Genomic DNA, 226379 nt, shown 5'->3' on the forward strand with positions numbered 1-226379 from the left:
CGATCCTGTCCCAGCGTCCGGCGCCGACATTCTGTGCCGCCATGGACGAGACCGCGGCGCCGATGGCGAGCGCCGGCATCTGGATGTAGGTCCACAACTGCGCGGCGATGCCGTAGGCGGCGGCGACCTGGGAACCGTATGAGTTGACGATGCCCATCACCGTCAGTGCCGCCGCCGAGATGACGATCATCTGCAGCCCCATCGGCACGCCCTTGACGACGACGATGCGCAGCAGCGCCGGGTCGGGGCGTAGCAGCGCGAGGTTGGCGCCGGCCAGCCGCAACGGATGCTTGCGCGCATAAAGCACGATGAGGATGGCGATGACGCTCACCGTCTGGCCGATCAGCGTCGAGGTGGCGGAGCCGGCGATACCGAGTTCCGGGAAGGGGCCGATGCCGCGGATGAGCAGCGGGTTGAGGACGATATCGAGGACGACCGCCAGCGCCATGAAGATGAAGGGCGTGCGTGAATCGCCGGCACCGCGCAGCACGGTCATGACGAAGGACAGAAGGTTCATCATTGGCACAGCGACGAAGATGATGCGCAGGTAGGAACGCGCCAGTGGCAAGGCGTCCGTCGGCGTACCCAAAGTGTTGAGGATGGCGTCGACCCAGATCCAGCCGCAGACGGCAAACACCACCGAGACGAGGAAGAAGAAGGTGGCGCTGGTGCCGACGATACGACGCGCTTCGGGCAGGTCGCGGGCGCCGACCGACTGCGCCACCAGGACAGTCGCCGCCATGCCAATGCCGAACACCGTGCCCAGGATCAGGAACAATACGAGGTTGGCGTTGGAAGTGGCGGTCAACGCCGATTCACCAAGGAAACGGCCGACCCAGACGGCATTGATCGATCCGTTGAGCGATTGCAGCACGTTGGAGCCCAGCACAGGCAAGGCGAACAGCAGCAGCGTGCGCGGGATCGGGCCGCTGGTCAGGTCGGCGGTGCGCCGGCGCGCGGGCTTTTTCTCGTCCATGGCTGGCTACTCGGCGAAGCGTATCTAGGGGTCCGTCCGCGATGATCGCCGATTCAAGCGGAGAGGTCCATGCCGCGCCGGAAAGCCTGGCCGAAGGCATCTACCTGTTGCCGCGCCGCGTCCCTTCCGGCATCCTCGATCCAGACATGTTCTCAAAGCCTCAGGAATGAGATATTGATCCTCAGCGCGCGGGGCCGCGTTTCTATTAGAGAGCCGGGGGGTTCATGTCCGATATTTCGCAGTTTTCCGTGCGCCTGAGCCGGCGCGCGTTTCTTGGCGTTTCCGCTTTGGGTGCCGCATCCCTGGCTCTTTCTGCCTGCACCACGACCGAAGTGGCACCGCCGACAGTGGCGCCGGCGCCACCGTCGGGCCCGAGCGAGCCCGCTCTCGGCGATGCCGCCAGCATGTACACCGCGCGCACCGATGAGGGCTTTCAGCTGCCGGCCATCCCGGTCGCCAAGCTCGATCCGAAGTTCGTGCGCCAGATCGTGGCCGATCCGACCGGAGAGAAACCCGGCACGATCGTCGTCGATGTCTCCGAGCACTTCCTCTATCTGGTGCGCGACGGCGGCAAGGCCATCCGTTATGGCGTCAGCCTCGGCAAGGCCGGGTTCGGATGGACCGGCAGCGCCGTGGTCCAGGCGCGCAAGAAGTGGCCGGTGTGGACACCTCCGCCGGAAATGATCCAGCGCCGGCCGGAACTGGCGAAATACAAGGACGGCATGCCGCCCGGCCCGCAGAGCCCGCTCGGTGCCCGCGCGCTCTATCTGTTCCGCGACGGCAAGGACACGATGTACCGGCTGCACGGCACGCCGGAGTGGGATTCCATCGGCAAGAACGCATCGTCGGGCTGCGTGCGCTTCATGAACCAGGACATCATCGACCTCTACAGCCGGGTCAACGGCCCCGCCCAGGTCTACGTGCGTCCCAACCTGTCGGCTGCCGGCAAGATCATGGCCGTGTCGAGCAGGACCGCCGAGCCGATCGATGCGGGCGTGCCGAAGGATGCGGAATTCTTCAAGTAGCCTTTACGGCCTCTCCAGGCGGACGCGTCAAGCGCGTCCGCCTGGAGTGGCGACTACTTCTTGGCGAGGCCGGGCAGTGTGACCTGATAGACCAGGAACATGGTGTCGACATTGGCGCCGTCATCGGCCTTGTAGGGGGCGCCGACCTGGAAACCGTCCTGGGCGAGGAAGTCGTTGTCGTTAGCGACGAACAGGAAGTAGTCGTCGGGCAGCTTCGGGTCCAGGACACTGGCCAGCGACATCGCCTCCCACTTCTCGGAGAGATTGTTGTGGTCGTTCGGCGCGCCATTGTGCAGGCCGAAGCGATTGAGTTGCGCATTGTCGTTGATGTCGATGAACGGCGTCAGCCTGGCCGGCGTCACCGACGGATCGAGCACGCCCTTGGGGGCGACCGGCTTGTCGGCGGCATCGAAGGCGCCGCCGGCGATGTCGGTCGCGGTTGAAACGTCGACGACGAAGATCTGGCGCAGCAGCGATGTGTCGCCCTTCAGGCCCTGGCCGTTGCCGCTGTCGCGCGCCAGCATCAGGAAGGACGTGTCCGACAGCGCCACGATCTCGCTTTGCGCGGCGATCTTGGTCTTGCCCTTGGCATCCTTGAACACCGGCAGCGGCACGACATATTCATGCGCCAGCTTGAGATGGGCGAGGTCGGAGGCGTCATAGACCAGGACCCTGGTGTTCTGCCGCGTCGCAGGGGAATCGCCGCCATCCTGCCTCGTCGCCGACTGCAGCACGGCGATCAGGAACTTGCCGTCCGGCGTCATCGCCATGCCTTCCAGGCCCTGGTTGTTCTGGCGGCCGGTATCGGGATCCTTCGGATCGGGCTCTGAGGCACCCGGACCAGGATTGTCCGAGGAGAAGTTCGGCGCGCCCTTGCGCATCGGCACCAGGGCCGCCGGCGGCTGGGTCGCCGACAGCAGTCGGCCTTGCGCCGAGAACCGGTATATGTTGGGGCCGTATTCGTCTGAAATGAACATCGAGCCGTCGGGCAGCCGCACGATCGCCTCGTCGTCGAGGGCGAACTTGCCGTTGTTGGCGACGGGCAGCATCGGCATGCCACCGGCGGCGGCGCGCACATCCGACAGGGGATCGAGGCCGGTGGTGTCGGCGCCCTTGTCGTCGGTGAGCAGCATGGTGTCGGCAAGCGTCGCCTTGACTTCGGTCTGCTCCTGGCCGACCGCGCCTGGTGCCGCCGGGGTGAATTCGATGCCTATGGTGTTGACGCGCGCCCGATAATCGGTGGTGCCGGCGACATTGTAGCCGCGATCCGGCAGCAGCCAGAGCGAACCCTTGTAGGTGCCGGCATCATGCGTCCAACTGGTGGTATCGATCGCCATGCCGGAGCCTGAACCGAACGTCTCGCCGAACTTGTCGCGCTGGGCGGCCGGGATGCGGCCGACGCCGACCAGGCCTCTGTTGACGAGGCCGCCGACGGTCGCGGTGCCGTCGGCCAGCGCCGGTGTCAAGGCTGTGAACACGGCCAGCGCGACGCCGAGCGACGCGGTTCGGTACAGGTGTTTCATGGATAATCCTCTTTGTGACGGATGTGCCGGAGCGGCCGCAAGACGAAAAAGCTGAAAGGAGGCGGCACATCGATGATGCCGCGCGCCCCCCAAATCGGTCTACGGCGCGAACATGATGCTTGCGTGACAAATGCGGGACGGATGGCTGCCGGCCTGTTTCGCGCGCCGATAAGAACATGCGCTCGGGCGAAGGAATTGATGTTCTGTCACGTCCCAGGTCGACAAGGCATCGTGCATTCGCAGAGTACTAGACACGTATGTACAGTGTGTATAAGGTGCCGCTTCAGGCAGACCGGGAGGGAACCTTGAAGCCGCATTATCGCGCAGTGATCATCGGGGGTGGGGTGGTCGGCGCCTCGGTGCTCTACCATCTGACGCGGTTCGGCTGGTCCGATGTGGCGCTGATCGAGCGCGCCGAATTGACCGCCGGTTCGACCTGGCATGCGGCGGCCGGCTTCCATGCACTCAACGCCGATCCCAACGTTGCGGCGCTGCAGGACTACACCATCAACCTCTACCGCGAGATCGAGGCCGAATCCGGCCAGAATATCGGCCTGCACATGACCGGCGGCGTCAACATCGCCAGCGATCCCCAGCGCTGGGAGTGGCTGAAATCGGCCTGGGCGGTGTTCCAGTCGGTCGGCATCGAGACGGCGCGCCTGGTGACCCCGGAAGAGATCAAGGCGATCTGCCCGATCGTCGATGTCACCGGCGTGCTCGGCGGCCTGCATGATGCCAACGAAGGCCATCTCGATCCCTACGGCACCACGCACGCCTATGCCGGCGCCGCGAAGAAGCGCGGTGCCGACATCATCCTGCGCAATCGTGTGGTCGAGCTGAAGTCCCGCGCCGACGGCCACTGGGACGTCGTCACCGAGCAAGGCACCATAACTGCCGAGCATGTCGTCAACGCCGGCGGGTTGTGGGCGAAGCAGCTGGGCCGCATGGCCGGCATCGATCTGCCGGTAATGCCGATGGAGCACCATTATTTCATCACCGAGGACATTCCGGAGATCGCCGCACTCGACCGGGAGATCGGCATCGCCGTCGATCTCGACGGCTTTTCCTACCTGCGCCAGGAGCGCAAGGGCGTGCTGCTCGGCGTCTACGAGCAGAACCCGAAGCACTGGAATATGGATGGTGCGCCATGGGACTACGGTATCGAGCTTATCCCGGAAGATATCGACCGCATCAGTCCCGAACTCGCCAAGGCGCATGAGCGCTTTCCCTGCCTGGCGAGCGCCGGCATCCGCAAATGGGTCAACGGCGCCTTCACCTTTACCCCTGACGGCAACCCGATCGTGGGGCCGGTGCGTGGCGTGAAGAACTACTGGGTCGCCTGCGGCGTCATGGCCGGCTTTAGCCAGGGCGGCGGCGTAGGCAAATCACTGGCCGAATGGATGATATACGGCGAGCCGCAGGCCGACATTTTCGGCATGGACATCGCCCGCTATGGCGCCTTCGCCGCCACCCGCGAGTATTTGAGGCAGACGACGCGGCAGTTCTATTCGCGCCGTTTCGTCATGACATTTCCCAATGAGCGGCTGCCGGCGGGCAGGCCCTTGAAACGCCCCGGCGCCTATGACGGCATGAGTGCCGCGGGTTGCGAATGGATGGCGTCGTGGGGGCTGGAAATCCCTGCCTATTTCGCGCCGATGGGTTTTCGCGAGAACACCACGCTCAAGCGTTCCAATGCCTTCGACATCGTCGGCGACGAGGCGCTGCAGGTCCGGCGGGCCGCCGGCCTCGTCGATATCTCGGCCTATTCACGCTATGCGGTGTCCGGGCCCGGCGCCGAGGCATGGCTCAACCGGCTGCTTGCCTGCAAGCTGCCGAAGGCAGGGCAGGCGCGGCTGGCGCCGATGCTGGGGCCTGACGGGCGGCTGAAGGGCGACCTCACCGCGATCAACTGGGGCGGTGGCGACCATTGGCTGATGGGCTCCTACTATCTCAGGGAATTCCACATGCGCTGGTTCGAAAGCCACGCGGCGGAAGGCGTCACGGTCGCCGACATTTCCGACACGACGGGCGGCTTCCTGCTGACCGGGCCGAACGCGCGCAGGATCCTGGAGCGCACGACGCATCAGGATCTATCCGCCGCGGCACTGTCATTCATGGCCTGCGGCGCGTTCGACATCGGCATGGTGCCAGCGCGAGTTGCCCGGCTCTCCATCGCCGGCGAGCTCGGCTTCGAGATCAACTGCCCGGCAACCATGCATGCCACACTGCGCGACACACTGCTTGCCGCCGGCGAGGATCTCGGCCTGGCCGAGATCGGCTATTACGCGCTCAATGCGCTCAGGCTGGAGAAGAGCTTTGGCATCTGGTCGCGCGAATTCACCCAGGGTTATACGCCGGGTCAGACCGGCCTCGACCGTTTCATCGCATTCGACAAGGGCGATTTCGTCGGCCGCGAAGCAGCGTTCAGGGAACGCCAGGCAGGCGTCTCGCAACGGATCGTGACGCTCGAGATCGACGCCATCGATGCCGACGCGAGCGGCTTCGAGCCGGTTTGGCACGAGGGCAGGCGCGTCGGCTTCGTCACCTCGGGCGGCTTCGGCTACACGATCGGCAAGAGCGTCGCGCTGGCGTTGGTGGACGACGATTTTGCCGAGGAGGGGACGGCGCTTTCGGTGCACATTGTCGGCGTCGAACGGCCGGCGCGGGTCATCGCGGCCTCGCCCTACGATCCCCGGGGCGAGGCGATGCGGCAATGAGGAGGATTTTCGATGGTCGATGACGCGGCACGAGACTCAAGGCGCGAACGCCGGCGTGGGCGCACGGGCGAGGCCGGCAGCGAAAGCAGCCGCCGGCCGAATTACCGCTCGCTGAAGAACCCGTTCCTGCCGCAGCCGGTCTTTTCGGACGACCAGGTCGCGGCGATCCACGACACGGCGCTGCGCGTGCTGGAGGAACTCGGCATCAAGGTGCTGCTGCCGCAGGCGCGGGAGATCTTCGCCCGAGCCGGCGCGCTGGTCGACGAGGACAGCCAGATGGTGCGCATCGGCCGCGACATCGTCATCGCGGCGCTGGCCTCGGCGCCAAAATCAATTCCAGCGCTGGCGGGCGACCGCAGCCGAGATCTGACGCTTGAACTCGGCTCGATGACTTTCCTCGCCGGCGCCGGGGCGCCCAACGTCACCGATCTCGAACGCGGCCCGCGGCCGGGAACGCTCGCCGCCTTCGAGGAGCTGACCAAGCTCATCCAGCATTTCGACGTGCTGCACATGCTTTGCCCCGCCATCGAGCCACAGGATGTCGATAACCGGTTGCGCCACTATGCCGTCAACCGCGCGCAACTGACGCTGTCCGACAAGTTTCCGTTCGTGTTCGCGCGCGGCACGCCGCAGGTCGAGGATGGGTTCGAGATGATCCGGCTGGCACGCGGGCTGTCGGAGGACGAATTCCGCGCCGGCGCCCATTGCTACACCATCATCAACACCAATTCGCCGCGCCAGCTCGACATACCGATGGCGCAAGGCATCATCGACTTCGCCCGCGCGGGACAGATCCTGGTCATCACGCCGTTCTGCCTGGCCGGGGCCATGGCGCCGATCACTGTCGCCGGCGCGCTGACGCTGCAGCATGCCGAGGCGCTGGCCGGTCTGGCGCTGGCGCAGATCGTGCGCCCGGGCACACCGGTGCTCTACGGCTCCTTCTCCTCCAACGTCGATATGAAGTCGGGAGCGCCGGCCTTCGGCACGCCCGAGCATGTCAAGGCAACGCTGGGGGCCGGCCAGCTGGCGCGCTTCATCGGCCTTCCCTGGCGTTCGGGCGCCGGCAGTGCCGCCAACATTTCCGACGTGCAGGCAGCCCATGAGTCGCAGTTCGCGCTTTGGGGTTCGGTGTTGGCCGGCGCGACGATGTGCATCCACGCCGCCGGCTGGCTGGAAGGTGGCTTGAGCGTCTCCTATGAAAAGCTGATCACCGATATCGAGGCGGTGCAGACGCTTGCGGAACTGTGCGCCGCGACGCCGGGTGACGAGGATTCGATCGGCTTCGAGGCGATCGCGGAAGTGCAGCCTGGCGGGCATTTCTTTTCCGCCGGCCACACCATGGCGCGCTACCGCACCGCCTTCTACGAGCCGCTGGTCGCCGACTGGTCGAATTTCGGCAACTGGACGCAAAGCGGATCGAAGACCGCGACCGAACGCGCCACGGGTATCTGGAAGCGGGTCCTGGCCGATTTCGAGCCACCGGCAGCGGCTGCCGCGACATCAAGCGTGCTCGACGAATTCATCGCGCGGCGCACCGAAGAGGGTGGCGCCGCGCCTGTATCGTGACACACGAAGGCGCGGCGGAAACGCCTGACTCTGTCGTAAATTTCGGCGTGTTATTATCGCCCTGCCATTGGCAATCGGCGCATGGCGTGCAGAAATGAGCTGCATGCGTGAAGCCTTGATCGCAATGGTGATCTTCCTGTGCCTGGCGTCATCGGCGTTCGCCAGCATGACGATCTGGCCGAGATTGCCTGCCAAACATCGTGACGACGACACGAACACCGTGGTCCGGCTCACCGCCAATCTGTTCGCGGTCATGACCTCGCTGATACTCGGCCTGATGATCAACTCGGCCAAGAATACCTTCGAATCGATCGATCATAACGTGCACGCCTATGCGACGGAGCTGATCCTGCTCGACAGGACCTTGCGCCAGTATGGCCCGGAAACCGACGCGGTGCGCCAACCTCTGATCGCCTATGTGGAGAGGGTGGTGGCTACCTCGTCACAAAACAGCGAAACGACCATCGTCGCCAACCAGCTGTCCGAACGTCTGCTGACGGAAATCGGCTTGCGGCTGAACGGTCTCACACCCCCCGACGCCGTCCGTGCTTTTCTGCTGCAGGATGGACGCCAGCGCCTGCAGAAGGTGCTGGAGCTGCGATGGATTTTGGTCGAGCAGTCGGAGGGCGCGATCCCTTGGCCGCTGATCGCCATGCTGGTGGCGTGGCTGACGCTGATCTTTGCCAGTTTCGGATTCAGGGCCCCCGGGAATGCCATCACCGCCGCAACCTTGATGGTCTCGGCCGCGCTGATCGCCGGGGCGATCTATCTGATCCTCGACATGGATGTGGCATTCTCCGGGCCGATCCAGATTTCGTCGGCGCCGCTTGAGCGGGCGCTGGCGGAATTGCAGCGATGATGCGGAACCGGCGGCATTCCCAGGCATTCATGGGAATCAACCACGGAGGACGACATGGGTTTCGACCAGTATCACGAACCGCCTGAGGAACTGTCGCAGAAGGTGCGGACCTTTGCCCGCATGATCACCTCGCTGATCGAGGAGGCGGAAGCGATCGGCTGGTACGAACAGCGCATCTCGATGGAAAAGGATCCTCAGGCCCGCGCGATCATGAAGAATGCGCAGAGCGAGGAGTTCAAGCATTTCGGCATGGATCTGGAATTCCTGCTGCGCCAGAAGAAGGACTGGCGGGCGGAACTGAAGGAGATCCTGTTCACGACGGGCGACATCGTCAAGGCCGGCGAGCGGGGCGAGAAGAAGGTGGATTGATCGGCTTACGCCGGCCCCATCAATCGCTGTCGCGCGCGACCAACTCAAGTGGCCAGACTTCGCGGATTATGCGTGTGCCTTCGGGGCCGGCGAAGGCGGGCAGCGAGGCCAGCAGCATTTCGGCCAGCCGCCGGCCCATTGGCTCCAGCGCCGGGCGAAAGGCAGTCAGCGCCGGGGAAAAATAACGGCAGAGCGGTGTGTCGACGATGACAATCACGGCCATGTCATGGCCAGGCTTGATGCCCATCTCGGCCAGCGCCTTGCAGCCGCCAAGCGCCATCGCGTCATTGTTGAAGATGATGGCCGTCGGCGGGTCCTGCGAGCGCATGACCCGCGGCGTCACCTCGTAGCCGCCGGCCTCGTTGATGAAGCCGTCGGCGATCAGCGCGGGATCGACCTCGATGCCGTGCCGCCGCAAGGCCTTGCGATAGCCGTCTAGGAACAGGTAGCCGAAGTTGAGATCGTTCGAAGGGCGGATGGCGGCAATGCGGCGATGTCCGCGCGCGACCAGGCGGTCGACGGCTTCATCACCCGCCCTCTCGAAATCGATATCGAGCGAAGGATAGGTGTCGTCGCCGGACTGACTTCGGCCAAGCGTGGCGAAGGGAAAGCCGGCCTTGCTGAGATAATCAATCCGATCGTCTGCTCGTCGCGTATTGGCCAACACGACCGCATCGACCAAGCGTGTCTCAACCACGCGGCGCAACCGCTCCTGCTGATATTGGCCGGGCTCGCCCATGACGACCATCAGATCGAGGCCGTGCTCGGCAAGCTTCGCCTGCAACCCGATCAGGAAGGGGATGAAGAACGGTTCGCCATATTGCTGGTCGCCGGGGTGCGGCTGCAGCATGAAGGCAATGGAGTGGGTGGCGCCTTGCCTGAGACTGCGGCCGGACTGGTTGGGTGAATAGTTCAGCTTCTTGGCGGCGTCGAGCACGCGCTGGCGGGTGTCGGCATTGACGTCGGCGCGGCCATTCAGCGCCCGCGATACGGTGCCGATCGAGATGTTCAGGTGACGCGCAAGGTCATGGATGGTGGACGCCAAGGACAGTTCTCCCCCGACCTCTGGCTAGCACCGGCTGCCACTCAGGCCAAGGCTTACAGACGATTTTTCACGGCAGCCGATTGACATTCTACGCTATCGGGTGTGTTCTCGTAAACGTTTACGGAAAAACGTTTACGGCGATGCCGTGACATTCGGCCGGGAGGGGCCGGACGGGAGGAACGCCGGATGATGAAAGTCGTCCTCGTCGGCTGTGGCGCGATGAGCAAACAGTGGCTCGATGCCGCGAGGCAGATCGATGGTCTCGCCATCGTCGGCCTCGTTGACCTCGACGCCGAACGGGCGAAGGCGAGGGCGCTCGAATACAATCTCACCGACGCCGTCGTCGGCACCAGCCTCGACGCGGTGCTCGACCAGACCAGGCCTGACATGGTGTTCGATGTCGTGGTTCCTGCCGCCCGCCGTGAGGTCGCGCTTTCGGCCTTTGCCCATAATTGCCATCTCTTGACCGAGAAGCCGCTGGCCGACAGTCCGGAGAATGCACGCGCCATCGTGGAGGCTGCGCGAAGCGCAGGTCGCCTGCATGCCGTCGTCCAGAACCGGCGCTATGTCGCCAATGTACGGCGCATCCGCCGCTTTCTCGACTCCGGCGCCATTGGCAGGGCGACCAGCATCCACGCCGACTTCTTCGTGGCGCCGCATTTCGGCGGCTTCCGCGAGGAGATGGCGCATGTGCTGTTGCTCGACATGGCGATCCACACATTCGATGCCGCCCGCTACATGGCCGATGGAGAGCCGGCCGGTGTCTTTTGCCAGGAATGGGAACCGGCCGGTTCCTGGTACCGGCAGGGATCGTCGGCAAGTGCCGTCTTCGATCTCGGAGGCGGCAAGGTCTTCACCTATGCCGGCTCCTGGTGCGCCGACGGCTTCCGCACCAGTTGGGAAGGCAGCTGGCGCATCGTCGCCGAGCGCGGCAGCCTCCTCTGGGATGGCCATGACGCGTTGAAGGCGGAGGTCGTGGTGCCTGGCCGCGACGGGATTTTCGACAAAACCCAACCGATCGAGGTGCCGCCGCTCGATCCTACCGATCGCATCGGTGGCCATCTCGGCATCATCAGGGATTTAATCCACGCCATCGATACCGGCACCGAGCCGGAGACGCGCGGCGCCGACAACATCAAAAGCCTGGCCATGGTTTTCGGCGCCATCGAAAGCGCTGAGACCGGCAGGCGCGTGGCGATTGCAAGGGAAGAGCCATGATGCCAAACCCGCTTCTCGACATCCGTATCGGCACCATGGTGCGGGCCAATCTCGACGATCCGGCCGCCTACATCGAACAGATATTGCCGCTCGGTTTCGAGAGCATCCAGCCCTTCTTCTGGCAGACGCTGGGCGGCAAGGATCTGCCGCGACTGGCTGGCCAGATCCGCGAGGCGATCGGCGATGCGGATGTCATCGTGTCCTCGCTCGGTGTGTTCGGCAACCCGCTGGAGAGCGGCGATGTCGATCGCGGCGTGCTCGCGGCCTGGGAAACGGTGATCGACAATGCGCATCTGTTCGGCGCCTCCACGGTCAGCGGCTTCACCGGGCGCCTGCGCGGCAAGAAGCTGACCGACAGCCTGCCGCGCTTCCGCGAGGTGTGGGGGCCGCTGGCCAAGCGCGCCGCTGACAAGGGCGTGCGCATCGCCTTCGAGAATTGCGCCATGGACGGCAACTGGGCCGCCGGCGATTGGAACATTGCCCACAATCCGGATGCCTGGGAGCTGATGTTCAACGAATTGCCCGACGACAATCTCGGGCTGGAATGGGAGCCCTGCCATCAGCTGGTCTATCTGATCGACCCGATGCCGCAGATCCGCAAATGGGCGCCGCGAATCTTCCACGTCCACGGCAAGGACGCGACGGTGCGCTGGGATGTCATCCGCGAGCACGGCGTGTTCGGCCGGCTGCCGTTCGTGCAGATGCGCACGCCGGGCTTCGGCGACAGCGACTGGACGCGGGTGATCAGCGAATTGCGGCTGGCCGGTTACAAGGGCGCCATCGATATCGAGGGCTGGCACGACCCGGTCTATCGCGGCGATCTCGAAATTACGGGCCAGGTGCGGGGGCTGGAGTATCTCAAGCAATGCCGGGGAGGTGCAAGCTACCTGCCAAACCCGAATTGAGGCCAGATTCGACGTGAGAAGCGGCCGGCGGGAGGAGCCGGCCGTCACATGCCAATGCCAGCAATCGTCAACAGCCCCTCGGCTGACGAGGGAAACAATGGGAGGACAAGTGCATGAGCATCGCGATCAGAACGACATTTCTGCGCACGACCGTCATGGCGGCTACCACGGCGCTTTGCGCCGCCGTCTCGACCTTGCCGGCACGGGCGCTCGACGCCCAATGGTGCAAGGATGTCCATATTAGGTTCTTCGTGGGCGGCGCCGAGGGCGACGCTTTCGGCACCATCGTCTATAATGGCGCCAAGCAGGCGGCGGCCGATCTCGGGCCGAAGGTCGACTACATCTTCTCGGGCTGGGACGTCGAAAAGATGGTCCAGCAATTGCGTGAGGCGGTCGCCGTCAAGCCCAACGGCATTGCCATGATGGGCCATCCCGGCGACGCCGCGATCATGCCGCTGGCCGAACAGGCGCATAAGGACGGCATCAAGATGATGTATCAGAACGTGCCGGTGCCGACGGTGACGGCGGCGTTTGGCGGCGGCTATGTCGGCGCCCAGCAGGAACAGCAAGGCCGCGCGCTCGGCGCCGAGGCGTTCAAGCTGGCCGGGCTGAAATCCGGCGACAAGGCGATCATGATCGGCCCGTTCGAGAACGAAAGCCGAGGCGCACGCGAGCGTGGGACCGTCGCGGCATTGAAAGAGGCCGGCATCGATGTCGTCCAAATCAATTCCCAAACCGAGTGGGCTGCCGATCCGAATTTGGCGATCCCATTGATCACCGCCGCACTGCTCAACAATCCCGGCGTCAAGGCGGTCGGCTATCCCGGCGGGCAGATGCTCGGCAATGTGCCGACCTATATGCAGGCCGCGGGGCGCAAGCCCGGCGATATCTTCAACTTCGGCTTCGATACCAGCCCGCAGATCGTCGAGGCCTTCAAGGGCGGGTGGGTGCAACTGACCGCGGACCAGCAGCCGTTCATGCAAGGCTATCTGCCGATCCTCAGCCTTTGCCAGCAAGTGGTTCTGGGCTTGTCGCCGATGAATGTCGACACGGGCGCCGGCTTCGTCACGCCGCAGAATTATGAGATCGTCTCAGAGCTCGCCAAGCAGGCGTTGCGCTGACCTCCCAAGGCTGCCGGTCGGGCCAGGCCCGGCCGGCAGGACCGCCGGCGAACATGCCGGCAAGCGACAATGAAAAGCGAGGATCCGATGGCCGAACGCATCATCGAACTGCGCGACATCAAGAAGTCCTACGGTCAAGTCTATGCTCTGGGCGGCGTCGATCTCTCGGTTGACCGCGGCGAGGTGGTGGGCCTGATCGGCGACAATGGCGCCGGCAAGTCGACGCTGATCAAGATCCTGTCCGGCGTCGTCAGGCCGACCAGCGGCGACATCCTCGTGCGCGGCAGACCGGTGAGCGGTTGGAGCGCGGCGCGCTCGCGCGATGCCGGCATCGAAACGGTGTTCCAGGACCGGGCGCTTGCCGTGCAGCAGACTATCGTGCGCAACATCTTCATGGGCCGCGAACTGACCGGCTTCATGGGCTGGCTGAAGGTCAACAAGGAGATCGAGGAGGCGAGCCGGCTGATGCGCGAGATCGGCTTCACCTCGAAAGTGTTCACGCCGCACTCGATCGTCGGCCAGCTCTCCGGCGGCGAACGCCAGGGCGTGGCCATCGCGCGCGCCATCTACAAGCAGGCCGAGCTGATCATCCTCGACGAGCCGACGACGGCGCTGTCGCTGACCGAGACCGCCAAGGTCTTCCATTTCGTGCGCCAGGTGCGGGCGAGCGGCCGCTCGATCCTGTTCATCGGGCACAACATCCATCATGTCTTCGACATCGCCGACCGTTTCGTCGTGCTCGACCGCGGCAAGGTGGCGTTGACCACCGACCGCAGCGCGGTCAAGTCGGCGGAAGACCTGATTCACTTCATGGAGGACATCGCGCATCCCGGCGGCTTGCCCGGCCTGCGCGAAGCGAGCGCAGCGGAGCAGGGAGCACGATGAGCAAGGCCATGGAACCCGATCTGCAAAATCCCTTCGGAGACGGGCGCGCGGCAGTGGAGGGCAAGGAATGGAGACATCCCGCCAGTCACGGGCTGCGCGGCTTCGTCCTCGACAACCGCGCCTCGCTCGGCACGCTCGGCGTGTTCATCGTCATGATGGCGGTGTTCATGATCGCCAACCCGACCGTGTTCACCACCTGGTATCTCTACAGCTCCGTGCTGACGACGCTTCCCGTTGCGCTGTTCGTGGTGGTGCCGCTGGTCTTCGTCGTCACCTGCGGCGAGATCGATCTGTCGTTTCCGGCGACGATGGGTTTTGCGTCCTGGGTGTTCGCGCTCGTGGTGCAGGCAGGCTACGATCCGTTCCTCGGCATCGCGGCGGCTGTTCTCACCGGCATTCTGCTCGGCTTCCTCGTGGGATCGCTGGTCGTCTATGGCGGGCTGTCGTCGCTGATCGCCACGCTCGGCATGAATTTCCTGCTGCGCGGCCTGATCCAGATCATCAACGAGGGCAAGTCGATGGCCCTGACCGGCCTTGCCAACAGCCCGGCCTACAAGATCTTCTCCAGCCAGGTTTACGGCATTCCGGTGCAGATCTTCTGGGCCATCGCCTTCGTCGTGCTGTCGGCGATGCTCTACAACAGGCACCGTTTCGGTGCGCAGGTGAAGGTGGTCGGCGACAATCCCGACAGCGCCAGTCAGATGGGCATCGACGTCAAACGGGTGCGGGTGAAAGTGTTCGTCTTCGTCGGCATCGGTGCGGCGATCGCCGGCTGCTTCTCGGTGATGATCAACTTCACCTGGTGGCCGACGGCGGGCGACGGCTATCTCTTGCCGGTGCTGGCTTCGGTGTTCGTCGGCGGCACCCCGACCTGGGGCGGCATCGGCACCGTGGCCGGCGGAGCCATCGGCGCGGTCACCGTGTCATTCATCCAGACCGGCGTGGTAGCGGCGGGCCTCAGCGGTTTCTACGTGCAGTTCTTCAACGGCCTGATCATCATCCTGTCGCTGCTGGGGCACAAATGGAACCAGGCGCGGTACAGGTGAGGGGCAGCCACTAAAGGCTGACTCACACTGCCGCGACAAACCCGTCCAGCACGCGCTTCTGGCCGGCTTTGTCGAAGTCGATGGTCAGCTTGTTGCCTTCGATGGCCGAAATGTTGCCGTTGCCGAATTTCTGGTGGAAGACGCGGTCGCCGACAGTGAAGGCCGAAGGCGTGTCGGAGACGGATTTGGCGACCAGTTCGCCGTCGATGGTGCGGCCTTTCACGCTCGTGCGGCCGGCGCCGTATCCGGAGTCGGTCTCGCCATAGCCGATGCGCTCGACCTGGTGGCCGGAGCGCGTGCCCCAGTTTCGATCGGTCGCTTCGGTGCGGTTGGCCTGCGCGCGCTGCCAGCCCGGCGTCGAATAGGTGTTGGAGAAGGCGCCGGATTTTTCGCTTTCAGCACCGACATTGTCGAAGCGCGAGGCGCCATACGGGTTCTGCCGCCCGCCACGACCGGAGGCGAAGGAGCCGCCGCCATAGGAATTGCCGTAACCGCCGTAGCTGTTGCCGCTTTCGGCGATCTCGACATGCGATTCCGGCAGCTCATCGAGGAAGCGCGACGGGATGGTCGATTGCCAGAGGCCGTGGATGAGGCGGTTGGAGACGAACCACAGATGCAGGTTCTTCTTGGCGCGGGTCAGGCCGACATAGGCCAGCCGGCGCTCTTCCTCCAGACCCGAGCGGCCGCCTTCATCGAGCGCGCGCTGATGCGGGAACAGGCCTTCCTCCCAGCCGGGCAGGAAAACGGTTTCGAATTCGAGGCCTTTCGCCGAATGCAGCGTCATGATCGAGACGGCGTCCTGTCCGGCATTCTGCTCGGCGTCCATGACCAGCGCCACATGTTCGAGGAAGGAGCGCAGCGATTCGTACTCCTCCATCGAGCGGATCAGTTCCTTGAGGTTCTCCAGCCGTCCCGGCGCTTCGGCCGAACGGTCGTTCTTCCACATGTCGGTGTAGCCGCTCTCCTCGAGAATGGTCTCGGCCAGCTCGGTGTGCGGCTTGGTTTCCAGCGCCTTCTGCCAGCGCTCGAAGTTGGCGGCCACTTCGCGCAGCGCGGCGCGCGGCTTCGGCTTCAGTTCATCGCTTTCGGCGAGGTTGGCGGCAGCCTCCAGCATCGGGATACGCAAGGCGCGCGCGGTGTCGTGGATCTGGCGGATCGTGGCTTCGCCCAGGCCGCGCTTCGGCACATTGACGATGCGCTCGAAGGCGAGGTCGTCGGTGCCGTTGGCGACGACGCGGAAGAAGGCCAGCGCGTCGCGGATTTCCATGCGCTCGTAGAAGCGCGGGCCGCCGATGACGCGGTAGTTGAGGCCGAGCGTGATGAAGCGATCCTCGAAGGCGCGCATCTGGAAAGACGCGCGCACCAGGATCGCCATGTCGTTGAGATTATGCTTCTGGCGCTGATACGCCTCGATGGTCTCGCCGATGGCGCGGGCTTCCTCCTCGGAATCCCAGGCGGCGTGGACATTGACCTTGCCATCCTCGGGGTCGTTGCGGTCGGTGAACAGCGTCTTGCCGAAACGGCCCTCATTGTGGGCGATGAGATGGGAGGCGGCGCCAAGGATGTGCGCGGTGGAGCGGTAGTTACGCTCCAGCCTTATGATGGTGGCGCCGGGAAAATCCTTGTCGAAGCGCAGGATGTTATCGACCTCGGCACCGCGCCAGCCATAGATCGACTGGTCGTCGTCGCCGACGCAGCAAATATTCACGCTCACGGGCTGTTCCGCGCCTGCCGGCGCGGGCCCTCCGCGCGGGCCTCGCAAAGGCTCGGACGCCCGGTCGGGCTTGCGGCCTTCGGCCGTACGCAGATCGGTGGACGTTGATGAAGAGCGCCCTGAATCGGGCCGCTGCGCCAGAAGCCGCAGCCACATGTACTGGGCGGTGTTGGTGTCCTGGTATTCGTCGACGAGGATGTATTTGAACCGCCGGTGGTAGTCCTTCAGCACGTCCGGATTGGCGCGGAAGATGCGGATGGGGTGGCACAGCAGGTCGCCGAAATCGCAGGCGTTCAGCGTCCGCAGCCGCTCCTGATAGGCCTTGTAGAGCTCGCGGCCCTTGCCGTTGGCGAAACTGCGGGCGTCGCCCTCGGCGATGTCGGCTGGTCCCTGGCCCTTGTTCTTCCAGCCGTCGATCATCTGCGCGAACTGCTTGGCCGGCCAGCGCTTGTCGTCCAGGCCTTCGGCCTGGATCAGCTGCTTGATCAGCCGCACGACGTCGTCGGTGTCGAGGATGGTGAAGTCGGATCTCAAACCGGCAAGCTCGGCATGACGGCGCAGCAGCTTGACACCGATCGAGTGGAAGGTGCCCAGCCAGGGCATGCCTTCGACATTGCCTTCGCCGATCAGGAAGCCGATGCGCTGCTTCATCTCGCGCGCGGCCTTGTTGGTGAAGGTCACGGCCAGGATTTCCGAAGGCCAAGCCCTTTTGGTATCGAGGATGTAGGCGATGCGGGTGGTGAGCACACGGGTCTTGCCGGTGCCCGCGCCGGCCAGCACCAGAACGGGGCCTTCGGTTGTCTCCACCGCCAGCCGCTGCTCGGGGTTGAGCCCCTTCAGATAGTCCGGCGCATTGTTGTTGCCGCCGCGGGCAGCCATGGCGCGCGCGGCGATGCCCGACGGGGCCGTGGGCCGCGCATTGGGTTCGTCGAAAAAGGGCATGTCTTCGGAAAAGCCGGACATCTTCCCCCCGAATGTAGTGATTCGGGAGGGAAAGACCAGAAGTGTCTACGTTTTGTTCCCGGCAAAGTGGGCTTATCCGGCCACCTTGGCACGCATGATGATCAGGCCGCCGCGCATTTGCGGCGGACCGGCAGCTGCATCCTTGGCTCGTGGCCCAAGCTTGACAGGCGAGGCAGGCGGGAGAAAGCTGTGCGCCGGGCGGCAACGGTGCATCGGCCGCCTATGGCCGCGTGAGCGCGCAACAGTCGAAGGAGTATCATCTTGGCTGTCACCATCACCTCCCTGATCCTTTGCCTCATCGGCCTGGCGCTCGGCGCCGGCGGTGTCTGGTTGGCTTCGCTGGGTGGCAGCTGGTACTACATGATCGTCGGCCTGGCGTTCCTGATAGCCGCCTGGCTGCTCTATCGCCGCCGTTCCACGGCACTGTGGCTCTACGCGGCGATCGTGATCGGCACGCTGGCCTGGGCGGTGTGGGAAACCGGCTTCGACTGGTGGGAGCTCGGTCCGCGCGGCGGCATCATCGTGCTGGTGGCGCTGTGGCTGCTGACGCCGTGGGCTAGGCGAGGCCTTGCTGGTCCCGACGGGCGCGCGCCGCTGATCCTGGCTGTGCTGGCATCGGTGGCGGTGGCCGGCTATTCGATGACCACGGACCCGAAGGACATCGCCGGCGCGCTCGACACCGACAAGGTGATCCCCAACGCCAATCTCGGCAACGACGTACCGGCGGGCGAATGGCACTTCTATGGCCGCACACAGTTCGGCCAACGCTATTCGCCGCTCGACCAGATCACGCCGGACAATGTCGCCAACCTGCAGCCTGCCTGGACCTACCGCACCGGCGACGTGAAAGGACCGGACGACGTCGGCGAGACCACCTACCAGGTGACGCCACTCAAGATCGGCGACACGCTCTATATCTGCACGCCGCACAATTTCGCCATTGCCGTGGATGCCGCCACCGGCAAGGAAAAATGGCGTTACGATCCCAAGATCAAGCTCGACAAGGATCGCCAGCACCAGACCTGCCGCGGCGTATCCTACTATGCCGATGCCGCCGGTGCCGCCGGGCAGCCCTGCGCGACCCGCGTCTATCTGCCGACCTCGGATGCGCGGCTGATCGCGCTCGATGCCGCCAGCGGGCAGGTCTGTCCGGCCTTCGCCGAGGCCGGCACGTTGAACCTGTTGACAGGCATGCCCTATCCCAAGTCGGGCTATTATTACTCGACCTCGGCGCCGCTGATCGCCGGCGGAAAAATCATCGTCGGCGGCGCGGTCAACGACAATTATTCGACGCAGGAGCCGTCCGGCGTCATCCGTGCCTATGATGCGAGCAGCGGCAAACTGCTTTGGAACTGGGATTCCGGCAATCCGGACCAGACGACGCCGCTGCCGGCCGGCCAGACCTACACCGCCAACTCGCCCAACATGTGGTCGACGCCGAGCGCCGACGAGAAGCTCGGCCTGCTTTACGTGCCGCTCGGCAACCAGACCCCGGACCAGCTTGGCATGGGCCGCAGCGCCAATGTCGAGAAATTCTCCTCTTCGATCACCGCGCTCGACCTCAATACCGGACAGTTGAAATGGGTGCGGCAGACCGTGCATCACGACCTTTGGGACATGGACTTGCCGGCGCAGCCGAGCCTGATCGACATCACCAGGGCCGACGGCTCCGTCGTGCCGGCGCTGGTCGGGCCGACCAAGCAGGGCGATCTCTATGTGCTCGATCGGCGCACCGGCGAGCCGCTGATCGCGGTCAAGGAAGTGCCGGCGCCCGGCGGCGCCATCGAAGGCGACCACACATCGCCGACCCAGCCGGCGTCGGACCTCTCCTTCAATCCGAAGCCACTGACAGGTGCCGACATGTGGGGCATCACCATGTTCGACCAGCTGGCGTGCCGGATCGAATTCCAAGGCCTGCGTTATGAGGGTCGCTATACGCCGCCTTCCGTACAGGGCTCGCTGATCTATCCCGGCAATTTCGGGACGTTCAACTGGGGTGGCGTGGCGGTTGATCCGGTCCGGCAGGTGATGTTCGGCATGCCGACCTATCTGGCGTTCAAGTCGCAACTCATTCCGCGTGATCAGGTGCCGCCGCCGGACGAGGGGCGCGGCAGCGAGCAGGGCCTCAACCGCAACGAAGGCGCTCCCTATGCGGTGGTGATGGGACCGTTCCTGTCGCCGCTCGGCATCCCTTGCCAGGCACCGCCCTGGGGTTATGTCGCCGGTGTCGATCTCAGGACCGGCGAAATCGCCTACAAGCACCGCAACGGCACCGTCTACGACATGACACCTCTACCGCTGCCGTTGAAGGTCGGTGTGCCCGGCATTGGCGGGCCGATGATCACCGCCGGTGGCGTCGCTTTCCTGGCAGCTGCGGTCGACGACTATCTGCGCGCCTATGACCTGACGACGGGCAAGCAGCTCTGGCGGGCGCGGCTTCCGGCCGGCGGGCAATCGACGCCGATGACCTATACGGTCGCCGACGGGCGCCAGTTCGTGGTCATCGTCGCTGGCGGCCACGGCTCGGTCGGCACCAAGCCGGGAGATTACGTGATGGCTTACGCGCTGCCCAAATAGAGGGTGGCGTTGCCTGGAGGCAAATTGTCGATCAGCCGAGTCCCAGATGGCTCTTCAGGCTCGGCACGGAGCCGAGCACCTGGTTGGTCAGATCGGGGCCGGCGGCGGCTTCGGCCTGCTGGACCAGTGTGGCGCCGGCTTTCTGGATTTGCGCCATATCGAGGCCGGATGCCTTGAGGGCGGCGAGACCGTTGACCAGGGCGCCCGCCTTTTCGCCGAGAACGCCGCCAAGCGCGCCTTGCAGCGAAGACAGGAAGCCGCCGCCACCGCCGGCAGCGGCGGCGGCCATGACGTCATATTTCTGCGCCAGCGCATCGGCGCCCGGAATCTTGGCGAAGAAGGATGAGGCGCTGGTGCCGTCCGCCTCGTGCTCGAGCACCGAGAAAATGGTGCCGACGACTTTTTCCGTCGTTGCCTGGTCGAGGCCGGCCTTCTGCGAAACCGTGTTCACGATATCCTGTACGTCCATGACTTCACCTCAACCTTGGGTTTTCGTGTTTGCCGGATGGCGCTGGCGGCTGCGGACTTTGACCATGGACTTCCGGCTCACGGCGTGAACACTCGCGCGCATCGCCAGAATAGCGGCCGCGGCGACCATGAAGGCGGTTGCCAGGATCGGCGACGTCATCGTCATCGGCACTATTCCTTTCATATCAAGCTTTTCAAGGCCGTGGCCGCGCCATGGAGCAGGCCGGCAATCAGTTTCCGCTACTATTGTGGCAGCGCCATCAAGATTTGTCGCCGATGACTTAAATGTGATGATGACGGCCGCCCCTGGATGAACGCCAGGAAAGCGAGCGTCACCGAGCCGTGACTGGACGATGCGAGGCTCGCGCCTATCTTGCGAGCGGCAAGGATCAAGACACCAGATCGAGGAGTGCGCCCGTGACCGAATCCGCCGCCACCGAAAACCCGGTCATCACCCAGGCGATGATCGACGCCTATGACGAGTACACGCATCTGACGCTCGATCGTCGCCGCTTCATGGAACAGCTGACCAGGCTTGCCGGATCGGGTGCGGCGGCGGCGGCGATCGCGCCGATGCTGGCGGCGAATTCCGCCCAGGCGGCGATCGTCGCGGAAAACGATGCCCGGGTGAAAGGCGAGGACATCAGCTATCCCGGCAGCGGCGGCGAGATGAAGGGCTATCTGGTCAAACCGGCGAACCAGACCGGCAAGCTCGGCACCGTCATCGTCATCCATGAAAACAGAGGGCTCAACCCGCACATACGCGATGTCGCCCGGCGCGTGGCGCTGGAGGGGTTCGTGGCGCTTGCACCGGATTTCCTGTCGCCGCTCGGCGGCACGCCTGATGAGGAGGACAAGGCGCGCGACATGTTCACGAAACTCGATCCGGCGCAGACCGTCGCCAACGCCGTGGCGACAGTCGCCTTCCTCAAGGCCGACAAGGACGGCAACGGCAAGGTTGGCGCCATCGGCTTCTGCTGGGGCGGCGGCACGGCCAACATGCTGGCCGTCAACGCACCAGACCTCGTCGCCAGCGTCGCCTATTACGGCATGCAGCCAAAGGCCGCCGACGCGTCGAAGATCAAGGCCGCCTTGCTGTTGCACTATGCCGGCCTCGACGATCGCACCAATGCCGGCATCGACGCCTTCAAGAAGGAACTCGATGCCGCGCATGTCGAATACACCGTCTATGTCTATGAAGGCGCCAACCATGCCTTCAACAACGACACGTCGGCGGCGCGCTACGACAAGAAGGCGGCCGACCTCGCCTGGGGCCGGACGATAACGTTCCTCAAGGAAAAACTGGCTTGAGGATCACCGTCAGGTGGCTGGCGCCCAGACCGTCTCGAAGGCCGGCGACAAGGTGAAGCCCGCCGGGCGTTCCGACGTAGGCGGCGGTCGCCGCACCCCTTCCTGCAAATAGCGCAAGGCGGAGGTAAACCCGTTCATTGTGTAGGGTTTGGCAATGACGCCGATCGCTCCGGCGAAATGGTCGGGAATGCGCTTCGGATTGGCGGTCATGAAGACGACCATCGAGTTCTTCCTGTCGCCGATATATTCGGCGACGTCGACGCCGGTCGGGCCGTCGGTGAGATGGATGTCGACGAAAGCGATGTCGGCCCGCGTGGAATCGACCATGTCCTTTGCCTCGGCAAGCGATGTCGCCCAGCCGACGACACTGTGCCCGGCGTCCTCGACAAGGCTTTCCAACTCCATGGCCAGCAGCGCCTCGTCCTCGACGATCAAGACCTTGAGTGGTCCAATCATGACTGGTTGCCTTTTTGCTGAGGGCCGTTGGGCATCGAGATGACCACACGGGTGCCGGGACCGGCATCGCGCCATTCGATGTCGGCGCGCAGTTGACGGGCAAGCGACTTGATCAGCCGCATGCCAAAGGAGGCGTCACCATTGGCATCGGCCATGCCGACGCCGTCATCGGAAACCTCGATGTTCAAGTGGCCGTCAGGCTGGCTCATCTTGATGCCAATCCTGCCTGACCTCGTTCCATCCGGCTTTTCCTTGAAGGCATGCTTCAGCGCGTTGGTAACGAGTTCGTTGACCATCAGCGCTACAGGCGTCGCCTTCTCGGCCGGGATGACGATCGGCTCAAGATCGAGTGTCGGGCTGATTTCCGAGCGCCCTGAAGCCGTGAGCAGGTCGGAGATGAGATCCCTGGCGAAGTCCGAGACGTCGAACTTGCTAACATCCTTGGACTGGTAGAGCCGACGGTGCACGGTGCTGAGTGCCTCGATGCGTTCAAGCATCGTGCTCAACGAGCGTTTCAGGTTATCGTCGCTTGCGGTGCGGCTTTGCATCAGGATGAGGGAAGAGATCATCTGCAAGTTGTTCTTCACGCGATGATCGACCTCGTGCAGAAGCGTGGTCTGCGCCTCGAGTGCTGCTTCGAGTTCCGCCGTGCGTTCTTTCACCGCCTTTTCGAAACGGTCCTTGTCCGCGGTAATGCGATGCTCCGAGCGCTTGCGGTCCGAGACATCGAGCTGTGAGGCGAAAAAGAACTGCAGTTCGCCTTTGTCGTTGGAGACCGGGCTGATGTAGAGCGCGTTCCAGAATGTCGATCCGTCCTTGCGATAGTTCAGGATGTCGACGCTGAGATCGGCTTCGCCCGAGATCGCATCGCGTATCTGCGCGATGGCGGACTTGTCGGTTTTCGGCCCCTGCAGAAAGCGGCAGCTCTTCCCGATGACCTCGTGGCGCTCATAGCCCGTCAGCCGCAGGAAGGCGTCATTGGCGAAGACGATCGGGTTATCGGGTCGGCGCGGATCGGTGATGATCATCGACATGCGCGTTGCGCGGATGGCCGCCGCGAAGGGGTCGCCCTTGCCTTGCTCGGCATGAAGGTCGTCGGTCATGTGCCATGCGCCGGCCGGTTCCCTGGTCCTTTTCCAATCCATCGCGTCGCTCCAAGCCTTTTTTCGTGGGGGGAAAACGGCTCGGAGGCGGATTTGGTTCAATCTCGAATGCCCTGTCACAGTTCGTCGCAGGCGGGGAACCAACGGGCGACTTTTGCAAGAGATTGAGGGGAAAGGAACTTCCTGGCTGCAGCCGGCAGCCGCCGGCTTGTGGGGGGCAACGCCCGCGACGACCAGTGCGATGCCGGGTCAATCGGTCAGGCCTGCAATTGGCGCCGCACGACGCGAAGATCTGTGGCGCGGTGGCTATGCGCAGCCTCCTCATGGGTGCGCCGAGATGCGGGAACAGCATCACGGGCACAGGCCGGCCGAGATGGAAGATGGCGCCGAGCCCGAACCAGACATGCAGCGGCCATCTTGCCGCCAGGCTGTCGGATGCGTGCGCAGCGTAGAGATCAGATGCTTGCGTCTGATCGTTCGTCGGACCACTATCGCAGGCAATTTTCCCGCTTCATATGGAAGATGGCCAGACGCTGTGGCAATTCCGCTATCAGAAGCAAGGAGTTTTCATTGAAACGCCTTCGAACCGAAAAAGCCGATCTCGACGCGGCTGATATGAAGATCCTGCGCCTGCTGGAAAAGGATGCGCGCGCCAGCACGGCGGAGCTGGCGCGTTCGGTCGGCCTGTCGGCGCCGAGCGTCGCCGAGCGCATCAAGCGGTTGCAGGAGAACGGCGTGATCGAAGCCTACTCGGTCAGGATCAACCCTGCCGCCCTTGGCCTGAAGCTGTCGGCGTGGCTGCGCATCCGGCCGGTGCCGGGGCAATTGTCCGTGGTCGCCAATATCATCCGTGAGCTGCCTGAGATCGTGCAATGCGACCGGGTGACCGGCGAGGACTGTTTCATCGCGCTGGCGCATGTCGGCTCGGTGACCGAGCTCGAACGGGTGATCGACCGCATCATCCCCTATGCGATGACCAACACGGCCATCATCCAGTCGTCACCAGTGATGGTGCGTTCGCCGCTGTCGGCGGTGAAGCGATCGATGTAAACGGCGCGATTTGATTGGTTGCCCGACGATCAGGCGTGGCCGCGCTTCAGGCGGGCGCGCTTCAAGATGCTGCGCCAGCGGATCATGTCGAACGGGATCGGCTCGTTGTTGTTGGCGATGTGAAAGATCTCGTTGTCGACGTTCTTGAGCGAACGCCAGAAATCATAGTCCGATATGCGCGGATCAGCGGCCAGCCTGTCCACCTCGACCTTGATGTCGGTTTTCATGCACGTCCCTCGAACCGGCTTCGCCCTGCCGCCCGTAAAACAACCCAGTGCGGACGTTTTCGACCGCTCCGCTGAGTCGTTCAACGGCTCAATTGGCTTGTTCCCGTTAAAACCTCGGTAAGGTTAATGCGGGGGCGAGGCGGCTTCAAGCACCGGTGCCGGCGGATTTCAGCGTTTGGCGATTTTGAATTGCTGGTGTGGCTTTGAGGTCCGGTCGTCGCTGTCGACGGGGGAGAGACGAGCGTCGGCTTATTTGCGTTTGATGCCGATCGAGCGGCCGGCCCGCTCCGGCATCGGCAGCACCGAATGTGCAGCGCGCATCGCTTCGACCTTGGCCAGCACATCGGCGGGGAAGGGAGCGACCTTCGGCCCCGACATGTCGACATGCAGCGACAGGGTTTCCGAAGTGGCGGCGAGCCAGCCATCGACATGGCGGATTTCCTGATAGGCCCTGAGCCGCTTCTCGTCATGGTCGATGAGCTGGAAGGAGACAACGACCTTGTGGTCCAGATGCAGTTCCTGGACGTAGCAGACATGGACTTCGGCGGTGTAGATGGTGAGGCGGCGGTTCTTCACGTAATCCAGTCCCATGCCCATCGCTTCGAAGGCTTCGTCCGAGCAGCGGTCGAATAGCACGTTGTAGTAGGCCATGTTGAGATGGCCGTTGTAATCGATCCAGTCCTTCTCGATGTCCATGGGCTTGGAGACGAAGGGGGCGGGGATGGGCATCGAAACTTCCTTCTGGCGCTGGACAGGGCGTGGCTGCTGAGGTTCTTTGTTGTGGCGCAATTCCGGAGGGAAAACCGCTTCACACTTTTCCTGGAATTGCTTTAGGCATCATCCATAGCTGCATGACAAGCGTGGACGCTGGTCCATTCGCGGAGGAATTCATGGCCCTGAGCGACCTCAATCCGGTCGAACGCAACGAGGAAGGCATCGCGGCGGTGCTCGGCATCCTCAAGCAACGACTGGGCGAGCGTTTTCAAACCGGCCAGGCCATTCGCTCGCAGCATGCCCACACCACCACCTATATCCCGACGCAGGCGCCCGATGGCGTCGCTTTCCCCGAGACGACCGCCGAGGTGCAGGACATCGTGCGCGCCTGCGCGGCGCATCGCGTGCCGGTCATCGCTTTTGGCGTGGGCTCCTCGCTGGAAGGCCACACCAACGCGCCGGGCGGCGGCATCTCGGTCGACACCTCGCGCATGAACCGCATCCTTGCGGTCAATCCGCAGGATCTCGACTGCACGGTCGAGCCAGGCGTGACGCGCGAGGATCTGAACCGGCATCTGCGCGACACCGGCCTGTTCTTCCCGATCGATCCCGGCGCCAATGCCTCGCTCGGCGGCATGGCGGCGACGCGGGCGTCCGGCACCAATGCGGTGCGCTATGGCACGATGCGCGAGAACGTGCTGTCGCTGACGGCCGTCATGGCCGATGGCGAGACGGTAACGACCGGCAAGCGGGCGAAGAAGAGCTCGGCCGGCTACGATCTGACCCGGCTGCTGGTCGGCTCGGAGGGTACGCTCGGCATCATCACCTCGCTGACACTGAAGCTGCAAGGCATTCCGCAGGCGATCTCGGGTGGCGTCTGTCCGTTCCCAAGTGTCGAGGCGGCCTGCAACGCCGTCATCGCGACGATCCAGATGGGCATTCCGGTGGCGCGCATCGAACTGGTCAACGCGTTGCAGATGCGGGCGATGAAGACCTATTCAAAGCTCGACTACCCGGAGAGCCCGTGCCTGTTCGTCGAATTCCATGGCAGCGATGCCGGCGTTGCCGAGCAGGCCGAAACCTTTGGCGTGATCGCCGAGGACAATGGTGGCGGGCCGTTCCTCTGGACCAGTGTCGCCGAGGAACGGACGAAGCTGTGGAAGGCGAGGCACGACGCCTATTGGTCGTCGCTGACGCTGCGGCCGGGCGCCAAGGGACTGTCGACCGATGTCTGCGTGCCGATCTCGCGCTTTGCCGAATGCGTCACCGAAACCGAAGCCGATATCGCCGAGATGGGCCTGATCGCGCCGATCGTCGGCCATGCCGGCGACGGCAATTTCCATGTGCTGGTGCTGATGGACGTCAACGATCCCAAGGAGATCGCGCTGTCGGAGAAATTCGTCGCGCGGCTCAACATGCGGGCGATCGCCATGGACGGCACCTGCACCGGCGAGCACGGCATCGGCCAGGGCAAGATCGGTTTCCTGCGTAGCGAACTAGGCCACGGCGTCGACATCATGCGCACCATCAAGCAGGCGCTAGACCCGCTTGATATCATGAACCCGGGGAAGATTTTGCCGGGCATGGGCCATTAGATGTCGGCCGGCGAGACCCTGCAGCCGATCGACATCCCGCCGTCGTCAGCGGGCGCGCCACTTCCTCATGTGTTTGCGGATGAAGGCAAGCTGCTCGTTGCCTACATCGCCAATGCTCCGGATCCGTCATTTGACGGTACAAATCCGCGCTCGGTTTCGCCACTAACAGGCAAGCAATCGGTCGCAATCCTGACGGCAGATCCCTATCTGGCATTTCAGTTCGGCCCGCCGAACGATGAGGCTATCAGCGGCCACCGTCTCTATGCGCTGGGCCTGCGGCCTTACGAGGCATTTGAAATCCTCAACTCGTCGTGGATCGCATCCCTGGAAAAGGCAAATCGGGTTCATTCGTCCCACACGTCTGAACTGTTTGCAGGCTATCGGCATTTCATCCTGACGTTCCATGATTCGACACTTGAGTTCATTGCAGAGCGTTTCTCGATCAACCTCCACGAGGGGGCGCTTTTGACCGTGCTCATGGAGACTGTTGGACACACCCTCCCAATGCAGCGCGTCAGACAGGCCCGTTTTCTCGACAGGCTTTGGCGACGCAATTGATCCCTCGGGGGATTCTCGCCGCCTTGACCACGCCGCCATTCGGGCCGACGCTCCTCCGGCAGCAAGCCTGTAACAGAGAGGTTTGCTAGCCGAGGAGGACTGTCATGGCCATTTCACGCAAGGAAGAAGCGCGCGCGCTGAGCGCCGATGAGAAGGAACTGGTCGAGAAATCGCACCATCCGGCAGTGCAGGAGCTTTCCGACGCCGACCTTTCCGGCTTGGTCAAGCTGCTGCGCGAGCGGCGCGACAAGGCGCAGACCGAAGCGCATCACCGCCGGCGTGAAATACGCGGCAAGGGCGCGGCGAAGGGCGCTGCGCCCTCGAAGGCTGATGGCAGTTCGCAGATGAAGCTCGCGGTGCTGGCGAACGCGATGCGACGGCTGAATGGCGAGGCCGAGCGGCGGCGGCAGCTGGCGGCCCGCATTTCGCTGGTCGGCAATGCGCGCAAGGCACTGGCCTTGAAGCAAAATGCGCCGGCTGACGGTCCCGCGCTCAATTCACGGACGGCTCACAAGGGCATGCGGGCGGTCGCCAACGAGCGGGCGCCGAAGCTGGTGCGGCCGGCTGAACTCGGCCGGCAGCGCAAGGCGGGCAAGGTGGCGCAGGCCAAGCGCGACGCACGCTGAGGTTCAGCGGATAAGTGTGGTCAGTCGCCGATTACCGTGCGGCGGGAAGCTGCGTCTGCGCGCCCTCGACAAGGGCCTGCAGCATGGGGCGGGTCGGCGCGAAGAAGGTTGTGCCCGTGTGCGGCGTGGAGAAATCGAGCAGCCGGTCATAGGCGCCCGGCGGGTCGCCGACATACATGCGCTGCAGCATCTTTTCGGTGACCCAGAGATATCTGGAATAGCCGATGAAATAGGTGCCGAACTCATTCTGCCCGGGCCGGCCGAACGGCATGTTGTCGCGCAATATGTCGTATTCGTTGCCGTCGGCATCCTCGATGGTGGCCAGCGACTTGTGCGATTTGCGCGGCGCGTCGTCGTCGTCGATTTCGATGTTGTCGATCTTGGTGCGGCCGATGATCGCCTCCTGCTCGGGCGTCGGAATGCGCGCCCAGGCCTGCATATCGTGCAGATATTTCTGGACGACGACGTAGCTGCCGCCGGCAAAGTCGGCATCCTCGTCGCCGACCAGCGCCGAGGCGGGCAGGTCGAGGCCGGTGGGATTGGCGGTGCCGTCGACGAAGCCGAGCAGGTCACGGGCATCGAAATAGCGAAAGCCGGTCACTTCGTCGACGACGGTCACATCAGGACCGAGCCTGTCGAGCAGGATACGCTCGAGCTCGAAGCACATATCGGGCCGTTCGGCGCGGATGTGGAATAGGAGGTCGCCCGGGGTCGATGGCGCCGAATGGGCCGCCCCCTTGATCGGCGCGAACGGCTTGAGCTCCAGCGGCCGCCGGTTAGGGCTGAGACGATCCCAGAGATCGCGGCTGATGCCCGATATGCACGACAGGCGGCCGCCAAGGTCGCGGAACCCGACGGTCTTGACCAGATCGTCAAGCTCGCCCAGTACCGAACAAACCTTGGCCAGGGCCGGCTGATCCGCGGCGACGGTGACGACCAGGAAAATCGCCGACTGCGAGAGCGGAGCATCGACGCTCTGCGCGTCGATCGGCACGCGGTCCCAGTTCTTGCCCGACATCCGAGAATCTCCGCTTTTCCCGGATTTGTTTCAGATAGCCCGGGATGACGCAATACAGGATGAATTGCCTCTTTATCGACACGCGGATGCGGGTAGAGTGCGGCAGAATTTCAATCAACCCGTTCGGAGCTGATGCTCGCACGCCTGTTCGTGATCTTCGGTGGCTTGTTCGTGCTGGTGCTGTGCGCGGCGCTGGTGGTGCCGTATTTCGTCGACTGGACCGGCTACCGCGCCGAGTTCGAGCGCGAGGCAAGCGCCATCCTCGGCCGCAAGGTGACCGTGCAGGGCGATGCGACGGCACGGCTGCTGCCGTTCCCGTCTGTTACCTTCTCCAATGTCGCGGTCGCCGGGGGCCCCAACGGCCAGCCGGCGATGACGGTCGAAACGTTTTCGATGGACGCGGAACTGGCGCCTTTCCTGCGTGGCGAGGTGCTGATCTTCGACATGCGGCTGGTGCGGCCGAAGGCGACGATCGACATTGCCGCCGATGGAACCGTCGACTGGGCGATGCGGCCGTCCACGCCCGTCGATCCCGGCCAGATCTCGATCGAGAAGCTGACGGTGACGGAAGGGCAGATCGAACTGCGCCACGCCGCCGGCGGCCGCAGCCATATCTTTTCCGAGATCAACTCGACCATTTCGGCGAAATCGCTGGCCGGTCCCTGGCGGATGGATGGCACGTTGCGGATGGACGGTTTGCGCACCACGGTCGCGGCATCGACCGGCAAGGCCGAACCCTCGGGACAGATACGGCTTCGGGTGCGGGCCGATCCCGATGCCTATCCGCTGGTTATCGAGACCGACGGCAATGCCGGCATCGTCAACGGCGCCGCTCTGTATTCCGGCCAGTTCAAGATCTCCGGCGCCGACAAGAACAGCGCCGAATTGCGCGGCACCGATGGCGAGACGGTGAAGGTCAGCACCGGCAAGCCCGATCCGGGCTTTCGGCTGAACGGCAAGTTCTCGCTCGACCACCAGAAGCTTGGTGTCGACGAATTCCGTTTCGAGACCGGACCACTCGACAATCCCTATACCGCCGACGGCAAGGCCTCGGTCGATCTTGGCCAGCAACCGAGCTTTGCCATCGAGGCCAATGGCGCGCAGGTGCAGTTCGACGAGGCGGTGGGCGCCGAGGCCGGCGCCGGCCTGACGCTCGACCAGCGCATTGCCGGGCTGGAGCAGACGCTGCTCGACCTGCCGAAGCCGACGATACCCGGAACGGTCGAGGTCAAGTTGCCGGCGGTGGTGGCCGGCGACACCACGGTGCGCGACGTGCATCTCTCCGCCGAACCGGTGGAAGGCGGCTGGAAGATAAAGTCGCTTGCCGCGACGTTGCCCGGCCGCACCACGCTGGAAGCCGATGGCATGCTGGTGCTCAACGTACAGAGCCATTTCGACTTCACCGGCTCGCTGCTGCTGGCCGTGGCGCAACCTTCGGGTTTTGCGGCGTGGCTGTCGAAAGATGTCGACGAGGCGATCCGCCGTCTGCCTGCCGCCGGCTTCAAGGCCAAGGTCGATCTCTCGCAAAACCATCAATCCTTCAGCGATCTCGAACTGATCCTGGGCAAGGCGAAGTTTTCCGGCCGCATCGATGCCAGCCAGCCTGACGAGGCCAGGCCATCGGTGCTGATGCGGCTCGAAGGCGGCGAGCTCGACGTCGACGGGCTGGCGGCCTTCGCCTCGATCTTCGTCAGCGACAAGGGCGCCAACCGGTTTGCCGACAGCGATCTCGATTTTCAGATCAAGGCCGGCCCGGTCAGTGCCGGCGGGCTGACCGCCGACACGGTCGATACCGCGCTCAGGCTGCGCGACGGGCTGCTGGAAGTCGACAGGCTGTCGGTCGGCGGACTTGCCGGCGCCTCGATCAGCGCCACGGGCCGGGTCAAGGATTTTCCGGCGAGCCCGACCGGCAAGCTCGATGCGTCGGTTGTCGCGGTCGACTTGAAGCCGCTGATCGACGTTGCCGCGCAGCATTATCCCGACAATGCGGTGCTGAAGGGGCTTGCGAGCCGTGCCGCCGCCTATCCGGACCTGTTCCAGGATGCGCGCGTCGATGTCGTGGCCAGTGCCGCCGACAATGGCGATGGCACCACGGGCCTGGCGGTAAGCGGACAGGGCAAGGCCGGTGGCTCGGCCTTCTCCGCCTCGCTGTCGGGAAAGGGCGCGCCGGACAAGCTGCTCGACGCGCCGGTGACGGTGACATTCAACGCCAGGAACCCGGACGCCACGGCGCTGCTGGCGCTTTACGACCTGCCGGCGCTGCCGCTCGGCATGTTGGGTGAGGCGACCACAGATATTCAGGCCAAGGGCACGCTTGGCGGTGGCCTGGCGACGACTTTCAGCCTTGCCGGAAATGACTTCAAGGCCGGCTTCGAAGGCACGATCGCCGATACGCCGCAAGGTCCCGCCGCCAAGGGCAAGATCAACCTCGATGCCGCCGACATCGAACCCTGGCTGATGACATCGGGCATCGGCTTGCCGGGCATGGGGGCAGGCATGTCGACCTCGCTCTCGGCGCAGGGTGACTATGGCAACGGCCTGCTGGTGCTCAACAATGTCAGCGGTGCGATCAACGAGGCGGCCGTCTCGGGCGACGTCAACATCGACGCCAAAAACGGTTTGCCGCATCTGGCCGGCGCGCTGGCGCTCGACGAACTCGACCTCGATCCGATGGCGGTGGCGCTGTTCGGCGATTCCGCCTTTCTTGCCGACAAGAATGGGGCCGACAAGAATGGGGCCGACAAGAATGGGCCCGACAAGAGTGGGGCAGACAAGGGTGCGAGCGACAAGGCTGGCGCGTGGCCCGCCGCTCCGTTCAGCCAGAAGTCCGGCCTGCCGTTCACCGCCGATCTCGACCTGACGACGGCAGCCCTTGCCGCCGGGCCTTTCGCCACCGCCTATGGTGCTTCTTTTTCGCTGAAACTCGACCAGGAAGGCATCCGTGTTTCGGACCTCAAGGCGAAACTTCTCGGCGGGGCGCTGACCGGCCTGTTCGAGTTGAAGAACAATGAGGGCACCGGGCTTTTCACCGGCCAGATGAAACTGGCGGGTGCCGATCTGACAAATGTGCTGCCGGACGCCGGCGTCAACGGCATGGGCGATTTCTCGACGACGATGTCGACCAGCGGCAAGTCGGTCGACGCGATGATCGCTGCCCTGTCGGGGTCCGGCACTGCGACGCTCAAGGGCTTACGGATCGACGGCGTCAATCCCGATGCGTTCGGCGCCTTGCTGGCCAAGGCGGATGCGATCGGGCGCGACATCGACGCGGCCAAGACCGCGGAGTTCGCACCCGCCATTGCCGCCGATGGCAGCTTTGCCGCCGGGGATGCCGACGTCGCCTTCACGATTGCCGGCGGTACGCTGCGGGCGCCGCCGATCAGCCTCGAAAATCCGGCGGCGACCTTGTCCGCCGACATCACCGCCGACCTCAACGCGAGCACGGTGTCAGCCAAGGGCGCGATCACCTACAAGCCAGGTGACGAGGCTTTGGTTGGCTCCGAACCCGTCGTCAATTTCACCGCAGAAGGGCCGTTCGGCGCCGTCAAACGGCAGTTCGACAGCGAGCCGCTGGCGCAGTTCCTGACCCAGCGCGCGCTGGAGCGGGAACAGCAGCGGGTCGAGGCGATGCAGGCGGCGCTGCTCGAAAAGCAGCGGCTGCGGCGCGAGGTGCGCTATTACGCGGCATTGCAGGATGCACGAGACAAGGCGGCAGAGGAACTGCGCCAGCAGGAAGAGGCGGCGCGGCTGAAGGCGGAGGCGGATGCCAAGGCGAAAGCCGAGGCTGACGCCCAGGCGAAAGCCGATGCCGATGCCAAAGCTCAGGCTGAGGCCGAAGCGAAGGCCAAAGCCGATGCCGAAGCGAAGGCCCAGGCGGACGCCGATGCAAAGGCGAAGGCCGATGCCGATGCAAAGGCCGCGGCGGAACAGCAGGCCGCCGACGAAGCCGCCAAGGCGCAGGCTGAGCAAGAGCGGCAAAAGGCGGAAGAGGCGATGCGCATCGCCACGCAGGAAAAGGCCAGGCTCGAGGCGGAGCGCAAGGCGGCGCAACAGGCGCCCAAAGTCGAGCGCGCGCCGCCGCCGGAGGCCAACGACAATCCGCCGCCCGCCAAGCCCAAGGCCAATCCGTTCACGATCGACAATTTGTTGAAGTCGCTGCAGTAGGCAGCAGGGCAGCCTTCTCGTTCCGGCATTGTTTCAAAGGATGAGCTTTCTGCCGCCAAGACGCCGAAGCGTCACTCGCGGCCCTGATCGAGCAAGCGCCTCAGCATGGGCTCGATGCGCGAAAGCTCATCGAGATGCGCCGCCGACAGCTCGGCAAGGCAATCGTCCGCGCGATCGGTCAGCCGAAGCAGCACGCGGCGATGATCGTCCTTATCCTGATCCCGCACGACCAGTCCGGCCTCGCACAGGCGATTGACCAGTTCGACGGCACTGTGATGGCGGATGCGCAGGCGCTCCGCCAGATCGCCGACTGTCACCGGTCCCCCACCCGGATAGCCCTTGATCGCCAGCAGCGCCTGGTGCTGGCGCGGCGTCAGGCCGGCGTCTTCCGCCTGCACCTGGCTGAATTCGAGGAAGCGGCGGATCAGGTAGCGGAACTCGGAAAGCCGCTGGTAGTCGGCCTGTTTGATGGCGGGGCGAGGTTTCTTGGGCTGCGTCATTCCAGACATGTGTTCCATTCCGGCAAAAGGCTCAAACGGTTTTGCTGCAAGACCCGCTTGAATTTATATCGTGTTACGATACATAGCGAGCCGATAATGCCGGCATATCCGAGATCGGCCGCCGCCAGAAAGCCTGACATGAAGCCTCATCATTCCGAAAACGATCATCTGCGCGATTTCACCACCGACGCGCGCGTGCTGACCATTGCCACCATAGCCGTGGTGGTCGCCACGGCGGGGCTGTTCGCCGGCATCGCGCTGCTGAAGCTGATCCGGCTTGCCACCAACATTGCCTATTTCGGCCAGTTCACGCTCGCCGACCTGAAATTGCAGGACACGCCGCGTGGGCTTGCCTCGGTGCTGGTGCCGGTCATCGGTGCGCTGATCATCGGCCTGATGGCCAGATATGGCAGTGAGAAGATACGCGGCCACGGCATTCCCGAGGCGATCGAGGCGATCCTGCTCGGGCGTTCGAAGCTTGGGCTCAAGGTGGCGATCCTGAAGCCGTTGTCGTCGGCGATCTCGATCGGCTCCGGCGGGCCGTTCGGCGCCGAAGGACCGATCATCATGACCGGCGGCGCCATCGGTTCGCTGATCGCGCAGATGCTGCCGGTCACCGACAACGAACGCAAGACGCTGCTGGTGGCGGGCGCCGCGGCCGGCATGACCACCGTGTTCGGCACGCCGATTGCCGCAATCATGCTGGCGGTCGAGTTGCTGCTGTTCGAATGGACGCCGCGCAGTTTCATTCCCGTGGCGGTGGCGGCCATCGTGGCGGAGGTCGAGCGTACCGTGCTGCACCTGCCCGGGCCGATCTTTCCGTTTCAGGGCAGCATGGCGGTGTCGTTCGTCGGGCTTGGAGGCTGGGTTCTGGTCGGCATCTGCGCCGGCCTGCTGTCGGGGTTGCTCACCCAGATGGTCTATGCCTGCGAGGACGCCTTCCAGAAATTGCCCATCCACTGGATGTGGTGGCCGATGATCGGCGGCCTGGTGGTCGGTATCGGTGGGCTGATCGAGCCACAGGCGCTTGGCGTCGGCTACGACAACATCGCCGACATGCTCGATGGCCGCACGCTCGCCACCGCCGCGCTGATGCTGCTGGTGGTCAAGGCCATGATCTGGTCGGTGGCGCTCGGTTCTGGGACGTCCGGCGGCGTGCTGGCGCCGCTGTTGATCATGGGCGGCGCGATGGGCGCCGTGCTCGGCGGATTCCTGCCGCCAGCCGATGCCGGTTTCTGGGCGCTGCTGGGGATGGCGGCGACGATGGGCGGCACGATGCGGGCGCCACTGACGGCGACGTTCTTCGCCGTCGAACTGACCGGCAACACGCATGTGCTGGTGCCGCTGATCGCGGCCTGTGCCGCTGCGCATGCAGTCACCGTGCTCTTGATGAAGCGTTCCATCCTGACCGAGAAGATCGCCAGGCGAGGGCATCACCTGGTGCGAGAATATCGCGTCGATCCGTTCGCCCTGACCAGGGTGCGCGAGGTGATGACGTCGCAGGTCGAGAGCGTGCCGGCGACGATGACGCTGCATGGCGCGGCAGCCTTCCTGACCGCGCCGGAAACCCGGCATCCGAGCTTTCCGGTGGTTGACGAGAACAGGCAGGTGCTCGGCCTCATCGACCCGCCGGCGATCCTGCGCTGGCGCCGCGCCGGCACGCACCGGACGACAACGCTCGGCGAACTGCTTGCCGGAAGCAAGGTGACGCTGGCCTATCCCGACGAATATCTTGAAGGCCTGTCGGACAAGCTGTTGATGGCCAACGTCTCGCATCTGCCGGTCGTGACCCGCGATGACGGAAGGCTGGTCGGCTATGTCGGCTGGAAGGATTTGATGCGCGTCCGGTCGCGCAAACAGGCCGAAGAGCGTGATCGCTCGACCTTGCTTGGCTTTGGCACCAGGCGGGGGAAAAGGACGGACGCGGTAGAAAGCCTCTAGTCGCTCCTGCCGCGCTTCGCCCACTCCAGCACATAAAGCCGCAGCGCCGAGGACAAATTGGTGTCGCGGGGCCGGGTCTCGTCGACTTCGGCCACAAGGGCGGCGAGCGTCCGCTCTTTCGCCGCCGCGATGGCGACGAGATCGTCATAGAAGGGCTTTTCGAGGGAATAGCTGGTACGATGGCCGCGAATGGTCACCGAGCGCTTTTCGACGACGCTCACTTCTCGTCCTTGCCGGACGGATCGAGGCGATGGCCGCCGACAAATCTCTCGGCCTTGTCGGCGATCAGCCGGTCGCGTTGCTTCTGCGCCTTGGAGCGGCCATGCAAGGCACGGTTCTGTTCGGCGATGCGCGTCTTATCATCCCGCGCCTTCTGCTTGCGGGCCTGGCGGAGGTTGACGATGTCGGCCATGGCGCGAACGGCCGAGCTATTTTTTGCGGAAGGCGTCGAGCGAAACCACTTCGGCGCCCTTGGCGCCGGCTTCGGCCGCAGCGGGCTTCTTCTCCGCTTCGGCGGCAGCCTTCTTCTCGGCCTTAGGCTTCTTCTCGGTAACGATGGTCAGTGGCTCGGGCGCAGGCTGGGCCGCTTCCTCTTCGACCTGCGCGTCGGTCTTGACGTCGAACTCCAGTTCGAAATTGACCGAGGGATCATAGAAGCCGCGCACGGCCGAGAACGGGATCTCGAGTTTTTCCGGCACGTCGGAGAAGGACAGCCCGACCTCGAAGCCGGTGTCGGTCACCTTGAGGTCCCAGTACTGGAACTGGATGACGATGGTCATCTGCTCGGGGTAGCGCTCGCGCAGGCGCGAGGAAACGCGCACGCCGGGCGCGCCGGTCAGGAAGGTGATGAAGAAATGATGGTTGCCGGGGAGGCCGGTGCGTGCGACCTCGGCCAGGACCTTGCGCATGACGCCGCGCAACGCCTCCTGGGCCAGAATGTCGTAGCGGATGTGGTCGTCGGCCATGGGGTGGTCGGGTTCCGTTGAATCGTCCGCATAGCTGTAATCAAGCTTGAGCGCGGCGTAAACCTGATATAGCCCACCGCCGCACCGAGACGAGGACTATTGCGAATGATTTGATCGGCAAGGCGGCTTGTTTCGGCAAGGCGGGATGGCGGCAAGCGCAAATGTCAGGCGTTAGCCAGCGCAGTGTGCTTCTTGATGCCGCCCGGGGCAGGGTGCCGGCCGAAAGCCCGCAGGAAGGTGCGCACGCCATTCTTCGCCGATTGCACGACCTCGTCTTCGCATGGCGAGCCGCCAAGCATGAAGGTGGTCTGCAATTCGGCGTTGACCAGGCCGAGAAACTGTCGTGCCGCGACGTCGGGGTCGTCGATGGCGAGGTAGCCGCTATAGGCGAGCCGGGCGAAGCGGGCGGCGATCGCCGGCCATGTCCGGCCCGGACCCTGTTCGCGCCACTCGGCAAACAATTCGGGATAGCGCTCGCCTTCGGTCTGGATCAGCTTGCGCAGGAATTTTCCGTCGCGGTTGCAGATGCAGTTCTGGTTGAGGCGCACGGCAAAGCCGATCAGATCGGCTTCGAGATCGCCGGGTTGATCAGGAAAGGTGGCGATGGTGGCGAAAATGCCGATATTGCAGCGCTCGGTCAGGTCGCGGACCACGGCCATGAAGAGCTTTTCCTTGTCGCCATGGTGGTTGTAGACGGTCTGGCGCGACACCCCGGCCTCGGCGGCGATCAGGTCGATGTTGGCGCCGGAGTAGCCCTCGCGGCAAAACACGCTCGCCGCGGCGTCGACGATCGACAGGCGCTTGGCCTCATGGCCACGTGGCGGGAAAGTGTCAGGAGAAACGCTAGCTCTCATGAAAATCTATATAGAGGTGATTGACGATTTGGACAAGGGTGTCTAAATTTGTGGACATACGATAAAGAGATTTCGCGCCGGGGGAATAGAATTTGCCCTTGGAGTGTCGGAACCTCATGGGATGGAACGTCCTGGGGTTAGACGCCGCTTGGCGGCAGCCAGATTCGAAAGAAGCCAATATCATGAGTCCCAAATTCCTCCGCATCGCGGTCGTGCTCGGCCTGTTGTCCGCTATCGGCCCGTTCGCGATCGACATGTATCTTCCTGCTTTGCCGTCAATCGGCGCGGATCTTCACGCCGGCACCGCCGCCGTGCAGATGAGCCTGCTGATTTTCTTCCTGTCGATGGGTTTTGGCCAGATCGTCGTCGGGCCGATCTCCGACATGGTCGGCCGCAAGCTGCCGCTCTATGGCGGCCTTGCGCTGTTCATGGTCGGCGGCATCGGTTCGGCGATGGCGCCGACCATCGAGTGGCTGATCGCGTTCCGCTTCCTGCAGGGCCTTGGCGCCAGCGCCGGCATGGCCGTGCCGCGCGCCATCGTGCGCGACCTGCACACCGGCAACGAGGCGGCCAAGCTGATGTCCTTGCTGATGCTGGTGTTTTCGGTGTCGCCGATCCTGGCGCCGCTGACCGGCAGCCAGATCATCGAGAATTTCGGCTGGCGCGCCGTGTTCTGGACGGTCACCGGTGCGGCAGCCCTTGCCACCATCCTGCTCGCGACCTCGCTCAAGGAGACGCGGCCGGCGGAAGAACGCGTCGGTTCCTCCTTCGGAACCGCACTTGCCGGCTACCGCTTCCTGATGGGTGACCGCAATTTCCTTGGCCTGGTGGCGATCGCCGGCTTCGGCATTGCAAGCTTCTTCGTCTATCTGTCGAGCTCGTCCTTCATCCTTATCGACCATTACGGGCTGTCGCCTTCGGTCTACAGCGTGTTCTTCTCGATCAATGCCGTGGCCTTCATCGGCATGTCGCAGCTGACGGGGTTGCTGGCCGAGCGTTTCGGGCTTCGGCGCGTGGTGCGCGTCGCGGTGACCGGCTATGCCTCGACGATGGTGGTGCTGTTTGCGATCATGGCGACAGGCGTCGACCGGCTCGACGTGATGGCGGCGCTGCTGTTCGTCGGCTACGGCTTCCTCGGCCTTGTCATCCCCACCACCTCGGTGCTGGCCATGGAAGAACATGGCGAAATCGCCGGCACGGCCTCGGCTCTGATGGGCACGCTGCACTTCGCCATCGGCGCGCTCGCCATGGGCGTCGCCGGCGTGTTCTTCGACGGCACGCCGCTGCCGATGGTCGCCGGCATCACGCTCTGTGCGGTGATCTCGTTCACGCTGGCCAAGGTCACGCTTGGCCGTTCGCGCGAAGCCGTCGAGGCGCCCGCTGAGTAGGCGGCCGCAAATACCTGGGAAAGGCCGGGCTTGCCCCGGCCTTTTTCATGCCCGCGGGCCGGTCTCGTCCAGAATGAAGCGGACGCGTTCTTCGACCGGGGCGAGCGGCAGGGGGACGAGTTCGTAGCCGAGCTAGGCATAGACGCCAGCCACCGAATCATGGGTGCGTATAGCCTCGTCGAGCGTCTGTCTGCGTTCTTCATCCTGCGCGAAAATTTGCGACCAGGGCGGAGCGATGAAGACACGGCGCGCATAGCGGAATGTCTTGGCCGCGCTAATGGCATGATCCGGCACTGGCAGGCTGCAAAGCCTGAGGTAGCCTATCGCGTCAGGCGCGCCGCGATCGAAGAAGACTGGGCCGGGCTCAGCATGCGCGGCATGCCAGGAACGCAACTCCCACGACAGCATCAGTTCGGCGAAGAGCGCGCGGTCGTGCCAGGGAAGGGCAGGACCGCCGATCGCCACCTGGTGCCGGATGATGCCGCGCCCGGCCTCCGGCGCCGTCGCAAAGCCGGTCTGGCGCAGCGCCTCGATCAGTGTGGTCTTGCCGGAGCCCGGGCCACCGGTCAGCACGAAGAATCGATCGGAATCGTTTTGCATTTTTTTGCCTACGGGGAAGGAGATACGTGATGCGGTCACTTCGCGGCCGACGGGCCGAGCGAAGTCTGGACGGCAAAAAGCTGCCGTTGCGCATGACGCGAATTGGAGGAGGGGAGAAGTGGAGGTTTCTGTTGCCAGGTACCTCCGAACCCCGCCTAGAAGTGCGAACCCCTAGGGCTTGATTTGAAGCTATCGCACTGCATTAAGCAGCGAGACGTGCTTCCGCATAGTTGTCGTTGGCAACTATAAGTTTAGCCCGATGACGGTGGTACAATGCCGGGCAAAAGTACGATCTTTACACCTTCGTCGATCCTATTTCGCCCCCAGCAAAAACCGCTCTGTCGTCGACAGCGGCTTTTGGTGGAGGCGCCGGGTACCGCCCCCGGGTCCGAACGGCTTATTTCATCGCCCATTTATCGCCATAGTCGGTCAAGCCGACAAAACGAATATAGGGGGCGTTGCGCGGAAATGAAAGGCCGCAATGGGGCTTTGTCCCTGTGTCAAATTGCGACGGCAAGGGTTGACTTGGACGCGGTCTCAACGGAAGCTTTGCGGACGGTGAGGCGTTACCGACCTAGCGCACAGGTTGCAAAGCGCGCCACAGCCCTCATCGATCGGATCCGTGGCGCCGACGAGGGGAATTTTAATGGCCGACTATCTTGCAGACGTGAAGAAGTACGATGCGGGCGCCAGCGCCGATGCGGTCGAAAAGATCGTCAAGCATCTGGGTATTGCGCTCAGGAACCGCGACTCCTCGCTGGTGTCCTGCACCGACCCGAAGGAACTCGAGCGCGTCAAGGAGAGCTGGGTGGCCAAGAAACTCGGCGTCAGTGACGGGGCCAAAGCCGACGCCTCGATCGAGAAGACCTGCAAGGCGATGGCGGCCGATCACAGCAAGGGCCGCGTGACTTTCTACTATCTGGTGGCCAAGGATCTGGGCAAACTCGGCTCGCTCTGAGACCTCTGACGATGCTACTCTGGCCGCCGGCTGGCGCGGGTTCCTGCGCCTCCGGCTCGCCAGAGTGAGTTCTGAAGAGGCTCTGCCCCCGATCTGGGTGGGAAAGACTTCAGACAGGCGTGGCGTCGGCGCGCACTTGCGCTATGATTGGTGAAATCTCGAATCGAGCCGGAACCGATGCGCCAGTATCTCGACCTCTTGCAGCACGTGCTGGAAAACGGCGCCGATCGCGGTGACCGCACCGGCACCGGCACGCGCTCCGTCTTCGGCTACCAGATGCGCTTCGATCTGGCGCGTGGCTTTCCGGTCACCACGACCAAGAAGCTGCATCTGAAGTCGATCATCCACGAACTCCTGTGGTTCCTGGCCGGCGACACCAACATTAAATATCTCACCGACCACGGCGTTACGATCTGGGATGAATGGGCCGACGAGAATGGCGACCTTGGCCCGGTCTACGGCAAGCAATGGCGCTCCTGGCCGGATGGCCATGGCGGATCGATCGACCAGATCGCCAATCTTCTGAAGGAGATACGCCGCAATCCTCAATCTCGGCGGCTGATCGTTTCGGCGTGGAACCCGGCCGAGGTGGAAGCGATGGCGCTGCCGCCCTGCCACTGCCTGTTCCAGTTCTACGTGTCCGAGGGCCGGCTTTCCTGCCAGCTCTACCAGCGCTCGGCCGACATCTTCCTCGGCGTGCCATTCAACATCGCGTCCTATGCGCTGCTGACGCTGATGGTGGCGCAGGTGACCGGGCTGAAGCCGGGCGATTTCGTCCACACGTTGGGTGATGCGCATCTCTATTCGAACCATTTCGAACAGGCGCGCGAACAATTGCGGCGCACGCCGAGGGTGCTGCCGACGATGTGGATCAATCCGGAGGTGAAGGATCTGTTCGCCTTCCGCTTCGAGGATTTCCGGCTGGAAAACTACCTCGCCGATGCCTCGATCAAGGCGCCGATAGCGGTCTGAGCCACAGACGGGTTCAATCGATGCCGACCATCACGTCCGGGGCCTTGACCACGGCATAGGCCTGCTGGCCCTTTTCGAGCTTGAGATCGGCGATCGCCTCGTTGGTGATCGAGGCGGTGACGATGGCGCCGCCGCCAATGTCGATCCTGACATGCGAGGTGGTGGCTCCCTTGACGATCTCGGTGATCGTCCCCTCGAGGACGTTGCGGGCATGGATCTTCAGTGTGCTCTCCCTTGCTTCTTTGCATGTCGTTCTCCCAAAACCGAGGTCACTTCTGGTGCTGGGCCTTCCCTTGTTATATTCATGCGGATATATCGATCGGCAGGCTTCGCGCCGCACGGATTTCAAACCAGGGAGAGTTTCGATGACGCGCAAAGGTTTCGGGTTGAGGGCGATGGCCATTGGCGGCTTCGCGGCGGCTTTGCTGGCGGCGGCGCCGGCCGCGCACGCGGAAGACAAGGTCGTGGTGTTTGCGGCTGCCAGCCTCAAGGACGCGCTCGACGCGGTGAACAAGGCCTGCGAGGCCGATGTCGGCGAGGCCGCGACCGTATCCTATGCCGCGAGCTCGGCACTGGCCAAGCAGATCGAGGGGGGAGCGCCGGCCGACGTCTTCATCTCGGCCGACCTCGACTGGATGAAATATCTCTCCGACAAGAAGCTGACCAAGCCCGACACCGAGGTGAAGCTGCTCGGCAACGAGATCGTGCTGGTGGCGCCGAAGGATTCGACGGTTGAAACCAAGATCGAGAAGGGTTTGGACCTCGCCAAGCTGATCGGCGACGGCAAGCTCGCCATGGGCGACTTCAAGGCGGTGCCGGCCGGCAAGTACGGCAAGGCGGCGCTTGAATCGCTCGGCGTCTGGTCCTCGGTCGAGGGCAAGGTGGCGCAAGCCGAGAACGTCCGTGCGGCGCTCAAGCTGGTTTCGACAGGCGAGGCCGCTCTCGGCATCGTCTACGCCACCGACGCGCATGCCGAAAAGGGCGTCAAGGTGATCGGCACCTTCCCGGAGGATTCGCATCCGCCGATCGTCTATCCGGTTGCCCAGACCGCCGATTCGAAGGACAAGGATACGCCGGCTTTCCTGAAATGCCTGCAGTCCGCCAAGGCCGGCGCGCTGTTCAAGGAACAGGGTTTTACCGTGCTCGCGCCGAGCAACTGAAAAGGCCCGATAGAGCAATATGACCTGGCTGCTGGACCTCACTCCCGACGAATGGAATGCGGTCCGGCTGTCCATCAAGGTGGCGACGGTAGCGATGCTTTTCAGCCTGCCGCCGGGCATACTGATCGCGCTGCTGCTTGCCCGCGGACAATTCTGGGGCAAGACGCTGCTCAACGGCTTGGTGCACCTGCCGCTGATCCTGCCGCCTGTCGTGACCGGCTATCTCCTGCTGCTGACGTTCGGCAAGCGCGGCCCGGCCGGCGCCTTCCTGGCCGAGCATTTCGGCATCGTCTTCTCGTTTCGCTGGACGGGTGCGGCACTTGCCTGCGGGGTCATGGGGTTTCCCCTGATGGTGCGGGCGATCCGGCTGTCGATCGAATCGGTCGACCGCAAGATGGAGGCGGCGGCGGGCACGCTCGGCGCCAATCCTCTGTGGGTGTTCGCCACCATCACGCTACCGCTGATCCTGCCCGGGCTGATCGCCGGCTCCATCCTGGCCTTCGCCAAGGCGATGGGCGAGTTCGGCGCGACGATCACCTTCGTCTCCAACATTCCCAACGAGACGCAGACGCTGCCCTCGGCGATCTACACGTTCACGCAGGTGCCGGGCGGTGACGAAGGCGCGCTGCGGCTGACGCTGATCTCGATCGTCATCTCGATGGCGGCACTGGTTGCTTCGGAAGTGCTGGCGCGCCGCGTCGGCCGGCGGATGGACATCGAATGAGCGTCCACGTCGACATCGGCCACCGGCTCGGCGATTTCGCCATCGAGGCGCGTTTCGACAGCGCCGGGCGGCTGACGGCGTTGTTCGGGCCGTCCGGCTCGGGCAAGACGACGCTCATCAACCTGATCGCCGGGCTGATCCGGCCCGAGAAGGGCTGCATCGAGGTCGACGGCCGCGTGCTGGTCGACACGGCCAAGGACGTTTTCGTGCCGAAGCACAGGCGCCGCATCGGCATGGTGTTCCAGGACGCACGCCTGTTTCCGCATATGAGCGTGGCCGGCAATCTGCGTTACGGCCGCTGGTTCACGCCGCCGGCGGAGCGTTACGCAGAGATGGATTCGGTCGTCGAACTGCTCGGCATCGGACCGCTGCTGAACAGGCGGCCGGCAAAGCTGTCTGGCGGCGAGAAGCAGCGCGTGGCGATCGGCCGGGCATTGCTGGCCAGCCCCAAGCTACTGCTCATGGACGAGCCGCTGGCCTCGCTCGACGAAGCGCGAAAGGCCGAGATCCTGCCTTATATCGAGCGGCTGCGTGACGAGACGAAGATCCCGATCGTCTATGTCAGCCATTCGGTCGCCGAGGTGGCGCGGCTGGCGAGCGACGTGGTGATGCTGGCGCAAGGCAAGGTCGTTGCCACCGGACCGACCGAAGCGGTCATGCAAAGGCTCGACCTGCTGCCGGCTGAGGAGCGCGGCGAGGGCGGGGCGGTGCTGGATACGAGAGTGCTGCGCCACGACGAAGTGTTCGGCATGACCGTGCTGGGCTCGGCCGGCGGCGAGATCCGCGTGCCGCGGCTTGCGGTGAAGACCGGAGCCCCCGTACGTATCCGCATCCGTGCCCGCGATGTGATGATCGCGACGGAGAAACCGACAGGCCTCAGCGCGCTCAACATCCTGCCCGGCACGATCGTGGCGATCCGCCCGGGCGAGGGGCCGGCGGTCGAGCTTGGCATCGACTGCAATGGCGCAACGGTGCTGGCCCGCATCACCGAACAGTCGCGGCATGCGCTGAAGCTGCGGCTCGGAGGGAAGGTTTTCGCGGTGGTCAAGACAGTGAGCTTCGACGGGGCGAATACCGGCGCCGGCCTGCCGTTCGAGGTGGATGGCTGACAGGTGCGGCGATCGCCGCTATATTGTTTTGGAATAGCGGTTTTTCCGAAGTGCTTCGATAGGAGTCCCGATGACCGCGGAGGAGCAGAGATGCCATCGCTGAGCTTGCGGATAAATCTCGATCCGGACGGGCGGATCGGCCCGGGCAAGATCGAGCTTCTGGAGCACATCGCCACCTTCGGTTCGATCTCGGCAGCCGCGCGCGGCATGGAGATGTCCTACAAGCACGCCTGGGACCTGGTCGAGGACATGAACAGGGTGTTCGGCAAGCCGCTGGTCGCGGCGCAGACCGGCGGCCGCAAGGGCGGCGGCGCGCAACTGACCGCCATCGGCCTGGCGGTGGTCAGCCGCTTTCGCGCCATCGAGCGCGCCGCAACCGCCGCGGCTACGACGCATATGGATGCGTTGCAGGCGGAGATCGATGCGGGCTGAGTTGACCGGGCGGGAACAGGTGAGGGACGACCCGAAGGTCGCCCCTCATCAGCATTACTCCGAGAGTGTGAACGGGGCCGTGTACTTGTCTACATTGTCCTTGGTGATGAGAAGGCAGTCGAACAGCTGCTTCTCGGTCGCGGCACCGGTCTTGCCGGTCTTGATGAAGGAATCGGCCTGCTGCACGGCCTTGGCCGAGTAGACGGCCACCGGCTGCAGCACGGTGTATTGCAGGTCGCCGGCCTTGATGGCGGCGACAGCGTCCGGCGAGCCATCGAAGCCGCCGACCTTGATGCTCGCCAGTTTTCCGGCCTCTTTCAGGGCAGCGATCGCGCCGAGCGCCATTTCGTCATTACCGCTGGTCACGCCGATGATGTCGGGATGGGCCTGAAGCAGACTCTGCATCTTGTCGTGGCCCTGGGTGCGGTCCCAGTTGGCGACTTCCGAGCCGACCTTCTTGAGGTCCGGATACTGGCTGATGACGGTCTCGTAGCCGTTCGAGCGGGTGGCGGCGTTGTTGTCTGACGGGGCGCCGAGCAGTTCGACGTAGTTGCCCTTCTCGCCGATGGCCGTCACCCATTGCTGGCCGCCGAGTGCGGCACCCTGCGCGTTGTTGGAGACAAGCTGCGCCTTGGCGAGGCCCTCCTGATTGATCTCGGCATTGACGAGGAAGACCGGGATGTTGGCGGCGATCGCCTTCTTCACCGCACCGATCGAACCGCTGGCATCGGCCGGGTCAAGAATGATGGCCACGGATTTGTTGGTGATCGCCGTATCGATCAGCTTGCTTTCGGTGTTGGTGTCGGCCTTCGAGGCGCCGACGGTCGCGGTGTAGCCGAGCTTCTCGGCTTCGGCCTTGGCGACATTGCCTTCGGTCAGCCAGTAGGGATTGGCCGGATCGATGACGATGATGGAGATAAGGCCTCCGGCCGATGCCGCGGTTGCCGCGACAATCGGAGCGGCCAGGGCGAAGGCCGAGAGCATCAGAATTCTGGCACTGCGATACATAGAGTTCCTCCATTGTTTACAATTGCGCCGGTCAACCGGCAGTCTTCTCGAGAGCGGGATCGGCCGTTTGGGCCTTGTCCTTTTGTGGAGAAGTCGGGGGGCTGCCGGCCGGGCTCGGAAGCTTGACGCGGCGGCGATACTGGATGGCGTTGAGCAGCACCGCCAACACGATGACCGCGCCGGTGAACACTGTTTGCCAGTAGGCAGAGACGCCGATGATCACCAGACCATCGGACAGGAAGCCGATAACGAAGGCGCCGACCAGCGTGCCGCGTATATTGCCTCGGCCACCGGTCAGGGCGGCGCCGCCGATGACGACGGCGGCAATGGCGGTCAGCTCGTATGAGGTTCCGGCGGTCGGCCCCGCCGAGGTCAGTTCGGAGGACAGGATGAGGCCCGCCACCGCCGCACATATACCGGAGAGCATATAGACCGAGACCTGCACGTGCTTCACCGGCACACCGGAGAGTTCGGCGGCGCGCTCGTTGCCGCCGGACGCATAGAGCCAGCGGCCGAAGGCGGTACGGTTGAGGATGATGCTGCCGATGAGGGCGATGACCGCCATGACCAGCACGCCGATCGGGATGTCGAGCAGGCGGTTGAAGCCCAGCCATTCAAAGCCGGTGTTGCCGAGTTCCGGCTTGCCGCCGAGATCGTTGTAGGTCAGGCCGTTGGTCATCAGGAGCGCGGCGCCGCGCACGACGTAGAGCATGCCGAGCGTGGCGACGAAGGCCGGCACCTTCAGCCAGGCGATGAGCACGCCGTTGATCAGGCCGACCAGGGCGCCGAGCACGCAGACCAGCACCGCGACGACCCAGACCGGCGGATAGAGGATGACGCCGAACGTGGACAACTGCACGCCCTGCATCAGGAAGCCGGCGATCACGCCAGAGAAACCGAGCGTCGAGCCGACCGACAGGTCGATACCACCATTGAGAATGACCAGCAGCATGCCGACCGCCAGGATGCCGAAGATGGCGACATGCGAGGCCATGGTCAGGAAATTGCCGACCGAGAAGTAATAAGGAGAGAGAAGCGAGAAGACGATGATGATCGCGATCAGCGCGAAAAACGCCCGGCCCTCCAGCAAAAGCTTGGCTAGGCTGAAGCCGTCGGCCGAAACTCTTGGACGGGAGCGGCTGCGGTCTGGGCTAGCGTCGGTCACGATGGTGGCTCCTGTGTTCCTCATGGTCGGAGACCACGGCCTCGCCGGAAGCCGTCATGATCTCCTCCTTCGTGGCATCGGCACCGAACTCGGCCGAGATCCTGCCGCGATGCATGACAATGATCCGATGCGCGATGCTCAGGCACTCGGCGACTTCCGAAGTCGAGAAGACGACGGCGAGCCCACGTGTCGCCCGTTCGCCAAGCAGGCGGAACACCTCCGCCTTGGCGCCGATGTCGATGCCGCGGCTCGGCTCGTCGAGCAGCATGACCTTCGGATTGGTGGTCAGCATCTTGCCGATGACGACCTTTTGCTGGTTGCCTCCGGACAGCGATCCGATGGGCGCGTTGCCGCCAGCGCTCTTGACGTGCACGTCGCGGATCGACGCGTGGACCAGCGACCGCTCCTGCGACCGCGACAACAGCATTCCCCTGACGAAGGAGCCGATGCTGGCGAGCGACAGGTTGGCGCCTACCGACATCGTCTGAACCAGACCGTCACGCTGGCGGTCCTCGGGCACCAGGACGAGCCCCCGGGCGATGCGTTCGGCGATGCTGAGGCGGGAGATGTCGTTGCCGCCGAGCAAAATGCGTCCGCCCGACGGCTGCAGGCGCCCGGCGATGCATTCCAGCAGTTCGGTGCGCCCGGCGCCCATTAGCCCGTAGATGCAGACGATCTCGCCGCTGCGTACTTCAAGCGAGAGCCTGTCGACGACCGACCGTTCCGAACTCGACGCGTCGGCGATGCTGACGTCCTCGACCGACAAGGCGACCTCACCGAAGGCGTATCCCGCGGGCGGCGAGCCGAGGTCGAAGTTCTCGCCGACCATGTTGCGGACGATCCATTCGAGGTTGATGTGCCTGGCGTTGGCCGTCGCGGTGATCGCTCCGTCCCTGAGCACCACGGCGTAGTCGGTGATCTGCAGCGCCTCCTCGAGGTGGTGCGAAATGTAGACGATCGAGACGCCGCGGGCCGTCAGGTCGCGGATCACGTTGAACAGCACCTCCACCTCGGTGGCGCTAAGCGCCGAAGTGGGCTCATCCATGATCAGGATGCGCGAATCGACCGAAAGCGCACGGGCGATCTCGACGATCTGCTGCTGCCCCAGGCGCAGATCCTGGACCAGGGTCAGCGGATCGATGTCTTCCTCGAGATCTGCCATCAGCAGCCGCGTCTGCCGGGCTTCCTCGGCAAAATCGACCCCGGTCGCGCCGCGTATTTCCCGGCCCATGAAGATGTTGTCGCGCACGTTCAGATTGGGCGCGAGGCTGAGCTCCTGATGGATGATCGAGATGCCGCGATCGCGGGCGTCGGACGCGGAGGAAAAGCTGACGGATTGACCATCGAGCTCGATGCTTCCCGATGTCGGCGTGGTGACGCCGGACAGGATCTTCATCAATGTCGATTTGCCGGCGCCGTTCTCGCCGAACAGCGTGGTGACCTTGCCGCGATGGATGTCGAAATTGACGCCCTTGAGGGCGTGCGTGCCGCCATAGGTCTTTACGATGTGGCGGGCCGCAAGCACGGTGTCGCCGGCGGCCGGCTCGAATTCAGGCGCCGCATTCATTGGACGCTCAGCTTCACCGGCGTGACCAGCCAGCCTTTGGGATTGATCAGCTTGAAGACGCCGACGACCGAGATGGTCTTTCCCGTGAGCTGTGTGCTGTCGATCGTCGACAGCACCTGCTTCTTCATCTCGTTGTTCAGCGCGGATCCTGCGTTCTGATATTCTATCTGGTTGGTGAACTGGCCGAACGTGATCGTACCGGTTGCGTCGCGCAACTCGGTGCCGTTGATCGCCGGCCCGGTCTGGACGCGAACGACCAGCGCATCGGGGACGTCTGCGACCTTGATGGTGTAGATGCCGGACTTTCCCTCACCGACGACGCCGGTGAACTTGACCGAGAATTCGGTGCCGACATTGGCCGGCACGCCATATTGTTTCTCCGCGGCCACTTTGTCCTTGACGATGGCCGACGCCAGCGTCGGGGCATCGACGGCGCGCTGTTCCACGGCGGACTGCACGTTCGGAAACTCAGCCTTGCCGAACGCTTCCGGAGAGAAGGCGGCCTTGCGGGTATCTTCGGCCGAGCCGACGGTGACGACCTTGGTATCGAGGATCATCGCGCCGAGCAGGACCAGGATCGCGACCGCGACGATCACCCAACGGACGCCTGGCGATCCTCGCCGATTCATCGTGGTGGTTGCTGGGTGCGAACTCATGCTGTGACGACCTGTGTAATGGCAGCGATTTCGTTTTGTCGGCACGCAGCGCCGCACAAGCCGCTGTACGGGCGGTTCGCTTGCATCGACCCCTCCGGCAGCGTGCTCCTCCAGTGTAATCGACCATACATCGATGTGAAATTACCGTCAATGAGTGTGATACTTTGGCAAGAATGTAACATTCATGTGACCGTATGGCTGATATAAATCGAGCAATGCAATTGATTTTGCTGTCTTTTTTAGGCGATTAATATCTCACAGAGACTGTGATACGCTTGTTTTCAAGACGGCAAGGGGCCGTTCCGTGCTCAAGCCTGTTTGGCGCACTCGCTCGCGGTTCGCGGGTGTCGCTCCGACTGCAGTCCCATCAAATTGGTGCCGTTGAGCCGCGCGACAACCGCATCGATCTCATCGCTTGTCCTTTGCGGGTTCCAGCCAAGCGCCTGGCCCGCAACCATGGCGATCCGCTGCAAGTCGCTGCTCGTCAGTTCGCCGCTGATGGCCAGCGTCGTGCGCCGCATGACGATATCGGCCAGATGCTCGACCAATTCGTTGCGAGCGATGTAGTCGATCTCCGACAGGCTGTAGTCATGCGAGTCCGGCAAGCGATCTTCGTTGTTCGACGGGCTCTGGTGGCTGGCTATCCGCAATGCATTGGTGCCGTAGCGCGACAAAAGTTGGTCGAGGCGGGCCTCGTCGACGCCTGAAGCTGATGCGGCATTGGCCAGCCAGCTCGCCCGTGCCGCCGTGTCGGCCGGAAAGTCCTTGCCGCCGCCAATCGGCATCGTGCGCATAGTCACCTTGCGGTCGCGGCCGAGGCGATCGAGCACGGTGTCGGCGACCTCCTCGGCGAAACCGCGAAACGTCGTCCATTTGCCGCCGATCAGCGAGATGATCGGGAAGGGGCGCGAAGGCGCCGGTTCCGCCACGGGCGCCGAATGGTCGCGGCTGATCAGGCCGGGGACAGCGGCGTCGGACGAGGGCAGGGGCCTGATGCCGCTATAGGCATAGACGATCTGGTCGCGTTCGAAGCTCATGCCCGGCAACAGCGTGCGCACGCTTTCCAGCAGATAATCGATTTCGTCCGGCTCGCAGCGAACCGTATCCGGGTTGTCGGCCGCAAGATCCGTCGAGCCGACGAGCGCCTTGCCGAGATAGTCGTAGACGAGGCAGATGCGGCCGTCGTCGGCCTCGAAGTACAGCATGCGCCCTGCCAGGCTTTGCACCAGCGCGTCGTGCTTCAGGACGATGTGCGAGCCCTTGGTGCCGCCGATCATCCTGGAAGGAGCGCCGAGCGCGGCGTTGACATGGTCGATCCATGGGCCGGCGGCGTTGATGACCAATTTCGGCCGCAGCGAGAACTCGCGTCCGCCGTTCTCCCGCCTGAACGCCAGCACTCCGTTCGAGGAGGAGACCAGCGCGGTGTAGTTGGCCGCGCTGGAGCTGGGATTGGCCGCGAGGCCATCGGCGATGAGCTCTAGCACCAGCCGCTCGGGATGGCTGATCTTGGCGTCGTAATAGGTGCCGGTGGCGACGATCGACCCGGTCAGCGCCGGCATGTCGCGCAGAGCCTGGCGTCGTCCGACGAGGCGGTGGCGCGGCATCACGCGGTGCCGCGAGCCGTAGAAATCGTAGATCATCAGGCCGATCTTGATGAGGATGGCGCCTCGGCTGCGCGGCGCGCTGGTCGAGCCCAGGAGGGTGCGCAGCGCGGCCCACATGCCCTTGCCCCAGGAGAAGATCGGGATGACCGTCGGCAGCGGGCTGACATAGTGCGGTGCGTTTTTGAGGAGCAGGTTGCGCTCCAGCGTCGACTGCGCCACCAGCCCGAACTCGCCGGTCTCCAGATATTTCAGCCCGCCATGGATCAGGCGCGAGGGCGCCGCACTCGTGCCGGAGCCGAAATCCGCCTTGTCGACGATGCAACAACTGACGCCTTGCGCGCAGAGATCGCGAAACAGGCCGGCTCCATTGATGCCGGCGCCGAGGATAATGACATCGACATCGCCGTCACCGGGGATGCCGGAGCGCCGCTCGGAGCCGTGATGGCTTTCGGCGGTTAAATTCATGGCTTCGCCGTCTTGACGACGCGCAACTGTACCCCGGCCTGCTCCAGCTTTTGCGCATGCTTGTCGCTGATGCCGTCGGTGATCAGCACCGCCTCGAAGCTGACCAAATCGTCGAGCACGTGCAAGGCCACTTTGTCGAACTTGGAATGGTCGACCAGGAGCACGCGTTTGATCGCCGCCGCCATCATCGCCTGCTTGACCCGCACCACATGCTGGTCCTGGATGAAGGCCGTGGTGCCGCTGATCGCGGATGCCGAGCAGATCAGCAGATTGGCGCGCAAGCGCGAGATCGCGTTCTCGCAAACGATGCCGATATAGGCGTTGTAGGTGCGATGGTACTGGCCACCGAGGCAGATAAAGTCGATGTCGTCGACATTGGTCAGCAATGCCGCCGTCGACACACTGTTGGTGATGACGGTCAGCGGCGTGACGTCAAGCAGCAGCGGCGCAACGGCATTCGCCGTGGTCGAATCGTCCAAGATCACCGCCTGGCCGGGCTCGACATAATCCATCGCGGCGCGGGCCAGCGCGTCCTTCTCCGCGCGCCCAACCGTTACCCGGTAGCGGAAAGTACTTTCGTAGAGGCCGGATGGCTGCACGGTGACGGCGCCATGCAGCTTGCGGAGCACGCCTTGATGCGCCAGCTGATCGATATGGCGGTGGATGGTCATGCGCGACACGCCGAAATGCTCGACCAGATCGTCGATGCGCACCTGGCCGAGTTTTATCACGTACTCGGCGATTTCTTCACGCCGTTCGTCTGCCTTGATCATGTCGCGCCCCCCATTTCTTGCCCTGCAAGGCTTTCGATCTCCACCCATTTCGGCCTGAGCTGCTCGGCAACGCGGCCATAGATGGAATAGCGCTCGTCAAGGACGGCACTACGCAACGGGTCCGGCCGGTATTGGCGGCTCACGGTGCAGGTGGCGCGCGCGCCTTCTTGCGGCGAGGCGAACAGGCCGACCGCCGCGCCAGCGCACAGAGCGGCGCCGTAGGCGGCCGCTTCGTCGGTCGAGGTCACAATGACCGGCACGCCGAGCACGTCGGCGAACATCTGCGCGAATGCAGGATTGCGGGAGGCGCCGCCGGTCAGCCGAACCTCGCGAACCGCAAAGCTATCGCGCAGGGCTTCTACGTGGGTGCGGTGGTTGAAGGCGATGCCTTCCAGCACCGCCTTCAGCCTATCGCCGCGGTCATGCCAGCCGCGCAAGCCGACGAAGCTGGCGCTCGCGGCATTGCCGTAGGGCGAACCGAACAGATAGGGGTGGAAGAGCAAGGTCGACTGCTTCTTCAGCGCGCTGACGATCTCCGCCGCCAGCATCTCGTGGATCGAGCCGCCGGTCCTTTTGGCTTCTTCCTGTTCGGCGCGGCAGAGCGTGTCGAGGAACCAGTCATAATTCGCCGTCGAGGCCGGCGAGATCGACATGTTGTTCCAGCGGCCGAGGTCGATGGCGTTGCGGCAGAACCAGCGCGGGTCGGTACGCGGTTCGGTGGAGACCACTTCATTGATCGAGTAGGTGCCGGCGACGATGCTGACGACGCCATCCTGGTGGCCTCCGATGCCAAGCGCCGAAGCGGTGACGTCATGCAGGCCGCAAGCGACCGGCGTGCCTTCCACAAGCCCGGTCAGGGCTGCCGCGTCAGCGGTCGTGTAGCCGACAATGTCGGCCGAATGCGTGGCCAGAGGCAAGGCCGCGAACAGCTCCCCCAGCCCAAAGATACGCATCGCTTCCGGTGCGTAGGCCTGCGTGCGCACGTCGGTGAACGAGGTGCTCGCCTCGGTCAAATCGGTGCCGACCGTGCCCGTCAGGCAAAAGCGCAGCCAGTCTTTGCAGCCTATGATATGGCCGATCCGGCTGAAGTCTTCCGGGGCGTGCTTTTTCAGCCAGGCCAGTATCGCCGATGGTGCCGAAGCGTGCGGAACCTGTCCGGTCAGGGCGAGGGCCTCGGCAAAAACAGAACCCTTTTCCCATTCATCGACGATCTCGCCGGCGCGGCTGTCGAGCGACAATATTCCGGGACCGAGCGGCCTGCGATTTCTGTCGAGCAGATACAGCCCGTCGCCATGCGCGGTAGCCGCCGCCGCCTTGATGTCGCTAGCCGGCCTGCCGCTCAGAGCGATGGCTTCCCTGATCGCCTCGGCGGTCGCTTGCCAGAGGCCCAGCATATCGCGTTCGACCCATCGCGGATGCGGCATCGATTGCGGTACCCGGCGCCTGGCCACCGCCAGTTGCGACCCATCGGCATCAAAGATCACCGCCTTCGTCACCGTCAGGCCGTTGTCGATCCCAAGCAGGCTGGACATGGAAATTACCCTCGCCGGCGTCCCATGAACTCATGGGCAACGAACTGAAACGGCGGCCAAACGAAAACTGCGATGCGCGTACCAAGCTACGCAATCGACCATACAATGGTGTTATCTTAACGTCAATATTTGTGATTTCTTCCCGACCATGTGCGGCAAGGACGGTGATAATGGCCGCATGGATTGATCAATATGCTGGATTTATTGCTTTTTTCAAAGCAGCTTTCTATACCGTCGACTGTGTGATCCCGCCGCCGGGGAGGCGTCCATGTTCAGCCTGACGGTATAGAATTCAAGCCATGGCTACATGTCGCCCAGCCCGCCTACCACGGTCTTGGAGGCTGGCAGCGGTAACAGCCCGATTCGTGTCTGTGTCAGGCTCTAGTCGCCTTGGGGCTCGCCGGGCTTGCGCAGCAAATAGGTGTCCATGATCCAGCCCTTGTCGCGACGGGCTTCCTCGCGGACCTTTTCGATCTCGGCGCCGACGTCGCCGAGAAGGCCGGAGAGGATGATCTCGTCCGGCGTGCCGAGATAGGCGCCCCAATGGATGACGACATCCCTGTCATCCAGCGTGTTGAAGGCGCATTTGCCGTCCAGCATGACGACGGTGCTGCCGGCATTTCCGGCCAAACCCTCTTCGGTAAGCCTGCGGCCGGTGGTGATCAGGATGGAATCGCCGATGCGGTTCAGCGCCATTTTGTGACTGGCGGCAAGCGCCTGGATAGCGGTGATTCCGGGGATGACCTCCAGATCGAAGGCGATATTGCTCCTCAGACGCACCCGCTCCAGGATGCGCAGCGCGCTGTCATAGAGCGAGGGATCGCCCCAGATCAGGAAGGCGCCGCAGCCATCCTCGGCAATCTCGTCGCGGATCAGCCCTTCATAGATGGCGGCGATCGCTTCGTGCCAGTCGTCGACGGTCGAGCGGTAGGACGGCGCCGGCTCGGCGCGTACCGGCACGTCGAACTCGACGCGACGCGATTTCGGGTTGGTGACGAAGCGGTCGCAGATTTCGCGCCGCAATTCGGCAAGGTCGGTCTTCCCAGCGCCCTTATCGGGGATGAACAGCACGTCGGCGCGGTTCAGGCCTGATATGGCCTGAACCGTCATGTGGTCGGGATTGCCGGCGCCGATGCCGATGACGAGAAGCTTGCGCATGGGGCGAACTCCTGCCCGATCGGAAACTTTTAGTCCAGCCCGACCAGTGTGGGTTGGTCACGCAAGGGCTTTGAACGCCGCATTGAAACGGCTAGGGTCCTGCCGGCATTCTCGCCGAGGGGGCTTTCATGCTGCGATATGTTCTGACCACCGTGCTGGCCCTGTCGGCGGCATCCGCATCGGCCAACGACTCGGTCGCCGAGCTCGGCACCGGCGGCCTGATCCTGTCGCGCAGCGATGCGGTCGCGATGCAAAGCGAGGACCTCTTCATCTCGCCCGAAAAGGTCACGGTCGACTACGTCTTCCACAACAACACCGACAAGGATGTCGACGCGATCGTCGCGTTCCCGTTGCCCGACATTTCGGGTAATCCCGAGGAGATGCCGGCTATCCCGGAAAACCAGCACGACAATTTCCTGGGCTTCGAGGTGACGATTGACGGCGTCGCGGCAAAGCCGCAACTCGAGCAGAAGGTGTTCGCGCTTGGCATCGACATCAGCGCCGATTTGAAGGCGCAGAATGTGCCGTTCAATCCGTTCGGCGACGCGGCCAAGGCGGCATTGGCAAAGCTGCCAAAGGCAGTGGCCGAGGACTGGGTCAACCGCGGCATCATCATCGAAGACACAGCCGATAATGGCGACGGCATGAAATCAGCTTATGCGCCATGGTGGCAGCTGCGCTCGACCTATTGGTGGCGCTCGACTTTTCCGGCCAACAAGGACGTCCGAGTCTCGCACCATTACAAGCCGAGCGTCGGCGGCACGTCATCGGTCAGTTTTTTCAGCGAGGGCCAGTTTCAAGGCTCGTACGCGGCCTACAAGACCCGCTATTGCATGGACGGCACGTTCGAGAACGCGGTGCGCAAGGCAGCGAAGGACAATGCCGACGGCTATCCCAAATTCTACGAAAGCCGCATCGCCTATATCCTGACCACCGGGGGCAACTGGGCGGCCGGCACGATCGGCAAGTTCAAGCTGACCATCGACAAGGGCAACGCAAAAGCCCTGGTCTCGTTCTGTGGCGACAATGTCAAGAAGGTCGGGCCGACAACCTTCGAGATGACCGCCAACGATTTCTACCCGGAGCACGACATCGATATCCTGCTGCTCGAACCGTCGGACAACAATGGCGGGGACGCGAACTGATGCATGTCGCGATCTATGTCGCCATCGCCGAGAACGGCGTGATCGGGCGGGACGGGGGGCTGCCCTGGCGGCTGTCCACCGATCTCAAGCGTTTCAAGGCCGATACGATGGGCAAGCCCATCATCATGGGCCGCAAGACCTATGAAGGCATCGGCCGCCCGTTGCCGGGCCGGCTGAATATCGTCGTCACCCGCGACAAGGCCTGGCGCGCCGATGGCGTCGAAGTGGCGCATACGCTGGAGGCGGCAATTCAGCTGGCGACGGTGCGCGGACGCTGCATGACCGGCGTGGACGAGATCTGCGTCATCGGCGGCGCCGAGATCTATGCGCAGGCGCTGCCGCTGGCCGACCGGCTGCACGTCACGCATGTGCTGGCCACCGTCGAGGGCGACGCGCATTTCCCGCCGATCGACCCTCAGACATGGCGCGTGGTCGGTTCGCAGGAGTTTCCGGCCGGGGAAAAGGACAGCCAAGCGACGCGCTATTCGGTTTACGAGCGCCGCCGCCAGATACATTGATAGACAAAAAGTGCATTGAAGGACGACAAAGGGTCGCTACCGGCCCAAAACGGATGAACTCGGCGGCGCATCGCGTTGAAAGCGTGCCATGGCGTCCCTATAGAAGAACGACACTGGATTTGCGCCGTAACTCCGGCGCTTGAGGGAATTCCAAGCGAAAGGACATTCATGCCCTGGAACGACAAGAGTGGTGGAGGCGGCGGCCCGTGGGGCGGCGGCGGTAACAATCAGGGACCCTGGGGGCAGGGGCCGAAGGGGCCAAGCGGCCCGCAGGGGTCGCCTCCCGACCTCGAAGACATCATCCGCCGCGGCCAGGACCGGCTGCGGCGCGCGCTGCCCGGTGGCGGCGGCGCCAGCCCGGCGGTGTTCGGGTTGATCGGCGCGGTGCTGGTCGTTCTCTGGGCATTCCAGGCGGTCTATACGGTGCAGCCCGACGAGGTCGCGGTCGAACTGCGCTTCGGCAAGCCGAAGCCCGAACTCTCCCAGCCAGGCCTGCATTTCCATTGGTGGCCGCTTGAAACCGTCGAGACGGCTAAGATTTCCGAGCAGCTCGTCGACATTGGCGGCGGCAACACCAGCGGCAACGGCCTGATGCTGTCGGGCGACCAGAACATCGTCAACGTGCAGTTTTCGGTGGCTTATCAGGTCTCCGATCCGCGCGCCTATCTGTTCGATGTCTCCGACCCGGACGGCATGCTGCGGCAGGTTGCCGAAAGCGCCATGCGAGAAGCCGTCGGCCGCCGGCCGGCACAGGACATCTTTCGCGATGACCGCCAGGGCATAGCGGCCTCGGTGCGCGAGATCATCCAGACGACGCTGGACGGCTACAAGGCCGGCCTCAACATCAACGCCGTCTCCATCGAGGATGCGGCTCCGCCGCGCGAAGTCGCTGATGCGTTCGACGAGGTGCAGCGCGCCGAGCAGGACGAGGACAAGTTCGTCGAGCAGGCCAACCAGTATTCCAACCAGAAGCTTGGCCAGGCGCGCGGCGAGGCGGCACAGATCCGCGAAGACGCCGCCGCCTACAAGAACCGCGTGGTGCAGGAAGCCGAAGGTGAAGCCCAGCGCTTCATTTCGGTCTATGACGAATATGCCAAGGCACCCGACGTCACGCGCAAACGCCTTTATCTGGAAACCATGGAGAAGGTTCTGAAGGACTCGAGCAAGGTCATCGTCGAGCAGGGCAACGGACAAGGTGTCGTGCCTTATCTGCCGCTGCCGGCGTTGCAGCCGAAACCGCCGGCCGCGGCCGCGCCTGCCGCGAACACGGGAGCTGCACAATGATGGCCAACCGTCTTCCCATCTTCGTCGTCATCGCGGCGGTCATCCTCTTCCTGATCTATTCCTCGGTCTTCGTGGTCAATGCCCGCCAGCAGGCGTTGGTGCTGCGCTTCGGCGAGATCGTCGACGTCAAGAGTGAGCCCGGCATCTACTTCAAGGCGCCGTTCTCGTTCTTCGACGCCGATACGGTGCAACTGATCGAGAACAGGGTGCTGCGTTTCGATCTCGACAACATCCGTGTGCAGGTGTCGGGCGGCAAGTTCTATGAGGTCGACGCATTCATCGCCTACCGCATCTCGGATCCACGCGTCTTCCGTGCAGCCGTGTCTGGCAGCATCGATCTGGCCGAACAGCGGCTGCGCACACGTCTCGACGCTGCCTTGCGCCGTGTCTACGGTCTGCGCGACTTCGAGGCGGCGCTCTCGGAAGAGCGCGCTGTGATGATGCGCGAAGTGCGCGATCAGCTGCGGCCCGACGCCACGTCGCTCGGCCTGCAGATCGAGGATGTCCGCATCCGCCGCACCGACCTCACGGCCGAGGTTTCTCAGCAGACCTACGACCGCATGAAGGCCGAACGTCTGGCCGAGGCCGCTCGGCTTCGGGCACGCGGCAACGAGGCGGCCCAGCGCATTACGGCACGCGCCGATCGCGAAGTGGTCGAGATCGTTGCCGAAGCGCAGAAGGAGTCCGAGATCCTGCGCGGCGAGGGCGAAGCCCAGCGCAGTGCGACCTTCGCCGACGCCTACAAGCGCGACCCGGCCTTCTTCGATTTCTACCGGTCGATGAATGCCTATGGCACGGCGCTGGACAACACTGGGACGACCATGGTGCTGTCGCCGAGTTCGGAGTTCTTCCGTTTCTTCCGTGATCCGGACGGCAAGGAAGGGCCGGCCAAACCGACGCCCGCTGCGCCCGTCGCTCCAGCGGCGGCGCCTGCCGCGCCGGCGACACAACCTAGCACCGGCCAGCAATAGCCGGTGCAAGATTTCTTCGCGGCGATAGGCCTGGTCCTCGTGATAGAGGGCCTGGTCTATGGCGGCTTTCCGAGCTTGGCGAGGAAACTCGCGAGCGAGGTGCTGTCGATGCCGGAGAATGCGTTGCGGATCGCCGGGCTGGTCGCGATCGGCGTCGGTGTCGGCATCGTCTGGCTGGTCCGGGGCGCATGAGAACGCTATGTTTTGATCTCCGGCATAATGAAGGATTTATCCTCAGCCGGTAGTCGTAGCCGCAAACGTGCCGTATTTTTTGCCAACATGGCGCAACGCGGTGTTTTCGCCGTAGCGCTTTCTCTCTAGGAAAGACCGGGAGGCTTCTCGATGACATCCACATCCATTTTGCGCGCGGCACGGCGGACGTTCATCGCCGGTACGGCGGCGCTTCTTGTCGGCGCGGCTGCCGTCCCGTCCTTCACGCCGCCGGCCTTCGCCGCCGATGGGCCTGCGTCGGTGGCCGATCTGGCGGAGCGTGTGCTCGGCGCGGTGGTCAACATCTCGACCTCGCAGACCGTGAAGGGCACGGAAGGCCCAGGCGCGGTGCCGATGCCGCAGCTGCCCGAAGGTTCGCCGTTCCAGGATTTCTTCGATGATTTCTTCAAGAACAAAGGCGGCGACAAGGATGCCGGCTCGCAGAAGGTCCAGTCGCTGGGCTCCGGCTTCGTCATCGACGCCGAGCAAGGCATCGTCGTCACCAACAACCACGTGATCGCGGACGCCGACGACATCGAGGTCAATTTCTCCGATGGCGTCACCTTGAAGGCGACGCTGGTCGGCACCGACACCAAGACCGATGTCGCGGTGCTGAAGGTCGATCCGAAAGGCCACAAGCTGACAGCGGTGAAGTTCGGTGATTCCACCAAGATGCGCGTCGGCGACTGGGTGATGGCGGTCGGCAATCCGTTCGGCCTTGGCGGCACGGTTACGGTCGGCATCGTCTCGGCCCGCAACCGCGACATCAACTCCGGTCCCTATGATGACTTCATTCAGACCGATGCGGCGATCAATCGCGGCAATTCGGGCGGACCGCTGTTCAACAGCGCTGGTGAAGTTATCGGCATGAACACGGCGATCATTTCGCCGTCCGGCGGTTCGATCGGCATCGGCTTCTCCATTCCCTCGCAGCTCGCCTCGGGCGTCGTCGACCAGTTGCGCCAGTATGGCGAGACACGCCGCGGCTGGCTCGGCGTGCGTATCCAGCCGGTGACGGACGACATCGCCGAGAGCCTCGGCATGGCGACCGCCAAGGGCGCGCTGGTGGCCGGCGTCATCAAGGGCGGACCGGTCGACAACGGCACCATCCAGGCGGGCGACGTCATCCTCAAGTTCGACGGCAAGGACATCCATGAAATGCGCGACCTGCCGCGTGTCGTTGCCGAAAGCCCGGTCGGCAAGGCGGTCGACGTGCTGATCGTGCGCAAGGGCGTCGAGCAGACGGTAAAGGTGACGCTCGGCCGGCTCGAAGATGGCGAGAAGCTCGCCAGTGGCGAGAATGGCAACACGGACCAGCAAAAGGGCGACAAGGCACCGGCGGTCTCGACCGCTTCGGTGCTCGGCATGACCGTCGGCGAACTGAATGACGAGACGCGCAAGAAGTTCAGCATCGCCGCCGATGTCTCCGGCGTCGTCGTCACCGATGTGGCCAAGGACTCGGCCGCCGCCGAACGTGGTATCCAGCCCGGCGAAGTGATCACCGAAATCGCGCAGGAATCGGTCGCCACGCCCAAGGATGTCATGGACAGGATAGGCGCGCTGAAGGAGCAGGGCCGTAAGAACGCGCTCCTGATGCTGGCCTCGAAGACCGGCGAGTTGCGCTTCGTAACGATCCGGATGGATTGAGCGAACAGGCATGTTGTAACATCCCATGGGATGTACTATTTTGACTTGTGAAGCGGATCGTACTGGATACAAACGTTCTGACGGCAGGTTTGCGAAGCAGGAATGGCGCATCGTTTGCCATCCTGCAATTGGTTGCGGATCAACAGATTTGCCCATTGGTGACGACAGCGCTGTTTCTTGAATACGAGACCGTACTGACCAGACCCGAGCAGATGGCAGCTCACGGATTGTCCACCGCGGATCTCGATCGCTTGCTTGCTGGCTTCGCCACTTTGGCGGCGCCTGTCGAGTTACACTTTCTTTGGCGCCCGCAGTTGAGCGATCCGAAGGATGAGATGGTGCTTGAAGCTGCCATCAACGGTCGAGCAGATGCGCTGGTGACTCACAATCGCCGGGATTTTTCCGCCGTGGCAGGCCGGTTCGACGTTCGAGTTGTAAGCCCGGCCGAGTTTCTGGAAGGACTTCGAACATGAGCAAGGCGACTTATCCGTTGAAACTCCCACTGTCGGTCAAGGAAGCAGCAGCGCGCTTCGCGAAGGCTGATGGCGTGTCGCTCAATCAATGGATTGCATCGGCTGTGGCACAGAAGGTAGGGGCAATGGAAACGGCAGCCGCCTTCTTGCGTCGCCGGGCTGGTAATGCGTCAACCGGCGATTTCGCACAGATGCTTGAGCAGGTCGCAGACAGGTCGCCGCAACCCGGCGACGAGCTTCCACCTGACAGGCACTGATCAGCGACGAACCCCCCGCCAATCCGCTGCAGCGAGACGGTAGAGCACATGCCGCTTGAGCTTCGGATGGCTGTCAGGAATGGCGGGATGGTCGAAGTCGGCCGAGGGATCGGCTGTCATTCCGAGGCGTTTCATGACGGCGGTCGAGCGGTGGTTTTCCGCGACGGCGAAGGAGACGATCTCGTCGACGGCCAATGTCTCGAAGCCGTAGGCCAGCCAGGCTTCAGAAGCTTCGGTGACGTAGCCCTTCCCCCAGAATTCGGGCGCCAGCCGCCAGCCGATCTCGATCGTGCCGGCCGGAAGGACGTCGATATCCTCTGTTCCCGATAGCCCGACAAAGCCGATGCACTCGCCCGTGGCGGCAATTTCGGCTGCGGCAAAGCCATAGGCGTCCTTATCGATCCAGGCGCGGACCTCGTCCATCTTGGCGTCAGCGGCGGCACGGTCGCGACGGAACGGGAAGAATTCCATGACACGGTCATCGGAATTGATGCGATGGAAGAGCTCGCGGTCGCGCTCTTCCCAGTTACGCAGGATGAGGCGCTCGGTTCGCATGGGTTTCATTGGACGATTTCCTCACTCCGGTAGCCCTGAAGGTAGAGCAATGCGGTGAGGTCGCCATGGTCGATGCGAACCTTTGCCTGCGCCGCCACGGTCGGCTTGGCATGCAGCGCCACACCAGTGCCGGCGAGGCGGATCATGTCGAGATCATTGGCGCCGTCGCCGACCGCGATGGCATCGTCCGGCGTCAATCCAAGACGCGCCGAAATCCCGATCAGAGCGTCAGCCTTGGCGGCGCGGCCGAGGATCGGTTCGCCGACCAGGCCGGTGAAGCGTCCGTCCTGTTCGAGCAGACGATTGGCGCGGTTTTCCTGAAAGCCCAGCATGGCGGCGATGCGCGTCGTGAAGACCTCGAAGCCGCCCGAGACCAGGGCCGTCCAGGCGCCGTTGGCGCGCATGGTCCGGACCAGTGCGCGGCCGCCCGCAGCCAATGTCAGCCGGTTGGCAACGATGCGGTCGACGACGGCGGCATCGAGCCCCTTCAACAGCGCGACGCGCTCGCGCAGCGCCGGCTCGAAGGCGATCTCGCCATTCATGGAACGCGCGGTGATGGCCGCAACGCGATCCTTGACGCCGATCTCGTCGGCCAGTTCGTCGATGCATTCCTGGTCGATCATGGTCGAATCCATGTCGGCGATGAGGATTTTCTTGCGACGCGTCTCGGTCTGCTGGACGATGACGTCGACCGGCTCCGTGGCCAGTGCGGCGCGCAGGGCATTCGTTATATCGGCGGGGTCGGCCTCTTGCGGCAAGGCAAGATCGCAGGCAATGCCTTCGGCCAGCCAGACGACAGTGCTTGCGCCGACGGACCGTGAGGCCATAGTCGCAAGCGACGGCGACAGAGCGCGGTCGGCGGGACGGGAAACAAGCGTGGCAATGAGCGGCATGGAGAATTCCGGCGCGGATGCGGGCGAAGGCCGCGTGAAGAACGCGATCCTGATAGCCGGGCCGACCGCCAGCGGCAAGTCGGCACTGGCGCTCGATCTCGCCGAACGCACAGGCGGCGTGATCGTCAACACCGATTCCATGCAGGGCTATTCGGTCCTCGATGTGCTGACCGCCCGGCCGGAGGCGGCTGACCTCGCTCGGGTGCCGCATTTTCTCTACGGCCATGTCCATCCCGCTACCGCCTATTCGACCGGCGCATGGCTGCGCGATGTGATGAAACTCATTGACGACGGCACGTTTTTCGACCGGCCTGACGGAACGCTGTCGCGTCGGCCGGTCTTCGTCGGTGGCACCGGGCTCTACTTTCGCGCGCTGGCCGAGGGTATTTCGGAAATGCCCGACATTCCACCGCGCATCCGCGACCGCTGGCGCTACGAGTTGAAAGAGCAAGGCGCGGTCAAGCTGCACGCCCTTTTGCTGCGCGAGGATTCGAAGGCCGCCATGCAGTTGAAGCCAACCGACAGCCAGCGGATCGTGCGGGCGCTCGAGGTGCTGGATGCCTCCGGGCGATCGATCCTGGAATGGCAGGCAGAGCGCGGCCGGCCGCTCATCGACAGGCAGACGGCGCGTTTCCTCGTCATCGAGCCGGACCGGGCCGCGCTGGTCGATCGCATCGAGCGGCGCTTCGACCAGATGCTGGACAAGGGCGCGCTGGAGGAGGTCAGGGAAATAGCGGCCCTTCGCCTCGATCCGGATCTGCCTGCGATGAAGGCGATCGGCGTTCGTGAACTGCAGGCCGCGATGGCCGGACAGCTGGGCTTTCCCGAAGCGATCGAGCGCGCCAAGATCGCAACCCGGCAATATGCCAAGCGGCAGTCGACCTGGTTTCGGCATCAGCTGGGGCCAGAATGGCAAAGGCTGCGCGCGGGTGACGATCTCGAAACCACGATCCAAACACTTGTTGCTAATGCAACTTAAAAAGTTGACCTTGAGGGAAGGGTTCCCGCCGAAGTTGTCGGATTAACGCTCCGTAAGGCGGCCCGTGCCATAAGGTCGATGGGCACATTTCCATTGGGGAGCAGATGCGTTTCCATAAGGCGGAATCCGCTTTTTTCGTCTTTATTTTCGTGATCCTGGCCGCTGGCCTGGTGACGCTGCACGCCTATGGTCTCTTGCAATCCTTCGCCACGGAACTCCAGACGCAGTCGGGCCTGGACAAGGTCATCTACCTCAACAAGCTGCTGTTCGCGACGGGCGTGCTGCTGGCGACCGCACTGTTCTTCGGCATCTTCTTCATCTACCCGCTGATCCGCAAACAGGCGACGGAGGAAGGCAAGCTGCGCGCCATGACGGTTTCGCTCAGCGCCCGCTCCGAAACGTTCGAGCACGCGGCCCTGACGGATGGCCTGACCGGCATGCAGAACCGGCGCTATTTCGACGATGCGCTCAAGGAATATCTCGAGGAGTTCCGGCGCATCGAAAAGCCGGTCGGGCTGATGATCCTCGATCTCGATCATTTCAAGCAGGTCAACGACACTCATGGCCACGATGTCGGCGACGAGGTGCTCAAGGCTGTCGCCAGTTGCCTCAAGGACATGACACGCTACCACGACGTGGTGGCGCGGCTGGGCGGCGAGGAGTTCGCCGTCGTTACGCCCAACATGGAGGCGGAACTGCTGGCCAAATTCGCCGAGCGCATCCGCAAGGCGATCGCCAACATGTCGATACTCTCGGGCAATGTCCGGCTCAAGATCACGACCAGCGTCGGTCTTGCCGTCTGGGACCGCCAGGAAACGGCCGAGGCGTTCTACCGCCGGGCGGATAGGCAACTCTATGAAGCCAAGCGGCAAGGCCGCAATCGCGTCTGCGCCTAAAATCCCATCATTGAATTCGTGAGGCCGGCCGTCTGCCGCCATTTTCTGCGCTTCCGGTGCTCACGGACCAAAAGTCCGCTCCGCTCCGGTTCTCGAAAACAGCAACCAGCCGACTCGGCCTGACGAATGCCCTGACGGGATTTACCCAAGCTTTCGAGCGAAGAAGAGCCATGTAAGCCTGGCGCGGCTTCTCAGAACTGCCGGCAAATGGGCGTGACGCTCTCGGCTCAATCGTTCTGCGGGCGCAGGCCGAAGGTCGCGGGCTTCAGGCCGTAACGGGTGTCGAAATCGTCGTCCGCCTGCACGCGGGTGGTCGCGGGCTTGCGGTAGTCGGGGTCGCCTGCCTGCCGCCCGGAATCGACCACCTCGGCGAAAGCCATCGCCTGCGGCGTCGGTTTCGGGACGTTGCGCAGCCGCTCGACGATCGCCACCAGATCGACATCGTTGCCTGCGTTTGGCGACTCGGCCTCTTCGCGCTTGGCCGTGCCTGGAAGCAGGTGGCTGGGCAATCTTTCGAATTTCAGCCGCATGGTCGTCGCTACGCCTTCGCCGAAGGCAATGGCTTCGCGCTGGCCCATCGACGACAGGAAGGCAAGCGTCGAGGCCGACGAGTCGGCGATGGCCGAACGGATGATCGCCTGGTCCTGCTCGTTGGCCAGCCGCATGGCAAAGAAGGTCGAGCACTGTGACAGGATGGTGGGGTCAAGCTCGCCTGGACGCTGGGTGACGACGCCGAGATAGCAGCCATATTTGCGGCCTTCCTTGGCGATGCGCGACAGCGCGTGCCTGGTTGGCGCGAAGCCGAGGCGCGGATCGGCCGGCATGTAACGGTGCGCTTCCTCGCACAGAAACAGCAGCTGCAGCTTGCCCTCGCTCCACAGAGCGAGATCGAAGGCCAGGCGCGCCAACACCGAACAGACGGAATTGACCACTTCGGAGGGCATGCCGGCCATCTCGAAGCACGTCACCGGGCGGCCGTGATGCGGCACGCGGAAAATGTTGCCGATCGTCTCGTGAATGGTGTCCTCGATCAGGCGCGAACTGAACATGAAGCGGTAGCGCGGATCGGCGGCCGCCGATTCGATGCGCGTCTTCAGCGATTTCAGTGTCGGGCGATCGTTCTTGCTTTCCAGCATGCCCATACGCTCGTCGATCTGCTTGAGCAGGTCCGCGATGCGGTAAGGCACCGGCGTATCGGCGGTCAACGCATCGTTGCCGCGCCTGAGATAGGCGCCTGAGTTCGGATTGCGGTAGAGGTTCTTGGCAAGCGGGATGAGGTCGCGCAGGGCGTCGATTTCTTCGGCGTCCGTTTCACGCCCGCGAAACAGCACCTCGGCGAATTCCTCGAGCTTGAACATCCAGAATGGCAGATCGAGCGTCTTGGAATCGACCTTGACGCAATATTCGGGCAGCGACGAGGCAAATTCATTGTGCGGATCGAGGATCAGGATGCGCAGATCGGGCCGCGCCTCGATCGACTTGCGCAGCAGCAGCGAGACGGCCGTGGATTTGCCGACGCCGGTGGTGCCGACAATGGCGAAATGGCGCGCCAGAGTGTCGTCGATGGCGATGTTGGCGGCGATCGCCTCGTCCTGCGCCAGCGAACCGACGGTGATCGAATGACGCCCGGCAAGGTCGTAGACGGCCTGCAGATCGCGGGTGCGGATACGGTGCGCTATTGCGCCGATATGCGGATAGGTGGTGATGCCGCGATCGAAGATCGGCTTGGCGCCGGGCTCAATACCGTCGCGCACTTCGCCGACCAGCTCGATGCTGACCTCGATGGCGTTCTGGCCTTCACTGCTCCAGGCGCGGTCCGACTTGCCGATGGCATAGACCAGGCCGACGGTTCGCGTCGTGCCCAGATTGATGGAGATCATCTTGCCGACCGTCCACAGGCCGGTGACGGCGCCGTCGACATCGTCGGCATAGGCGCTGATGGTGGCGCGCGCGCCGTCGCATTGTACGACATTGCCCAGGATGCGTCTGTCGTTCTGCTCTGCGTTGCGGCGCTCCTGCGATGTCGGTTCTCCGACGGAAGCTTCGCGTTCGACATACATGGACAGGCCAATCCCCATTTTCCTGGAGATCGGACCCTACAGGGATGGGGTTAAGGTCGGATGAGGTCGGATGGTGTAGAGAGGATTAAGCGCCTGACAAAAATTGTTACAAGATCGCTCTTTTCCAATATCATCCTTTCGCTATAATGGACGAATGGATGATATAGCGAACGACATTTCCTCGACCATCGGCAAGCGGATACACACCGAAAGAACCCTGCGGGACTGGTCGCTGGCCGAGCTCGCAGATCGATCCGGTGTTTCCAAGGCGATGCTGAGCACGATCGAGCGCGGCATGACCAGTCCGACGGCAACCCTTCTGGTGCGCATCGCGGCGGCCTTCGGCATGACGCTGTCGACGCTCATCGCGCGGGCAGAGCTGCAGGGCGGCGGGCTGCTACGCGAGGCCGCCCAGCCGGTTTGGCGCGATCCCGATACGGGCTATGTCAGGCGACATTTGTCGCCGGCCAGCGACATGCCGCTCGAACTGATCAAGTTGCATCTGCCGGCGGGCGCCAGGGTCAGCCTGCCGGCGGCCTCCTATGCCTTCATCAAGCAACAGATATGGCTGATTTCCGGGCAGCTCGAATTCACCGAGGGCGAGCAAGTGCACAGGTTGGAGCCTGGCGACTGCCTGGCGCTCGGCGCGCCGTCGGACTGCACCTTCCATGCTCCTGAGGCGGCCGCCGACTATCTCGTCGCGCTGGTCAGAGGCTGACATCATGGCGAGACGGCCAAAGCGCTCCCACAATGGGGGGCCGCCGCTTGACGAGTACAAGGGACCGCCATGGGGCAAGGGCGATCCCTATATTTTCCTCGCCTGGCAGGCCGCGCACGCCAAGGCGTGGAAGGCGCCGAGCCGAGAGGTCATGCTGATGCGCATGGACAAAGCCGAACGGCTGGGCCTGACCTATGAGGAATACACGCTCGAGATCCTCGAGCGCGGGCGGCATCTCAGGGAAGAAGACACCGAGCGCATCAGCGCCATCAAGGCCGCGCGCAAGCGACGCCGGTGCGCCATCTCGACTGATGCGGCATTGAATCCATTCATCGTTTCCAAAGGACTGGCCATGAATTCCATCGAAATCGGAGCCCTGAGCCCCAGTCCCGAAACACTGACTCATCTGGCTGATCTGCTGGTCGAGACGGTTGCGGCCGGCGGATCGGTCAGCTTCATGCATCCGCTGGCGCCGGGAGCGGCGAGCGCGTTCTGGGAGAAGTCGTTGGCGGCAGCGGCCAGAGGGGAGCGAATGGTGCTCGGCGCATGGGATGGCACGGTCCTGGTCGGTACCGTGACCCTGCTGCTCGATTGCCCGCCCAACCAGCCGCACCGGGCCGAGATCGCCAAGCTTATGACGTCGGTTGAATACCGGGGCAGGGGTGTCGGGACGCGGCTGATGCGGGCCGCCGAGCGTCTTGCAGTGGACAAGGGGCGCACGCTGCTGGTTCTTGACACGGCGACGGACGAGGGTGCTTCAGGCCTTTACGAAAGACTCGGTTTCACCCTGGCTGGGGAAATACCCGACTATGCGCTAAAACCGCATGGCGGGCTGACCGGCACGCTGATCTACTGGAAGCGTATCGGCGCTTCGTCGCGATAGCTCACGCCGGTCGCGCAGAGGTTTCCCTGGACAGATAGCTCAGCAGCCATTGGCGGAAATCTTCTTCGGCGCTGGTCAGGCGCGCCGTCGACGCTCGGGTCAGGAAATGGCCTGACGTGCTGGATAGCTCGAAGCCCGAGAGTGGCACCAGGGTCCTGCTCGTGAGTGCCGCGTCGACAAGCGGCCGCGAGCCGAGAAGCACGCCAGCGCCGGCGCTTGCCGCCTCCATGGCGGCGACGAAACTGTCGAAGCGATGCGATCGCTGGGGGTGACCGGCCAATCCGGCCGCGGCGAACCATTCCGCCCACATTTCGCGCGCGCCGGCGACCAGAAGCAGCGGCAGCGCTGTCCAGTCGGCGGCGCCGGCGAGCGCCGGACTTGCCACGGGCCCAAGCCGCTCGGCTGTCAGCATGTCGGCCTCGCGTCCGGGAAAGGACCCGTTGCCGAAACGGATGTCGAGCGCCGAGCCCGGCAGGTCGTAGTCGGTTGGCCGATGGATCGTCACCAGATCGAGCTGGATGCGTGGCAATGCTTCGGCGAGATCGGGCAGCGCAGGTACCAGGATCAGCAGGGCAAAGGAGATCGGCACCCGGATCGAGACGGTCTGGACGGCGCGCGGCTCGAACAGCTCCGCCGTGCTGCTGGAGATAGTGGCGAAGGCCGACTGGATGTGCGGCAGGTAGGCGGCCCCCTCCGGCGACAACGCCACGCCACGCGCCAGCCGCGAGAACAGGCGCGTCTTCAGCCGGTCCTCCAGAGACCGTATGTGCTGACTGACGGCGGCCTGGGTCAGGCCGAGTTCGGCAGCGGCCGCGGTGAAATTCGACAGCCGCGCCGCGGCCTCGAAACTGCGCAGCCAGTCGAGTGGCGGCAGCGCGGGGATGGTTCTTCGAGCCATTAGTTATTTATGATCTTTGGCCAAAAAATGATAATTTGAGTTATGCCTGTCGCGAGACCAACATGCAACCGAAACCCATGGATAGAGCCGTGGGCGAAGCGGACAGGAACGGATCTCCATGCTCACCCACGCGCTGATCGGCGACGAAGGCAGAACAATCGAACTTGGGTGGCAGGACGGGAGGCGCACCCGCTTTCACGCAATGTGGCTGCGCGACAATGCGCTCGACGACAAGACACGCAGTGCCGGCAATGGCCAGCGCCTCGTCACCATCCTCGACATTCCACGCGACACCAGGATCGGGGCGGCTTTGATCAAGGCCGGCGCGCTGGAGGTCAATTTCATGCCGGAAGGAAAAACGGTCAGCTTTCCAGCGCAATGGCTGAGCGCCAATGCCTATGATCGAGACGAACACCGCCAGCCCGGCTGGACAGCCGATATCGTCCAGCGCTGGACCAAGGCGACGATGCAGAATTCGGTGCCGCGCGCCGGCTACCGGGCGGCATTTCATAGCCGCGGCGTCCTGCGCGAATGGCTCTCGTCGGTGCGGACCTATGGCTTTGCGGTGATGGACGGACTGCCGGCCGAATCCGGTTCGCTGTGCAAGGTGTCCGACCTGTTCGGCTATATCAGGGAGACCAATTACGGCCGCTGGTTCGACGTGCGGGCCGAGGTCAATCCGAACAATCTCGCCTACACCAATCTCGGCCTTCAGGCGCACACCGACAATCCCTATCGCGATCCGGTGCCGACGCTGCAGATCCTGTCCTGCATCGAGAATACGGTGGAGGGTGGCGAGTCCAGCGTCGTCGACGGATTTGCCGTCGCGGCCGCGCTGCAGGCCGAGAACCCGGAAGGCTTCCGGCTGTTGAGTTGCTGCCCGGCGCGTTTCGAATATGCCGGTTCATCCGGCGTGCGGCTGCAGGCGAAGCGCCCCATGATCGAGCTCGGGCCGGATGGCGAGCTGATCTGCATCCGCTTCAACAACCGCTCGCTGGCGCCTGTCGTCGACGTGCCGTTCTCCGACATGGACGCCTATTATGCCGCCTATCGCCGGTTCGCTGAACTGATCGAGCATCCGTCCTTCGAGGTCACGTTCAAGCTGGAGGCAGGTCAGGCCTTCATCGTCGACAACACCCGCGTCATGCATGCCCGCAAGGCATTCTCCGGCACCGGCACACGCTGGCTGCAGGGCTGCTACGCCGACAAGGATGGCTTGCTGTCGACGCTTGCGGCGATCGAGCACAGCTTCAAGGAGGCCGCGGAATGAGCGGCCAGGATTTGAACGCGGACAACATTGTCGAGTTCATCGCCGACATTTTCGAGCGGCGGGGCGCGGAATCCTATCTCGGCGAGCCGGTGACGATGTCCGAGCATATGCTGCAGGGCGCCTGGCTGGCGGAACAGGACGGCGCGCCCGAAGCACTGGTGGCCGCGGCGCTGCTGCACGACATCGGCCACTATACCAGCGAGTTCGGCACCTATTCGCCCGACGATGTCGAGGACAAGCATCATGACGAGGCCGGCGGCGAGGTGCTGGCGCCGTTCTTCCCGCCCGTCATCGTCGAATGCGTCAGGCTGCATGTCGCGGCCAAGCGCTATCTCTGCGCCACTGACCCGACCTATTTCTCCAAGCTGTCGCCGGCATCGGTGCATACGCTGTCGCTGCAGGGCGGGCCGATGAGCGCGGACGAGGTGGCGGAGTTCCGCGAGAACCCGTTCCACGAGGAAGCGGTGCGGGTCCGCATCTGGGACGAGGGCGGCAAGGTCGCCAACATGGAGACGCGAGCGTTTCGCGACTACGTGCCGCTGCTCCAGCGCGTCGTGCACGACTTCGCCAATCGCGCCTAACGTAACCCGTCACCGGGAGGAGACAGCCCATGTGTTTCTACTTCGATGGCGAAAGCGCGGTGGTTGCGTTTCGACCGGAGAACTGCCGCGAACGCCTGCCCGGTGCCGGCATTCGCGCCGAACGGCCGACCGCTTCCCAATGGGAGCCAAGCCAGTTCGGCGCGGTCGGTTCGTTCGAATCGACCGATGCTGCCTACCTTCACCATATTGCTGTCGGGATGGTTTCGCTGTATCAGCCACGCCCGGCATGCGGCTTTTATTCGCCGCACCCGTATCGACCCCCACTCTTGAAGGAGGCATGAGTTATTGTTCACGCATTTCGCGCCTCCACGGCGGTCGGACGAGCTGATCCGCGCTACGGCGGATTCCAATTTCCTGACGATCTGACGAAGGCCAAGCAGCGCTGCATTGCGGCGGTGTTCTCCGCGCGCATCAGCGCCATAGCCGCCGCCGATATCCATGAGACGGTGGGAGCCGACAGGCTTCCGGCCGACGATCATGGCTGCCCGGAGGCCTGAGATGCGCTTTCGCAACACTCCCTCAGGTCGTTGTAAACATTGAATGAATGTCTCTTGCTCTCAACTGCTCGTGAGCCTAGAGAGCCCGCCCATTCCAACCCGTCACGCACGGCACTTGGAAAGATCGAGCGGCTGCTGACGATCGAACTCGATCCGCAGAACCGTGCGGTGCAGGTGCGTGGTTTCTCCAATCGCCTCGCCTTGCCCGACGAGCGCAAGATCATCGAGCGTTGGGCCAAGGCAAGGGGCGTGATGCTCCGCGGCTGAAACGAAATACCCGCGCGGCGGATACGCCGCGCGGGGCCGACCTTGCTGATCCAGGAAAGGAGGGAACTCCTGGGGATTGGCAGCTAGGCCTTGTGGTGAACCTGTTGCAGCCCATAGACCGGGGTCGGCAAGCCGACCTGCCGGGCTTTCAGCTGCAGTGCCAGATATTGCGAATAGTGCCGCGATTGATGGAGATTGCCGCCATGGAACCACAGCGCCTCCTGCTGGGTCGGCTTCCACATGTTGCGCTGCTCGCCTTCCCAGGGACCAGGGTCCTTGGCGGTGTCGGAGCCCAGACCCCAGACCTTGCCGACCTTGTCCGCCACCTCCTGCGAGATGAGATCTGCTGCCCAGCCGTTCATCGAGCCGTAGCCTGTGGCATAGATGATGAGATCGGCTGGCAGTTCGGTGCCATCCACGAATTTCACGCCGCCCTCGGTCAGCTCCTGAACCGCCGCACCCGGACCACTCTTGAGCTTGATCGAGCCGTCAATGACCAGGTCGCAGGCGCCGACATCGATATAGTAGCCCGAACCGCGGCGCAGGTATTTCATGAACAGGCCCGAACCGTCATCGCCCCAGTCGAGCAGGAAGCCGGCCTTTTCCAGGTCCGCGTAGAATTTCGCGTCGCGTTCCTTCATCTGCTGGTAAAGCGGGATCTGGAATTCGTGCAGGATGCGGTAGGGCAGGGAGGCGAAGATCAGGTCGGCTTTGCGCGTCGTCATGCCATTCTCGACCGCTTGCTCCGAATAGAGCGAGCCCAGACCGATATCCATGAGCGTGTCGGACCTGACGATATGGGTGGAGGAACGCTGCACCATGGTGACGTCGGCGCCTCCCTCCCACAGTGCCGCGCAGATGTCGTGGGCGGAGTTGTTGGAGCCGATGACCACGACCTTCTTGCCTCGGTACTTGTCGGGGCCTGGATGGTTCGAGGAATGCTGCTGCTCGCCCTTGAAGATGTCCTGCCCCTTGTATTTCGGCCAGTTCGCTTTGCCGGACATGCCGGTGGCCAGCACGAGCTGCTTGGGCTTGAGCACGATCTCCTCGCCGTCGCGCTCGACGACGACGGTCCATTCCTTGGCCTTCTCATCGTAGCTTGCTCTCTTGGCCGTGGTCGAACTCCAGTAGTTCAACTCCATCACCTTCGTGTACATCTCGAGCCAGTCGCCGATCTTGTCCTTCGGCGCGAAGACCGGCCAGTTCTTGGGAAAGTCGATATAGGGCAGATGGTCGTACCAGACCGGATCATGCAGGCAGAGCGACTTGTAGCGCTTGCGCCAGGAATCGCCCGGACGTTCGTTCTTTTCGACGATGATGGCCGACACGCCGAGCTGGCGCAGGCGCGCACCCAGCGCAATGCCGCCCTGGCCGCCGCCAATGATCACGACATAGGGCTGTCGGCTGTGGCCGAGTTCGGCGACCTCGTCGTCACGCTCCTCACGCCAGGATTTCCTGTCCTTGCCGTGACCATGCTTGGCACCGAGCGGTCGCGTGAAGCCGGACTTCTCCTCGTGTCCCTTCAATTCAGCCATGGTGGTTAGCAAGGTCCAGATGAGGTCGCCCTTGAAGCGCACCAGGCCGAAGCCGCGCGCCGCCTTGGTCTCGAAGGTGATCCAGGCAGTGGTGACGCCGTCCGCCTCGCTCGCTTCCTCGCCTTCGGCAACCTTCCAGTCGCTCGGCCCGGTATCAGCCAAGGTTGCGCTCAGCATGTCGCGGATCTGGTCCTGGCCCTCCATCGTCTTCAGGTTCCAGGTAAAGGTGACGAGGTCGCGCCAGTAGCAATCCGCCTGGAAACAGTTGACGGCCGCGTCGATGTCGCCGTCCGCAAGCGCCTTGCCGAACTTGTCGAGCAGCGCCTGCGCCTTCGTGGTGGGAGTTCTCTCAAGCATGGTTTCTCCTCCGGTTGTTAAATTGATCAGGAAAGGTCGATCAGGATTTTCAGCTGGGTTCCGGCGGGATCGAGCAGAGCATCGAAACCGTCGGATACCGCCTCCCCAAGACGTATGCGCCTGGTGACCACCTTGGAGGCAGGCAACTGTCCCGAACTGATGAGACGGATGACACGCGGCCATAGATGCGTCGGATAGGCCCAGGAGCCTCGGATATCGACGTCCTTGAACGTGACCTGGAACCAGTCGAGCGGGTTCTCGTGCGGATGCAGGCCAGTTTGCACAACGACACCTTGCTTGCGCACAGCCGCGAGGCAGGCCTTCAGCGCATGCTCGTTGCCGACACATTCGATGGCGACATCGCAACCGACGCCGCCTTCGCTCGCGGCGCGCACTGCCTCATCCACTTCGTCCCGCTTCGGATTGAGGGTCACCACGCCAGGCAGGATCGAACGTGCCATCTCCAGCCTGGTGTCGTTCAGGTCCGAGATAAACAATTGCGTTGCGCCCGCGGCGCGCGCGGCCAGCATCGTCAGAATGCCGATCGGGCCGGCGCCGGTGATCAGCACCGAGCTCCCGGCGCTTACCCCACCACGGTCGCAGGCATAGACGGCGACGGCGGTCGGCTCCACCAATGCAGCTTCCTCATCGGACATCTCGTCTGGAATGCGCTCGACATTGTAGTCGTTGAGCAAGGCGGCTTCCGCCATGCCGCCGCCGACCCAGCTCAGACCCGCTAGGGCAAGCTTGTCGGACAGATGGTACAGGCCGCGCGCGGCATAATAATCGCCCGAGCGCGGCATTATCAGCGGCTGCACGGCCACGCGGTCGCCAACCGAGACCGACGTCACGCCTTCGCCGACGGCCTCGATCACGCCGCCGAATTCATGTCCAAGCACCTGCACACCGCTGGAGCCGGTGAACGGATGCGGCTTCGTCGGTATGAAGATCGGCCCGTAACTGTATTCATGCAGGTCGGTCCCGCAGATTCCGACAAACCTGTTGCGCAGAACAACCTGTCCCGGCCCCGGCTTTGCCGGCCTGGGAATGTCCTCGATGCGCAGATCCCTGGCGGCATGAAAGCGCAGGGCCTGCATGCTCCGCACCGTGGCTGCGAGATCGACCGCGTTCTGTGTCATGGCTTCTCCTCCAAGTTCCATGTGGGTACCTGGAACAGGGAGCAAGCAGCATGCCAACCATACGGCTGAATCAGAAATCGTCATAAAATCAGCATCATGTGGCGGTTTCTGCTGTGATGGGCTGTTGCGGCGGTGTTGCGCGCGCCACGCGCGCCACAGCGGACGCAACACTAATTGGGCGCGTCCAGCCGCAGCCGCTTCATGCGGCGATGCACCGTCGTGCGGTCGACACCCAGACGCCGCGCGGCCTCGGAGATGTTCCAGCCCGCGGCCGCGAGAGCATCCAGCAGTGCCGCACGCTCATCCTCGGGCGACGGAGCACGCAGGGCAGCCAGCCTGGCGGGCGAAGCAAGTGGCGTCAGGTATGGCAATGCGAAGTCGGGCAGGTCGGCGGGCTCGATCATCCCGCCCTCGCAAAGCGTCACCGCCAGATCGATGGCGTTTGCGAGTTCGCGGATGTTGCCGGGCCAGCGGTGACGGATCAGCGCCAGGCGCGCCGCGGGCGAGAGCCTCGCCGTCCGGCCGGCAAGGTGGGCGCGCTGATCCACCAGCCGGTCCAGCAGCCATTCGAAATCGGTACGTTCGCGCAGCGCCGGCAAGTTCAGCGAGGCCGCGTTCAGCCGGTAGAACAGATCCTCGCGGAAACGTCCCTCGTCGACCAGCTTGCGCAGATCATGGTGCGAGGCCGAAATGATCTTGATGTCGACCCGCCGCGGCTCAATGCCGCCGACCGGGACCAGTTCGCGTTCGGCGATCACGCGCAGCAGCCGCGATTGCAGGGGGTAGGGCATGTCTCCGATCTCGTCGAGGAACAGCGTGCCGCCGTTCGCAGCCTCGATCAGTCCCTTGCGCCCCTTGGCGGCGGCTCCGGTAAAAGCGCCGGCGACATGGCCAAAAAGTTCGCTCTCGATCAGATGCTCGGGAATGGCCGCGCAGTTGATGGCGACAAACGGGCCGGGCCGCTGCGAGCAATCGTGGATCGCGCGGGCGAGATACTCCTTGCCGGAGCCGGTCTCGCCATGAATCAGGATAGGCATGGTCGTGCGCGCCAGCTTGGCGGCACGCAGTTGCGTGGCGGCCATCGCCGGATCGCCGCCGGAAAGGTCGCCGATCGGCTTCGGGACCGCCTCGACCGGCGCGCGGCGTCCGGTCGTCGGCTGCGGCTCGATGGCGTGCGCGAACAGCGCGCTGCCGCTGCGGCCGAACACCAGACGCTCCTCGGTCGGGCGGCCGCGTGTCAGGCTCGGCAAATCGTCGACGCTGACATCGAGATAGCGCGAGATCGACTGGCCAATGGGGGAGGGCGAGTGCCGCCAGTCGACGCCTCCGGCCTGCGCCAGAAGCAGCGCTCCGCCGTGCGTCGTGCCAAGGATGCGGCCCGAGGCATCGAGGGCGATGGCTGCCTCGGGGTCGACGTCGAGGAATTCCGGCGAACGGGAAAACCGCAGTACCCATTCGGAGTGCATCTGTGCCATCAGATTGGCGAGCTCGATGCGCCGCGCGGAAGCCGTCACCAGATGCAGCGCCAGGTTCTGGCTGATTTTCGGTTGTGGTGAGCGCAGCAGGGAAATGTCGAGCACGGCAGCGAGCTCGCCATTGGTGTCGAAGATCGGCGCGGCGGTGCAGGAGAGCGGCGTGTGGGTCGTGTCGAAATGGTCGGTCTGGTGGATCGTCATCGCCTCGCCGGTGACGATGCAGGAGCCGACACCGCAGGTTCCGGTGCGGCTTTCCGACCATTCGGAGCCGAGATAAAGCCCTGCCGTGCGCAACTGGTCCATGAACAGGGGATCACCGAGGAAGTCGACGGTGACGCCCTTGGCGTTTGCCAGCAGCAGCACGTAGTTCTGGCCCGCCACCTGCTTGAAGAGGGTCTCCAGGCCGCTGCGGGCGATCGCGATCAGCCGCTCGGACTGTTCGCGATGTTCGCGCAATTGGGTATCGGGGACGATATAGGCTTCCGTCGGCCGGGCCGGGTCGAGCCGGTGGGTGTCGACACAGCGTAGCCAGGATTTGACCACGACATCGTCGCGGGCCGATGTCCTGCCCGACAGGACCTGCTCTATCTCCCGGATATGCTCCCGTTCGCCAGCCACGCGTCCTCCTCCCAAGGCAACGTTCTAGCCTGGCATAGTGGTGCGCCGGCGGCATCGGCTCAACTGTACTATGGTAGCGCGCGGCTTGATCGCAATATCGCGAGACGGCGCCGATCTCACAGGCGAGTGAATTCGCATTATCCCCATTGACGAGCCCGCGATTCCGCCTTTATGGTCCGCCACCATGAAAAAGGCACTCATTCTCGTAGGAAGGCGCGTGGGCAAGGCGGTGTAACCGCCGGGCGAAAACCTCCCATGCGCAACATACAGGCTCCCTCGGGGGCCTTTTTTATTGCCTGAAACACGATTAAACGACCAACAACGCCCAAGTGGCAAACGCCAAATGGCGACAGTACGGGACCAGACCGATGAGCAACGGACAGAGTGAGCGGCGCGAAATGACCGGTGCCGAAATGGTTGTGCAGGCGCTGAAGGACAATGGCGTCAAGCATGTCTTCGGCTATCCGGGCGGCGCCGTCCTTCCGATCTATGACGAAATCTTCCAGCAGGACGAGGTCGAGCACATCCTGGTTCGCCACGAGCAGGGCGCGGGTCATGCGGCCGAAGGTTATGCGCGCTCTACCGGCAGAGCCGGCGTCATGCTGGTGACCTCCGGTCCCGGCGCCACCAATGCGGTGACGCCGCTGCAGGACGCGCTCATGGATTCGATCCCGCTGGTCTGCCTGACCGGACAGGTGCCGACCTCGCTCATCGGTTCCGACGCGTTCCAGGAATGCGACACGGTCGGCATCACGCGTCCCTGCACCAAGCACAACTGGCTGGTGAAGGACGTCAACGAGCTCGCCGCGACCATCCACGAAGCCTTCCATGTCGCCACGACTGGCCGTCCCGGACCGGTGGTGGTCGACATTCCCAAGGACGTGCAGTTCGCCAAGGGGTTCTATGTCTCCCCGCAGATCGCGCCGCGCACCAGCTACCAGCCGAAAGTGCAGGGCGACCTGGAGAAGGTGAAGGCCGCGGTCGAACTGATGGCCACCGCCAAGAAGCCGATCATCTATTCGGGTGGCGGTGTCATCAATTCCGGCCCGGAAGCGAGCCATCTGCTGCGCGAGCTGGTGGATCTGACCGGGTTTCCCATCACCTCGACGCTGATGGGTCTGGGCGCCTATCCGGCATCGGGCAAGAACTGGCTGGGCATGCTGGGCATGCACGGCACCTATGAGGCCAACATGGCCATGCACGACTGCGACGTGATGATCTGCATCGGCGCCCGTTTCGACGACCGCATCACCGGCAGGCTCACCGCGTTCTCGCCGAACTCGAAGAAGATCCACATCGACATCGATCCGTCGTCGATCAACAAGAACGTCCATACCGACGTGCCGATCATCGGCGACGTCGGCCGGGTGCTCGAGGATATGGTGCGGTTGTGGCGGGCAACCGCCAAGGCCGACAAGAAGGCGCTCTACCCCTGGTGGGAGCAGATCGCCAAATGGCGCGCGCGCGATTCACTCGCTTACAAGATGAACAACGACGTGATCATGCCGCAATACGCCATCCAGCGGCTCTACGAACTGACCAAGGACAAGGATACCTACATCACCACCGAGGTCGGCCAGCACCAGATGTGGGCGGCGCAGCACTATCATTTCGACAAGCCGAACCGCTGGATGACATCGGGCGGCCTGGGCACGATGGGCTACGGCCTGCCGGCCGCGCTTGGCGTGCAGATCGCGCATCCGAACGCGCTGGTCATCGATATCGCCGGCGACGCTTCGGTGCAGATGACGATGCAGGAGATGAGTGCGGCGGTGCAGTACAACGCGCCGATCAAGATCTTCATCCTCAACAACCAGTATATGGGCATGGTGCGGCAATGGCAGCAGCTGCTGCACGGCAACAGGCTGTCGCATTCGTACACCGAGGCGATGCCCGACTTCGTCAAGCTGGCCGAGGCCTATGGCGGCCACGGCATACGCTGCGAAAAGCCGGACGAGCTCGATGACGCCATCAAGGAGATGATCGCGGTCAAGAAGCCGGTGCTGTTCGACTGCCGCGTGGCGACGCTCGCCAACTGCTTCCCGATGATCCCGTCCGGCAAGGCGCACAACGAAATGCTGTTGCCCGACGAGGCCACCGACGAAGCCGTGGCCAACGCCATCGACGCCAAGGGCAGGGAACTGGTCTAGGGCGGATGGGGAGGGCTTGTCAAAAGCCCTGCCTGGCCAACGCGTTAGATCAAAAGTTTGAAATCGAGATTCATGTCATGAACGCACAGCTACAACCGACCGGTTCCGCCTACTTCATCGCAAAGGAAACCGAAAAGCCGGAAACGCATACGCTGTCGGTACTGGTCGACAACGAGCCGGGCGTGCTTGCCCGGGTCATCGGCCTGTTTTCCGGCCGCGGCTACAACATCGAGAGCCTGACCGTCTCCGAGACAGAGCATGAAAAGCACCTGTCGCGTATCACCATCGTGACGCGCGGCACGCCGCATGTGATGGAGCAGATCAAGCATCAGCTCGAGCGCATCGTGCCGGTGCATCGTGTGGTCGACCTCACCGTGCGTTCGCACGAACTGGGGCAAGAGCGGCCGCTGGAGCGGGAACTCGCGCTGGTCAAGGTCGCCGGCACCGGCGAGGCCCGGGTCGAGGCGCTACGGCTGGCGGACGCCTTCCGCGCTTCGGTCATTGACGCCAACACCGAGCATTTCATCTTCGAGATCACCGGCAAGGGTTCCAAGCTCGATCAGTTCATCGCCATCATGAAGCCGCTTGGCCTGGTCGAAATCTGCCGCACCGGCGTGGCGGCGATGAACCGCGGCCCGCAAGGCATGTAAAGCCGATCACGCACTCGAATCCAGATTTCTGGCCCGGCATTTGTCCACGGGTGGTTTTTGCGCGCCCACCAGGAAAGGACAATAATGCTGACGTATCTGGGAGGATATCATGTCACTCGACGCATTCCTCGCACTGCTCGTCTATGCCTTCGTGACCTCGATCACGCCGGGACCCAACAACCTCATGCTGCTGGCCTCCGGCGTCAATTTCGGCATTGCCAGGACGGTGCCGCACATGCTGGGCATCAGCACCGGATTTCTCATCCTGTTGCTGGCCGTCGGCTTCGGGCTTGGGGCGGTGCTGACGGCGTTTCCGGCGCTGCACAATGCCCTCAAGATCGCCGGCGCCGCCTATCTGCTATATCTCGCCTGGAGGATCGCCATGTCGCGCTCGCTGAGCACCAAGGGAGAGGTGGCCGCCAAGCCGATGCGTTTCATCGATGCGGCGGCGTTCCAGTGGGTCAATCCAAAGACTTGGGTGATGGCGTTGTACGCCATGGCCGTCTACACGAACCCCGATCACCCGTTCACCTCGGTGGCGCTCATCTCGATCGCCTTTGCCGTCGTCAACCTGCCGAGCGTTTCGATATGGGCGGGATTCGGCACAGCGCTGCGCGGTTTCCTGTCGGATCCGGTGCGGCTGAGATGGTTCAACATCGCCATGGGTGTGCTTTTGGCGGCGACACTTTGGCCGATGCTGAAATAGGGGGCGGGACTCATTGATTGGGGCGGGATGCCGATCGGTGACTTGAATCTGATCTGCAGCCCCTTGGAAATCGCTCCGCTTGAAGACATCATCCCGCCTGAAGCGCGTCGCGCTGAAACGGATTCAGGCGACGTGCTTTAAGTCTTTGTTTTGATCCATGTCGTTGTCCCAGAACCGCTGCACACTTCTGGGCGACATGCATTAGCCTCTTTGGGGAGAGTCCGATGGAAAGCCACGAGCCGTTTTTACGCGAGGCGATTGCGCTCTCGAAATCCGCGGTGGAGCGCGGCGACGAACCGTTTGGCGCGGTGCTGGTGAAGGACGGCGACGTCATCCTGCGCGCCGAAAACAGCGTCTTCACCGGCCACGATATGACGAACCACGCCGAGTTGAACCTGGTTAAATTGGCGGCGCAACACTACGACACCGCTTTTCTCGGGGACTGCACAGTCTACACCAGCACGGAGCCGTGCGCGATGTGCGCCGGGGCGATTTACTGGTCGGGCGTCGGGCGTATGGTGTTTGCGTGTTCCGAAGCGCGGCTTGGCGAGATCGCTGGGATCGGGTTGAACGTGCCTAGCCGGGCGGTGCTGCAAACCGGCGCACGCATCGTCACCGTGGTTGGCCCGAACCTCGAAGACGAAGCCGCCGAAGTGCATCAGGAATTCTGGCCGAAGCATCTGGGCAAGGCTTAGACCTCAGCTTCTGGAGCCTACGATGGGCCTCGGCCGGCGGCCATGGCCGGCTGCTCATCCATTGTGCAGTGCACATTAAATCTTCGTAATGCCGTGTTTTGGCCCTTTTCCGACAAAGGCGTGTCCTATCTATTCGGCGAAATCGCGGCAATCAGCCGTGAGTTGCGCTAGAATACGACCACCTCGCAATGGCGTGTCGGACAGAGAGGGCCTTTTGTCGATGCGTGGAAAAGCCATTGTTTCATTGCTTGCCGTCGCCTGTGCGGGCGCTGCGGCCTGGCTTTATATGTCGCCCGATACGCTGAGCAAGGCTCAGCAACTCATCGGCGCAAAGCAGGTGGTTGCGTCGGATAAATCGGCAGGCGACAAGCAAGCGGGCGACAGGCAGGCGGGCGACGGCAAGGGCGCAGCTGGCGCTCGCTCGGCCTCGATCGTCTCGGCGGCGGCAACGACCGCCGACTTCCCGATCCGGCGCTACGCCATCGGCTTCGTCTCCTCGCCGGCAGTCGTCAACATCAACGCGCGGGTCTCCAGCCAGATCGTGTCGATCGACGTCAAGGACGGGCAGATGGTGAAGGCCGGCGACGTCCTGTTCTCGCTCGACGACCGCGCGCTCAAGGCGCAACTCGCCAAGGACCAGGCGACGCTCGCCAAGGACCAGGCGCTGCTTGCCAGTTCGAATTCGGATCTTCAGCGCGCCAAGGACCTCGTTGCCAAGCAGGCCGGTACGCAGCAGACCTATGATCAGGCCGTTGCCGCGCAGAAGGCGGCGGCGGCCACCGTGGATGCCGACAAGGCAACAATCGACGCCGACAATGTCCAGCTTGGTTTTGCCACCATACAGGCGCCGATTGCCGGCAGGCTTGGCGCGGTCAACGTTGCCGTGGGCGACCTCGTCACCGTCAGCAATGGCAACAGCAGCACGGCGACCCCGTTGGTCACCATCACCCAGATGGACCCGCTGCAGGTGAACTTCAATCTGCCCGAAAGCAACCTAGCGCTGCTGCACAAGGCGCTTGCCAATCCGCAACAAGGGGCAGTGACCTTGACCAAGGACGGCGACCCGACGCCGGTCGGCAAGGGCACGCTCGATTTCGTCGATTCCAGCGTCGACACCGCCTCGGGCACGATCGCCACGCGGGCCAGCATTCCGAATGCCGATCTTTCGTTGTGGCCCGGCCAGTATGTGAATGTCATCCTCGAGGCCGGCATCATGCCGCAAATGACCTCTGTTCCGACCGTCGCGGTGCAGCCCAGCCAGAAGGGGCCGTTCGTCTATGTCGTCAAGCCGGACAACACGGTCGAGATGCGGCCGGTGCAGGTGGCGCTGACCGAAGGCGAGAACAGCGCCATCAGCCAGGGACTGAAAAGCGGTGAGAAGGTCGTCACCGAAGGCCAGACGAGGCTGAAGGACGGAGCCGCCGTGCATGAAGGCAAGGCAGCGGCCAGCGCCGGCGACCAGGCCAACCCCAAGGTCGCGGAAGCCGGCCAGGCAAGCGGGGCGGCCAAATGATCTCCGAATTTTGTATCCGCAGACCTGTCGCCACGCTGCTGATGTCGTTCGCCCTCGTGCTGGGCGGACTGTTTGCCTACAAATTCCTGCCGGTGGCAGCACTCCCCAGCGCCGAATTCCCGGTCGTCAACGTTTCGGCCTCGCTGCCCGGCGCTTCGCCGGAAACGATGGCGACATCGGTGGCGACGCCGCTGATCAAGCAGTTCGCCACCATCGCCGGCATCGATTCCATCTCGACCACCAACTCGCTCGGTCAGACCTCGATCGCCATCCAGTTCGTGCTCAACCGCGATATCGACGCGGCCGCGGCCGACGTGCAGGCGGCGATCGCGCGCACGCAGAAATCGCTGCCGCCGCAAATGACGTCGCCGCCGAGCTATCGCAAGGTCAACCCGGCCGATGCGCCGATCCTGCTGATGTCGCTGGTCAGCGACACGGTTCCGTTGACCGACCTCGATGCTTTCGCCGAAAACGTCATCTCGCCGTCGCTGTCGACCATCGACGGGGTGGCGCAGGTCTCGATCTTCGGCCAGCAGAAATACGCGGTGCGCATCGAGATCGATCCGACCGCGCTTGCCGCGCGCGGCATTTCGATCGACCAGTTGCAGGCGGCGATCGCGTCGGCCAACAGCAACACGCCGCTCGGCGTGCTGCAGAACAACAAGCAGCAGCTCACCATCACGGCGAACACCCAGCTCAACAATGCTGCGGGATTTTCGGATCTCATCATTGCCACCAAGAACGGGCACCCGGTACGGCTGGGCGAGGTCACACGTGTAATCGATTCAGTCGAAACCACGACGACTGCAAGCTGGTATGACGGTACGCGCGCCATCATCCTGGCGGTGCAGCGCCAGCCCGACGCCAACACGGTCGACGTCGTTGACCGCGTCAAGGCGATGCTGCCGTCCTTCACGGATCAGATGCCGGCTGCGGCCAACATTAAACTGCTCAATGATCGCTCGACCTCGATCCGCCAGGCTGTCAATGACGTGCAGTTCACGCTACTGTTGACCATCGCGCTTGTGGTGATGGTGATCTTCGTGTTCCTGCGCCGGGTCACGGCGACCATCATCCCGGCCGTGGCGGTGCCGATCTCGCTGATCGCCACGCTCGGTGCGATGTTCCTGTTCGGCTTTTCCATCGACAACATATCGCTGATGGGGCTGACGCTCGCCGTCGGCCTCGTCGTCGACGATGCCATCGTCATGCTGGAAAACATCTTCCGGCACATGGAAGAGGATGGATTGTCGGCCTTCGATGCGTCGCTGAAGGGCGCGCGCGAAATCGGCTTCACCATCATTTCGATCTCGATCTCGCTGGTCGCCGTGTTCATCCCCGTGCTCCTGATGGGCGGCGTCATCGGGCGCATCTTCAACGAATTCGCCGTCGTGGTGACGGTCGCCATCCTAGCGTCGATGTTCGTGTCGCTGACGCTGACGCCGATGCTGTGCTCGCGGCTGCTGTCGGTGACCAAGGCCGACCGCGACAAGCACAGCCCTGGCCACAAGCAGGACCTGATCACGCGCGGCTACGACCGGGTTCTGACCTTCTGCCTGCGGCACACCTTCCTGGTATTCCTCGTCTTTGTCGGCACGGCGGCGGCGTCGGTATGGCTGATCGAGATCTCGCCGAAGGGCTTCTTCCCGCAAGAGGATATCGGCCAGATTTCGGTGACGACTATCGCCCGCCAGGATATTTCGTTCGACGCCATGGTCAAGCTGCAGGACAAGGTCGCCGACGTTTTCAGGCATTCACCCTACGTGACGCATGTCGCATGGTCAGCGGGCGGTGGGGGCAGCGCGCTCAACCAGGGCCGGCTTTATGTTCAATTGAAGGACAAGAGCCTGCGCCCCGACATCGAGAAGGTGCAGGCGGATCTGCGCAAGCAACTGGCCGGCGTGGCCGGCATCGAGACCTATATGCAGCCGGTGCAGAACCTCAGGCTTGGTTCGCGTTCGTCGGCCAGCGCCTACCAACTCGTCGTGCAGGGCCTCGATACGGGCCAGACGGACATTTGGGCGCAGAAACTGAACGATGCGATGGCGGCCGACCATACTAACTTCACCGACGTCACCAGCGACCTGCAGAACAATGCCCTGCAGGCATCGCTGGTCATTGACCGCGACAAGGCCGCACAGCTTGGCATCGATACCGACACGCTGCGCTCTGCCCTTTATGGCGGGTTCGGCACCGACCAGGTTTCGACGATCTTCGGTTCGGCCGACAGCTACGCAGTCATTACCGAGCTCGATCCCAAGATCGAGTGGTCGCCCGAGCGGATGCTCGCCATCCAGATGCGGACGGCAAGCGGCTCCCTTGTTCCGCTTGGCGCCTTCGCCCGGGTCGACCGCACGGCGGGCGCGTTGACGGTCAACCAGCTCGGCCAGCTACCGGCGGTGACTATCTCCTACAACCTGCCGCAAGGCGTGGCGCTGGGTGCCAGCGTGACCCGCATCAACGCGCTCAAGGAGCAGATCGGCATGCCGACGGCGATCTCGACCAGCTTCGCCGGCACGGCCAAGACCTTCCAGGATTCGCTGGCCAACCAGGGGCTGCTGGTCGGCGGCGCGATCCTGACCATCTATATCGTGCTCGGCATTCTCTACGAGAGCTTCATCCACCCGCTTACAATCCTCACCGGCCTGCCGTCGGCGGTGCTCGGCGCGGTCGTTGCCTTGCGGTTCGCCGGCATGGATCTGTCCGTCATCGCGGTGATCGGCATCCTGATGCTGATCGGCATCGTCAAGAAGAACGGCATCATGATGGTCGACGTCGCGCTCGAATTGCGACGAGAGGGCATGTCCGCCAAGGAGTCCATCCACAAGGCCTGCCTGATGCGTTTCAGGCCGATCATGATGACGACGCTGGCCGCCCTGATGGGCACGTTCCCGATCGCGCTCGGCACCGGCGCCAGCGCCGAGTTGCGCCAGCCGCTGGGCGTCGCCGTGGTCGGCGGCCTGCTCGCCTCGCAGGCGCTGACCCTGTTCGTCACACCGGTGGTCTATGTCTACATGGAGAATTTCTCGGGCTGGCTGGTCGGGCTGATGCCGAAGCGCAAGGCCGAGTTGGCTGCGGTCGACAGTGCCGAACAGCCCTCGCTGTTCGGCATCAACGACGACATCCCCGCCGAGCCGCAGAAGACGGCCGCCGAATAGCCGGCAGACGCGGTTTTCCGCTGGCCCAAGCCCTCGTGCTTGCGGCCGGTGGATGGGAAACGTAATTTGCGGCCATGTCCCATGATCATGACCACGACAACGAGCTCGATCCATTTGCGGCGCGGGTGCGGGCGCTGGAAACCATTCTCACCCGCAAGGGGCTTATCGATCCGGCGGCGATCGACGTCATCGTCGACACCTACGAGACCAAGATCGGCCCGCGCAACGGCGCCAGGGTGGTGGCCCAGGCCTGGAGCGATCCCGCTTATGCCGAGTGGCTGAAGCGCGACGCGACGGCGGCGATCGAATCGCTGAGCTATACCGGCCGCCAGGGCGAGCACATGCAGGCGGTGTTCAACAGCGTGGATACCCACAACCTCGTCGTCTGCACGCTGTGCTCCTGCTATCCGTGGTCGGTGCTCGGCCTACCGCCGGTCTGGTACAAGGCCCCGCCCTATCGGTCGCGCGCGGTGATCGATCCGCGCGGCGTGCTCGAGGAATTCGGCCTGACGCTGTCGCCCGCGACGAAAATACGCGTCTGGGATTCGACGGCGGAGCTGCGCTATCTCGTGGTGCCGATGCGGCCGGAGGGAACCGAAGGCTGGAGCGAGGAGCAACTGGCCGAGCTGGTGAGCCGCGATGCCATGATCGGCACGGCGCTGGCCAAAGCACCGGATTAAAGGGGAGCCGGCATGAACGGACCGCAGGATCTCGGCGGGCAGATGGGGTTCGGCCCGGTCGCACCCGAAAAAGACGAGCCCTATTTCCACGCAGACTGGGAGAGGCGAGCGCTCGGCGTGACGCTCACCGCCGGGTCCATGGGCGCCTGGAACATCGACGAGAGCCGGCACGCGCGGGAATCGCTCCATCCGGCCGACTATTATTCCTCCAGCTACTACCAGATCTGGATCAAGGCGCTGGAAACCCTGCTCAAGCGGCATGGTTTCGTCAGCGAACGCGATCTCGAGGCGGGCGAGGCGATTGATCCGGCGGCGACCCCTAAACGGGTTCTGAAAGCGGAAAACGTTCCTGCCGTGCTGGCCAAGGGCGGTCCCTGCGACCGGCCGATGGCGGAGCCGGCCCGCTTCAAGGCCGGCGATCCCGTGCGGACAAAGAACTTCAATCCGACCGGCCATACCAGGCTGCCGCGTTACGCACGCGGCAAGCGGGGCACGATCGAGGCGGTGCGTGACGGCTTCGTCTTTCCCGACACCAATGCGCACGGGCAGGGCGAGAACCCGCAATGGGTCTATACGGTGGTTTTCGACGGTACGGAGATCTGGGGCGAGGGCGCCGATCCGACGCTTGTTGTCTCGATCGATGCCTGGGAGAGCTATCTTGAGCCGGCTTGAAGTGTCCGCCGGCCTCGATGCGCCTGTTTTCGCCGAACCCTGGCAGGCCGAAGCGTTCGCGATGACCGTGGCACTGCACGACAAGGGTCTGTTTTCGTGGGGCGAATGGGCGGATGCGCTGTCGGCGGAAGTGAAGAAGCCAGGTGCGGCAGCCGATGGCCATGACTATTACGAGCACTGGCTGGCGGCGCTGGAAGGGCTGCTTGCCTCCAAGGGGCTGGCCACCAAGCCCGATGTCGACGCGATGGCACAAGCCTGGGAACGTGCTGCGCATGCCACGCCGCACGGCAAGCCGATCCTGCTGGAGAATGATCCGCACATCACTGGATGATCGCGACGCCACCAAGCGATCGTGAACGGCAGCGTGTTCCCTTTACGTTCTAGTTGGAGGCTGATAGCCTGAAGTGTAGGGGAGTTCGCCACGGCCGACATTGATGGTGGTGGCGGCTGTCTTGTCTTTCCCTCGCGAATCCGGTCACACGATCAGATGGAATTTTCACCCCAACAGGACGAGGCACTGCAGGCCGTCGCCCGCTGGCTGCAGGCAGGTAAGCCGCAGCTGTTCCGGCTGTTCGGCTATGCCGGCACCGGCAAGACGACGCTGGCGCGCTATTTCGCCGAGCATGTCGACGGCCAGGTACAGTTCGCCGCCTTTACCGGCAAGGCGGCGCAGGTGCTGCGCTCCAAGGGTGCGGTCAATGCCCGCACCATCCATTCGCTGATCTACAGGCCCAAGGGCGAGGAATCGGTGGAAGACGAGGTCACCGGCAAGACCTCGATGTCGCCGACTTTTTCGCTCAACCGGCAAAGCCCGATCTCGCGCGCAAAACTGGTCGTCATCGACGAATGCTCGATGGTCGACGAGCAGCTCGGCCGCGACTTGATGAGTTTCGGCACGCCGATCTTGGTGCTGGGCGATCCCGGCCAGTTGCCGCCGATTTCGGGCGGCGGCTTTTTCACCGATCATGAGCCAGACTTCCTGCTTACCGAAATCCACCGGCAGGCGCGTGACAACCCGATCCTGCGGCTGGCGCTCGATGTGCGCGAAGGGCGCGAATTCATGCGCGGCGACTATGGCACCGCGCAGGTGATCGGCAAGGAAGACGTCAATCAGGAGCTGGTGCTGAAAGCCGACCAGGTGCTGGTCGGCACCAACCGGACGCGTCGCCGCTACAATCAGCGTCTGCGCGAGCTCAAGGGCTTCAATGCCGACTATCCGCAGGCCGGTGACAAGCTGGTCTGCCTGCGCAACGATCCCGCCAAGGGGCTGCTCAATGGTTCGCTGTGGAAGGTGATGACCTCGTCGCGCGAGACCATAAAGCCAGGCATCAACCTGCTGGTCTCGCCCGAAGAGGACGATCCCGACCGCGGCGTAGCCAAGATCAAGCTGCTCAAGGCGGCGTTCGAGGATCCCGACGCCGACATCCCCTGGCAGCAGAAGAAGCGCTTCGACGATTTCGACTATGGCTATGCGTTGACCGTGCACAAGGCGCAGGGTTCGCAGTGGAACGAGATCGTACTGTTCGATGAAAGCTGGGCCTTCAAGGAGACCCGCCAGCGCTGGCTTTATACCGCGATCACTCGCGCTGCCGAACGATTGACCATTGTCAGATAGAGTTATGACGACGGCTTTTCTCGCGCGCCGACTTGCCGGGCCTCGAGCCATTTCCACGCCTCGTCTTCATCCTCGGCCTGGAAATGGCGGAATTCGATGGGCGACGACGCGGGCAAAGCGTGCCGCGCATCCGTCGTCCAATCCGGTGCGCCGATCACCGCGCAGCGGCCTATATGCTCCAATGCGTGGACGGCACCCTGCTTGAGCGTGTCGTCGGATATGTCGATCCAGTCGACGCCATCGTGATCGACCATGCGCACGGCGACGTCGATTCGCTTGTGGAGCGCATAGGCCGCTTCCAGCAGGCCGAACAGGTTTTCCGCATCTGCCGCCGAGACATGACCGACCACGTCGATGGCGAACAGGTCGTCGCGAGCGGTGTCGATGCGACGGATCGCCGGCACGGATTGCAGGAAATTCACGGCGGATGCCTCCTTTTGCGCAATAGCGTTGGTCTTCTGGAACACCCGAAACCCCTATCTGTTCCCGTCAAAGACGCTATAGATGCCCGGTCTCAAGCGCACCGCGGCTGAACAGTGGCGCGCCTTAACCGCCTGATTTCACGGACGCCAGACCATGCCCGCCAAGCTTTCCGTCAACCTCAACGCCATCGCCATGCTGCGCAACCGGCGCGACCTGCCATGGCCCAGCGTGATCGGCATAGGCCGGCTGGCGCTTGCCGCCGGGGCACATGGGCTGACCGTTCACCCGCGTCCCGATGAGCGTCACACACGGCATTCCGACCTGCCCGAGATCCGGGCGCTGATCGACGATGAGTTTCCGCAGGCCGAATTCAACATCGAGGGCTACCCGAGCGAGGATTTCCTGGCGTTGGTCGAAAAGCACCAGCCCGAACAGGTGACGCTGGTTCCCGATGATCCGGCACAGGCAACGTCCGACCACGGCTGGAACTTCGTCGCCGATGCGGCATTCCTGGCGCCGATCGTCAAACGTCTGAAGAAGGGCGGTTTCAGGGTGTCGCTCTTTTCGGACGCCGACCCTGCCGGCATGACGGCCGCGCGCGATGCCGGGGCCGACCGGATCGAGCTTTATACCGGCCCTTATGGAAGCTACCATTCCGATTCCGCAAAGGCGGCCAAGGAGCTGGAAAGATTGGGGAAAACAGCCGACGCGGCATTTGCCGCCGGTCTGCAGGTCAATGCCGGCCACGATCTGACGGTGGGTAACCTGCCCGCTCTGGCAAGGCGCATTCCGGCATTGGCTGAAGTGTCGATCGGGCATGGGTTGACAGCCGACGCGTTGGAGTATGGCATGGCCGGCACGGTGGGTCGGTTTCTCAAGGCCTGCGGCTGGTAGGGTAGAGCTTCGCCTTGCAGGTATGGCAGCCATGGCGTGCAATTGACATCGCGTTGCGGCATGCGTGAAGCACCGCGCGCTTGTCGGGGAGTGGTCCATGGACCTTGCCAGTCGCGGTAGCGAGGCCGAAACCGCCGAGCAATCGAGCCATTCCGAGGCCGAAAAGCAAAGCACCAAGGTTTTGATGCTGGGTGCGCTTGGCGTTGTCTATGGCGATATCGGGACCAGTCCGATCTACGCCTTTCGTGAGGCGCTTCACGCTTCGCCAGGCATCGATACGCGCGCTCACGTGCTTGGCGTGTTGTCACTGATCGTCTGGGCGCTGACCATCATCGTGACCATAAAATATGTCGCCTTCGTGCTTCGGGCCGACAACAAGGGCGAAGGCGGCACGCTGTCGCTGATGTCGCTGGCGCGCAGCGCCTATCCCAAAGGCGCGCGGCTGATCCTGGCGATCGGCCTTTGCGGCGCGGCGTTGTTCTTCGGCGATTCGATCATCACGCCAGCCATCTCGGTGCTGTCGGCGGTCGAGGGCCTCAGGGTGGTGACGCCGACACTGGACGCTTACGTCGTGCCGATCACGCTGATCATCCTGGCCATCCTGTTCTCGGTGCAACGTTTCGGCACTGGAAAGGTGGCGGCCGTGTTCGGGCCGGTGACCGCGCTGTGGTTCGTGGCTATCGGCGTAGCGGGGCTTTATCACCTGATGGACGATCCATCGATCCTGCTGGCCATCAATCCGTATTACGCGGTCGCTTATCTTGCCAGCACGCCGACGGCCGCCTTCGTCACTGTCGGCGCGGTGTTCCTAGCGGTGACCGGGGCCGAGGCACTCTATGTCGATCTCGGCCATTTTGGGCGCAGGCCTATCGTGTTGGCGTGGTTTTCCGTGGTCTTCCCCTGCCTGCTGCTCAACTATTTCGGGCAGGGTGCATTTGTGCTGGCCAATGGCGGAAGGCCGACCAATCCATTCTTCCAGATGCTGCCTGAATGGGCACTGATGCCGATGGTGGGGCTGGCGACGGCCGCGACGGTCATCGCCAGCCAGGCAGTCATATCGGGTGCTTTTTCGCTGACCCGCCAGGCTGTGCAGCTCAACCTTCTGCCACGCATCGAGGTACAGCATACTTCCGAAATGCAACTCGGCCAGATCTACATGCCCCGCGTCAATCTGCTCATCGCCTTGGGAGTGATGTTGCTGGTCGTCGGTTTCGGCAGCTCGAGTTCGCTGGCTTCCGCCTATGGCATCTCGGTGACCGGCGAAATGCTGATGACGACGATCCTGCTGTTCGTCGTCATGCGCAAGCTGTGGAAATGGACCCTGGCGGTCGCCCTGCCGCTGACCTTGCTGTTCGGCATCATCGACAGCGGCTTCTTCCTGGCAAACATTGTCAAGATCTTCGAAGGCGGCTGGGTCTCGATCACGGTTGCCTGCCTGATGGGGTTGATCATGTGGACCTGGATACGCGGCACACGCTATCTGTTCGACAAGACCCGCCGCAACGAGATCCCGCTCGATTTCCTCGCCGCCAATCTTTTGAAGAAGAAGCCGCATCTGGTGGCGGGCACCGCGGTGTTCCTGACCAGCGACCCGTTGAGTGCACCGACAGCGCTGATGCACAGCCTGAAGCACTACAAGGTGCTGCATGAGCAAAACGTCATCCTTTCCGTGGTGACGGCGCCGCAACCGGTGGTGCCGGACAGCGACAGGGTCAAGATGGAGACGGTCAACGAGCTGTTCATGCGGGTGACGCTGACCTTCGGCTATATGGAACAGCCCAACGTCCCCCGCGCTCTGGCGATTTGCCGCAAGCAAGGCTGGAAGTTCGACATCATGACGACCTCCTTCTTCCTGTCACGGCGCTCGCTCAAGGCTTCGCCCAATTCGGGCATGCCGGTGTGGCAGGACCGGTTGTTCATCGGTCTGGCCAGAACAGCGGCCGACGCGACCGAATATTTCCAGATCCCGACCGGACGGGTCGTGGAAATCGGCACACAAGTCGCTATTTAAGGCGGATGCGGCAGGTCTTATGGGCGGGCCAGCCATGTCCCTCAGCCGCGAATTCAGCCCGCGGCCATTGGATTTCAGGCCATTTCCCAAGGAGCCTAGCGTTGCCTGCAGGGGAGATATCACGTGACGGCACTTGATATTGCATTGCAGCAAGCGTAGAGCACCGCGCGCTTATCGGAGTGTCGTCCATGGCCCTTGCCAACACTGGTAGTGAGGCAGAACCCGTCGAACAGTCGAGCCATCCGGAAATCGAACAGCATAGCACCAAGGTGCTGATGCTGGGCGCGCTGGGCGTGGTCTATGGCGATATCGGCACCAGCCCGATCTATGCCTTTCGCGAGGCGCTGGTGGCGTCGTCGCACGGCAGCGTTGCGCAACGCGAAGATATTCTCGGTGTGCTGTCGCTCATCATCTGGTCGCTGACGATCATCGTCACCATCAAATACATCATGTTCGTGCTGCGCGCCGACAATCGCGGCGAGGGCGGTGTGCTGTCGCTGATGGCGCTGGCGCGCGGCAGTTTTCCGAGGCGCTCGGCGCTGATGCTCGGCGTTGGTATCGTCGGCGCCTCGCTGTTTTTCGGCGACGCGGTCATCACGCCGGCGATTTCGGTCCTGTCGGCGGTCGAGGGCATGAATGTCGTCACGCCGACCTTCCAACCCTATGTCGTGCCGCTGACGCTGGTTATCCTCGCCATGGTGTTCGCGGTGCAACGTTTCGGCACCGGCGGCGTGGGGATGGTTTTCGGTCCGGTAACCGCGGTCTGGTTCCTGGCCATCGGTCTTTCCGGCCTGAACCATATCATCAGTGATCCGGAAATCCTGTGGGCGATCAGCCCGCACTACATCGTCGCCTTCCTGATCCATTCGCCCGATGTCGCCTTCGTCACCATCGGCGCCATCTTCCTTGCGGTCACAGGTGCCGAGGCGCTTTATGCCGATCTCGGCCATTTCGGCCGCAAGCCGATCGTGCTGGCCTGGCTGGCGATCGTGTTCCCCTGCCTGCTTTTGAACTATGCCGGGCAGGGCGCCTTCGTGCTGGCGAAGAATGGCGTTGTCGGCCATCCGTTCTTCGAGATGAACGAAGGCTGGGCGCTGATTCCGATGGTGGTGCTAGCGACAGCGGCTACAGTCATCGCCAGCCAGGCGGTCATTTCAGGGGCTTTTTCGCTAACCCGCCAGGCGGTGCAGCTCAACATGCTGCCGCGGCTGGAAATCCTGCATACTTCGGAAAAGCAGTCCGGCCAGATCTACATGCCGCGCGTCAACCTTTTGCTGGCATTGGTGGTGATGATGCTGGTGGTTGGCTTCGGCGAATCCAGCAAGCTCGCGTCGGCCTATGGCATTTCGGTGACCGGCAACATGCTGGTGACGACGGTGCTGCTCTACGTTGTCATGACGCGCATCTGGAAGTGGAAGCTGTCGCTGGCGATCCCGCTGACCGTACTTTTCGCTCTCATCGACATAGGCTTCTTCGCCTCCAACATCGTCAAGGTGTTCGAAGGCGGCTGGGCGTCGCTGCTGGTGGCGTTCACCATCGTGCTGGGCATGTGGACCTGGGTGCGCGGCAGCCGCTATCTGTTCGACAAGACCCGCCGCAACGAGATCCCGCTCGATTTCCTGGCCGGCAATCTGCTGAAGAAGAAACCGCAGCTGGTGTCGGGCACCGCGGTGTTCCTGACCAGCGATCCGCTCAGCGCGCCGACAGCGCTGATGCACAGCCTGAAGCACTACAAGGTGCTGCATGAGCAGAATGTCATCCTTTCGGTGGTGACGGCGCCGCAGCCGGTGGTGCCCGACAGCGACCGAGTCAAGATGGAGACGGTCAACGAGCTGTTCATGCGGGTGACGCTGACCTTCGGCTATATGGAACAGCCCAATATTCCACGCGCGCTGGCCATCTGCCGCAAGCAGGGCTGGAAGTTCGACATCATGACGACCTCCTTCTTCCTGTCACGGCGCTCGCTCAAGGCCTCGCCTAATTCGGGTATGCCGGTGTGGCAGGACCGGTTGTTCATCGGTCTGGCCAGAACAGCGGCCGACGCGACCGAATATTTCCAGATCCCGACCGGACGTGTGGTAGAGATCGGCACGCAGGTGGCGATCTAAGCGTCGAACGAACACCTGACCTGACGAAGTTGGGGAGGCCGGCATGAGCGGCGAATTGGTGCTTGTCACCGGCGGATCAGGTTTCCTCGGCGCCCACTGTGTCCTTGAACTCTTGAAGGCGGGCTACCGCGTGCGCACGACAGTGCGCTCCGCCAGGCGTGAGGCCGATGTGCTGGCCATGCTGAAGGCGGGCGGCGTCGGGCCGGGCGACAGGCTGTCCTTTGCCGTGGCCGACCTCATGAGCGACGCCGGCTGGCCGCAGGCGGTCGCCGGCTGCGACTATGTGCTCCATGTCGCCTCGCCATTTCCGCCCGGCGTGCCGAAGCATGAGGACGATTTGATCATCCCGGCTCGTGAGGGTGCATTGCGGGTGCTGCGGGCCGCACGGGACGCAGGCGTGAAACGCGTCGTGCTGACCTCGTCCTTCGCGGCCATCGGCTACGGCAAGATGCCGCCCGACGGCCGGCCTTTCACCGAGGAGAGCTGGACCGATCCGACCGCCAAGGTCAGCGCCTATGTGAAGTCGAAGATGCTTGCAGAGCGCGCCGCCTGGGATTTCATCGCCGCCGAGGGCGGCAGGCTGGAACTGTCGGTCGTCAATCCGGTCGGCATTTTCGGCCCGGTACTGGGGTCCGACCATTCGACCCCGACCGAATTTGTCCAGCGCATGATGAACGGCGCCATGCCTGGGCTGCCGCGCCTGTCCTTCGGCGTCGTCGATGCGCGCGACGTGGCGGACCTGCATGTGCGTGCCATGACCAATCCGGCCGCCGCGGGCGAGCGCTTCCTGGCGGTGTCAGGCGATTTCATGACCGTGCGGGAGATCGCGCAGACCCTGAAAACGCGGCTCGGCGATGCGGCGGCACGCGTCAAGACGCGTGAGCTTCCCGATTGGCTGGTGCGGGTCGTCGGACTGTTCAATCCGGAAGCCGCACAGCTGGTAACGGAATTGGGCAAGGTCAAGAATGCCACCAACGCCAAGGCGGTGCGTGTGCTCGGCTGGGCGCCGCGCTCGCGGCAAGACGCACTGACCGCGACCGGCGAGAGCCTGGTCCGGCTCGGCCTGGTCAAGGCATCGAAGTAGCGCGGCGGGAAGGCGACCTCCCGCCGCGCGGATATCAGCCGGCCAGGGCGGCTTTGTTGGCTTCCAGGAACTGCTTCAACGGTGCCGACTTCCGGCCGGAAAGCGTCTCCACCGAATCCGTAACCATGCCGAGGTCGCCGGCGCGTGTGGCGGCGTCGAAGGACACCAGAACCTTGGCGATGCCCTCCGGCAGGCCGGCTCCCTTCATGCCCTCGGTCAGGGCCTCGTCGGAAAGCTGGATGACCTGGATCGGCTTGCCGGTGAGTTCGGTGACGATCGCCGCAACTTCGGCGGTCTTGTAGGCCTTGGGGCCAGTCAGCGTATAAGTCTTGCTTTCGCTGGTGTCCGACGCCAGACCCGCAGCAATCGCCGCCGCATAGTCGTCACGCGCGCCATAGGAAATGGCGCCATCGCCGGCCGATGTGTACCATTGGCCCGACGCCAGGACCTGCGGCATCGCCATGAACAGGTTCTCGCCGTACCAGCCATTGCGGAAGATCGTGTAGGGGATGCCGCTCGCCTTGATCGCCTGTTCGGTGTCGTAATGGTCGGGCGCGAAGAGGACAGGGGAACCCGGCTCCGTGTTGGGCATCGAGGTGTAAAGCAGGTGGCCGACGCCTGCCTTGCTGGCCCCGGCGACTGCCGCCAGCTGCTGCTCTCGCCGCTTTCCCTGGATCGCCAACTCGTTGGTTGAAATGATGAGCGCCCGATCGGTGCCCGCGAAGGCTTTGGCGAGCGAAGCCTGATCGTCGAAATCCGCCTCGCGGACAGTGACACCGCGCGCGGCGAGATCAGCGAGGCTGGCCGGCGTGCGGGTGGTGGCGATAATGCGGGACGCCGGCACCTTGAAGGTGTCGAGCAGATGGTTGATGACGCTTCGGCCGAGGTGGCCGGACGCGCCGGTGACGAGGAGGGTTGCGGTCATGGGAGATCCTGACGTTGCGCCGAAAGGGCGGTTCGGGTGTCGGTCTCAAAAAGAGACCAGCACTAAAATAAGAATTGACCCGATGCCGTAAAGAAGGCAGTTTTTCGGGAGGTAGGCACACGCAGGGAACCACCGGGAAGCGGCCATGGACAGCACTGTCGTCAATCTGAAGTCCAAGCTCGAAATCTACAAAGCGATGACCGGCGGCGGAAATCTCGCCGATTGCCCGGTTCGCGACGTGATCCAGGGGTTGAACGGCAAATGGAGTTCGCTGTTGACGGCGGCACTTGCCGAGCAGCCCTATCGCTTCGGTGAGTTGCGGCGGCTGGTCCCCGATATTTCGCAGCGCATGCTGACCCAGACGCTCCATGAGTTGCAGCGCGATGGTTACGTGCATCGCGAAGTCTTCCCGACCAAGCCGCCGAGCGTCGAATACAGCCTCACCGACCTCGGGCGGTCGATGTTTGGCGCCTTGCAGCATTTGCTTCAGTGGGCCGAGCTCAACCACGATGCGGTGCGCGAGGCGCGCAAGGGGTTTGATACGGCCCAAGCCTGAGCCTGGCTTGCACCGCTGAAGCGTCAAAGCGCCAGCTTGCCTTGGTGGCATCCATAAGGGATTGTGCCGCCGTTTGGCGCGGGGGCATCGACATTTCCTACGACATCGCAATTGCGGGCGCCGGTCCGGCGGGGCTGGCCATGGCGCTCTATCTCAAGCGCGCCGGGCACCGGGTCACCATCTTCGAGCGCTTCGAGGCGCCGAAGCCGGTCGGCTCCGGCCTGATCCTGCAGCCGACCGGCTTGACGGTGCTGGCCGATCTCGGCCTGCTCGACGACATACTGGCGCTCGGCGCTCGCATCGACCGGCTGCATGGCGCCGATGCCTCGACCGGGCGCACCGTGCTCGACGTCCGCTATGACGCCCAACGGGGCGGGCGTTTCGGCTTGGCCGTACACCGGGCGGCACTGTTCGGGGGGCTGTTTCGCGCTGCCCGGCGCGAGGCCATTTCCATCGAGACCGGCGTCGAGATCGAGACGGTGGAAACCGGCGAACGCGCGGTGTTGGTCTCTGGTAATGGACGAAGGATTGGGCCGTTCGACCTGGTTGTCGACGCCAGCGGTTCGCGCTCGAAACTGCGGCAGAGTGTGGGCAATGCAGGCGCGCCGCGGCCACTAACCTATGGCGCGTTCTGGGCGTCGCTCGATTGGCGCGGCGAGGGCTTTGACGGGCACGCGCTTTCGCAGCGCTATGACAAGGCCAGCGTGATGATCGGCGTGCTGCCGATAGGCAGGCCCGAGCCCGGTGCCGGGAAGATGGCGGCCTTCTTCTGGAGCCTGAAGCCCGATGATGCCGAGAGGGTGCGCGCCCGGGGCCTGGAGGCCTGGAAGGAGAGGGTGGTGCGGCTGTGGCCGCAAAGCGAGGCGTACGCCAGCCAGATCGACAGTTTCGACCAGTTGTCGCTGGCGCGCTACGGCCACCACACGATGAAGCTCCCGATTGGCCGCAAGCTGGCCGTCATCGGCGATGCCGCGCATTCGACCAGCCCGCAACTCGGACAAGGGGCCAACATGGCGCTGCTCGACGCGGCTGCGCTCAGCCATGCGCTGGCGTGCGCGGAAACTATCGAGGCAGCGCTGGAAACCTATGCCAAGGCGCGGCGTTGGCACGTGCGTGTCTTCCAGGCGCTGTCGCTGGCGTTCACGCCGTTCTACCAGTCGGATTCCGTGGCGCTGCCCTTCATCCGCGACAGGCTGGTGGCGACCATCGCAAAAATCCCGCCGGCACCACAGTTCCTCGCGTCGATGGTGGCCGGTACGGCGATCGACCCGTTCAAGCGGGCGAGGCTTGCCGAGGTGCGATGGGATTTCGGACGACATCCTGGCCATGATACGAACGCATGACAGTTTTCGCTCAGGCCGGCCCCGAATTCACACCATGTTCAAAGCGCGAAAATCGCAACATCTGATGCGCGTCGTCGCATCTGTCCTGTTGATGCTGGCGGTGGCGTTTCCTTCACTGCAAGCGCAAGCCCAGACACCAGGTCAGACCAGCCAGCAGGCGCCGGCGGACAGCGAGGAGACCCTGAGAGCTCGCATCGACGCGGCCTACAGACTGATGATGGATGCCGGGCGCTTCGATGAAGGCTACGCGCAGTTGCGGGCAACGCTGCTCGATGCCGCCAGAAGCGACCTCTACGAATTCACCGTGGAGAGTTATTCGAACGCCGGCGCGACCTTCCTCAACAACCAGATCCTCGACGACGCCGAAGAGATTTTTGCCGAAGGCCTGAAAATCCGAGCGATGCAGCAGGATGTCGCCAAGCGCGCCGACTTCTATCTCAACTATGCGATGCTGAAGCAGGCCGAGAAGGACTATCAGGGGTTCGTGTCTATGTGCGCGACAGCCACCAATTTATACGCCCGCTACCACGGCAAGGAGTCGCAGGAGCTCCTATATGCCAACGATGTGCTGGCGACCGGGGTCGCGGCATTCGGTCAGATCGCTTCCGCCATCAATATCGAGCAGCGCAATCTGAAGTTGGCCGGGCAGGTGACCGGCACGGATGATCGTTTCATCTGGAAGCTGCAGAACAATCTGGCCGACATGCTGCGCCAGATGGGGGCTCCAACCCGCGCCTTGCAGTACGACCTGGCGGTGCTGGAGAAGCGGATCGGCTACTACGGCGCAAATCATTTCAATGTTCTGGTCAGCGCCAACAACACCGCGCAGGATTATCTGGACCTTGGCCAATACGACGAGGCCTTGCACCACTTTCAGCAGAACCGCGACATTGCCGTCGTTCTAAAGCAGGAAGGCAATCTGGTCGAACAGGCCGACGCCTGGCTCCTCTACACCAAGGCGCTCTCTGGTGCGCAGCCGCTCGATCAGCCGACGCTGGCAAAGCTGCAACAACTGACCACAGACCCGAATTATCCAGAAATACTGGCAATCAGGGTCGCCAACCTGCTCGCCACGCATTTCGCCGCCGTGGGTGACACCGAAAGCAGCATGGCCCAACTCGACCGGGCCTACAGCGTCGCGGGGGCGACCTACGGCGCCGTGCACCCGCTGACCTTTGCAGCGCGTCAGGCGATGGCCAATCTCAAGGCAAAGACGAATCCGGGGGCGGCGGCCGCCGATTTCGCCACTCTTGATGATGACATGCTGCGCTGGAATTGGTTTCAGGTAAGCACATCAGGCAATCCCGTCGTCGCCGAGGCCAGTCGCGCCCTGGCCGACGAGATGCTCTACGACTATGCGCGCCTGGCAAAAGACAATGCGTCGGTGGTGCCGGCGTTTGCCGAAGCCGTCCGCCGCTGGCCGACGCTTGAAAACGAGAAACGCGATCTGTTGCGAAGGCTCGCCCGCTTGATCGATCCGAGCGATGCCGAGACACGGTCTTTGATCCAGAGCGGGATCCGGCTGTCCCTGGCCTATCAGGAGGCGGCGTCCAGCGGCGACAGCTCCGACGATCCGGGCGCGGTACAGCCCGAACAGGTCGAGGCGGCTTACCAAAAGGCCACCGCCAAAGTCATGGCCAATTACAGTTTCAGCCAGAGCCTGGTGGACAAGCCGCTGCCATCGGCCAACACACTGCTGAAATCCAACGAAGCCCTGATCGACTATTTCATCACCCGCAAGTGGCGGGCGGATCGGGAGAGCGCCGATCCTTTGGAAGATGAGCGCCTTTATGCGATTGTCACCCGCAAGGACCAGCCGCCGCGTCTCTACGATCTCGGCGATCCGCGCCAGCTCATCCCTGCGGCTCGCGAGACACGCATGGCAGGTCTGAGATCGACGCGTTCCGCACAGGAACGCGGCGCCGTGACCCTGGTCGATCTCAACGCCACATTCACTGGACTTTACGCCGGCCTGATCGCCCCATTGGAGCCGTCGCTTGGCGGCGCCGACGCGCTTTTCGTGGTGCCGGACGGAAAGCTGTTTTCCGTGCCGTTCCCCTTGCTGCAGGACGGCAAGGGCGCGTCGCTCGACGACCGTTTCGTCGTGCGCATGCTGACGCGGCCGGAATCGCTGTTGAATGCTGGCGTCGATCAGAGTTTTCCCAGGACCGGCAAAGCCTTGCTGGCCGGCGGTCTTGACTATGCACGAGGTCCGGAAAAGGGAGCGGAGCCGCTGCCGGGTACCCGCAAGGAGGTCGACGCGATCGCCTCGATCCTGCGCGGCGATGACTATTCGGTCGAATTGCTGACCGGAACGGCGGCGAGCGAGCGGACGCTGCGCCAGGATATGGAGCAGGCGACGGTCGCGCATCTGGCCACCCATGGCGCTTACCGTGACGAGAAAGAGGGTGGCCTGGGCGCCGTGAACGCGCTTTGGCAGAGCCAGGTCGTGCTGTCGCAGTCGGGAGACCGGCAGTCGATGAAACGGGACGATGATGACGGCCGGCTCTATGGCATGGAACTGATGAACTGGGATCTGTCGGGCCTCGACCTGCTTGTCCTGTCGGCTTGCGAGACCGCCCGTGGCCAGGAGACATTCGTCGGCGGTTTGCGCGGCCTGCCGACGGCGATCGACATTGCCGGCGCCAAACGCTCGCTGCTGACATTGTGGCCGGTGGACGACGCCGGCACCGCAGCCTTCATGGTCGGGTTCTACCGTCAGCTTGCCGCAGGGCAGACTTATCCGGAAGCGCTCCGCCAGACCCGCCGCGATGCTCGCGACGGCAAGATATCGGGTGCGCAGGACCCGCGGGTCTGGGCCGCCTTTGTCATGTTCGAGAACTGAGGCCGTTCAAGCGCTTCTGGTTCGCGATTCGCGCCCCCTCAGGCCGACCGCGCCAACGCAAATGACCCGGCTTGATCGTTGCGATGGATGAGGGTCGACAGAAATGAGCCCTTCGCTTGCAGGAAAGCGTGCAGACGCTGCGGATAGTCCGGCGCCACGGCGTCCCTGATCGATGCACGATCACCCAACGATTGCCGCCAGGCTTTTACGCGCGGCTTGTTGTCGAGGATGTCGAAATCACCGATCGTGTCGAAGGCGTCGAGATATCTGAAAACAGGCCCGTACACCGCGTCGACGAGCGAGAAGCTGTCGCCGCCGAACCACAGACCACTTCGGTCGGCGCCGTCAGCCAGTTCGGCCTCGAGGCGATCGAACATGCCCGACAGCGCGCGGGACTCGGCGAGAAATCCAGCCTCGGTCGACGCCGAATAGAATCGCCCGATGGCGTTGAGGGTGGCCGAGCCGAACTCGATCCAGGCACGATGCCGGGCACGGGCATAGGGATCCGCGGGGTGGAGCGGATCGGCGTGTGTCTCTTCTAGGAATTCGAGGATGACAGCGGATTCGAAGATCGTCGTTTCCTCGCCGTTCCGCTGAACGCGCAACAGCGGCACCTTGCCGAGTGGCGAAATGGCCTTGAACCACACAGGCTTGTCGGCGAGGTCGATGTCGACGCGCTCGAACGGCACGCCTTTCTCGGTCAACGAGATCGCCGCGCGTTGGACATAGGGGCAGAGAGGGTGGCTCACGAGAATAAGCTTCATGGGTTTGCTCCTCGATTATTGATGCAGTTGCATCTATGTAGATGCATTCGCATTAAACGTCAAGCTTGATGCATATGCATCTATCACCTAGAATGGCTCATGACCGAAAAAGCCACGCCTTCGCCGGAAGCCATCAAGGCCTGGGCTCGCCTGATGCGCGTGTCGCGCCAGCTGGTGGAGAGCACGGAAGATGCGCTGAAAAAGGGCGGCCTGCCGCCGCTGGCCTGGTACGACGTGCTGCATGAGCTTGCCGAGGCGGGCGAGGGCGGGTTGCGGCCGTTTCAATTGATCGAGCGCACTCTGTTCGCGCAATACAACATCTCGCGGCTGCTGGCCCGGCTCGAGGCCGATGGGCTGGTCGAAAAATTGCCGGTGGCCGATGATGGCCGCGGGCAAACCATCCGCATCTCGACCAAGGGGCGCGAGACACGCCGCCGGATGTGGGCCGTCTATGGGCGGTCGATCGAGGAATTGGTTGGCGCCAAACTCTCGACGGACGAGCTGAACACGGTGTCGGCGTTGCTTGGCCGGCTGCGCCATCCGCCGGCGGACGATTGAAGCTGGCCAGCACCAAGCGGCCTTTGCGCACCATCGCCTTTTTGCAGTGAGGTATTTCTACTTTTGCCCTTGCGCTGGTTGCCGGATTGCGCAATATGCCGAACCGTAACGTACGGTACGCCTCACATTGACGGCGACCGTACCCATCGAAAGGGAACCGGAAGTGTTGCTGGCCAACGCCGACATCGACAACAGCGAAGCGCTGACGGAACGGCAGAAAGCCGTTCTGGACGCAGTGCTACGGCTGTTGGTCGAGGAGGGTGATCAGCTGACCATGACCGCCGTAGCGAGGCGCGCCAGCTGTTCCAAGGAAACGCTCTACAAATGGTTCGGCGACCGCGACGGGCTGTTGACAGCAACCGTGCAGTGGCAAGCCTCCAAGGTCCGGGTGGCTCCGGTCGACGGAAAGGGGCTCGACCTTGCCTCGCTGGCGGCAAGCCTCGAGCGCTTCGCTTCCGACTGGCTCAAGGTGATCTCCAGCGACACCTCCATTGCGCTCAACCGGGTCGCCGTCGGCCATGCCGGGCCAACTAGGCGCAAAGAGGGCAAGCATAATCTCGGCGCCGTCGTGCTGGAAAATGGCCGTTTCGCGTTGGCAAGGCGGCTGAAGCCGGTGCTCGAGGCCGGGCGCCGGGCCGGGCTTCTCGATTTCGCGGATGCCGAGACGGCGTTCCGCACTTTTTTCGGGCTGGTCGCCCGAGACGTGCAGATCCGTCTGCTGTTGGGCGACCGGCTGGAATTGACTGAGGCGGCGATCGGCGGCGATGCCGCGCGGGCGACGCAGCAGTTTCTCGCTCTTCATGGAGCAAAAACCGGCCGCAAGGCCTCTGATTTCTAAAACGGGAAGGAAGACAAAATGCGTGTTTATTACGATCGTGATGCCGATCTCAACCTGATCAAGGGCAAGAAGGTCGCCATCATCGGCTATGGCAGCCAGGGCAGGGCGCATGCCCTGAACCTCAAGGATTCCGGCGCCAAGGAAATCGCCATCGGCCTCAAGGCCGGCTCGGCGACCGCCAAGAAGGTCGAGGCCGACGGGCTCAAGGTGATGAGCGTGGCGGACGCCGCCAAATGGGCCGACCTGATGATGATGGCGACGCCCGACGAACTGCAGGCCGATATCTACAAGAACGAGATCGCGCCGAACATCCGCGACGGCGCGGCGATCGCCTTCGCGCACGGCCTCAACGTGCATTTTGGCCTGATCGAGCCGAAGTCGACCGTCGACGTCGTCATGATCGCGCCGAAGGGCCCGGGCCACACGGTGCGCGGCGAGTACCAGAAGGGCGGCGGCGTGCCGTGCCTGGTCGCCGTCAACCAGGACGCCTCGGGCAACGCGCTCGACCTGGCTCTGTCCTACGCCTGCGGCGTCGGCGGCGGCCGTTCGGGCATCATCGAGACCAATTTCCGCGAGGAATGCGAGACCGATCTGTTCGGCGAGCAGGTCGTGCTGTGCGGCGGCCTGGTCGAACTGATCCGTGCCGGCTTCGAGACGCTGGTGGAAGCCGGCTATGCGCCCGAAATGGCCTATTTCGAGTGCCTGCACGAGGTCAAGCTGATCGTCGACCTGATCTATGAAGGCGGCATCGCCAACATGAACTACTCGATCTCGAACACCGCCGAGTGGGGTGAGTATGTCTCGGGCCCGCGCATCATCACCGCCGAGACCAAGGCCGAGATGAAGCGCGTGCTGAAGGACATCCAGACCGGAAAGTTCACCTCGGAATGGATGCAGGAATACCGCGCCGGCATGTCGCGCTTCAAGGGCATCCGCCGCATGAATGACAGCCACCAGATCGAGGAAGTCGGTGCCAAGCTGCGCGCGATGATGCCGTGGATTTCCAAGAACAAGCTGGTCGACAAGGCCAAGAACTGAGCGAAATCCGCGCTCTTGGCCTCGCGCGTCCTCGGGCTTCGCCCTGCGGTCGCGCGGGGATTTCGAAGAACAAGCTGGTCGACAAGGCCAACAACCGAGCGTTTCACGCTCACCAATAGAAACGGCGCCGCGAGGCGCCGTTTCTATTTAGGCCTGAGTTGTATCTCAGCTATAGGGCGACCAGCACTGCTGGCGCGGGCCGTTATAGGGCTGGAACGTGTTGTCCCAGGAACGATACGACCTGTAGCGGTTGTAGCACCATTGCACATGGGCGTTCGACAGCCGGCCGGCGCGGTAGTAGCGCCGCGGTGGCGGCGCATAGTAGTCGTAATTGTTGTAGTTATTGTACATGCTGCCAAGGCCGAGACCCAGGCCAAGGCCCAGAACCGCGGCGGCGCCATCGTCGTAGTAGCCGCCGTGATAGTGGCGGCGGCCATGACGCCAGCGCCAGTCGTCGCCGCGGTTCCAGTTGCCACCGCCATTCCAGTTACCGCCTCCATTCCAGTGGCGTCCATTCCGACGCCATCTCCAATCGTCATTGTTGAACTGCCGGTCGTTGCCGCCGGCCCATCCGTCACGCACCGGAGTGATTACCGGCGCCGCCGTACTGGTCGGAATCGACAGGTCCGGCTGCAGGATCGGGCCGGCGGCGGACGGTGCCGTGATGCCGGAGACAATGCCGAGCGCTATCAGCCCGGACTTGATGGTGGAAGAAAAGAGCGAGTTCATTGCACTCTCCAAGAGTTACAGCCCCCACGCCTACCCTGGAATGGGCATACTGTGGGGGGTTGCGTCTGAACGGCGGATGAACGGAAAGGTTCCGTCAACCATGGCGCGAATGCCTCCAGGACCAATCGATCCCTGCTTGTGGTCCCGCGATCTTGTTTTCTCCGGCACTTGCGGGCAAAGGTCGGGATATGTCGCTGCGCCTTGCCACCTTCAATGTCGAGAACCTGATGAACAGGTTCGATTTTTCCGGCTATCGCAATCAGCTCAACGAGGATCGGACGCTGGCGCTGTTCGATATCCAGAGCGAGGCGGAGTACAAGATGCTGGAGCAGGCCCGCGCCATCGCGCAGTCCGACGATACGCGCCAGCTGACGGCGCTGGCCATTGCCGCCACACGCGCCGACATCATCTGCATGCAGGAGGTGGACAACATCGAGGCGCTGAAGGCCTTCGAATACGGCTATCTGTTCAAGATGGTGGGGCAGGGCTACCGGCAGAAATACACCACGTCCGGCAATGATTCGCGCGGCATCGACGTCGCCGTGATGATGCGCAACGAGACCGCGCAGGGACAGCCGATCGAATTCGTGCGCATGACCAGCCACGCCTATGTCACCTATGAACAGTTCGGGCTGCACACACCGGAGCTGGCTGATCTCGGCAACCAGGCCAATGAGCGCATCTTCCGCCGCGACTGCCTGGAAGTCGACCTCACCGTCGGCGGCGTGCCGCTGACGCTCTACCTCGTGCACTTCAAGTCGATGGGCTCGCCGCGTAACGGGCTCGATGGGCGCGAGGCGACGATGCCGGTGCGCGTCGCCGAGGCGCTGGCCGTTCGCCGCATCATCGAGGAGCGCTTCGGCAAGGAGCATGCCGCCGACAAGCGCTGGGCGATCTGCGGCGACATGAACGATTACCGCCAGCGCGTGAAGATCGCCGGCGACGATGTCGACGGCTACCGTTTCGAGGTGGTCGACGAGGCCCAGTCCTGCGTCAACGTGCTGACGGCGGGCGGGTTCTGCGAGAACGTAGTCGAAAGGCGTCCGGAAATGAACCGTTGGACCTTCTATCACACGCGTGGACCCGCGGAGCGGCATCTCTGCCAACTCGACTACATCCTGCTGTCCAAGGGACTCGCGGCCAGGAATGCCACCGCCGTTCCCGACATCATCCGCAACGGCCAGCCCTGGCGCACGATCTTTCCGGCGGGCCAGGAGGTCGAGCGCTTCCCGCGCGCCGGCTGGGACCGGCCGAAAGCGTCGGACCATTGCCCAGTGGCGATCACGCTGGACATGGCTCGATAAGCAGGGCTGGGCTCGATAAGCAGGGCTCGATAAGCAGGATTGGAGCTTGAACCGCATGAGTTTCGACCTGCCGCGCAACGTCATCCTGCCGGTCGATGCCATAGACGTCCGGCTCGATCCCGGCCCGCATCCTTTCGCCAGGGATAATGCGGAGGCGATCACCGAGAACTGGCAGCTGGAGATAGCGGGCAATCCGGCGCTGTTCGACGGCACCGTGGTGCTGCTCTCGCAACTTGCCTGGCGCGACAACCGCCTGATCGGCCGCTGTCATGCGGTCAACTACTCGACCTTCATGCTGTGGCGGAAGCGGCGCGAAAATTCCGGCGCCGAGCATGCCTACGCCCATGCCATGCTGGTGGCCGGCGACAATGCGCTGGTGGCGATCCGCATGGGCTCGCATACGGTGGGTGCCGGCAGCGTCTATTTTGCCGCCGGCGCGTTCGAGCCGATCGATTTCCGCGACGGGTTGGTCGATGTCGATTTCAACATGATCCGCGAGGTGCGCGAGGAAACGGGCCTCGACCTGTCGGCTGCCAGGCGCGGCGTGCGCTGGCATGCTCTTTCGATTCCGAGCGGCACGGTCATTTTCCGCCGCTATCATGTCGATGCGCCGGCCGATGAGATCGCACGCCGAATCTCGGCCTTCGTCGCCAGCGAAACCGATCCGGAGATCGAAGGGCCGGTGATCATCCGCCATGCCGCCGACCTGCCGGAAGGGCTGTCGCCGCACATGAAGCCGCTGGTCGAGTGGCATTTTGCCGCCCAGGGCTAACGTACCCTGTCCCGCGCTGTCTTGCGGTCGTTGCGGGCGGCTACGAAGGACAAGATGAAGCCGAGACCCAGCAGCCCACCCATCGCCGTTCGATAACCGCCGTGCAGGGCGCCGGGCTGGTTCTGATCCTGCTGGCGGGGCTTGCCGTGAATCTAGGCTGGCCGGTTGTCCCGGCTTTCGGACGCAGGGTCGCGGCGGCGCAAGAATCCTGACGGGTGATCCTCGCCGGCTCGCTATTCGTGCCGCAGCGCGTCGATCGGGTCGAGCCTGGCGCCGCGCAGGGCCGGGAAAAAGCCGAACACCATGCCGATCAGCGCGGAGAAGCCGACAGCGAGCAGGATGACCGCCGGGCTCGGCGCGAAGGGGATCGTCAGCGTCACCGAGGCGAGGCCGGCCAACGCCAGGCCGATCAGGATGCCGATGATGCCGCCGAGCAGCGACAGCACCGTCGCCTCGACCAGGAACTGGATGAGGATGTGCTTTTCATGCGCGCCGATGGCGAGCCTGATGCCGATTTCGCGCGTCCGCTCGGTGACCGAGACCAGCATGATGTTCATGATGCCGATGCCGCCGACCAGGAGGCTGACACCGGCGACCGCGCCCAGCATGCCGGTCATGGTGGTGGTGGCGCTGGCCATGGCGTCGGCGATCTGCGTCATGTCGCGGATGGCGAAATCGCTTTCACGGTCGGGCGTCATGCGGCGCGCATCGCGCAAGATGTCCTCGACACGCGGCTGCAACTCGCTGGTCGGCGTGCGGTCGTCGGCGGCGATGTAGATGTTGTCGATGTCGCGGTTGCCGGCAATGCGGCGCTGATAGGCGTGCAGCGGCATCAGGACGACATTGTCCTGGTCCTGGCCGAAGCCGGTGTAGCCCTTGGGCTCGAGCAGGCCGATGATCTTGCAGGAGGTGCGGTTGACGCGGATGATCTCGCCTTCGGGATCGCCGGCACCGAAGAATTGCTGGCGCACCGTCTCGCCGATCAGGCAGACGCCGGTGCCTGAGCGGGTTTCGGAATCGCTGAACGGACGGCCGGAGACCAGCTTCCAGTCGCGTGCATCGAGATAGGCGCTGTCCGTGCCGGTGACGCCCGAGGTCAGGCTCTCGGTGCCGAAGATGACGCGGACCTGCTTTTGCGAGGCCGGCGAAATGGCGCGCGCGCCGCTCAAATGCGCGACCAGTGCCGCCAGGTCCTTTTCGGCCAGCGGACGCACCACCTGGTCGAGCCCGCCCGGGCCACCGGGACCGGCCGGGCGACCGGACCTGACAACCAGCAGGTTGCTGCCAAGCTTGGAAATGTCGGCCTTGACCTTCTCGGTGGTGCCCGAACCGATGGTCAGCATGGCGATGACGGCGGCGACGCCGATGACGATGCCAAGCAGCGTCAGGAACGAGCGCAGCACGTTGCGGCGGATCGAACGCAGCGAGAGGCGGACGGTTTCCCAGACCATGGTCAGGCCACCTCGACATTCATGGAATCAGACGCGACATGGCCGTCGAGGAAGCGGATGGTGCGCCCGGCATAGTCGGCGACGTCCGCCTCGTGCGTGACCATGGTGACGGTCAGGCCGAGCTCCTTGTTGAGTTTTGTCAGCAGCTCCATGATCTCATGCGTGCGGGCGGTGTCGAGATTGCCGGTCGGCTCGTCGGCGACGAGCAGCGTTGGCCGGGTGACGATGGCGCGCGCGATCGCCACGCGCTGCTGCTGGCCGCCGGAGAGTTCGGCCGGCGTATGATGCTCGCGGCCCACCAGGCCTACCTGGGCGAGCGCCTGCATAGCGAGGTCGCGGCGCTCGCGGCTGGCCACGCCGCGGTAGATCAGCGGCAGTTCGACATTTTCGGCCGCGGTGGTGCGCGCCAAGAGATTGTAGCCCTGGAAGACGAAGCCGACATAGAGGTTGCGCAGCATGGCGCGGCGGTTGCGGTCGAGCCGGCCGGCATCGACACTCATGAAGGAGTAGGTTCCGGCGGTCGGCGTGTCGAGGCAGCCGATGATGTTCATCGCCGTCGATTTGCCGGAGCCGGACGGGCCCATGATGGCGACGAATTCGCCGCGCCGGATGGCAAGGTCGACGCCGGCCAGCGCATGGACCTTGGCTTCGCCCTGGCCATAGCTCTTCCAGACCTTGTCGAAGGTGATGAGAGGCGCGCCCGCGGCCATGGCCTCAGCTCCGCAACTGCGAAGCGGTGATGACCTGCGCGCCTTCCTCCAGGCCGGAGGTGATCTCGGTCAGTTCACCATCGGTCGAACCGATCTTGACGTTGACCGGATGCGGCCGGCCGTTCTCCAGCACATAGAGCGTGCGCGAGCCATCGGTGGGGGCGGTTGCGGCCTGGCGCTGGCGATTGCCGCCCGGGCGGCCCATGCGGCCGGTGAACAGGTCGCTGAAGCTCCAGCCCCGCGCCGCCTGCTGCGCCGGGCGGTAGCGGAAGGCGCTGGCCGGCACGGTGAGCACATCCTTGGCTTGCCTGGTGACGACCGAAACGGTGGCGGTCATGCCGGGGCGCAGCAACAGTTCGCCGTTGTCGACTTCCAGCCGCGCATTGTAGGTGACGACGCCATCCGTGGTGACCGAGGCATAGGAGATGTCGCGGATCTCGGCATCGAAGGGGCGGTCGGGGAAGGCATCGACGGTGAAACGCGCATGCTGGCCAGCCTTGACCGCGCCGATGTCGGCCTCGTCGACCGCCGCCACCAGTTCCATGTTTCTCAAATCAGCGGCGATGATGAACAGCACCGGCGCCTGCAGCGACGAGGCGACCGTCTGGCCAGGGTCGACCGAGCGCGTCAGCACGATGCCGTCGATCGGCGCGTAGATGGTGCTGTTGGCAAGGTCGGTCTGCTGCGATTTCAGGTCGGCATTGGCGATGGCGAGATTGGCCCGGGCGCTGTCGAGCGCTGCCTTGGAGCGGTCGCGCGTGGCGGTTGCCGCTTCGAGCGACTGGTCGGTTGCCATGCCGCGCTTGGTCAGGGCCGCCGCGCGCACCAGCGCGCTCTCGTTCTCGGCCAGTGTCACCGTGGCGTCCTCGACATTCGCCGCCGCGCCCTTGGCGGACGCCTCGGCCCGCTCGATCTGGACCTGCAGCTTGGCGGTGTCGAGGGCCGCCAGCACGTCGCCTTTCTTCACCTGCTGGTTCTCTTTGACAGAGACCGAGCGGATAATGCCGGAGAGCTGGCTGGAAATGTCGACCTGGGTGAGCGGTTGCAAAGTGCCCGTCGCCGACACCTGGACGGTGAGGTCGGCCTTGGCGGCCGGCACGGTGGTGTAGTCGATCCTGGCCGGGGTGCCCGCATACCACTGATAGGCGCCGAGACAGGCGGCAAGCACGATCAGGGTCAGCACCGCATAGAGCCAGCCACGCCGACGCGTCTTGCTCCGCCCCTTTTGATCGAGCCCAAGTGCCGTCTCGATGGCGGAATCCGATTCCGTCCTTGGCAGATTGACAATCTGGTCCACGCCAGACCCCTATGATGCGCAATGTCCCTATCTGTAGACAGATCAGGCTTGATGGTTCGAATATCAAATTAAATTTCGCCCATGTTGGGATTGAGGCAGGAATGAAAACCCGGAATTACTTGCTTTACGATGTGTTTACGACGGAGCGACTGGCCGGTAACCCGCTGGCCGTCGTGTTGGATTGCAAAGGTTTGAACACGGCCGCGATGCAGGCCATCGCGCGCGAATTCAACCTGTCCGAATCGGTCTTCGTGCTGCCGCCGGACAATCCCAAGCACAAAAACCGCATCCGCATCTTCACCCCCGACTACGAAATGCCGTTCGCCGGCCATCCGACGGTGGGTTCGGCTATCGCGCTGGCCGAACTCGCGGGCGAGGGCGGCGCCGGCATTTTCGTGCTGGAAGAGAACATCGGCCCGGTGCGCTGCGCGGTCAGCACGCATGATGGCGCCACCTTCGCCGAATTCGACCTGGCGAAGCTGCCGGAACCGCTGAAGCTGGAGGCCGACCCGCAGGCGATCGGGGCCGCACTTGGCTTGGCGCCGCATGAGATCGGCTTCGAGAATCACCGCGTCGCCTTTTGGTCGGCGGGCGTGCCCTATGTCACCATTCCGGTCGCCAATCTCGAAGCGGCGGGCCGGATCCGGCTGGACAACCAGGCGTGGTCGGAACTGGCGCCGCGCAAGAGCGAATGGGCCTTCGCCAGTCCGTACGTCTATTGCCGCGAGACGGTGAACCATGAAAGCGCGTTCCATGTCCGCATGATCGTGCCCGGCACGCCTTCCTATGAAGACCCGGCGACCGGCTCGGCCGCAGCGGCCTTCGCCGGCGCCATCATGCATTTCGACGGCCCGACGGACGGCATTTCACAGCTGTGGATCGAGCAGGGGCTGGAGATGGGCCGGCCGTCGCGCATCCGGCTGGAGCTCAACGTGGAAGGCGGAAAACTGGCCTCGGCGCGCATTGGCGGCCATGCGGTGAAGGTGGCGGAAGGCAAGCTTTTCGTCTGATCGCCTCCGCATTCTTTCCCGGCACGACAAGCCATGATGCGATTTGTCGGGAAATGATTCCAGCAGGGCTGGACAGGACCGACGGTGGCGGCTATATGCCCGCCAACGCCGGTTTTTGCCGGCCGAGTGGGTGCGTAGCTCAGTTGGTAGAGCAGCTGACTCTTAATCAGCGGGTCCACAGTTCAATCCTGTGCGCACCCACCAAATTCTAACAAAATCAATTTGTTGGACGAGGTGAGGGACCCTGACGGATGCAGGCGGAAGTCCGTGTCCGCGCTATGTCCAAGTATTTAGGGTCCAAAGTATTTGGGCCAGCACCGAAATCGGGTACCGGATTTCTTTCCCGCTCAATTCGACCAAAAGCCCGGTCGGCCTCCGCGGAAGTTTGAGGCTTGCGACACTCATCCGCCTCTAGATGCGCGTCATGCCGTTCTCCCGGCTGCCAAAATGTTGCGCTGGCGGCGGACGATCGACGCTTGGCCCGTCGTTTGTTCTACAGCCCACTTCGATGATCCCCACCAGTGCGCGAACAAACGCAACCATATCGTTTGCCGTGATGGCTGCCATATCGGGATTTTGCCCGATGTGCTCGGCGGCTTCGCAACATGAGCGGCGGATGAGATCGTAGTGTATATCCCTTTCATCCTCCGGCAATGCCGCCAGCTTCATGGCTCGGTTTTGAATCAACCGCAGCAATAGTTGGACAGTTGCTCCGATGTTCATGCGTTTGCTCCGCATTGGTCGAGCGTCCCGACGCTCGAATGCGCGCGTTTGGAACGTCCGATGAGGATGCATTTCCCATCCTCGCCTGGAATTCTGCATCACAGCCGTTAATATATTCTTCTTTGCTAATATGTTGCCGCCGCAGGAGCTGAAAGGCCGAAATGCCCCCGGTGCCTCCTTTCGCGGTCGAAATTTCAAGCGGTCCAAGCAGGGACATAGCGAGCCCCCTTTTTCGGGGACCCCGAAAATCTATGCGGCTTTGTATATCAAGGCGATCCGCGCACTACTTCTCCGACACCCCAGCCTCGGCAAAGCTTGCCATCCTTGCATGGCACTCCAGCGCCGAGCGGACGATGTTGACGGCGAGACAGGCGCCGGAGCCTTCGCCAAGCCGCATGCCGAGATCGAGCAGCGGCGGCATGCCGAGGGCTTCGAGCAGGCCGCGATGGCCCGATTCGGCCGAGACATGCGCGGCGATGGTGTGGGCGAGGCCTGTCGGGTGCAGTTTGGCCAGCGGGGCGGCCGCCGCGGTGCAGACGAAGCCGTCGAGCAGCACGGGTATGCCGAGGTGACGGGCGGCAAGCGTTGCGCCGAAGATGGCGGCGAGTTCGCGCCCGCCGAGCGCTGCGGCAATGCCGAGCGGGTCGGCAAGGGCGGCGGCGTGACGCTTGAGGCCGGCTTCGATGGCGACCACCTTGCGCTTCAGGCCGGCATCGTCGACGCCGGTGCCGCGGCCGGTCCATTTTTCAGCACCACCGCCAAACAGGGCAGTTGAAATGGCGGCCGCCGGCGTGGTGTTGCCGATGCCCATTTCGCCGAAGCAGACGAGGTCGAGGTCTTTGGTCACGGCATCATAGCCGGCTGAGACGGCGGCAAGGAACGCTTTCTCATCCATTGCCGGGACTTGCGTGAAATCGCCCGTGGGATGGTCGAGATCGAGCGGTATGACATCCAGTTCGGCGCCGGCGGTGCGGGCGAGCTGGTTGATGGCGGCACCACCACCGGCGAAATTCGCCACCATCTGCACGGTGACTTCCGAGGGGAAGGCGGACACGCCTTGCGCGGTGACACCATGGTTGCCGGCGAAGACGAACACTTTTACCCGGTCGAGCCTCGGCATGTCGCGGCCCTGCCAGCGCGCCAGCCAGGCGGCGATGGTCTCCAGCCGGCCGAGACTGCCTTGCGGCTTGGTCAGCGTGTCCTGGCGGCTGGCAACGGCCTTCGCGGCGGTATCGCTGCCAGCAGGCAGATCGAGGCAGGCGGCGCGCAATTCATCGAGGGATTTGAAGGGCATGGGGGCAAGGTCTCCGGAAGGGAATCAGGTTAAGGGGAATCAGGCCAAAGGGAATCAGGAAAGCGCTACGGAAGCGACGAGGAGCACCGCGATTTCGCTGACCTGCTGCAAGGCGCCGATCGTGTCGCCGGTCTGGCCACCGATCTGGTTGAGGCAAAGGGCATGGAAGGCGGCAAACAGCAGGCCAAGCAGAATCAGCGCGGCGATGGCGCCGCCGGTTCCAAGCAGCAGGAGCGAGATCGCGCCAAGCACGGCGCCGGTAATCGCGACTTCCAGCGAGACCGTACCAGCACCGGCCGAGAGGCCGTCGGAGCGCGCCGGGGGCAAGAGGTGCATGAAGGCGCCCAGCACGCCACGCGAGGCCGCATGCGCGGCAACAAGTGCAAAGAGCGCCTGAGTGGGATCCACCAGTTCCGAAAGCACGTTCCAGCGGATCAACAGCGACAGGGCCAGCGCCATGGCGCCGTAAGCGCCGATGCGGCTGTCGCGCATGATGTCGAGTTTGCGGCCGCGCGATTTGCCACCGCCAAAACCGTCCGCGACGTCGGACAATCCGTCTTCATGCAGGCAGCCGGTGGTGATCACGGTTGAAACAAGCGCGAGGGCGGCCGCCGGCCCCATGGCAAGGCCAAACCGTTCAGCCGTGGCAAAGACGATCGCGCCGATCAGGCCGACGACGAGGCCGGCGACCGGTGCGGCCCAGATCGCGGCGGCGAGGCCGCGGCCGCGAAAGTCGAGATCGGGCAGGGGCAGGCGGGTGAAGAAGACCAGGCAGAGCGCGATGTCGTCGAGGACTTGCCGGGGTGAAAGGGTGATCTTCGGGAGTTTCATGCGCCGGCCCTCGCTATCGCATGGAAGAAGGTGCCGCTGACATGACCACGCCGGTAGCCGGAAGCGCCGATCGGATTGCCCTGGCCATCGGCAAGGTCGGCCAGCGGCTCGTCATTGCCGGTCGCCGTCATCTGCGCGTAGTGGAATTCGTGGCCGCGGATCAGCGCGCCTTGCGCGCCCAGCGGGCAATCGGCGCGCAGCCGCGCCTCGCGATAGCCAAGATTCATCTTCCGCTTTGCAAAACTCGTGGAATGGCCAAGCAGGCCGAGCATTCCGTGCGTTTCGCCCGAGGCATCCTCCAGCGCTTCGCCAAGCACCATGAAGCCGCCGCACTCGCCATGGACGGGCTTTGCCGCGGCGAAGCGCGCCATTCCGGTTTTGAAAGTCGCCGACGCCGCGAGCCGGCCGGCGTGAAGCTCGGGATAGCCGCCAGGCAGCCAGCAGACATCGCAGCTGTCGTCGGGCGCTTCGTCGGCGAGCGGGGAGAAGGGAACGATATCCACGCCCGCCTCGCGCCAATAGGCGACGAGATGCGGGTAGAGGAAAGTGAAGGCGGCATCCTCGGCCAGCGCGATGCGTTGGCCGGGCGGCCGCAGCGCATCGGCGAAGTCGCCTTCCGCCGGGGTGAGGGGCGTTGCCAGCGCCATGATCGCGTCGAGGTCGAGCGATTTCTCCGCCATGTCCGCCAGTCGGTCGAGATGCGCCATCAGATCATCATACTCGCCGGCCTGGACGAGGCCGAGATGGCGTTCGGGCAAATTGAGCGTGGGATCGCGCAGGATGGCGCCGACGACGGGCAGGCCGATCGCCTCGATGGCGTCGCCGGAGAGCCGCCGATGGCGCTCGCTGCCCAGCCGGTTGAGCACGACGCCGGCCATACGCACGTCCGGATCATAGGTGGCAAAGCCCTTGGCGACGGCCGCCGCGGTGGTCGACTGGCCTGAGACGTCGAGCACCAGCAGCACCGGCAGGCCGTAGAGGCGGGCGAGATCGGCGGCCGAGCCGGTGCGTCCCGGCGCGGCCGGAATGCCGTCGAACAGGCCCATGGCGCTTTCAAGGATGACGAAATCGGTGTCGTCGGCCTGTTGCGCGGCCAGCGCGTTGAGCAGCGACGGCGGCATCGCCCAGCTGTCGAGGTTGACACCGGACAGGCCGGTGGCGGCGGTGTGGAAACCGGGGTCGATATAGTCGGGGCCGGATTTGGCACCGCGCACTTTCAGGCCGCGCCGGGTCAGCGCGCGCAAGATGCCAATGGTGACGCTGGTCTTGCCCGAGCCCGAGCGCGGCGCGCCGATGATGATCGCGCGAGCCGTCATGGGTTGCCTGCCAGTGCCGCGCGCATGGCGACGATGCCGCCGACGACGATCAGCGCCGGCGAGGCGAGGCCTGCGGCGGCTGCCGCCTCGGCGATGGTGGCCAGCGTGGCGACCACGGTGCGTTCCTGCGGCGTGGTGGCGGCGACGATCACCGCAGCCGGCGTCGACGGCACCAGCCCGCCATCGAGCAGAGCCCCTGCGATCAACGGCAGATTGGCCATGCCCATATAAACCACGACAGGCTGGCCGGTGCGGGCGATTGCCGCCCAGTCGATGTCGTCATCGGTGCCGGCGGCGTGGCCGGTCGCCAGGATCACCGCCTTGTTGATGCCGCGCATGGTGGCCGGGATGCCGGTGGCGGCCAGCGCGCTGAGGCCCGAGGTCAGGCCGGGCAGCACGCGGAACGGGATATTTTCACGCGCCAGTGCCAAAGCTTCTTCGCCGCCCCGGCCGAAAATATAGGGGTCGCCGCCCTTCAGCCTGACGACGCGGCGGCCCTCACGTGCCAGCCGTACCAGCAAAGCGGTGATGTCGTCCTGCTTCATCGACGGCTTGCCGCCGCGTTTTCCCGCAAAGAACAGCTCGGCGTTCGCGGCAACCGCGACGACATCTGATGAGACCAGCGCGTCATAGACCAGCGCGTCCGCCTCGGCCAAGGCCGCCAGCACCTCCAGGGTCAGGCAACCGGGGTCGCCGGGGCCGGCGCCGGCCAGCCAGACATGGCCCGGCTCCAAAGGGCGCGGCTGGAAGTTCAACCGCGAAAGGGCCTGTTCGAGCGTGGCGTTGTCGCCCTTGTTTTTAGTGCTGCCGCTCACAATCCGTCCCGTCCGCGAAAACGCCGCTGATAGTGGGCGTCGTACAATGAACTCTCGCCAAAGCCTTCAGCCGCCAGCGAGCTGCCGACGAAGATAATCGCGGTGCGCTCCATCGGATCGGCGGCTAGCTGCGCCTCGATGGTTGCCAGCGTCCCCCTCAGCACGCGCTCATCCGGCCAGGAGGCGCGGAAGACGATCGCCACCGGGCAATCGCCGCCATAATGCGGCGTGAGTTCGGCGACGACGCGATCGATGGCGTGGATGGCCAGATGGATTGCCAGCGTGGCGCCGGTGCGGCCGAAGCCGGCCAGCGTTTCGCCTGGCGGCATTTTTGAGGCGCGGCCTGAGACGCGCGTCAGCACCAGGCTCTGCGCGATCTCGGGAATGGTCAGTTCGCGACGCAGTGCCGCGGAAGCGGCGGCAAAGGAGGGCACGCCCGGTGTCAGCGTGTAAGGGATGCCGTGCTTTTCCAACCGGCGGATCTGCTCGGCGACGGCGCTCCACACCGACAGGTCGCCCGAATGCAGCCGCGCGACATCGTGGCCGGCCTTGTGGGCATCGAGATAGGCGGCCTCGATCTCGTCGAGCGACATTGGCGCGGTATCGATCAGCTTCGTCCCCGGCGCGCAATGCTGCAGCAATTCGGGCGCGACGATCGAGCCGGCATGCAGGCAGACCGGGCAGCTTGCCAGGAGTTTCGCGCCACGCAACGTGATGAGGTCGGCGGCGCCCGGACCGGCGCCGATGAAATGGACGGTCATTGCGCGTCTCCGCTGATGGCGATGGCGCAGGTGACCGGGCCGAGCACGGTGCGGGGTCCGAGCAGTTTTGCCCCGGCGCCGGCGACGGCGAGGGCCGATGCTTCGGAAACCGAGGGTGTGCCGGCCAATTCCTGCGAAAGCTCGGAATGGCTGAGCGTCCCCGGCGCGGCGGCTTGAAGCGCCATATCATCGACAATGATGACCGGAAGATTCAGTGCGCGGCCAGCGGCTGCGATTGCGTCGTCATCCTTCTTGAGCACGGCGGTGGCCAGTGCCGAAAGCGCCGTCATCGTCAGCCCGTGTGCTTCGAGCGCGGTTTCAATCGCGGCAAGCACGTCTTCGACGCTCACGCCTTTGCGGCTGCCTATGCCCGCGACCATCATCGCTTCACCCAGCTCCATTGCGTGACCGGCATCGCCGGCCGCCATGCCTGCATCGAACCGACCGGCGAGGCGCGCGAAATGTTCATCCGGGTAAGATCGCCGCCCAGTTTTATGTGCTGGGCGAGAAGCAGGGCCTCCATCTCCAGCGTCACCGCATTGGCGACGAGACGGCCACCTGCGCGCAGCGCCTTGATGGCGGCGCTTAACACGCCGGTGTCGCTGCCGCCGCCGCCGATGAAGATCGCATCGGGGGTCTCTAGCCTGGCCAGCGCCTTGGGTGCGCTGCCTTCGATCACGACCAGTCCGGGAACGCCGCAGGCAGCGGCATTGCGGCCGATGCGGGCGGCGCGGTCAGGGTCGGCCTCGATGGCTATAGCGCGCATCAAGGGGTGGGCGAGCATCCATTCGACGGCGATGGATCCCGAGCCGGCGCCGATGTCCCACAGCAATTCGCCACGCCTCGGTGCCAGAGACGACAGGGTGACGGCACGGATCTCGCGTTTGGTGATCTGGCCGTCATGATCGAACAGATGATCGGCCAGGCCAACCGTGAGCGGCAGCACGCGCGCCTGCGGCGCCGAATCAGTTTCGATGGCCAGCACGTTGAGCGGATTGATGTTTTCGAGGTCGAAGGCGTCGGCACGAGCCATGCGCTGTTTCTCGTTCGGTCCGCCTAAAGCCTCCAGCACGGTCAGCCCGGATGCACCGAAATCGAGTTCCGTGAGCAGGCGGGCAATTGCCGACGGCGCTTCGGCATCCGAGGTCAGCGCCAGGATGCGTGCGTTTGGCTGCAGCAACGGCCGGATCAGGTCGAGCGGCCGGCCATGTAGCGAGACGGTCTCGATGTCCTGCAGCGCCCAGCCAAGACGGGCGGCCGCCAGCGAAATAGCCGACGGTGCGGGAATGACATGCATCGCCTGTGGCTCGACCTTGCGGGCGAGGGTGGCGCCGACGCCGTGGAAGAAAGGATCGCCTGAAGCTAGCACGCAGACGTTCCTGCCGGCAAGCGCCAGCACGTCGCCCATTCCGGCATCGAATGGCACCGGCCAGGGTCGCTGCTCACCCTTGGCGAAGGACGCAACGAGCGCCAGGTGCCGCTTTCCGCCGAAGATGAATTCCGCGTCGGCGATCCGCTGCTTGGCCTCGTCGCCGAGACCCGCTAAACCGTCCTCGCCGATGCCAATGACCGTCAGCCATCGTGAGTTGAGCTTGGCACCGCGCGGACTCTCAGCAGGCATGATCACCCACCGCATTCTGATCCTCGGCGGCACCACGGAAGCCCGGCAACTGGCCGGGAAGCTGGCCACGCGCGCCGATTGCGCGGTCATGCTGTCGCTGGCCGGCCGCACCGAAAGCCCGGTCGCGCAAGGCGTGCCGGTGCGAAGCGGAGGCTTTGGCGGTGCCGACGGCCTGGCCGTCTATCTCAGGGAGACCGGCACCGATCTTTTGATCGACGCCACGCACCCCTATGCGGCGCGCATTTCCGCCAATGCCGCGCAAGCCGCACGGCTGACCGGCTTGCCGATACTTGCTTTGCATCGTCCCGGCTGGGAGCCCGTCGACGGCGACCGCTGGACCGAAGTCGACACGGTCGGCGCTGCCGTGCGCGCGCTTGGACCGGTGCCGCGCCGGGTCTTCCTGGCGCTCGGCCGGCAAGAGGTCGCTGCTTTCGAAGCCGCACCGCGGCACCATTACCTCATCCGCAGCGTCGATCCGGTCGAGCCGAAGCTGTCTGTGCCCGATGCCAGCTATCTGTTGGCGCGCGGCCCGTTCCACGAACCGGACGAGCGCACGCTGCTCAGGGAAAAGCGCATCGAGGTCGTCGTATCCAAGAACAGCGGCGGCGGCGCCACCTACGGCAAGATTGCCGCCGCCAGGGCGCTTGGCATCGAGGTGATCATGGTCCGCAGGCCGGATTTGCCGGACGTGCCCTCGGCCGGAACCATCGATGAGCTGTCCGCGATGGTCGATCATTTCGTCGCCGGTCATTTTCTTGGGCCCGACACCGAACGCGGCGTGTAGACCAGCGCCGGCTTGTCTGAGCGCTTGATGATGCGGGTCTCCGGCGAGCCGATGATGATGCAGGTCGCCATGTCGGCCTTTTGCGCGTCGACGTCGGCCAGCAGATAAACCTCGATGCGTTCGTCCGGGCGGCCGGCGGCGCGGCCGAAAATCACAGGCGTGGTGCCGGGCAGGATCGCGGTCAGGCACTCGAAGGCGCGGCCAAGCTGCCAGGGGCGGGCTTTGCTGATCGGGTTGTAGAGCGCGATGACGAAGCCGGCGCCAGCCGCCGCCAGGAGGCGCAATTCTATCAGGTCCCAGGGCTTGAGATTGTCGGATAGCGAGATGGCGCAGAAATCATGGCCGAGCGGGGCGCCGATACGGGCGGCGACCGCGAGCATTGCGGTAATGCCGGGCACGACGGCGATATCGACCGCGCGCCATTCGGCCGGCCCGGCCTCGATCGCCTCGCAGACGGCGGCCGCCATGGCAAAGACGCCGGGATCGCCACCGGAAACCACGGCCACGTCATGGCCCTCGGCGGCTTTGATCAAGGCATCCTTGGAGCGGGCGAGTTCCTCGCGGTTGTCGGAGGCGACGCGGGTCTGGTCCGGGCGCAGCTCCAGCCGGTCGAGATAGGGTTTGTAGCCATAGAAGAATTTCGCATCGGCAACGGCGCGGCTGGCTTCAGTCGTGACCTGGTCGGCATTGCCAGGCCCGAGGCCGATGACGGTGAGACGGCCGCTCATGCCTGCGCCCCCAGCGCGCCGGGCCGGCCGGACCAGCCGGCAACCAGCACGATGGCGAAATAGGGCGCCTTGTCGTCCTGTTTGTCGGCGAGCTTCATCGAGATGCTGCCGGCCATCGTGCCGCGCTCGACATAGACGGCGCGCGTCAGCTTGCCGGTGGCCTCCAGCGCGCGCCTGATCTTGGGCAGGTTGCGGCCGACCTTCATGATGACGGCGGCATCGGTGTCCGCCAGCCGGCGGGTCAGCTCGAACTCGCTCATCGTGCCGGGCAGTACGGTCAGCACGTCATCACCCTGGACAATCGGCACACCGGTCTGCGACCAGCAGCCGGACATGGCGGTGACGCCTGGAATGACTTCGGTGGGGAAGCGATGGGCGAGGCGCACATGCAGATGCATGTAGGAGCCGTAGAACAGCGGATCGCCTTCGGACAAGACGGCAACCATCCTGCCGGCTTCGAGGTGTTCGGCGACTTTTTCGGCTGATTCCTCGTAGAAACCGGTGATCTGCGAGCGGTAGTCCTCGTGATCCTTCTCGATCTCGGTGGTCACGGGATAGAGCAGCGGCAATTCCAGCATGTCCGGCCGGAAGCGCGCTTCGACGATGGCGCGGGCGTTGCTGTTGTTGCCGCGCTTGGCGAAATAGGCGACGACATCGGCCTCGGCCAAGGCCCGCGCGGCCTTCAGCGTCAACAGTTCTGGATCGCCGGGACCGGTGCCGACGCCGACAAGCTTTCCTTTGGCAAACGCGTTCACAGGCCAGGCCTCGCCAGCGAATTGAGCGCGGCGGCGGTCATGGCGCTGCCGCCAAGCCGACCGCGCACGATGGCATAGGGGACACCATAGGAATTCTCGGCCAGCGCATCCTTGGATTCGGCGGCGCCGACAAAGCCCACTGGCATGCCGATGATGGCCGCCGGCTTCGGCGCGCCGTCGCGCAGCTTTTCCAGGAGATAGAACAGCGCTGTCGGCGCATTGCCGATGGCGACGACGGAGCCGGCCATGCGCTCGCCCCACAGGTCGATCGCGGCGGCCGAGCGGGTGTTGCCGATCTCCCTGGCGATGTCATGCGTGCGCGGGTCGCGCAGCGTGCAGATCACTTCATTGCCGGCCGGCAGCCTGGCGCGGGTGACGCCATGCGAGACCATCTCCGCATCGCAGAAGATCGGCGCGCCGGCGGCGAGCGCCTTGCGCGCGGCGGTGACAAAATCAGACGAGAAAACGAAATGGCTCGATGCTTCGACCTGGCCGCAGGCATGGATCATACGGATCGCGACATCGGCCTCGGCTTCGGAAAAGCGCTTGAGGTCCGCCTCGGCGCGGATGATGGCGAAAGAGCGCTCGTAGATCGCCGTGCCGTCGTGGATGTAGTCGTAGGCGGCCATGCTCATTCCTGTCTGTAAGCTTCGGCGATTGCCACCGGCCCAAGCCGTGTCAGGCAGGCGGCGGCGGTTTCGCCCTGAAATCGTGCGCCGCTGATCATCGCCGCGATGCGGCTTATGCCGCGCGCGGCGTCATAGCCCGGCCTGTAGCCCGCTGGAAGGGCCCTTGCCGTCGCGTTCACGACAAGTCCGGCTCCATTTTCGCCGCCGACGATTGTCAGCGGTGCCGGGCCGGGGTGGGCGCAGCCCTTGGCGCAGCCGGAAATGTGCAAAGTGAAGTCGAGAATATCGGCGTTTTCGGCGGCGATGGTTTCGGCGAGGTCGCGCGTTGCGATACGGCCGGAAGCACAGGCGGGCGTGCCGGGGCAAGCGGCGATCCGGGTTCGCGGGTCGGTGGGGGAGGTGACGAAGCCGAGGGCGGCGGCTATGTCCTGGAGGGACTGGTTGGCGTGCGGCGGCTGGCCGAGGAAGAGCAAGGCGCGGCCCGGGGCGAGGCGGATTTCGGTCGTGCCGAGGGAGAGGGCACTTTTTGCGAGAGCGATCATATTCTGCGCAGGCATGCTGCCGTAGGGCAGGGCTATGCCGAGGGCTACGGCGTGGCCTGCTAGAGGGAAAAGGCCGATGGGTTTGCGCGAGGCGCCCCCCTCTGTCCTGCCAGAGGGGCGCGCCTCGCGCGAACCTGTCAGGCTTAGCCAACCCGCCAGAGACACCAATTGCCGCTCCGACAGACCCCTCGCATGCGCGTCACGGCCTTTTTCAGCAATCATCCTGAGCGCTGCAACCGTAACATCGCGCGCCGCGTCGCCTTCCGCCACGACTAGCAATCGTGCGCTCTGCCCATCGCCCGCAACAGACACGAGCCATCGAATCCCGGCACTACTCCGAACCGCCAAGAGCCGCACATCGGCCGTCACCGCGTCCAGCGTGAGTTGCCCGCCGCCGTCGACAACCACCGACACTTTCGGGCCGAGCCGTTGCGTCAGCCCTGCTTCCTCGATCGCCGCCCTGATCCGCTCAGCCAGCGGTCGTGGATCTGCGATCTCCCGCGGGTCGATGCCCGCCAGCGGCCCTGTCTCCACCGGCACGCCGGTCCGCACCGCAATGCCCAGCGCATCGACTTCCGCCGCCAAGAGCGGCGCGCTTTGCGCCGTGAGGCCGCGTATCTGCAAGCTGCCGCGCGCGGTCACTTCCATGATGCCGTTGCCATGCCGCAGGGCGGATTCAGCCAGTGCGATCAACAGCTTCGCCGTGAAGCCTCCATCGACTGGGTTGAGCCGCACGAGCAGCCCGTCCCCGGTCTGCATAGGCGCTGACAAAGCGGGGCAGGCGCCACGGCGCGAGAAGGCATTCATGCCGCCACTCCCAGTGCCTCGGCCTCGGCAATCAGCGCGGCCAGATCGTCGTCGATGGAATTGCGCAAGGGGTGCCAGAGGCCGCGCCGGCGCGCCGACAGGAAACGCTCGGCAATGACTTTCGCGGCGGCAGGGTTTTCACGCAGGATGAAGGCGCGCACTTCGGGATCCCCGACATAGGCATCGTGCACGGCCTCGATGAGCGTGCCCGAAATAGCGTGGGTGGTTTCGGCGAAGCCTACGAGACGGTCGACCGTCTCGGCGAATTCGGAGGCGCCGCGCGGGCCGTGGCGCATCTGGCCTGATATGAAGCGGGCATTGACGGCGCGGGCGCGCACCACGCGCGAGACGGCTTCGCTGACCGAGCGCGGCTTCGGCTTTTGCGGGTCCGTCGTGTCGAGCACGATGACGTCGGCATTGCGGCCCAGCGCGGCAAGGGCGGCTGAAAAACCGCCGATGAAGGCGACGTCGGCTGAGCCTTCCAGGATGTCGCGGCCGGGGTCATCGCCGGTATGGACAAGCAGGTCGGCCTCGGCGAGGCGCCCCTCGAAAGCGCCTGGCGCCGGGATACCTTCACCGCCGGCGCCGCCATAGGCATACGATGTCGCGTCGAGATAGGCGCGGCCGATCTCTTCGCGCGCGCGCCAATCGCCACCCGACAGGAGATCCTCGACGCCCGCGCCATACGTCCCGGGCGAGGTGCCGAAGATACGCGGGCTTACCTTGCCGTCGGCGCGGGTTTTTGCCGCCAGCGGGTTTTCCGAATCGTCCTCGTCCCGCGCGGCAACGGCGTTGGCGGCGGCATCGATCAGCGCGATCTGGGTCGGAAACATGTCGCGGAACAGGCCCGATATGCGCCACGTGACGTCGACGCGCGGGCGGCCGAGCGTGGCCGGCGGCAGTACCTCGATGCCGGTGACGCGGCCGGTGGCGGCATCCCACTGCGGCCGGCAGCCCATCAGCGCCAGGCCTTGCCCGATCTCCTCGCCGCCGGTGCGCAGCGAGGCCGAGCCCCAGAGGTCGATGACCAGCGAACGCGGCCAGTCACCATGCGATTGCATGTAGCCGCGCACCACTTCCTGCGCCGCGGCCCTGCCGAGGTCGTAGGCGGTCGGCGTTGGCATGGTGCGCGGGTCCGAGGTGAACAGGTTGCGGCCCGTCGGCAGCACGTCGGAGCGTCCACGCGCCGGGGCGCCGGCCGGGCCGGCCTTGACGTGACGGCCATCGAGCACGGCAAGCAGCGCCGTCTTCTCGGCCTCTGCGCTTTGCCGGCGCATGGCGTCGGGCTCGTCTTCGGCCGCGCGGCCATAGACATGCAGCCCGTCCTTGATGGCGAAATCCTTCAGGTCACAGAGCCAGGCGTCGATGCGGCGCAATGCTTCATCGGGCGCGTCGGTTGTGGTGACACCGGCTTCGGAGGCGAGGCCGGTTTTCTGGGCGGTGTCGACGATCAGTTTCGCCAAGCGGTCGCGGCGACGGCGATCGAGGCCATCGGCCTGGGCGTATTCGTCGACCAGGCGTTCGAGCTTGTGCTGATCCTCGTCGAGCCCCGCGCCGGCCAGCGGCGGCGGCAGATGGCCAAGGGTGATGGCGGCGATGCGGCGCTTGGCCTGTGCCGCCTCGCCGGGATTGGAGACGATAAAGGGATAGATGACCGGCACGGCACCGGTGACGATCTCGGGGAAGCAGGCTTGCGACAGCGCAACGGTCTTTCCCGGAAGCCATTCCAGCGTGCCATGGGCGCCGACATGAATCAGCGCATGGATGCCGAGCGACTTGCGCAGCCACAGGCCGAAGGCGAGCAGGGCATGGCCCGGGGGGAGCGTTGGATCATGGTAGTCGGCGCGGCGATCGGCGGATCGGCCACGATCGGGGGCCAGGGCGACAGTGATGTTACCGAAGGTGGCGGCGCGGAAGGGGAAGCTTTGTGTTTCTTCTGCCTTGCCCCAAGCGGCTTCTACCGCAGCACTAGCCTCAGGCGGCAGGCCTTTCGAGAACTCGATATAGTCGTCCAGGCTCAAACCCTGATCGCCTACACCCAGCAACCACAGCAACTCACGCGGCGTCTCCGGAATCCCCTCAACCGCATAACCCTGTTCGCGGAGGTCTTGCAGCATGGCCAGCACGCTGGACGGCACATCCAATCCGACGGCGTAGCCCGTTCTGCCCGGCGCGCTCGGATAATCTGGGATAAGGATGGCCAGCTTGCGCCCGGCACGCGGTGTGTCCTGCAGCTTCATGAACGCCGCGATGCGGTCCGCCACCTGCGCCACGCGATCCGGTTCCGGCCGGTTGGCGAAGGCGCGGTGGCCAAGGGCGGGGTCGACATCGCTCTCGCCCTTGAAGGAAATGGCGCCGGCCAGGATGCGGCCGTCGAGCTCGGGCAGGACGACATGCATGGCGAGGTCGGCGGGTGCCAGGCCACGCTGGTTGTTTTCCCAGGCGTCGCGGCGGGTGGTGGCGACGATGAGCTGGAAGACAGGCACGCCGGCCCGGTCGAACAGGGTTTCGACGCCCGGTTCGGCGCCTGAGGCGAAGGCAGTGGCTGTAATGATGGCGGCGGGCTGGAGCGTGGTGAGGGCTGTTTCCACGAAGGCGAGTGACGCCGGGTCCTTCAGGCTGGAGACGAAGATGGGGACCGGGAGCATGCCGCGTTGGCGCAGCGCCTCAAAAAGCGCATCGATAGGCGCGACGTCGGCGGCGAGCAGCATCGAGCGATAGAAAAGGATCGGCACGACCTTTCCCTCCCCGACGCTGGCGAGGGGGACGATGCCGCGAGCGGGCTCGTAGTAGCCAGCTTTTGGCACATTGACCGGCCCAGCCACCGCCACATCCGACCCGGCCAGCCCCGCCAGCCGCTGCATCAGCGCTGCCATATTGGCCGGGCCGCCCTCGCGAAAATAGCTGAGCAGGCCGTCCAATTCCTCGCGCGGCAGCGTCGAGGCCTCGATCAGCCTGACATCCTCGTCGTGGCTTTCACCGGGAAGCAACGCCAGTTTTATGCCGCGTTCGTGGGCGATCGATGCAAGCTGGTCGCATCCATAGCGCCACCAGTCGTAGCCGCCGAGAATGCGCACCAGGATGATCTTGGCGTGACGGGCGACGCTGTCGATCCAGAGGTCGACCGACATGGGATGGCGCAAGTCGCGCAATGCCGCAAGCCGCATAGACGGCAAGCGGCCGGCATCCGCCTTCCACGCTGTCGCCAGGCCGGCGAGGTCGCTGTCGGTGAAGGACAGCGCCACGATATCCGCCGGCGTCTGCCGCAGATCGACCGGCTCGGCGAGATCGTCGAGCGAGGCGGATGTCGTGGTGAGGATGTGCATCGCGGCCCGTGCCTGTAAATCAGCCGGCGAGTATACGCTCGATCGCCGGGCGGTTCAGCCCCTTGAGGCCGATGACGACGAGGCGCGACCGCCGGTCGTCCTCGGCCGTCCAGGCGCGGTCGTAATAGTGATTGACGCGTGGGCCGACGGCCTGCAGCAGGAGCCTCATCGGCTTGCCGCCGACCTCGACGAAACCTTTCACGCGCAGAACGTTTTCCTGTTCGGCCGCGGTGGCGACGCGCTTGGCCAGTTCGTCCGGATTGGCGATCGAGGGAATGTCGACGATGAAGGTGTCGAAATCGTCATGCTCATGGTCGAATGCGCCGTCGTGATGCGACTTGCGATTCTCGATGTCATCCTCGACGGCGAGACCGAGCCCAAGCAGAACCGAAGGATCGACCTTGCCGTGCGAGGTCGGCACGACCTGCACGGCGCGGGCGGAATGTTCGCCGATAATGGCGTTGGCGCGGGCCGAGCCGGCGGCGTCCATCAGGTCGCTTTTAGACAGGATGATCAGGTCGGCGCAGGCGATCTGATCCTCGAACACTTCCTCCACCGGGTCGTCATGGTCGAGGCTGTCATCTCCGGCACGCTGCGCCTGCAGGGCGTCCATGTCGTTGGCGACACGGCCTTCGGCAAGTGCGGGACCATCGACCACGGCAATGACGCCGTCGACGGTCACGCGGCTCTTCACCGTCGGCCACTGGAAAGCCTGGACCAGGGGCTTGGGCAAAGCCAGGCCCGAGGTCTCGATCAGGATGTGGTCAACCTTCGGCGTCAGCGACAGGATCTGGTCGAGCGCCGGCACGAAATCGTCGGCGACGGTGCAGCAGATGCAGCCATTGGCCAGTTCGACGATATTTTCCTCCGGGCAGGTGTCGATGCCGCAACCTTTGAGGATTTCGCCGTCGATGCCGATGTCTCCGAACTCGTTGACGATGATGGCAATGCGCTTGCCGCCGGCGTTCTCCAGGAGATGGCGGACCAGCGTCGTCTTGCCGGCGCCGAGGAAGCCGGTGACGACGGTGCACGGGACGCGGGATAGGGAAGCGCTCATGATCAATCCTTCAACAGGTCGAGGGGAGGAATGCGGGCCACGAGGCCGCGCTTCAAGGAATCGGGTCGGCCGCGCCAGGGGATGAGGCCGTCGGTCGACGTGGCGAAAAGTTTGGCGCCGGTGACGAGGTCGGCGCCGCTGGCCGCGGTCAGGTCGCCGAAGACATAGCTCCAGCAGCCATCCCGCAGGATCGCGGCGCTAAGCCTTCGCTTGCAATTGCCTAGGCATTCGACCGCGCGGACGCGGACTTCGCCCGATGAGGCTCGCCGTGTGTCATCAGCCAGCAGTTCGCCGGCGCGAGGATGGACATCCGAGCCGGTTTCGTCACGGCAGGAAGCACAGACAATGACCGTGACCTCGGCCAAGGCGTCGCCGTTGGCGGATCGGATATCCGCTGTGCCAGCCGAAAAACTGCTGTTCTGGTCCAAAAAGCCGGGCTCCTTGCCCGGAAACCCGCCGGGCGATCGGATTTTTTTGTCGCAGACGGCAGGTCTCCTGGCTCGCGGGTCATCGCCTTGGTGCCGCCTTCCCGGGAAGCTCCCAGTGGCTTTCGGCCTTGGCTCTTCGCTTACAGTTGCGGGGACAGCCACGGATTTGAGATTTTCATCCCGCACCGCATTCCCTCTTAGCCCTTGCCGTTGCGGGCAAGGGACCGTCTGGATCGGATTTAGGCTTTTGCGGGTGGCGGTGTCAACGCGGGCTTACGACACGGCGATGTCGGCCAGCGCCGGGCCCAGATCGCCGGCCGGCGTCACTTCCATACGCTCAAGGCCAAGCCAGTCCTGCATCCGCTTCAGTTCCTCGCACAGCTGAGCCGCCGTTTCGGGCGGTGCGCCGGGCTCGGCGTAGGTGGCGTGGACGCGCAGCACGCTCGCTGGCCGGTCGGCCTTGAGATCGACGCGCGCGACGATCCGGTCGCCGAGCAGGAAGGGCAGGACGTAGTAGCCGTATTGGCGTTTCTCGGCGGGCGTGTAGATCTCGATGCGGTAGTGGAAGTCGAACAGCCGCTCCGAGCGCGAGCGTTCGAAGACGACGGGATCGAAGGGGGCGAGAAGGGCACGAGCTTCGATTTTCCGGGGCAGACGGGCGTCCTTGTGAAGGTAAGCCGGCTTGTCCCAGCCTTCGACACGCACCGGCAGCAACTCGCCCAACTCGACCAACTCCTCCAGCCGGCCCTTCATGTCGGCCGGCGACAGGCGGAAATAGTCGCGCAAATCGCCCGATGTCGCGATGCCGTGTGCGCGGGCGGAAATTCGCAGCAGTTCGCGGTGCGCGTCCTCGGCTGCCGGCACCGGCAGATCGAGGATCGCCTGCGGCAGCACGCGCTCGGGCAGATCGTAGAAGCGCTCGAAGCCGCGGCGGTGCGCGGTGGTGATGCGGCCGGCCCAGAACAGCCATTCGAAGGCATGCTTGGCATGGCTCCAGCCCCACCAGCCGCCCGAACCTTTCTGGCCTTCCAGCGCCGAAGCGGCGATCGGGCCGCGCGCGACGACCTCGCGGTAGATCTCTTCTATATACGCGGCGTGCTCGCGGCCCCATTTGGCCAGCCCCAGATACATCTCGTCGCCCTGCTCGGCGCGCTGCATGCGCCAGCGCATCAGCGGATAGGTCTCGACCGGCAGGAACGAGGCTTCGTGCGCCCAGTATTCGAACACCGTGCGCTTGCGCGTCACGGCGGCATTGTCGAGCAGAGCGAGCGGGTAGGGGCCGAGCCGCGAATAGAGCGGCATGTAGTGAGCGCGCACCACGGCGCTGACGGAATCGATCTGCAGCAGGCCGGTGCGCGAGAGCACCCGGGCGAAGTGGCGGCGGTCGGGTGTGCCACTTGGGCGGGGATCGAGAAACCCCTGGGCGGCAAGCGCGATGCGCCGGGCGGTGGCGAGCGAGATCTTTTCCTTCATGCAAACGTCACTCTGCGGGTGATTTGGATGGTGATTCCAGCCCATGCTAGCAGGGTTTTGGCGGCTATCCTGTCAGGAGAGAAAAGTGGAGTAGAAAATGAAGGAAATCAAACAGGAGCCGATCGTACCAGTTTCTCCTGTAATGCCGTCCAGCTCGGTGTTTTGAACAAGGTTTGACTTGCTTCGCTGGAAGTGCTGCGCTAACCCTCGCCGCGTTGCAGCATAGGCCCTTAAAACGGTTCAGCGGTTAAACTGTCACGCTTCCGCATTAAGGTCCGGTGCTGTAATCAAAGTGGATTGGCGCCAACGGAAAGCCGCTGCATGAACGCACTCCTCAGTTCGTACCTGCCCATCGTCCTGTTCATCGGCGTGGCACTGGTCGTCGGCCTGGCGCTGTTGGCCGCACCGTTCCTGGTGGCCTACCGCAATCCCGATCCCGAAAAGCTTTCCGCCTACGAGTGCGGTTTCAACTCGTTCGACGATGCCCGCATGAAATTCGACATCCGCTTCTACCTGGTGTCGATCTTGTTCATCATCTTCGACCTCGAAGTGGCCTTCCTGTTTCCCTGGGCGGTGTCCTTCTCGAAGATAGGCATGCTCGGCTTCTGGTCGATGATGGTGTTTTTGGCAGTGCTGACCATCGGCTTTGCCTATGAATGGAAAAAAGGAGCGCTGGAATGGGATTGAACGACAGTTCAGGCACCCTCGTCGCGCCGAAGCCGAAGGGCATTATCGATCCCAACACCGGCCGGCCGGTGGGGGAGGACGATCCCTTTTTCCTCGAAATCAACAATGAGCTCGCCGACAAGGGGTTCCTGGTCACCTCGACCGAGGCGCTGATCACCTGGGCGCGTAGCGGCTCGCTGATGTTCATGACCTTCGGTCTGGCGTGCTGCGCGGTCGAAATGATCCACACCTCGATGCCGCGCTACGATTCGGAGCGCTTCGGCGTCGCGCCGCGTGCGTCCCCGCGCCAGTCCGACATCATGATCGTTGCCGGCACGCTGACCAACAAGATGGCGCCAGCGCTGCGCAAGGTCTACGACCAGATGCCGGAGCCGCGCTACGTCATCTCGATGGGCTCGTGCGCCAATGGCGGCGGCTATTACCACTATTCCTATTCGGTGGTGCGCGGCTGCGACCGCGTCGTGCCGGTCGACATCTATGTGCCCGGCTGCCCGCCGAGCGCCGAAGCTTTGCTCTACGGCATTCTTCTCCTGCAGAAGAAAATCCGCCGCACCGGCACGATCGAACGGTAAATCCATGGCTGCTTCCCTAAGCGAACTGTCGACTTATCTCGGCGAGAAGCTGATCGGCCGCGTCAATGACGCGGTGCTGGCCTATGGCGAACTCACCATCCATGTCGACCCGGGCGACCTCATCGAAGTGGTGACCTTCCTGCGTGACGACGCGCGCTGCCAGTTCATCTCGATCATCGATGTCTGCGGCGCCGACTATCCGTCGCGGGCCAAGCGCTTCGACGTCGTCTATCACCTGCTGTCGCCGAAGCAGAATTTGCGCATCCGCGTCAAGGTGCAGGCCGACGAAGACACGATGGTGCCGTCGATCACCGGCGTTTTCCCGGGTGCCGACTGGTTCGAGCGCGAGACTTACGATCTCTATGGCGTGCTGTTCTCGGGCCATCCCGACCTGCGCCGGCTTTTGACCGACTACGGTTTCGAAGGCCATCCGCTGCGCAAGGATTTCCCGCTGACCGGTTTCGTCGAGGTGCGCTACGACGACGAAGCCAAGCGCGTCATATATGAGCCTGTGGAATTGAAGCAGGAATTCAGGAACTTCGACTTTTTGAGCCCATGGGAGGGGACAGATTACGTTCTTCCCGGGGACGAAAAAGCCAAGACGAATTGAGGCGCCACAATGGCTGAAACCTCCGTCCGCAATTTCAACATCAACTTTGGCCCGCAACACCCTGCGGCGCACGGCGTTTTGCGCCTGGTGCTGGAGCTGGACGGCGAAGTCGTCGACCGCGTCGATCCGCATATCGGACTTTTGCATCGCGGCACCGAAAAGCTGATCGAGGCAAAAACCTATCTGCAGGCGGTGCCTTACCTCGACCGGCTCGACTATTGCGCGCCGATGAACCAGGAGCATGCCTTCGCGCTCGCCGCCGAGCGCCTGCTCGGCATCGAGGTGCCGAAGCGCGGCCAGCTGATCCGCGTGCTCTATTGCGAAATCGGCCGCATCATGTCGCACATCCTCAATGTGACGACGCAGGCGATGGACGTCGGCGCGCTGACGCCCCCGCTATGGGGCTTCGTCGAACGCGAAAAGCTGATGGTGTTCTATGAGCGCGCCTCCGGCTCGCGCATGCATGCCGCCTATTTCCGCCCGGGCGGCGTCCACCAGGACCTGCCGCGCCAGCTGGTCGAGGACATCGGCAAGTGGATCGACCCGTTCCTCAAGTCGATCGACGACCTGGACAAGTTGCTGACCGGCAACCGCATCTTCAAGCAGCGCAATGTCGATATCGGCATCGTATCGCTGGCCGATGCCTGGGCCTGGGGTTTTTCGGGCGTCATGGTGCGCGGTTCGGGCTCGCCGTGGGATCTGCGCAAGTCGCAGCCCTATGAATGCTATTCGGAAATGGATTTCGACATTCCGATCGGCAAGAACGGCGACTGCTACGACCGGTATCTCGTGCGCATGGAAGAAATGCGCCAGTCGGCGCGCATCATGCGCCAGTGCGTCGATCTGCTGCTCGGCAAGGAAAGCACAGGCCCGGTGTCGAACCTCGACGGCAAGGTCGTGCCGCCGAAGCGCCAGGCGATGAAGCGCTCGATGGAAGCGCTGATCCATCATTTCAAGCTCTACACCGAAGGCTATCGCGTGCCGGCCGGCGAGGTCTATGCCGCCGTCGAGGCGCCGAAGGGCGAGTTCGGCGTCTATCTGGTCTCCGACGGGTCCAACAAGCCCTACCGCTGCAAGCTGCGCGCACCCGGTTTCGCGCATCTGCAAGCGATGGATTTCCTCTGCCGCGGCCACATGCTGGCCGACGTCACCGCCGTTCTCGGCTCCCTCGACATCGTGTTTGGTGAGGTCGATCGCTAAATGTCAGTCCGCCGTCTCGCAGAAGCCAGCGTCCAGCCAGCGTCCTTCGCCTTCAACCGGGCGAACGCCGCGGCTGCGAAGCAGTGGATCAAGAAGTACCCGAAAGGCCGCGAGCAGTCGGCGATCATCCCGTTGCTGATGATTGCGCAGGAGCAGGAAGGCTGGGTCACCAAGGCGGCGATCGAGACGATTTCCGATATGCTCGGCATGCCGCGCATCCGCGGGCTCGAGGTCGCGACGTTCTACACGCAATACCAGCTCAACCCGGTGGGCACGAGGGCGCACATCCAGGTCTGCGGCACCACGCCCTGCATGCTGCGCGGCTCGGAAGCGCTGATGGATGTGTGCCGCTCCAAAATCCATCACGACCAGTTCCACACCAACGACAAGGGCACCTTGTCGTGGGAAGAGGTCGAATGTCTCGGCGCTTGCGTCAATGCGCCGATGGTCATGGTGTTCAAGGACACGTTCGAGGATCTGACGCCGGAACGGCTGGCCGAAATCATCGATCTCTATGACGCTGGCAAGGGCGCGTCGGTGGCGCCGGGACCGCAGAACGGCCGTACCGGCTCGGAGCCGGCCTCCGGCCTGACGACGCTGAAGAGCGAAAAGGCTATCCTCAAGTCGACCCGTGACAGGGAAGCAAGAGAAGCAGCCAAGGCCGCCAAGGCGGCGCCTGACGCGATCATCGCCGCGCCTGTTCCGGCGCCCGCCGCCGCTCCCGTCGCGCCGTCCAATGCCAGCAAGCCGAAGACCGATGCGCCGGAAACCAGCCCTGCCTTGAAAACGCCTTCGAAAGCCAAGGTGGCACCAACTGCGGAGAACGCCGCGAGCGTTTCGGCGCCTCTGCATTCGGCCGCCAATGCCAACAAGGCGGCTGCGGAAGTCGAGAAGGTCGCCAAGCAACGCAATGGGCCGACGGCCAAGGCCGAGCCGGCCGCGGCTTTCAAGGCGCCGGAAGCCAAGGTGCCAGTGGCAAAGCCGGCGAAACCGTCGCTGGAGGACAAGAACCGTCCGGCCGGTATCGACAGGCCGGCCGCGGTCGACGACCTCAAGCTGATCTCCGGCGTCGGCCCGAAGATCCAGGGCATTTTGCACGAGCTGGGCATCTTCACCTTCGCGCAGGTCGCATCCTGGAAGAAGGCCGAGCGTGAATGGGTGGACGGCTATCTCTCCTTCCAGGGACGCATCGAGCGCGACGACTGGGTCAAGCAGGCCAAGGCGCTCGCCAAGGGCGGCGTCGCCGAATACATCCGCGTTTTCGGCAAGAAGCCGGTCTGAGGATACAAAAAATGCTTCAGGACAAAGACCGCATCTTCACCAACATCTACGGCCTCTTCGACAAGTCGCTGGCCGGCGCGATGGCCCGCGGCGCCTGGGACAACACGCCCGGCCTCGTCGCCAAGGGGCGCGAGTGGATTGTCAACGAGATGAAGGCGTCGGGCCTGCGCGGCCGTGGCGGCGCCGGCTTCCCGACCGGCCTCAAATGGTCTTTCATGCCGAAGCAGAGCGACGGCCGGCCGAGCTACCTCGTCATCAATGCCGACGAATCCGAGCCCGGCACCTGCAAGGACCGCGACATCCTGCGCAATGACCCGCACACGCTGGTCGAGGGCGCGTTGCTCGCCGGTTTCGCCATGGGCGCTATCGCGGCCTACATCTATGTGCGCGGCGAGTTCATCCGCGAGCGCGAGGCGCTGCAGCGCGCCATCGAAGAGGCCTATGAAGCCAAGCTGATCGGCAAGAACAACACTTCGGGGTATGATTTCGACGTCTACATGCATCACGGCGCCGGCGCCTATATCTGCGGCGAAGAAACGGCGCTGCTGGAAAGCCTCGAAGGCAAGAAGGGCCAGCCCAGGCTGAAGCCGCCATTCCCGGCCAATGTCGGCCTCTATGGCTGCCCGACCACCGTCAACAATGTCGAGTCGATCGCGGTGGCACCGACCATCCTGCGTCGGGGCGCGGCGTGGTTCTCGTCCTTCGGTCGGCCCAACAATGTCGGCACCAAGCTGTTCTGCGTCTCCGGCCACGTCAACAATCCGTGCACCGTCGAAGAGGCGATGTCGATCCCGTTCCGCGAGCTGATCGAAACGCATTGCGGCGGCATTCGCGGCGGCTGGGACAATCTCCTGGCGGTGATTCCGGGCGGCGCCTCGGTGCCGCTGGTGCCGGCCGAGCAGATCATCGACACGCCGATGGATTTCGACGCGCTGCGCGACCTGAAATCAGGCCTCGGCACGGCGGCCGTCATCGTCATGGACAAGTCGACCGACGTCGTGAAGGCGATCGCGCGTCTGTCCTACTTCTACAAGCATGAGAGCTGCGGTCAGTGCACGCCGTGCCGCGAAGGCACTGGCTGGATGTGGCGGGTGATGGAGCGGCTGGTGCGCGGCGAGGCGCAGAAGCGCGAGATCGACATGCTGCTCGACGTCACCAAGCAGGTCGAGGGCCATACGATCTGTGCGCTGGGTGATGCGGCGGCGTGGCCGATCCAGGGCTTGATGCGGCATTTCCGCGGCGAGGTGGAGCGCCGCATCGACGAGTTTTCGCGCAACGCGCACCGGGCCGAACCGGTGATGGTGGCGGCGGAATAGACCGATTTGTGACTGCGGAATAACGGGGCGGGGCGAACGAAGAAACGACCAGGAGAACTCTATGGCGCCGTATTCGACACCCTACCCAATGATGCCCAATTTGGACCAGCTCGAGAAGATGAACCAGGACCTGACCAGGATGATGCCGAAGGAGATGGCCAGCGCCGTCAACCTTTTCGTGCATCCTGTCGCCGGGGTGGCAGCGATGTCGGCGCTTGGCGTCGGGCTCGCCAACCATGCATTCGGCGTCTGGATGGGGGCGCTTTCGGGAGCCGCCGAGGCGTCGCAGCGGCTGATGCAGCCGCTGATCGAGGAATTCGAGGCGCGCGTCGAGCAGTTCGAGGACGCGAACTCGTCGTCGACCAAGGCGCGGGCGACGGCCAAGACCTTGATTGCCGAGGCGCAGTCCTTCGCCCAGGAGGTCACCGACATCGCCGCCAAGGAAGCCGCCATCACGGCGCCGGCGGTGAATGTGGCACCGGCAGCCGGCGAGGCGGCCGATATGCTGCTGCCCGAGGACTTCAGGCAGCCCAAGGCAATCGACAAGCCGGTGAAGCCGTCCGACCTCAAGGCGATCTCGGGCATCGGCCCGAAGCTGGAAAAGGTTCTGAACGGGCTTGGTATCTGGACCTATGCCCAGATTGCCGCCTGGTCGCCGCAAGAGATCGCCTGGGTCGACGACTATCTGTCGTTCAACGGCCGCATCGGCCGCGACGACTGGACTGCCCAAGCCGCCGTGCTGGCAACGAAGAAGAAGTGAATGAAATGCCGGGCGCCGCGTCTGTCGCGCCCGGGAAATGAGATTGCGGAAATCCGCAGAGGTTTGAGGCGAATGGCAAAGCTCAAGGTCGACGGGAAAGAGATCACTGTACCCGACCACTACACGCTGCTGCAGGCGGCGGAAGACGCGGGCGCGGAAGTGCCGCGCTTCTGCTTCCATGAGCGGCTGTCGATCGCCGGCAATTGCCGCATGTGCCTGATCGAGGTGAAGGGCGGGCCGCCCAAGCCGCAGGCTTCCTGCGCCATGGGCGTGCGCGACCTGCGCCCCGGCCCGAATGGCGAACCGCCGGAAATCTTCACCAACACGCCGATGGTCAAGAAAGCCCGGGAAGGCGTGATGGAGTTCCTGCTGATCAATCATCCGCTGGACTGTCCGATCTGCGACCAGGGCGGCGAGTGCGACCTGCAGGACCAGGCGATGGCTTTCGGCGTCGATTCCTCGCGCTATCATGAGAACAAGCGCGCCGTCGAAGACAAGTATATCGGCCCGCTGGTCAAGACGGTGATGAACCGCTGCATCCACTGCACGCGCTGCGTCCGCTTCACCACCGAAGTCGCCGGCATCTCCGAACTCGGCCTGATCGGTCGCGGCGAGGACGCCGAGATCACCACCTATCTCGAACAGGCGATGACCTCGGAACTGCAGGGCAACGTCATCGACCTGTGCCCCGTCGGCGCGCTGACCTCCAAGCCGTTCGCCTTCCAGGCACGGCCGTGGGAACTGACCAAGACCGAATCCATCGACGTGATGGACGCGGTCGGCTCGGCGATCCGCATCGACAGCCGCGGCCGCGAAGTGATGCGCATCCTGCCACGCGTCAACGAGCAGGTGAACGAGGAGTGGATCTCCGACAAGACCCGTTTCATCTGGGACGGCCTGCGCACGCAGCGCCTCGACCGCCCCTATGTGCGCAAGGACGGCAAGCTGGTTCCGGCGAGCTGGGCCGAAGCGTTCGCCGCCATCAAGGATGCGGTATCGAAGACGACGCCCGAGAAGATCGGCGCCATATCAGGCGATCTCGCGGCGGTCGAGGAAATCTACGCGCTGAAGCTGCTGATGGCTTCGCTCGGCTCCAGGAACACCGACTGCCGTCAGGACGGCGCTGCCCTCGATCCGTCACTTGGCCGCGCCAGCTACATCTTCAACCCGACCATCGAAGGCATCGAGCAGGCCGACGCGGTGCTGATCATCGGCGCCAACCCGCGTTTCGAAGCCTCCGTGCTCAACGCCCGCATCCGCAAGCGCTGGCGCGTCGGCAACCTGCCGGTCGGCGTCATCGGCGATATCGGCGACACACGCTACGACTATGAACTGCTCGGTGCCGGCCCGGATTCGCTGAAGGATCTGGCCGACGGCAATGGCAAGTTCTTCCAGACCCTGAAGAAGGCGACGCATCCGCTCATCATCGTCGGCCAGGGCGCCCTGGCGCGCGCCGATGGCGCGGCCGTGCTCGGCCAGGCGGCCAAGCTCGCCGGTGCCGTGAACGCCGCTCGCGCCGACTGGAACGGCTTTGCCGTGCTGCACAATGCGGCGGCGCGCGTCGGCGGCCTCGACGTCGGCTTCGTGCCGGGCGAGGGCGGCAAGGACGTCGCCGGCATGCTGGGTGAGACGGACGTGCTGTTCCTGCTCGGCGCCGACGAGATCGACATGGGCAAGACCGGCGGCGCCTTCGTCGTCTATATCGGGACCCATGGTGATGCGGGCGCCCACCGCGCCAATGTCATCCTGCCGGGCGCCGCCTACACGGAAAAGTCGGGCACCTACGTCAACACCGAAGGGCGCGTCCAGCAGACCAACCGCGCCGGCTTCGCCCCGGGCGATGCACGTGAGGACTGGGCGATTCTGCGGGCACTTTCCGACGTGCTGGGCAAGAAGCTGCCGTTCGATTCGCTGCCGCAACTGCGCGCGAGACTTTATGGCGAGTACCCGCATCTGGCGCGCATCGACCAGGTCGCGGCCGGCAATGCCGAGGATATCGCCGGCGTGGCGAAGCTCGGCGGGCGGCTGAACAAGGGCACCTTCACTTCGCCGGTCAAGGATTTCTACCTGACCAACCCGATCGCGCGGGCATCGGCCGTGATGGCGGAATGTTCGGCATTGGCCAAGAGCGGCTTCAAGCAGGCGGCGGAATAAGCATGGACACCTTCTTCTCCTTCTACGTGCTGCCGGCGCTGCTGATCCTCCTGAAGTCGGTCGTGCTGATCGTCGTGCTTCTGGTCTTCGTCGCCTACATCCTCTACGCCGACCGCAAGATCTGGGCGGCGGTGCAGTTGCGCCGTGGTCCGAACGTGGTCGGCCCGTGGGGCACGCTGCAGGCCTTCGCCGATCTGTTGAAGTTCGTCTTCAAGGAACCGGTCATCCCGTCAGGCGCCAACAAGGGCGTCTTCCTTTTGGCGCCGCTGGTGTCGGCGGTGCTGGCGATCTCAGCCTGGGCTGTCATTCCGGTCAACCAGGGCTGGGCGATCGCCAACGTCAATGTAGGCATCCTCTATGTCTTCGCCATCTCCTCTCTCGAGGTCTATGGCGTTATCATGGGCGGCTGGGCATCCAACTCGAAATATCCGTTCCTCGGCGCGCTGCGCTCGGCGGCGCAGATGGTGTCCTACGAAGTCTCGATCGGCTTCGTCATCGTCACCGTGCTGCTCACCGCCGGTTCGCTCAACCTCAGCGACATCGTGTTGTCGCAGCAGGGTGGAATTGGCACGCGGCTTGGCCTGCCCAACACCTTCCTCGACTGGAACTGGCTGGCGCTGTTCCCGATGTTCATCATCTTCTTCATCTCGGCGCTGGCCGAGACGAACCGGCCGCCTTTCGACCTGGTCGAAGCCGAATCGGAACTGGTCGCCGGCCACATGGTCGAATATTCGTCGACGCCGTTCCTGCTGTTCTTCCTCGGCGAATATGTCGCCATCGTCCTGATGTGCGCGCTGGCCACCATCCTGTTCCTCGGCGGCTGGCTGCCGCCCTTCGACTTCGCGCCCTTCACCTGGGTTCCCGGCGTCATCTGGTTCGTGCTGAAGGTGTGCTTCGTGTTCTTCGGCATCTCCATGGTGAAGGCCTTCGTGCCGCGCTACCGCTACGACCAGTTGATGCGGCTGGGCTGGAAAGTGTTCCTGCCGATCTCGCTGTTCATGGTGGTCGCCACCGCAGCCTTCCTCAAGATCACGGGGTTTGCGTGATGTCCGCTCTGTCCCAGGCCGCAAAATCCCTGCTGCTGCAGGATTTCGTCAGCGCCTTCTTCCTGTCGATGCGCCAGTTCTTCGCGCCGAAGGAGACGATCAACTATCCGCACGAGAAGGGGCCGACCAGCCCGCGCTTCCGTGGCGAGCATGCGTTGCGCCGCTATCCCAATGGCGAGGAACGCTGCATCGCCTGCAAATTGTGCGAGGCGATCTGCCCGGCGCAGGCCATCACCATCGAGGCCGGCCCGCGCCGCAACGACGGCACGCGCCGGACGGTGCGTTACGACATCGACATGGTGAAGTGCATTTATTGCGGCTTCTGCCAGGAAGCCTGCCCGGTCGACGCCATCGTCGAGGGACCGAATTTCGAGTTCGCGACGGAGACCCGCGAGGAACTCTACTACGACAAGGACAAGCTGCTGGCGAACGGCGACCGGTGGGAGCGCGAACTGGCACGCAACATTTCGCTGGATGCGCCGTACCGGTAATTGGCGCGCTTCTCCCCGTAAACGGGGAGAAGGAACAAGAAAGTGGACGGCGCAACGTCGCCCGTCTATGGAACACGCGATTTCGAACCGGAGGCGGGTCGGAGTCGGAATTTGGAACCCGGGGGATCCCCAATGCTGAGTGGACTAGAGGCGGCCTTTTTCTACCTCTTCGCCTTTGTCGCCGTGGCATCGGCGTTCATGGTCATTTCGTCGCGCAACCCCGTGCATTCGGTGCTGTTCCTGATCCTGACCTTCTTCAACGCCGCCGGCCTGTTCATGCTGACCGGCGCCGAGTTCCTGGCGATGATCCTGCTTGTCGTCTATGTCGGCGCGGTCATGGTGCTGTTCCTGTTCGTGGTCATGATGCTCGACGTCGACTTCGCCGAATTGAAGAGCGGCGCCTTGCAATACGCACCGATCGGCGCGCTGGTCGGGCTGATCCTGGCGGCGGAACTGATCGTCGTGCTGGGCGGCTACACATTCGCGCCGAAACTCGCCTCGACGGTGGCCAAGCCCATTCCCGATCTCGCCGCGCGTTCGAACACGGCCGCGCTCGGTGACATCCTCTATACCGACTACCTCTACTACTTCCAGATTTCGGGCCTCATTCTGCTGGTTGCCATGATCGGCGCCATCGTTTTGACGCTGCGCCACAAGGAAGGGGTCAAGCGGCAGTCGATCGCAGCCCAGGTCGGCCGCACGCCGGCCACCGGCATGGAAATCCGCAAGGTCAAGTCGGGCGAAGGAGTCTGAGATGGTCGTCGGCATCGCACATTATCTGACCGTATCGGCGATCCTGTTCACGCTCGGCGTGTTCGGCATCTTCCTGAACCGCAAGAACGTCATCGTCATCCTGATGTCGGTCGAGCTGATCCTGCTTGCGGTCAACATCAACTTCGTCGCCTTTTCGGCCGCACTCGGCGATCTGGTCGGCCAGGTGTTCGCGCTGTTCGTGCTGACGGTCGCGGCGGCAGAGGCCGCCATCGGACTTGCCATTCTCGTCGTCTTCTTCCGCAACCGCGGCTCGATCGCGGTCGAAGACGTGAACATGATGAAGGGTTGACGGAACCACCATGTATCAGGCCATCGTCTTCCTTCCACTGCTCGGCTTCCTGATCGTCGGCCTGTTCGGCACGTCGCTCGGCGCCAAGGCTTCCGAGTACATCACCTCCGGCTTCCTGGTGATTTCGGCGGTGCTGTCGTGGGTTGCCTTCTTCAGCGTCGGCTTCGGCCATGGCGAGGTGTTCACCGTCCCGGTGCTGCACTGGATCCAGTCCGGCGGGCTGGACGTTTCCTGGGCGCTGCGCATCGACACGCTGACGGTGGTGATGCTGGTGGTGGTCAACACCGTGTCGGCATTGGTCCATATCTATTCGATCGGCTACATGCATCACGATCCGAACCGGCCCCGTTTCTTCGCCTATCTGTCGCTGTTCACCTTCGCCATGCTGATGCTGGTAACGGCCGACAATCTGGTGCAGATGTTCTTCGGCTGGGAAGGGGTCGGTCTCGCGTCCTACCTGCTGATCGGCTTCTGGTACAAGAAGCCTTCGGCCAATGCCGCCGCCATCAAGGCCTTTGTTGTCAACCGTGTCGGCGATTTCGGTTTCGCGCTTGGCATTTTCGGCGTGTTCGTGCTGTTCGGCTCGGTCAATCTCGGCACCATCTTCGCCAACGCGGCAACGTTCATTCCGGCTGAAGGCGCGCCGCAGGGTGCTGCCGTGCTGACCTTCCTCGGCCATGCGCTGGACAAGCAGTCGGCCATGACCGTCGTCTGCCTGCTGCTCTTCATGGGCGCCATGGGCAAGTCGGCGCAGGTGCCGCTGCACACCTGGCTGCCAGACGCCATGGAAGGCCCGACGCCGGTCTCCGCGCTCATCCATGCCGCCACCATGGTGACGGCGGGCGTCTTCATGCTGGCGCGGCTGTCACCGCTGTTTGAGCTGTCGCATTCGGCGCTGACGGTGGTGACCTTCATCGGCGCCTTCACCGCCTTCTTCGCCGCCACCGTCGGCCTGGTGCAGAACGACATCAAGCGCGTCATCGCCTATTCGACCTGCTCGCAGCTCGGCTACATGTTCGTGGCGCTCGGCGTCGGCGCCTATGGCGCGGCGATCTTCCACCTGTTCACGCATGCCTTCTTCAAGGCGCTACTGTTCCTCGGCTCGGGCTCGGTCATCCATGCCGTTTCCGACGAGCAGGACATGCGCAAGATGGGCGGTCTGCGAAAGCTGATCCCGACCACCTACTGGATGATGGTGATCGGCACGCTGGCGCTGACCGGCGTCGGCATTCCGGTGACCGTCATCGGCACCGCCGGCTTCTTCTCCAAGGACGCCATCATCGAGAGCGCCTTTGCCAGCCACAATTCAGTCGCCGGCCTTGCCTTCATACTGCTGGTCATCGCCGCCTGCTTCACCGCCTTCTATTCCTGGCGGCTGATCTTCATGACCTTCCACGGCAAGCCGCGGGCGAGCCATGAGGTGATGCACCACGTGCATGAATCGCCGCCGGTGATGCTGGTGCCGTTGTTCGTGCTGGCCGCCGGTGCGCTGTTTGCCGGCATCATCTTCCACAATTCCTTCATCGGCGAGGGCTATGCCGAGTTCTGGAAGGCGTCGCTGTTCACGCTGCCGGACAACCATATCCTGCACGAGATCCATGAACTGCCGCTGTGGGTCGAACTGTCGCCCTTCATCGCCATGCTGATCGGGTTCGCGCTGGCCTGGAAGTTCTATATCCGTTCGCCGGAAATGCCGGTGAACCTTGCGCAGCAGAATCGCGGGCTCTACGCCTTCCTGCTCAACAAATGGTATTTCGACGAGCTCTACGACTTCCTGTTCGTGCGGCCCGCCAAGCGCCTTGGCCATTTCCTGTGGAAGACCGGTGACGGCACCATCATCGACGGGCTCGGGCCGGACGGCATTTCGGCGCGGGTCGTCGATGTCACCAACCGCGTCGTCAAGCTGCAGACCGGCTACCTCTATCATTATGCCTTCGCCATGCTGATCGGCGTTGCCGCACTCGTCACCTGGATGATGCTCTGATGACCGCCTGGCCAATCCTCTCGCTGGTCACCTTCCTGCCGCTGGTTGGTGTGCTGCTGATCCTGTTCATCAGGGACGACAGCGAAAACGCACGCCGCAACATCCGCGCCATCGCGCTGTTGACGACGACGTTCACCTTCATCGTCTCGTTGTTCATCTGGACCGGCTTCGACAATTCGCAGGCCGGCTTCCAGTTCGTCGAGAAATTCGCCTGGCTCGATTCCGGCATTTCCTACCATATGGGCGTCGACGGCATTTCGATGCTGTTCGTCATCCTGACGACGTTCCTGATGCCGCTCTGCATCCTGGCGTCTTGGGAATCGATCGAGAAGCGCGTCAAGGCCTACATGATCGCCTTCCTGCTGCTCGAGACGCTGATGATCGGCGTGTTCTGCGCATTGGATATCGTGCTGTTCTACGTCTTCTTCGAAGCCGGCCTGATCCCGATGTTCATCATCATCGGCGTGTGGGGCGGCAAGCGGCGCGTCTACGCCTCGTTCAAGTTCTTCCTCTACACGCTGGCCGGCTCGGTGCTGATGCTGCTCGCCATCATGGCGATGTTCTATCAGTCCGGCACGACCGACATTCCGACGCTGTTGACGCACAGCTTCCCGACCAACATGCAGACCTGGCTATGGCTTGCCTTCTTCGCCTCCTTCGCGGTGAAGATGCCGATGTGGCCGGTGCACACCTGGCTGCCGGATGCCCACGTCGAGGCGCCGACGGCCGGTTCGGTCATCCTGGCCGGCATCCTCTTGAAGATGGGCGGATACGGTTTCCTGCGCTTCTCCTTGCCGATGTTCCCGCTGGCGTCCGAAATGTTCGCGCCGCTGGTGTTCACCCTCTCGGTCGTCGCCATCATCTACACCTCGCTGGTGGCGCTGATGCAGGAGGACATGAAGAAGCTGATTGCCTATTCGTCCGTTGCCCATATGGGCTTCGTCACCATGGGCATCTTCGCCATGAACCAGGAAGGCGTGCAGGGCGCGATCTTCCAGATGCTGAGCCACGGCCTCGTCTCGGGCGCGCTGTTCCTGTGCGTCGGCGTCATCTACGACCGCATGCATACGCGTGAGATCGCGGCCTATGGCGGCCTCGTCAACAACATGCCGAAATACGCCACGGTGTTCCTGATCTTCACCATGGCCAATGTCGGCCTGCCGGGCACATCGGGCTTCATCGGCGAGTTCCTGACCATGCTGGGCGTCTTCCGGGTAAACACCTGGGTGGCGTTCTTCGCCGCCACCGGCGTCATCCTGTCGGCGGCCTATGCGCTTTGGCTCTATCGCCGGGTGATCTTCGGCGCGCTGACCAAGGACAGCCTCAAGGGGCTTCTGGACCTGTCGCCGCGTGAGAAGGTCATCATCTATCCGCTGGTGATCCTCGTCATCTTCTTCGGCGTGTATCCCGCTCCCGTCTTCGACGCGACGGCCCAATCGGTCAAGTCGCTCGTCACCAATGTCACCGCATCCATCGGCGCCGCGAAGACCGCGGCGGCGAACTGACCCAGGGGTTTTGCGAACCATGACGCCGGACCTTCTCTCCAGCCTGTCGCTCTCGACGCCCGAGCTAATCCTTGCCATCGGCGCGCTCGCGCTGCTGATGGTCGGCGCCTATTCGCGCGCCAACACCGCCAACACCGTGACCGGCCTCGCGGTTGCCGTGCTGGTGGCGGCCGGCGCCTGGCTGATCTTTCACACCGGGCAGGGCAGCGCCTATGGCAACGCCTTCATCCAGGATCCCTTCGCCCGCTTCATGAAGGTGCTGGCCCTGGTCGGCTCCGCGGTGACGCTCGTCATGTCGATGCGTTTTGCCAAGGCCGAGCGTTTCGACAAGTTCGAATATCCGGTGCTGATCCTGCTCTGCACGTTGGGCATGATGCTGATGATCTCGGCCAACGGCATGATCGGGCTCTATCTCGGCCTCGAGCTGCAGTCACTGGCGATCTACGTGCTGGCGGCGATCAACCGCGACAATCTTCGTTCGACAGAAGCTGGCCTGAAGTACTTCGTCCTCGGCGCGCTGTCGTCGGGCATGTTGCTCTACGGCATCAGCCTGGTCTATGGCTACACCGGCAACACCGGCTTCCAGGAGATCGCCACGGCGCTGGGCAGCGGCGAGCGCCAGCTCGGCCTGGTCTTCGGCCTCGTCTTCGTGCTGGCCGGCCTTGCCTTCAAGATCTCGGCGGTGCCGTTCCACATGTGGACGCCCGACGTCTATGAAGGCGCGCCGACACCGGTGACCGCCTTCCTGGCGGCGGCCCCCAAGATGGCGGCGATGGCGCTGATCGTGCGCGTCACCATGGGCGCCTTCAAGCCGATCGCCGCCGATTGGCAGCAGATTGTCGTCTTCATCTCGATCGCCTCGATGGCGCTCGGCGCTTTCGCCGCGATCGGCCAGACCAACATCAAGCGGCTGATGGCCTATTCCTCGATCGGTCATATGGGCTACGCGCTGGTCGGCCTTGCCGCCAACAGCCAGGCCGGCGTGCGTGGTGTCGCCATCTACATGCTGATCTACCTGGTAATGACGCTCGGCACCTTCGCCTTCATCCTCGCCATGCGGCGCAAGGAAGGCAATGTCGAGCAGATCAGTGACCTGGCCGGGCTGTCCTCGACCAATCCGATCATGGCGACCATTCTCACCATCCTGATGTTCTCGCTGGCCGGCATTCCGCCGCTCGCCGGCTTCTGGGGGAAGTGGTACGTCTTCCTCGCCGCCATCAATGCCAACCTCTACGCGCTGGCGATCATCGGCGTGCTGGCCTCGGTGGTGGGCGCCTACTACTATCTGCGCATCATCAAGATCATGTGGTTCGACGAACCGGTCGGCGGCTTCGTGCCGATGGCGAGCGAACTGCGTGTCGTGCTCGGCGTCTGTGGCGCCTTCGTGCTGTTCTATGTGCTGATCGGCGGGCCGATCGGCACCTATGCCGAAGCCGCGGCCAAGACATTTTTCTGACGGGATGGCGTTTCGACTGGCCCCAACCTCGGCGTCGGAAGGGTTCCGGCTCGAGGCCCATGACAGCATCGGTTCCACCAATACGGTGGCGCTCGACCACGCCCGGGCCGGCGACACGGGCAGGCTCTGGGTCGTTTCCAAAAAGCAGGAAAGCGGGCGTGGCCGGCGCGGTCGCGCCTGGGTGTCGCCCGAAGGCAATCTGGCGGCGACCTTGCTCGTCATCACCGGCGGTGAACTTCGCCTTGCCGCGACGCTGGGTTTCGTCGCCGGCCTGTCGCTTGCCGATGCACTCGACGCGGTGGTGCCGAAGGGCCGGATATCAATCGGCCTCGATGGCGCGAGCCAGGGACAAAACCGCTTCGAGCTGAAATGGCCGAACGACGTGCTCGCTTCCGGAGCGAAGCTCGCCGGCATCCTGCTGGAGTCGGCGATACTGGAGGGCGGCCGTTTCGCGGTCGCGGTCGGCATCGGCGTCAATGTGGTGGCGCACCCCAGCGATTTGCCTTATCCCGCGACATCGCTGCAAGCTCTGGGTGCGACATGCGATGCCGAGACGCTGTTCCTGGCGCTGTCGGATGCCTGGAGCGAGAATGCCCGCCTTTGGGATGAGGGCCGCGGCCTTGCCGCCGTCAGACGGCGCTGGCTGGCGCGCGCGGCGGGGCTTGGCGGCGAGGTTGCCGTCAGAATTGACGGTAATGTGGTGCGTGGAGTGTTCGAGACCATTGACGAGGACTGCCGTTTCGTGATCCGCGACGATGAGGGGTCGGTTCTGACGATCGCGGCTGGCGACGTGCATTTCGGTGCGGTCGCTTCGGCCAGAGCCTAGTAGTGGACTTGGCCCGAGGGTCAGGAAGGAAAAAATAATGGCGAAAGCGGAAAACGCCGAACTCGTCTTCGTGCCGCTCGGCGGCGTCGGCGAGATCGGCATGAACTTCGCCCTCTACGGCTACGGCCCGCCGAGCGCGCGCGAATGGATCGTCATCGATGTCGGCGTCACCTTTCCCGACGCGGCACATCCGGGCGTCGACCTGATCCTGCCCGACACACGCTTCATCGAGGAGAACCTCGCCAATCTGCGCGGCATCATCATCACCCACGCGCATGAAGACCACTATGGCGCATTGCTCGACATCTGGCCGAAGCTCAAGGCGCCGGTGTGGATGACACCGTTCAGCGCCGGGCTCTTGGAAGCCAAGCGGCAGGGCGAGCAGGGGGCAGCGAAAATCCCGCTGACGATCTACCGGGCGGGCGAGAAATTCACCGTCGGCCCGTTCGAGATCGAAGCAATTCCGGTGGCTCACTCGATACCGGAGCCGATGTCGCTGGCGATCACCTCGCCGGCCGGCACCGTCATTCACACCGGCGACTGGAAGATCGATCCGGAACCGACGATCGGACCCAAGACCGACGAGGCGCGTTTCCGGGCCTATGGCGACAAGGGCGTGCTGGCACTGATCTGCGATTCGACCAACGCGTTGCGGGAAGGCGAGTCGCCTTCGGAAGTCGCCGTCGGCGAAGGACTCAAGGGCGTCATCCAGTCAGCCAAGGGCCGCGTCGCCGTCACCACTTTCTCCTCCAATGTCGGGCGGATCGTCTCCATCGCCAGGGCGGCGCGCGATGCCGGGCGCCAGTGCCTGGTGCTTGGCCGGTCGTTGAAGCGCGTCATCGATGTCGCCGACGAACTCGGCTATATGGATGGGCTGCCGGAATTTATCGCCGAGGAAGATTTCGGCTTCATCCCGCGCGAGAACCTGGTCATCATCTGCACCGGCAGCCAGGGAGAGCCGCTGGCGGCGCTGGCGAAACTGTCGCGCGACGAGATGAAGTCAGTGTCGCTGACGGCGGGCGACACGGTGGTGTTTTCCTCGCGCACCATTCCCGGCAACGAGAAGGCGATCCTCGAGATCAAGAATCGTCTGATCGACCTCGGCATCAAGATCATCGAGGATGGCGACGCGCTCGTGCACGTCTCCGGCCACCCCCGCCGCAGCGAGTTGCGCAAGATGTATGAATGGGTGCGCCCGCAGATCGGCGTACCAGTGCATGGCGAGGCGGCGCATCTGGTGGGGCAGGGGTCGCTGATGTCGACCTCCGGCATCGGCCAGGTGGCGCAGGTGCGCGACGGCGACATGCTGAGACTTGCTCCCGGCCCCGCCACCATCATCGACCAGGTGCCGTTCGGCCGCATCTACAAGGACGGCAATCTGATCGGCACCGACCAGGCGATGGGCATTCGCGACCGGCGCAAGCTCTCCTTTGCCGGCCATGTCGCGGTCAATGTCGTGCTCGACGACAAGTATGAGTTGGCCGGGGATCCCGACCTGGTCGCGATCGGCGTCGCCGAGGCTGACGCCAGTGGCGAGACGCTTGAGGACCTGATGATCGATGCCGCAGTTGGCGCGGTGGAATCCATTCCCCGTCAGCGGCGAAAAGATCTTGACCTCGTGCAAGAGGCGGTGCGTCGCGCGGTGCGCGGTGCAGCCAACGAAGCCTGGGGCAAGAAGCCGCTGGTGACGGTGTTTGTCACCAGATGAGGGCAGTAGGGATGCGACCACGCCTCTAATCCGTCGTCCCCTATTGCCGTACTGCCTTATTGCCATACTGCCCTGATACGGAGCATTCCATGCTTGGACGCCTCAACCATGTCGCGCTTGCTGTGCCGGATCTGGCCGCGGCCGCCGCTGCTTATAGCAACACGCTCGGCGCCGAGGTGACTGAGCCGCAGGCACTGCCAGAGCATGGTGTCACCGTGGTGTTCGTCAATGTCGGCAACACCAAGATCGAACTTCTGGAGCCCTTGGGCGAGGGCTCGCCGATCGCCGCGTTCCTCGTGAAGAACCCGTCCGGCGGGATGCATCATCTCTGCTACGAGGTCGGAGATATCCTGGCCGCGCGCGACCAGCTCAAGGCCGCCGGTGCCCGCGTGCTGGGTGACGGCAACCCGAAGGTCGGCGCGCATGGCAAGCCGGTGCTGTTCCTGCATCCGAAGGACTTCTTCGGCACGCTGATCGAACTGGAACAATCATGAGCTGGATTTCGTTCACCGCCCTGTTTTTCGCGACCTGGTGGGTGGTGCTGTTCGTCGTGCTGCCGTTCAGCGTCAGGACGCAGGACGACGATCACGACGTGACGCTGGGCACGGTGGCGAGCGCGCCGCGCGGGCCGCACATGCTGCGCGCCGTGATCCGCACCACCATCGTCACGGCGATCCTTATGGGCATTTTCTATGGCCTGACGCACGGGCTGGGATACAGCATCGATGACCTCTCGCGCATCATGCCGGATTTCAGCCCGGCAAAGTAGATTTCCGGCAAGGGTGCTCTGACGACATCGGTGCGGAGGCGGTCGAGAGGCTGCCAATTTTCCGCACTCGCACGCTGCTGACGCCATGTCATGCAGCTCGGCGATCCACCGCGCTAACCAGATGATTGCACAAAAAAAATGCAAGGCACGAGGCCTTGCAATTAAACGCGTCCGATCTGTTTCCGGTATCCGGCGGCAGCGAGTTACCGCGCCTAGATCGCATCCTCCCAAGACTTTGACCGCGTAGGAGGGCAGATTTTTCTCCGCCCTCTCGGTTATCGCGGCACATTAGCCTAAGCCAAATGACAATGTCACGAAGAATTTTGCCTCGAAACAGGCATTCTCGTGCTGCACTGCACAATAGTATGGCATGCTTTGCTTTTGAAACGGCCAGCCAGGTGCGGCGGAGCCTTCGCGGCATATCTTGAATTGACGCGCGCAAAGAATTGGCGGCCAAATCCGAAGACGTTCTGCTCTCCGCGCAGTCGGCTGGACCCTATTTTGCGACACCGGCCGCGGCCATCGCTTTCTCGACCATGCCGATCCAGCCTTCGTTGGCACCCGGCAGTCGTCCCTGCGACTTCAGGCCCGTCAGCATGGCTAGCGCGGCTTTGAAGTTTGTCGACGAATCAACGCCAGCAACGGCCAGCTTGTATCGGCTGTAGGCGGCGTCCACAGTTCGCTGCGCATTGCCCGGGTCGGCATGCAATTGCGTGTCGGCGATCACGAAACCGGCCCGGTACTCGGCAGCCGCGCCGCTTTTGTCCCCCTTGCTCATCAGCACATCGCCGATCCGGTTGTGGCTGACTGCAAGGTCGCGCTGCCATTCGGCATTATCGGGGTCGAGTTCGGCCAGATATTCGGCAATGGCCTGCGCGGAACGGTGGTTGGCAAGTGCCCCATCCGAGTTGCCGGCCTCGTTCATGGCATCGGCCACCTTGCCCAGCGCGAGCTCGAGGTCACGCCGCCACAAGGTGTTCCCAGGATCTCGTGCCACCAGTGTCTTCGCGATCTCGACGCTGCGCTGGTAGGGGTCGAAAGCCCTGTCATTGTGCCCGGACAGCCGCTGCACATCGCCGATGGCGTTCAAGCTGACGCTGATGTCACGCTGGAGCTCACTGTCGTCGGGCTTCTTCTTCGCCAGCGCCTCGGTGATCCGCAAGGCGACTTCATATTCGGCGATCGAACCCTGCAGATCGTTGGTCAGCCTGAGCGCCAGCCCGACCTTGGAATGGCTGACGGAAAGGTCGCGCCGAAAGCCGTCATCGTCCGGTGCTTTCTCGGCCAGGAATTCGGCGACCTTGAGCGCCGAACGGTAATTCGCCAGCGCGCCGGGGCCGTCGCCCGAAATCCGCATGGCGTCGCCGATGCGGTTGAAGCCGACGGCATAGTCGCGCAGATAGCCAAACGTAGGCTCCTTTTCGAGGATCGCCTTCATCGTGGCGAGCGCCTGCTGGTAAAGCGCGATCGCGCCGGCTGTATCCCCCATCGCCTTCCTGACGTCGGCGACCTTGTTCTGAGCCACGACAAGATCGCGCTGATGGTCGATCTTGCCAGGCTCGGCGGCCGCGCGTTTCTCAGCCGACCGGACCATCGAATCATAGGCTCTTCCGGCTTCATGCAAATGGCCGACGGTCGTTTCCAGCGTGCCGATAAATTCCCAGGACAGTGTCTGCTGGTAGCGTGCCTCGTCCGGTATTTGGAAACCGTCGACATCGGCGTAGAGCGCCACGGCTTTGCGGTAATCCTCGATGGCGAGGTCGTAGCGCAATTGCGCCTGCGAGGCACCGCCGGCAAGATAATGCGTCGTCGCCTCCGACAGGGTACGTTCGATGAAGCGGTTTTTCAGATCGTCGCGCGATTTGCCGTCGATATCAGCCGCCTTGCCAAGCAACGCGCGGGCCTCGTCGAACAAGCCGAGTGCCAATTGCGCCTCGGCCTGTCGGCGCAGCGCCGTCACTTCCGGATCGAAGGAGGCGAAGTTGCGCAAATCGGCCCGCACCTTGATGAACGCGTCGGCCGCTTCCTGGAGTTTTTGCTGGCGCTGCCTTGGTGCCATCGCCTTGCCGTCGGAAGTGATGAGCGCGGCGTAGAGTGGCGCCAGCGGCATGTCGGCATTGGCCGCCACCGTCTCGACCTCGACGCGCAGGGCCGGCGTGACACCGGCCATGGCGAGCAGCAGCCGATCGCGCTCGGGCAGGGCGTCCTTGCTGGCTTGCGCGGCGAAGAAAAGCTGCGGCAAGCCGCTCTCGACATAAGGAAGCTGTTTGCCGCGCGAGAGGTCGTAAACCTGCTGCTGCACCAGCGTCAGCACGGAGCGTATTTCCAACCCGTCAGTGGGCAGGAACCTGGCCAGTGCGGCGGAGAATTCGGAGTTGCCGGGCGCGCCGTCAGAGGCTGTCTGTCCGGGCGCCGCGGAAAAGGCGAACAGCACGTTTTCCGCGCGGCCCATGCGTCCGAGCCCCGGCTTGGCCTCGGCTTTCACCTCTGGCGCGATGGAGATCACGCCGCGCCCTTCGCCGGATTTGCCGACCGTGGATTCGCCACCCTCGGATTGGCCGAAAGGATCGTTGCGGCAAGCATCGAGCACGACAAGACCGATCTTGCCGACCGCGGTCACTGTCTCGCGCACCTCTTCGAGCGGAAGGGTGGTGGCCTTCAGCCGGTTCAGCGAAGACGGATCGGCATCGACCGGCAGAAGACGGTTGTCGCCGGCGATCTCGACGCCATGGCCGGAGAAGTAGATCAGCGCGACATCCGCGCCGGCCGCGTCGTTGCGGAAATCCTCCAGGGCGCGGCGCATGCGCTTCAGGTCGCGGTTCGCTTCGGTGGTGACGTCGAAGCCGAGCTTTTGCAGGGCGGATTCGATCGTGCGGCTGTCGTTTACCGCATTCTTCAATGGGCGCACATTGCGGTATTCGTCGGCCGCAATGATGAGCGCGACCCGCCGCTCGGCATGTGCCGCCGAGACGAAAAAGATCGCCAGGATGATCGACAGGAAAAACCGCAATGACCGATCCGCCCCAAGCGGACAGCGTCCCACGGCTTTTCAACTCAGGCAAGCCGGCGCGACATGATCCAGAAACTCAAGGATTCCGGGCATGAAGGCGTCAATGTGCCGCCATGGCCGGGTTCCCATTCCGTCATGAAATGGCTATGAAGCCGGGTCAAGCAAGCCTGCGTCGCGCCGATTCTGGCGTGGCCGTTCTCATTCACGGACCAGTCCATGCGTTTGTCGCGCTATTTCCTGCCTATCCTCAAAGAAAATCCGCGCGAGGCCGAGATCGTCTCGCACCGGCTGATGCTGCGTGCCGGCATGATCCGCCAGCAGGGGCAGGGCAGTTTTTCCTGGCTGCCACTAGGCAAGCGGGTGCTGGACAAGGTCTGCCAGATCATTCGCGAAGAGCAGAATCGAGCCGGCGCGCTGGAGATCCTGATGCCGACCATCCAGTCGGCCGACCTGTGGCGCGAAAGCGGTCGCTATGACGATTACGGCAAGGAGATGCTGCGCATCAAGGATCGACAAGATCGCGACATGCTCTACGGTCCAACCAACGAGGAAGTGGTCACCGAAATCGTCCGCGCTTACGTCAAGTCCTACAAGGACCTGCCGCTCAATCTCTACCACATCCAGTGGAAGTTCCGTGACGAGGTGCGGCCGCGCTTCGGCGTCATGCGCTCGCGCGAATTCCTGATGAAGGACGCCTATTCCTTCGACCTCGATTTCGAAGGCGCCAGGGCGGCCTATAACAGAATGTTCGTGTCCTACCTCAGGACGTTCACGCGCATGGGCCTGCAGGCGATACCGATGCGGGCCGATACCGGGCCGATCGGCGGCGATCTCAGCCACGAATTCATCATTCTAGCCGACACCGGCGAGAGCCAGGTCTATTGCGATCGCGATTATCTGTCGCTCGAGGTGCCTGGCGAAAACACCGACTTCGCCAATGACGCCGAGATATCGGACATCGTCAAGACGTGGACGACGCCTTACGCCGCCACCGACGAGATGCATGACGAGGCGGCGTGGGACAAGCTTGGCGAAACCGACCGGGTCTCGGCGCGGGGCATTGAAGTCGGCCACATCTTCCATTTCGGCGACAAATATTCCAAGCCGATGGGTGCCAAGGTGACCGGGCCCGACGGCAAGGATCATTTCGTTTCCGGCGGCTCCTACGGTATCGGCCCGTCACGGCTTGTCGCGGCGATCATCGAAGCCAGCCATGACGAGAACGGCATCATCTGGCCCGACGCCGTGGCGCCGTTCGACATCGGCCTGATCAACATGAAGGTGGGCGACGCCGACTGCGACCGCGTCTGCGACGAGCTTTATGCCGCCTTCGCAGCCAGCGGCAAGGATGTGCTTTACGACGATACCGACCAGCGGCCGGGCGGCAAATTCGCCACCGCCGACCTGATCGGCTTGCCCTGGCAGGTGATCGTCGGGCCGCGCGGCGTGGCTGCCGGCGAGATCGAGATCAAGAATCGCAAGACCGGCGAGCGCGAAACGCTTCCGGTGGCCGATGCGAAAAAACGCTTCGGTGCTGCCACATGAGCGAAGTGGCGGCGGCAAGATCGGCGGGCGCCGGCCCGTTCTCCATCTTCGAACGCACGGTAGCGTGGCGCTATTTGCGTTCGCGGCGCAAGGAGACGGTGATCTCGGTCATCGCCTCCATCTCCTTCCTCGGAATCATGCTTGGCGTGGCGACGCTGATCGTCGTCATGGCCGTGATGAACGGGTTTCGCGCGGAGCTTTTGACACGCATTCTCGGCGTCAACGGCCATTTGATCGTGCAGCCGCTCGATTCGCCGCTCGAGGATTACGCCCAGGTCGCCGGCCGCATCAACGGGGTGCCCGGCGTCAAATACGCCATCCCGCTGATCGACGGCCAGGTGCTGGCGCAAGGCAATGTCGGCGGCGGCACCGGCGCGCTGGTGCGCGGCATACGCGGTGAGGATCTCGGAAAGATCGCTATCGTCGCCAACAACATCAAGCAGGGCTCGCTCGCCAATTTCGATAGCGGTGAGGGTGTCGCCATCGGCAAGCGCATGGCCGAGAATCTCGGCCTGACGCTCGGCGACACCATTACGCTCATCTCGCCCGACGGCGACGTGACGCCGATCGGCACGACGCCGCGCATGAAGGGCTACAAGATCTCCGCGATCTTCGAGGTCGGCATGTCGGAATATGACACGTCCATCGTCTACATGCCGTTCTCCGAAGCGCAGCTCTATTTCAACATGGACGGCCGCGCCCAGACGATCGAGATCTATGTCGACAATCCCGACAATGTCGACGCGCTGAAACCGAAGGTGGAGGAGGCGGCACAGCGTCCGATCGACATGGTCGACTGGCGCCAGCGCAACGAGACCTTCTTTTCCGCCCTGCAGGTCGAGCGCAACGTCATGTTCATGATCCTGACGCTGATCGTGCTGGTGGCGGCGCTCAACATCATTTCCGGACTGATCATGCTGGTGAAGGACAAGGGGCACGACATTGCCATCCTGCGCACCATGGGCGCGTCGCGCGGCGCCATCCTGCGCATCTTCCTTATGACGGGGGCGGCGATCGGCGTCACCGGCACGCTTGCCGGCGTGCTGCTGGGCGTACTCATCTGCACCAACATCGAATCGATCCGCCAGTTCTTCTCGTGGATGACCGGCAAGGTGCTGTTCAATCCGGAGCTCTACTTCCTCAGCCAGCTGCCGGCGAAGATGGATCCGCGCGAGACGACCTATGTCATCATCATGGCGCTCGGGCTGTCCTTCCTGGCGACGGTATTTCCGGCATGGCGGGCCGCCCGCCTCGATCCGGTCGAAGCCTTGAGGTACGAGTAGTGGCTGAGGTCATTATCGAGCTGAAGAGCGTCGAGCGGCACTATGTCCAGGGGCCGCGCAAGCTCACCATCCTGAACGGCGCCGATTTTTCGCTGAGACGCGGCGAGATGGTGGCGCTGGTGGCGCCGTCCGGCACCGGCAAGTCGACGCTGCTGCACACGGCCGGCCTGCTGGAACGCCCCGACGCCGGCGACGTGATCCTGTCCGGCCGCGCCTGCGGGCGGCTATCCGACGACGAACGCACGTCGATACGCCGCAACGATGTCGGCTTCGTCTACCAGTTCCATCATCTGCTGCCGGAATTCACGGCGCTGGAAAACATCATGATGCCGCAGCTGATCAAGGGGCTGCCGCGCAAGGAGGCGACCGAGCGCGCGGCGCAGTTGCTCGACTACATGCAGATCGGCAAGCGCGCGTCGCACCGGCCGTCGGAACTCTCCGGTGGTGAGCAGCAACGCGTTGCCATCGCTCGTGCGGTTGCCAACGCACCGCTGGTGCTGCTGGCCGATGAGCCGACCGGCAATCTCGATCCGGTCACCGCTTCCTATGTGTTCGAGGCGCTGGAGGCACTGGTGCGGCAGTCGGGTCTCGCTGCGCTGATCGCCACCCACAATCACGAGCTGGCATCACGCATGGACCGGCGTGTCACGCTCGCCGACGGCAAGGTGGTGCCGCTGTAGGCCCGTCTCTCCGAGAGCCACTCAGGCTTAGAACCGCCAGTGAGCGTTCAGTGCGATCAGGGCGGAAGAGATCGCGATCATCCCTAGGATGAGCAGCCAGGTTACAAAGTTGCGAGAGAGGCGCCACTGGCGGCCCTGTCTCATGCGCTTTCGCCAGCGATCAGCTTGATTGACGCCTTCGTGTTGCCCCACGACCATTGCTCGGTTGAGTGCAACCAGGCGCAGCGGGACGATGGCGTCGTCCGAGATCTTCCTGACCTGTTGATAGGCGCCGAGCCGTCAACCTTTTCTTAACCTTGCGGATCTGATCGCTCGCAGATTCCGGCTGCGCCTGGATTCTGTTCGTTGACATTGAAACAAAATTAGAACAAATTGCGAACATATCAACAACAGGAGAGAGTTATGACCGATCTGGTTCAGGATGTCATCTCACTGGTTTGCATGAGCGCGTTTCTGGTTTCCATGGCGATCTGGATCGGAGCGATGTGATTTGGCGGCTCTCGCCGCCTTGGTTTCCGCTGGCGAAAACCGCTCCGCCGTTAAGTCTTTCTTGCCGCGGTGACGCTAGGGTGCGTTTCCGAGGCAGGGAGCAAGGTCCAGGTGTCGCCCATCGTCACGGCCATTTTGGTGGCCAGCAATCTCGGGCTGATCTTTCTCTTGATGACAGTGCCGCTTGGTTTGCGCACGGTCAGGATGAACCGCTTGATCGCCATGGACCGTGAGCGCCTCTGGCAGGCGTTGTGGCCGCTTGGCAGCGATGCCGGATGGTCCGGCGAGATCCTCTCGGCGCAGCCGCTGGACGGGGATGGTGTGGCCCGTATCATGCTGTCGTGGGAAGGCCGCGACGGCAAGCCGATCGAGCGCCGGGCTCGTTTTGACGATGTCGTTGAGGGCAGCCGCTTCTCGATGCGCGTCCTCGATGATACCGCGCTCGATGTCTCGTTCTGGAAAGACTATCGCGAAACGGCCGAACTCGTCTCCGAAGGCAGCGGCACACGCGTGACGCTGGGCCAGACGGATCGTTACCGCGGTGCTGCCTTTCTGGTGTTCCGTTATTTCGCCATGCGCCGCGAACTGTCCAAGCTGCAGCGCTGGGCTGTGACCGGGCAGTATCGCAAGGGCGGCTGGTTCGAGCATCCGCTGAGCCAGGTCGGCTTTGCGGTGCTGTCGGCACTGATCCTGTGGCCGTTCTTCGGTCTCCATCTCGGCGGCCTGGCGCTGGCCGCGATCCTGACCTCGGTGGTCGCGCTGCACGAGCTCGGCCACATGGCGGCGTTCCGGCTGATGGGCCACCGCAAGGCGCGGATGATCTTCATCCCGCTGCTCGGCGGCATCGCCATTGGCGGCCGGCCCTACAACAGCCGCTTCGAGGTAGCCTTCGTGGCTCTGATGGGGGCGGGCTTCTCCGCCTTCCTGGTGCCGATCGTTATTGCCGCCAGCGCGTTTGCGAGTGGCGAGGGGCACAAGGCCGCGGCCGCTCTGCTGGCGGCGCTGGCAGGCTGTGCGGCCCTTTTCAACATCGCCAATCTGGTGCCTGTGTGGAAGTTCGACGGCGGCCAGGTGCTGCGCCAGATCTGCCCGGGGCCGGTGGCGCTGGCGCTGGCCTCGTTCTTCCTGCTTTCGGCGTTCCTGGCGGTGGGCTGGCGGGCCGGCTTTTCATCCAGCTTTCTGCTCGCGACGGGCGCGGTCTTTTCAATCCTCAGCCTGCTGACGATGGGCAGCGGGGTGAAGCCGCGCCACGAGCTGGAGCCGATCCGCATGGTCGACCGCTTCGCCATCGCCGGTGCGCTGCTGGCGGTGTTCATTATCCATGGTTGCGGAGTTTTGTGGGCGTCGGCGCAATTGTTTTCGGCTTGAGTTGAACCTTTCCAGGTTCAACCGGTCTTGCGAGCGACCTCGGCAGGCAAGGCCGCCGCGGGACCGAACACATCCTCGAAGGCTGATTTCAGCGCCAGATCAAGGTCGGCCATGCCGACGGGAAGGCCAAGGTCGACGAGGCTGGTGACGCCGTGATCCTGCACGCCGCACGGCACGATGCCGCCGAAATGGGAGAGATCCGGCTCGACATTGATGGCGATGCCGTGAAAGCTCACCCAGCGCCGCAGCCGGATGCCGATTGCCGCGATCTTGTCCTCGGCCGGCGATCCGTCCGGCAAAGCAGGGCGATCCGGCCGCACCACCCAGACGCCAACCCGGTCCTCGCGGCGCTCGCCATGGACGTTGAAGGCGGCGAGCGTGCCGATGATCCACTGTTCGAGCGCGGCGACGAAAGCGCGCACATCCTCGCGCCGCCGCTTCAGGTCGAGCATGACATAGGCGACCCGCTGGCCAGGCCCATGATAGGTGTATTCGCCGCCGCGCCCGGCCGCGAAGACCGGAAAGCGGTCAGGCTCGATTAGGTCCTCGATGCGGGCGCTGGTACCGGCGGTGTAGAGCGGGGGATGTTCGACCAGCCAGACCATCTCGGCGGCGGCCCCGCCGCGGATCGCCTCGGCTCGGCGCTCCATGAAGGCCAGCGCATCGGGGTAGGCCGTAATGCCAGGCTCGATGCGCCACTCGACCGGCGCCGAGCCGGGCATAGGCAGGAACGACGTGGCAATCTGGCTGCGTTCTGTCATGATTTTCGTTTTTTCGTTCGTGCACGTCACGGTTCCGAAACTGTTTCGCTGTTCTGGGCGACATGCATCGCCTTCCATATGGCGATATCGGGCGCAAACGTCCAGTTCCTGCCCTGCTTTCCTATCCTGTGGACCATTGTGCCAATCGCCTGAGATTATTGCGTGCCGCGCACTTGTTTCGCCGGAAACGATTTGCTACACGCCGCGAGCCGGTCGGTTCCGGCTCCTACCACGTGCGGTCGTGGCGGAATTGGTAGACGCGCAGCGTTGAGGTCGCTGTGGGGCAACCCGTGGAAGTTCGAGTCTTCTCGACCGCACCAACATCTTTATGAAGCAAGCCTTCGGACGCCCGGCGGCAATCTGTCGATCATCAGACGCTCGTGCAACTGCTGGCCCTCCTACAAGGGCTGCACCTTCGGTCCATTCGGCAGATCGACGGTCACAATTCGATCTTGCCGCCCATCACCAGATTTCCAGAACCGTCTGCCTTCCGAGAGTACAGATTTCCGTGCCGTCCAACGTCGACGTTGTCGATCACCGCGCGGCCACAACCGCGGGAGGTCAATCGACGACTTCTCCTTCCAGATCATCCCCTTGCCTCCGGCCGCCGTCAGAGCGGCGAAATTCTCGGTAGCGGCCAGGCGATAGGCCGTGATGTCGATGGAACAGCTTCGAAAATGCGGTTGCGGTCTCATAGCCGACACGGGCCGCAATCCGTGCAATCCCCTCGTCGCTTGTTTCGAGCAGAAATGCGGCCTCCGACATCCGGCGCGAGATCAGATAACGGTACATGGATTCGCCAACGAGCTTGGTGAAGCGAGCCGAAAACGCCGACCGGCCAAGTCCCACGCTTTGCCCGAGCTCGCCAAGGGTCCAGGGCCGGTCCGGTCGTTCGTGAATCAACTGAAGCGCCGGTCCGATGTGCGGGTCCGCCATCGCCCCCAGCCACCCGCCATCTCCGGGGCGGAGCGACTTGATCCAGCTTCGCAACACCTCAACAAAGAGCACTTCGGTCAGGCGTGAGAGCGCGACGCCTTGTCCGGGACGCTCGAGCGCCGCCTCGCTCACCATGCGTTGCAGAATCGCCTCGAGCCATCCGCCATCTTCCGTCGGCTTCAGGAGAAGAACTGGCGGAAGCAATTCCAAAACGCTGCCGCGCGAGGGCCGTGCCACAGCGAAATTACCACAGATCATCGTCGCGAGCGGCTGCTCTCCGCCTCCGTGACGAACGAGGCCAAGACGCCCGGCTAATCGATCGATGTCGAAAATCGGTAACGGCTCCGCCCGGCTGTCCGAGTAGATCACATGGGGCTCGCCACGCGTGACGACAACAAAGTCGCCCTCGGTCATGTGGAGCTCTCGTCCCTGTTCGAGCGCGAGGGTAGCCGAGCCACGGCTGAGATAGTGGAACAGGGCGTAGGGGCGCTGTGGCAACGCCAGATTCCAAGGATGGCCGAGCTCGAAGTGGAACAGCAAGGTTCCGCCGAGACGAACTCGATCGAGCACTTCAGCGAGGATGTCCATCCCCCCGATCTTAATACGACGGACGATCAGACACAATATTCGGACGATTGAGGCCTAACGTCCGAGAGCTCCACGTACTAGGTGATCTCAAGGCGAGGCGACAGGTCGCGCGGCAAACCATTTCGCAAATCGGCAGATGGAAGAACCGGAACTCTGCCGACACGCCTTCCCCGGACCGCGTCGTCCGTGATCTCAACAGGAGCAATCAATGCGAAATCTTCTACTCTCGGTCGCCACCGTCCTCATGGCCGGAGCAGCAGTTGCGGCCCCCGCCCAATCGGCTCAACTGCCGAAGGGGGCGGCTCACAATATCGTGCTCGTCCATGGTGCATTCGTCGACCAGACGAGCTGGCAGCCGGTTGCCGATATCCTCACGAAGAAGGGGTATAACGTCACGCTCGTCGAAAACCCGCTCACCTCCCTCGCAGCGGACGTCGATGCCACCAAACAGGCGCTCGCCAAACAGAACGGCAAGACCGTTCTCGTTGGCCACTCCTGGGGCGGCGTTGTCATTACGCAAGCAGGTGACGATCCGAAAGTCTCGGCGCTCGTATATGTCTCCGCATTCGCTCCCGACGTAGGGCAATCACTGGCGATCCTGGCACAGAGTGGTCCGGCAACCGAAGGCGGCGCGGCGATTCATCCCGACGAAAAGGGCAACCTCTACATCGATCCCAAAGTGTTCCCTTCGGCAGTCGCGGCTGACCTTCCTCCGGAGATCGCCGAATCCCTGGCAAACCATCAGCTCCCGTTGAACCACACAGCGTTCGAGGCTCCGGTCGATACGGCAGCCTGGCACGACAAGCCAACGTTCTATGTGATCAGCACGAAGGACAAGGTCATCGCACCCGAGGTCCAGAACATATTCGCCGAAAGGATGAAAGCCCAGACGACGGAGGTCGCCGGCAGCCATGCCTCCCTGGTCGTCCACGCTAAGGAAGTCGCCGCGGTGATTGAAAAGGCCGCACTCGTGAAGTGACGATACCGCTCCCGGCACCTTCGTGCCGGGAGCACCACGCGTGCTCGACGGACCGCGGAATGGCTTGGACCGCGAGCGGCTCAGACCTAGCCAAAACCCCGCCAGCTACTCCCATTCAATTATTTGATGCCAAGCATCCGGAGGATGACCTGACTGAGTCCGACCCTGGGAGCCATGACGCCGCGACGCTAGAAACGGCGCCCACCCGATACATCGAAGGCGGCGGAATCCGTTTCGCATATCGCCGCCTTGGCCCATCGACCGGAACGCCGCTGGTTCTCCTGCAGCATTTCTCGGGCAACATCGATGCATGGGATCCCGCCGTCGTGAATGTCCTGGCCGCCGATCGCCCGGTGATCGCTTTTGACAACGCCGGCGTCGGCCGCTCTACAGGCCAAACGCCGGACAATATCGGGGCAATGGCTCGAGACGCGGTCGCTTTTATCAACCTGCTCGGCCTCTCCCAAGTCGACCTGCTGGGCTTTTCCCTCGGCGGCTGCGTCGCGCAGCAGATCGCCGCCGAGCATGGAACGCTGGTCCGCAAGCTCATCCTCGTCGGCACCGCTCCGAAGGGCGGAGAGGAACACCTATTGGCGGTTCTGCAAGACGCGTTTTCCCAAACCGAGGCGCCGGACGTTCGCCTGCCGCTGTTCTTCACGAAGTCGTCCGCCAGCCAGTCGGCCGGCCTGGCGTTCCTGAAGCGGGCGAAGGTGCGTAAGGAAGATCGGGACACCGATAATGGCGGCGCGGTGACGGATCCACAGGCCAAGGCGCTTATTACCTGGTGCGCCACACCTGATCCCGAGCACACCATTCTGCGCGCCATCCACCAGCCCGCCCTTGTGGTGAGCGGCAACCACGACACGATGCTGCCGGCGGACAACGCCTACGCAATGTTCAAGGCGCTAAGCAGCGCCCAGCTGATCCTCTATCCCGATTCCGGCCACGGCGCCCTGTTTCAGTACCACGAATTGTTCGTCAGCCACGTCCGGACCTTCCTGGAAGCCTAATCGGCGGTGCACAATCCCGGCGCGATCGGTCGCGCCTTTCTTCTTGAGAGCTGTTGCGGAGAAAGAAATGACAATCGCAAAGGTCGAGGTTGAGCGTTTCAGCCGGACGTGTTCCAAACCATTCGACGCCGTTGTGGCCGCGCTCAAGTCAGCGGTCGGGCAACCTGACATGGTCGAATTTTTCAAGGCGACGAGGGCTGCAAATTCCTTCTCGGATTTGGAGCGCGTTGTGCAAAGCGGCCTAGGTCGAACAGGTCTCATGCTTTTCGCGGAATTCGACTTGGGCGCCATTCTGCGCCGCGAAACTGGAACCGAGACTCCCAAGAGCATGCGCTTCCTGGTGGGCAATCCACTGATCATGAAAGAAATGGTCAAGCACGTTCCCGATGCTGGATCTTACGCTCCGGTCACAGTCCTTGTTGATGAACGTCTCGATGGCGTTCATGTCTCCTACGACAAAATGGAGAGTTGTCTGCTTCCTTATGGCAGTTTGGAGGCTCTTGCCGTCGCTCGCGATCTTGATGCGAAAATCACAACCCTGCTACGCGAATGCGCGCACTAAGCTCATGGTGACGCCTCAGGCGACAGGTTACGCCCACGCATTTGGGCCATGACATAACATTGGCACTGCCGCCGGGCTTGGCACGCTCGGTACGGCGCTGGAGTTTCAATTCTCGGCGAGCGGCGCCCGGCAAGGGTGATCGCCGGCTCTCCCTATGACCCGGAAGGTTCGCGCGGGCGTATGTGACGGCCTCCCAACGCGGAGAGGCGCGGAAATCACGCAGCCTTCTTCATCCGCGCCAACGTATCCGCCACCACTTCGCCGAAGGACGACGGTGTCGGCACGATGACGACGCCGGCCTCCTTCAGGATCTCGACCTTCTCCTGCGCCGACTCGCCGAAGGCCGAGATGATGGCTCCGGCATGGCCCATGCGGCGGCCTTTGGGGGCGGAAAGGCCGGCGATGTATGCGATCAGCGGCTTGCGCATGTTGTCGCGCGCCCAGATCGCCGCCTCGGCTTCCTGCGGGCCGCCGATCTCGCCGATCATCACCACGGCGTCGGTATCCTCGTCGCGCTCGAAGAGCTGCAGTATGTCCTTGAAGGACGAGCCGTTGATCGGGTCGCCGCCGATGCCGACGCTGGTCGAAACGCCGATGCCCAGCGCCTTCATCTGCGAGGCGGCCTCGTAGCCCAGCGTGCCGGAACGGCCGACGATGCCGACGCGTCCAGGCAGGTAGATCGAGCCCGGCATGATGCCCATCAGCGCCTGTCCGGGCGTGATGACGCCGGCGCAGTTCGGCCCGATCAGCCGCATGCGGTCCTCGAACCGGTAGCGGCGCATGTAGCGCTTGACCTGCATCATGTCCTGCGAGGGGATGCCGTCGGTGATGCAAACGCAGAGTTTTATCCCGGCGTCCGCGGCTTCCATGATCGAATCGGCGGCGAAGGGCGGCGGCACGAAGACGATGCTGGCCTCGGCGCGGGTTTCGCGCACCGCGCCCTTGACCGTGTTGAAGACGGGCAGGCCGAGATGTGTCTGGCCGCCCTTGCCGGGCGTGACACCGCCGACCAGCTTGGTGCCGTAGCGCTTCATGTCCTCGGCGTGGAAACTGCCGATCTTGCCGGTGAAACCCTGGACGATAACGCGGGTGCTGCGGTTGAGCAGGATTGCCATTTTTTAGACCTCCCTAGCGCATGATGCCGAAAAGTGTGAAGCGGTTTTCGCGGACAAAGGTTTCCGTCTGTCCAGGCATCATGCTCTATCTGTTTGATTTTAGAGACGGATTCAGATTTCAGGCCGTTCGACCTGAAATCATTCGGCTCTAGGCTGCTTTTTTCTTGGCGGCCGCGTGCCAGGCGGCGACGGCTTTTTCGGCGGCTTCGGCCAGCGTGTCGGCGACGATCACCGCTTCCCCGGAATCGGCCAGGATGCGGCGTCCTTCCTCGGCCTTGGTGCCTGAGAGGCGCACCACCAGCGGCACGGTGACGCCGACCTCGCGGATCGCCTTGACGACGCCTTCGGCCACCCAGTCGCAGCGGTTGATGCCGGCGAAGATGTTGACAAGGATGGTCTCGACATTCTTGTCGCCAAGCACGGCACGGAAGGATTTCGCCACCCGCTCGGGTGAAGCGCCACCGCCGATGTCGAGGAAGTTGGCCGGCTCGCCGCCGGCGATCTTGATCATGTCCATGGTCGCCATGGCCAAGCCCGCGCCATTGATGATGCAGCCGATGTTGCCGTCGAGGCCGACATAGGAGAGGCCGCGGTCGCTGGCGAAGGTTTCGCGCGGATCTTCCTGGCTCTTGTCGCGCAGTTCGGAGATTTCCGGGCGCCGGAACAGCGCGTTCTCGTCGAACGACATTTTGGCGTCGAGCGCGATCAGATTGCCGTCGCGGGTGACCACCAGCGGATTGATCTCCAGCATCGAGGCGTCGTAGTCGCGAAACACCTGGTAGCAACTGAAGATGGTTTCGGTCGCCTTGCCGATCAGGTTGTCCTCGAGCCCAAGCCCAAAAGCGATCTCGCGCGCCTGGAAGCGCTGCATGCCGACGCCAGGATCGACCGCCGCGCGAATGATCGAATCCGGGGCCGTCTCGGCGATCTCCTCGATCTCCATGCCGCCGGCGGCCGATGCCACGATCATGACGCGCTCTTCCTTACGGTCGAGGACAAAGCCGAGATAAAGTTCCTGGGCGATGTCGACCGCTTCCTCAAGATAGAGGCGCGAGATCAGCTTGCCACGCGGGCCGGTCTGACTGGTCACCAGCTTGCGGCCGAGCATGGCTTCCGCGGCGTTGGAAATCTCGTCGTCGTTCGTGCATAGCTTGATGCCGCCGGCCTTGCCGCGGGCGCCGGAGTGGACCTGCGCCTTCAGCACCCATTTGCCGCCGCCGATCTCGCGCGCCCTGTAGGTTGCCTGCTCGGGGCTGTAGGCCAGCCCGCCGCGCGGCACATGCACGCCGTGCCGGGCGAGCAGTTCCTTGGCCTGATATTCGTGGATGTCCATTGTTGTCCTCCCGGATATTGTCAGTGCGCGGCGACGCGCGGCTCTTTTTTGTTATCGAGGCGGCCGGCGCGTTCGATGGCCTCGTTGACCACCAGAACATTTCTCGCCATGCGCTCCGACGCGGCGTCGATCATCTTGCCGTCGAGGGCTGCCGCTCCCTTGCCCGCCGCCTCGGCCTCCTTCAGCACTTCGAGGATGCGCCTGGCGCGCGTGACCTCCTTCTCCGGCGGCGAGAAGACGTCGTTGGCAAGCGCTATCTGCGAGGGGTGGATCGCCCATTTGCCTTCGATGCCGAGGGCCGCGGCGCGCCTGGCACCGGCGATATACCCTTCCGGATCGGTGAAATCGCCGAACGGGCCGTCAATGGCGCGCAGGCCATAGGCGCGGCAGGCGACGGTCATCCGCGACAGGGCGAAATGCCACTGGTCGCCGGGATAGTCGGGATTGAGGCCGCCGATGCTGACGGTACGCGCCTTGCAGCTTGCCGCATAGTCGGCGACGCCGAAATGCATGGCTTCCAGCCGGCCCGGGGTTGCCGCGATAGCCTCGACATTGGCCATGCCGAGCGCGGTCTCGATCAGCGCTTCCAGCCCGACGCGGGTCTTGTATCCCTTGGCCATCTCGATCTGGTTGACCATCGCCTCGACCATGTAGAGGTCGGCCGGCACCCCGACCTTCGGCACCAGGATGGTATCGAGCCGATCGCCGGCCTGCTCCATCACGTCGACCACGTCGCGGTACATGTAGTGAGTGTCGAGACCGTTGATGCGCACCGACACGGTCTTGCCCTTGGCGCGCCAGTCGATGTCGTTGAGCGCCTGGATGATGTTCTTGCGGGCGCGCTCCTTGTCCGGTGGCGCGACCGCGTCCTCGATGTCGAGGAAGACGAAGTCGGCGGCGCTGTTTGCCGCCTTGTCGATCATCTCCGGGCTGGATCCGGGAACCGCCAGCTCGCTGCGCTGCAGCCGCAGTTTCTTCAAATGGTTGATGATGTGGCTCATCGTCGGCTCCCTCAGGCGGCTTCGGCGACCGGCAGGGCGGCCGAGGCGCGGAAATGCTGGATGGCGGCGCCGACGCCGGAGCCGGGCGCCAGCCTGACGCCGCAATCGAGCAGCGCCATTTCGGCGGCCGACAGCGAGGCCAGCACCATCACCTCGTTCAGCCAGCCGAGATGGCCGATGCGGAAGACCTTGCCGAACACCTTGTTGAGGCCGCCGCCGAGCGAGGTCTGGTAGCCGCGGTAGGCGCGCTTGACGACGTCGCCACTGTCGATGCCGTCCGGCACCAGGATGGCGCTGACCGTATCGGAGTGCCATTTCGGCGCTTTGGCGCAGAGCTTCAGGCCCCAGGCGTCGACCGCATTGCGCACGCCTTCGGCCAGGCGATGGTGACGGACGAAGATATTGTCCAGCCCTTCCTCGGCGATGAGGTCAAGCGAAGCGCGCAGGCCGCGCAGCAGCTGTGTAGCCGGCGTGTAAGGGAAATAGCCGGCATCGTTGGCGCGGATCATGTCCTCGAAGGAGAAGAAGCAGCGCCGGTGGGTGGCGCTCCTCGAAGCGACGAGCGCCTTCCTGCTGACCGAGAGGAAGCCGAGGCCGGCGGGCAGCATGAAACCTTTCTGCGAACCCGAGACGGCGCAGTCGACGCCCCACTCTTCCTGCCGGAAGTCGATCGAACCGATCGACGACACGCCGTCGACGAACAGCAGGGCAGGGTGGTTTGCCTCGTCGAGGACGGCGCGGCAGCCCGCGACGTCGCTGGTCACGCCGGTCGCTGTCTCGTTCTGCGTGCAGAAGACGGCCTTGATGCGGTGCGCCTTGTCAGCCTTCAGCCGCTCGGCATAGAGCTCGAGCGGGACGCCGGTTCCCCATTCGCAGTCGATGACTTCGACCTCGAAGCCGAGGCGCTCGGCCATGTCGACCCACAGATGTGAGAACTGGCCGAAGCGCGACATCAGCACGCGGTCGCCGGGGCTGAGCACATTGGTCATCGCCGCTTCCCAGGCGCCGGTGCCCGACGACGGGTATATGAAGACGCGGCCGGTCTCGTTCTTGAAGACTTTCTTGATGTCCTCGAACAGCGGCAGCGTGAGATCGGGGAAGGACGCGGCGCGCATGTCCTCCATCGGCAGGTTCATCGCCTGCCGGACCTGTTCGGGAATGTTGGTCGGTCCGGGAATGAAAAGATGGGTGAAACCGGCCATGATGCGAACTCCTCCTGATCCAGCAAAGCGGTGAGGGGAGTTTCGTTTCGACGGCTAAAGCCAACAACACCCTGGCGGGTAACATCTCGCCGCGCGCGGGTGGGAGAAGCCTACCCGGTCGGCCTACCCGAAGGGCTGTTTCTGGGTGCGCCTCTCTCGCGAATAGAGCGCGACGGCCATCGCCCGGTTGCGGACGTCGAGCTTGTCGTAGAGATTCTTCAGGTGGTACTTCACCGTGTTCTCGGAAATGCCCGTCCGCGTTGCGATCTGCAGATTGGTCCAGCCGTCCGAAAGCACCGCCAGCAGCTCGCGCTCGCGCACCGTGAGCTGCGCCAGGGGCGTGTCGTTGACCTTGTTGATGTCGATATAGGGGATGCAGATGCGGCCATGCGCGACTGCCAGGATGGTGTCGAAGATGATGGCCGGGTCGTCGAACTGGAAGCAATAGCCCTGGGCCCCCAGCCGCACGCATTGCTTCAGGATGCCGATGTCATGGTCGTTGGAAAAGACGGTGATGCGCACGTCGAGCTTGCGGCTCTGGACCTCGGCCAGCACTTCGGCCCCGTCCATGTCGGCGAGCTTCCAGCCGATGACTGCGACGTCGAATCCGCCCGTCGCCGCCAGATCCAGGAATTGTTTGCCGCTCTGAACGGTGCTCAGCAAGTCGAAACGGCCGTCGCATTCGAGCATTTCGCGCAGCGCCGATATGACGAACGGATTGCGCTCGGCGACGACAATGCGCATGCGCCGGTCGCCAACTGCATTGCTCGTTTTCCCGGGCTTGCTGTTCAAGGGCCGTTTTTGTCCTGAGCTGATTGTGCCGCAACTCAAGGGCCAGGCTTCAGGCCTGGACCCGTATCATGACAATTCTGCCCCAATCGCGCCGGGGTGCTCTTTCCCCAGCGACATCGGCTGTCGCGCCGTCTGAAGCAGGGGTTCGCCGGTTCTTGATGGGTCAGACATCGCAGAGTCAGGCATCCGCGATGCGTTCGCCGTGTGGCGTGCAACAAGCGTTTCGTTTGATATTCCGTGCCTTAGGGCGATAAGTTCTCAAATCGAATCGCGCCTGCACGCGAGATGCATCGGATTTCCGCGAAACCGGTTTCCGCGTTAACGTCCGATGCTCTGAATCTGAGACGCAATTTTTTCCGGGATGGCGGGAGGCGCTGGTGGAGGACAAGCAGACGGCCTCCGCCAAAGCGACCGACGACGCCCACGCCGATATCTATGGCGAGGACGGTGCGGTCCTGTCGTCCTTCCTTGCCCAGATCGGGGCTGCGATCGCCGACCGCGATACGCTGACCCTCAAGCAGGAAGTCGACGATCTTCACCAGTCGGAACTCGGCGACCTGATCGAGGCGCTGCATCCCGAGCAGCGGCAGGCCCTGGTCGAACTCCTGGGCGCCGATTTCGACTTTTCCGCGCTGACCGAGGTCGACGAGGCGATCCGCATGGAGATCGTCGATCATATGCCCAATGCGCAGATCGCGCAGGCGGTGCAGGAACTCGATTCCGACGACGCGGTCTACATTCTCGAAGATCTCGAAAAGGAAGACCAGGACGAAATTCTGTCGCAACTGCCGTTCACCGAACGAATCAGGCTGCGCCGCTCGCTCGACTATCCCGAAGAGACCGCCGGGCGGCGCATGCAGACGGAGTTCGTCGCGGTGCCACCGTTCTGGACCATCGGCCAGACCATCGACTATATGCGCGAGGACAAGAACCTTCCCGACCGCTTCAGCCAGATCTTCGTCATCGACCCGACCTTCAAGCTGTTAGGGGCCATCGATCTCGACCAGATCCTGCGCACCAAGCGCGCCGTCAAGGTCGAGGATGTCATGCATGAGACGCGGCATCTCATCCCGGCCACCATGGATCAGGAAGAGGCCGCGCGCGAATTCGAGCAGTACGATCTGCTTTCAGCCGCCGTCGTCGACGAGAATGAGCGGCTAGTCGGCGTGCTGACCATCGACGACGTCGTCGACGTCATCCAGCAGGAAGCAGAGGAAGATCTGCTGCGCATGGGCGGCGTCGGCGACGAAGAGCTCTCCGACAGCATTCTTTCCACATCGCGCTCGCGTGTCCCCTGGTTGCTGATCAATCTCCTGACGGCATTCCTGGCGGCTTCGGTGATCGGCCTGTTCGACCACACGATCGAGCGCATCGTGGCGCTCGCCGTGCTGATGCCGATCGTGGCCGGCATGGGCGGCAATGCGGGGTCGCAGACCATGACCGTCACCGTGCGGGCGCTGGCGACGAAAGACCTCGACATCTACAATGCCGGCCGCATCATCCGCCGCGAGATGGGCGTTGGTTTCATCAACGGCATTGTCTTTGCCATCCTGATCGGCATTGTCGCGTCGGTCTGGTTCCATGATCCCAATCTGGGCGGCATCATCGCGGCGGCGATGATCATCAACATGTTCGTCGCCGCACTTGCCGGCATCCTGATCCCGCTGCTGCTCGACCGGTTCAAGATCGATCCGGCGGTGGCGTCGGCGGTCTTCGTCACCACAGTCACCGATGTCGTCGGCTTCTTTGCCTTCCTCGGCCTGGCAACCTGGTGGTTCAGCGTCCGGTGATCGGTCTCAATTGACTTTTACGTAAATGCCGTGCGAGGCTTGCGCGGGGGCCGTGTCGATTCCGACGGGCAAAGGTTGGTTCGGGACGGGGAGGCGGCGCCACGTGGCGTTGCCCGGGATTCCGGCATGGAGTGACAATGCGGGAATATTATTCGATCACCGAACTGACCCGCGAATTCGACGTGTCGACGCGGACGCTGCGCTTCTATGAGGACGAGGGGCTGGTGCAGCCGGTGCGGCGTGGCCGCACGCGACTGTTTCGTCCGTCCGACCGGCATCTCATCCGGCAGATCATGCGCGGCAAAAGGCTCGGCTTCTCGATCAACGAGATCCGCGAAATCATCCAGATGTACAAAGAGCCGCCGGGCGAGGTCGGGCAGCTCAAGCTGATGATCAAGCGCATCGAGGAAAAGCGCGAGGATCTCAGGCAGAAACGCCGCGACCTCGAAGAGACGTTGGCCGAACTCGACCAGGCCGAGGAATCCTGTGTCGAGCGGCTGGTGGAACTCGGCGTGAATACCTGACGCCGTTCAAATCCAGCGTCGCACCCTCTTGGCGTAGTCCCGGTATTTCTTACCGAATTTCGTCGCCAGTATCTTTTCTTCGCCCTCGATCGCCAGTTTCTGGGTGAGGAACGCCGCGATGAAGGCCAGCGGCAGGAACCAGACGATGCCGGTGACAAAGGCGACCCCGATCAGCAGCAGCGTGTTGGCGAGATACATCGGGTTGCGGGTGATGCCGAAGGGACCGGTGGTGACGAGGTGGTCCGGCACCGCGTTGGGGTTCAGCGTCGTCCTGGCCCGCATCATGGTGCGGATGGCGGTAAACCAGAGTGCGGCAACGCCGAACAGGGCCACCCAGCCGGCCGCGAACAGGATGTCGCCCAAAAGGTCGCCGATCCAGGGCAGAGGATAGACAAGGCCGAGGATGACGCTGATGGCGATCGCCGCGGTGTAGATCACTGGCGGCCAGGGTATCATGCCCGGCTTCGGCTGTTTTTCGGTCACTGCGTTCCTCCCTCGTCCAGCTTCTCGTCGGTCTGGGCCGTGCAACTGCCGGCCAGATCGCCCAGATGCGCCCTGAAATCCGCAGTCTGGTCGTTGTTGTAGAGCCGATCAAGAGAGCCTTCGCCTTGAAGCGTCTGGAGCATGCAGCCGCAATAGCTCGAACAGAAGGTTGCGTTGCGCGTCTGCTCGCATGACACCTGGCAGGTTTTCAGGAATTCCACCTGCGGGGTTTCGGCGGGTGCGGGCATCACTTGCGAAAACAGCCAGACGCAGCCGAACAGCAGCGGCTGGTGGATCAGGTAGAAGGCAAGACTGTGCCGGCCGATGAAGAGCAGGGGATTGGCCCATCGGCCGGGCGTAAGGCTGGCCAGCCGCCCCAGCAGACCCGATGTGGAGGCAAGCTTGGCCGCTCCAAGACCGGCCAGCACCACGCCAAACCACGGGAACAAGGGCACGTAGTCGTTGGAACGCGGGTTGATTGCGGAAAGGCCGACCCACCACAGCCAGGGATGGTCGAAGGACTCCAGGCTGACATAGAAGGGAACAGCTATAACCACCGCTGCGACCAGCAAGGTAATCAGTGCCGGCAAGCGCAGGAAGGCGAGGCCGAGCAGGCTGGCCAGCGCGATCTCATGCAGGATGCCGAAGAAGATGAAGCCGCCCGGCGTGACAAACCAGGTGACGACCGATATGGTGATCGCCGCCGCCGCGACCATGGCGAAACGCTTCCAGAAGCCGGTCCGGCGGATCTGTTTGCCGTGGGCAAGAAACAGGCTGACGCCGACCAGGAACAGGAAGGTCGAGGCGATGCAGCGCGCGTAGAATTTCCACCAGCCGAAAGCGGTCAAGCCCGGATCGGTGTAGTGGAAATTCTCCAGATCCCAGGTGAAATGGTAGCTCGCCATGGCCAGCAGCGCGATGCCGCGCACGACATCGATGGCGACGATGCGCCTGGTTTGGCCCGGAACGGGTGCGGTCGGCGTTTGGATGGTCATGTGCTCGCGATCTGATTCAGCCCTGCGTGAGGACTATCACGGTTGGACGGGACAGATGAAGGCCGGCCCATCGGATCAAGCGACGCTTTAGGCCAGAGCCGGGAAGACATTGACCGGCTTCGCTTTTGGCCGGGTAGGCGTCGGTTTCCTCTTATCGGTACGGGACTGACCACGGCAGATTCGACCGGTGATTCTGCTTTGGGGAAGCAATGTCCACCCACGTGCGCCACCCGATCTGGCTCCCGGCCCTCAAGGCCGCGGATGCGCGCACCTTCGCCTCGCTCTACGCGGTCGAATCCTTCGCCCGCGCCACGGTGTCGAGCGTCATTCCGATCCAGGCCTACGAGATCCTGCATAACGAGCAGATCGTCTCGATCCTCTACACGATCGTGGCGCTGCTCGGCCTGTCTGTGACCTTGTTCATGCCGCTACTGATCCGCCGCTTTGCCCGGCGCTGGGTCTATACCGCCGGCGCCTGCCTGCTCGCCATCGGCTCGCTGTTCTTCGTCACCCATACGCTTGCCGGACAATTGGCGGGCATGTTGTGCCGGGTGATGGGCGCCAGCGCGCTGTCGATCACGCTCAACCTCTACATCATGGACCACATCCGCAAGACCGACTTCATGCAGGCCGAATCGCTGCGCATGGCGTGGTCGATGCTCGCCTGGACCGGCGGGCCGACGCTCGGCATTTTTCTTTACGCCCGTTTCGGCATCTATGCCGCGCATGGCGCAGTGGCGGTGTTCGCGTTGGCTTTGCTGGCGCTGTTCTGGTTCTACCGGCTGAGCGACAACCAGTCGATACGGCCCGGCAAGACCCGGCCGGCCAATCCGCTCGCCAATATCGGCCGCTTCATCGCACAGCCCAGATTGAGGCTGGCCTGGCTGATCGCCTTCGGGCGCTCCTGCTTCTGGACGACCTTCTTTGTCTACGGGCCACTGTTCATGGTCATCACGGGCGAGGGCAAGCTGGCCGGCGGCCTGCTGGTCTCGGCCGGCAACGCGCTTTTGTTCATGGCCATCTTCTGGGGCAAGGCCGGGAAGCGCTTCGGCGGCCGCCGCACCATGACATTTGCCTATTTCGCCATGTCGGCAATGCTGCTGGCTGCGGGCACGGTGGGAGCGAGCGCACCGTTGCTGACCGGGGCTTTCCTGCTTGGCGGCGCGTTCTTCACCATCGCGCTCGACGCGCTGGGTTCGACCGCCTTCATGCGCTCGGTGCGCTCCTATGAACGGGCGCAGATGGCGGCGGTCTACCGCACCTATCTCGATTTTTCCGAGCTGACCCCGCCGCTGGTCTACTCCGTCGTGCTGATCTTCTTCGGTCTGGGCTCGGTGTTCGTCACGCTCAGCCTGCTGGCGGCGATATGCGGCTTCGTGACATGGCGGTATCTGCCGAAGTCTCTCTGACGGTCACGGCTTTGGTGCATGCGCCGCGTGCCGTTCGCGCACCCAATTGTGGAAACGGTGCAGCTCATATTCCTCGGGCATCAGCACGCCGGCTTCGTGCCGCATCGAACGCAGGCCCCTCTGGTTGACCTCGCAGATCGCTGCATCCTCTTCCAGCACCTGTGTGCCGAAGGCGACGATGTTGTCGATGTCGGTCGTGGCCAGCGCCTCGGGCGCGAACAGCCATTCGGCGACAAGCTCCGTCTGTTCGGGGCCGAGCGGCACCAGGCGCACGGTCCTGACATAGTCGACATGACCAACGATGAACATCGAGGGCAGGCTGGTGGCGTAGGTCTGGCCGGCGGCGCGTTCGGTTGGTGTCAGCCCCGGAAAGACCGGCCCATGCGTCTGGCCGTCGCGCGACCAGGTCTCGGCGCCGGCGCGCAGGCCGCCGGAAAACTCGGGCGCGTCATTGTCGGCGTGGCGCGTCCATTCGGGGTCGTCATGCCGGCTCATCAGGCCGCGGCCATAGATCGGCACCAGCCGCGACAGGTCCTTGTGGACGCCCGGACAGTGCAGGCACTCGTTGAAGTTTTCCCAAAAAATCTTCCAGTTGCAGTGCATCACCTTGCGCAGCACATGGCCTGTCACCAGCGTTTCCAGCGGCCAGTTGCCGAGATTGCCGGAGGTGGGGTCGAAGGATGCCTGCGCCGAGCCCGCCGCGTCCTCCTGCAGATTGATGAACACGAAGCCGCGCCAGACCGAGAGCGCGACGCGGTAGAGCGGATGGTCTGATTTGTCGAAGCCGTCCGGCAGCGATTTCGAGGGCACCCGCACGAGGTCGCCGCGCAGCGAATAGGACCAGGCATGGTAGGGGCACGTGATCAGCCGCGCCTTCAGCCGGCCGTCGCTCTCCTGGCAAAGCTGCGAGCCGCGATGGCGGCAAGTGTTGTGGAAGGCGCGCAGTTCGCCGGTGTCGTCACGCAGCACGATGATGTCCTGCGTACCGATACGGAATCGGCGGAAGGCCAGCGGCTGGCCCAGATCGGCCTCTCGGCAGACGAGCAGCCAGCTCCTGTACCAGATGGCATCGAGGTCGCGCTGGTAGCCCGCACCGTCCCAATAGGCAGATGAGGGCAGGGTCGGTTCGGCCTGGGTCAGGCCATTATAGGGATCGCGCTCGCTGGCAGTGGGATGCATGGCTGGCTTCCTGTGAAGGCGCCAGCCGACACCTGGCCGGGCGAATTGTCAATTGTCGTGCCTGGAGACGGCATGGCGCAATCTCGCTGTTCGCCGGCGGAATTTGGTTTGCCGCGTCTCGTGATTTTCCCTATAGTCATCCGGTCGTCGGTTCCACTTTGGAGCCAAGAGGGAATGTGGTGCGGGCAAAAGTCTTGCCCAATGCCGCGGCTGCCCCCGCAACTGTGTGCGGTAGTCCTCTCCATATGCCACTGAAGACTCGTCTTCGGGAAGGTGGAGAAGGGCGCTGATCCGTGAGCCAGGAGACCTGCCGACGACGGCAAAACTGACAGGCCCTCGGGTGGAGGGTGAAAGGACAAGACATGAATACCGCTTCCGTCTCCCTCGGCGCTTCCGTCTCCTCGCAGTCGCGCTTCATGCAGCTGGCGCTCGCCGCGCTGCTCGGCACGTTCATCATCGGCTTTGTCGGCTTCTCGCATATCGATGCGGTCCACAATGCCGGTCATGACAACCGGCATTCGATGGCGTTTCCCTGCCACTGACGAGGGTCTCACATCATGAATCTGTTTCGCAACGTCGTGTTCATCGCGGCGATCGCAGGGCTCGTGGCCGGCGTCGCTCTTGCCTGCATGCAGGCCTATGCCACCGTGCCGCTGATCCTCAAGGCGGAAGTCTACGAACAGGCTGAAGGCGGCCACAAGCATGAACACGCCGCGGCGCCGGCTGATGCCGCCAGCGGCAACGCAATGAGCTCCGCCGCACCGGCGGCATCAAATACCATGAGCACTGCCACGCCGGCACCGACTGAGGCCCCGGCCGAAGACGAGGGCTGGGCGCCGGCCGACGGCTTCGAGCGCTTTGCCTTCAACGTCGTCTCCAACGTCGTCACCGGCATCGGCTTCGCATTGATCCTGGTCGCGGTTTCGGAATTCGCCGGCGGCATCGGCAATTGGCGCCAGGGCGTGTTCTGGGGTCTGGCCGGCTTTGCCGTGTTCACGCTGGCGCCTGGGCTCGGCCTGCCGCCGGAACTGCCGGCCATGCCTGCCGCCGACCTGACGCAGCGACAGATCTGGTGGGTGGCAACCGTGGTCGCGACCGCCAGCGGGCTCGGCCTGATCGCGTTCCGGAAGTCGCTGCCGCTGGCCATTCTCGGCGTGGCGCTGATCGTTGCCCCGCACATCGTTGGCGCGCCGCAGCCGGACAGCTTCGAGACGCCGATCCCGGAAGGTTTGCACCACCAGTTCGTGGTGGCGGTGACCGTGACCAATCTGGTGTTCTGGCTGGTGCTTGGCGCCGTCGTCGGCGTGGTACGCGGACGCTTCACCGGCAGCGCGACCGGCCTGCGCGACAGCTTTGCCTGATCAAGGCAAGCTGACCTTCATCGTCGGCGGTGCGCGCTCCGGCAAGAGCGCGCATGCCGAAGCCCTGGCGACGGCGTTGGCGTCGCCCTGGACCTATATCGCCACGGCCCAAGCCTATGACGACGAGATGCGTGAGCGTATCGCATTGCACCGCTCGCGGCGTGGCGAGGGCTGGACGACCATCGACGCACCGCTAGACCTTGCCGGCGCGCTCGAGGCCTTGCCCGACAACCAGCCGGTGCTGGTCGACTGCCTGACGCTGTGGCTGACCAATCACATGCTGGCCGATCACGACGTTGGAGCCGAGTGCCGGCGGCTGGCGGATGTGCTGTCGCGGACGCGCGGGCCTTGGTTCGTTGTCTCCAACGAGGTCGGGCAAGGCATCGTGCCTGACAATGCGCTGGCGCGCCGTTTTTGCGATGAAGCCGGACGGCTCAACCAGCAGATCGCGGCGATTGCCGACACGGTGCTGCTGATGGTGGCGGGATTGCCGCTCAAGGTGAAATGAGATGACCGACATCGACAACAAGCCCACCGAAGACCGGGACGAAGAGCGCCATCGCGCCAAGATGGCCAAGCGCAAGGCGGTGCAGGACGCCGAGGTGGCGGCCAAGACGATCGAAAAAGGGCTGCTCATCGTCAACACCGGTCCCGGCAAGGGCAAGACCACGGCCGCCTTCGGCCTCGCACTTCGCATGCTCGGCTACGGCAAGCGTGTCGGCGTCGTCCAGTTCATCAAGGGCAAGTGGCATACGGGCGAGAAGGATGCGTTTGCTGCCTTCGGCGACCGTGTCGTCTGGCATGCGATGGGCGAGGGCTTTACCTGGGAGACGCAGGATCTGAAGCGCGACATCGCGGCGGCGGAAGCTGCCTGGGCCAAGGCGCTGGAGCTGATCGCCGATCCCTCGATCAGCCTCGTCGTGCTCGACGAGCTCAACATCGCTCTGCGCTACGATTATCTCGATCTCGAAAAGGTGGTTGCCGCGCTGAAGACCCGCCGCGAGGACCTGCATGTCGTCGTCACCGGCCGCAACGCCAAGCCGGCCTTGGTCGAGGCAGCCGACCTGGTCACCGAGATGGGTGTCACCAAGCATCATTTTTCGGCCGGCGTGAAGGCGCAGCAGGGAATAGAGTTCTGATGCATGTCGTCCAGAAGTGTGCAGCGGTTCTGGGACAACGACATGCATCAAAACAAAGACTTAAAGCGCGTCGCCTGAATCCCTTTCAGCGCGACGCGCTTTAGAACGCAAGAACGGCGATCGCCGAGACCACGCCAAACAACGCGATCAGCAGATAGTCGGCGACGCGGTAGAGCTTCAGCGCCCGCCTGATGTCGCCGCTGTCGACGTCGCGGCGGCCGCCTTCGCCCATGAAAACGTCGTCGACGACGATGCCGCCATAGCTTCGTGGCCCGGCAAGTGCCAGACCAAGCGCGCCGGCCATGGCCGCTTCCGGCCAGCCGGCATTGGGCGAGCGGTGCTTCTTGGCATCACGCCACACGGCCTGCCTGGCGTTGCCGGGATCAGCGCCCTTGACCAGGAAAGCCGCCAGCACGATCAGCAGCGCCGTCAGCCGCGATGCCGGCAGGTTGATCCAATCGTCGAAACGCGCCGCCGCCCAGCCGAAAGCCTCATGGCGCGGGGTGCGATGGCCGATCATCGAATCGGCGGTGTTGGCGGCCTTGTAGGCAGCACCGCCGGCCAATCCGCCGACACCGGTCCAGAAGGTAGGGGCGACGATACCGTCGGAAAAGTTCTCGGCCAGGCTTTCGATCGCCGCGCGGCAGACGGCGGCGCGGTCGAGCGCTTCGGGATCGCGGCCGACGATGCGCGAGACGGCGACACGGCCCATGGCGAGGCCGCCCGAGTCGAGGGCGTCGGCCACCGCCTCGACATGTTCGTAAAGGCTCTTCTGCGACAGCAGCGATGTCGCCAGGAGAGCCGCGACAACCAGTCCCAGGGGAACGAACCAGATGAGGACAAGCTGTATGCAGAGGCCGATCACCGTCGGCACAAGCACGATGACCAGCAGCGCCTGGACGCCGCGTTGGCGACGCAGCGCATCGGGATCAGTGGCGCGGTTGAGCCTGATGTCGAGAAAGGATATCAGCCTGCCGAACCACGTTACCGGATGGCCGATGGCTCGGAACAGCCAGTCCGGGTAACCCAGGACGGATTCGACGGCCAATGACAGGAAAGCGATAAGGACTGACATGAGGCTTCTTGAAGGAGCGGTGGACCATGGTGGAAGTCTCGGCCGGGCGAGGGCGCTTTTTCCCAACGCCTTGCTGCCTTTCGTCGACCTCTCGACCGGTATCAATCCGCACTCCTACCCGCTTTTCGACCTGCCCGCCACCTCGTTGGCGCGATTGCCGGAAGCGGCGCGCGGGCGCGAACTGACAGAGATCGCCGCCAGCACCTATAGCGCGCCGTCGCCGGTCAATGTCGTCGCCGCGCCCGGCACGCAGATACTGTTGCCGCGCGTGGCATCGCTGGTCAGACCTGGCAAGGCACTTGTTCTGGGCCCGACCTATGCCGAACATGCCCGCGCCGCGGCGATTGCCGGGCATGAGGTGACCGAAGTCCGGGATTTCGCGGCACTGGCAGAGGCCGATCTTGCCATCGTGGTCAATCCGAACAATCCCGATGGACGCGTCATCGAGCGCGACCGGCTGCTGGCGCTGGCCGCCGGACTGCGCGCTAAGGGCGGGCGGCTTGTCGTCGACGAGGCGTTCATGGATGTCGGCCCGCGCCAGCACAGCCTCGCTGGTGATGTCGATCGAGGCGGCATCGTCGTGCTGCGCTCGTTCGGCAAATTCTTCGGCCTCGCCGGGGTGCGGCTTGGCTTCGCGCTTTCTAATGCAGCGACGGTGGAATTTCTGGAAACGCAATTCGGGCCCTGGGCCGTCGCCGGACCGGCGCTGGAATACGGCATCCGCGCGCTTGCCGACATTGGCTGGCAGGATGCGATGCGGGCATCGCTAACCGAGGCAGCCGCGCGGCTCGACGGACTGTTCGGCCGTTTCGGCGTTCCCGTTGCAGGGGGCACCACATTGTTCCGCTACCTTCAACTGCCGGATGCCGCCGGCCTGTTTTCAGCGCTTGGCGAGCGCGGCGTCCTGCTGCGGCATTTTCCCGACCGGCCGCATGCCCTGCGCGCCGGCTTGCCGGGATGTCAGGAGGAATGGCAGCGTCTCGAATCCGCTCTTGCCGGATGGGCCGCGCGGCGCGAGGATCGGTCGAAAGGTTGCGAACAATGATCCATGTCTGCTCGCTGGCGAAGATCGAGGAAACGGTGGCCCGGACCGGCGCCGACCGCATGCTGTCGCTGCTCTCGGTCGGAACCGATGTGACGCGTCCGGCCTCGATCGCGAGGGAAAATCATCTGCATCTGGTCATGCACGACATCGCCGTGGCGCAGGACGGCATGACCATGCCGGGCGAGGAACATGTGCGCAGCCTGCTCGATTTTGCCCGCGGCTGGGATCGGGCCAAGCCGATGGTGGTGCATTGCTACGCCGGCATCAGCCGCTCGACCGCTTCGGCCTACATCATCGCCGCCGCGCTGGCGCCGAAACGCGATGAGATGGAATTGGCGCAAACGTTGAGGGCATTGTCGCCTTCGGCAACGCCCAACCCCCGACTGATCGCGGTGGCCGATGCGCTGCTTGATCGCAACGGCCGCATGATCGAGGCGATCCAGTCGATCGGCCGTGGCGCCGATGCCTTCGAAGGCACGCCGTTCGCGCTGAAGCTCGAAGGGTAGGGCCTACTTCAGCCACTCTGCGAGCTTCGCCTTGCGCACGTCCCTGAGCAGGCTGATAAAACCGTCGGCCTGATGTTCTGCCGTCAGCCGGCCTTTCTCCGGTGTCGCGATGCTGGCATCGCCGACCACGCCGTTCGGGTTCAAGTCGCTGGCGATCCAGGCGAAGGCGTGGGTGCCGGTGTGGCGCAGCAGCGAGAATTCCTTTTCGGCCCTGGCGACGTTGGAAACGAAATTGTCCGCCTTGGCCATGTCGACCAGATCCGGCCGGAAATGCAGCATCAGCGACGTCTCGACATCGCCGCCATGGATGCCGTGGCGGTCCTCGAGTTCGGTGTACATGCCGGCCGGGCGGCCAAAGCGCTGCCAGCTGGTCTTCACGGCCAGCATCTTTTCGCGCACGCGCAATTCTCGCGTTATGATGCCCATGATCTCTTCATTGCCGCCATGCGAGTTGACGACGACGAGTTTGCGCACGCCGGCGCGCGCGATCGACAGGCCAAGCTCGGTCCACGCGTCGACCAGCGTCGTTGCCGGCAGAGTGAGCGTGCCCGGCGCGTGCAGATGCTCGTTCGACTTGCCCACCGCCTGCACAGGCAGGATACGGATATCGAGATCGTCGGGCAGGCGGGCGATCACGGTGTCGAGCATGCCGCTCATGATCGAGGTGTCGGTCGAGACAGGCAGATGCGGCCCATGCTGCTCTATCGCCGCCACCGGCAGCACGGCGATCGTCGCCTCGGAATCGATCGAGGCATACTCAGTTGTCCGGTAGTCACCCCACCAGACGCGTCTTTTGGCTACGGTCATATCATGCCTCTTCAATGGTCACGGCAGACCTAACGCGGGACAGGCTTCCTGTCGATCACCCGGCCGCGATGACCTCCACCTCGACCTTGAATTCGGGGCGGGCAAAGCCGGAAACGATCATCAGCGTCGAAGCCGGTGCTGGGCTTGAAAACAGCCGGTCGCGGACATCCATATAGGGCCGCAGATGTGCGCGATCGGTGACATAGGCGTTGATTCGCACGATATCTCCGAGCCCCAGCCCCGCTTCCGCGAGGATTGCCTCGACGTTGCGGAAGCAGAGCTCGGTCTGCGCGCCGGCATCCTCCGGAATCTGGTCGTCCGGCGTGATCGCAACCTGGCCGGAGCACAGCACCAGCCGCTTGCCAGGGGGCACTTCGACGCCGTGGCTGTACCGGGCAAAGGGCGGCTTGATCGACTTGGGGGTGAGGAACTTGAACATGGCAATCTCCTGGATGCCGCCAGCCTAAGACCGGATTCACTACAGCTTCAAGATGGCGTGGGATGTCGCCGGTGCGATTGTGGACATGCGTTCAAAAAATAGGCACGATGCTCTCCGGTGCAGCACGACCTTTCCGGCTTTCGCAGATGGCTGTGGTGCAGGCGGGCGGGTCCCGGCGCGAGACGCCGGTGGCATGTGTCTTGCTTCTTGAATCTTTGGTGTCGAAGCCTGGCGCGTGGCGCCGGAGCAAACAAAGGGCGGTGTCTATGTACGCAAAACAGAAGATTTCGGTGGCGGTGGTGGCGCTGATGGCGGCGAGCACGCTGGGTGCCGCGGCGAACGAGAAAGTCACCTTCGGCACCAACTGGTTGGCCGAGCCGGAACATGGCGGCTACTACCAGGCCGTGGCGGACGGCACCTATGCTGCCTGCGGCCTCGACGTCACCATCATGCAGGGCGGTCCGCAGGTCAGCGGCCGGCCGATGCTCCTGGCCGGCAAGATCGATTTCTACATGGGCGGCAATCTGCTGTCGGCCTTCGATGCCGTCCAGCAGGGCATTCCGATGCGCGTGGTGGCCGCCGACTTCCAGAAGGATCCGCAGGTCATCATGTCCCACCCCGGAGAGGGGCTCGACAAATGGGAGGATCTGAAGAACGCCGACCAGTACATTCTGGGCGACGAAGGCGTGCAGACCTTCTTCCAGTGGATGGTCACGGCACTCGGCTTCGACGCCGCCAAGCGCGCGCCCTACACCTACAACACTGCTCCCTTCCTCGCCAACAAGAAGTCGATCCAGCAGGGCTACGTCACCTCGGAGCCGTTCGCGGTCAAGAAGGAAGGCGGCTTCGTGCCGAACCAGTTCCTGCTCGCCGACTATGGCTGGGACACCTATTCGACGACGATCGAGGTGATGCAGGACACGATCGACAAGAAGCCGGAGGTGGTCCAGTGCTTCGTCGATGGCTCGGCCAAGGGCTGGTACAAGTACCTCTACGGCGACAACAAGGCCGCCAACGACATGATCAAGAAAGACAATCCCGACATGAGCGACGAGCAGATCGCTTTCTCGATCGAGCAGATGAAGAAGTTTGGCCTTGCCGATTCCGGCGACACCGAGAAGCTCGGCATCGGCGCCATGACCGATGCGCGCATCAAGAGTTTCTACGACAAGATGGTCAAGGCCAAGGTCACGCCCGACGGCATCGACATCTCGAAGGCCTACACGCTGGCCTTCGTCAACAAGGGCGTCGGGCTGGACCTGAAGAAATAGGCCGGTCCCGGCATGATGAGGGAAAAGGTGGCGCAAGCGCTGGCATCGGACGTCGCTCCGACCTTGCTGGCGCTGCGCGGCGTCGGCAAGGTGTTTTCCAACGGCGTGACGGCGCTGAGTTCTGTCGACCTGACGATCCGGGAAGGCGATTTCCTCAGCCTGCTGGGGCCGTCGGGCTGCGGCAAGTCGACGGCGCTGCGGCTGATCGCCGGCCTGTCGACGCCGACCTCCGGCGTGCTCGACTGGCGCGGCGGCGGTTCGCTCGACCGCGCCAATATCGGCTTCGTCTTCCAGGAGCCGACACTGCTGCCCTGGGCCAGCGTCTTCGATAATGTCTGGCTGCCGCTCAGGCTGAAAGGCATTTCCCGCGCCAAGGCTGCCCCGGCGATCACGCAGATGCTGGCGCGGGTGCATCTGACCGGCTTCGAGGACGCCGTGCCGCGCGAACTTTCGGGCGGCATGAAGATGCGCGTTTCGATCGCCCGCGCCATGGTGACGAAGCCGCGCGTGCTGCTAATGGACGAACCGTTCGCAGCACTCGATGAGATCACGCGCTTCAAGCTCAACAACGATCTGCTGGAGCTTTGGCAGGACGAACGCTTCACCGTCGTCTTCGTCACCCACAGCGTGTTTGAAAGCGTGTTTCTCTCCAACCGCGTCGTCGTCATGGCGGCGCGGCCTGGCCGGGTGTTCGACGAGCTCGCCATCGACGCCTCCTACCCACGCGACGAGGCGTTTCGTACCTCGCCGGACTATGCGGCCTTGTGCCGGCAAGCGTCCGATGTCCTGATCGGTGCCATCAACCAGACAGCGGGACCGCATCATGACGGCCATTGACGAGAGCCCATTGACGCTCGACCCCGAGGAAGCGCGCCGTGTGCGCCAGGAGCGGTTCGAGCGGACCGGCCGCTGGCTGCTGCCGCTGGCGATCATGATCCTGGCGATCTGCCTGTGGGACCGCATCTGCGTGTGGAACGAGATTCCGCAATATATCCTGCCGCGCCCCGGCGTGGTGCTGCAGACACTCTACAACGATGCCGGGCTTTTGTTTTCCTCGCTGCTGGTCACCTTGCGCATCACCTTCCTCAGCCTGGCTCTGGCTGTCATCGGCGGCGTCGGCCTGTCGGTGCTGTTCGCGCAATCGAAATGGGTCGAGATGTCGTTCTTCCCGTTCGCCATCGTGCTGCAGGTGACGCCGATCGTGGCGATCTTTCCGCTGATCAACATCTATGTCGACAACCAGACGACCAAGCTTCTGCTGTGCGCCTGGATCGTCGCCTTCTTTCCGATCCTGTCCAACACAACGCTCGGCCTCAACTCCGTCGACCGAAATCTGCGCGACCTGTTCAAGCTCAATGGCGCGACGCGCTGGCAGCAACTGCGCTATCTCAGACTGCCGGCGGCGATGCCGTATTTCCTCGGCGGTTTGAAGATCGCCGGCGGCCTGTCGCTGATCGGCGCCGTGGTGGCGGAGTTCGTCGCCGGCGCCACCGGCCAGTCGTCGGGCCTCGCCTCGCGCATTATCGAGGCAGGTTACCGGCTCAACGCGCCACGGCTGTTCGCGGCGCTGTTCCTGATCTCGCTCACCGGCATCCTGATCTTCCTCGTGCTGTCGCTGATTTCGCATCTCATTCTGCGGCGCTGGCACGAGAGCGCGCTGAAGCAGGAGCGGTAGGCCCTTGATTCCCAACGCAGGCTCATACCGGCTCGCCAAAGCCCGGCTTCACGCGTCCCTGACGCCAGGGCTCGCCGCGACTTATGACAGCGACGGCTTTACTCTCGCTGATATCGCTGTGGCAGATGGCAAGATTTCCGCCGTCGCAGCGCATGATCGTGCAGCCATATCCAGCGGTGCTGTCGATCTCGCCGGCCGTATCGTGCTGCCCTGCTTCGTCGATTGCCACACCCATATCGACAAAGGGCATATCTGGCCGCGAAAGCCCAATCCTGATGGCACCTTCATGGGCGCGCTCAATGCCGCCGGCGCCGATCGCGTCGCGCGCTGGAGCGCCGAGGACCTCGCCAAGCGCATGGATTTCTCGCTGCGCTCGGCCTACGCGCATGGCACCAAGGCGCTGCGCACCCATCTCGACAGCGTCGCGCCGCAGGAGGAAATCTCCTGGCCGGTGTTCGAAACGATGCGCGAGACATGGCGCGGCCGCATCGAGTTGCAGGGCGCCTGTCTGCTCGGCATCGAGGGCGTGCGCGACAAGAAATGGTTCGACAGGCTGGCGAAACGGGTGGCTGCCGCCAAGGGCGTGCTCGGCGTCGTTACCTATATGGTGCCGGATCTGGAAGAACTGCTCGACCATGTGTTCGCGCAAGCGATCAAGCATGGGCTCGACCTTGATTTCCATGCCGACGAGACCGACGATATCGCCGCCATCTCGTTGAAGAAGATCGCCGAGGCGGCCCTGTGGAGCGGCTTCGAGGGCAATATCCTCGTCGGCCATTGCTGCTCGCTGGCACGGCAACCCGATCTCGAGGTGCTCGATACGCTGGACAAGGTGGCGAAAGCCGGGCTGGCAGTGGTGTCGCTGCCGATGTGCAATCTCTATCTGCAGGACCGCCGCTCGGACCACACCACGCCGCGCTGGCGCGGCGTGACGCTGCTGCATGAGATGAAGGCGAGGGGCATTGCGGTCGCCGTCGCTTCGGACAATACGCGTGACCCGTTCTATGCCTATGGCGATCTCGACATGCTGGAGGTCTACCGCATGGCGACGCGCATCCTGCATTTCGATCATCCGGTCGCCGACTGGCCGCAGACGGTCGCCTCAACGCCGGCCAAGGTGATGCGGCTCGACGGTTTCGGCACACTTGCCGCCGGCGGCGATGCCGATTTCATCCTGTTCAAAGGTCGAAGCTGGACGGAATTGCTGTCGCGGCCCGAATCGGATCGCATCGTCGTGCGTGGCGGGCTGGCGATCGACCGGCAATTGCCCGACTATGCCGAACTCGACGGACTGATGGTGGAATGATGGACGTTTCGGCGCTCAAGCGCGATCTCGACGGGTTGAAGCTCGACGACAATCCAGCCATCGTCCAGCAGAAGAGCCGCGACTTCTACTGGTACAGCCCGGTGCTGAAACAGCAGCTCGACCATGTCACCGGCGATCTGATCGTGACGCCGAAGAGCGAGGCCGAACTGATCCGCGTGCTGGCCGCCTGCCACCGGCATGGCGTGCCGGTGACCCCGCGAGGCAGCGGCACCGGCAATTATGGCCAGGCGATGCCGCTGTCGGGCGGCGTGGTGCTCAACCTCGCCGAAATGAACGAGGTCAAATCGATCGGGCCAGGACGCGTGGTGACCGGGCCGGGGGCGATCCTGGCCGATATCGACAAGGCGACGCGGGCGCATTCCGGGCAAGAACTGCGGCTCTCTCCCTCGACCTACAACACCGCCTCGATCGGCGGCTTCATCGCCGGCGGCTCGGGTGGTGTCGGTTCGATCAATTTCGGCGGTTTGCGCGATTTCGGCAATGTGCTGCGCCTGCGCGTGGTGACCATGGAGGCCGAGCCGAAGGTGCTCGAACTCACCGGCGAGGATCTGCACAAGGTAACCCATGCCTATGGCACCAACGGAATCATCACCGAAGTCGAGATGCCGCTGACCGCGGCCTATGAGTGGGTCGACGTCATCGTCGGCTTCGATGCCTTCATGGATGCGGCGCGTTACGGCAATGCGCTGGCCTGCCAGGACGGCATCCTGACCAAGCTGATCACGCCGATTGCCGCACCCGTGCCGCAGCTCTATTTCAAGCGGCATCAGAAGTTTTTCAGGGAGGGGCAGAGCATCTGCGTCGTCATGGTGGCGCGGCATGGGCTGGATGCCTTCCTCGCCTTCACCCGACGCGCCGGCGGGGAAGTGATCTTCAACGCCGCCACAGCGACGCCGGAGGACAAAAAGGGCCTGCCGCCGGCCTATGAACTGGCCTGGAACCACACCACGCTAAGAGCGTTGCGTGTCGACCCTGCGATCACCTATCTGCAGTCTCTCTATCCATTTCCCAACCAACTGGCGCTGGTCGAGAAGATGGATGCGATGTTTCCGGGCGAAGTGTTCTCGCATCTCGAATTCGTGCGGCTGGACGGCAACATCACCTGCTTCGGCCTGCCATTGGTTAAGTTCACCACCGAAGCGCGGCTCGACGAGATCGTGCGCCTGCACGAGCAGAATGGCTGCCCGATTTTCAATCCGCACCGCTACACACTGGAAGAGGGCGGCATGAAGCAGACGGATGCCGTACAACTCGCCTTCAAGCGCGAGACCGACCCGCAAGGCTTGCTCAACCCGGGCAAGATGATCGCCTGGGAAAATCCGGACTATGATTATCGCTCTGGCCGGACTTTTTTGTTCAAGGGGCTGCAAAAGGCCGGCTGATGAACATCCTCGTCCTCTACGCTCATCCGGTCGAAACCAGCTTCAATGCCGGCCTGCACCGGACGATCGTCGAGCGGCTGACGGCGGCGGGCCATAGCGTCGACGACTGCGATCTCTATGCCGAGGATTTCGATCCGCGCCTGACCCGCGCCGAACGGCTCGGCTATCATGATCAGCGTGGGCCGCGAGATGCCGTCGCCGGCTATGTCGAAAGGCTGCAGAAGGCCGAGGCGCTGGTGCTGTCGTTTCCGGTCTGGAATTATGGCTATCCGGCGATCCTGAAGGGGTTTTTCGACCGTGTCTTCCTGCCCGGCGTGTCGTTCAAGCTGGTCGACGGCAAGGTGCGGCCGACGCTGCACAACATTGGCAAAGTCGCTGCCGTCACCACCTATGGCGGCAGCCGGTTTCGCGCCATCCTCATGGGGGATCCGCCGCGCAAGGTGGTAAAACGCATGCTGCGCGCCACCGTCAAACCGGGCGCACCGGTGAGCTATCTCGCGCATTATTCGATGAACCTGTCGACCGATGAAACGCGCAAGGCCTTCACGGCAAAGGTCGCCGCCAGCATGGACAGCTTTTGATGCGGGTCCTCGTGGTCTATTGCCATCCGGTGCCGGAGAGCTTTTGCGCTTCAATACGCGACACGGCCGTAGAGGTGCTGAAGGCAAGGGGCTGGGAGGTGCGGTTGCTCGACCTCTACGCGGAAAAATTCGATCCGGTGATGAGCTGCGAGGAGCGGCGCAGTTACAACAACCAGGCGCCGCAGGATCCGGCGCTGAAGCCGCATTTCGAACTGCTCGGCTGGGCCGAGGCGATCCTCTTCGTCTATCCGACCTGGTGGTACGGGCTGCCGGCGATGCTGAAGGGCTGGCTCGACCGGGTCTGGGCAACCGACATCGCTTTCAGGCTGCCGGTGGGCAAGGGAGGCATCAAGTCGCTGATGACGCATGTCACCAAGGTCGGCGTCATCACGACTTGCGGCGCGCCGACCTGGTGGAGCGTCGTCGTCGGCCAGCCCGGACGCAAGACGTTGCTGCGCGGCATGCGGGCGCTCTGCGCGACGCGCTGCCGGACCTTCTTCCTGGCGCATTATCTGATGGATGCCTCGACGCCACGGACAAGGGCCGCGTTCCTGGTCAAGGTAAGGGCGAAGCTGGAGCGGTTTTAAGCGATCAGCGTCCTTCTCCCCGTTGAACGGGGAGAAGGAAGAGGCGCTACATCTTCACCCGCTCCGCCTTCGGATCATACATCGGTTTCAGCGATACCTCCGCCGCGAAACGCTCGCCGGCGATTTCGATCTCGTAGGACGAGGCTAGAACGTCAGCCTCGCTTTCACCCTGGGACGGCACGTAGCCCAGCCCGATCGCGCCGCCGAGGTGGTGGCCGTAATTGCCCGAGGTGATGGGGCCGACGATCTTGCCATCGCGCAGGATCGCCTCGTTGTGGAAGAGCAAGGGTTGCGGGTCCTTCAGGCGGAACTGAACCAGCCGGCGGCTTAATCCGGCTTCCTTCTTCTTCAGCACCGCATCGCGGCCGATGAAGTCGCCCTTGGCCGTCTTCACGGCGAAGCCGAGGCCGGCTTCCAGGACATTGTCCTCGTCAGTGATGTCGTGGCCGAAGTGGCGGAAAGCCTTTTCGATGCGGCAGGAATCGAGCGTGTGCAGGCCGCAGAGTTTCAACCCGACATCGGCGCCGGCCTCGTCGATCGCCTCGAAGACGTGGGCAGCCTGGTCGGTCGAGACATAGAGTTCCCAGCCGAGTTCGCCGACATAGGTGACGCGGTGGGCGCGAGCCAGGCCCATGCCGATCTCGATCTCCTGGAACGTACCGAACGGATTGTTCTCGTTGGAGAAATCGTTCGGGCTGACTTTCTGGACCAGCTTTCGCGCATCCGGCCCCATCAGGCAAAGCACGCTTTCGGCAGCCGTCACGTCGGTGACGACAACGAACTCTTCGCCGACATGCCGGCGCAGCCACGCTAGGTCGCGCTGCAACGTCGCTCCGGGCACGACGAGGAAATAGGCCGTCTCCGAGAGCCTGGATACGGTGAGGTCGCTCTCGATGCCACCGCGCTGATTGAGCATCTGGGTGTAGACGATCTTGCCAGGCGCCACGTCCATGTCGTTGGCGCACAGCCTTTGCAGGAAGGCGCAGGCGTCGCGGCCCTCGACACGGATCTTGCCGAACGAGGTCATGTCGAACAGGCCGACCTTGTTGCGGACGGCCAGATGCTCCTCGCGCTGGTTGTCGAACCAGTTCTGCCGCTTCCAGGAATAGCGGTATTCGCGCTCCTGTCCTTCGCGGGCGAACCAGTTGGCGCGCTCCCAGCCGGCGACCTCGCCGAACACGGCCCCGCGCGCTTTCAAATGCTCATGCAGCGGCGAGCGCCTGATATTCCTCGAAGTCGCCATTTGCCGATAGGGAAAATGGTCGGCATAGAGCAGGCCGAGCGTTTCGGAGACGCGCTCCTTGAGATAGCGGCGGTTCTTCTGGAAAGGCTGAGCGCGGCGAATGTCGACTTCCCAGAGATCGAAGGGCGCCTCACCGTCGTTGATCCATTGCGCCAGCGCCATGCCGGCGCCGCCGGAGGAGACGATGCCGATCGAGTTGTAGCCGGTCGCCATCCAGTAGCCGGACAATTCCGGCGCCTCGCCGAGATAGTAGCGGTCATCGGGGGTAAAGCTTTCAGGACCGTTGAAGAAGGTATGGATGCCGGCGGTCGCCAGCATCGGCATGCGGTTGACACCCATTTCGAGGATGGGTTCGAAGTGATCCATGTCCTCGGGCAACTGGTCGAAGCAGAAGTCCTCGCGGATGCCGTCCATGCCCCAGGGCTTGGCCACAGGCTCGAAGGCGCCGAGCATCATCTTGCCGGCATCTTCCTTGTAGTAGGCGCACTCGTCCGGCACACGCAGCACCGGCAGGCGAGAGAGGCCGGGGATCGGCTCGGTGACGAGGTAGAAATGCTCGCAAGCGTGCAGGGGGATGGTGACGCCGTTCCGGGCGCCCAATTCGCGCGCCCACATGCCGGCGCAGTTGACGACGATGTCGGCCTCGATGGTGCCTTTGTCCTCGCCCTGTGCCCAGGACACGCCGGTGACGCGACCGGCTTTGGTATGAACATTCGTCACCTTCACATTCTCGACGATGGTGGCGCCGCGCTGGCGCGCCCCCTTGGCCAGCGCCATGGCGATGTTGGCGGGGTCGCACTGGCCATCGAGCGGCAGATGCACGGCGCCGACCACGTCGGAGACATTGAGATGCGGGTACATCTCCTTGACTTCCCTGGGAGAAATCTCGCGCACGTCGACGTCGAAGGCGCGGGCGAGCGACGCCTGCCGGTAGATTTCGTGCTTGCGCTCCTCGGTCAGCGCGACGGTGATCGAGCCGACCTGGCGCATGCCGGTGCCGACTTCGGTCTCGGCCTCCAGCTTGACGTAGAGGTCGGCCGAGTATTTCGCCAGCCGCGTCATGTTCTGCGAGCCGCGCAATTGGCCGATCAGGCCGGCGGCGTGCCAGGTCGTGCCCGACGTCAGCTGCTTGCGTTCCAGAAGCACGATGTCGGTCCAGCCGAGCTTGGCCAGATGGTAGGCGACCGAGCAGCCGGAAACGCCGCCGCCGATGATCACCGCCCTTGCTTTGGCAGGGATGGCCTTTGTGGGGATGGTCTTGGTCATGCAGCCTCGCGGCGATAGGTGGAAGCAAAGCGGCGCAGCCGAGCCGCCGCGTCTTGCAGCACCGGCTCCGGCTGGCAGAGGCTGATGCGGATATGACCGGCGGCGGCTTCGCCGAAGCTGGAGCCGGGCATTACGCCGACATTCTCCTTGTCGAGAAGGGCCCAGGCGAATTTCTCGTCGTCCGGTTCGACCTCGGATATGTCGAGCATGACGTACATGCCGCCTTCGGAACCACGCACGGTGACGTCGTTCATGCCGCGCACGGCATCGAGGAAGATGGTGCGGCGCGCCGCGTAGCGCTCGGCGATGTCCTTGACACCGTAGTGGTTTTCGAGCGCCTCGGCGCAGGCGATAGAGATGAAGGCCGGCAGGCCATAGGTCGTCACCAGATTGAGACTGACGAGCAGCGTGATCATGTCTTGCGGGCCGGTCAGCCAGCCCATGCGCCAGCCGGTCATGCCATGGCTCTTGGACATGGAATTGATGACCAATGTGCGTTCGGCCATGCCCGGCAGCGAGCGCGGCGAGACATGCTCGCCGCCACCCAGCGTCCAGTAGACCTCGTCGGAGAGCAGCCAAAGGTCATGCTCGCGGCAGATTTGCGCCAGCTGTTCAAGCCGCTCGCGCGAATAGACGGCGCCTGTCGGGTTGTTCGGCGTGTTGATCAGGATGGCGCGCGTGTTGGGCTTCAGTGCCGCGCGGATCATGTCCGCGCGCGGTTGGAAGCCATCCTCGGCCGGTGTCTCGACGACGGTGAAGCTGGCACCGGCAGCGCTGAACGTATTGGGGTAGGTGGCGTAATAGGGGGCAACGACGATGGCGTGGTCGCCCTGGTCGAGCACGGCCTGCACGGCTGCGTAGAGCGCCGCCTGGCCGCCCGGCGTGGCGATGACCTGGTCCGGTGTCGTCTCGACGCCCGTACAGGCGCTGGAGGCTGCCGCCATCGCCTGGCGCAGGCGCGGCAGGCCGGGCAGGGGCGTGTAATGGTGGTTGCTGCCGCGAACCGCGGTCACGCAGGCTTCGATCGTCTGCGAGGGCGTGTCGAAGTCGTGGTCGCCAACCGACAGCATGATGATGTCCTCGCCAGCCGCCTTGCGGGCCCAGGCGGCCGAGTGGACTTCCCAGCCATCCTTTCCGGAAGGCACGATGCCGGAAATGCGCGATGATGGTCTGGGCATCACTGAACTCCCGATATCTGGTAGCCGGCCTGTTCGAGTTTTTCACGTAGGGCTGCGATATGGGCGGGGCCGACTTCGCAGCAGCCGCCGACGATCCGGGCGCCGGCTTCGACCCAACCAATGGCCTGGACGGCGTAGGCGTCAGGGCCAAGGTCGTGGCGGGCATGCAGTACATCCACAGTGCCGCCATGCTTCAGCGCCTCGGTGGATGTGAAGCCATTGGCATAGGCGCCAACCGGGCCGCCGAACTCGACCAGTTCGGGTAGGGCGGCGGCGATTGCTTCCGGCCGGCAGCAGTTGAGCAGCCGCGCCGCCACGGGCAGATCGTCGAGCGCTCCAACCGCCGCCGCGATCGTCTCGCCGCTGCGCAGCCGCGGCGTTCCGTGATCGGCGAGCGTCCACGACACCCAGACCGGCTTGCCGCTCTCGGAGGCCGCGGTGACCGCCGCGCGGGCTTCATCGGCTGACGCCATGGTCTCGCACAGGAAGAGATCGACGCCATCCGCCTGCTCGGCGACGATGCGGCGGTAGATGTCGAGCGTCTCCTGGTAGGAAATGGTCAGCGCCGGGGCATAGCTGCCGAAAAGCGGCGACAGGCAGCCGGCAATGGCCGCGTCGCCGGCCTCGTCACAAGCTTGCCTTGCCAGTTCGATGCCACGCTTCTGCAGCGGCTTGAACAACTCCTCGGCGCCCTCGCGCGCCAGGCGTTCGGGCGTTGCCGAATAGGTGTTGATGGTGATGACGCGGGCGCCGGCGCGGATGAATTCGGCGTGCAGGCCGCGCACCAGGTCCGGTTCGTCGATCAGCACCCTGGCCGACCACAACGGCGTCGGCTCGGATTTGCTGCGGCGGACCAGTTCCTGGCCCATACCGCCATCGGTGAGGATGACCGTCTTCATGCGCGCAGCCTCTCGTTTCTGGGATCCCAGAGCGGTTCGTCGTTCTGTACGACCGCCTTGAACCGGTCGCCGAAGATTTCGACCTCGACGGAAGTACCGGGCTCGGTCAAATCCATGCGCAGCATGCCGAGCGCGATCGACTTGTCGATGCGATGGCCCCAGCCGCCCGACGTGGTCTCGCCGACGATCTGACCGCCGTGCCACAGCGTCGACATATAGGGCGCGTCGCAATCGCCGGGGTTCTCGACGACCAGCGTGACGAAACGCTTCTTCACGCCTTGCTGCTTCTCGTTCTGCAGCGCGGCCTTGCCACGGAAGTCGGGCTTTTCCCATTTGACGAAGCGCTCGAGCCCGCCTTGCAGGATGGAATAGTCGGTCGAGAGATCACCTTTCCAGGTGCGGTAACCTTTTTCGAGCCTGAGCGAATCCAGCGCGTACATGCCGAACGGTTTCAGTCCGTGTTTTTGCCCGGCCGCCCAGATGGCGTCGAAAATGGCTGATGTGTCGCCGACCTTGGTGTGGATTTCCCAGCCGAGTTCGCCGGCGAAGGAGACGCGCACCAGCTTTGCCCAGCGGCCGGCGATCTCGGTCTCCTGATGCGTCAGCCATGGCAGAGTAAGGTCGGCTGCACAGACATCGGCGAGGATTTTGCGAGAGTTGGGGCCGGCCAGGATTTGCGTGGAGTAGTCCTCGGTGCGGTCGGTCAAGGTGAAGGCCGCATCCCGAGGCATGCGTGACTTCAGCCATTCGAAATCGTGCCATTGCGCGACCGCCGCGGTGATCAGCGTCATCTGCTCCTCGCCATGGCGCACGACCGACATTTCGGTGACGATGCGGCCTTTGTCGTCGGCGAAATAGACCAGGCCGATGCGGCCGGGCTTCGGCACAAGTCCGGTGACTTGCAGGCTCAACCATTCGGCCGCACCCGGGCCTTCGAGATTGAAGCGCGAGAAACCGGGCAGATCGAGGATGCCGGCGGCGTCGCGGACGGCGAGGCATTCCTCGCGGACGCGATGCTGCCAGGGGCCTTCACGGCGGAAGGTCAGCGTGGCTTCCTCTGAGATGTCGTCGCCGGGTTGCGCGTACCAGGTGGCGCGCTCCCAGCCATTATAGGCATCGAAGCGCCCGCCGAGCGCCTTGGTGCGGTCGTGGATCGGCGATAGCTTTCTGTCGCGCCCTTCCGGCCAGGCATGGCGGGGGAACTGGATGGCGTATTCGTTGCCATAGATTTCCAGGCCCTTGGCGACGCAATAGTCCGGTGCCGAGGCAAAGGACGTGAAGCGGCGCGGATCGCAGGACCACATGTCCCATTCGGTCTGGCCTTGCGTGACCCATTCGGCCAGCACTTTGCCGGCGCCGCCGCCCTGGGCGATGCCGAAGGTGAAGACGCAAGCCTCGAAGGCATTGGGAACACCGGGCATCGGGCCGATCAGCGGATTGCCATCCGGCGCATAGGGAATCGGCCCGTTGATGACCTTGGACAGGCCGGCGGTGCCGAGGATCGGCACGCGGGCGACGGCGTCGGCCAGGTAATGCTCCAGCCGGTCGAGATCGTCGGGGAAGAGCTGGAAGGAGAAATCGTCCGGCATCGGATCGCCAGGGGTGGCCCAATGCGCGCGGCAATTGCGCTCGTAGGGGCCGAGGTTCATGCCGGATTTTTCCTGACGCAGATAGTAGGACGTGTCGACGTCGCGCAGCAGCGGCAGTTTCTTGCCCTGTTCCTTCGACCAGGCGGCGAGTTCGGGGATCTCCTCGAAAAGAATGTACTGGTGGCTCATCACCATCATCGGCACCTCGCGGCCGAACATTTTGCCGACTTCGGCCGCACGATAACCGGCGGCATTGATGACGATCTCGCAGCGGATCTCGCCTTGCGGGGTCTCGACCACCCATTCGTCCTTGTCGCGGCGTACGCCTGACACCGGGCAGAAGCGGATGATTTTCGCGCCGAGATCGCGCGCGCCCTTGGCCAGCGCCTGCGTCAACTGTGCCGGGTCGATGTCGCCGTCGCTCGGGTCGTAGAGGGCGCCCTTCAAATCATGCGTTTCGATGAAGGGGTAGCGGCGCTTGATCTCGTCGACGCCGACCACGTCGATGTCCATGCCCTGGTAGCGGCCCATGCCCTTGGCGCGCTGGAATTCCTGCATCCGCTCCCGCGAATGGGCGAGCCGCAGCGAGCCGGTGACATGATAGTTCATGGGGTAGTCGACCGCATCGGCGAGGCCACGGTACAGCTCGGTAGAATAGCGCTGCATGTTCATCAGCGACCAGGATGAGGAGAAGGTCGGCACATTGCCGGCCGCATGCCAGGTCGAGCCCGAGGTCAGCTCGTTCTTTTCCAGAAGCACGCAGTCAGTCCAGCCCGCCTTGGCGAGATGATAGAGCGAGGAGGTGCCGACGACGCCACCTCCGATGATCACCACGCGCGCGGTGCTTGGCAAACCCGCCATGTTGTTCTCCCAAACTGAAGCGCATTGCGCTTCCATTTTTTGTTTTGATGCAGGTCTCCCAAGAGCGCCGCACGCTTTTGGGCGATCTGCATTTCAATAGACGGGTGGTGAAACCACCCAAATGACAACCGCCGGCTCGGTGCCTGGATTGCGCCAGCGGTAGGGCTTGCCTTCGAAGCGGAAGGAATCGCCTCCGCCGAGCCGGTGCCAGACGCCTTCTATCTCGATCTCGAAAATACCCGAGGCGATATAGCCGGCTTCCTCGGTCGGCCGCAGCTGCGCGGCCTTCATCTCCGCGCCCGGCGCGAAGATCGAACGCACCATCTCGAAGCTACCACCGAGATCGGGCGACAGGAGTTCTTCCACCAGGCCGGATTCGCTGGTGCCAAGCGTGCGGCGCCTGCCGGCCCGCACCACCACGCCGCGCTCGCTCTCGACCGGCACGTCATGGCTGAAGAACAGGCTGATCGGCACGCCGAACAGCTCGGCGAAGGCCCTGAGATCGCCGACTGATGGTGTCGACAGGCCGCGCTCGACCTGGCTCACCCACCCGACCGAACGGCCGAGTTTCAGGGCGATCTCGGCGAGCGTCAGCCCGCGCGCGCGACGCAGCGCGCGGATATCGCTGGCCAGCACGCGTTCGTCAGGTCCCTGTAATGTTCGTGCGCTAGTGGAGGGCAAAACGGTCATTCATGAAAAATTCCATCTGAATTTCATGAGAGGTCAAGCTCATGAAAAAATCAAGTAGATTTTCACCAATGCTCAAGATTTGCTTGCAGGAATTTGACGGTTCATGCAAAGGCTCCGCCGCGAGCGGCGAGTGGGGACGTCCGATCGGCACAATGGCTAAGGGACGGCCCATGTTGGAAAAGAAGGCTCGAATCGCTGACGAGGCCGCGATCGTCGACGAGGCGATCATGTCGCGCCGTTCGGTGCGCGCATTTCTGCCCGACATGATCGACGACGACACCATCCGCGACATTCTTGCGGTTGCGGCGCGTGCGCCGTCGGGCACCAACATGCAGCCATGGCGGGTCTACGTCACCAAGGGCGAGACCAAGCGACAGATATCGGATGCTATCCTGAATTCCGGTATCCGCGCCGAAAAGGCCGACTGGGACGAGTACCGCTACTATCCCACCCAGTTCTTCGAGCCATATCTTACCCGCCGCCGCGCCAATGGCTTCGGCCTCTATGGCGCGCTCGGCATCGGCCGCCGCGAGGTCGACAAGATGCGCGCACAGCACGACCGCAACTTCGTCTTCTTCGACGCGCCGGTCGGCATGATCTTCACCATCGATCGCCGGCTCAACCAGGGTTCGTGGATCGACTACGGCATGTTCCTGCAGAACATCATGGTCGCGGCGCGGGGCAGGGGTCTGCACACGTGCCCGCAGGCCGCGTTCGCGCCCTATCACCGTCAGATCCGGCCGGTGCTCAACATTCCAGACGAGGAGATCGTCGTCTGTGGTATGGCGCTGGGCCATGAGGACACGTCTAAGCCGGAAAACGCCTTCCGCACCGACCGTGTGCCGCTGGAAGAGTGGGTGACGTTCAGCGAATAGCTTCGTCGGCGACTAATTCTTCTCTTATGCATGTCGCTGCCCCGAACCGCTGCACAGTCCGGGCGATATGCATCATTCCGTATTTATCCGCATGCCATGGCCGCTGACATGGGCGCCGTCCTGTGGCGTCAGCTTGAGATAGGCGAGCAGCGCGCAGAGTGTGATGACGCCCTCGATCGCGAACAGGATTCGGAAATCATTGGTCACGGCGGGCCCGCCGCCGGCCAGGAATGACAGCATGGCCGCCGCCAGGCCGACGCTGATGGCTACCGCCAACTGCCAGAGAATGTAGTAGAGCGCACTGAAGCGGGCGAGCTGTTCGGGCGCGATGTCGGAATAGGCGAGGTTTCCGGTCGAGGCCCATTGGATGGAACGGAAAACGCCGAAAGCGAAGATGTAGGTCAGCACGATCCAGACCGGCATTGTAGCTTGCATCAAGGCGAAACCGGCAACCATGACGGCAACGACCGGCGTGTTGAAGACCAGCACGCGGCGGAAGCCGAACCGGTTGAGAACGCGCGGCATGAAGAACCGCATGACCACCGAGCCGAGCGCGGCAATGAATGTCAGCGATCCCGCCTGCACCGCGCTCATGCCGAAGCCGAGCTGGAACATCAGCGGCAGCAGGAAGGCGACGGAACTCAGCCCGATCGTGTCCAGGCCGCCGCCGGTGAGGAACGAGATGCGGAAGGTGCGGATGCGCAGGAGCTTGAGGTCGAGCAGGGGGTTGGGCACGCGCAGGCAGTAGAGCGAGGCGATCGACAGGATGACGACGGCCAGCGCCAGTTCACCGGCAATCATGCCGCCGGCGGCGTCCTTGGCCGCAAGCGAGTCCATGCCGAAAACCAGCAGGATCATGCCGCTGCCGACCAGCAGGAAGCCGGGAAAATCGAACCGCGTGCGAACCGGTTTTGTCACCGTCGGAAACAGCGAGGCGGCAAGGATCGCCGCCGCCAGCGCGAACGGCACATTGATGAAGAAGATCCACCGCCAGGAAATGTAGGTGGTCAGCGCGCCGCCGACGAGCGGCCCAACCAGCGGTCCGGTCTGGCTGGCGACCGAGATGTACATGTTGATCTTCAGCGTCCGGTTGCGCGGAAAGCTCGACAGGATGACGACCTGGCCGAGCGTGCCCATCAGCGCACCGCCGAAGCCCTGCAGGGCACGGGCGCCAACCAGCGTCCAGATGTTGTCAGAAAGGCCGCAGAGCGCCGACGAGGCGGCGAACACCAGCAAGGCGAAGCAGTAGACGTTGCGCAGGCCGAAGCGGTCGGCGGCCCAGCCGCCGAGCGGCATCGAGATAATCAGGCTGGCGACATAGACCGTGATCAACAGGCCGAGCTGGCTCGGCGGGCGGGCGAGGCTTTCCCCGATGCCGGGCAGCGCCGTCACCACGACATTCTGGTCGAGGCTGGTCATGAACACGCCGCAGGCGACGGTCAACGGCAGCAGGAGCAAGGCTCTGGCCGACACATCGGCGCGATCCGTGGCGCCGGCGGATAGTTCTGCGGTCATTGGGATGTTCGAACCAAATATGCCGACTCTGAGACGGGATTTTTATACCCCTTGGACCGATTGGGCGGCCACGTCTTTGCATCATGGCCGCCGTCGGCGCGATTCTCTAGCGGCAGAACCGCCCGGCATTGAGGCCAGAAGCACCTGCGTGCGGCTGACTTGGTCTTCTTCGCGTGCCGACGTGCTTCGGACGTTCAGTCGTCGAACAGATGCTGAAGCCGCAAGCGCAACCACTGGTGCGCGGGATCGTTTTCGCGCCGCTCGTGCCAGATCTGGGTGAATGGAAAGGCTGGAATTTCGAAAGGTGGGGCGAACACGCAAAGCCGTTCGTCCGGCGCCGGAAGGATCCGGCTGGCGACGGTAAGCACCAGGTCGGTGTCGGCGATCAGGCGCGGCGCCACGCCCCAATGCGGGATGACGAGGCAGAGCCGCCGCTTGCGGCCCAATTCGGCCAAGGCCTTGTCGACCTCGCTCTGACGCTCGGGCCGCAAATCGACCAGCGCGTGCGGTCGCTCGAGATAAGTCGCCAGATCCATCGTCTGTCTGCCACCGAGGCTCGCGGCGTCGGCGAGACAGGCAAAGCGCTCGTCGAACAGGCGATGCGAGCGAACGGACCGATCCAGGCCGGGGAAGACGCCAAAGGCAAGATCGATCTCGCCATCGATGATTTGCGAAACCATCACCTCGCGGCTCGCCTGGCTGACCACCAGGTCGACTTGCGGCGCCTGCGCCCGCATGAGCGGCAGCAGGGCCGGCAGGATGACCGCCGCGCCATAGTCCGACATGGCGAGCCGAAACGTCCGACGCTCCGTCGCCGGGTCGAAGCCAGCCGGCGCGAGAAGGTGTCGCATACGATCGAGTGCGTCGGTGAGCGCAGGGGTGATTTCCATGGCGCGCGCCGTCGGCTCAAGGCCACCTTGCCGTCTGACCAGCAGCGGGTCGTCGAGAAGGTGACGCAGCCTGGCGAGCGCATGGCTGACGGCGGGCTGGCTCTTGTTCAGTCGGATTGCCGCTCGCGAGACGTGGCGTTCGGCCAGCAAGGCATCGAGCACGACGAGCAGGTTCAGGTCGATACCAGCGAGATTATTCATTTCATGCATATTGATCGTACAAAAATCGAATTTCAATACGAAAACCTGATGGTCTAATCCGGCATGATCGATATGGAGACAATCTCATGCCCAGCAGCTTTTCCTTTCTTGTCGCCGCCTTGCTGGCCGGGGGCGTGGTGCCCTTCCAGGCAGGAGCAAACGCAATGCTTGGCCGCCTGCTTGGCCATCCGCTCTGGGCTACTTTGATCTCGCTGGGCGTCAGCGCCGTGTTGATCGTCCCGGTCATGATCGCCTTCAGGCTGCCGGTCCCCTCTGTCGAGATGGCGCTCAAAGGTCCGTGGTGGGTGTGGATCGGCGGCGCGGCTGGCGTGGTCTACATCACGGCCGCACTGCTTCTGGCGCCCAGGCTCGGCGCTGCCAGCTTCATCGTTGCCGTCATTGCCGGCCAGATGGCCGCGTCGCTGCTCATCGATCACTTCGCCTTGATGGGTTTTGCCCATCGGCCGGCGACAACCGCTCGTTTGGCTGGGCTAGCGCTGATCATCGGCGGCCTGGTCGTGACGCAATGGGCAAGCACGATTGCGCCACAGGCAGCCCAATCCGACTTCAATCAGAGCCAAAAAGGAGACAGCGAATGAAACCTCATCTCGTCCTGCGTGTGGCGCGGCCGACGAACGACCTGGCGGCCGTCATCCATTTCTACCGGGATGGTCTCGGTCTTCAGGAGCTGTTTCGCTTCAGTGACCACGATGGCTTCGATGGCGTCATGCTCGGGCAGCCCGGCGAGGCCTATCATTTCGAATTCACCCACGCCCATGGTCACGATGCCGGCAGGGCACCCACGGCGGACAATCTGGTCGTCTTCTACATGCCGGACCGTGACGCGTGGGAAGCGGCCATCCAGCGCATGAAAAGCCAAGGCTACGCCACCGTGGCGGCCTTCAATCCCTATTGGGACAGGCAGGGCGTAACCTTCGAGGATTGCGACGGCTATCGCGTTGTGCTGCAGAACGCCGACTGGCACGTCGTTGCGCAGCAATCCTAGTCTAGCCGGGCGAGGTGACCTATTGCACCTCGTAGCCGACTTCCTCGCTGGCATGGCAAAGCGCCTTCCAGAATGAACGCGCGAAGGAGCGGAAGACATAGATGTCGAACTGGTCGGCGCCGGTGCGCTGGATCTGGGCGAAGACGTCGTGATGGGCGGTCGAGCGGCCAGCGCCGACCGGGAAGGCCGGCAGCGCGAAGTCGATGGCGAAGAATTTCGCCAGCACCCATTCAGCCTTCGGTCCGGCGATGCGGATGGCGGTGCGGCCATGCGACAGGTCGGTCACAGTGCCGATTTCCGGCGTCACCGCCTTGGCAAAAGCCGCCGCCAGCCCTTCGGCGTCATCGGCCGCGGTGAACTTTCCCGGCGCGAAGCCGAAAACCGATTTGACGCCGTCGTTCACGCCACCGCCGGCACCGTCGGGCAGCGCAAGCCCTGTGACGGAGCGGATGGCAGCGATCAGTCTCTTCTCTTCGCCCGGCCAGGCGGCGAGCTGCACGATCGAGCCTGGCCGCGTTTCGGTCAGGAGGATATCGACGCCATGCTCGAAATTGCCATGCGAGCCGACATGAAATTCCGGCTCGAGAGGGGATTGGCGCTCAACCATGCATGCGGGTCCCTTCCGGATCGTAGAAATGGTTGGAGACGATCTCGACCGGCCCGAAGCGGTTGCGCAAGGGATCGGAAACATGGGCGCGGGTGCCATGCCTTGCCTTGCCGCCCTCGACCAGGGCCAGTGCGATATGCTTGCCGAGCGCCGGCGAATAGCAGCAGGCGGTGATGTGGCCGATCGAGCCGTGCGGATTGGCTTCGTCCAATGCCTCGACAATGTGCGCGCCGCCGTTGAGCGGCCGGTTGTCGAGCGCGATCAGGCCGACCAGCTCCAGCCGGTCGGACGCGATCAGGCCTTCGCGATCCATCATCGCCGAGCCGATGAACGGCTTCTTCTTCGACAGCATCCAGTCGAGATGCAGGTCGCGCGCCGTGGTGCGGCCGTCGATCTCGGCGCCGGTGACGTGGCCCTTTTCGATGCGCATCGTGCCCAAAGCCTCGAGTCCGTAGGTGACCAGCCCGAACGGCTTGCCGGCTTCGACCAGCGCTTCCCAGACACGGGTGCCATGACCGGCGCCGGAATAGACCTCGAAGGCCATCTCACCGGAGAAGGAAAGCCGGCATATCATCACCGGCACGCCGGCAATTTCGCCACGCACGATGCCCATGAAAGGTAGTGTCGCATTGTCGACAGCGGTGCCGGTGACACAGGCGGCGAGGATCTGCCTGGCCTTCGGCCCGCCGATCGCCGCCCCCGCCCATTCGTCGGTGACCGAGGTGACGTGGACTTTCAGCTCCGGCCAGATCACGTCGAGGAAGTATTCCAAATGCTGCATCACCTTGCCGGCATTGGCGGTTGTGGTGGTCATCAGGAAGTCCTGTTCGCCGAGCCGCCAGGTGGTGCCGTCGTCGAAGGCAAGGCCGTCCTCGCGCAGCATCAGCCCGTAACGCGCCTTGCCGAAGGCCAGCGTCGAAAACATGTTGGTGTAGACGCGGTCGAGGAAGACGGCGGCGTCAGGGCCTTGCACGGCGATCTTGCCGAGCGTCGAGACATCGACGATGCCGGCGCTTTCGCGTGTCGCCCTGGCCTCGCGGACATAGGCCTGTTCGACTGTTTCGCCTGCATGGCCATAGATCATCGGCCTGTACCAGAGGCCGGCGGAGTACATGGTCGCGCCATTGGCGAGGTGCCAGTCATGCATCGGCGTCAGCCGTTCCGGCCTCAGGTCGCCGAAGCGCTCCGCCGCCAGCGAACCGATCGATACCGGCGCGAAGGGTGGCCGGAAGCGGGTCGTGCCGACCTCGGGGATCGGCTTGCCCAGCGCTTCGGCCATGATGGCAAGGCCGGGAACGTTGGAACTCTTGCCCTGGTCGGTCGCCATGCCGAGCGTGGTGTAGCGCTTCAGGTGCTCGACCGAGACAAAGCCTTCGCGATGCGCCAGGCGGACATCTTCTGATGTCACGTCGTGCTGGAAATCGACAAAGCTCTTGCCCTTGGCCCTGATCTCGCAGACGGGCGCCGGATCGGGATCGCCTGCTACCGCTTCGACAGTTGGCAATGCCGTCGGCGTGCCTGTTCCGCCGGCCGCCGCAAGGCCGGCGGCACGGCCCTCGGCGATCGCCTCGACGGTGGAAAAACTGCCGGTAAAGGCGCCGGCGCCGATCCATTGTTGCGTCGGCTTGGGTGGCAGGAAGGCTTGCCGTGCGGCATTCCATTCCGCCTTGGCGCCTGCCTGGCTGGCGAGATGGATGGTCGGCGACCAGCCGCCGGACATCAGCAGGCAGTCGGCATGGATGCTGCGCTCTTCGCCGGTGAGCGCCCCGGTGACCATCTCGAAACGCTGGACCTTGATGCCGGAGAGCGCCTTGCCGCCTTCGGTGGCGACGACGGCGTGGCCGCCGAAGATCTCGGCCTCGGCTTCGGTGGCGAGCTTGCGCATCTCGGCCGAAAGCTCGGACCTGACGTCGGCGATGGCGACAATCGCCGCGCCGGCTTTTTTAAGAGCGACGGCCGCGCGATAGGCGCTGTCATTGTTGGTGAACAGCGCGATACGCTCGCCGGGCAGCACGCCGAACTCGTTGGCGTAGCGCTCGGCGGCATGGGCCAGCATCACGCCCGGCCTGTCATTGCCCGGGAAGACCAGAGGCCGCTCAAAGGCGCCGGTGGCCAGCACCACGGATTTGGCGCGGATCGCCCAGTAGCGATGGCGCGGCTCACCCTTGGCGGGCTGCTCCTTGTGGTCGCTGACCCGTTCCAACGCGGCAAGCGTGTTGTTGTCGTAATAGCCCCACACCGTGGTGCGCGGCAGAAGCCGGACATTGTCGCGGCCTTCGAGCTGGGTGACGGTGCGCCGCGCCCAATCGGCCGCCGGCGCGCCATCGATGGTTTCATCCGACCAGTTGGTCGAGCCGCCGAAACGCGGCTCGAGATCGGCCAGTATGACACGGGCGCCGTGATCGGCGGCGGCCTTTGCAGCCATCAGGCCGGCCGGACCGGAACCGACCACCAGCACGTCGCAAAAGGCGTTCATGCGCTCGTAGCGGGCCGGGTCCTTGGCCGATCCGGCGCTGCCGAGACCGGCGGCCCGGCGGATGAAATGCTCGCAGAACATCCAGAAACGCGTGCCTTTCAGCGGACCGATCACCGGCCCCATGAAGGTCTTGTAGTAGAAGCCGGCGGACAGGATCTTGCCGCCAAGCTGGTTGACGGCGTTGACGTCCCAGGCGAGCGAGGGAAAGCGGTTCTGGCTGATTGCGACCAGCCCGTCATGGATCTCGACCATGGTCGCCGGAATGTTGGGCTCGCGCACCTCGCCCTTCAGCACCGTCACCAGTGCATTCGGCTCCTCGACGCCCGCCGTGAGCAGGCCGCGCGGGCGGTGATATTTGAACGACCGCCCGAAGAGCGTGACACCCTTGGCCAATAGCGCCGAGGCCAGCGTGTCGCCGGCATGGCCGGTATAGGCAACGCCGTCGAAGGTGAAGCGGATCGTCTTCAGCCGGTCGATACGGCCGCCAGTGTCGGTGCGGCGCGGGCTCATGCCTTGTCCTCCGCCTTGCGGCGCGCGGCCGAGCCATGATCGCCGCGCACGAAGGCGACGCTCGAAATCTCATGCGTCAGCGTGTTGCGCACGACCCTCAGATGCGCGCGGCAACCGCCGGAATGCTGCCAGATCTCATTGTGGTCGCCGGCCGGGTTCAGCCGGTCGTAGACATAGGCGTTCCATGCTTCGAAATTCTGCGAGGCGGGATCGGGGCGCTCGCGGTTGCCGTCACCCTGATAGGTGAACTCGATGACGCCGCGCGGGCCGCAATAGGGGCAAGTGATCAGCACAGGATGTTTCCTAATGGAGCCGCGGGTTGGCGCCCTGGCCCTTGTCGTCGATGACGAGGCCGCGGTGGAAGCGGTCGAGCGTGAAGGGCGCGTTGAACTCGTGCGGCTCGTCCTTGGCGATGGTCCAGGCGAAGGTCCATCCGGAAGCCGGCGTCGCCTTGAAGCCGCCATAGCACCAGCCGCAATTGAGATACATGCCGGGCAGGGGGCCGGCGGTGATGATCGGCGAGCCGTCCATCGACATGTCGCACACACCACCCCAGGAGCGCAGCATGCGCACACGTGCAAGGCCCGGGAACAGCGCCAGCATCTCGCTCATCACCTCGTCGACGATGGGCAGGTTGCCGCGTTGGGCGTAGCTGTTGTAGCCGTCGATATCGCCGCCATAGACAAGGCCGCCTTTGTCGGACTGCGACATGTAGAAATGCCCCATGCCGAAGGTCACCACCGTGTCGATGAAGGGTTTTAGCGATTCGGTGACGAAGGCTTGCAGCACATGGCTCTCGATCGGCATCGTCGCGATACCGGCAAGCTGCATGACGCGCCCGGTGCTGCCAGCTACCGCGACCGCGACCTTCCTGGCCCGGATGTCGCCACGTGAGGTGGTGACGCCGGTGACGCGGTCGCCATCGCGCAGGAAGCCGGTGACCTCGCAATTCTCGATGATGTCGACGCCGCGCCGGTCGGCGCCGCGCGCATAACCCCAGGCCACGGCATCGTGGCGGGCGGTGCCGGCGCGCCGCTGCATCAGGCCGCCGACCACGGGAAAGCGTGCGTCGCTGGAGATGTCGAGTGCCGGGATCAGGCGCTTGATCTCGGCCGGCGTCATCAATTCGGCGTCGACGCCGAGATGGCGCATGGCGTTGCCGCGCCTGGCATAATCGTCAAACTGGGCCGGCGTGTGCGCCAGGTTCAGGCAGCCGCGCTGCGAGAACATGACGTTGTAATTGAGTTCGTGCGACAGGCCCTCCCACAACTTCATCGAATGTTCGTAGAAGCGGGTGTTGGCGGGCAGCAGATAGTTCGAGCGCACGGCCGTGGTGTTGCGGCCGACATTGCCGGAGCCGAGCCAGCTCTTTTCCAGTACGGCGACATTGGTGATGCCGTGTTCCTTGGCCAGATAATAGGCGGTCGCCAGCCCATGCCCGCCGCCGCCGATGATGATGACGTCATAGGATGCCTTCGGGTCCGGCTTGCGCCAGGCCGGTTTCCAGTCCTTGTTTCCCTTGAGCGCGTTCGCGAGTAGCGAAAAGGCCGAGTACTCTGCCATCATTGTCATCCGGTTCGGGCGATGCGGCAGACTATAGAGCAGGCCGCATGCGCAAAGCCAATATTGCGCCATGGCCTTTCGACTGGCCGACGCTCGGATCGCGATCCAAGCGCGATCGGATGCGACGGCTTGCCCCACGATATGGCCGTCTTTATCAAGGACAGGCTTTTGAATGCCTTGCCGCCCGTGAGTCGCCAATACGTCATGCTTTTGAGATTGCTTCGCCTCATCCTGGTCTTTGCGCTCGTTGTTTCGGCGTCGCCTTCATTCGAGGCGATGGCGCAAGCGCTCGGCCAGGGCGCCGCCGGATTGGTCACCGACCAGCAGAAAGTCATCCAGGGCCTGACGGCCAAGACCGACGACCTCGAGAAGAAGATACAGCAGGACGGCGAGGATGATGCCTCGCTCGTGGATATCCGCCTGCAACTGGAGGATCTGTCGCGGGCGGCACTGACCAGTGCACTGGCGTTCCGTACGCGGCTCACCGACATCAACAATCGCATCGAGGTGCTTGGGCCGCCGCCAGCAGCGGGCCAGCCGCAAGAGCCCGACATCGTGACCGGCGAGCGCCAGGCGCTTGCCTCGGAAAAGGCCGAGATCAATTCGGTCGTCGCCAGCGCACAGAACCTGTCGATCCGCATCAGCGGGCTGATCGACAGGATCGGCAATATGCGCAGCGCTTTGTTCCGCAACCTTTTGACCAAGCGCTATGTGTTGTCCGATGCGCTGAGCCCGCAGGTCTTTTCCGACGCCCAGGAGGAATACGCCAGTTTCTACAATGCGGTGTCGTCCTGGCTGAGCTTCGCCTTCAAGTTCAAGTTCCAGGCCATCCTCGCGGCAACCTTCGTGGCGCTCGGGCTGGCGCTGGTGCTGCTGGTCGGCGGTAGGCGGCTGTTCGGGCGCGTGTTCGAGGCAGATCCCGCCAACGAAGACCCATCCTATCTCAGCCGCCTTTCGGTGGCCTTCTGGTCGACCTTGCTGCCGACGCTGGCGGTCGCCGCGTTTCTCGGCTCCACCATCTTCTTTTTCAACTATTACAATGTGTTGCGTGGCGATATTGGTCTATTTCTCAATGCGCTGGCGACGGCCATCGGGGTGATATTCTGCGTCAACCGGCTAACCAATGCGGCGCTGGAGCCGCGGCTGCCGAACTGGCGCCTGATCCCAGTTGAAACCGTGCCGGCGCGCTGGTTGGTGCGCCTTGCCACCGCCATGGCTGTGGTCATCTCCGTCAACACGTTCCTGTCGATCATCAATGACAAGATGGGATCGCCGCTGTCGCTGACCATCGCGCGCAGTTTCGTCGCCACCATCGTCGTCGGCATCATCCTGATCCTGATGGCGATGTTGCGGCCGTTCAAGGCGCGGGACGGCAGCTGGCGGCCATGGCCGGCATGGCTGCGCTATTTGGCGCTGGCGCTTGGCCTGTTCACCATCATCGCCGCCTTGCTTGGCTATATCGGCCTGGCGCTGTTCGTTTCGCTGCAGGTCGTGGTCACCGGCACGGCGCTGATCACCGCCTATATCGGCTTCCTCTCGGCGCGTGCCATCGGCGAGGAAGGCGCGTTCGCCAACACGTCAGTCGGGCGCTGGCTATCGGCCAATTCCAGCTACGAGGACACCGCACTCGACCAGCTCGGCCTCGTCGTCAGCGTTGCGATCAACCTGTTGATCGTGCTGGTTTTCCTGCCGCTTATCCTTTTGATGTGGGGTTTCCAGCCGGGCGATATCCAGGCCTGGGCCTACAAGCTGGCGACCGGGATCGCCATCGGCTCGGTGACGATTTCGGTCACCGGTATCCTTTCGGGCATCGTCGTCTTCATCATTGGCTATTTCCTGACGCGCTGGTTCCAGGGCTGGCTCGATGGTTCGGTGATGGCGCGCGGCAAGGTCGATACCGGTGTGCGCAACTCGATCCGGCTGGCGGTCGGCTATGCCGGCGTGGCGCTGGCGGGGCTGGTTGGCATATCGGCGGCGGGCATCGATCTTTCCAGCCTTGCGCTGGTCGCCGGTGCCCTCTCTCTCGGTATCGGCTTTGGCCTGCAGAATGTGGTGTCTAATTTCGTCTCCGGCCTGATCCTTTTGGCCGAGCGGCCGTTCAAGGTCGGTGACTGGATCGTCGCCGGCGACGTCAGCGGCACGGTCAAGAAGATCAGCGTGCGGGCCACCGAGATCGAGACGTTCCAGCGGCAGTCGGTGATCCTGCCCAATTCGAACCTGATCAACAACGCCGTCGGCAACTGGACCCACCGCAACAAGCTTGGCCGTGTCGAGATCAGGGTCGGCGTCGCCTATGGCAGCGACGTCAAGCAGGTGCACGCCATCCTGCTCGAGATCGCGCGCAGCCATCCGATGGTGCTGAAGAACCCCGAGCCTTTCGTGCTGTTTGCCAATTTTGGCGCGGCCGCGCTGGAATTCGAAATCCGCGTGTTCCTGGCCGACATCATGAACGGCAGTGGCGTGCAGAACGACATCCGCTTCGCCGTACTGGAGAAATTCAGCGACCAGCACATCGAAATCCCCTCGACGCCGCGCGCCGTCGTCGAGGTGTACAAGCCCAAGGCCTGGCCGACCGACGATGACAAGATCGAGGCCGACTTCGCCGAACAGGAGCAGGCGAAGGCGGACGCCGCGGCCGAGGCGAAAAAGCTCACCAAAGCGGGGCGGAAGCCGCGTAAGCCCGATCCACATTAGGCTGGTTGGCGGCCCTCGATCAGGGCGGCCAATGCCGTACGCAGATCGGTCTTGCCGCGCCTGATCTCGCCGACGCCGTGTTCGATGTCGATGCGGCCGGCATTGTGAGCATCGAACATCGTCGCCACCAGTTCGGCGTAACTCGCGCTGATGCCGCCGCCGACGAGCGCGGGAACCCAGTCCTGCCTCGGCAATTGGCGTGCGACGATCTCCCGGCCGGCTATCTCGCCAATCGTCCGCGCCACATCGGTTGCGCTGTAACGATCGGGTCCCTCGGCATGGACCACGCGCAGCGCCTCGCCGCTGCCGGAAAGGAGAAGATCGGCCGACAACAGGCCGACATCGCCAGCCGACACCGTCGGGAACAGTTTGGAGATGGGATGATGCAAGCTCGGCAGCACGCCCGTCTCGATCGCGCGGCCGACCAGCCGGTTCCAGTTCTGCATGTGCTCGGCTGAGCGCAGCAGCGTGAGCGCCGCCGGTATGGTCTTCAGTTGCGATTCCAGATGATGGAAGGCGAGCGTGATGCCGGTGCCGGCGGCGAGCTCGGCGCCATAGTCCGAGATCGCCAGAATGCTCTGCGGCCGGGTCTGACCGAGTGCGTCGACGACGGATTTGATGGTGTCGTCCATCTCCGCCGATGCATCTTCGGCCCGGACACCGGTCGGGCAGATGACTTGGACGGCGGTGGCGCCCTTTGTTGCCCGCGCCAGGGCCGCGGCGTCGCGCAGATCGGCAATTTCCACTTCGCAGCCGAGGACACGGAACTCTTCGCCGCGCGAGGAATTTCGTACCACGGCTCTGACCGGAACGTCATGTCTACGCAACGCACCGATGGTGGCCCGTCCGATTTTTCCCGCCGCACCCAAAATGACAAACATGCCCTTATCCTTCATTCTCACCAATGGAGGACAGGAATGCCGGATCCGAGGGCTGAGGTCGCCCAGATATGGACGGTGGAAGACAAAAACGGATGATCGGTTCTGAAAACTGGCAAACCTGGGAAAAAATGCCGGACAGCCGGCTAGCGCTGCATGCGGATCAGGGCGCCCGGCGTGACGCCGAGGATGCGCTTCATGCTTTGGGCCATATGGCTCTGATGCGCGAAACCTGCTTCGAGCGCGATTTCGCTCAGCGGCATTTTCCCCTGGTCCAGCAACGCTTTGGCCCGCTCGACCCGGCGATGGATGACATATCGGTGGGGCGGCATGCCGAAGGTGCGGCGAAACAGCACTTTCAGATGCGAGACACTGATGGCTGCCACCTGCGCCAGTTCATCCAGCGAAAGATCCTGATCGAGATTGGCTTCGATGAAATCTGCCAGCCGGTGCTTCTGGCCGGGGGAAAGCGCTTGCATGGCTCGAACATCCGGTCTTGATGCAGCACCCTGGATGACCCGCACCGCCAACGCCCTGGCCAGGCTTTCGAAATACAGCCGGTCGGATGGCACGTCCGGGCTCAGCCCGGTCGCCAATGCGTGGGCGATATGTTCTATCCTTGGGTCGCGGCGCTGGAACTGCGGACGAACAACGACCCGGTCCGGATCGATTTCGAGATCCTCGGCGGCACGGCGGACCAGCGCCGGGCTGACCCACAGTCGCAGGATGGTGCAATCCGCGTCATCCTGCCAGTCGCCTTCGAGCCCGGCGGGCACGATGTCGATGTCGCCGTCCGACTGGACCCGACGGTGATGTTTGTCGTCGCAATTGCACGACGCATTGACTGGTGCTCCAACATGGACTCCAAGCCGATGGTTGATGGATGCGGGCACATAGTGGGTTACACCTGCGGTAATCCTTCGCGACTCAACCGCAACGCCGATCGTTTCCAGCCAGTTGTCGTGCATGGTCATTTCTTCGCGTTGGCCGCCTCCTGCATCATATCGTGCCGGTCGGCGAAATTAACAGGCTTGGACGTGCCTGCGCACAACCCAAAGCCAATTGCGGCATGAATGCGGCATTCAGTTGCGGTTCAGCTTCCATCTCATATAAGCTCCATGCAAAGGGCGAAAATGCCTTGCGAAATGCAACAGAGGCGGTGGGAACACCGATATTGCAAAATGTGGAAGTCTCTCGTCGCTGCCGTCGCCATGCTCGCCGTGAGCGGCTCGGCCCATGCCGCCAGCGCGGTCAACAAGGACGCCGAGACCCGCACGCTGGTCGTGACGGAGGGCGGCAGCAAGACCGAACTCGCGCTGGCCGCCGGTGAAACCGTCGAGTTCTGCCAGAGCGGCTGCTTCGTTACCTTGCCCAATGGTGATCTTGAAGCCCTGACGGGTTCGGAAATCCTCGAGATTTCCGGCGGCGTCGCCCGCATCAAGTAGTAACAAGGGCATAGTTGGAAAGGCCGGGCATTTGCTCGGCCTTCTATCGTTTCCGGTAGCAGTTACTTAACAATGGCGCCGGAAATAGCTGTGCGGCAGCCGCCTGCAACCAGGCGTTTTAACGTTCGCTACGCTATACCCCGCTATACCAGCCCCAAGACGCCGAAACACGGTGCGCTACGAGATTCCGGTTTACCGGAAAACGGCGGCAGGGGCAGGACGTAGATGGATGCGCGGTCGGACAGGAACGCAATACCGCTTGCGGTCGATCTCGACGGTACGCTGATCGCGACCGACCTGTTGTGGGAGGGCTTGTTCCTTCTGCTCAAGAAGAATCCGCTCTACATCTTGCTGGTGCCGTTCTGGGCGGCCGCCGGGCCGGCGCGGTTGAAGCAGGCCATCGCGCAGCGCATCGATATCGACCCCGCGTCGCTGCCTTATCGCGCGCCGCTGCTCGATCGGCTCCGCACTGAGCACGCCGAGGGCCGCAAGATCGTGCTGGCGACCGGCACGCCGCGTAAGTTCGCCGAAGCCATCGCGTGCCACCTCGGGATCTTCGACCGGGTGCTGGCGACCGATGGTCTCGACAATCTCACCTCGGGCAAGAAGCGCGCCTCGCTGGTCGCTGCCTATGGCGATGGCGGCTTCGATTATGCCGGCAACAGCCACCACGACCTCCAGGTCTTCGATGCCGCGCGCAATGCAATCGTTGTCGCGCCCGACCGCCATGCCGCGCGCTGGCAGGCGGCGCATGGCGCCGAAACGATGCCGGCGCCAAAGCCGACGTTGCGGACCATCGTCAAGATGCTGCGCGTGCACCAATGGCTGAAGAACTCGCTGATCGCCGTGCCGATGGTGCTGTCGCACGAATATTTCAATTCCAACATGATCTGGGAATGCCTGCTGGCGTTCATCTCATTCAGCGCGGTGGCGTCGGCGATCTACATCCTCAATGATTTCTTCGACCTAGCGCTCGACCGCAAGCACGTCACCAAGCGCAACCGGCCGTTCGCCAGCGGCGCGCTGTCAATCCCGTTCGGTCTCGGCGCGATCGCGGTTCTGCTGGCGATCGGCATCGCCACCGCACTCTTCCTGTCGCCCGAATTCCTGGCGGTGCTCGTCGGTTACATGGTCGTCACCACGGCCTATTCGCTGTCGTTCAAGCGCATGCTGCTGGTCGACGTGCTGACGCTGGCCGGGCTCTATACAATCCGCGTGATCGCCGGCGCAGCGGCGACCGGCGTCGACGTCTCGTTCTGGCTGCTCGCCTTCTCGATCTTCTTTTTCCTGTCATTGGCGCTGGTGAAGCGCTTCGTCGAACTTAGAACCACCGCCATCCCGCCCGGCGAACGCATTGCCGGCCGCGGCTATCGCACCGAAGACCAGGAGATCGTCGCCCAGGCCGGCATGGCGTCGGCCTTCTCCTCGGCGCTGGTGCTGGCGCTCTACATGGACAGTGTCGCGGTGCGCGAACTCTATCCGCATCCGTGGCTGATCTGGCCGCTGCCGCCGATCGTTCTTTACCTCACCATGCGTGTCTGGATCCTGGCACGCCGCGACGAGATGCATGACGACCCGGTCGTCTTCATCATCCGCGACTGGCGCAGCCAGATCGTGGTTCTGATCGGCGCGGTGCTGCTGGTCATCGGAGGCTGGTAGGCATGACCGAACATTTTCGAAGCTTCGGCCTCGTCACGCCGCCGACACCAGGAGCGATCCACGCCGACGATGCCATCGCGCTGCTGAAGGGCGGCCAGGCGAAGGACCGATCGCTGCTCGCTTATGGCAATGGTCGTTCCTATGGCGATTCCTGCCAGAACCATGCTGGCGCGGTCGTCGACATGCGGAGCCTGAACCATATCCGCGCCTTCGACGCCGAGACCGGTGTGCTCGAAGCGGATGCGGGCGTGCTGCTTTCGGATATCATCGCGCATGCAGCACCCCATGGCTTCTTTCCAGCGGTGGTTCCGGGTACGCAATTCGTCACGCTCGGCGGCTCCATCGCCAATGACGTGCACGGCAAGAACCACCACCGGCGCGGTACGTTCGGCTGCCACGTCGAGAGCTTCACGCTGCTGCGCTCCGACGGCAAGACCTACCGCTGCTCGGCCACGGACAATCCGCGCCTGTTTGCGGCGACCATTGGCGGCATGGGGCTGACGGGCCTGATCCTGTCGGCCTCGATCCGGCTGACGCGGGTGCAGTCGCTCGACATCGTCGAGAAGGCGACGCCGTTCCGCGATCTCGGCGAATTTTTCGATCTGGCCGCCGCGGCGGATCTGGCCAATGAATATGCGGTCGCCTGGATCGACCAGCTCGCCGGCGGCCGCGGCTGCGGGCGCGGGCTGCTGTTTACCGGCAACCATGCCGAGCATGGTTCACATGTGGCCTCGCGCGCCGGCCGCAATCTTTCCGTGCCGTTCCAGCCGCCGTTCAATGTGCTCAACCGGCCGTTCCTGACCGCTTTCAATGCCACCTACCGGTGGAAGAAAGGCCGGGCGGCCGTGCCGCGCCAGACCAGCTACCACGGTTTTTTCTTTCCGCTCGACGGTATGCGCGACTGGAACCGGCTTTATGGCCCCAAGGGGCTGTTCCAGCACCAGAGCGTGGTGCCGCAACAGGCTGCGCGCATCGTCGTGCCGGAATTGCTCGCGGCGGCCCGGCAGGCCGGGCAAGGGTCGTTCCTCACCGTACTGAAACGCTTCGGTTCGATCCGCTCGCCGGCGCTACTGTCGTTCCCCAGGCCAGGTTACACGCTGACGCTGGATTTCCCCAACCGGGGCGAAAAGACGTTGAGGCTGCTTGCTGTACTCGACCGCATCACGGTCGAGGCGGGTGGGGCGGTCAACCCCTACAAGGATGCGCGCATGAGCGCTGCGACCTTCGCCGCCTCCTTCGCGGACTGGCCGAGGCTGGAGGCGCTGCGCGACCCCGCCTTCATGTCCGATTTCTGGGCGCGTACGGCCGGCAGCATCGACCTCAAACGGCGTGGCGCCGAAGCAGCCGAATAGATAAAATAGGAATAAATCGTGGTTAGCAAATAGTTAAATCTGAAGTTTACTCAAAACACTATCGTGAGTTCACGAAATCTTTTCAGGTTTGTATTAGTCGACGATACGGGCGGGTGATTTGGCATGAAATATATCGTCTTCATACTCTTTACGGTCATGACTAATGCCGCTGCGCAGCTTATGCTGAAGCAAGGCATGATGTCGCTTGGGCCGATCTCGTTCGAGGGCGTCAATCCGCTCGTCAAGCTCCTACAGATCGTCTTCAGTCCCTGGGTGTTCCTCGGCCTTTGCACCTTCGTCATTTCCATGGCGTCGCACCTCTATGTGCTGTCCAAGGTCGAGCTTTCCTTCGCCTATCCGTTCCTCAGCCTGGCTTATGTCGCTGTCGCCATCTTCGCCTATTTCGTCTTCCGCGAGGATCTCAATGGATGGCGCATCGCCGGCATCGCCTTCATCTGCGTCGGCACGGTGCTGATTGCGCAAAGCGGGCGAGGGCATGAAGACCAGACCGCTTCCATCAAGATCCCTGCAAACGAGACCGTTCGATGAGACATGTGATTTTCGGCGGTGACGGCTTCGTCGGCCGTCACCTTGCCCTGAAGCTCGTGGCCGATGGCGAAGAGGTCGTCGTCGCCGATATCGTCAAGAGCGACCTGCCGCATTACCGCAACGTCCGGTTCGCCCGTTGCGACGTCACCGATCCTGCCTCGGTCGCCGCCGTCGGGCTGAAGGCCGACGACATGGTCTACAATCTGTCGGCCAAGATGCTGTCGCCGATCCAGGTGCGCGCCAAGCGGCACGATTTCTTTTTCCCGGTCAACTTCCATGGCACCGAGCACATCATGCAGGCCATGGACAAGGCAGGTGCCCCAAAACTTGTCCACTACACGACCGACATGATCTACGGCCACACGATCACCCAGCCGATGACCGAGGACCATCCGGTCGCGCCGCTCGGCGAATATGGCTGGTCGAAGCAAAAGACCGAGGAACTGGCCGCCGAATGGCGCCAGCGCGGCATGTCGATCTCGCTGTTCCGGCCGCGCCTGATCATCGGCCCCGGCCGGCTCGGCATCCTCGAAAAGCTGTTCAAGCTGATCGACTGGAACCTTCCGGTGCCGATGATCGGGTCGGGCAAAAACCCCTATCAGTTCATCTCGGTATTCGACTGCGCCGAAGCCGCGCGCGCCGCCTGGAAGGCCGGGGTGCCCAACGAGGCCTATAATCTCGGCTCGCTCAATCCGCCGCCGGTGAAGAAGCTGCTCGGCGACCTGATCCGGCATGCCGGGTCGAAGTCGCTGCTGATCCCGACGCCCGGCTGGGCGGTCAAGCGCACGCTCGATTTGCTCGACCTGATGAACATGCCGATCATGGACCCGGAGCAATATCTGATCGCCGACGAGGAGTGCGTGCTCGACGTGTCCAAGGCCGAGCGTCAGCTCGGCTGGGTGCCGCAATATCGCGACGAGGACATGCTGATCGCCGCCTACAGCGAATACCGCGCCAACAAGGCCGGTCCCGCCGTCGCCGCCAAACATGTGCCCGCCGAATAGCGGGTTAGCCAAGCAGTTCACGGCGCACGACGCTGGTCGTCAGCGCGGACAGGAGATTGAAATGACCGTCATGGCCAAGCCCAAACAGGCGAATGCTCGCACCCTGGTCAGCGCGCCGGCGCTGTCGCCCGCCACCATCGCCAAGCCCGATCTGATCAGCGTCGAGCAGGCCAAGGCGATGGACGTCGCCCGCATGACTGATCTGTTCAAGGCGCATCTCAACCCCGGCCAGCTGCATTTCATGAAGCTGCTAGGCTTCCACAAGATCAAGATCGAGCGTGCCGAGGGCATGTTCTACATCGACCAGAACGGCCGCAAGATCCTCGATTTCTTCGGCGGCTTCGGTTCTCTTGCCTTCGGCCACAACCACCCGCGCATCCTCGAAGCACGCAAGAAATTCCAGGAGGAGAAGCGCCAGGAGATCGCCATCGCCTTCATGTCGCAATATGCGGCAGCGCTCGCCCACAACATCGCCAAGTGCTCGCCCGGCGATCTCGACATGGTGTTTTTGGGTTCGTCCGGCTCCGAAGCGATGGAAGCGGCGGTGAAGCTTGCCGAACGCGCCGCCGGCCCGAAGCGGCCGAAGATCGTCTATGCCGAGAATTCCTTCCACGGCAAGACCAAGGGCGTGCTCGGCATCACCGACGGCCAGCTCTACCGCGCCGACTTCAAGGTGGCCGACAATACGGTGCGCATTCCCTTCGGTGACATCGAGGCGGTCGAGCGCCTGTTCCGTGGCGATCCGGAGGTCGGCGTCATCGTGCTCGAAACCATCCAGGGCGGTGGCGGCATCATCCAGGCAGAGGCGCAATACTGGCAGAAGCTGCGGGCGCTGTGCGATCAGCATGGCGTTCTGTGGGTCGCCGACGAAGTGCAGTGCGGCTATGGCCGCTCCGGCCGCTTCTATGCGTTCGAGCATTACGGCGTCGTTCCCGACGTGACGGCGTTGGCCAAGTCGCTCGGCGCCGGCAAGGCGGCGGTCGGCGCGATGATCGCGCGCCGCGAGGTCTACATGAAGGCCTATGGCACGCCGAAGACAGCGATGATCCATGCCATGGCGACCTTTGGCGGCATGGGCGAGGCCTGCGTCACCTCGATCGAAGGCCTCAACGTGCTCTATGACGAGGGGCTGATCGACAATGCCGCCGTCACCGGTGACTATCTGCTCGCCCGCCTCCAGGCGCTCAAGGACAAATATCCCAAGATCATCAAGGATGTGCGCGGCAAAGGCTTCATGATCGGGCTGGAGTTCCACGACTTCTCGCAGACCTTGCCGATGGTGTTGCGCCCGATCGTCAGTGTGCTCGACGACAAGCTGAAGGGATCGCTGTCGGGATTCGTCGGCGCGCTGCTCTTGCGCGATTACGACGTGCTCGTCGCCTTCACCGAGTACAATCGCAACGTCATCCGGCTCGAGCCGCCGCTGATCTGCCAGCGCGAGCATGTCGACTGCTTCGTCGATGCCTTCGACAGCCTGTTGTCGCGCGGCATCGTTTCGATCGTGAAGGATTTCGTCAAAAGCCAGGTTCGTTAAACGCAAAGTCCGTTGAGCATCCTCATGCTGACCAAGTCGCCCAGTCCGCAAAACCCGCTCGACCGGCTCGCCGACACCGGCCTGGCATGGGGCGAGGGGACCTATGCGCGGCTGGCGGCACCGATCGGCGCGGCGGCGTTCGCCCTCTACGTCCTTCTGACCGCGTTCACGGCATGGGTAATGCCCGACGCTAATTGGGACATGCTGCCCTATCTCGCCATTGCCGAAGAAGGCACCTATCCCGATGCGCAGGCGCTGCATGATTACGCCTACAGCACGGCCAAAGCGGGCGTGTCGGCCGCCGAGTACAAGACGCTGACCGATGATGGCGGCGGCTTCCGCAGCCACATGACGGACAATGCCGCCGACTTCCATTCGCTGCTCGGCATGTACCGGATCAAGTTCCTCTATGCCGAAATCCTGCCGACCCTGAGCGCGGTGATGTCGCCGGTCGAGGCGATGCGCCTGGTGCAGGTGTTTTCGGTGCTGCTGTTCGGCACGATCGTGCTGCTCTGGCTGCGCTGGGAAAAGGCCTTGGCCTTGGCACCGGTGATCGGCGCGGTGCTGATCATGGCTGATTTCGGCGATGCGGCGCGTGCCGCGACGCCGGATTTGCTGACGTCAGCACTGCTGCTCGGCGGGCTCTACGCCTATATGCGTGGCCGCGACGCGGCAACCGCGATCCTGCTCTTCCTCGCTTTCATGGTGCGGCCGGACAATATTGTTTTCCTTACCATATTCGCTGTGCTTCTGGTCGTGTTCCGGCAGAGGGCATGGGGCGCGCTGGCCGGCTTTGCCGCGTCCTTCGTCGCCTATTTCGCCATTTCGCATTGGGCGCATCATCCCGGCTGGTGGCCGCATCTGTGGTTCTCCAGCATCGAGCAGCACTACAATATGGACGGGTTCGAGCCGGCGTTCTCGGTCACCGCCTATCTCAAGGCGTTCGCCGCATCGCTGCTGCGCGCTGTCAATCTCAACAGCTGGGTCGGCGTTTCGGTGCTGGCACTGGCCGGCTGGTTCGCCGCCGGCCGAGCCGGTTTTCGTCTCGACGGTCGTGCCGGTATCCTGTTCGCGGCCCTGGTGCTGGGTGCGCTGGCGAAGTTCACCGTGTTTCCGATCCACGACACCCGCATCTATTTCCCGCATCTGATCCCGCCCTTCCTGCTGCTGGCGACGCCGTTCATGGCGCTGTGGGCAGCATCGGTTCGTGGCCAACAGAGCGTGGCCCTGCAAATCATTCCCGGAGACAAGCCATGAGTTCGCTATCCAGCCTGGCGCGCACCGTCTTGTCGCTCGGTCTTCCCTCTGGCCTGCTCGATCGCGGGCCGTCGCTGCGCGGCACGAAATTCCTCGCCAAGGCGGCGCTGAAAGCGCGCTTCGGTGGAGCAGGGCGACCGTTCCAGATGGTCAATGTCGGCGCCTGCGACGGTGCGCTGTTCGACGATGTCACACCGTGGCTGCACAAGATTTCCGGCGCCCGCGCCATGCTGGTCGAGCCGATCCCGTATAATCAGAAGCGGCTGCGCGCCAACTATCCCGATACCGACCGCTTCATCATCGAGCCGGTGGCGGTCACCAAGATCAAGGGCACGATCACCGTTCACACTTTCGACGCCGCGGCCCTCGAGGCCGGCACGCTGCCTATCGAGTTCATCGGCTGCTCTTCGGTCACCGACACCAATCTGATGTCGGGCAAGAATGCCTGGGGCGAAACCGACGCCAACTTCAACAAATTCGCACCGCACCTGAAAGACATCGAAGTGCCTTCGGAAACGCTGCAGACGCTGTTCGACCGCAACGGCATCGACCATATCGACGCCTTCCTGGTCGATTGCGAAGGCGCCGACTGGATTGTCTTCGAACAGCTCGACCTCAAGCGCTACCGCCCGGGCATGATCAAGGTCGAGGTTGGCGCGCTGCCCGCCACGGAGATCGGCCAGGTCGTGGTCAAGCTGAAGACGGCAGGCTATCAGGTCGGCTTCCAGGCCGAGGATATCTGGGCATTCGCCTGAGATAAGCGCGCTCGACGGTCCGCTTGTGGGTTGGGTCGCGCCGTACCTGCGGCGTGTCGCAAACAGGCGGTAGCTCTATCATCGTCCTCTGCATATTGTGCGCCATTCGAACGGGCGCCGGCGCGCCCGCTTTATCATCTTGGAGTCGCGGCAATGGCAGAGTTTCCGAAAAAGGCGAAGGTCGTCATCATTGGCCTCGGCGGTATTGTCGGCGCATCGATTGCGCATCATCTGATCGAACGTGGCTGGACCGACATTGTCGGCATCGATAAGTCCGGCATCCCGACCGATATCGGCTCGACCGCGCATGCTTCCGACTTTTGCTACACGACCAGCCATGATTTCCTGTCCTGCTGGACGACGCTCTATTCCATCGATTTCTACGAGAAGATGGGCCATTACGCCCGCATCGGCGGCCTCGAAGTCGCCCGTGTCGGCGACGACGGCCGCATGGACGAGATCAAGCGCAAGATCGCCTCGGCAAAAGCCTTCGGCACACGCGCGCGCCTGATCGAGCCGGCCGAGATCAAGGAAAAGTTCCCGCTTATCGAGCAGGACATGGTGCAGGGCGGCCTGTGGGATCCGGATGCCGGCCTCGTCATCCCGCGCTCGCAGACTGTCGCCGGTAAGCTCGTCGACCAGGCAGAAGCCTCGGGCAAGCTGAAATCCTTCGCCAATACGCCGGCCAGGTCGCTCGTGGTCAAGGATGGCCGCATCAGCGCCGTGGTAACCGATCGCGGTACGATCGAAGCCGACTATGTCATCGTCTGCGCCGGCATCTGGGGCCGGCTGATCGCGGAAATGGTCGGCGAGGACCTGCCGGTCATGCCGATCGACCATCCGCTGACTTTCTTCGGCCCCTACAATGAGTTCGCCGGCACCGGCAAGGAGATCGGCTGGCCGCTGCTGCGCGACCAGGGCAACTCGGCCTATATGCGCGATACCGGCGATCCCAAGACCGCCGAGGGCGGCCAGATCGAATGGGGCTATTACGAAGAAAACAACCCGCGTCTCTGCCATCCACGCGACCTGCTGGAGAAGAATGAAGCGCGGCTGTCGCCGTCGCAGCGTGACCTCGACATGGAGCAAATCCTGGCGCCGCTCGAACGCGCGATGGAACTGACGCCGATCCTCGGCGAACTCGGCTACAACGAAAGCCATTCCTTCAACGGCCTGTTGCAAGTCACCGCCGATGGCGGCCCGTCGATGGGCGAAAGCCAGAAGGTGAGGGGCCTCTGGTATGCCGTCGCCATCTGGGTCAAGGACGGCCCGGGCATGGGTAAGCTGATCGCCGACTGGATGACCGACGGCCGCACGGAGATCGACCATCACGCCATCGACTATGCGCGCTTCTATCCGCACCAGACCAAGGAACAGTTCATCTGGGATCGCTGCACCGAGACGGCGATGAAGGTCTACAATCCGGCCGTACATCCGCGCGAGCCATTCTCCAAGGGCCGCAACATCAGGCGTTCGCCGTTCTGGGAGCGCGAGAAGGAACTCGGCGGCTATTTCATGGAACTGGGCGGCTGGGAGCGTGCGCATGGTTACGCCGCCAACGAGCACCTGCTGGAGAAGTACGGCAACCGGGTGCCCGTGCGCGAGAACGAGTGGGACAACCGCCATTTCTGGCGCGTCTCCAATGCCGAACACCTGGCGATGAGCGAGGATTGCGGCATCGTCAACCTCTCTCACTTCTCGATGTATGACGTCGAGGGACCGGACCATGTCGCGCTGCTGGAGTGGCTGTGCGCCGCCAAGATCGGCGGCGACAACAACATCGGCAAGGGCATCTACACCCACTTCCTGGACGAGGAAGGAATGGTACGCGCCGACTTCACCGTGATCCGCATGGCCGACCGCTGCCGGGTGATCGACGGCGCCGACGCCGGCCCGCGCGATTTTCGCTATATGCAGCGAACCGCGCAGGACAAAGGCTTTGACGCGACGATCACCGACGTCACGGAGAAATACGTCACGATCGGCATCTGGGGGCCGAATGCCCGCGTCACCTTGCAGAAGGTGGTCGAAAATCCCGAGGGCCTTTCGCCCGAGAATTTCCCCTTCGCGGCGATCAAGCCGGTCAGGATCGGCGGCAAGGATGTCACAGCGTTCCGCATCTCCTATGTCGGCGAGCAAGGTTGGGAACTGCATATGCGTTACGAGGACGGGCTTGCCGTATGGGACGCGCTGCGCTCGACCGGCGTCATGCCGTTCGGCGTCGAGACCTATGCCAATACGCGGCGCATGGAAAAGAGCCTGCGGCTGCAGAACGCCGACCTTCTGACCGAGTACAATCTGCTCGAAGCCGATCTCGCCCGTCCGAAGGTCAAGGAGAACGATTTCTGCGGCAAGGCCAAGCACGTCGAATACCGCGCCCGCGAGCACCAGCCGGCAACCTTGTGCACGCTGGTGATGACCGGGAACACCGATTCCAAGGGGGTGGCGCGTTATCCCGTCGGCATCATGCCGGTGCTGGATCCCGCCACCGGTGAGACGCTGGTCGACGAACTCGGGCGCCGCTCCTTCACCACTTCGGTTGCCTATGGCCCGACCATCGGCAAGAACATCGCGCTCGCCTACCTGCCGCACGCGTATGCGCAGGAAGGCCGCAAGCTGAATGTCGAGTATTTCGGCGAGACTTATCCGGTCGAAGTGGCCGGCGTCGGCTACAAGCCGCTCTACGATCCGGAGAATTTGAAGCCCCGCAGCTGATCTTGAGCCGAGAGCGGATTGATTGCAAAAGCCTGGCTTTTAGCCGGGCTTTTGTCTTTTTAAGCGCGCGGTTTTCGCTTACCCTTGCGGCATGTCTGCTTGTTCCCGCGCAAGACATCTCCTTTCCGCCTGCGCCGCGCTGGCGTTGATGCTCTGGCTGGCGCCGGAATCCTACGCCGACGAGCCGGTCGATGTGGAGCTGGTGCTGGCGGTCGATGTTTCGCTATCGATGTCGGCGGACGAGCTCGAGATCCAGCGTCATGGCTACGCGGCGGCGCTGACGCATGACAATGTGCTGCGGGCGATCGCCGACGGCGCCTATGGCAAGATCGCCGTCACTTATGTCGAATGGGCCGGCACCACATGGCAGAAGGTCATCGTGCCATGGACGGTGATTGCCAGCCGGGCCGATGCGGAAAAAGTGGTGGCGCAACTCGATGCCCATCCTCCCGACAGCGCGCGGCGCACGTCGATCTCCGGCGCGATGGAGTTCGGTGCCGATCTGTTCGCCGAAAGCGGCTACCAGGGGACCAAGCGTGTCATCGACATTTCCGGCGACGGACCCAACAATCAGGGTGCGCCGGTCAATCTCACCCGCGATGGCGTGGTCAGGCAAGGCATCGTCATCAACGGCCTGCCGCTGATGACCCGGGGCGGCTTTTCCGGCGCCTACGACGTCAACGATCTCGACCGCTACTACAGCGACTGCGTCATCGGCGGCCCTGGCGCCTTCATGATCCCGGTCAACGACTGGGCGCAATTTCCCGAAGCCATCCGCCGCAAGCTAGTGCTCGAACTCGCCGGTCCGGCGTCACCGCAATGGGCGGTGGAGGAGGCGGATCATCCGCCAGTGGTGCTGGCGCAGGACAAGCCGCCCGCCGACTGCCAGATCGGCGAGAAAATGTGGCGCAACCGCAGCTGGATGCTCGACAGCCGCTAACGCTCTTTGCGCACCGAGCATGGCCTTTGCCGAAAACCTTTTGTCCCTTTCAAGCTTGCCTGTTGGCTGCGAGAATATCAAACAGTGGAGACCAACACTGCTATGCAATGAAGCTGGTAGGCGCGCTTTGACGGGCCGCGGTAGTGTGCTGAGAATTCTAGACCGGGAGAGCGAGTCCGCTTATGCCGAAAATGCCCCAGGCAGGCCAGCGCCTGAACCTTTCATCGATCAACGCAGTAGCTCACAAACCGATAGTTGTTGAGCGATCCGGCGAATACTGTCGAATACGCACCTTACGGCCAGACGAGGTGAACAAACGGATCGAAGGCTGGCTCGCCGACCCGGCTGTAGCAGCCGGGTTGAATATGCCCGGTACAATGCTCAGCACAGAGGCGTTTCGAGCGTATGTCGCGAGTTTCGACAATGTGCGGCGCATGTTGCTGGCAATCCGTACCAAGAGCGACGAGCCTATTGGGTTGATCATGGCAGAGATTGATCAAAGGCACCGCGTCGGATCATTGCATCTCATCGTTGGGGACATCGCCCATCGACGGCTCCAAATTTCGTTCGAAGCAGTCACGCTTGCGATCTGGCACATGTTTTCTGAACGCGGCCTGCAAAAGCTGATGTTTGAGCCGCTGTCCCGCAATCAAGCGGCGGTTACTGCTTGCCGACTTGGGATGTTACGCCAAGAGGGCGAATTGCGGTCCCACCGTCTAGACGCCAAGACGGGAGAAAGGCTCGATCAACTGATATTCGCACTGACGATCGATGAGTTTAAGAGCCGCGTGCGTGTTGCGGCCAAACTTCCCATTTTCGAAGGACCCGGCCTTGCCAAGGAGTTCGTGCGCGAAACCGCGAGATCGTTTGGCCGTAAGCAGAACTAAAACCGGTAGGAAATCCCAAAATTCAGGGTTCCGAAACGCGGTTTGAAATCAATTGAATTCGCTACCTCGACCTTGTCGAACAGATATTCGACATATTCCGTTTTGAAAGACCATTTTGGAGCGAAGGCGTATTCAAAACCCGCTCCAAATGCCCCGCCGACACGCGTTTTGTTCACGGTATCCGCGCCCACAATAAACAAATCCGATGACGTCTTGATGCGGGTAACCGCGACACCAGCCGTTCCGTACAACAACAATTGGTCCGAAGCTAGCAAGCCAGCGCGTGCTCTGGCAGAAGCGACCCAATCGAGATCATAAGTATACGAATTTGTTTTGCCACCAAATATCGGATCTTCGGCAGTCTGGCTGTGGAAACCAAGGAAGTCAAAGCTCGCCACGCCGCCGTAAACAAACTGGCCAGATTGCCAATCGTGACCGACGAAGACACCGCCGACAAACGCAGTATCGTTGAAGTCGGAACCGCCGACGACATTACCACCGCTAAAGCCCGGGTGCGAAAATCCTGCGCCAATTTCAGCGCCGGCATAATAGCCCGTCCAGTCAACGTTTTGGGCATCTGCTGGTGCTGTCAGAGCGGCGAGAGCCACCGATGCGTAGAATATTTTAAACATGTGTCGACCCCGCGATGGGGTCGCTTGTAGGCGTATATCATTGAAAATGCTGTAGTAATATCGTCACAGTCTGGACACCTTTTTTGGACTGGTTCCTTGCCTGGGAAAGCGTTCCAGGCCAGCCATTTCACGGGCGCAAACGCGGCTAACATGAGTGGAGCGTCATGACAAAGACCGTCGGTTGGATACGTCCAGAGACGGGTCGTCCCAACGTGGCCTTTGTGACGGTCCGGATGCTCCTTCCGCTGCGCTGCGGGTTTCAAGTGCCTCAGTCACCCCTGGTTATTGGCCTGTCCGACCGAAGCATTGGCAAAACGGCCGGACCGCGCTATCCAGCCGATGGGGGCCGCGGTCGAACCGAGGAAACATCAGATGAAACGCCTTGCCATCCTGACAGCTGTCGCGTCCGTGCTTTTTACCGGCGGCGCCAGCGCCCAATATGACGACCAGCCTGCCTGCGTCATGTTCGAGCATGTGAATTTTCGTGGGCGGTCGATCGAAATGGGCCCCGACGATTCGGTGAATTTTCGTGGCGGCCAGTTCTGGAACGACCGCGTGTCGTCGGTATTCGTTCGCCGCGGCTGCACGCTCGTTGCCTATGAGGATACGAATATGAGGGGCGAATCGATCGAGATCAGGCGCCGGGCGCGCGAGCTGGGCGGTGACTGGAACGACCGCATCTCGTCGGCGGAGTGCTATTGCGACGGTTATTGACCACGCCGGGGCTGCAGCCTCGCCAAGCGTCGGCGACAAGGCGGCCCAACCACGTTGCCGCCGAACACGTTCCTGTTGATTGACAAGCCGATTGGCGTCTGTGAACAATTTCCCCCAGAGAAACAAAAGGGGAACTGACATGAACAGGATCGCCGTACTTGCCGCAACCTTGACGCTTGCCGCCGGCCTGTCCGCGCCGGTGATGGCCGCCACATCGGTCACCATCGGCATCAGCGGCTGGACCGGCTTTGCGCCGCTGACGCTTGCCAAGCAGGCTGGCCTCTTCGAGAAGCACGGCCTCGACGTGACCTTGAAGAAGGTGCCGCAAGCCAGCCGTCCGCTCGCCATCGCCAGCGGCGACCTGCAATGCGCCGCCACCACTGTCGAGACCTGGCTGGTGTGGAACGCCAGCGGGGTGACGACCAAGCAGATCTTCCAGCTCGACAAATCCTATGGCGCCGACGGCATCGTCGTGCGCAACGACATCAAGACCGTCGCCGATCTCAAGGGCAAGAATGTCGCCTCCTCGGCGCCTGGCACGTCGCCCTATTTTCTGCTGGCCTGGGTGCTGAACAAGAACGGCATGTCGACCAAGGACGTCACCGTCGTCAATCTGGAGCCGGACGCGGCGGCGCAGGCCTTCCTTGCCGGCCAGAACGACGCGGCGGTCACCTATGAGCCGTTCATCTCCGCCGTGCGCGACAAGGCCGACCAGGGCCACATACTGGCGACCACGCTCGACTATCCGATGGTGCTCGACACGGTCGGCTGCACGCCCGAATTCCTCAAGGCCAATCCCGACGCCGCCAAGGCGCTCGCCGACAGCTATTTCGACGCGCTCGACCTGATCAAGAAGGATCCGCAAAAATCCTACGAGATCATGGGTGCCGATGTGAAACAGTCGGCCAAGGAATTCGAGGATTCGGCGAAGTACCTGAAGTGGGCTGACAAGGCCGCCAACAAGGAGTTCTTCACCAAGGAATTCCCGGACTTTTCCAAGACGGCGGGCGACCTGCTGCTGCAGATGGGGCTGATCAAGCAAGCGCCCGATGTCACCACGCTGGCCGACACCAGCGCGGTGGCGAACTGATCGCCCGGCCGGCTTTTGCCCATCAGGCGGCGGTGCCTGGCGCCACCGCCTGTTCCTGGACAAGCGACCATTTGATGGGGACCATGTGAAGATGCGCCCCTTGCATCCAGTCTCGCCGGGCCTGCGAACCATGCTCGGCATTTCCTTCTTTGTGCTGTTTATTGCCTTCTGGGCCTGGATCACGCTTGGCGGCCACGTCAATCGCATCTTCCTCGCCGACCCGCTGTCGATGCTGAGGGACGGCTGGAGGCTGTTGGTCGAGGACCGTTTCTGGCTCGATATATTGATCACGATCTGGCGGGTCTTCGGCGGCTTTGTGCTGGCGTCGGTGGTCGCGGTGCCGATCGGCATCGCCATGGGCGCCTGGAAGCCGGTGGAGGCGTTCCTGGAACCCTTCGTCTCCTTTGCCCGCTATCTGCCGGCCTCGGCCTTCATTCCGCTGCTCATCCTGTGGGCCGGCATTGGCGAGCTGGAAAAGCTGCTGGTCATCTTCGTCGGCTCGGTGTTCCAGATCATGCTGATTATCGCCGTGAAGGTCGGGTCGACGCGACGCGATCTGGTCGAGGCCGCCTATACGCTGGGCTCGACCAACAACGGCATTGTCCGCCGAGTGATCATGCCGGCCAATGCGCCCGAGATCGCCGAGACGCTGCGGCTGGTGCTCGGCTGGGCGTGGACCTATGTCATCGTCGCCGAACTGATCGGCTCGTCGTCGGGCATCGGCTACATGATCATCAACAGCCAGTCGCGGCTGGCGACCGGACAGATCATCTTCGGCATCATCGTCATCGGCCTGATCGGGCTGTTGTCCGATTTCGCCTTCAAGGCCTTCAACCGCTGGCTCTTTCCATGGAGCCTGGCGTGAGCAAGCTTCTCATCGACGGCGTTTCGCGCACCTTTGCCGGCATGCGCGGCGGGCAGCCGGTCAAGGCGCTGATGCCGGTCGACCTGGCGGTGGCCGCCAATGATTTCATCACCATTCTGGGGCCGTCCGGTTGCGGAAAGTCGACGCTGTTGAGGATCGTCGCCGGTCTCGAAGCGCCGAGCGAGGGCCGCGTGCTGCTCGACGGCAAGGCGGTGACCCGGCCGGGACCGGACCGCGGCATGGTTTTTCAGTCCTATACGCTGTTTCCCTGGCTGACGGTCGCGGAAAACATCGCCTTTGGCCTGCGCGAACGCGGCATGGCGCAAAAGGAGCGGGACGGGCTTGTCGCGTCCTATGTCGACCTCGTCGGGCTGAAAGGGTTCGAGAACCACTGGCCAAAGCAGCTGTCCGGCGGCATGCAGCAGCGTACGGCGATTGCCCGCGCGCTGGCCAACGATCCGGAGATACTGCTGCTGGACGAACCGTTCGGCGCGCTCGACAACCAGACGCGCGGGCT

Annotated in this window: 210 protein-coding genes, 2 tRNA genes, 1 other RNA gene, 3 pseudogenes and 2 riboswitches (2 of these 218 running past the window's edge); of the genes and pseudogenes, 130 read left to right on the top strand and 86 right to left on the bottom strand. The window is 63.6% G+C overall.

What is annotated here, in order from left to right:
* Positions 1–976, bottom strand: partial view of an MATE family efflux transporter gene (locus tag A3AU_RS0101065; RefSeq protein ID WP_027051130.1) — the 5' portion only. Its footprint begins 497 nt before the window's first position; the window shows 976 of its 1473 coding nt (coding positions 1–976); the start codon lies at positions 974–976; the stop codon falls past the left edge of the window.
* A gap of 41 nt (positions 977–1017) precedes the next feature.
* On the opposite strand from A3AU_RS0101065, the gene A3AU_RS1000000140710 reads away from it, so the two are divergent.
* Both A3AU_RS1000000140710 and A3AU_RS0101075 read left to right on the top strand, forming a co-directional pair.
* A complete protein-coding gene (locus A3AU_RS1000000140710; protein ID WP_272481080.1) occupies positions 1018–1146 on the top strand; it encodes a hypothetical protein in 129 nt (42 codons plus the stop codon).
* A gap of 54 nt (positions 1147–1200) precedes the next feature.
* Positions 1201–2001 carry a L,D-transpeptidase gene (locus A3AU_RS0101075; RefSeq protein WP_027051131.1) on the top strand — a complete coding sequence of 267 codons (801 nt, stop codon included), beginning with the start codon at positions 1201–1203 and terminating at the stop codon, positions 1999–2001.
* Between the two features lie 53 nt (positions 2002–2054).
* Here A3AU_RS0101075 and A3AU_RS0101080 read toward each other — a convergent pair whose 3' ends face one another.
* On the bottom strand, positions 2055–3524 hold the full coding sequence (locus tag A3AU_RS0101080) for an esterase-like activity of phytase family protein (RefSeq protein WP_027051132.1): 1470 nt from the start codon (positions 3522–3524) through the stop codon (positions 2055–2057).
* 305 nt (positions 3525–3829) lie between these two features.
* Between A3AU_RS0101080 and A3AU_RS0101085 the strand changes: the two genes are divergently transcribed.
* The 4 genes from A3AU_RS0101085 (at position 3830) to A3AU_RS0101100 (ending at position 9035) form a co-directional block, all read left to right on the top strand.
* Complete coding sequence (locus tag A3AU_RS0101085) at positions 3830–6241, top strand: GcvT family protein (RefSeq protein ID WP_027051133.1); 2412 nt, start codon at positions 3830–3832, stop codon at positions 6239–6241.
* 12 nt (positions 6242–6253) lie between these two features.
* A complete protein-coding gene (locus A3AU_RS0101090; protein ID WP_027051134.1) occupies positions 6254–7807 on the top strand; it encodes a trimethylamine methyltransferase family protein in 1554 nt (517 codons plus the stop codon).
* Between the two features lie 103 nt (positions 7808–7910).
* Entirely contained in the window at positions 7911–8666 is a 756-nt protein-coding gene (locus A3AU_RS0101095; protein WP_027051135.1) for a bestrophin-like domain, read from the top strand.
* 54 nt (positions 8667–8720) lie between these two features.
* On the top strand, positions 8721–9035 hold the full coding sequence (locus A3AU_RS0101100) for a ferritin family protein (RefSeq protein ID WP_027051136.1): 315 nt from the start codon (positions 8721–8723) through the stop codon (positions 9033–9035).
* 19 nt (positions 9036–9054) lie between these two features.
* On the opposite strand, the gene A3AU_RS0101105 is transcribed toward A3AU_RS0101100, so the two are convergent.
* Positions 9055–10080 (bottom strand): LacI family DNA-binding transcriptional regulator, encoded by a 1026-nt coding sequence (locus tag A3AU_RS0101105; protein WP_027051137.1) that lies wholly within the window; start codon positions 10078–10080, stop codon positions 9055–9057.
* Positions 10081–10266: 186 nt separating this feature from the next.
* Between A3AU_RS0101105 and A3AU_RS0101110 the strand changes: the two genes are divergently transcribed.
* The 5 genes from A3AU_RS0101110 (at position 10267) to A3AU_RS0101130 (ending at position 15255) form a co-directional block, all read left to right on the top strand.
* A complete protein-coding gene (locus tag A3AU_RS0101110; RefSeq protein ID WP_027051138.1) occupies positions 10267–11298 on the top strand; it encodes a Gfo/Idh/MocA family protein in 1032 nt (343 codons plus the stop codon).
* On the top strand, positions 11295–12203 hold the full coding sequence (locus A3AU_RS0101115; protein WP_027051139.1) for a sugar phosphate isomerase/epimerase family protein: 909 nt from the start codon (positions 11295–11297) through the stop codon (positions 12201–12203). Before A3AU_RS0101110 ends, A3AU_RS0101115 begins: the two co-directional genes overlap by 4 nt.
* A gap of 113 nt (positions 12204–12316) precedes the next feature.
* Positions 12317–13324, top strand: a complete 1008-nt coding sequence (locus tag A3AU_RS0101120) for a substrate-binding domain-containing protein (protein ID WP_027051140.1) — start codon at positions 12317–12319, stop codon at positions 13322–13324.
* 87 nt (positions 13325–13411) lie between these two features.
* Entirely contained in the window at positions 13412–14209 is a 798-nt protein-coding gene (locus tag A3AU_RS0101125; protein ID WP_027051141.1) for an ATP-binding cassette domain-containing protein, read from the top strand.
* A complete protein-coding gene (locus tag A3AU_RS0101130; RefSeq protein WP_027051142.1) occupies positions 14206–15255 on the top strand; it encodes an ABC transporter permease in 1050 nt (349 codons plus the stop codon). The genes A3AU_RS0101125 and A3AU_RS0101130 overlap by 4 nt, the downstream gene beginning before the upstream one ends.
* A gap of 22 nt (positions 15256–15277) precedes the next feature.
* On the opposite strand, the gene A3AU_RS0101135 is transcribed toward A3AU_RS0101130, so the two are convergent.
* The gene (locus A3AU_RS0101135; RefSeq protein WP_027051143.1) at positions 15278–17932 is read right to left on the bottom strand and encodes an ATP-dependent helicase; all 2655 of its coding nucleotides are present in this window, start codon (positions 17930–17932) and stop codon (positions 15278–15280) included.
* 261 nt (positions 17933–18193) lie between these two features.
* Between A3AU_RS0101135 and A3AU_RS0101145 the strand changes: the two genes are divergently transcribed.
* Positions 18194–20509, top strand: a complete 2316-nt coding sequence (locus A3AU_RS0101145) for a glucose/quinate/shikimate family membrane-bound PQQ-dependent dehydrogenase (RefSeq protein WP_027051144.1) — start codon at positions 18194–18196, stop codon at positions 20507–20509.
* 31 nt (positions 20510–20540) lie between these two features.
* Here A3AU_RS0101145 and A3AU_RS0101150 read toward each other — a convergent pair whose 3' ends face one another.
* Both A3AU_RS0101150 and A3AU_RS1000000139660 read right to left on the bottom strand, forming a co-directional pair.
* Positions 20541–20978, bottom strand: a complete 438-nt coding sequence (locus tag A3AU_RS0101150) for a hypothetical protein (protein ID WP_027051145.1) — start codon at positions 20976–20978, stop codon at positions 20541–20543.
* Between the two features lie 9 nt (positions 20979–20987).
* Positions 20988–21143: a hypothetical protein gene (locus A3AU_RS1000000139660; protein WP_167335218.1), complete on the bottom strand. Its 156-nt coding sequence runs from the start codon at positions 21141–21143 to the stop codon at positions 20988–20990.
* A 296-nt stretch (positions 21144–21439) separates the two neighbouring features.
* Here A3AU_RS1000000139660 and A3AU_RS0101160 point away from each other — a divergent pair, with 296 nt between their 5' ends.
* Positions 21440–22288, top strand: coding sequence for a dienelactone hydrolase family protein (locus tag A3AU_RS0101160; RefSeq protein WP_051355257.1), 849 nt, complete (start codon positions 21440–21442; stop codon positions 22286–22288).
* Between the two features lie 9 nt (positions 22289–22297).
* Here A3AU_RS0101160 and A3AU_RS0101165 read toward each other — a convergent pair whose 3' ends face one another.
* Positions 22298–22744 carry a response regulator gene (locus A3AU_RS0101165; protein ID WP_027051147.1) on the bottom strand — a complete coding sequence of 149 codons (447 nt, stop codon included), beginning with the start codon at positions 22742–22744 and terminating at the stop codon, positions 22298–22300.
* Positions 22741–23889: a histidine kinase dimerization/phosphoacceptor domain -containing protein gene (locus tag A3AU_RS1000000140715; protein ID WP_027051148.1), complete on the bottom strand. Its 1149-nt coding sequence runs from the start codon at positions 23887–23889 to the stop codon at positions 22741–22743. The genes A3AU_RS0101165 and A3AU_RS1000000140715 overlap by 4 nt, the downstream gene beginning before the upstream one ends.
* Positions 23890–24417: 528 nt before the next feature.
* On the opposite strand from A3AU_RS1000000140715, the gene A3AU_RS0101175 reads away from it, so the two are divergent.
* The gene (locus tag A3AU_RS0101175) at positions 24418–24897 is read left to right on the top strand and encodes an Lrp/AsnC family transcriptional regulator (RefSeq protein ID WP_027051149.1); all 480 of its coding nucleotides are present in this window, start codon (positions 24418–24420) and stop codon (positions 24895–24897) included.
* 29 nt (positions 24898–24926) lie between these two features.
* On the opposite strand, the gene A3AU_RS0101180 is transcribed toward A3AU_RS0101175, so the two are convergent.
* Both A3AU_RS0101180 and A3AU_RS0101185 read right to left on the bottom strand, forming a co-directional pair.
* The gene (locus tag A3AU_RS0101180) at positions 24927–25124 is read right to left on the bottom strand and encodes a hypothetical protein (RefSeq protein ID WP_015317249.1); all 198 of its coding nucleotides are present in this window, start codon (positions 25122–25124) and stop codon (positions 24927–24929) included.
* Between the two features lie 249 nt (positions 25125–25373).
* Positions 25374–25853 (bottom strand): thioesterase family protein, encoded by a 480-nt coding sequence (locus A3AU_RS0101185; RefSeq protein ID WP_027051150.1) that lies wholly within the window; start codon positions 25851–25853, stop codon positions 25374–25376.
* Positions 25854–26014: 161 nt separating this feature from the next.
* Here A3AU_RS0101185 and A3AU_RS0101190 point away from each other — a divergent pair, with 161 nt between their 5' ends.
* The 3 genes from A3AU_RS0101190 to A3AU_RS0101200 all read left to right on the top strand — a co-directional run bounded on the left by A3AU_RS0101190 (position 26015) and on the right by A3AU_RS0101200 (position 28617).
* Complete coding sequence (locus tag A3AU_RS0101190) at positions 26015–27433, top strand: FAD-binding oxidoreductase (protein WP_027051151.1); 1419 nt, start codon at positions 26015–26017, stop codon at positions 27431–27433.
* The gene (locus tag A3AU_RS1000000137190; protein WP_051355254.1) at positions 27434–27991 is read left to right on the top strand and encodes a hypothetical protein; all 558 of its coding nucleotides are present in this window, start codon (positions 27434–27436) and stop codon (positions 27989–27991) included.
* A gap of 104 nt (positions 27992–28095) precedes the next feature.
* Positions 28096–28617 (top strand): hypothetical protein, encoded by a 522-nt coding sequence (locus A3AU_RS0101200; RefSeq protein WP_027051152.1) that lies wholly within the window; start codon positions 28096–28098, stop codon positions 28615–28617.
* A gap of 31 nt (positions 28618–28648) precedes the next feature.
* Here A3AU_RS0101200 and A3AU_RS0101205 read toward each other — a convergent pair whose 3' ends face one another.
* Complete coding sequence (locus tag A3AU_RS0101205) at positions 28649–29635, bottom strand: Dyp-type peroxidase (RefSeq protein WP_027051153.1); 987 nt, start codon at positions 29633–29635, stop codon at positions 28649–28651.
* A 132-nt stretch (positions 29636–29767) separates the two neighbouring features.
* Here A3AU_RS0101205 and A3AU_RS0101210 point away from each other — a divergent pair, with 132 nt between their 5' ends.
* Entirely contained in the window at positions 29768–33799 is a 4032-nt protein-coding gene (locus A3AU_RS0101210) for an AsmA family protein (protein WP_027051154.1), read from the top strand.
* A gap of 71 nt (positions 33800–33870) precedes the next feature.
* On the opposite strand, the gene A3AU_RS0101215 is transcribed toward A3AU_RS0101210, so the two are convergent.
* Together A3AU_RS0101215 and A3AU_RS1000000139665 are read right to left on the bottom strand one after the other, a co-directional pair.
* On the bottom strand, positions 33871–34317 hold the full coding sequence (locus A3AU_RS0101215; protein WP_161633486.1) for a MarR family winged helix-turn-helix transcriptional regulator: 447 nt from the start codon (positions 34315–34317) through the stop codon (positions 33871–33873).
* On the bottom strand, positions 34296–34439 hold the full coding sequence (locus tag A3AU_RS1000000139665) for a hypothetical protein (protein ID WP_154674503.1): 144 nt from the start codon (positions 34437–34439) through the stop codon (positions 34296–34298). Before A3AU_RS1000000139665 ends, A3AU_RS0101215 begins: the two co-directional genes overlap by 22 nt.
* Here A3AU_RS1000000139665 and A3AU_RS0101220 point away from each other — a divergent pair.
* Positions 34438–36240 carry a chloride channel protein gene (locus tag A3AU_RS0101220; protein WP_081709421.1) on the top strand — a complete coding sequence of 601 codons (1803 nt, stop codon included), beginning with the start codon at positions 34438–34440 and terminating at the stop codon, positions 36238–36240. The genes A3AU_RS1000000139665 and A3AU_RS0101220 overlap by 2 nt on opposite strands.
* Here the strand turns inward: A3AU_RS0101220 and A3AU_RS0101225 are convergent.
* The 4 genes from A3AU_RS0101225 to A3AU_RS0101240 all read right to left on the bottom strand — a co-directional run bounded on the left by A3AU_RS0101225 (position 36237) and on the right by A3AU_RS0101240 (position 38059).
* Positions 36237–36461 (bottom strand): ribbon-helix-helix domain-containing protein, encoded by a 225-nt coding sequence (locus A3AU_RS0101225; protein ID WP_027051157.1) that lies wholly within the window; start codon positions 36459–36461, stop codon positions 36237–36239. The two genes, A3AU_RS0101220 and A3AU_RS0101225, sit on opposite strands and share 4 nt — an antisense overlap.
* Positions 36458–36652, bottom strand: a complete 195-nt coding sequence (locus A3AU_RS0101230) for a DUF4169 family protein (protein ID WP_027051158.1) — start codon at positions 36650–36652, stop codon at positions 36458–36460. The genes A3AU_RS0101225 and A3AU_RS0101230 overlap by 4 nt, the downstream gene beginning before the upstream one ends.
* Positions 36653–36668: 16 nt before the next feature.
* Positions 36669–37205 carry an SspB family protein gene (locus A3AU_RS0101235; protein WP_027051159.1) on the bottom strand — a complete coding sequence of 179 codons (537 nt, stop codon included), beginning with the start codon at positions 37203–37205 and terminating at the stop codon, positions 36669–36671.
* A 164-nt stretch (positions 37206–37369) separates the two neighbouring features.
* Positions 37370–38059, bottom strand: coding sequence for a TetR/AcrR family transcriptional regulator (locus tag A3AU_RS0101240; RefSeq protein ID WP_027051160.1), 690 nt, complete (start codon positions 38057–38059; stop codon positions 37370–37372).
* 182 nt (positions 38060–38241) lie between these two features.
* On the opposite strand from A3AU_RS0101240, the gene A3AU_RS0101245 reads away from it, so the two are divergent.
* A complete protein-coding gene (locus A3AU_RS0101245) occupies positions 38242–39447 on the top strand; it encodes a multidrug effflux MFS transporter (RefSeq protein WP_027051161.1) in 1206 nt (401 codons plus the stop codon).
* Positions 39448–39492: 45 nt separating this feature from the next.
* Here the strand turns inward: A3AU_RS0101245 and A3AU_RS1000000136755 are convergent.
* Positions 39493–40047: pseudogene (locus A3AU_RS1000000136755) on the bottom strand (AAA family ATPase).
* A 117-nt stretch (positions 40048–40164) separates the two neighbouring features.
* Positions 40165–40525: a transfer-messenger RNA gene (gene ssrA, locus A3AU_RS1000000137495) on the bottom strand.
* A 168-nt stretch (positions 40526–40693) separates the two neighbouring features.
* Between ssrA and A3AU_RS0101255 the strand changes: the two genes are divergently transcribed.
* Both A3AU_RS0101255 and A3AU_RS0101260 read left to right on the top strand, forming a co-directional pair.
* Positions 40694–41005, top strand: a complete 312-nt coding sequence (locus tag A3AU_RS0101255; RefSeq protein WP_027051162.1) for a DUF2853 family protein — start codon at positions 40694–40696, stop codon at positions 41003–41005.
* 177 nt (positions 41006–41182) lie between these two features.
* The gene (locus tag A3AU_RS0101260) at positions 41183–41977 is read left to right on the top strand and encodes a thymidylate synthase (protein ID WP_027051163.1); all 795 of its coding nucleotides are present in this window, start codon (positions 41183–41185) and stop codon (positions 41975–41977) included.
* A gap of 13 nt (positions 41978–41990) precedes the next feature.
* On the opposite strand, the gene A3AU_RS0101265 is transcribed toward A3AU_RS0101260, so the two are convergent.
* Complete coding sequence (locus A3AU_RS0101265; protein WP_027051164.1) at positions 41991–42200, bottom strand: TOBE domain-containing protein; 210 nt, start codon at positions 42198–42200, stop codon at positions 41991–41993.
* 142 nt (positions 42201–42342) lie between these two features.
* Here A3AU_RS0101265 and modA point away from each other — a divergent pair, with 142 nt between their 5' ends.
* From modA to A3AU_RS0101285, 4 genes are all read left to right on the top strand, one after another.
* The gene (gene modA / locus A3AU_RS0101270) at positions 42343–43137 is read left to right on the top strand and encodes a molybdate ABC transporter substrate-binding protein (protein ID WP_027051165.1); all 795 of its coding nucleotides are present in this window, start codon (positions 42343–42345) and stop codon (positions 43135–43137) included.
* Positions 43138–43156: 19 nt separating this feature from the next.
* Positions 43157–43861 carry a molybdate ABC transporter permease subunit gene (modB, locus tag A3AU_RS0101275; RefSeq protein ID WP_027051166.1) on the top strand — a complete coding sequence of 235 codons (705 nt, stop codon included), beginning with the start codon at positions 43157–43159 and terminating at the stop codon, positions 43859–43861.
* A complete protein-coding gene (gene modC / locus A3AU_RS0101280; protein WP_027051167.1) occupies positions 43858–44970 on the top strand; it encodes a molybdenum ABC transporter ATP-binding protein in 1113 nt (370 codons plus the stop codon). The genes modB and modC overlap by 4 nt, the downstream gene beginning before the upstream one ends.
* A 90-nt stretch (positions 44971–45060) precedes the next feature.
* Positions 45061–45402 (top strand): winged helix-turn-helix domain-containing protein, encoded by a 342-nt coding sequence (locus A3AU_RS0101285; protein WP_027051168.1) that lies wholly within the window; start codon positions 45061–45063, stop codon positions 45400–45402.
* A gap of 54 nt (positions 45403–45456) precedes the next feature.
* Here A3AU_RS0101285 and A3AU_RS0101290 read toward each other — a convergent pair whose 3' ends face one another.
* The 8 genes from A3AU_RS0101290 to cobF form a co-directional block, all read right to left on the bottom strand.
* Positions 45457–46410, bottom strand: a complete 954-nt coding sequence (locus A3AU_RS0101290; RefSeq protein WP_027051169.1) for a D-ribose ABC transporter substrate-binding protein — start codon at positions 46408–46410, stop codon at positions 45457–45459.
* Positions 46411–46441: 31 nt separating this feature from the next.
* A complete protein-coding gene (locus tag A3AU_RS0101295; protein ID WP_027051170.1) occupies positions 46442–47599 on the bottom strand; it encodes an ABC transporter permease in 1158 nt (385 codons plus the stop codon).
* Positions 47562–49142 carry a sugar ABC transporter ATP-binding protein gene (locus A3AU_RS0101300; protein WP_027051171.1) on the bottom strand — a complete coding sequence of 527 codons (1581 nt, stop codon included), beginning with the start codon at positions 49140–49142 and terminating at the stop codon, positions 47562–47564. Before A3AU_RS0101300 ends, A3AU_RS0101295 begins: the two co-directional genes overlap by 38 nt.
* Positions 49139–49798, bottom strand: a complete 660-nt coding sequence (locus A3AU_RS0101305) for a DUF2291 family protein (protein ID WP_027051172.1) — start codon at positions 49796–49798, stop codon at positions 49139–49141. The genes A3AU_RS0101300 and A3AU_RS0101305 overlap by 4 nt, the downstream gene beginning before the upstream one ends.
* A gap of 308 nt (positions 49799–50106) precedes the next feature.
* The gene (locus A3AU_RS0101310; protein ID WP_027051173.1) at positions 50107–51867 is read right to left on the bottom strand and encodes a glycerol-3-phosphate dehydrogenase/oxidase; all 1761 of its coding nucleotides are present in this window, start codon (positions 51865–51867) and stop codon (positions 50107–50109) included.
* On the bottom strand, positions 51864–52640 hold the full coding sequence (locus tag A3AU_RS0101315) for a DeoR/GlpR family DNA-binding transcription regulator (protein ID WP_027051174.1): 777 nt from the start codon (positions 52638–52640) through the stop codon (positions 51864–51866). Before A3AU_RS0101315 ends, A3AU_RS0101310 begins: the two co-directional genes overlap by 4 nt.
* On the bottom strand, positions 52637–54172 hold the full coding sequence (locus A3AU_RS0101320) for an FGGY-family carbohydrate kinase (protein WP_027051175.1): 1536 nt from the start codon (positions 54170–54172) through the stop codon (positions 52637–52639). Before A3AU_RS0101320 ends, A3AU_RS0101315 begins: the two co-directional genes overlap by 4 nt.
* A 381-nt stretch (positions 54173–54553) precedes the next feature.
* Positions 54554–55330, bottom strand: a complete 777-nt coding sequence (gene cobF, locus A3AU_RS0101325) for a precorrin-6A synthase (deacetylating) (protein ID WP_027051176.1) — start codon at positions 55328–55330, stop codon at positions 54554–54556.
* A gap of 128 nt (positions 55331–55458) precedes the next feature.
* Between cobF and A3AU_RS0101330 the strand changes: the two genes are divergently transcribed.
* From A3AU_RS0101330 to A3AU_RS0101365, 8 genes are all read left to right on the top strand, one after another.
* Positions 55459–56475, top strand: a complete 1017-nt coding sequence (locus tag A3AU_RS0101330) for a DUF4424 domain-containing protein (protein WP_027051177.1) — start codon at positions 55459–55461, stop codon at positions 56473–56475.
* Complete coding sequence (locus A3AU_RS0101335) at positions 56475–56993, top strand: dihydrofolate reductase (RefSeq protein WP_027051178.1); 519 nt, start codon at positions 56475–56477, stop codon at positions 56991–56993. The genes A3AU_RS0101330 and A3AU_RS0101335 overlap by 1 nt, the downstream gene beginning before the upstream one ends.
* A gap of 168 nt (positions 56994–57161) precedes the next feature.
* Positions 57162–58277, top strand: coding sequence for an FtsH protease activity modulator HflK (hflK, locus tag A3AU_RS0101340; protein WP_027051179.1), 1116 nt, complete (start codon positions 57162–57164; stop codon positions 58275–58277).
* On the top strand, positions 58277–59248 hold the full coding sequence (hflC, locus tag A3AU_RS0101345) for a protease modulator HflC (protein WP_027051180.1): 972 nt from the start codon (positions 58277–58279) through the stop codon (positions 59246–59248). The genes hflK and hflC overlap by 1 nt, the downstream gene beginning before the upstream one ends.
* Positions 59249–59251: 3 nt before the next feature.
* The gene (locus A3AU_RS0101350) at positions 59252–59440 is read left to right on the top strand and encodes a DUF2065 domain-containing protein (RefSeq protein ID WP_027051181.1); all 189 of its coding nucleotides are present in this window, start codon (positions 59252–59254) and stop codon (positions 59438–59440) included.
* A gap of 150 nt (positions 59441–59590) precedes the next feature.
* Complete coding sequence (locus tag A3AU_RS0101355) at positions 59591–61105, top strand: DegQ family serine endoprotease (protein ID WP_027051182.1); 1515 nt, start codon at positions 59591–59593, stop codon at positions 61103–61105.
* 47 nt (positions 61106–61152) lie between these two features.
* Complete coding sequence (locus tag A3AU_RS0101360) at positions 61153–61578, top strand: putative toxin-antitoxin system toxin component, PIN family (RefSeq protein ID WP_027051183.1); 426 nt, start codon at positions 61153–61155, stop codon at positions 61576–61578.
* The gene (locus tag A3AU_RS0101365; RefSeq protein ID WP_027051184.1) at positions 61575–61835 is read left to right on the top strand and encodes a pilus assembly protein HicB; all 261 of its coding nucleotides are present in this window, start codon (positions 61575–61577) and stop codon (positions 61833–61835) included. The genes A3AU_RS0101360 and A3AU_RS0101365 overlap by 4 nt, the downstream gene beginning before the upstream one ends.
* On the opposite strand, the gene A3AU_RS0101370 is transcribed toward A3AU_RS0101365, so the two are convergent.
* Together A3AU_RS0101370 and serB are read right to left on the bottom strand one after the other, a co-directional pair.
* Positions 61836–62399 (bottom strand): GNAT family N-acetyltransferase, encoded by a 564-nt coding sequence (locus A3AU_RS0101370; protein ID WP_027051185.1) that lies wholly within the window; start codon positions 62397–62399, stop codon positions 61836–61838. It lies immediately after the preceding gene.
* Positions 62396–63283, bottom strand: coding sequence for a phosphoserine phosphatase SerB (gene serB / locus A3AU_RS0101375; protein WP_027051186.1), 888 nt, complete (start codon positions 63281–63283; stop codon positions 62396–62398). The genes A3AU_RS0101370 and serB overlap by 4 nt, the downstream gene beginning before the upstream one ends.
* Here serB and miaA point away from each other — a divergent pair.
* Positions 63273–64262, top strand: coding sequence for a tRNA (adenosine(37)-N6)-dimethylallyltransferase MiaA (gene miaA / locus A3AU_RS0101380; RefSeq protein ID WP_027051187.1), 990 nt, complete (start codon positions 63273–63275; stop codon positions 64260–64262). The genes serB and miaA overlap by 11 nt on opposite strands.
* A gap of 104 nt (positions 64263–64366) precedes the next feature.
* The gene (locus A3AU_RS0101385; RefSeq protein WP_027051188.1) at positions 64367–65158 is read left to right on the top strand and encodes a GGDEF domain-containing protein; all 792 of its coding nucleotides are present in this window, start codon (positions 64367–64369) and stop codon (positions 65156–65158) included.
* A gap of 227 nt (positions 65159–65385) precedes the next feature.
* Here the strand turns inward: A3AU_RS0101385 and A3AU_RS0101390 are convergent, their stop codons facing one another.
* Positions 65386–67218: an ATP-binding protein gene (locus tag A3AU_RS0101390; protein ID WP_027051189.1), complete on the bottom strand. Its 1833-nt coding sequence runs from the start codon at positions 67216–67218 to the stop codon at positions 65386–65388.
* Between the two features lie 154 nt (positions 67219–67372).
* On the opposite strand from A3AU_RS0101390, the gene A3AU_RS0101395 reads away from it, so the two are divergent.
* The 3 genes and pseudogenes from A3AU_RS0101395 (at position 67373) to A3AU_RS0101400 (ending at position 68819) form a co-directional block, all read left to right on the top strand.
* Positions 67373–67936: a helix-turn-helix domain-containing protein gene (locus tag A3AU_RS0101395; protein WP_027051190.1), complete on the top strand. Its 564-nt coding sequence runs from the start codon at positions 67373–67375 to the stop codon at positions 67934–67936.
* Positions 67937–67940: 4 nt separating this feature from the next.
* Positions 67941–68248 (top strand): annotated as a pseudogene (locus A3AU_RS1000000140865) (hypothetical protein).
* A gap of 40 nt (positions 68249–68288) precedes the next feature.
* Positions 68289–68819: a GNAT family N-acetyltransferase gene (locus A3AU_RS0101400; protein WP_027051191.1), complete on the top strand. Its 531-nt coding sequence runs from the start codon at positions 68289–68291 to the stop codon at positions 68817–68819.
* A 1-nt stretch (position 68820) separates the two neighbouring features.
* Here A3AU_RS0101400 and A3AU_RS0101405 read toward each other — a convergent pair whose 3' ends face one another.
* Complete coding sequence (locus A3AU_RS0101405) at positions 68821–69717, bottom strand: LysR family transcriptional regulator (protein ID WP_027051192.1); 897 nt, start codon at positions 69715–69717, stop codon at positions 68821–68823.
* 118 nt (positions 69718–69835) lie between these two features.
* Between A3AU_RS0101405 and tmpA the strand changes: the two genes are divergently transcribed.
* The 4 genes and pseudogenes from tmpA to A3AU_RS1000000139670 all read left to right on the top strand — a co-directional run.
* Positions 69836–70987, top strand: coding sequence for a 2-trimethylaminoethylphosphonate dioxygenase (gene tmpA, locus A3AU_RS0101410; protein WP_027051193.1), 1152 nt, complete (start codon positions 69836–69838; stop codon positions 70985–70987).
* The gene (gene tmpB / locus A3AU_RS0101415) at positions 70984–71568 is read left to right on the top strand and encodes a (R)-1-hydroxy-2-trimethylaminoethylphosphonate oxygenase (RefSeq protein WP_027051194.1); all 585 of its coding nucleotides are present in this window, start codon (positions 70984–70986) and stop codon (positions 71566–71568) included. Before tmpA ends, tmpB begins: the two co-directional genes overlap by 4 nt.
* Before the next feature lie 29 nt (positions 71569–71597).
* The gene (locus tag A3AU_RS0101420; RefSeq protein WP_027051195.1) at positions 71598–71870 is read left to right on the top strand and encodes a hypothetical protein; all 273 of its coding nucleotides are present in this window, start codon (positions 71598–71600) and stop codon (positions 71868–71870) included.
* Positions 71871–72191: 321 nt separating this feature from the next.
* Positions 72192–72353 (top strand): annotated as a pseudogene (locus tag A3AU_RS1000000139670) (PcfJ domain-containing protein); the annotation flags it as partial.
* An 83-nt stretch (positions 72354–72436) separates the two neighbouring features.
* Here the strand turns inward: A3AU_RS1000000139670 and A3AU_RS0101435 are convergent.
* The 3 genes from A3AU_RS0101435 to A3AU_RS0101445 all read right to left on the bottom strand — a co-directional run bounded on the left by A3AU_RS0101435 (position 72437) and on the right by A3AU_RS0101445 (position 77477).
* Positions 72437–74245: an NAD(P)/FAD-dependent oxidoreductase gene (locus A3AU_RS0101435; protein ID WP_027051197.1), complete on the bottom strand. Its 1809-nt coding sequence runs from the start codon at positions 74243–74245 to the stop codon at positions 72437–72439.
* Positions 74246–74271: 26 nt separating this feature from the next.
* On the bottom strand, positions 74272–75342 hold the full coding sequence (locus A3AU_RS0101440) for a 2,3-butanediol dehydrogenase (RefSeq protein WP_027051198.1): 1071 nt from the start codon (positions 75340–75342) through the stop codon (positions 74272–74274).
* A gap of 212 nt (positions 75343–75554) precedes the next feature.
* Entirely contained in the window at positions 75555–77477 is a 1923-nt protein-coding gene (locus A3AU_RS0101445) for a sigma-54-dependent Fis family transcriptional regulator (protein ID WP_032916671.1), read from the bottom strand.
* Between the two features lie 368 nt (positions 77478–77845).
* Here A3AU_RS0101445 and A3AU_RS0101450 point away from each other — a divergent pair, with 368 nt between their 5' ends.
* From A3AU_RS0101450 to A3AU_RS0101500, 10 genes are all read left to right on the top strand, one after another.
* Positions 77846–79627, top strand: a complete 1782-nt coding sequence (locus A3AU_RS0101450) for an acetolactate synthase 3 large subunit (protein ID WP_027051200.1) — start codon at positions 77846–77848, stop codon at positions 79625–79627.
* 77 nt (positions 79628–79704) lie between these two features.
* The gene (gene ilvN / locus A3AU_RS0101455) at positions 79705–80277 is read left to right on the top strand and encodes an acetolactate synthase small subunit (RefSeq protein ID WP_027051201.1); all 573 of its coding nucleotides are present in this window, start codon (positions 79705–79707) and stop codon (positions 80275–80277) included.
* 109 nt (positions 80278–80386) lie between these two features.
* On the top strand, positions 80387–80983 hold the full coding sequence (locus A3AU_RS0101460) for a LysE family translocator (protein WP_027051202.1): 597 nt from the start codon (positions 80387–80389) through the stop codon (positions 80981–80983).
* A gap of 224 nt (positions 80984–81207) precedes the next feature.
* A complete protein-coding gene (locus tag A3AU_RS0101470) occupies positions 81208–81678 on the top strand; it encodes a nucleoside deaminase (RefSeq protein WP_027051203.1) in 471 nt (156 codons plus the stop codon).
* 220 nt (positions 81679–81898) lie between these two features.
* Positions 81899–83191: an efflux RND transporter periplasmic adaptor subunit gene (locus tag A3AU_RS0101475; protein WP_027051204.1), complete on the top strand. Its 1293-nt coding sequence runs from the start codon at positions 81899–81901 to the stop codon at positions 83189–83191.
* Entirely contained in the window at positions 83188–86349 is a 3162-nt protein-coding gene (locus A3AU_RS0101480) for an efflux RND transporter permease subunit (RefSeq protein WP_027051205.1), read from the top strand. Before A3AU_RS0101475 ends, A3AU_RS0101480 begins: the two co-directional genes overlap by 4 nt.
* 74 nt (positions 86350–86423) lie before the next feature.
* A complete protein-coding gene (nthA, locus tag A3AU_RS0101485; protein WP_027051206.1) occupies positions 86424–87029 on the top strand; it encodes a nitrile hydratase subunit alpha in 606 nt (201 codons plus the stop codon).
* Positions 87030–87041: 12 nt separating this feature from the next.
* On the top strand, positions 87042–87701 hold the full coding sequence (nthB, locus tag A3AU_RS0101490; protein WP_027051207.1) for a nitrile hydratase subunit beta: 660 nt from the start codon (positions 87042–87044) through the stop codon (positions 87699–87701).
* Complete coding sequence (locus tag A3AU_RS0101495; RefSeq protein ID WP_051355259.1) at positions 87670–88032, top strand: nitrile hydratase accessory protein; 363 nt, start codon at positions 87670–87672, stop codon at positions 88030–88032. The genes nthB and A3AU_RS0101495 overlap by 32 nt, the downstream gene beginning before the upstream one ends.
* A 156-nt stretch (positions 88033–88188) precedes the next feature.
* Positions 88189–89316, top strand: a complete 1128-nt coding sequence (locus tag A3AU_RS0101500; RefSeq protein ID WP_027051209.1) for an ATP-dependent DNA helicase — start codon at positions 88189–88191, stop codon at positions 89314–89316.
* 2 nt (positions 89317–89318) lie between these two features.
* Here the strand turns inward: A3AU_RS0101500 and A3AU_RS0101505 are convergent, their stop codons facing one another.
* Positions 89319–89738, bottom strand: coding sequence for a SpoIIAA family protein (locus A3AU_RS0101505; RefSeq protein WP_027051210.1), 420 nt, complete (start codon positions 89736–89738; stop codon positions 89319–89321).
* Between the two features lie 154 nt (positions 89739–89892).
* On the opposite strand from A3AU_RS0101505, the gene A3AU_RS0101510 reads away from it, so the two are divergent.
* The 4 genes from A3AU_RS0101510 to A3AU_RS0101525 all read left to right on the top strand — a co-directional run bounded on the left by A3AU_RS0101510 (position 89893) and on the right by A3AU_RS0101525 (position 95836).
* A complete protein-coding gene (locus tag A3AU_RS0101510; RefSeq protein WP_027051211.1) occupies positions 89893–90633 on the top strand; it encodes a pyridoxine 5'-phosphate synthase in 741 nt (246 codons plus the stop codon).
* A 97-nt stretch (positions 90634–90730) separates the two neighbouring features.
* Entirely contained in the window at positions 90731–92644 is a 1914-nt protein-coding gene (locus A3AU_RS0101515; protein ID WP_027051212.1) for a potassium transporter Kup, read from the top strand.
* A gap of 188 nt (positions 92645–92832) precedes the next feature.
* A complete protein-coding gene (locus A3AU_RS0101520) occupies positions 92833–94752 on the top strand; it encodes a potassium transporter Kup (protein ID WP_027051213.1) in 1920 nt (639 codons plus the stop codon).
* A 43-nt stretch (positions 94753–94795) separates the two neighbouring features.
* Positions 94796–95836 carry an SDR family oxidoreductase gene (locus A3AU_RS0101525; RefSeq protein ID WP_027051214.1) on the top strand — a complete coding sequence of 347 codons (1041 nt, stop codon included), beginning with the start codon at positions 94796–94798 and terminating at the stop codon, positions 95834–95836.
* Positions 95837–95870: 34 nt separating this feature from the next.
* Here A3AU_RS0101525 and A3AU_RS0101530 read toward each other — a convergent pair whose 3' ends face one another.
* Positions 95871–96761: an SDR family oxidoreductase gene (locus tag A3AU_RS0101530; RefSeq protein WP_027051215.1), complete on the bottom strand. Its 891-nt coding sequence runs from the start codon at positions 96759–96761 to the stop codon at positions 95871–95873.
* 145 nt (positions 96762–96906) lie between these two features.
* Between A3AU_RS0101530 and A3AU_RS0101535 the strand changes: the two genes are divergently transcribed.
* From A3AU_RS0101535 to A3AU_RS0101545, 3 genes are all read left to right on the top strand, one after another.
* Positions 96907–97317, top strand: a complete 411-nt coding sequence (locus tag A3AU_RS0101535) for a winged helix-turn-helix transcriptional regulator (RefSeq protein ID WP_027051216.1) — start codon at positions 96907–96909, stop codon at positions 97315–97317.
* An 86-nt stretch (positions 97318–97403) separates the two neighbouring features.
* Positions 97404–98660, top strand: a complete 1257-nt coding sequence (locus tag A3AU_RS0101540) for an FAD-dependent oxidoreductase (protein WP_032916706.1) — start codon at positions 97404–97406, stop codon at positions 98658–98660.
* Between the two features lie 34 nt (positions 98661–98694).
* Entirely contained in the window at positions 98695–101505 is a 2811-nt protein-coding gene (locus A3AU_RS0101545; protein ID WP_027051218.1) for a CHAT domain-containing protein, read from the top strand.
* A gap of 38 nt (positions 101506–101543) precedes the next feature.
* On the opposite strand, the gene A3AU_RS0101550 is transcribed toward A3AU_RS0101545, so the two are convergent.
* Positions 101544–102269 carry a glutathione S-transferase family protein gene (locus A3AU_RS0101550; protein WP_027051219.1) on the bottom strand — a complete coding sequence of 242 codons (726 nt, stop codon included), beginning with the start codon at positions 102267–102269 and terminating at the stop codon, positions 101544–101546.
* A 99-nt stretch (positions 102270–102368) separates the two neighbouring features.
* On the opposite strand from A3AU_RS0101550, the gene A3AU_RS0101555 reads away from it, so the two are divergent.
* From A3AU_RS0101555 to ilvC, 3 genes are all read left to right on the top strand, one after another.
* A complete protein-coding gene (locus A3AU_RS0101555) occupies positions 102369–102827 on the top strand; it encodes a MarR family winged helix-turn-helix transcriptional regulator (protein WP_027051220.1) in 459 nt (152 codons plus the stop codon).
* 166 nt (positions 102828–102993) lie between these two features.
* Positions 102994–103665, top strand: a complete 672-nt coding sequence (locus tag A3AU_RS0101560; protein WP_418001056.1) for a TetR/AcrR family transcriptional regulator — start codon at positions 102994–102996, stop codon at positions 103663–103665.
* Positions 103666–103683: 18 nt separating this feature from the next.
* On the top strand, positions 103684–104703 hold the full coding sequence (ilvC, locus tag A3AU_RS0101565) for a ketol-acid reductoisomerase (RefSeq protein WP_023757108.1): 1020 nt from the start codon (positions 103684–103686) through the stop codon (positions 104701–104703).
* 165 nt (positions 104704–104868) lie between these two features.
* Here the strand turns inward: ilvC and A3AU_RS0101570 are convergent, their stop codons facing one another.
* On the bottom strand, positions 104869–105432 hold the full coding sequence (locus A3AU_RS0101570) for a BA14K family protein (RefSeq protein ID WP_027051222.1): 564 nt from the start codon (positions 105430–105432) through the stop codon (positions 104869–104871).
* Between the two features lie 188 nt (positions 105433–105620).
* Between A3AU_RS0101570 and A3AU_RS0101575 the strand changes: the two genes are divergently transcribed.
* Together A3AU_RS0101575 and A3AU_RS0101580 are read left to right on the top strand one after the other, a co-directional pair.
* Positions 105621–106736, top strand: coding sequence for an endonuclease/exonuclease/phosphatase family protein (locus A3AU_RS0101575; protein WP_027051223.1), 1116 nt, complete (start codon positions 105621–105623; stop codon positions 106734–106736).
* A 55-nt stretch (positions 106737–106791) separates the two neighbouring features.
* Positions 106792–107508, top strand: a complete 717-nt coding sequence (locus A3AU_RS0101580) for a hypothetical protein (RefSeq protein WP_027051224.1) — start codon at positions 106792–106794, stop codon at positions 107506–107508.
* Positions 107509–107741: 233 nt separating this feature from the next.
* On the opposite strand, the gene A3AU_RS0101585 is transcribed toward A3AU_RS0101580, so the two are convergent.
* From A3AU_RS0101585 to A3AU_RS0101595, 3 genes are read right to left on the bottom strand one after another with little or no spacing between them, the layout of a single operon-like run.
* Positions 107742–108959 (bottom strand): ABC transporter permease, encoded by a 1218-nt coding sequence (locus A3AU_RS0101585; protein WP_027051225.1) that lies wholly within the window; start codon positions 108957–108959, stop codon positions 107742–107744.
* Positions 108960–108961: 2 nt separating this feature from the next.
* On the bottom strand, positions 108962–109669 hold the full coding sequence (locus A3AU_RS0101590; protein ID WP_027051226.1) for an ABC transporter ATP-binding protein: 708 nt from the start codon (positions 109667–109669) through the stop codon (positions 108962–108964).
* A gap of 4 nt (positions 109670–109673) precedes the next feature.
* Entirely contained in the window at positions 109674–110966 is a 1293-nt protein-coding gene (locus A3AU_RS0101595; protein ID WP_027051227.1) for an efflux RND transporter periplasmic adaptor subunit, read from the bottom strand.
* Positions 110967–111067: 101 nt separating this feature from the next.
* Here A3AU_RS0101595 and A3AU_RS0101600 point away from each other — a divergent pair, with 101 nt between their 5' ends.
* A complete protein-coding gene (locus A3AU_RS0101600; protein WP_027051228.1) occupies positions 111068–111976 on the top strand; it encodes a PhzF family phenazine biosynthesis protein in 909 nt (302 codons plus the stop codon).
* Positions 111977–112104: 128 nt separating this feature from the next.
* Positions 112105–112180: transfer RNA gene (locus A3AU_RS0101605), tRNA-Lys, on the top strand.
* Positions 112181–112387: 207 nt separating this feature from the next.
* Here the strand turns inward: A3AU_RS0101605 and A3AU_RS0101610 are convergent.
* From A3AU_RS0101610 to A3AU_RS0101645, 8 genes are all read right to left on the bottom strand, one after another.
* Complete coding sequence (locus tag A3AU_RS0101610; RefSeq protein ID WP_154674505.1) at positions 112388–112699, bottom strand: hypothetical protein; 312 nt, start codon at positions 112697–112699, stop codon at positions 112388–112390.
* A gap of 283 nt (positions 112700–112982) precedes the next feature.
* A complete protein-coding gene (gene cobT, locus A3AU_RS0101615) occupies positions 112983–113993 on the bottom strand; it encodes a nicotinate-nucleotide--dimethylbenzimidazole phosphoribosyltransferase (protein ID WP_027051230.1) in 1011 nt (336 codons plus the stop codon).
* A 54-nt stretch (positions 113994–114047) separates the two neighbouring features.
* Positions 114048–114824 carry an adenosylcobinamide-GDP ribazoletransferase gene (locus A3AU_RS0101620; RefSeq protein ID WP_027051231.1) on the bottom strand — a complete coding sequence of 259 codons (777 nt, stop codon included), beginning with the start codon at positions 114822–114824 and terminating at the stop codon, positions 114048–114050.
* Positions 114821–116140, bottom strand: a complete 1320-nt coding sequence (locus A3AU_RS0101625) for a cobyrinate a,c-diamide synthase (RefSeq protein ID WP_027051232.1) — start codon at positions 116138–116140, stop codon at positions 114821–114823. The genes A3AU_RS0101620 and A3AU_RS0101625 overlap by 4 nt, the downstream gene beginning before the upstream one ends.
* Positions 116137–116955, bottom strand: a complete 819-nt coding sequence (gene cobA / locus A3AU_RS0101630) for a uroporphyrinogen-III C-methyltransferase (protein ID WP_027051233.1) — start codon at positions 116953–116955, stop codon at positions 116137–116139. Before cobA ends, A3AU_RS0101625 begins: the two co-directional genes overlap by 4 nt.
* Positions 116952–117716, bottom strand: a complete 765-nt coding sequence (cobM, locus tag A3AU_RS0101635) for a precorrin-4 C(11)-methyltransferase (RefSeq protein ID WP_027051234.1) — start codon at positions 117714–117716, stop codon at positions 116952–116954. Before cobM ends, cobA begins: the two co-directional genes overlap by 4 nt.
* Complete coding sequence (locus tag A3AU_RS0101640) at positions 117713–118099, bottom strand: cobalamin biosynthesis protein (protein ID WP_027051235.1); 387 nt, start codon at positions 118097–118099, stop codon at positions 117713–117715. Before A3AU_RS0101640 ends, cobM begins: the two co-directional genes overlap by 4 nt.
* Positions 118096–119337, bottom strand: coding sequence for a bifunctional cobalt-precorrin-7 (C(5))-methyltransferase/cobalt-precorrin-6B (C(15))-methyltransferase (locus A3AU_RS0101645; RefSeq protein WP_027051236.1), 1242 nt, complete (start codon positions 119335–119337; stop codon positions 118096–118098). Before A3AU_RS0101645 ends, A3AU_RS0101640 begins: the two co-directional genes overlap by 4 nt.
* Here A3AU_RS0101645 and A3AU_RS0101650 point away from each other — a divergent pair.
* On the top strand, positions 119336–120121 hold the full coding sequence (locus A3AU_RS0101650; RefSeq protein ID WP_209444631.1) for a cobalt-precorrin-6A reductase: 786 nt from the start codon (positions 119336–119338) through the stop codon (positions 120119–120121). The two genes, A3AU_RS0101645 and A3AU_RS0101650, sit on opposite strands and share 2 nt — an antisense overlap.
* On the opposite strand, the gene A3AU_RS0101655 is transcribed toward A3AU_RS0101650, so the two are convergent.
* From A3AU_RS0101655 to A3AU_RS0101690, 8 genes are all read right to left on the bottom strand, one after another.
* On the bottom strand, positions 120085–120849 hold the full coding sequence (locus A3AU_RS0101655; protein WP_027051238.1) for a precorrin-3B C(17)-methyltransferase: 765 nt from the start codon (positions 120847–120849) through the stop codon (positions 120085–120087). The two genes, A3AU_RS0101650 and A3AU_RS0101655, sit on opposite strands and share 37 nt — an antisense overlap.
* Positions 120846–121604: a precorrin-2 C(20)-methyltransferase gene (locus A3AU_RS0101660; RefSeq protein WP_027051239.1), complete on the bottom strand. Its 759-nt coding sequence runs from the start codon at positions 121602–121604 to the stop codon at positions 120846–120848. The genes A3AU_RS0101655 and A3AU_RS0101660 overlap by 4 nt, the downstream gene beginning before the upstream one ends.
* Complete coding sequence (locus tag A3AU_RS0101665; RefSeq protein WP_027051240.1) at positions 121601–122233, bottom strand: precorrin-8X methylmutase; 633 nt, start codon at positions 122231–122233, stop codon at positions 121601–121603. Before A3AU_RS0101665 ends, A3AU_RS0101660 begins: the two co-directional genes overlap by 4 nt.
* 2 nt (positions 122234–122235) lie before the next feature.
* Complete coding sequence (cobG, locus tag A3AU_RS0101670; protein ID WP_027051241.1) at positions 122236–123582, bottom strand: precorrin-3B synthase; 1347 nt, start codon at positions 123580–123582, stop codon at positions 122236–122238.
* On the bottom strand, positions 123579–126908 hold the full coding sequence (gene cobN / locus A3AU_RS0101675) for a cobaltochelatase subunit CobN (RefSeq protein WP_027051242.1): 3330 nt from the start codon (positions 126906–126908) through the stop codon (positions 123579–123581). The genes cobG and cobN overlap by 4 nt, the downstream gene beginning before the upstream one ends.
* Positions 126909–126927: 19 nt before the next feature.
* Entirely contained in the window at positions 126928–127965 is a 1038-nt protein-coding gene (cobW, locus tag A3AU_RS0101680; protein WP_027051243.1) for a cobalamin biosynthesis protein CobW, read from the bottom strand.
* A 2-nt stretch (positions 127966–127967) separates the two neighbouring features.
* Complete coding sequence (locus tag A3AU_RS0101685) at positions 127968–128393, bottom strand: DUF1636 family protein (protein ID WP_027051244.1); 426 nt, start codon at positions 128391–128393, stop codon at positions 127968–127970.
* Positions 128394–128433: 40 nt separating this feature from the next.
* Positions 128434–128637, bottom strand: a riboswitch (cobalamin riboswitch).
* A 29-nt stretch (positions 128638–128666) separates the two neighbouring features.
* Complete coding sequence (locus A3AU_RS0101690; protein WP_027051245.1) at positions 128667–129866, bottom strand: winged helix-turn-helix domain-containing protein; 1200 nt, start codon at positions 129864–129866, stop codon at positions 128667–128669.
* A gap of 321 nt (positions 129867–130187) precedes the next feature.
* Between A3AU_RS0101690 and A3AU_RS0101695 the strand changes: the two genes are divergently transcribed.
* The 19 genes from A3AU_RS0101695 (at position 130188) to A3AU_RS0101785 (ending at position 149294) form a co-directional block, all read left to right on the top strand.
* Positions 130188–130553 carry an NADH-quinone oxidoreductase subunit A gene (locus A3AU_RS0101695; protein ID WP_010910112.1) on the top strand — a complete coding sequence of 122 codons (366 nt, stop codon included), beginning with the start codon at positions 130188–130190 and terminating at the stop codon, positions 130551–130553.
* A complete protein-coding gene (locus tag A3AU_RS0101700; RefSeq protein ID WP_015317338.1) occupies positions 130544–131125 on the top strand; it encodes a NuoB/complex I 20 kDa subunit family protein in 582 nt (193 codons plus the stop codon). The genes A3AU_RS0101695 and A3AU_RS0101700 overlap by 10 nt, the downstream gene beginning before the upstream one ends.
* A 4-nt stretch (positions 131126–131129) precedes the next feature.
* The gene (locus A3AU_RS0101705; RefSeq protein ID WP_027051246.1) at positions 131130–131735 is read left to right on the top strand and encodes an NADH-quinone oxidoreductase subunit C; all 606 of its coding nucleotides are present in this window, start codon (positions 131130–131132) and stop codon (positions 131733–131735) included.
* Positions 131736–131744: 9 nt separating this feature from the next.
* Entirely contained in the window at positions 131745–132935 is a 1191-nt protein-coding gene (locus A3AU_RS0101710) for an NADH-quinone oxidoreductase subunit D (protein ID WP_027051247.1), read from the top strand.
* Complete coding sequence (locus A3AU_RS0101715; RefSeq protein WP_027051248.1) at positions 132936–134216, top strand: NADH-quinone oxidoreductase subunit E; 1281 nt, start codon at positions 132936–132938, stop codon at positions 134214–134216.
* A gap of 11 nt (positions 134217–134227) precedes the next feature.
* Entirely contained in the window at positions 134228–135532 is a 1305-nt protein-coding gene (gene nuoF / locus A3AU_RS0101720; RefSeq protein WP_027051249.1) for an NADH-quinone oxidoreductase subunit NuoF, read from the top strand.
* A 61-nt stretch (positions 135533–135593) separates the two neighbouring features.
* Positions 135594–136292 carry an NADH-ubiquinone dehydrogenase gene (locus tag A3AU_RS0101725; protein ID WP_027051250.1) on the top strand — a complete coding sequence of 233 codons (699 nt, stop codon included), beginning with the start codon at positions 135594–135596 and terminating at the stop codon, positions 136290–136292.
* A gap of 72 nt (positions 136293–136364) precedes the next feature.
* Positions 136365–138446: an NADH-quinone oxidoreductase subunit NuoG gene (gene nuoG / locus A3AU_RS0101730; protein WP_027051251.1), complete on the top strand. Its 2082-nt coding sequence runs from the start codon at positions 136365–136367 to the stop codon at positions 138444–138446.
* Between the two features lie 2 nt (positions 138447–138448).
* A complete protein-coding gene (gene nuoH, locus A3AU_RS0101735) occupies positions 138449–139492 on the top strand; it encodes an NADH-quinone oxidoreductase subunit NuoH (RefSeq protein ID WP_027051252.1) in 1044 nt (347 codons plus the stop codon).
* A complete protein-coding gene (nuoI, locus tag A3AU_RS0101740; RefSeq protein WP_027046992.1) occupies positions 139492–139983 on the top strand; it encodes an NADH-quinone oxidoreductase subunit NuoI in 492 nt (163 codons plus the stop codon). Before nuoH ends, nuoI begins: the two co-directional genes overlap by 1 nt.
* A gap of 132 nt (positions 139984–140115) precedes the next feature.
* A complete protein-coding gene (locus A3AU_RS0101745) occupies positions 140116–140736 on the top strand; it encodes an NADH-quinone oxidoreductase subunit J (RefSeq protein ID WP_027051253.1) in 621 nt (206 codons plus the stop codon).
* A gap of 1 nt (position 140737) precedes the next feature.
* Positions 140738–141046, top strand: a complete 309-nt coding sequence (gene nuoK, locus A3AU_RS0101750) for an NADH-quinone oxidoreductase subunit NuoK (RefSeq protein ID WP_019858930.1) — start codon at positions 140738–140740, stop codon at positions 141044–141046.
* Positions 141047–141056: 10 nt separating this feature from the next.
* Complete coding sequence (nuoL, locus tag A3AU_RS0101755; protein ID WP_027051254.1) at positions 141057–143030, top strand: NADH-quinone oxidoreductase subunit L; 1974 nt, start codon at positions 141057–141059, stop codon at positions 143028–143030.
* Positions 143030–144535: an NADH-quinone oxidoreductase subunit M gene (locus A3AU_RS0101760; protein WP_027051255.1), complete on the top strand. Its 1506-nt coding sequence runs from the start codon at positions 143030–143032 to the stop codon at positions 144533–144535. The genes nuoL and A3AU_RS0101760 overlap by 1 nt, the downstream gene beginning before the upstream one ends.
* 19 nt (positions 144536–144554) lie before the next feature.
* Positions 144555–145991, top strand: coding sequence for an NADH-quinone oxidoreductase subunit NuoN (gene nuoN / locus A3AU_RS0101765; RefSeq protein ID WP_027051256.1), 1437 nt, complete (start codon positions 144555–144557; stop codon positions 145989–145991).
* 4 nt (positions 145992–145995) lie between these two features.
* Positions 145996–146817, top strand: a complete 822-nt coding sequence (locus tag A3AU_RS0101770) for a biotin--[acetyl-CoA-carboxylase] ligase (protein WP_027051257.1) — start codon at positions 145996–145998, stop codon at positions 146815–146817.
* A gap of 37 nt (positions 146818–146854) precedes the next feature.
* Positions 146855–148525 (top strand): ribonuclease J, encoded by a 1671-nt coding sequence (locus A3AU_RS0101775; RefSeq protein WP_027051258.1) that lies wholly within the window; start codon positions 146855–146857, stop codon positions 148523–148525.
* Positions 148526–148614: 89 nt separating this feature from the next.
* Positions 148615–149019 carry a methylmalonyl-CoA epimerase gene (gene mce, locus A3AU_RS0101780; protein ID WP_027051259.1) on the top strand — a complete coding sequence of 135 codons (405 nt, stop codon included), beginning with the start codon at positions 148615–148617 and terminating at the stop codon, positions 149017–149019.
* Positions 149016–149294, top strand: a complete 279-nt coding sequence (locus tag A3AU_RS0101785) for a DUF1467 family protein (protein ID WP_027051260.1) — start codon at positions 149016–149018, stop codon at positions 149292–149294. Before mce ends, A3AU_RS0101785 begins: the two co-directional genes overlap by 4 nt.
* Before the next feature lie 496 nt (positions 149295–149790).
* On the opposite strand, the gene A3AU_RS01000000134820 is transcribed toward A3AU_RS0101785, so the two are convergent.
* Entirely contained in the window at positions 149791–152304 is a 2514-nt protein-coding gene (locus tag A3AU_RS01000000134820) for a caspase family protein (RefSeq protein ID WP_051355255.1), read from the bottom strand.
* Between the two features lie 216 nt (positions 152305–152520).
* On the opposite strand from A3AU_RS01000000134820, the gene proS reads away from it, so the two are divergent.
* From proS to A3AU_RS0101825, 4 genes are all read left to right on the top strand, one after another.
* Positions 152521–153849 (top strand): proline--tRNA ligase, encoded by a 1329-nt coding sequence (gene proS / locus A3AU_RS0101800; protein ID WP_027051261.1) that lies wholly within the window; start codon positions 152521–152523, stop codon positions 153847–153849.
* Positions 153846–155132 carry a lipoprotein-releasing ABC transporter permease subunit gene (locus A3AU_RS0101805; protein WP_027051262.1) on the top strand — a complete coding sequence of 429 codons (1287 nt, stop codon included), beginning with the start codon at positions 153846–153848 and terminating at the stop codon, positions 155130–155132. Before proS ends, A3AU_RS0101805 begins: the two co-directional genes overlap by 4 nt.
* Positions 155084–155812, top strand: a complete 729-nt coding sequence (locus tag A3AU_RS0101810) for an ABC transporter ATP-binding protein (RefSeq protein ID WP_171892239.1) — start codon at positions 155084–155086, stop codon at positions 155810–155812. The genes A3AU_RS0101805 and A3AU_RS0101810 overlap by 49 nt, the downstream gene beginning before the upstream one ends.
* 600 nt (positions 155813–156412) lie before the next feature.
* Positions 156413–157669 (top strand): peptidase M50, encoded by a 1257-nt coding sequence (locus A3AU_RS0101825; RefSeq protein ID WP_027051264.1) that lies wholly within the window; start codon positions 156413–156415, stop codon positions 157667–157669.
* Positions 157670–157686: 17 nt separating this feature from the next.
* On the opposite strand, the gene lipB is transcribed toward A3AU_RS0101825, so the two are convergent.
* On the bottom strand, positions 157687–158430 hold the full coding sequence (gene lipB, locus A3AU_RS0101830; protein WP_027051265.1) for a lipoyl(octanoyl) transferase LipB: 744 nt from the start codon (positions 158428–158430) through the stop codon (positions 157687–157689).
* Between the two features lie 235 nt (positions 158431–158665).
* Between lipB and A3AU_RS0101835 the strand changes: the two genes are divergently transcribed.
* Positions 158666–158750 (top strand) — tRNA-Leu (locus A3AU_RS0101835).
* 241 nt (positions 158751–158991) lie between these two features.
* On the opposite strand, the gene A3AU_RS0101840 is transcribed toward A3AU_RS0101835, so the two are convergent.
* Positions 158992–159954, bottom strand: coding sequence for an AraC family transcriptional regulator (locus A3AU_RS0101840; RefSeq protein ID WP_027051266.1), 963 nt, complete (start codon positions 159952–159954; stop codon positions 158992–158994).
* 208 nt (positions 159955–160162) lie between these two features.
* On the opposite strand from A3AU_RS0101840, the gene A3AU_RS0101845 reads away from it, so the two are divergent.
* From A3AU_RS0101845 to A3AU_RS0101855, 3 genes are all read left to right on the top strand, one after another.
* A complete protein-coding gene (locus A3AU_RS0101845; RefSeq protein WP_027051267.1) occupies positions 160163–160933 on the top strand; it encodes an alpha/beta hydrolase in 771 nt (256 codons plus the stop codon).
* Positions 160934–161082: 149 nt separating this feature from the next.
* Positions 161083–161943 carry an alpha/beta fold hydrolase gene (locus A3AU_RS0101850; RefSeq protein ID WP_027051268.1) on the top strand — a complete coding sequence of 287 codons (861 nt, stop codon included), beginning with the start codon at positions 161083–161085 and terminating at the stop codon, positions 161941–161943.
* 67 nt (positions 161944–162010) lie between these two features.
* Positions 162011–162505 carry a DUF302 domain-containing protein gene (locus A3AU_RS0101855; RefSeq protein WP_027051269.1) on the top strand — a complete coding sequence of 165 codons (495 nt, stop codon included), beginning with the start codon at positions 162011–162013 and terminating at the stop codon, positions 162503–162505.
* Positions 162506–162720: 215 nt separating this feature from the next.
* Here the strand turns inward: A3AU_RS0101855 and sucD are convergent, their stop codons facing one another.
* The 5 genes from sucD to A3AU_RS0101880 all read right to left on the bottom strand — a co-directional run bounded on the left by sucD (position 162721) and on the right by A3AU_RS0101880 (position 167900).
* Positions 162721–163620, bottom strand: a complete 900-nt coding sequence (gene sucD / locus A3AU_RS0101860) for a succinate--CoA ligase subunit alpha (protein WP_027051270.1) — start codon at positions 163618–163620, stop codon at positions 162721–162723.
* A 148-nt stretch (positions 163621–163768) separates the two neighbouring features.
* Positions 163769–164953 (bottom strand): malate--CoA ligase subunit beta, encoded by a 1185-nt coding sequence (locus tag A3AU_RS0101865; protein ID WP_027051271.1) that lies wholly within the window; start codon positions 164951–164953, stop codon positions 163769–163771.
* A gap of 20 nt (positions 164954–164973) precedes the next feature.
* Positions 164974–165954: an HpcH/HpaI aldolase/citrate lyase family protein gene (locus A3AU_RS0101870; RefSeq protein WP_027051272.1), complete on the bottom strand. Its 981-nt coding sequence runs from the start codon at positions 165952–165954 to the stop codon at positions 164974–164976.
* Positions 165955–165965: 11 nt separating this feature from the next.
* Positions 165966–167156, bottom strand: coding sequence for an aminotransferase class V-fold PLP-dependent enzyme (locus A3AU_RS0101875; RefSeq protein WP_027051273.1), 1191 nt, complete (start codon positions 167154–167156; stop codon positions 165966–165968).
* 123 nt (positions 167157–167279) lie between these two features.
* Positions 167280–167900, bottom strand: a complete 621-nt coding sequence (locus tag A3AU_RS0101880) for a LuxR C-terminal-related transcriptional regulator (protein WP_027051274.1) — start codon at positions 167898–167900, stop codon at positions 167280–167282.
* Positions 167901–168325: 425 nt separating this feature from the next.
* Here A3AU_RS0101880 and mgtE point away from each other — a divergent pair, with 425 nt between their 5' ends.
* The gene (gene mgtE, locus A3AU_RS0101885; RefSeq protein ID WP_027051275.1) at positions 168326–169738 is read left to right on the top strand and encodes a magnesium transporter; all 1413 of its coding nucleotides are present in this window, start codon (positions 168326–168328) and stop codon (positions 169736–169738) included.
* Between the two features lie 137 nt (positions 169739–169875).
* Positions 169876–170262 carry a MerR family transcriptional regulator gene (locus tag A3AU_RS0101890; protein ID WP_006203215.1) on the top strand — a complete coding sequence of 129 codons (387 nt, stop codon included), beginning with the start codon at positions 169876–169878 and terminating at the stop codon, positions 170260–170262.
* Between the two features lie 6 nt (positions 170263–170268).
* Here A3AU_RS0101890 and A3AU_RS0101895 read toward each other — a convergent pair whose 3' ends face one another.
* Positions 170269–170745 carry a methyltransferase family protein gene (locus A3AU_RS0101895; RefSeq protein WP_027051276.1) on the bottom strand — a complete coding sequence of 159 codons (477 nt, stop codon included), beginning with the start codon at positions 170743–170745 and terminating at the stop codon, positions 170269–170271.
* Positions 170742–171740, bottom strand: coding sequence for an acetyltransferase domain-containing protein (locus A3AU_RS0101900; RefSeq protein ID WP_027051277.1), 999 nt, complete (start codon positions 171738–171740; stop codon positions 170742–170744). Before A3AU_RS0101900 ends, A3AU_RS0101895 begins: the two co-directional genes overlap by 4 nt.
* A 209-nt stretch (positions 171741–171949) precedes the next feature.
* Here A3AU_RS0101900 and A3AU_RS0101905 point away from each other — a divergent pair, with 209 nt between their 5' ends.
* A complete protein-coding gene (locus A3AU_RS0101905; protein WP_027051278.1) occupies positions 171950–173149 on the top strand; it encodes an MFS transporter in 1200 nt (399 codons plus the stop codon).
* Positions 173150–173152: 3 nt separating this feature from the next.
* Here the strand turns inward: A3AU_RS0101905 and A3AU_RS0101910 are convergent, their stop codons facing one another.
* A complete protein-coding gene (locus tag A3AU_RS0101910; RefSeq protein ID WP_027051279.1) occupies positions 173153–174328 on the bottom strand; it encodes an aromatic ring-hydroxylating oxygenase subunit alpha in 1176 nt (391 codons plus the stop codon).
* A 131-nt stretch (positions 174329–174459) separates the two neighbouring features.
* Positions 174460–174657, top strand: a riboswitch (cobalamin riboswitch).
* Between the two features lie 33 nt (positions 174658–174690).
* Here A3AU_RS0101910 and A3AU_RS0101915 point away from each other — a divergent pair.
* From A3AU_RS0101915 to cobO, 4 genes are read left to right on the top strand one after another with little or no spacing between them, the layout of a single operon-like run.
* Positions 174691–174870, top strand: coding sequence for a CbtB domain-containing protein (locus tag A3AU_RS0101915; protein WP_027051280.1), 180 nt, complete (start codon positions 174691–174693; stop codon positions 174868–174870).
* Positions 174871–174885: 15 nt separating this feature from the next.
* Positions 174886–175689: a CbtA family protein gene (locus A3AU_RS0101920; RefSeq protein WP_027051281.1), complete on the top strand. Its 804-nt coding sequence runs from the start codon at positions 174886–174888 to the stop codon at positions 175687–175689.
* The gene (gene cobU, locus A3AU_RS0101925; protein ID WP_027051282.1) at positions 175682–176197 is read left to right on the top strand and encodes a bifunctional adenosylcobinamide kinase/adenosylcobinamide-phosphate guanylyltransferase; all 516 of its coding nucleotides are present in this window, start codon (positions 175682–175684) and stop codon (positions 176195–176197) included. Before A3AU_RS0101920 ends, cobU begins: the two co-directional genes overlap by 8 nt.
* A 1-nt stretch (position 176198) precedes the next feature.
* On the top strand, positions 176199–176828 hold the full coding sequence (cobO, locus tag A3AU_RS0101930; protein WP_027051283.1) for a cob(I)yrinic acid a,c-diamide adenosyltransferase: 630 nt from the start codon (positions 176199–176201) through the stop codon (positions 176826–176828).
* Positions 176829–176928: 100 nt separating this feature from the next.
* On the opposite strand, the gene cbiB is transcribed toward cobO, so the two are convergent.
* The gene (gene cbiB / locus A3AU_RS0101935) at positions 176929–177903 is read right to left on the bottom strand and encodes an adenosylcobinamide-phosphate synthase CbiB (protein ID WP_027051284.1); all 975 of its coding nucleotides are present in this window, start codon (positions 177901–177903) and stop codon (positions 176929–176931) included.
* Between cbiB and cobD the strand changes: the two genes are divergently transcribed.
* Both cobD and A3AU_RS0101945 read left to right on the top strand, forming a co-directional pair.
* The gene (cobD, locus tag A3AU_RS0101940; protein WP_027051285.1) at positions 177902–178948 is read left to right on the top strand and encodes a threonine-phosphate decarboxylase CobD; all 1047 of its coding nucleotides are present in this window, start codon (positions 177902–177904) and stop codon (positions 178946–178948) included. The genes cbiB and cobD overlap by 2 nt on opposite strands.
* Positions 178945–179454, top strand: coding sequence for a tyrosine phosphatase family protein (locus A3AU_RS0101945; protein WP_027051286.1), 510 nt, complete (start codon positions 178945–178947; stop codon positions 179452–179454). The genes cobD and A3AU_RS0101945 overlap by 4 nt, the downstream gene beginning before the upstream one ends.
* Positions 179455–179457: 3 nt before the next feature.
* Here the strand turns inward: A3AU_RS0101945 and A3AU_RS0101950 are convergent, their stop codons facing one another.
* Both A3AU_RS0101950 and A3AU_RS0101955 read right to left on the bottom strand, forming a co-directional pair.
* Entirely contained in the window at positions 179458–180261 is an 804-nt protein-coding gene (locus A3AU_RS0101950) for a creatininase family protein (RefSeq protein ID WP_027051287.1), read from the bottom strand.
* Between the two features lie 55 nt (positions 180262–180316).
* Complete coding sequence (locus A3AU_RS0101955; RefSeq protein ID WP_027051288.1) at positions 180317–180700, bottom strand: RidA family protein; 384 nt, start codon at positions 180698–180700, stop codon at positions 180317–180319.
* Between the two features lie 266 nt (positions 180701–180966).
* On the opposite strand from A3AU_RS0101955, the gene A3AU_RS0101960 reads away from it, so the two are divergent.
* From A3AU_RS0101960 to A3AU_RS0101990, 7 genes are read left to right on the top strand one after another with little or no spacing between them, the layout of a single operon-like run.
* A complete protein-coding gene (locus A3AU_RS0101960; protein WP_027051289.1) occupies positions 180967–181971 on the top strand; it encodes an ABC transporter substrate-binding protein in 1005 nt (334 codons plus the stop codon).
* A 12-nt stretch (positions 181972–181983) separates the two neighbouring features.
* Positions 181984–182808, top strand: coding sequence for an ABC transporter ATP-binding protein (locus A3AU_RS0101965; protein WP_027051290.1), 825 nt, complete (start codon positions 181984–181986; stop codon positions 182806–182808).
* The gene (locus tag A3AU_RS0101970) at positions 182795–183646 is read left to right on the top strand and encodes an ABC transporter permease (protein WP_027051291.1); all 852 of its coding nucleotides are present in this window, start codon (positions 182795–182797) and stop codon (positions 183644–183646) included. Before A3AU_RS0101965 ends, A3AU_RS0101970 begins: the two co-directional genes overlap by 14 nt.
* A gap of 4 nt (positions 183647–183650) precedes the next feature.
* Positions 183651–184952, top strand: a complete 1302-nt coding sequence (locus A3AU_RS0101975; RefSeq protein WP_027051292.1) for a cytosine deaminase — start codon at positions 183651–183653, stop codon at positions 184950–184952.
* Positions 184952–186355: an FAD-binding oxidoreductase gene (locus A3AU_RS0101980; RefSeq protein ID WP_027051293.1), complete on the top strand. Its 1404-nt coding sequence runs from the start codon at positions 184952–184954 to the stop codon at positions 186353–186355. Before A3AU_RS0101975 ends, A3AU_RS0101980 begins: the two co-directional genes overlap by 1 nt.
* Complete coding sequence (locus tag A3AU_RS0101985) at positions 186355–186936, top strand: NAD(P)H-dependent oxidoreductase (RefSeq protein WP_027051294.1); 582 nt, start codon at positions 186355–186357, stop codon at positions 186934–186936. The genes A3AU_RS0101980 and A3AU_RS0101985 overlap by 1 nt, the downstream gene beginning before the upstream one ends.
* Entirely contained in the window at positions 186936–187523 is a 588-nt protein-coding gene (locus A3AU_RS0101990; protein WP_027051295.1) for an NAD(P)H-dependent oxidoreductase, read from the top strand. The genes A3AU_RS0101985 and A3AU_RS0101990 overlap by 1 nt, the downstream gene beginning before the upstream one ends.
* A gap of 46 nt (positions 187524–187569) precedes the next feature.
* Here the strand turns inward: A3AU_RS0101990 and A3AU_RS0101995 are convergent, their stop codons facing one another.
* From A3AU_RS0101995 to A3AU_RS0102015, 5 genes are all read right to left on the bottom strand, one after another.
* Positions 187570–190032 carry a GcvT family protein gene (locus tag A3AU_RS0101995; RefSeq protein WP_027051296.1) on the bottom strand — a complete coding sequence of 821 codons (2463 nt, stop codon included), beginning with the start codon at positions 190030–190032 and terminating at the stop codon, positions 187570–187572.
* Entirely contained in the window at positions 190029–191210 is a 1182-nt protein-coding gene (locus tag A3AU_RS0102000; protein WP_027051297.1) for a pyridoxal phosphate-dependent aminotransferase, read from the bottom strand. Before A3AU_RS0102000 ends, A3AU_RS0101995 begins: the two co-directional genes overlap by 4 nt.
* A complete protein-coding gene (locus A3AU_RS0102005; protein ID WP_027051298.1) occupies positions 191210–192109 on the bottom strand; it encodes a homocysteine S-methyltransferase family protein in 900 nt (299 codons plus the stop codon). The genes A3AU_RS0102000 and A3AU_RS0102005 overlap by 1 nt, the downstream gene beginning before the upstream one ends.
* Positions 192106–194559, bottom strand: coding sequence for a GcvT family protein (locus A3AU_RS0102010; RefSeq protein WP_027051299.1), 2454 nt, complete (start codon positions 194557–194559; stop codon positions 192106–192108). The genes A3AU_RS0102005 and A3AU_RS0102010 overlap by 4 nt, the downstream gene beginning before the upstream one ends.
* Positions 194560–194652: 93 nt before the next feature.
* Complete coding sequence (locus A3AU_RS0102015) at positions 194653–195249, bottom strand: helix-turn-helix domain-containing protein (protein WP_081709413.1); 597 nt, start codon at positions 195247–195249, stop codon at positions 194653–194655.
* Between the two features lie 170 nt (positions 195250–195419).
* On the opposite strand from A3AU_RS0102015, the gene A3AU_RS0102020 reads away from it, so the two are divergent.
* Positions 195420–196124 (top strand): nitroreductase, encoded by a 705-nt coding sequence (locus A3AU_RS0102020; RefSeq protein ID WP_027051301.1) that lies wholly within the window; start codon positions 195420–195422, stop codon positions 196122–196124.
* A 72-nt stretch (positions 196125–196196) separates the two neighbouring features.
* Here A3AU_RS0102020 and A3AU_RS0102025 read toward each other — a convergent pair whose 3' ends face one another.
* Together A3AU_RS0102025 and A3AU_RS0102030 are read right to left on the bottom strand one after the other, a co-directional pair.
* Positions 196197–197639: an MFS transporter gene (locus tag A3AU_RS0102025; protein WP_027051302.1), complete on the bottom strand. Its 1443-nt coding sequence runs from the start codon at positions 197637–197639 to the stop codon at positions 196197–196199.
* Positions 197640–197833: 194 nt separating this feature from the next.
* Complete coding sequence (locus A3AU_RS0102030) at positions 197834–198730, bottom strand: LysR family transcriptional regulator (protein ID WP_027051303.1); 897 nt, start codon at positions 198728–198730, stop codon at positions 197834–197836.
* Between the two features lie 86 nt (positions 198731–198816).
* On the opposite strand from A3AU_RS0102030, the gene A3AU_RS0102035 reads away from it, so the two are divergent.
* Entirely contained in the window at positions 198817–199329 is a 513-nt protein-coding gene (locus A3AU_RS0102035; RefSeq protein WP_027051304.1) for a DMT family transporter, read from the top strand.
* Positions 199326–199736, top strand: coding sequence for a VOC family protein (locus tag A3AU_RS0102040; RefSeq protein ID WP_027051305.1), 411 nt, complete (start codon positions 199326–199328; stop codon positions 199734–199736). Before A3AU_RS0102035 ends, A3AU_RS0102040 begins: the two co-directional genes overlap by 4 nt.
* Positions 199737–199755: 19 nt before the next feature.
* Here the strand turns inward: A3AU_RS0102040 and A3AU_RS0102045 are convergent, their stop codons facing one another.
* From A3AU_RS0102045 to A3AU_RS0102060, 4 genes are read right to left on the bottom strand one after another with little or no spacing between them, the layout of a single operon-like run.
* Positions 199756–200343: a sarcosine oxidase subunit gamma gene (locus A3AU_RS0102045; protein WP_027051306.1), complete on the bottom strand. Its 588-nt coding sequence runs from the start codon at positions 200341–200343 to the stop codon at positions 199756–199758.
* A complete protein-coding gene (locus A3AU_RS0102050; protein ID WP_027051307.1) occupies positions 200336–203329 on the bottom strand; it encodes a sarcosine oxidase subunit alpha in 2994 nt (997 codons plus the stop codon). The genes A3AU_RS0102045 and A3AU_RS0102050 overlap by 8 nt, the downstream gene beginning before the upstream one ends.
* Complete coding sequence (locus tag A3AU_RS0102055; protein WP_027051308.1) at positions 203326–203622, bottom strand: sarcosine oxidase subunit delta; 297 nt, start codon at positions 203620–203622, stop codon at positions 203326–203328. The genes A3AU_RS0102050 and A3AU_RS0102055 overlap by 4 nt, the downstream gene beginning before the upstream one ends.
* Positions 203623–203632: 10 nt before the next feature.
* The gene (locus tag A3AU_RS0102060; RefSeq protein ID WP_027051309.1) at positions 203633–204892 is read right to left on the bottom strand and encodes a sarcosine oxidase subunit beta; all 1260 of its coding nucleotides are present in this window, start codon (positions 204890–204892) and stop codon (positions 203633–203635) included.
* A gap of 204 nt (positions 204893–205096) precedes the next feature.
* Between A3AU_RS0102060 and A3AU_RS0102065 the strand changes: the two genes are divergently transcribed.
* Positions 205097–207586: a mechanosensitive ion channel family protein gene (locus tag A3AU_RS0102065; protein ID WP_027051310.1), complete on the top strand. Its 2490-nt coding sequence runs from the start codon at positions 205097–205099 to the stop codon at positions 207584–207586.
* On the opposite strand, the gene A3AU_RS0102070 is transcribed toward A3AU_RS0102065, so the two are convergent.
* Both A3AU_RS0102070 and A3AU_RS0102075 read right to left on the bottom strand, forming a co-directional pair.
* Positions 207583–208467: an NAD(P)H-binding protein gene (locus tag A3AU_RS0102070; RefSeq protein WP_027051311.1), complete on the bottom strand. Its 885-nt coding sequence runs from the start codon at positions 208465–208467 to the stop codon at positions 207583–207585. The genes A3AU_RS0102065 and A3AU_RS0102070 overlap by 4 nt on opposite strands.
* 143 nt (positions 208468–208610) lie before the next feature.
* On the bottom strand, positions 208611–209438 hold the full coding sequence (locus tag A3AU_RS0102075) for an AraC family transcriptional regulator (RefSeq protein WP_027051312.1): 828 nt from the start codon (positions 209436–209438) through the stop codon (positions 208611–208613).
* A gap of 207 nt (positions 209439–209645) precedes the next feature.
* Here A3AU_RS0102075 and A3AU_RS0102080 point away from each other — a divergent pair, with 207 nt between their 5' ends.
* The 11 genes from A3AU_RS0102080 to A3AU_RS0102130 all read left to right on the top strand — a co-directional run bounded on the left by A3AU_RS0102080 (position 209646) and on the right by A3AU_RS0102130 (position 222561).
* Positions 209646–209909, top strand: a complete 264-nt coding sequence (locus A3AU_RS0102080) for a hypothetical protein (protein ID WP_027051313.1) — start codon at positions 209646–209648, stop codon at positions 209907–209909.
* 225 nt (positions 209910–210134) lie between these two features.
* Positions 210135–211568, top strand: coding sequence for a UbiA family prenyltransferase (locus A3AU_RS0102085; RefSeq protein WP_027051314.1), 1434 nt, complete (start codon positions 210135–210137; stop codon positions 211566–211568).
* A gap of 2 nt (positions 211569–211570) precedes the next feature.
* Complete coding sequence (locus A3AU_RS0102090; RefSeq protein WP_027051315.1) at positions 211571–212920, top strand: FAD-binding oxidoreductase; 1350 nt, start codon at positions 211571–211573, stop codon at positions 212918–212920.
* 123 nt (positions 212921–213043) lie between these two features.
* Positions 213044–213469 carry an EamA family transporter gene (locus A3AU_RS0102095; protein WP_027051316.1) on the top strand — a complete coding sequence of 142 codons (426 nt, stop codon included), beginning with the start codon at positions 213044–213046 and terminating at the stop codon, positions 213467–213469.
* A complete protein-coding gene (locus tag A3AU_RS0102100; protein ID WP_027051317.1) occupies positions 213466–214473 on the top strand; it encodes an NAD-dependent epimerase/dehydratase family protein in 1008 nt (335 codons plus the stop codon). Before A3AU_RS0102095 ends, A3AU_RS0102100 begins: the two co-directional genes overlap by 4 nt.
* 61 nt (positions 214474–214534) lie before the next feature.
* Complete coding sequence (locus A3AU_RS0102105) at positions 214535–216007, top strand: aspartate aminotransferase family protein (RefSeq protein WP_032916681.1); 1473 nt, start codon at positions 214535–214537, stop codon at positions 216005–216007.
* A 24-nt stretch (positions 216008–216031) separates the two neighbouring features.
* Complete coding sequence (locus tag A3AU_RS0102110) at positions 216032–217264, top strand: DUF2029 domain-containing protein (RefSeq protein ID WP_027051319.1); 1233 nt, start codon at positions 216032–216034, stop codon at positions 217262–217264.
* Positions 217261–218019: an FkbM family methyltransferase gene (locus A3AU_RS0102115; RefSeq protein WP_027051320.1), complete on the top strand. Its 759-nt coding sequence runs from the start codon at positions 217261–217263 to the stop codon at positions 218017–218019. Before A3AU_RS0102110 ends, A3AU_RS0102115 begins: the two co-directional genes overlap by 4 nt.
* Positions 218020–218172: 153 nt before the next feature.
* Entirely contained in the window at positions 218173–220734 is a 2562-nt protein-coding gene (locus A3AU_RS0102120; protein WP_027051321.1) for a GcvT family protein, read from the top strand.
* A 91-nt stretch (positions 220735–220825) separates the two neighbouring features.
* Entirely contained in the window at positions 220826–221674 is an 849-nt protein-coding gene (locus A3AU_RS0102125; RefSeq protein WP_027051322.1) for a DUF1194 domain-containing protein, read from the top strand.
* 182 nt (positions 221675–221856) lie between these two features.
* Positions 221857–222561, top strand: a complete 705-nt coding sequence (locus A3AU_RS0102130; RefSeq protein WP_027051323.1) for a GNAT family N-acetyltransferase — start codon at positions 221857–221859, stop codon at positions 222559–222561.
* Here A3AU_RS0102130 and A3AU_RS0102135 read toward each other — a convergent pair.
* Positions 222558–223193, bottom strand: a complete 636-nt coding sequence (locus A3AU_RS0102135) for an outer membrane protein (protein WP_027051324.1) — start codon at positions 223191–223193, stop codon at positions 222558–222560. The genes A3AU_RS0102130 and A3AU_RS0102135 overlap by 4 nt on opposite strands.
* 372 nt (positions 223194–223565) lie before the next feature.
* Between A3AU_RS0102135 and A3AU_RS0102140 the strand changes: the two genes are divergently transcribed.
* The 4 genes from A3AU_RS0102140 to A3AU_RS0102155 all read left to right on the top strand — a co-directional run.
* Entirely contained in the window at positions 223566–223907 is a 342-nt protein-coding gene (locus A3AU_RS0102140; RefSeq protein ID WP_027051325.1) for a peptidase inhibitor family I36 protein, read from the top strand.
* Positions 223908–224046: 139 nt separating this feature from the next.
* Positions 224047–224997 carry an ABC transporter substrate-binding protein gene (locus A3AU_RS0102145; RefSeq protein WP_027051326.1) on the top strand — a complete coding sequence of 317 codons (951 nt, stop codon included), beginning with the start codon at positions 224047–224049 and terminating at the stop codon, positions 224995–224997.
* Positions 224998–225088: 91 nt separating this feature from the next.
* Positions 225089–225862: an ABC transporter permease gene (locus tag A3AU_RS0102150; protein ID WP_027051327.1), complete on the top strand. Its 774-nt coding sequence runs from the start codon at positions 225089–225091 to the stop codon at positions 225860–225862.
* Positions 225859–226379: the 5' portion of an ABC transporter ATP-binding protein gene (locus tag A3AU_RS0102155; protein ID WP_027051328.1), read on the top strand. It continues 277 nt past the right edge of the window; only the first 521 of its 798 coding nucleotides appear in the window; it begins with the start codon at positions 225859–225861; the stop codon falls past the right edge of the window. Before A3AU_RS0102150 ends, A3AU_RS0102155 begins: the two co-directional genes overlap by 4 nt.

It is taken from the genome of Mesorhizobium erdmanii USDA 3471 (assembly GCF_000472705.1).
Lineage (GTDB): Bacteria > Pseudomonadota > Alphaproteobacteria > Rhizobiales > Rhizobiaceae > Mesorhizobium > Mesorhizobium erdmanii.

Bases quoted from the DNA above. Each gene is read 5' to 3' on its own strand.
- A3AU_RS1000000140710 (WP_272481080.1), top strand. From the start codon at position 1,018: ATGATCGCCGATTCAAGCGGAGAGGTCCATGCCGCGCCGGAAAGCCTG.
- A3AU_RS0101075 (WP_027051131.1), top strand. From the start codon at position 1,201: ATGTCCGATATTTCGCAGTTTTCCGTGCGCCTGAGCCGGCGCGCGTTT.
- A3AU_RS0101080 (WP_027051132.1), bottom strand. From the start codon at position 3,524: ATGAAACACCTGTACCGAACCGCGTCGCTCGGCGTCGCGCTGGCCGTG.
- A3AU_RS0101090 (WP_027051134.1), top strand. From the start codon at position 6,254: ATGGTCGATGACGCGGCACGAGACTCAAGGCGCGAACGCCGGCGTGGG.
- A3AU_RS0101095 (WP_027051135.1), top strand. From the start codon at position 7,911: ATGCGTGAAGCCTTGATCGCAATGGTGATCTTCCTGTGCCTGGCGTCA.
- A3AU_RS0101100 (WP_027051136.1), top strand. From the start codon at position 8,721: ATGGGTTTCGACCAGTATCACGAACCGCCTGAGGAACTGTCGCAGAAG.
- A3AU_RS0101110 (WP_027051138.1), top strand. From the start codon at position 10,267: ATGATGAAAGTCGTCCTCGTCGGCTGTGGCGCGATGAGCAAACAGTGG.
- A3AU_RS0101115 (WP_027051139.1), top strand. From the start codon at position 11,295: ATGATGCCAAACCCGCTTCTCGACATCCGTATCGGCACCATGGTGCGG.
- A3AU_RS0101120 (WP_027051140.1), top strand. From the start codon at position 12,317: ATGAGCATCGCGATCAGAACGACATTTCTGCGCACGACCGTCATGGCG.
- A3AU_RS0101125 (WP_027051141.1), top strand. From the start codon at position 13,412: ATGGCCGAACGCATCATCGAACTGCGCGACATCAAGAAGTCCTACGGT.
- A3AU_RS0101130 (WP_027051142.1), top strand. From the start codon at position 14,206: ATGAGCAAGGCCATGGAACCCGATCTGCAAAATCCCTTCGGAGACGGG.
- A3AU_RS0101135 (WP_027051143.1), bottom strand. From the start codon at position 17,932: ATGTCCGGCTTTTCCGAAGACATGCCCTTTTTCGACGAACCCAATGCG.
- A3AU_RS0101150 (WP_027051145.1), bottom strand. From the start codon at position 20,978: ATGGACGTACAGGATATCGTGAACACGGTTTCGCAGAAGGCCGGCCTC.
- A3AU_RS1000000139660 (WP_167335218.1), bottom strand. From the start codon at position 21,143: ATGACGATGACGTCGCCGATCCTGGCAACCGCCTTCATGGTCGCCGCG.
- A3AU_RS0101160 (WP_051355257.1), top strand. From the start codon at position 21,440: ATGATCGACGCCTATGACGAGTACACGCATCTGACGCTCGATCGTCGC.
- A3AU_RS0101165 (WP_027051147.1), bottom strand. From the start codon at position 22,744: ATGATTGGACCACTCAAGGTCTTGATCGTCGAGGACGAGGCGCTGCTG.
- A3AU_RS1000000140715 (WP_027051148.1), bottom strand. From the start codon at position 23,889: ATGGATTGGAAAAGGACCAGGGAACCGGCCGGCGCATGGCACATGACC.
- A3AU_RS0101180 (WP_015317249.1), bottom strand. From the start codon at position 25,124: ATGAAAACCGACATCAAGGTCGAGGTGGACAGGCTGGCCGCTGATCCG.
- A3AU_RS0101185 (WP_027051150.1), bottom strand. From the start codon at position 25,853: ATGCCCATCCCCGCCCCCTTCGTCTCCAAGCCCATGGACATCGAGAAG.
- A3AU_RS0101190 (WP_027051151.1), top strand. From the start codon at position 26,015: ATGGCCCTGAGCGACCTCAATCCGGTCGAACGCAACGAGGAAGGCATC.
- A3AU_RS1000000137190 (WP_051355254.1), top strand. From the start codon at position 27,434: ATGTCGGCCGGCGAGACCCTGCAGCCGATCGACATCCCGCCGTCGTCA.
- A3AU_RS0101200 (WP_027051152.1), top strand. From the start codon at position 28,096: ATGGCCATTTCACGCAAGGAAGAAGCGCGCGCGCTGAGCGCCGATGAG.
- A3AU_RS0101205 (WP_027051153.1), bottom strand. From the start codon at position 29,635: ATGTCGGGCAAGAACTGGGACCGCGTGCCGATCGACGCGCAGAGCGTC.
- A3AU_RS0101210 (WP_027051154.1), top strand. From the start codon at position 29,768: ATGCTCGCACGCCTGTTCGTGATCTTCGGTGGCTTGTTCGTGCTGGTG.
- A3AU_RS0101215 (WP_161633486.1), bottom strand. From the start codon at position 34,317: ATGGAACACATGTCTGGAATGACGCAGCCCAAGAAACCTCGCCCCGCC.
- A3AU_RS0101220 (WP_081709421.1), top strand. From the start codon at position 34,438: ATGAAGCCTCATCATTCCGAAAACGATCATCTGCGCGATTTCACCACC.
- A3AU_RS1000000139665 (WP_154674503.1), bottom strand. From the start codon at position 34,439: ATGTCAGGCTTTCTGGCGGCGGCCGATCTCGGATATGCCGGCATTATC.
- A3AU_RS0101230 (WP_027051158.1), bottom strand. From the start codon at position 36,652: ATGGCCGACATCGTCAACCTCCGCCAGGCCCGCAAGCAGAAGGCGCGG.
- A3AU_RS0101235 (WP_027051159.1), bottom strand. From the start codon at position 37,205: ATGGCCGACGACCACATCCGCTACGACATTCTGGCCCAGGAGGCGTTG.
- A3AU_RS0101240 (WP_027051160.1), bottom strand. From the start codon at position 38,059: ATGAGAGCTAGCGTTTCTCCTGACACTTTCCCGCCACGTGGCCATGAG.
- A3AU_RS0101245 (WP_027051161.1), top strand. From the start codon at position 38,242: ATGAGTCCCAAATTCCTCCGCATCGCGGTCGTGCTCGGCCTGTTGTCC.
- A3AU_RS0101255 (WP_027051162.1), top strand. From the start codon at position 40,694: ATGGCCGACTATCTTGCAGACGTGAAGAAGTACGATGCGGGCGCCAGC.
- A3AU_RS0101260 (WP_027051163.1), top strand. From the start codon at position 41,183: ATGCGCCAGTATCTCGACCTCTTGCAGCACGTGCTGGAAAACGGCGCC.
- modA (WP_027051165.1), top strand. From the start codon at position 42,343: ATGACGCGCAAAGGTTTCGGGTTGAGGGCGATGGCCATTGGCGGCTTC.
- modB (WP_027051166.1), top strand. From the start codon at position 43,157: ATGACCTGGCTGCTGGACCTCACTCCCGACGAATGGAATGCGGTCCGG.
- modC (WP_027051167.1), top strand. From the start codon at position 43,858: ATGAGCGTCCACGTCGACATCGGCCACCGGCTCGGCGATTTCGCCATC.
- A3AU_RS0101285 (WP_027051168.1), top strand. From the start codon at position 45,061: ATGCCATCGCTGAGCTTGCGGATAAATCTCGATCCGGACGGGCGGATC.
- A3AU_RS0101290 (WP_027051169.1), bottom strand. From the start codon at position 46,410: ATGTATCGCAGTGCCAGAATTCTGATGCTCTCGGCCTTCGCCCTGGCC.
- A3AU_RS0101295 (WP_027051170.1), bottom strand. From the start codon at position 47,599: ATGAGGAACACAGGAGCCACCATCGTGACCGACGCTAGCCCAGACCGC.
- A3AU_RS0101300 (WP_027051171.1), bottom strand. From the start codon at position 49,142: ATGAATGCGGCGCCTGAATTCGAGCCGGCCGCCGGCGACACCGTGCTT.
- A3AU_RS0101305 (WP_027051172.1), bottom strand. From the start codon at position 49,798: ATGAGTTCGCACCCAGCAACCACCACGATGAATCGGCGAGGATCGCCA.
- A3AU_RS0101310 (WP_027051173.1), bottom strand. From the start codon at position 51,867: ATGAATTTAACCGCCGAAAGCCATCACGGCTCCGAGCGGCGCTCCGGC.
- A3AU_RS0101315 (WP_027051174.1), bottom strand. From the start codon at position 52,640: ATGATCAAGGCAGACGAACGGCGTGAAGAAATCGCCGAGTACGTGATA.
- A3AU_RS0101320 (WP_027051175.1), bottom strand. From the start codon at position 54,172: ATGTCCAGCCTGCTTGGGATCGACAACGGCCTGACGGTGACGAAGGCG.
- cobF (WP_027051176.1), bottom strand. From the start codon at position 55,330: ATGCGCAAGCTTCTCGTCATCGGCATCGGCGCCGGCAATCCCGACCAC.
- A3AU_RS0101330 (WP_027051177.1), top strand. From the start codon at position 55,459: ATGCTGCGATATGTTCTGACCACCGTGCTGGCCCTGTCGGCGGCATCC.
- A3AU_RS0101335 (WP_027051178.1), top strand. From the start codon at position 56,475: ATGCATGTCGCGATCTATGTCGCCATCGCCGAGAACGGCGTGATCGGG.
- hflK (WP_027051179.1), top strand. From the start codon at position 57,162: ATGCCCTGGAACGACAAGAGTGGTGGAGGCGGCGGCCCGTGGGGCGGC.
- hflC (WP_027051180.1), top strand. From the start codon at position 58,277: ATGGCCAACCGTCTTCCCATCTTCGTCGTCATCGCGGCGGTCATCCTC.
- A3AU_RS0101355 (WP_027051182.1), top strand. From the start codon at position 59,591: ATGACATCCACATCCATTTTGCGCGCGGCACGGCGGACGTTCATCGCC.
- A3AU_RS0101365 (WP_027051184.1), top strand. From the start codon at position 61,575: ATGAGCAAGGCGACTTATCCGTTGAAACTCCCACTGTCGGTCAAGGAA.
- A3AU_RS0101370 (WP_027051185.1), bottom strand. From the start codon at position 62,399: ATGAAACCCATGCGAACCGAGCGCCTCATCCTGCGTAACTGGGAAGAG.
- miaA (WP_027051187.1), top strand. From the start codon at position 63,273: ATGAGCGGCATGGAGAATTCCGGCGCGGATGCGGGCGAAGGCCGCGTG.
- serB (WP_027051186.1), bottom strand. From the start codon at position 63,283: ATGCCGCTCATTGCCACGCTTGTTTCCCGTCCCGCCGACCGCGCTCTG.
- A3AU_RS0101385 (WP_027051188.1), top strand. From the start codon at position 64,367: ATGCGTTTCCATAAGGCGGAATCCGCTTTTTTCGTCTTTATTTTCGTG.
- A3AU_RS0101390 (WP_027051189.1), bottom strand. From the start codon at position 67,218: ATGTATGTCGAACGCGAAGCTTCCGTCGGAGAACCGACATCGCAGGAG.
- A3AU_RS0101395 (WP_027051190.1), top strand. From the start codon at position 67,373: ATGGATGATATAGCGAACGACATTTCCTCGACCATCGGCAAGCGGATA.
- A3AU_RS0101400 (WP_027051191.1), top strand. From the start codon at position 68,289: ATGAATTCCATCGAAATCGGAGCCCTGAGCCCCAGTCCCGAAACACTG.
- A3AU_RS0101405 (WP_027051192.1), bottom strand. From the start codon at position 69,717: ATGGCTCGAAGAACCATCCCCGCGCTGCCGCCACTCGACTGGCTGCGC.
- tmpA (WP_027051193.1), top strand. From the start codon at position 69,836: ATGCTCACCCACGCGCTGATCGGCGACGAAGGCAGAACAATCGAACTT.
- tmpB (WP_027051194.1), top strand. From the start codon at position 70,984: ATGAGCGGCCAGGATTTGAACGCGGACAACATTGTCGAGTTCATCGCC.
- A3AU_RS0101420 (WP_027051195.1), top strand. From the start codon at position 71,598: ATGTGTTTCTACTTCGATGGCGAAAGCGCGGTGGTTGCGTTTCGACCG.
- A3AU_RS0101435 (WP_027051197.1), bottom strand. From the start codon at position 74,245: ATGCTTGAGAGAACTCCCACCACGAAGGCGCAGGCGCTGCTCGACAAG.
- A3AU_RS0101440 (WP_027051198.1), bottom strand. From the start codon at position 75,342: ATGCAGGCCCTGCGCTTTCATGCCGCCAGGGATCTGCGCATCGAGGAC.
- A3AU_RS0101450 (WP_027051200.1), top strand. From the start codon at position 77,846: ATGAGCAACGGACAGAGTGAGCGGCGCGAAATGACCGGTGCCGAAATG.
- ilvN (WP_027051201.1), top strand. From the start codon at position 79,705: ATGAACGCACAGCTACAACCGACCGGTTCCGCCTACTTCATCGCAAAG.
- A3AU_RS0101460 (WP_027051202.1), top strand. From the start codon at position 80,387: ATGTCACTCGACGCATTCCTCGCACTGCTCGTCTATGCCTTCGTGACC.
- A3AU_RS0101470 (WP_027051203.1), top strand. From the start codon at position 81,208: ATGGAAAGCCACGAGCCGTTTTTACGCGAGGCGATTGCGCTCTCGAAA.
- A3AU_RS0101475 (WP_027051204.1), top strand. From the start codon at position 81,899: ATGCGTGGAAAAGCCATTGTTTCATTGCTTGCCGTCGCCTGTGCGGGC.
- A3AU_RS0101480 (WP_027051205.1), top strand. From the start codon at position 83,188: ATGATCTCCGAATTTTGTATCCGCAGACCTGTCGCCACGCTGCTGATG.
- nthA (WP_027051206.1), top strand. From the start codon at position 86,424: ATGTCCCATGATCATGACCACGACAACGAGCTCGATCCATTTGCGGCG.
- nthB (WP_027051207.1), top strand. From the start codon at position 87,042: ATGAACGGACCGCAGGATCTCGGCGGGCAGATGGGGTTCGGCCCGGTC.
- A3AU_RS0101495 (WP_051355259.1), top strand. From the start codon at position 87,670: ATGCCTGGGAGAGCTATCTTGAGCCGGCTTGAAGTGTCCGCCGGCCTC.
- A3AU_RS0101500 (WP_027051209.1), top strand. From the start codon at position 88,189: ATGGAATTTTCACCCCAACAGGACGAGGCACTGCAGGCCGTCGCCCGC.
- A3AU_RS0101510 (WP_027051211.1), top strand. From the start codon at position 89,893: ATGCCCGCCAAGCTTTCCGTCAACCTCAACGCCATCGCCATGCTGCGC.
- A3AU_RS0101515 (WP_027051212.1), top strand. From the start codon at position 90,731: ATGGACCTTGCCAGTCGCGGTAGCGAGGCCGAAACCGCCGAGCAATCG.
- A3AU_RS0101520 (WP_027051213.1), top strand. From the start codon at position 92,833: ATGGCCCTTGCCAACACTGGTAGTGAGGCAGAACCCGTCGAACAGTCG.
- A3AU_RS0101525 (WP_027051214.1), top strand. From the start codon at position 94,796: ATGAGCGGCGAATTGGTGCTTGTCACCGGCGGATCAGGTTTCCTCGGC.
- A3AU_RS0101530 (WP_027051215.1), bottom strand. From the start codon at position 96,761: ATGACCGCAACCCTCCTCGTCACCGGCGCGTCCGGCCACCTCGGCCGA.
- A3AU_RS0101535 (WP_027051216.1), top strand. From the start codon at position 96,907: ATGGACAGCACTGTCGTCAATCTGAAGTCCAAGCTCGAAATCTACAAA.
- A3AU_RS0101545 (WP_027051218.1), top strand. From the start codon at position 98,695: ATGTTCAAAGCGCGAAAATCGCAACATCTGATGCGCGTCGTCGCATCT.
- A3AU_RS0101550 (WP_027051219.1), bottom strand. From the start codon at position 102,269: ATGAAGCTTATTCTCGTGAGCCACCCTCTCTGCCCCTATGTCCAACGC.
- A3AU_RS0101555 (WP_027051220.1), top strand. From the start codon at position 102,369: ATGACCGAAAAAGCCACGCCTTCGCCGGAAGCCATCAAGGCCTGGGCT.
- ilvC (WP_023757108.1), top strand. From the start codon at position 103,684: ATGCGTGTTTATTACGATCGTGATGCCGATCTCAACCTGATCAAGGGC.
- A3AU_RS0101570 (WP_027051222.1), bottom strand. From the start codon at position 105,432: ATGAACTCGCTCTTTTCTTCCACCATCAAGTCCGGGCTGATAGCGCTC.
- A3AU_RS0101575 (WP_027051223.1), top strand. From the start codon at position 105,621: ATGTCGCTGCGCCTTGCCACCTTCAATGTCGAGAACCTGATGAACAGG.
- A3AU_RS0101580 (WP_027051224.1), top strand. From the start codon at position 106,792: ATGAGTTTCGACCTGCCGCGCAACGTCATCCTGCCGGTCGATGCCATA.
- A3AU_RS0101585 (WP_027051225.1), bottom strand. From the start codon at position 108,959: ATGGTCTGGGAAACCGTCCGCCTCTCGCTGCGTTCGATCCGCCGCAAC.
- A3AU_RS0101590 (WP_027051226.1), bottom strand. From the start codon at position 109,669: ATGGCCGCGGGCGCGCCTCTCATCACCTTCGACAAGGTCTGGAAGAGC.
- A3AU_RS0101600 (WP_027051228.1), top strand. From the start codon at position 111,068: ATGAAAACCCGGAATTACTTGCTTTACGATGTGTTTACGACGGAGCGA.
- A3AU_RS0101610 (WP_154674505.1), bottom strand. From the start codon at position 112,699: ATGAACATCGGAGCAACTGTCCAACTATTGCTGCGGTTGATTCAAAAC.
- cobT (WP_027051230.1), bottom strand. From the start codon at position 113,993: ATGCCCTTCAAATCCCTCGATGAATTGCGCGCCGCCTGCCTCGATCTG.
- A3AU_RS0101620 (WP_027051231.1), bottom strand. From the start codon at position 114,824: ATGAAACTCCCGAAGATCACCCTTTCACCCCGGCAAGTCCTCGACGAC.
- A3AU_RS0101625 (WP_027051232.1), bottom strand. From the start codon at position 116,140: ATGACGGCTCGCGCGATCATCATCGGCGCGCCGCGCTCGGGCTCGGGC.
- cobM (WP_027051234.1), bottom strand. From the start codon at position 117,716: ATGACCGTCCATTTCATCGGCGCCGGTCCGGGCGCCGCCGACCTCATC.
- A3AU_RS0101640 (WP_027051235.1), bottom strand. From the start codon at position 118,099: ATGATGGTCGCGGGCATAGGCAGCCGCAAAGGCGTGAGCGTCGAAGAC.
- A3AU_RS0101650 (WP_209444631.1), top strand. From the start codon at position 119,336: ATGATCACCCACCGCATTCTGATCCTCGGCGGCACCACGGAAGCCCGG.
- A3AU_RS0101645 (WP_027051236.1), bottom strand. From the start codon at position 119,337: ATGCCTGCTGAGAGTCCGCGCGGTGCCAAGCTCAACTCACGATGGCTG.
- A3AU_RS0101655 (WP_027051238.1), bottom strand. From the start codon at position 120,849: ATGAGCGGCCGTCTCACCGTCATCGGCCTCGGGCCTGGCAATGCCGAC.
- A3AU_RS0101665 (WP_027051240.1), bottom strand. From the start codon at position 122,233: ATGGCCGCCTACGACTACATCCACGACGGCACGGCGATCTACGAGCGC.
- cobG (WP_027051241.1), bottom strand. From the start codon at position 123,582: ATGAATGCCTTCTCGCGCCGTGGCGCCTGCCCCGCTTTGTCAGCGCCT.
- cobN (WP_027051242.1), bottom strand. From the start codon at position 126,908: ATGCACATCCTCACCACGACATCCGCCTCGCTCGACGATCTCGCCGAG.
- cobW (WP_027051243.1), bottom strand. From the start codon at position 127,965: ATGAGCGCTTCCCTATCCCGCGTCCCGTGCACCGTCGTCACCGGCTTC.
- A3AU_RS0101690 (WP_027051245.1), bottom strand. From the start codon at position 129,866: ATGAAGGAAAAGATCTCGCTCGCCACCGCCCGGCGCATCGCGCTTGCC.
- A3AU_RS0101695 (WP_010910112.1), top strand. From the start codon at position 130,188: ATGAACGCACTCCTCAGTTCGTACCTGCCCATCGTCCTGTTCATCGGC.
- A3AU_RS0101700 (WP_015317338.1), top strand. From the start codon at position 130,544: ATGGGATTGAACGACAGTTCAGGCACCCTCGTCGCGCCGAAGCCGAAG.
- A3AU_RS0101705 (WP_027051246.1), top strand. From the start codon at position 131,130: ATGGCTGCTTCCCTAAGCGAACTGTCGACTTATCTCGGCGAGAAGCTG.
- A3AU_RS0101710 (WP_027051247.1), top strand. From the start codon at position 131,745: ATGGCTGAAACCTCCGTCCGCAATTTCAACATCAACTTTGGCCCGCAA.
- A3AU_RS0101715 (WP_027051248.1), top strand. From the start codon at position 132,936: ATGTCAGTCCGCCGTCTCGCAGAAGCCAGCGTCCAGCCAGCGTCCTTC.
- nuoF (WP_027051249.1), top strand. From the start codon at position 134,228: ATGCTTCAGGACAAAGACCGCATCTTCACCAACATCTACGGCCTCTTC.
- A3AU_RS0101725 (WP_027051250.1), top strand. From the start codon at position 135,594: ATGGCGCCGTATTCGACACCCTACCCAATGATGCCCAATTTGGACCAG.
- nuoG (WP_027051251.1), top strand. From the start codon at position 136,365: ATGGCAAAGCTCAAGGTCGACGGGAAAGAGATCACTGTACCCGACCAC.
- nuoH (WP_027051252.1), top strand. From the start codon at position 138,449: ATGGACACCTTCTTCTCCTTCTACGTGCTGCCGGCGCTGCTGATCCTC.
- nuoI (WP_027046992.1), top strand. From the start codon at position 139,492: ATGTCCGCTCTGTCCCAGGCCGCAAAATCCCTGCTGCTGCAGGATTTC.
- A3AU_RS0101745 (WP_027051253.1), top strand. From the start codon at position 140,116: ATGCTGAGTGGACTAGAGGCGGCCTTTTTCTACCTCTTCGCCTTTGTC.
- nuoK (WP_019858930.1), top strand. From the start codon at position 140,738: ATGGTCGTCGGCATCGCACATTATCTGACCGTATCGGCGATCCTGTTC.
- nuoL (WP_027051254.1), top strand. From the start codon at position 141,057: ATGTATCAGGCCATCGTCTTCCTTCCACTGCTCGGCTTCCTGATCGTC.
- A3AU_RS0101760 (WP_027051255.1), top strand. From the start codon at position 143,030: ATGACCGCCTGGCCAATCCTCTCGCTGGTCACCTTCCTGCCGCTGGTT.
- nuoN (WP_027051256.1), top strand. From the start codon at position 144,555: ATGACGCCGGACCTTCTCTCCAGCCTGTCGCTCTCGACGCCCGAGCTA.
- A3AU_RS0101770 (WP_027051257.1), top strand. From the start codon at position 145,996: ATGGCGTTTCGACTGGCCCCAACCTCGGCGTCGGAAGGGTTCCGGCTC.
- A3AU_RS0101775 (WP_027051258.1), top strand. From the start codon at position 146,855: ATGGCGAAAGCGGAAAACGCCGAACTCGTCTTCGTGCCGCTCGGCGGC.
- mce (WP_027051259.1), top strand. From the start codon at position 148,615: ATGCTTGGACGCCTCAACCATGTCGCGCTTGCTGTGCCGGATCTGGCC.
- A3AU_RS0101785 (WP_027051260.1), top strand. From the start codon at position 149,016: ATGAGCTGGATTTCGTTCACCGCCCTGTTTTTCGCGACCTGGTGGGTG.
- proS (WP_027051261.1), top strand. From the start codon at position 152,521: ATGCGTTTGTCGCGCTATTTCCTGCCTATCCTCAAAGAAAATCCGCGC.
- A3AU_RS0101805 (WP_027051262.1), top strand. From the start codon at position 153,846: ATGAGCGAAGTGGCGGCGGCAAGATCGGCGGGCGCCGGCCCGTTCTCC.
- A3AU_RS0101810 (WP_171892239.1), top strand. From the start codon at position 155,084: ATGGCGGGCCGCCCGCCTCGATCCGGTCGAAGCCTTGAGGTACGAGTA.
- lipB (WP_027051265.1), bottom strand. From the start codon at position 158,430: ATGACAGAACGCAGCCAGATTGCCACGTCGTTCCTGCCTATGCCCGGC.
- A3AU_RS0101840 (WP_027051266.1), bottom strand. From the start codon at position 159,954: ATGGACATCCTCGCTGAAGTGCTCGATCGAGTTCGTCTCGGCGGAACC.
- A3AU_RS0101845 (WP_027051267.1), top strand. From the start codon at position 160,163: ATGCGAAATCTTCTACTCTCGGTCGCCACCGTCCTCATGGCCGGAGCA.
- A3AU_RS0101855 (WP_027051269.1), top strand. From the start codon at position 162,011: ATGACAATCGCAAAGGTCGAGGTTGAGCGTTTCAGCCGGACGTGTTCC.
- sucD (WP_027051270.1), bottom strand. From the start codon at position 163,620: ATGGCAATCCTGCTCAACCGCAGCACCCGCGTTATCGTCCAGGGTTTC.
- A3AU_RS0101865 (WP_027051271.1), bottom strand. From the start codon at position 164,953: ATGGACATCCACGAATATCAGGCCAAGGAACTGCTCGCCCGGCACGGC.
- A3AU_RS0101870 (WP_027051272.1), bottom strand. From the start codon at position 165,954: ATGAGCCACATCATCAACCATTTGAAGAAACTGCGGCTGCAGCGCAGC.
- A3AU_RS0101875 (WP_027051273.1), bottom strand. From the start codon at position 167,156: ATGGCCGGTTTCACCCATCTTTTCATTCCCGGACCGACCAACATTCCC.
- A3AU_RS0101880 (WP_027051274.1), bottom strand. From the start codon at position 167,900: ATGCGCATTGTCGTCGCCGAGCGCAATCCGTTCGTCATATCGGCGCTG.
- A3AU_RS0101890 (WP_006203215.1), top strand. From the start codon at position 169,876: ATGCGGGAATATTATTCGATCACCGAACTGACCCGCGAATTCGACGTG.
- A3AU_RS0101900 (WP_027051277.1), bottom strand. From the start codon at position 171,740: ATGACCATCCAAACGCCGACCGCACCCGTTCCGGGCCAAACCAGGCGC.
- A3AU_RS0101905 (WP_027051278.1), top strand. From the start codon at position 171,950: ATGTCCACCCACGTGCGCCACCCGATCTGGCTCCCGGCCCTCAAGGCC.
- A3AU_RS0101910 (WP_027051279.1), bottom strand. From the start codon at position 174,328: ATGCATCCCACTGCCAGCGAGCGCGATCCCTATAATGGCCTGACCCAG.
- A3AU_RS0101915 (WP_027051280.1), top strand. From the start codon at position 174,691: ATGAATACCGCTTCCGTCTCCCTCGGCGCTTCCGTCTCCTCGCAGTCG.
- A3AU_RS0101920 (WP_027051281.1), top strand. From the start codon at position 174,886: ATGAATCTGTTTCGCAACGTCGTGTTCATCGCGGCGATCGCAGGGCTC.
- cobO (WP_027051283.1), top strand. From the start codon at position 176,199: ATGACCGACATCGACAACAAGCCCACCGAAGACCGGGACGAAGAGCGC.
- cobD (WP_027051285.1), top strand. From the start codon at position 177,902: ATGAGGCTTCTTGAAGGAGCGGTGGACCATGGTGGAAGTCTCGGCCGG.
- cbiB (WP_027051284.1), bottom strand. From the start codon at position 177,903: ATGTCAGTCCTTATCGCTTTCCTGTCATTGGCCGTCGAATCCGTCCTG.
- A3AU_RS0101945 (WP_027051286.1), top strand. From the start codon at position 178,945: ATGATCCATGTCTGCTCGCTGGCGAAGATCGAGGAAACGGTGGCCCGG.
- A3AU_RS0101950 (WP_027051287.1), bottom strand. From the start codon at position 180,261: ATGACCGTAGCCAAAAGACGCGTCTGGTGGGGTGACTACCGGACAACT.
- A3AU_RS0101955 (WP_027051288.1), bottom strand. From the start codon at position 180,700: ATGTTCAAGTTCCTCACCCCCAAGTCGATCAAGCCGCCCTTTGCCCGG.
- A3AU_RS0101960 (WP_027051289.1), top strand. From the start codon at position 180,967: ATGTACGCAAAACAGAAGATTTCGGTGGCGGTGGTGGCGCTGATGGCG.
- A3AU_RS0101965 (WP_027051290.1), top strand. From the start codon at position 181,984: ATGATGAGGGAAAAGGTGGCGCAAGCGCTGGCATCGGACGTCGCTCCG.
- A3AU_RS0101970 (WP_027051291.1), top strand. From the start codon at position 182,795: ATGACGGCCATTGACGAGAGCCCATTGACGCTCGACCCCGAGGAAGCG.
- A3AU_RS0101980 (WP_027051293.1), top strand. From the start codon at position 184,952: ATGGACGTTTCGGCGCTCAAGCGCGATCTCGACGGGTTGAAGCTCGAC.
- A3AU_RS0101985 (WP_027051294.1), top strand. From the start codon at position 186,355: ATGAACATCCTCGTCCTCTACGCTCATCCGGTCGAAACCAGCTTCAAT.
- A3AU_RS0101990 (WP_027051295.1), top strand. From the start codon at position 186,936: ATGCGGGTCCTCGTGGTCTATTGCCATCCGGTGCCGGAGAGCTTTTGC.
- A3AU_RS0101995 (WP_027051296.1), bottom strand. From the start codon at position 190,032: ATGACCAAGACCATCCCCACAAAGGCCATCCCTGCCAAAGCAAGGGCG.
- A3AU_RS0102000 (WP_027051297.1), bottom strand. From the start codon at position 191,210: ATGCCCAGACCATCATCGCGCATTTCCGGCATCGTGCCTTCCGGAAAG.
- A3AU_RS0102005 (WP_027051298.1), bottom strand. From the start codon at position 192,109: ATGAAGACGGTCATCCTCACCGATGGCGGTATGGGCCAGGAACTGGTC.
- A3AU_RS0102010 (WP_027051299.1), bottom strand. From the start codon at position 194,559: ATGGCGGGTTTGCCAAGCACCGCGCGCGTGGTGATCATCGGAGGTGGC.
- A3AU_RS0102015 (WP_081709413.1), bottom strand. From the start codon at position 195,249: ATGACCGTTTTGCCCTCCACTAGCGCACGAACATTACAGGGACCTGAC.
- A3AU_RS0102020 (WP_027051301.1), top strand. From the start codon at position 195,420: ATGTTGGAAAAGAAGGCTCGAATCGCTGACGAGGCCGCGATCGTCGAC.
- A3AU_RS0102025 (WP_027051302.1), bottom strand. From the start codon at position 197,639: ATGACCGCAGAACTATCCGCCGGCGCCACGGATCGCGCCGATGTGTCG.
- A3AU_RS0102030 (WP_027051303.1), bottom strand. From the start codon at position 198,730: ATGAATAATCTCGCTGGTATCGACCTGAACCTGCTCGTCGTGCTCGAT.
- A3AU_RS0102035 (WP_027051304.1), top strand. From the start codon at position 198,817: ATGCCCAGCAGCTTTTCCTTTCTTGTCGCCGCCTTGCTGGCCGGGGGC.
- A3AU_RS0102040 (WP_027051305.1), top strand. From the start codon at position 199,326: ATGAAACCTCATCTCGTCCTGCGTGTGGCGCGGCCGACGAACGACCTG.
- A3AU_RS0102045 (WP_027051306.1), bottom strand. From the start codon at position 200,343: ATGGTTGAGCGCCAATCCCCTCTCGAGCCGGAATTTCATGTCGGCTCG.
- A3AU_RS0102050 (WP_027051307.1), bottom strand. From the start codon at position 203,329: ATGAGCCCGCGCCGCACCGACACTGGCGGCCGTATCGACCGGCTGAAG.
- A3AU_RS0102060 (WP_027051309.1), bottom strand. From the start codon at position 204,892: ATGGCAGAGTACTCGGCCTTTTCGCTACTCGCGAACGCGCTCAAGGGA.
- A3AU_RS0102065 (WP_027051310.1), top strand. From the start codon at position 205,097: ATGCTTTTGAGATTGCTTCGCCTCATCCTGGTCTTTGCGCTCGTTGTT.
- A3AU_RS0102070 (WP_027051311.1), bottom strand. From the start codon at position 208,467: ATGTTTGTCATTTTGGGTGCGGCGGGAAAAATCGGACGGGCCACCATC.
- A3AU_RS0102075 (WP_027051312.1), bottom strand. From the start codon at position 209,438: ATGACCATGCACGACAACTGGCTGGAAACGATCGGCGTTGCGGTTGAG.
- A3AU_RS0102080 (WP_027051313.1), top strand. From the start codon at position 209,646: ATGTGGAAGTCTCTCGTCGCTGCCGTCGCCATGCTCGCCGTGAGCGGC.
- A3AU_RS0102085 (WP_027051314.1), top strand. From the start codon at position 210,135: ATGGATGCGCGGTCGGACAGGAACGCAATACCGCTTGCGGTCGATCTC.
- A3AU_RS0102090 (WP_027051315.1), top strand. From the start codon at position 211,571: ATGACCGAACATTTTCGAAGCTTCGGCCTCGTCACGCCGCCGACACCA.
- A3AU_RS0102095 (WP_027051316.1), top strand. From the start codon at position 213,044: ATGAAATATATCGTCTTCATACTCTTTACGGTCATGACTAATGCCGCT.
- A3AU_RS0102100 (WP_027051317.1), top strand. From the start codon at position 213,466: ATGAGACATGTGATTTTCGGCGGTGACGGCTTCGTCGGCCGTCACCTT.
- A3AU_RS0102105 (WP_032916681.1), top strand. From the start codon at position 214,535: ATGACCGTCATGGCCAAGCCCAAACAGGCGAATGCTCGCACCCTGGTC.
- A3AU_RS0102110 (WP_027051319.1), top strand. From the start codon at position 216,032: ATGCTGACCAAGTCGCCCAGTCCGCAAAACCCGCTCGACCGGCTCGCC.
- A3AU_RS0102115 (WP_027051320.1), top strand. From the start codon at position 217,261: ATGAGTTCGCTATCCAGCCTGGCGCGCACCGTCTTGTCGCTCGGTCTT.
- A3AU_RS0102120 (WP_027051321.1), top strand. From the start codon at position 218,173: ATGGCAGAGTTTCCGAAAAAGGCGAAGGTCGTCATCATTGGCCTCGGC.
- A3AU_RS0102125 (WP_027051322.1), top strand. From the start codon at position 220,826: ATGTCTGCTTGTTCCCGCGCAAGACATCTCCTTTCCGCCTGCGCCGCG.
- A3AU_RS0102130 (WP_027051323.1), top strand. From the start codon at position 221,857: ATGCCGAAAATGCCCCAGGCAGGCCAGCGCCTGAACCTTTCATCGATC.
- A3AU_RS0102135 (WP_027051324.1), bottom strand. From the start codon at position 223,193: ATGTTTAAAATATTCTACGCATCGGTGGCTCTCGCCGCTCTGACAGCA.
- A3AU_RS0102140 (WP_027051325.1), top strand. From the start codon at position 223,566: ATGAAACGCCTTGCCATCCTGACAGCTGTCGCGTCCGTGCTTTTTACC.
- A3AU_RS0102145 (WP_027051326.1), top strand. From the start codon at position 224,047: ATGAACAGGATCGCCGTACTTGCCGCAACCTTGACGCTTGCCGCCGGC.
- A3AU_RS0102150 (WP_027051327.1), top strand. From the start codon at position 225,089: ATGCGCCCCTTGCATCCAGTCTCGCCGGGCCTGCGAACCATGCTCGGC.